The 230,686-nt window shown below is 36.8% G+C and carries 206 protein-coding genes, 29 pseudogenes, 4 riboswitches and 1 other annotated feature (1 of these 240 cut by a window edge); of the genes and pseudogenes, 120 read left to right on the top strand and 115 right to left on the bottom strand.

All coding sequences use genetic code 11. The annotated features are described in order from the left end of the window. The 5 genes and pseudogenes from NP781_RS10800 to panF form a co-directional block, all read left to right on the top strand. Positions 1-463: the 3' end of a class I adenylate-forming enzyme family protein gene (locus NP781_RS10800; RefSeq protein WP_257522243.1), read on the top strand. It extends 1,013 nt beyond the left edge of the window; 463 of the gene's 1,476 nt are visible here — the last part of the coding sequence; its start codon lies beyond the left edge, outside the window; its stop codon occupies positions 461-463. A 61-nt stretch (positions 464-524) separates the two neighbouring features. Continuing rightward, positions 525-758 carry a Rossmann-fold NAD(P)-binding domain-containing protein gene (locus NP781_RS10795; RefSeq protein WP_257522242.1) on the top strand — a complete coding sequence of 78 codons (234 nt, stop codon included), beginning with the start codon at positions 525-527 and terminating at the stop codon, positions 756-758. Then, complete coding sequence (locus NP781_RS10790) at positions 745-1,080, top strand: Rossmann-fold NAD(P)-binding domain-containing protein (protein WP_257522241.1); 336 nt, start codon at positions 745-747, stop codon at positions 1,078-1,080. Before NP781_RS10795 ends, NP781_RS10790 begins: the two co-directional genes overlap by 14 nt. 253 nt (positions 1,081-1,333) lie before the next feature. Continuing rightward, a complete protein-coding gene (locus tag NP781_RS10785) occupies positions 1,334-1,597 on the top strand; it encodes a YhdT family protein (protein WP_004227902.1) in 264 nt (87 codons plus the stop codon). Beyond that, a pseudogene (gene panF, locus NP781_RS10780) lies at positions 1,597-3,041 on the top strand (sodium/pantothenate symporter). Before NP781_RS10785 ends, panF begins: the two are co-directional and overlap by 1 nt. A 40-nt stretch (positions 3,042-3,081) precedes the next feature. On the opposite strand, the pseudogene NP781_RS10775 reads toward panF, so the two are convergent. Beyond that, positions 3,082-3,851, bottom strand: a pseudogene (locus tag NP781_RS10775) (TSUP family transporter). Between the two features lie 125 nt (positions 3,852-3,976). Between NP781_RS10775 and NP781_RS10770 the strand changes: the two are divergent. Then, entirely contained in the window at positions 3,977-4,759 is a 783-nt protein-coding gene (locus NP781_RS10770) for a TrmB family transcriptional regulator (protein ID WP_221682870.1), read from the top strand. Positions 4,760-4,782: 23 nt separating this feature from the next. After that, a complete protein-coding gene (locus NP781_RS10765) occupies positions 4,783-5,169 on the top strand; it encodes a hypothetical protein (RefSeq protein WP_257522240.1) in 387 nt (128 codons plus the stop codon). 50 nt (positions 5,170-5,219) lie between these two features. Here NP781_RS10765 and NP781_RS10760 read toward each other — a convergent pair whose 3' ends face one another. Then, the gene (locus tag NP781_RS10760) at positions 5,220-5,591 is read right to left on the bottom strand and encodes a nucleotide excision repair endonuclease (protein ID WP_004227912.1); all 372 of its coding nucleotides are present in this window, start codon (positions 5,589-5,591) and stop codon (positions 5,220-5,222) included. A gap of 203 nt (positions 5,592-5,794) precedes the next feature. After that, a riboswitch (SAM riboswitch) is annotated at positions 5,795-5,906 on the top strand. A 123-nt stretch (positions 5,907-6,029) separates the two neighbouring features. Here NP781_RS10760 and metA point away from each other — a divergent pair. Beyond that, positions 6,030-6,964 (top strand): annotated as a pseudogene (metA, locus tag NP781_RS10755) (homoserine O-succinyltransferase). Positions 6,965-7,004: 40 nt separating this feature from the next. Here the strand turns inward: metA and NP781_RS10750 are convergent. The 6 genes and pseudogenes from NP781_RS10750 to plsY form a co-directional block, all read right to left on the bottom strand. After that, on the bottom strand, positions 7,005-8,153 hold the full coding sequence (locus NP781_RS10750) for a GerAB/ArcD/ProY family transporter (RefSeq protein ID WP_221682868.1): 1,149 nt from the start codon (positions 8,151-8,153) through the stop codon (positions 7,005-7,007). Positions 8,154-8,184: 31 nt separating this feature from the next. Further along, complete coding sequence (locus NP781_RS10745) at positions 8,185-8,418, bottom strand: hypothetical protein (RefSeq protein ID WP_221682867.1); 234 nt, start codon at positions 8,416-8,418, stop codon at positions 8,185-8,187. Between the two features lie 5 nt (positions 8,419-8,423). Next, positions 8,424-9,623, bottom strand: coding sequence for a Ger(x)C family spore germination protein (locus NP781_RS10740; RefSeq protein WP_221682866.1), 1,200 nt, complete (start codon positions 9,621-9,623; stop codon positions 8,424-8,426). Positions 9,624-9,648: 25 nt separating this feature from the next. Beyond that, a pseudogene (locus tag NP781_RS10735) lies at positions 9,649-11,192 on the bottom strand (spore germination protein). A gap of 187 nt (positions 11,193-11,379) precedes the next feature. Continuing rightward, positions 11,380-11,670 (bottom strand): HesB/YadR/YfhF family protein, encoded by a 291-nt coding sequence (locus NP781_RS10730; RefSeq protein WP_004227919.1) that lies wholly within the window; start codon positions 11,668-11,670, stop codon positions 11,380-11,382. A gap of 19 nt (positions 11,671-11,689) precedes the next feature. Then, positions 11,690-12,292: a glycerol-3-phosphate 1-O-acyltransferase PlsY gene (gene plsY / locus NP781_RS10725; protein WP_221682864.1), complete on the bottom strand. Its 603-nt coding sequence runs from the start codon at positions 12,290-12,292 to the stop codon at positions 11,690-11,692. 560 nt (positions 12,293-12,852) lie between these two features. On the opposite strand from plsY, the gene parE reads away from it, so the two are divergent. The 7 genes and pseudogenes from parE (at position 12,853) to NP781_RS10690 (ending at position 21,160) form a co-directional block, all read left to right on the top strand. After that, positions 12,853-14,829, top strand: coding sequence for a DNA topoisomerase IV subunit B (gene parE, locus NP781_RS10720; RefSeq protein ID WP_004227922.1), 1,977 nt, complete (start codon positions 12,853-12,855; stop codon positions 14,827-14,829). After that, positions 14,826-17,263: pseudogene (gene parC / locus NP781_RS10715) on the top strand (DNA topoisomerase IV subunit A). Before parE ends, parC begins: the two are co-directional and overlap by 4 nt. A 108-nt stretch (positions 17,264-17,371) precedes the next feature. Next, positions 17,372-17,482, top strand: a riboswitch (TPP riboswitch). Positions 17,483-17,636: 154 nt separating this feature from the next. Further along, complete coding sequence (locus NP781_RS10710; protein ID WP_257522239.1) at positions 17,637-18,632, top strand: ABC transporter substrate-binding protein; 996 nt, start codon at positions 17,637-17,639, stop codon at positions 18,630-18,632. 1 nt (position 18,633) lies between these two features. Beyond that, entirely contained in the window at positions 18,634-18,924 is a 291-nt protein-coding gene (locus NP781_RS10705; RefSeq protein ID WP_004227928.1) for a thiamine-binding protein, read from the top strand. Next, positions 18,924-19,697 carry an ABC transporter permease gene (locus NP781_RS10700; RefSeq protein ID WP_257522238.1) on the top strand — a complete coding sequence of 258 codons (774 nt, stop codon included), beginning with the start codon at positions 18,924-18,926 and terminating at the stop codon, positions 19,695-19,697. The genes NP781_RS10705 and NP781_RS10700 overlap by 1 nt, the downstream gene beginning before the upstream one ends. After that, the gene (locus NP781_RS10695) at positions 19,672-20,421 is read left to right on the top strand and encodes an ABC transporter ATP-binding protein (protein ID WP_221682860.1); all 750 of its coding nucleotides are present in this window, start codon (positions 19,672-19,674) and stop codon (positions 20,419-20,421) included. The genes NP781_RS10700 and NP781_RS10695 overlap by 26 nt, the downstream gene beginning before the upstream one ends. Continuing rightward, positions 20,411-21,160 carry a TatD family hydrolase gene (locus NP781_RS10690; RefSeq protein WP_257522526.1) on the top strand — a complete coding sequence of 250 codons (750 nt, stop codon included), beginning with the start codon at positions 20,411-20,413 and terminating at the stop codon, positions 21,158-21,160. The genes NP781_RS10695 and NP781_RS10690 overlap by 11 nt, the downstream gene beginning before the upstream one ends. A 25-nt stretch (positions 21,161-21,185) precedes the next feature. Here NP781_RS10690 and NP781_RS10685 read toward each other — a convergent pair whose 3' ends face one another. The 5 genes from NP781_RS10685 to NP781_RS10665 all read right to left on the bottom strand — a co-directional run bounded on the left by NP781_RS10685 (position 21,186) and on the right by NP781_RS10665 (position 25,722). Continuing rightward, positions 21,186-21,362 carry a hypothetical protein gene (locus tag NP781_RS10685; RefSeq protein WP_221682859.1) on the bottom strand — a complete coding sequence of 59 codons (177 nt, stop codon included), beginning with the start codon at positions 21,360-21,362 and terminating at the stop codon, positions 21,186-21,188. 97 nt (positions 21,363-21,459) lie between these two features. After that, on the bottom strand, positions 21,460-23,004 hold the full coding sequence (locus NP781_RS10680) for a solute symporter family protein (protein WP_221682965.1): 1,545 nt from the start codon (positions 23,002-23,004) through the stop codon (positions 21,460-21,462). Between the two features lie 8 nt (positions 23,005-23,012). Beyond that, positions 23,013-23,351 carry a DUF485 domain-containing protein gene (locus tag NP781_RS10675; RefSeq protein ID WP_004227943.1) on the bottom strand — a complete coding sequence of 113 codons (339 nt, stop codon included), beginning with the start codon at positions 23,349-23,351 and terminating at the stop codon, positions 23,013-23,015. A 481-nt stretch (positions 23,352-23,832) separates the two neighbouring features. Further along, a complete protein-coding gene (locus NP781_RS10670; RefSeq protein WP_004227944.1) occupies positions 23,833-25,386 on the bottom strand; it encodes a solute symporter family protein in 1,554 nt (517 codons plus the stop codon). After that, a complete protein-coding gene (locus NP781_RS10665; protein ID WP_004227946.1) occupies positions 25,387-25,722 on the bottom strand; it encodes a DUF485 domain-containing protein in 336 nt (111 codons plus the stop codon). A gap of 585 nt (positions 25,723-26,307) precedes the next feature. On the opposite strand from NP781_RS10665, the gene NP781_RS10660 reads away from it, so the two are divergent. The 5 genes from NP781_RS10660 to catA all read left to right on the top strand — a co-directional run bounded on the left by NP781_RS10660 (position 26,308) and on the right by catA (position 30,465). Beyond that, positions 26,308-26,904: an SCO family protein gene (locus tag NP781_RS10660; RefSeq protein ID WP_221682858.1), complete on the top strand. Its 597-nt coding sequence runs from the start codon at positions 26,308-26,310 to the stop codon at positions 26,902-26,904. A 189-nt stretch (positions 26,905-27,093) separates the two neighbouring features. Next, complete coding sequence (locus NP781_RS10655; protein ID WP_221682857.1) at positions 27,094-27,429, top strand: ArsR/SmtB family transcription factor; 336 nt, start codon at positions 27,094-27,096, stop codon at positions 27,427-27,429. 31 nt (positions 27,430-27,460) lie between these two features. After that, positions 27,461-28,459, top strand: coding sequence for an NADP-dependent oxidoreductase (locus tag NP781_RS10650; RefSeq protein WP_257522237.1), 999 nt, complete (start codon positions 27,461-27,463; stop codon positions 28,457-28,459). Between the two features lie 354 nt (positions 28,460-28,813). After that, positions 28,814-29,356 carry a pyridoxamine 5'-phosphate oxidase family protein gene (locus NP781_RS10645; RefSeq protein WP_004227952.1) on the top strand — a complete coding sequence of 181 codons (543 nt, stop codon included), beginning with the start codon at positions 28,814-28,816 and terminating at the stop codon, positions 29,354-29,356. 458 nt (positions 29,357-29,814) lie between these two features. Continuing rightward, positions 29,815-30,465, top strand: a complete 651-nt coding sequence (gene catA, locus NP781_RS10640; RefSeq protein WP_221680405.1) for a type A chloramphenicol O-acetyltransferase — start codon at positions 29,815-29,817, stop codon at positions 30,463-30,465. A 292-nt stretch (positions 30,466-30,757) separates the two neighbouring features. Here the strand turns inward: catA and NP781_RS10635 are convergent, their stop codons facing one another. After that, the gene (locus NP781_RS10635) at positions 30,758-31,225 is read right to left on the bottom strand and encodes a GNAT family N-acetyltransferase (RefSeq protein WP_221683340.1); all 468 of its coding nucleotides are present in this window, start codon (positions 31,223-31,225) and stop codon (positions 30,758-30,760) included. A 396-nt stretch (positions 31,226-31,621) separates the two neighbouring features. Between NP781_RS10635 and NP781_RS10630 the strand changes: the two genes are divergently transcribed. Both NP781_RS10630 and NP781_RS10625 read left to right on the top strand, forming a co-directional pair. Continuing rightward, positions 31,622-32,158 carry an RNA polymerase sigma factor gene (locus NP781_RS10630; RefSeq protein WP_257522236.1) on the top strand — a complete coding sequence of 179 codons (537 nt, stop codon included), beginning with the start codon at positions 31,622-31,624 and terminating at the stop codon, positions 32,156-32,158. 1 nt (position 32,159) lies between these two features. Beyond that, positions 32,160-33,761: a DUF4179 domain-containing protein gene (locus NP781_RS10625; protein ID WP_257522525.1), complete on the top strand. Its 1,602-nt coding sequence runs from the start codon at positions 32,160-32,162 to the stop codon at positions 33,759-33,761. Positions 33,762-34,552: 791 nt separating this feature from the next. On the opposite strand, the gene NP781_RS10620 is transcribed toward NP781_RS10625, so the two are convergent. The 5 genes from NP781_RS10620 to NP781_RS10600 all read right to left on the bottom strand — a co-directional run bounded on the left by NP781_RS10620 (position 34,553) and on the right by NP781_RS10600 (position 38,132). Beyond that, the gene (locus NP781_RS10620) at positions 34,553-34,960 is read right to left on the bottom strand and encodes a hypothetical protein (protein WP_221683337.1); all 408 of its coding nucleotides are present in this window, start codon (positions 34,958-34,960) and stop codon (positions 34,553-34,555) included. 293 nt (positions 34,961-35,253) lie between these two features. Next, a complete protein-coding gene (locus tag NP781_RS10615) occupies positions 35,254-35,745 on the bottom strand; it encodes an HIT family protein (RefSeq protein WP_257522235.1) in 492 nt (163 codons plus the stop codon). Positions 35,746-36,003: 258 nt separating this feature from the next. Further along, on the bottom strand, positions 36,004-36,462 hold the full coding sequence (locus tag NP781_RS10610; RefSeq protein ID WP_257522234.1) for an NUDIX hydrolase: 459 nt from the start codon (positions 36,460-36,462) through the stop codon (positions 36,004-36,006). A 138-nt stretch (positions 36,463-36,600) separates the two neighbouring features. Beyond that, positions 36,601-36,882, bottom strand: coding sequence for a hypothetical protein (locus NP781_RS10605; RefSeq protein ID WP_221683334.1), 282 nt, complete (start codon positions 36,880-36,882; stop codon positions 36,601-36,603). A gap of 290 nt (positions 36,883-37,172) precedes the next feature. Beyond that, the gene (locus NP781_RS10600) at positions 37,173-38,132 is read right to left on the bottom strand and encodes a DUF2268 domain-containing protein (protein ID WP_257522233.1); all 960 of its coding nucleotides are present in this window, start codon (positions 38,130-38,132) and stop codon (positions 37,173-37,175) included. 1,193 nt (positions 38,133-39,325) lie between these two features. Between NP781_RS10600 and NP781_RS10595 the strand changes: the two genes are divergently transcribed. The 8 genes from NP781_RS10595 to NP781_RS10560 all read left to right on the top strand — a co-directional run bounded on the left by NP781_RS10595 (position 39,326) and on the right by NP781_RS10560 (position 47,631). After that, positions 39,326-40,552 (top strand): benzoate/H(+) symporter BenE family transporter, encoded by a 1,227-nt coding sequence (locus NP781_RS10595; RefSeq protein WP_257522232.1) that lies wholly within the window; start codon positions 39,326-39,328, stop codon positions 40,550-40,552. Positions 40,553-40,578: 26 nt separating this feature from the next. Then, positions 40,579-41,871 carry a glutamate-1-semialdehyde 2,1-aminomutase gene (gene hemL, locus NP781_RS10590; RefSeq protein WP_257522524.1) on the top strand — a complete coding sequence of 431 codons (1,293 nt, stop codon included), beginning with the start codon at positions 40,579-40,581 and terminating at the stop codon, positions 41,869-41,871. Positions 41,872-42,004: 133 nt separating this feature from the next. Next, the gene (locus NP781_RS10585; protein ID WP_257522231.1) at positions 42,005-43,444 is read left to right on the top strand and encodes a MocR-like pyridoxine biosynthesis transcription factor PdxR; all 1,440 of its coding nucleotides are present in this window, start codon (positions 42,005-42,007) and stop codon (positions 43,442-43,444) included. Positions 43,445-43,485: 41 nt separating this feature from the next. After that, a complete protein-coding gene (locus NP781_RS10580) occupies positions 43,486-43,848 on the top strand; it encodes a hypothetical protein (RefSeq protein WP_257522230.1) in 363 nt (120 codons plus the stop codon). A gap of 169 nt (positions 43,849-44,017) precedes the next feature. Further along, complete coding sequence (locus NP781_RS10575) at positions 44,018-44,518, top strand: sigma-70 family RNA polymerase sigma factor (RefSeq protein WP_257522229.1); 501 nt, start codon at positions 44,018-44,020, stop codon at positions 44,516-44,518. After that, positions 44,515-45,771 (top strand): DUF4179 domain-containing protein, encoded by a 1,257-nt coding sequence (locus NP781_RS10570; protein WP_257522228.1) that lies wholly within the window; start codon positions 44,515-44,517, stop codon positions 45,769-45,771. The genes NP781_RS10575 and NP781_RS10570 overlap by 4 nt, the downstream gene beginning before the upstream one ends. A 167-nt stretch (positions 45,772-45,938) precedes the next feature. After that, entirely contained in the window at positions 45,939-46,454 is a 516-nt protein-coding gene (locus tag NP781_RS10565; RefSeq protein WP_221683327.1) for a hypothetical protein, read from the top strand. A 424-nt stretch (positions 46,455-46,878) separates the two neighbouring features. After that, entirely contained in the window at positions 46,879-47,631 is a 753-nt protein-coding gene (locus NP781_RS10560; protein WP_257522227.1) for an SDR family NAD(P)-dependent oxidoreductase, read from the top strand. A gap of 126 nt (positions 47,632-47,757) precedes the next feature. Here the strand turns inward: NP781_RS10560 and NP781_RS10555 are convergent, their stop codons facing one another. Continuing rightward, positions 47,758-48,525, bottom strand: a complete 768-nt coding sequence (locus NP781_RS10555) for a sulfite exporter TauE/SafE family protein (protein WP_257522226.1) — start codon at positions 48,523-48,525, stop codon at positions 47,758-47,760. A gap of 104 nt (positions 48,526-48,629) precedes the next feature. On the opposite strand from NP781_RS10555, the gene NP781_RS10550 reads away from it, so the two are divergent. Beyond that, complete coding sequence (locus NP781_RS10550; RefSeq protein ID WP_257522225.1) at positions 48,630-49,514, top strand: LysR family transcriptional regulator; 885 nt, start codon at positions 48,630-48,632, stop codon at positions 49,512-49,514. Between the two features lie 110 nt (positions 49,515-49,624). On the opposite strand, the gene NP781_RS10545 is transcribed toward NP781_RS10550, so the two are convergent. Next, positions 49,625-50,524, bottom strand: coding sequence for a PhzF family phenazine biosynthesis protein (locus NP781_RS10545; protein WP_257522224.1), 900 nt, complete (start codon positions 50,522-50,524; stop codon positions 49,625-49,627). 126 nt (positions 50,525-50,650) lie between these two features. On the opposite strand from NP781_RS10545, the gene NP781_RS10540 reads away from it, so the two are divergent. Continuing rightward, positions 50,651-51,532: a LysR family transcriptional regulator gene (locus NP781_RS10540; protein WP_257522223.1), complete on the top strand. Its 882-nt coding sequence runs from the start codon at positions 50,651-50,653 to the stop codon at positions 51,530-51,532. Between the two features lie 125 nt (positions 51,533-51,657). Here NP781_RS10540 and NP781_RS10535 read toward each other — a convergent pair whose 3' ends face one another. Beyond that, positions 51,658-52,569 (bottom strand): DNA glycosylase, encoded by a 912-nt coding sequence (locus NP781_RS10535; protein ID WP_257522222.1) that lies wholly within the window; start codon positions 52,567-52,569, stop codon positions 51,658-51,660. Positions 52,570-52,731: 162 nt separating this feature from the next. Here NP781_RS10535 and NP781_RS10530 point away from each other — a divergent pair, with 162 nt between their 5' ends. The 4 genes from NP781_RS10530 (at position 52,732) to NP781_RS10515 (ending at position 55,517) form a co-directional block, all read left to right on the top strand. After that, entirely contained in the window at positions 52,732-53,445 is a 714-nt protein-coding gene (locus NP781_RS10530; protein WP_257522221.1) for a 2OG-Fe(II) oxygenase, read from the top strand. A gap of 85 nt (positions 53,446-53,530) precedes the next feature. Further along, entirely contained in the window at positions 53,531-54,151 is a 621-nt protein-coding gene (locus tag NP781_RS10525; RefSeq protein WP_221683318.1) for a bifunctional transcriptional activator/DNA repair enzyme AdaA, read from the top strand. Continuing rightward, positions 54,135-54,668: a methylated-DNA--[protein]-cysteine S-methyltransferase gene (gene adaB / locus NP781_RS10520; protein WP_221683343.1), complete on the top strand. Its 534-nt coding sequence runs from the start codon at positions 54,135-54,137 to the stop codon at positions 54,666-54,668. The genes NP781_RS10525 and adaB overlap by 17 nt, the downstream gene beginning before the upstream one ends. Before the next feature lie 30 nt (positions 54,669-54,698). Next, complete coding sequence (locus tag NP781_RS10515) at positions 54,699-55,517, top strand: SPL family radical SAM protein (protein WP_221683317.1); 819 nt, start codon at positions 54,699-54,701, stop codon at positions 55,515-55,517. 97 nt (positions 55,518-55,614) lie between these two features. Here NP781_RS10515 and NP781_RS10510 read toward each other — a convergent pair whose 3' ends face one another. Continuing rightward, on the bottom strand, positions 55,615-55,764 hold the full coding sequence (locus tag NP781_RS10510) for a hypothetical protein (protein ID WP_016992948.1): 150 nt from the start codon (positions 55,762-55,764) through the stop codon (positions 55,615-55,617). A gap of 488 nt (positions 55,765-56,252) precedes the next feature. Between NP781_RS10510 and NP781_RS10505 the strand changes: the two genes are divergently transcribed. Next, positions 56,253-56,702: a GNAT family N-acetyltransferase gene (locus NP781_RS10505; RefSeq protein WP_221683316.1), complete on the top strand. Its 450-nt coding sequence runs from the start codon at positions 56,253-56,255 to the stop codon at positions 56,700-56,702. 179 nt (positions 56,703-56,881) lie between these two features. Then, on the top strand, positions 56,882-59,038 hold the full coding sequence (locus NP781_RS10500; protein WP_257522220.1) for an ATP-dependent helicase: 2,157 nt from the start codon (positions 56,882-56,884) through the stop codon (positions 59,036-59,038). Between the two features lie 62 nt (positions 59,039-59,100). Here NP781_RS10500 and NP781_RS10495 read toward each other — a convergent pair whose 3' ends face one another. After that, positions 59,101-59,970: a LysR family transcriptional regulator gene (locus NP781_RS10495; protein WP_257522219.1), complete on the bottom strand. Its 870-nt coding sequence runs from the start codon at positions 59,968-59,970 to the stop codon at positions 59,101-59,103. Positions 59,971-60,151: 181 nt separating this feature from the next. Here NP781_RS10495 and NP781_RS10490 point away from each other — a divergent pair, with 181 nt between their 5' ends. After that, positions 60,152-61,045, top strand: coding sequence for a DMT family transporter (locus tag NP781_RS10490; protein ID WP_257522218.1), 894 nt, complete (start codon positions 60,152-60,154; stop codon positions 61,043-61,045). Between the two features lie 205 nt (positions 61,046-61,250). On the opposite strand, the pseudogene NP781_RS10485 reads toward NP781_RS10490, so the two are convergent. Next, positions 61,251-61,869 (bottom strand): annotated as a pseudogene (locus tag NP781_RS10485) (class I SAM-dependent methyltransferase). A 496-nt stretch (positions 61,870-62,365) separates the two neighbouring features. Between NP781_RS10485 and NP781_RS10480 the strand changes: the two are divergent. Further along, complete coding sequence (locus NP781_RS10480) at positions 62,366-62,686, top strand: ArsR/SmtB family transcription factor (protein WP_257522217.1); 321 nt, start codon at positions 62,366-62,368, stop codon at positions 62,684-62,686. 568 nt (positions 62,687-63,254) lie between these two features. Here NP781_RS10480 and NP781_RS10475 read toward each other — a convergent pair. Next, positions 63,255-63,530: a YqhV family protein gene (locus NP781_RS10475; RefSeq protein WP_009371666.1), complete on the bottom strand. Its 276-nt coding sequence runs from the start codon at positions 63,528-63,530 to the stop codon at positions 63,255-63,257. Between the two features lie 377 nt (positions 63,531-63,907). Here NP781_RS10475 and NP781_RS10470 point away from each other — a divergent pair, with 377 nt between their 5' ends. The 5 genes and pseudogenes from NP781_RS10470 to NP781_RS25620 all read left to right on the top strand — a co-directional run bounded on the left by NP781_RS10470 (position 63,908) and on the right by NP781_RS25620 (position 67,998). Then, positions 63,908-64,618 (top strand): cytochrome c biogenesis CcdA family protein, encoded by a 711-nt coding sequence (locus tag NP781_RS10470; RefSeq protein WP_257522216.1) that lies wholly within the window; start codon positions 63,908-63,910, stop codon positions 64,616-64,618. A gap of 64 nt (positions 64,619-64,682) precedes the next feature. Further along, a complete protein-coding gene (gene resA, locus NP781_RS10465) occupies positions 64,683-65,189 on the top strand; it encodes a thiol-disulfide oxidoreductase ResA (protein ID WP_257522215.1) in 507 nt (168 codons plus the stop codon). A gap of 139 nt (positions 65,190-65,328) precedes the next feature. Continuing rightward, positions 65,329-65,427 (top strand): annotated as a pseudogene (locus tag NP781_RS10460) (DUF1541 domain-containing protein); the annotation flags it as partial. 387 nt (positions 65,428-65,814) lie between these two features. Then, positions 65,815-66,354, top strand: a complete 540-nt coding sequence (locus tag NP781_RS10455; protein ID WP_257522214.1) for a TVP38/TMEM64 family protein — start codon at positions 65,815-65,817, stop codon at positions 66,352-66,354. A gap of 118 nt (positions 66,355-66,472) precedes the next feature. Continuing rightward, positions 66,473-67,998: pseudogene (locus tag NP781_RS25620) on the top strand (multicopper oxidase family protein). 492 nt (positions 67,999-68,490) lie between these two features. Here NP781_RS25620 and NP781_RS10440 read toward each other — a convergent pair. Beyond that, positions 68,491-68,649 (bottom strand): YrzI family small protein, encoded by a 159-nt coding sequence (locus NP781_RS10440; protein WP_257522211.1) that lies wholly within the window; start codon positions 68,647-68,649, stop codon positions 68,491-68,493. A 525-nt stretch (positions 68,650-69,174) separates the two neighbouring features. On the opposite strand from NP781_RS10440, the gene NP781_RS10435 reads away from it, so the two are divergent. The 4 genes and pseudogenes from NP781_RS10435 to NP781_RS10420 all read left to right on the top strand — a co-directional run bounded on the left by NP781_RS10435 (position 69,175) and on the right by NP781_RS10420 (position 72,038). Beyond that, a complete protein-coding gene (locus NP781_RS10435) occupies positions 69,175-69,393 on the top strand; it encodes a hypothetical protein (protein ID WP_257522210.1) in 219 nt (72 codons plus the stop codon). A gap of 354 nt (positions 69,394-69,747) precedes the next feature. Then, entirely contained in the window at positions 69,748-70,809 is a 1,062-nt protein-coding gene (locus tag NP781_RS10430; RefSeq protein WP_257522209.1) for a flavin-containing monooxygenase, read from the top strand. Positions 70,810-70,901: 92 nt separating this feature from the next. Beyond that, positions 70,902-71,347 (top strand): annotated as a pseudogene (locus NP781_RS10425) (MarR family winged helix-turn-helix transcriptional regulator). A gap of 234 nt (positions 71,348-71,581) precedes the next feature. Then, positions 71,582-72,038 (top strand): annotated as a pseudogene (locus tag NP781_RS10420) (NUDIX pyrophosphatase). Positions 72,039-72,256: 218 nt separating this feature from the next. On the opposite strand, the gene NP781_RS10415 reads toward NP781_RS10420, so the two are convergent. Further along, on the bottom strand, positions 72,257-72,796 hold the full coding sequence (locus NP781_RS10415; protein ID WP_257522208.1) for a recombinase family protein: 540 nt from the start codon (positions 72,794-72,796) through the stop codon (positions 72,257-72,259). A 93-nt stretch (positions 72,797-72,889) separates the two neighbouring features. Between NP781_RS10415 and NP781_RS10410 the strand changes: the two genes are divergently transcribed. The 5 genes from NP781_RS10410 to NP781_RS10390 all read left to right on the top strand — a co-directional run bounded on the left by NP781_RS10410 (position 72,890) and on the right by NP781_RS10390 (position 77,270). Next, entirely contained in the window at positions 72,890-74,320 is a 1,431-nt protein-coding gene (locus NP781_RS10410) for a SulP family inorganic anion transporter (protein ID WP_257522523.1), read from the top strand. A gap of 12 nt (positions 74,321-74,332) precedes the next feature. Then, complete coding sequence (locus NP781_RS10405) at positions 74,333-74,746, top strand: universal stress protein (protein WP_257522207.1); 414 nt, start codon at positions 74,333-74,335, stop codon at positions 74,744-74,746. 487 nt (positions 74,747-75,233) lie between these two features. Further along, the gene (locus NP781_RS10400; protein WP_257522206.1) at positions 75,234-76,181 is read left to right on the top strand and encodes a helix-turn-helix transcriptional regulator; all 948 of its coding nucleotides are present in this window, start codon (positions 75,234-75,236) and stop codon (positions 76,179-76,181) included. A gap of 67 nt (positions 76,182-76,248) precedes the next feature. Then, the gene (locus tag NP781_RS10395) at positions 76,249-76,785 is read left to right on the top strand and encodes a DinB family protein (RefSeq protein WP_257522205.1); all 537 of its coding nucleotides are present in this window, start codon (positions 76,249-76,251) and stop codon (positions 76,783-76,785) included. 11 nt (positions 76,786-76,796) lie between these two features. Then, complete coding sequence (locus NP781_RS10390) at positions 76,797-77,270, top strand: EVE domain-containing protein (RefSeq protein ID WP_257522204.1); 474 nt, start codon at positions 76,797-76,799, stop codon at positions 77,268-77,270. A gap of 401 nt (positions 77,271-77,671) precedes the next feature. On the opposite strand, the gene NP781_RS10385 is transcribed toward NP781_RS10390, so the two are convergent. Further along, positions 77,672-78,124 (bottom strand): hypothetical protein, encoded by a 453-nt coding sequence (locus tag NP781_RS10385; RefSeq protein WP_257522203.1) that lies wholly within the window; start codon positions 78,122-78,124, stop codon positions 77,672-77,674. Positions 78,125-78,575: 451 nt separating this feature from the next. Here NP781_RS10385 and NP781_RS10380 point away from each other — a divergent pair, with 451 nt between their 5' ends. The 10 genes and pseudogenes from NP781_RS10380 (at position 78,576) to NP781_RS10335 (ending at position 85,843) form a co-directional block, all read left to right on the top strand. Beyond that, positions 78,576-79,016, top strand: coding sequence for an NUDIX hydrolase (locus tag NP781_RS10380; RefSeq protein WP_257522202.1), 441 nt, complete (start codon positions 78,576-78,578; stop codon positions 79,014-79,016). A gap of 333 nt (positions 79,017-79,349) precedes the next feature. After that, positions 79,350-79,676 carry an ArsR/SmtB family transcription factor gene (locus NP781_RS10375; protein ID WP_257522201.1) on the top strand — a complete coding sequence of 109 codons (327 nt, stop codon included), beginning with the start codon at positions 79,350-79,352 and terminating at the stop codon, positions 79,674-79,676. Next, the gene (gene arsB, locus NP781_RS10370; protein ID WP_221683287.1) at positions 79,669-80,727 is read left to right on the top strand and encodes an ACR3 family arsenite efflux transporter; all 1,059 of its coding nucleotides are present in this window, start codon (positions 79,669-79,671) and stop codon (positions 80,725-80,727) included. Before NP781_RS10375 ends, arsB begins: the two co-directional genes overlap by 8 nt. 12 nt (positions 80,728-80,739) lie before the next feature. After that, entirely contained in the window at positions 80,740-81,159 is a 420-nt protein-coding gene (gene arsC / locus NP781_RS10365) for an arsenate reductase (thioredoxin) (RefSeq protein WP_257522200.1), read from the top strand. A 1-nt stretch (position 81,160) separates the two neighbouring features. Beyond that, a pseudogene (gene arsD / locus NP781_RS10360) lies at positions 81,161-81,521 on the top strand (arsenite efflux transporter metallochaperone ArsD). A 1-nt stretch (position 81,522) separates the two neighbouring features. Then, positions 81,523-83,292 carry an arsenical pump-driving ATPase gene (arsA, locus tag NP781_RS10355; protein ID WP_306831710.1) on the top strand — a complete coding sequence of 590 codons (1,770 nt, stop codon included), beginning with the start codon at positions 81,523-81,525 and terminating at the stop codon, positions 83,290-83,292. Further along, positions 83,289-83,570 carry a Fe-S cluster assembly protein HesB gene (locus NP781_RS10350; protein WP_036124835.1) on the top strand — a complete coding sequence of 94 codons (282 nt, stop codon included), beginning with the start codon at positions 83,289-83,291 and terminating at the stop codon, positions 83,568-83,570. Before arsA ends, NP781_RS10350 begins: the two co-directional genes overlap by 4 nt. Positions 83,571-83,629: 59 nt before the next feature. Further along, on the top strand, positions 83,630-83,851 hold the full coding sequence (locus NP781_RS10345) for a hypothetical protein (RefSeq protein WP_221681838.1): 222 nt from the start codon (positions 83,630-83,632) through the stop codon (positions 83,849-83,851). Positions 83,852-83,943: 92 nt separating this feature from the next. After that, the gene (locus NP781_RS10340; protein WP_221681840.1) at positions 83,944-85,296 is read left to right on the top strand and encodes an NAD(P)-binding domain-containing protein; all 1,353 of its coding nucleotides are present in this window, start codon (positions 83,944-83,946) and stop codon (positions 85,294-85,296) included. Positions 85,297-85,354: 58 nt separating this feature from the next. Continuing rightward, positions 85,355-85,843, top strand: coding sequence for a GNAT family N-acetyltransferase (locus NP781_RS10335; RefSeq protein ID WP_221681841.1), 489 nt, complete (start codon positions 85,355-85,357; stop codon positions 85,841-85,843). Here the strand turns inward: NP781_RS10335 and NP781_RS10330 are convergent. Next, positions 85,828-86,083, bottom strand: a pseudogene (locus NP781_RS10330) (AsnC family transcriptional regulator); the annotation flags it as partial. The gene NP781_RS10335 and the pseudogene NP781_RS10330 overlap by 16 nt on opposite strands. A 195-nt stretch (positions 86,084-86,278) precedes the next feature. On the opposite strand from NP781_RS10330, the gene NP781_RS10325 reads away from it, so the two are divergent. The 3 genes from NP781_RS10325 (at position 86,279) to NP781_RS10315 (ending at position 89,000) form a co-directional block, all read left to right on the top strand. Beyond that, positions 86,279-86,470, top strand: a complete 192-nt coding sequence (locus NP781_RS10325) for a hypothetical protein (protein ID WP_257522198.1) — start codon at positions 86,279-86,281, stop codon at positions 86,468-86,470. 98 nt (positions 86,471-86,568) lie between these two features. Beyond that, complete coding sequence (locus NP781_RS10320) at positions 86,569-87,057, top strand: hypothetical protein (protein ID WP_257522197.1); 489 nt, start codon at positions 86,569-86,571, stop codon at positions 87,055-87,057. A gap of 1,061 nt (positions 87,058-88,118) precedes the next feature. After that, positions 88,119-89,000: an alpha/beta fold hydrolase gene (locus NP781_RS10315; RefSeq protein ID WP_373880553.1), complete on the top strand. Its 882-nt coding sequence runs from the start codon at positions 88,119-88,121 to the stop codon at positions 88,998-89,000. Between the two features lie 756 nt (positions 89,001-89,756). On the opposite strand, the pseudogene NP781_RS10310 reads toward NP781_RS10315, so the two are convergent. Continuing rightward, positions 89,757-90,928, bottom strand: a pseudogene (locus NP781_RS10310) (IS256-like element IS256 family transposase). A 226-nt stretch (positions 90,929-91,154) separates the two neighbouring features. On the opposite strand from NP781_RS10310, the gene NP781_RS10305 reads away from it, so the two are divergent. After that, the gene (locus NP781_RS10305; RefSeq protein ID WP_257522196.1) at positions 91,155-92,477 is read left to right on the top strand and encodes a M1 family metallopeptidase; all 1,323 of its coding nucleotides are present in this window, start codon (positions 91,155-91,157) and stop codon (positions 92,475-92,477) included. Between the two features lie 406 nt (positions 92,478-92,883). Here the strand turns inward: NP781_RS10305 and NP781_RS10300 are convergent, their stop codons facing one another. Then, complete coding sequence (locus tag NP781_RS10300; RefSeq protein ID WP_257522195.1) at positions 92,884-93,546, bottom strand: Crp/Fnr family transcriptional regulator; 663 nt, start codon at positions 93,544-93,546, stop codon at positions 92,884-92,886. Positions 93,547-93,634: 88 nt separating this feature from the next. Here NP781_RS10300 and NP781_RS10295 point away from each other — a divergent pair, with 88 nt between their 5' ends. The 4 genes from NP781_RS10295 (at position 93,635) to NP781_RS10280 (ending at position 96,212) form a co-directional block, all read left to right on the top strand. After that, positions 93,635-94,402 (top strand): HAD family hydrolase, encoded by a 768-nt coding sequence (locus NP781_RS10295; RefSeq protein ID WP_257522194.1) that lies wholly within the window; start codon positions 93,635-93,637, stop codon positions 94,400-94,402. 263 nt (positions 94,403-94,665) lie between these two features. Then, positions 94,666-94,869, top strand: coding sequence for an NUDIX hydrolase (locus tag NP781_RS10290; protein ID WP_257522193.1), 204 nt, complete (start codon positions 94,666-94,668; stop codon positions 94,867-94,869). Positions 94,870-95,084: 215 nt separating this feature from the next. Then, the gene (locus NP781_RS10285; protein WP_257522192.1) at positions 95,085-95,369 is read left to right on the top strand and encodes a CD3324 family protein; all 285 of its coding nucleotides are present in this window, start codon (positions 95,085-95,087) and stop codon (positions 95,367-95,369) included. Positions 95,370-95,630: 261 nt separating this feature from the next. Further along, the gene (locus NP781_RS10280) at positions 95,631-96,212 is read left to right on the top strand and encodes a GNAT family N-acetyltransferase (RefSeq protein WP_257522191.1); all 582 of its coding nucleotides are present in this window, start codon (positions 95,631-95,633) and stop codon (positions 96,210-96,212) included. 479 nt (positions 96,213-96,691) lie between these two features. Here the strand turns inward: NP781_RS10280 and NP781_RS10275 are convergent, their stop codons facing one another. After that, a complete protein-coding gene (locus NP781_RS10275) occupies positions 96,692-97,588 on the bottom strand; it encodes a LysR family transcriptional regulator (RefSeq protein ID WP_257522190.1) in 897 nt (298 codons plus the stop codon). A gap of 308 nt (positions 97,589-97,896) precedes the next feature. Between NP781_RS10275 and NP781_RS10270 the strand changes: the two genes are divergently transcribed. From NP781_RS10270 to NP781_RS10235, 8 genes and pseudogenes are all read left to right on the top strand, one after another. Continuing rightward, positions 97,897-98,646, top strand: coding sequence for a cytochrome P460 family protein (locus NP781_RS10270; protein ID WP_257522189.1), 750 nt, complete (start codon positions 97,897-97,899; stop codon positions 98,644-98,646). Positions 98,647-98,717: 71 nt separating this feature from the next. Beyond that, positions 98,718-99,446: a DUF4405 domain-containing protein gene (locus NP781_RS10265; protein WP_257522188.1), complete on the top strand. Its 729-nt coding sequence runs from the start codon at positions 98,718-98,720 to the stop codon at positions 99,444-99,446. Between the two features lie 92 nt (positions 99,447-99,538). Beyond that, a pseudogene (locus tag NP781_RS10260) lies at positions 99,539-100,707 on the top strand (MFS transporter). Positions 100,708-101,038: 331 nt separating this feature from the next. Beyond that, positions 101,039-102,010, top strand: coding sequence for an alpha/beta hydrolase (locus NP781_RS10255; protein ID WP_257522187.1), 972 nt, complete (start codon positions 101,039-101,041; stop codon positions 102,008-102,010). A gap of 411 nt (positions 102,011-102,421) precedes the next feature. Next, positions 102,422-102,769, top strand: a pseudogene (locus NP781_RS10250) (tyrosine-type recombinase/integrase); the annotation flags it as partial. Positions 102,770-102,919: 150 nt separating this feature from the next. After that, complete coding sequence (locus tag NP781_RS10245; RefSeq protein WP_257522186.1) at positions 102,920-103,294, top strand: DUF1878 domain-containing protein; 375 nt, start codon at positions 102,920-102,922, stop codon at positions 103,292-103,294. 3 nt (positions 103,295-103,297) lie between these two features. After that, on the top strand, positions 103,298-103,765 hold the full coding sequence (locus NP781_RS10240) for a hypothetical protein (protein ID WP_257522185.1): 468 nt from the start codon (positions 103,298-103,300) through the stop codon (positions 103,763-103,765). Between the two features lie 72 nt (positions 103,766-103,837). Further along, positions 103,838-104,234 (top strand): annotated as a pseudogene (locus NP781_RS10235) (HAD-IC family P-type ATPase); the annotation flags it as partial. 786 nt (positions 104,235-105,020) lie between these two features. Here NP781_RS10235 and NP781_RS10230 read toward each other — a convergent pair. Together NP781_RS10230 and NP781_RS10225 are read right to left on the bottom strand one after the other, a co-directional pair. Next, positions 105,021-106,876 (bottom strand): annotated as a pseudogene (locus tag NP781_RS10230) (alpha/beta fold hydrolase). A 57-nt stretch (positions 106,877-106,933) separates the two neighbouring features. Continuing rightward, a complete protein-coding gene (locus tag NP781_RS10225) occupies positions 106,934-107,500 on the bottom strand; it encodes a TetR/AcrR family transcriptional regulator (RefSeq protein WP_048392738.1) in 567 nt (188 codons plus the stop codon). Positions 107,501-107,902: 402 nt separating this feature from the next. Here NP781_RS10225 and NP781_RS10220 point away from each other — a divergent pair. Then, a protein-coding gene (locus tag NP781_RS10220) for an IS3 family transposase (protein WP_257521392.1) occupies positions 107,903-109,044 on the top strand; the annotation gives its coding sequence in 2 pieces (ribosomal slippage) (positions 107,903-108,176 and positions 108,176-109,044; 1,143 coding nt in all). Positions 109,045-109,116: 72 nt separating this feature from the next. Here the strand turns inward: NP781_RS10220 and NP781_RS10215 are convergent. From NP781_RS10215 to NP781_RS10200, 4 genes are all read right to left on the bottom strand, one after another. Further along, positions 109,117-110,061 carry a serine hydrolase domain-containing protein gene (locus tag NP781_RS10215; RefSeq protein ID WP_225340227.1) on the bottom strand — a complete coding sequence of 315 codons (945 nt, stop codon included), beginning with the start codon at positions 110,059-110,061 and terminating at the stop codon, positions 109,117-109,119. Between the two features lie 193 nt (positions 110,062-110,254). Further along, a complete protein-coding gene (locus NP781_RS10210) occupies positions 110,255-111,016 on the bottom strand; it encodes a glycosyltransferase (RefSeq protein ID WP_257522184.1) in 762 nt (253 codons plus the stop codon). A gap of 13 nt (positions 111,017-111,029) precedes the next feature. Continuing rightward, the gene (locus NP781_RS10205; RefSeq protein WP_257522183.1) at positions 111,030-111,584 is read right to left on the bottom strand and encodes a GNAT family N-acetyltransferase; all 555 of its coding nucleotides are present in this window, start codon (positions 111,582-111,584) and stop codon (positions 111,030-111,032) included. A gap of 44 nt (positions 111,585-111,628) precedes the next feature. Continuing rightward, a complete protein-coding gene (locus NP781_RS10200) occupies positions 111,629-112,126 on the bottom strand; it encodes a DinB family protein (RefSeq protein WP_221681853.1) in 498 nt (165 codons plus the stop codon). 191 nt (positions 112,127-112,317) lie between these two features. Between NP781_RS10200 and NP781_RS10195 the strand changes: the two genes are divergently transcribed. Continuing rightward, complete coding sequence (locus NP781_RS10195; RefSeq protein WP_257522182.1) at positions 112,318-112,692, top strand: hypothetical protein; 375 nt, start codon at positions 112,318-112,320, stop codon at positions 112,690-112,692. 124 nt (positions 112,693-112,816) lie between these two features. Here NP781_RS10195 and NP781_RS10190 read toward each other — a convergent pair whose 3' ends face one another. After that, positions 112,817-113,413: a hypothetical protein gene (locus NP781_RS10190; protein WP_257522181.1), complete on the bottom strand. Its 597-nt coding sequence runs from the start codon at positions 113,411-113,413 to the stop codon at positions 112,817-112,819. A gap of 283 nt (positions 113,414-113,696) precedes the next feature. On the opposite strand from NP781_RS10190, the gene NP781_RS10185 reads away from it, so the two are divergent. After that, positions 113,697-114,188, top strand: coding sequence for a PaaI family thioesterase (locus NP781_RS10185; protein WP_257522180.1), 492 nt, complete (start codon positions 113,697-113,699; stop codon positions 114,186-114,188). An 87-nt stretch (positions 114,189-114,275) separates the two neighbouring features. Here NP781_RS10185 and NP781_RS10180 read toward each other — a convergent pair whose 3' ends face one another. The 9 genes from NP781_RS10180 to NP781_RS10140 form a co-directional block, all read right to left on the bottom strand. Beyond that, a complete protein-coding gene (locus NP781_RS10180; RefSeq protein ID WP_257522179.1) occupies positions 114,276-115,124 on the bottom strand; it encodes a copper amine oxidase N-terminal domain-containing protein in 849 nt (282 codons plus the stop codon). 141 nt (positions 115,125-115,265) lie between these two features. After that, positions 115,266-115,703 (bottom strand): dUTP diphosphatase, encoded by a 438-nt coding sequence (gene dut / locus NP781_RS10175; RefSeq protein WP_257522178.1) that lies wholly within the window; start codon positions 115,701-115,703, stop codon positions 115,266-115,268. A gap of 12 nt (positions 115,704-115,715) precedes the next feature. Beyond that, on the bottom strand, positions 115,716-116,684 hold the full coding sequence (nrdF, locus tag NP781_RS10170; RefSeq protein WP_004229921.1) for a class 1b ribonucleoside-diphosphate reductase subunit beta: 969 nt from the start codon (positions 116,682-116,684) through the stop codon (positions 115,716-115,718). Further along, on the bottom strand, positions 116,672-118,765 hold the full coding sequence (gene nrdE / locus NP781_RS10165) for a class 1b ribonucleoside-diphosphate reductase subunit alpha (protein ID WP_257522177.1): 2,094 nt from the start codon (positions 118,763-118,765) through the stop codon (positions 116,672-116,674). The genes nrdF and nrdE overlap by 13 nt, the downstream gene beginning before the upstream one ends. Continuing rightward, a complete protein-coding gene (gene nrdI / locus NP781_RS10160) occupies positions 118,762-119,121 on the bottom strand; it encodes a class Ib ribonucleoside-diphosphate reductase assembly flavoprotein NrdI (protein WP_048392755.1) in 360 nt (119 codons plus the stop codon). The genes nrdE and nrdI overlap by 4 nt, the downstream gene beginning before the upstream one ends. Further along, positions 119,118-119,342, bottom strand: coding sequence for a glutaredoxin family protein (locus tag NP781_RS10155; RefSeq protein ID WP_004229925.1), 225 nt, complete (start codon positions 119,340-119,342; stop codon positions 119,118-119,120). Before NP781_RS10155 ends, nrdI begins: the two co-directional genes overlap by 4 nt. 116 nt (positions 119,343-119,458) lie before the next feature. After that, positions 119,459-119,637: riboswitch (cobalamin riboswitch) on the bottom strand. Positions 119,638-119,993: 356 nt separating this feature from the next. Further along, positions 119,994-120,275 (bottom strand): hypothetical protein, encoded by a 282-nt coding sequence (locus tag NP781_RS10150; protein ID WP_257522176.1) that lies wholly within the window; start codon positions 120,273-120,275, stop codon positions 119,994-119,996. Positions 120,276-120,284: 9 nt separating this feature from the next. Further along, positions 120,285-120,671, bottom strand: a complete 387-nt coding sequence (locus NP781_RS10145; protein ID WP_257522175.1) for an SHOCT-like domain-containing protein — start codon at positions 120,669-120,671, stop codon at positions 120,285-120,287. Positions 120,672-120,684: 13 nt separating this feature from the next. After that, complete coding sequence (locus NP781_RS10140; protein WP_004229931.1) at positions 120,685-121,050, bottom strand: DUF2089 domain-containing protein; 366 nt, start codon at positions 121,048-121,050, stop codon at positions 120,685-120,687. A gap of 691 nt (positions 121,051-121,741) precedes the next feature. On the opposite strand from NP781_RS10140, the gene NP781_RS10135 reads away from it, so the two are divergent. After that, the gene (locus NP781_RS10135) at positions 121,742-123,223 is read left to right on the top strand and encodes an Lsa family ABC-F type ribosomal protection protein (protein ID WP_257522174.1); all 1,482 of its coding nucleotides are present in this window, start codon (positions 121,742-121,744) and stop codon (positions 123,221-123,223) included. 47 nt (positions 123,224-123,270) lie between these two features. On the opposite strand, the gene NP781_RS10130 is transcribed toward NP781_RS10135, so the two are convergent. Then, a complete protein-coding gene (locus NP781_RS10130; protein ID WP_221681899.1) occupies positions 123,271-123,675 on the bottom strand; it encodes a hypothetical protein in 405 nt (134 codons plus the stop codon). 174 nt (positions 123,676-123,849) lie between these two features. On the opposite strand from NP781_RS10130, the gene NP781_RS10125 reads away from it, so the two are divergent. After that, positions 123,850-124,497 carry a DUF3888 domain-containing protein gene (locus tag NP781_RS10125; RefSeq protein ID WP_257522173.1) on the top strand — a complete coding sequence of 216 codons (648 nt, stop codon included), beginning with the start codon at positions 123,850-123,852 and terminating at the stop codon, positions 124,495-124,497. 133 nt (positions 124,498-124,630) lie between these two features. Here NP781_RS10125 and NP781_RS10120 read toward each other — a convergent pair whose 3' ends face one another. The 5 genes and pseudogenes from NP781_RS10120 to NP781_RS10100 form a co-directional block, all read right to left on the bottom strand. After that, positions 124,631-124,990 carry a DinB family protein gene (locus NP781_RS10120; RefSeq protein WP_257522172.1) on the bottom strand — a complete coding sequence of 120 codons (360 nt, stop codon included), beginning with the start codon at positions 124,988-124,990 and terminating at the stop codon, positions 124,631-124,633. Positions 124,991-125,038: 48 nt separating this feature from the next. After that, positions 125,039-125,146: pseudogene (locus tag NP781_RS10115) on the bottom strand (GNAT family N-acetyltransferase); the annotation flags it as partial. Next, on the bottom strand, positions 125,128-126,231 hold the full coding sequence (locus NP781_RS10110) for a response regulator (protein WP_257522171.1): 1,104 nt from the start codon (positions 126,229-126,231) through the stop codon (positions 125,128-125,130). The gene NP781_RS10110 and the pseudogene NP781_RS10115, both read right to left, overlap by 19 nt. Beyond that, the gene (locus NP781_RS10105; RefSeq protein ID WP_257522170.1) at positions 126,228-127,796 is read right to left on the bottom strand and encodes an ATP-binding protein; all 1,569 of its coding nucleotides are present in this window, start codon (positions 127,794-127,796) and stop codon (positions 126,228-126,230) included. Before NP781_RS10105 ends, NP781_RS10110 begins: the two co-directional genes overlap by 4 nt. A gap of 128 nt (positions 127,797-127,924) precedes the next feature. Next, the gene (locus tag NP781_RS10100) at positions 127,925-129,274 is read right to left on the bottom strand and encodes a 7TM diverse intracellular signaling domain-containing protein (protein WP_257522169.1); all 1,350 of its coding nucleotides are present in this window, start codon (positions 129,272-129,274) and stop codon (positions 127,925-127,927) included. Positions 129,275-129,622: 348 nt separating this feature from the next. Here NP781_RS10100 and NP781_RS10095 point away from each other — a divergent pair, with 348 nt between their 5' ends. Continuing rightward, positions 129,623-129,988, top strand: a complete 366-nt coding sequence (locus NP781_RS10095) for a hypothetical protein (RefSeq protein WP_004229945.1) — start codon at positions 129,623-129,625, stop codon at positions 129,986-129,988. A 79-nt stretch (positions 129,989-130,067) separates the two neighbouring features. Here NP781_RS10095 and NP781_RS10090 read toward each other — a convergent pair whose 3' ends face one another. Next, positions 130,068-130,499 carry a DUF2935 domain-containing protein gene (locus tag NP781_RS10090; RefSeq protein WP_066036753.1) on the bottom strand — a complete coding sequence of 144 codons (432 nt, stop codon included), beginning with the start codon at positions 130,497-130,499 and terminating at the stop codon, positions 130,068-130,070. A gap of 70 nt (positions 130,500-130,569) precedes the next feature. Continuing rightward, complete coding sequence (locus tag NP781_RS10085; protein ID WP_257522168.1) at positions 130,570-131,985, bottom strand: MocR-like pyridoxine biosynthesis transcription factor PdxR; 1,416 nt, start codon at positions 131,983-131,985, stop codon at positions 130,570-130,572. Positions 131,986-132,151: 166 nt separating this feature from the next. Between NP781_RS10085 and NP781_RS10080 the strand changes: the two are divergent. Next, positions 132,152-132,758: pseudogene (locus NP781_RS10080) on the top strand (FMN-binding negative transcriptional regulator). 45 nt (positions 132,759-132,803) lie between these two features. On the opposite strand, the pseudogene NP781_RS10075 reads toward NP781_RS10080, so the two are convergent. Beyond that, positions 132,804-133,321 (bottom strand): annotated as a pseudogene (locus NP781_RS10075) (GNAT family N-acetyltransferase). Between the two features lie 126 nt (positions 133,322-133,447). On the opposite strand from NP781_RS10075, the gene NP781_RS10070 reads away from it, so the two are divergent. Next, positions 133,448-134,050, top strand: a complete 603-nt coding sequence (locus NP781_RS10070) for a YczE/YyaS/YitT family protein (RefSeq protein WP_221681936.1) — start codon at positions 133,448-133,450, stop codon at positions 134,048-134,050. Positions 134,051-134,097: 47 nt separating this feature from the next. On the opposite strand, the gene NP781_RS10065 is transcribed toward NP781_RS10070, so the two are convergent. Further along, positions 134,098-134,706, bottom strand: a complete 609-nt coding sequence (locus NP781_RS10065) for a DUF4304 domain-containing protein (RefSeq protein ID WP_257522167.1) — start codon at positions 134,704-134,706, stop codon at positions 134,098-134,100. A gap of 578 nt (positions 134,707-135,284) precedes the next feature. Between NP781_RS10065 and NP781_RS10060 the strand changes: the two genes are divergently transcribed. Then, positions 135,285-136,193, top strand: a complete 909-nt coding sequence (locus tag NP781_RS10060) for a C40 family peptidase (protein ID WP_257522166.1) — start codon at positions 135,285-135,287, stop codon at positions 136,191-136,193. Positions 136,194-136,381: 188 nt separating this feature from the next. On the opposite strand, the gene NP781_RS10055 is transcribed toward NP781_RS10060, so the two are convergent. The 4 genes from NP781_RS10055 to NP781_RS10040 all read right to left on the bottom strand — a co-directional run bounded on the left by NP781_RS10055 (position 136,382) and on the right by NP781_RS10040 (position 140,116). After that, positions 136,382-137,671: an MDR family MFS transporter gene (locus tag NP781_RS10055; RefSeq protein WP_257522165.1), complete on the bottom strand. Its 1,290-nt coding sequence runs from the start codon at positions 137,669-137,671 to the stop codon at positions 136,382-136,384. Between the two features lie 5 nt (positions 137,672-137,676). Continuing rightward, a complete protein-coding gene (locus NP781_RS10050; protein ID WP_257522164.1) occupies positions 137,677-138,288 on the bottom strand; it encodes a TetR/AcrR family transcriptional regulator in 612 nt (203 codons plus the stop codon). Between the two features lie 164 nt (positions 138,289-138,452). Beyond that, entirely contained in the window at positions 138,453-139,982 is a 1,530-nt protein-coding gene (locus NP781_RS10045; RefSeq protein ID WP_257522163.1) for a DHA2 family efflux MFS transporter permease subunit, read from the bottom strand. Continuing rightward, on the bottom strand, positions 139,934-140,116 hold the full coding sequence (locus NP781_RS10040; RefSeq protein ID WP_221681964.1) for a hypothetical protein: 183 nt from the start codon (positions 140,114-140,116) through the stop codon (positions 139,934-139,936). The genes NP781_RS10045 and NP781_RS10040 overlap by 49 nt, the downstream gene beginning before the upstream one ends. Positions 140,117-140,416: 300 nt before the next feature. On the opposite strand from NP781_RS10040, the gene NP781_RS10035 reads away from it, so the two are divergent. From NP781_RS10035 to NP781_RS10020, 4 genes are all read left to right on the top strand, one after another. After that, positions 140,417-140,662 (top strand): hypothetical protein, encoded by a 246-nt coding sequence (locus NP781_RS10035; protein ID WP_257522162.1) that lies wholly within the window; start codon positions 140,417-140,419, stop codon positions 140,660-140,662. Between the two features lie 249 nt (positions 140,663-140,911). After that, entirely contained in the window at positions 140,912-141,115 is a 204-nt protein-coding gene (locus NP781_RS10030) for a hypothetical protein (RefSeq protein WP_257522161.1), read from the top strand. Next, on the top strand, positions 141,100-141,543 hold the full coding sequence (locus NP781_RS10025; protein ID WP_257522160.1) for a hypothetical protein: 444 nt from the start codon (positions 141,100-141,102) through the stop codon (positions 141,541-141,543). Before NP781_RS10030 ends, NP781_RS10025 begins: the two co-directional genes overlap by 16 nt. 200 nt (positions 141,544-141,743) lie before the next feature. Further along, on the top strand, positions 141,744-142,175 hold the full coding sequence (locus NP781_RS10020; protein WP_257522159.1) for a hypothetical protein: 432 nt from the start codon (positions 141,744-141,746) through the stop codon (positions 142,173-142,175). An 822-nt stretch (positions 142,176-142,997) separates the two neighbouring features. Here the strand turns inward: NP781_RS10020 and NP781_RS10015 are convergent. Continuing rightward, positions 142,998-144,428: a MocR-like pyridoxine biosynthesis transcription factor PdxR gene (locus NP781_RS10015; RefSeq protein ID WP_257522158.1), complete on the bottom strand. Its 1,431-nt coding sequence runs from the start codon at positions 144,426-144,428 to the stop codon at positions 142,998-143,000. Positions 144,429-144,780: 352 nt separating this feature from the next. On the opposite strand from NP781_RS10015, the pseudogene qoxA reads away from it, so the two are divergent. The 4 genes and pseudogenes from qoxA to qoxD all read left to right on the top strand — a co-directional run bounded on the left by qoxA (position 144,781) and on the right by qoxD (position 148,519). Beyond that, a pseudogene (gene qoxA / locus NP781_RS10010) lies at positions 144,781-145,670 on the top strand (cytochrome aa3 quinol oxidase subunit II). Between the two features lie 20 nt (positions 145,671-145,690). Then, the gene (gene qoxB, locus NP781_RS10005; protein ID WP_257522157.1) at positions 145,691-147,640 is read left to right on the top strand and encodes a cytochrome aa3 quinol oxidase subunit I; all 1,950 of its coding nucleotides are present in this window, start codon (positions 145,691-145,693) and stop codon (positions 147,638-147,640) included. Then, entirely contained in the window at positions 147,637-148,233 is a 597-nt protein-coding gene (gene qoxC, locus NP781_RS10000; protein ID WP_221681998.1) for a cytochrome aa3 quinol oxidase subunit III, read from the top strand. Before qoxB ends, qoxC begins: the two co-directional genes overlap by 4 nt. 1 nt (position 148,234) lies before the next feature. Further along, complete coding sequence (gene qoxD, locus NP781_RS09995; protein ID WP_221682008.1) at positions 148,235-148,519, top strand: cytochrome aa3 quinol oxidase subunit IV; 285 nt, start codon at positions 148,235-148,237, stop codon at positions 148,517-148,519. 367 nt (positions 148,520-148,886) lie between these two features. Here qoxD and NP781_RS09990 read toward each other — a convergent pair whose 3' ends face one another. Next, positions 148,887-149,441, bottom strand: coding sequence for a helix-turn-helix domain-containing protein (locus NP781_RS09990; protein WP_221682010.1), 555 nt, complete (start codon positions 149,439-149,441; stop codon positions 148,887-148,889). Between the two features lie 133 nt (positions 149,442-149,574). Between NP781_RS09990 and NP781_RS09985 the strand changes: the two genes are divergently transcribed. Further along, positions 149,575-150,783 (top strand): MFS transporter, encoded by a 1,209-nt coding sequence (locus NP781_RS09985; RefSeq protein WP_221682012.1) that lies wholly within the window; start codon positions 149,575-149,577, stop codon positions 150,781-150,783. Positions 150,784-150,926: 143 nt separating this feature from the next. Beyond that, positions 150,927-151,784: a PhzF family phenazine biosynthesis protein gene (locus NP781_RS09980; protein WP_221682014.1), complete on the top strand. Its 858-nt coding sequence runs from the start codon at positions 150,927-150,929 to the stop codon at positions 151,782-151,784. Between the two features lie 181 nt (positions 151,785-151,965). Here the strand turns inward: NP781_RS09980 and NP781_RS09975 are convergent, their stop codons facing one another. Together NP781_RS09975 and NP781_RS09970 are read right to left on the bottom strand one after the other, a co-directional pair. Further along, entirely contained in the window at positions 151,966-152,493 is a 528-nt protein-coding gene (locus NP781_RS09975) for an argininosuccinate lyase (RefSeq protein ID WP_257522520.1), read from the bottom strand. Positions 152,494-152,814: 321 nt separating this feature from the next. Next, positions 152,815-153,696: a GNAT family N-acetyltransferase gene (locus tag NP781_RS09970; RefSeq protein ID WP_257522156.1), complete on the bottom strand. Its 882-nt coding sequence runs from the start codon at positions 153,694-153,696 to the stop codon at positions 152,815-152,817. A gap of 415 nt (positions 153,697-154,111) precedes the next feature. On the opposite strand from NP781_RS09970, the gene NP781_RS09965 reads away from it, so the two are divergent. From NP781_RS09965 to NP781_RS09955, 3 genes are read left to right on the top strand one after another with little or no spacing between them, the layout of a single operon-like run. Beyond that, positions 154,112-155,629, top strand: coding sequence for a spore germination protein (locus NP781_RS09965; protein ID WP_221682023.1), 1,518 nt, complete (start codon positions 154,112-154,114; stop codon positions 155,627-155,629). A gap of 16 nt (positions 155,630-155,645) precedes the next feature. Continuing rightward, a complete protein-coding gene (locus NP781_RS09960; protein ID WP_257522155.1) occupies positions 155,646-156,767 on the top strand; it encodes a GerAB/ArcD/ProY family transporter in 1,122 nt (373 codons plus the stop codon). After that, complete coding sequence (locus NP781_RS09955) at positions 156,754-157,878, top strand: Ger(x)C family spore germination protein (protein ID WP_257522154.1); 1,125 nt, start codon at positions 156,754-156,756, stop codon at positions 157,876-157,878. Before NP781_RS09960 ends, NP781_RS09955 begins: the two co-directional genes overlap by 14 nt. Here the strand turns inward: NP781_RS09955 and NP781_RS09950 are convergent. From NP781_RS09950 to NP781_RS09880, 15 genes and pseudogenes are all read right to left on the bottom strand, one after another. After that, positions 157,879-158,830 (bottom strand): annotated as a pseudogene (locus tag NP781_RS09950) (nucleoside hydrolase). It lies immediately after the preceding gene. 146 nt (positions 158,831-158,976) lie between these two features. Continuing rightward, positions 158,977-162,147, bottom strand: a complete 3,171-nt coding sequence (locus NP781_RS09945; protein ID WP_257522153.1) for an ATP-binding cassette domain-containing protein — start codon at positions 162,145-162,147, stop codon at positions 158,977-158,979. Positions 162,148-162,250: 103 nt separating this feature from the next. Then, the gene (locus tag NP781_RS09940) at positions 162,251-162,661 is read right to left on the bottom strand and encodes an SRPBCC family protein (protein ID WP_257522152.1); all 411 of its coding nucleotides are present in this window, start codon (positions 162,659-162,661) and stop codon (positions 162,251-162,253) included. Further along, positions 162,633-162,983, bottom strand: a complete 351-nt coding sequence (locus tag NP781_RS09935) for an ArsR/SmtB family transcription factor (protein WP_257522151.1) — start codon at positions 162,981-162,983, stop codon at positions 162,633-162,635. The genes NP781_RS09940 and NP781_RS09935 overlap by 29 nt, the downstream gene beginning before the upstream one ends. A 302-nt stretch (positions 162,984-163,285) precedes the next feature. Continuing rightward, a complete protein-coding gene (locus NP781_RS09930; protein WP_257522150.1) occupies positions 163,286-163,513 on the bottom strand; it encodes a hypothetical protein in 228 nt (75 codons plus the stop codon). Between the two features lie 246 nt (positions 163,514-163,759). Further along, positions 163,760-164,446: a Dph6-related ATP pyrophosphatase gene (locus NP781_RS09925; RefSeq protein ID WP_257522149.1), complete on the bottom strand. Its 687-nt coding sequence runs from the start codon at positions 164,444-164,446 to the stop codon at positions 163,760-163,762. A 14-nt stretch (positions 164,447-164,460) separates the two neighbouring features. Further along, on the bottom strand, positions 164,461-164,856 hold the full coding sequence (locus NP781_RS09920) for a hypothetical protein (RefSeq protein WP_257522148.1): 396 nt from the start codon (positions 164,854-164,856) through the stop codon (positions 164,461-164,463). Then, positions 164,835-165,533, bottom strand: coding sequence for a hypothetical protein (locus tag NP781_RS09915; protein WP_257522147.1), 699 nt, complete (start codon positions 165,531-165,533; stop codon positions 164,835-164,837). The genes NP781_RS09920 and NP781_RS09915 overlap by 22 nt, the downstream gene beginning before the upstream one ends. Before the next feature lie 314 nt (positions 165,534-165,847). After that, the gene (gene proS, locus NP781_RS09910) at positions 165,848-167,284 is read right to left on the bottom strand and encodes a proline--tRNA ligase (RefSeq protein ID WP_221682055.1); all 1,437 of its coding nucleotides are present in this window, start codon (positions 167,282-167,284) and stop codon (positions 165,848-165,850) included. Positions 167,285-167,652: 368 nt separating this feature from the next. Next, positions 167,653-169,371: a putative bifunctional diguanylate cyclase/phosphodiesterase gene (locus tag NP781_RS09905; RefSeq protein WP_255601566.1), complete on the bottom strand. Its 1,719-nt coding sequence runs from the start codon at positions 169,369-169,371 to the stop codon at positions 167,653-167,655. Positions 169,372-169,762: 391 nt separating this feature from the next. Continuing rightward, positions 169,763-169,933, bottom strand: coding sequence for a hypothetical protein (locus NP781_RS09900; protein ID WP_048392829.1), 171 nt, complete (start codon positions 169,931-169,933; stop codon positions 169,763-169,765). Positions 169,934-170,146: 213 nt separating this feature from the next. After that, positions 170,147-170,296 (bottom strand): hypothetical protein, encoded by a 150-nt coding sequence (locus NP781_RS09895; RefSeq protein ID WP_004230023.1) that lies wholly within the window; start codon positions 170,294-170,296, stop codon positions 170,147-170,149. A 162-nt stretch (positions 170,297-170,458) separates the two neighbouring features. Further along, positions 170,459-170,953: a DinB family protein gene (locus tag NP781_RS09890; RefSeq protein WP_257522146.1), complete on the bottom strand. Its 495-nt coding sequence runs from the start codon at positions 170,951-170,953 to the stop codon at positions 170,459-170,461. Positions 170,954-171,010: 57 nt separating this feature from the next. Continuing rightward, on the bottom strand, positions 171,011-171,973 hold the full coding sequence (locus NP781_RS09885) for a tyrosine recombinase XerC (protein WP_257522145.1): 963 nt from the start codon (positions 171,971-171,973) through the stop codon (positions 171,011-171,013). 309 nt (positions 171,974-172,282) lie between these two features. Then, positions 172,283-172,696, bottom strand: a complete 414-nt coding sequence (locus tag NP781_RS09880) for a hypothetical protein (protein WP_257522144.1) — start codon at positions 172,694-172,696, stop codon at positions 172,283-172,285. Between the two features lie 76 nt (positions 172,697-172,772). On the opposite strand from NP781_RS09880, the gene NP781_RS09875 reads away from it, so the two are divergent. The 3 genes from NP781_RS09875 (at position 172,773) to NP781_RS09865 (ending at position 176,098) form a co-directional block, all read left to right on the top strand. Next, positions 172,773-174,263, top strand: coding sequence for a circularly permuted type 2 ATP-grasp protein (locus tag NP781_RS09875; RefSeq protein WP_221682074.1), 1,491 nt, complete (start codon positions 172,773-172,775; stop codon positions 174,261-174,263). After that, complete coding sequence (locus tag NP781_RS09870) at positions 174,217-175,182, top strand: alpha-E domain-containing protein (RefSeq protein WP_221682076.1); 966 nt, start codon at positions 174,217-174,219, stop codon at positions 175,180-175,182. Before NP781_RS09875 ends, NP781_RS09870 begins: the two co-directional genes overlap by 47 nt. Before the next feature lie 61 nt (positions 175,183-175,243). Beyond that, entirely contained in the window at positions 175,244-176,098 is an 855-nt protein-coding gene (locus tag NP781_RS09865) for a transglutaminase family protein (RefSeq protein ID WP_221682078.1), read from the top strand. Between the two features lie 43 nt (positions 176,099-176,141). Here the strand turns inward: NP781_RS09865 and NP781_RS09860 are convergent, their stop codons facing one another. Next, positions 176,142-177,017 (bottom strand): tyrosine-type recombinase/integrase, encoded by an 876-nt coding sequence (locus tag NP781_RS09860; RefSeq protein ID WP_221682096.1) that lies wholly within the window; start codon positions 177,015-177,017, stop codon positions 176,142-176,144. 367 nt (positions 177,018-177,384) lie between these two features. Here NP781_RS09860 and NP781_RS09855 point away from each other — a divergent pair, with 367 nt between their 5' ends. After that, positions 177,385-178,179 carry an enoyl-CoA hydratase/isomerase family protein gene (locus tag NP781_RS09855; RefSeq protein WP_004230036.1) on the top strand — a complete coding sequence of 265 codons (795 nt, stop codon included), beginning with the start codon at positions 177,385-177,387 and terminating at the stop codon, positions 178,177-178,179. A gap of 46 nt (positions 178,180-178,225) precedes the next feature. On the opposite strand, the gene NP781_RS09850 is transcribed toward NP781_RS09855, so the two are convergent. After that, on the bottom strand, positions 178,226-179,041 hold the full coding sequence (locus tag NP781_RS09850) for an ATP-binding protein (RefSeq protein WP_257522143.1): 816 nt from the start codon (positions 179,039-179,041) through the stop codon (positions 178,226-178,228). Positions 179,042-179,055: 14 nt separating this feature from the next. Then, on the bottom strand, positions 179,056-179,937 hold the full coding sequence (locus NP781_RS09845; RefSeq protein WP_221682100.1) for an aminoglycoside 6-adenylyltransferase: 882 nt from the start codon (positions 179,935-179,937) through the stop codon (positions 179,056-179,058). 232 nt (positions 179,938-180,169) lie between these two features. On the opposite strand from NP781_RS09845, the gene NP781_RS09840 reads away from it, so the two are divergent. Then, complete coding sequence (locus NP781_RS09840; RefSeq protein WP_257522142.1) at positions 180,170-181,345, top strand: aminotransferase class I/II-fold pyridoxal phosphate-dependent enzyme; 1,176 nt, start codon at positions 180,170-180,172, stop codon at positions 181,343-181,345. Between the two features lie 47 nt (positions 181,346-181,392). Here NP781_RS09840 and NP781_RS09835 read toward each other — a convergent pair whose 3' ends face one another. The 3 genes from NP781_RS09835 to NP781_RS09825 all read right to left on the bottom strand — a co-directional run bounded on the left by NP781_RS09835 (position 181,393) and on the right by NP781_RS09825 (position 184,072). Continuing rightward, positions 181,393-181,758 (bottom strand): cupin domain-containing protein, encoded by a 366-nt coding sequence (locus NP781_RS09835; protein WP_257522141.1) that lies wholly within the window; start codon positions 181,756-181,758, stop codon positions 181,393-181,395. A 99-nt stretch (positions 181,759-181,857) separates the two neighbouring features. Beyond that, complete coding sequence (locus NP781_RS09830) at positions 181,858-183,057, bottom strand: AI-2E family transporter (protein ID WP_004230045.1); 1,200 nt, start codon at positions 183,055-183,057, stop codon at positions 181,858-181,860. Between the two features lie 64 nt (positions 183,058-183,121). Next, positions 183,122-184,072: an LCP family protein gene (locus tag NP781_RS09825; protein ID WP_257522140.1), complete on the bottom strand. Its 951-nt coding sequence runs from the start codon at positions 184,070-184,072 to the stop codon at positions 183,122-183,124. Positions 184,073-184,237: 165 nt separating this feature from the next. Between NP781_RS09825 and msrA the strand changes: the two genes are divergently transcribed. Continuing rightward, positions 184,238-184,768 (top strand): peptide-methionine (S)-S-oxide reductase MsrA, encoded by a 531-nt coding sequence (msrA, locus tag NP781_RS09820; RefSeq protein WP_257522519.1) that lies wholly within the window; start codon positions 184,238-184,240, stop codon positions 184,766-184,768. Positions 184,769-184,829: 61 nt separating this feature from the next. On the opposite strand, the gene recQ is transcribed toward msrA, so the two are convergent. From recQ to NP781_RS09795, 5 genes are all read right to left on the bottom strand, one after another. Next, a complete protein-coding gene (gene recQ, locus NP781_RS09815) occupies positions 184,830-186,602 on the bottom strand; it encodes a DNA helicase RecQ (protein WP_221682114.1) in 1,773 nt (590 codons plus the stop codon). 7 nt (positions 186,603-186,609) lie between these two features. Beyond that, on the bottom strand, positions 186,610-187,713 hold the full coding sequence (locus NP781_RS09810; RefSeq protein ID WP_257522139.1) for a TcaA NTF2-like domain-containing protein: 1,104 nt from the start codon (positions 187,711-187,713) through the stop codon (positions 186,610-186,612). Between the two features lie 254 nt (positions 187,714-187,967). Beyond that, complete coding sequence (locus tag NP781_RS09805) at positions 187,968-189,143, bottom strand: MFS transporter (RefSeq protein WP_257522138.1); 1,176 nt, start codon at positions 189,141-189,143, stop codon at positions 187,968-187,970. 130 nt (positions 189,144-189,273) lie between these two features. Beyond that, entirely contained in the window at positions 189,274-190,947 is a 1,674-nt protein-coding gene (gene argS, locus NP781_RS09800; protein ID WP_257522137.1) for an arginine--tRNA ligase, read from the bottom strand. A gap of 44 nt (positions 190,948-190,991) precedes the next feature. Further along, positions 190,992-191,211: a binding site (T-box leader), on the bottom strand. Continuing rightward, a complete protein-coding gene (locus tag NP781_RS09795; protein ID WP_306831598.1) occupies positions 191,199-193,178 on the bottom strand; it encodes an FAD-dependent oxidoreductase in 1,980 nt (659 codons plus the stop codon). Its footprint overlaps the feature before it by 13 nt. 595 nt (positions 193,179-193,773) lie before the next feature. Between NP781_RS09795 and NP781_RS09790 the strand changes: the two genes are divergently transcribed. Both NP781_RS09790 and NP781_RS09785 read left to right on the top strand, forming a co-directional pair. Next, on the top strand, positions 193,774-195,378 hold the full coding sequence (locus tag NP781_RS09790; protein WP_221682137.1) for an ABC-F family ATP-binding cassette domain-containing protein: 1,605 nt from the start codon (positions 193,774-193,776) through the stop codon (positions 195,376-195,378). Positions 195,379-195,494: 116 nt separating this feature from the next. Then, a complete protein-coding gene (locus NP781_RS09785) occupies positions 195,495-196,214 on the top strand; it encodes a metallophosphoesterase family protein (RefSeq protein ID WP_257522136.1) in 720 nt (239 codons plus the stop codon). A gap of 58 nt (positions 196,215-196,272) precedes the next feature. Here the strand turns inward: NP781_RS09785 and NP781_RS09780 are convergent, their stop codons facing one another. The 4 genes and pseudogenes from NP781_RS09780 to NP781_RS09765 all read right to left on the bottom strand — a co-directional run bounded on the left by NP781_RS09780 (position 196,273) and on the right by NP781_RS09765 (position 199,576). Beyond that, complete coding sequence (locus tag NP781_RS09780; protein ID WP_221682154.1) at positions 196,273-197,019, bottom strand: amidohydrolase family protein; 747 nt, start codon at positions 197,017-197,019, stop codon at positions 196,273-196,275. A gap of 186 nt (positions 197,020-197,205) precedes the next feature. Continuing rightward, positions 197,206-198,440 (bottom strand): annotated as a pseudogene (gene fabF, locus NP781_RS09775) (beta-ketoacyl-ACP synthase II). Between the two features lie 27 nt (positions 198,441-198,467). Beyond that, entirely contained in the window at positions 198,468-199,025 is a 558-nt protein-coding gene (locus NP781_RS09770; protein WP_257522135.1) for a TetR/AcrR family transcriptional regulator, read from the bottom strand. A gap of 80 nt (positions 199,026-199,105) precedes the next feature. After that, positions 199,106-199,576 carry a DinB family protein gene (locus tag NP781_RS09765; protein WP_257522134.1) on the bottom strand — a complete coding sequence of 157 codons (471 nt, stop codon included), beginning with the start codon at positions 199,574-199,576 and terminating at the stop codon, positions 199,106-199,108. A 167-nt stretch (positions 199,577-199,743) separates the two neighbouring features. Between NP781_RS09765 and NP781_RS09760 the strand changes: the two genes are divergently transcribed. From NP781_RS09760 to NP781_RS09750, 3 genes are all read left to right on the top strand, one after another. Beyond that, positions 199,744-199,956, top strand: a complete 213-nt coding sequence (locus NP781_RS09760) for a hypothetical protein (protein WP_257522133.1) — start codon at positions 199,744-199,746, stop codon at positions 199,954-199,956. Between the two features lie 134 nt (positions 199,957-200,090). Next, entirely contained in the window at positions 200,091-200,381 is a 291-nt protein-coding gene (locus tag NP781_RS09755; protein WP_257522132.1) for a hypothetical protein, read from the top strand. A 58-nt stretch (positions 200,382-200,439) separates the two neighbouring features. Beyond that, positions 200,440-201,255 carry a S1C family serine protease gene (locus tag NP781_RS09750; protein WP_257522131.1) on the top strand — a complete coding sequence of 272 codons (816 nt, stop codon included), beginning with the start codon at positions 200,440-200,442 and terminating at the stop codon, positions 201,253-201,255. Between the two features lie 60 nt (positions 201,256-201,315). Here NP781_RS09750 and NP781_RS09745 read toward each other — a convergent pair whose 3' ends face one another. The 3 genes from NP781_RS09745 to NP781_RS09735 all read right to left on the bottom strand — a co-directional run bounded on the left by NP781_RS09745 (position 201,316) and on the right by NP781_RS09735 (position 202,789). After that, positions 201,316-201,807 (bottom strand): YkvA family protein, encoded by a 492-nt coding sequence (locus NP781_RS09745; protein WP_221682174.1) that lies wholly within the window; start codon positions 201,805-201,807, stop codon positions 201,316-201,318. A 274-nt stretch (positions 201,808-202,081) separates the two neighbouring features. Then, entirely contained in the window at positions 202,082-202,282 is a 201-nt protein-coding gene (locus tag NP781_RS09740) for a cold-shock protein (RefSeq protein ID WP_004230088.1), read from the bottom strand. Positions 202,283-202,504: 222 nt separating this feature from the next. Continuing rightward, complete coding sequence (locus NP781_RS09735; RefSeq protein WP_257522130.1) at positions 202,505-202,789, bottom strand: DUF1033 family protein; 285 nt, start codon at positions 202,787-202,789, stop codon at positions 202,505-202,507. Positions 202,790-202,912: 123 nt separating this feature from the next. Here NP781_RS09735 and NP781_RS09730 point away from each other — a divergent pair, with 123 nt between their 5' ends. The 3 genes from NP781_RS09730 to NP781_RS09720 all read left to right on the top strand — a co-directional run bounded on the left by NP781_RS09730 (position 202,913) and on the right by NP781_RS09720 (position 205,354). Then, positions 202,913-204,640: a globin-coupled sensor protein gene (locus NP781_RS09730; RefSeq protein WP_257522129.1), complete on the top strand. Its 1,728-nt coding sequence runs from the start codon at positions 202,913-202,915 to the stop codon at positions 204,638-204,640. A 45-nt stretch (positions 204,641-204,685) separates the two neighbouring features. Then, positions 204,686-204,967, top strand: a complete 282-nt coding sequence (locus tag NP781_RS09725; RefSeq protein WP_016994023.1) for an acylphosphatase — start codon at positions 204,686-204,688, stop codon at positions 204,965-204,967. A gap of 120 nt (positions 204,968-205,087) precedes the next feature. Then, complete coding sequence (locus NP781_RS09720) at positions 205,088-205,354, top strand: CPCC family cysteine-rich protein (protein ID WP_221682177.1); 267 nt, start codon at positions 205,088-205,090, stop codon at positions 205,352-205,354. Positions 205,355-205,439: 85 nt separating this feature from the next. Here NP781_RS09720 and NP781_RS09715 read toward each other — a convergent pair whose 3' ends face one another. Next, the gene (locus NP781_RS09715) at positions 205,440-205,652 is read right to left on the bottom strand and encodes a hypothetical protein (protein WP_221682179.1); all 213 of its coding nucleotides are present in this window, start codon (positions 205,650-205,652) and stop codon (positions 205,440-205,442) included. Positions 205,653-206,111: 459 nt separating this feature from the next. Between NP781_RS09715 and NP781_RS09710 the strand changes: the two genes are divergently transcribed. Beyond that, a complete protein-coding gene (locus tag NP781_RS09710) occupies positions 206,112-206,762 on the top strand; it encodes a 5-bromo-4-chloroindolyl phosphate hydrolysis family protein (protein ID WP_221682181.1) in 651 nt (216 codons plus the stop codon). Continuing rightward, on the top strand, positions 206,759-207,826 hold the full coding sequence (locus NP781_RS09705) for a toxic anion resistance protein (protein ID WP_221682183.1): 1,068 nt from the start codon (positions 206,759-206,761) through the stop codon (positions 207,824-207,826). Before NP781_RS09710 ends, NP781_RS09705 begins: the two co-directional genes overlap by 4 nt. Before the next feature lie 48 nt (positions 207,827-207,874). On the opposite strand, the gene NP781_RS09700 is transcribed toward NP781_RS09705, so the two are convergent. The 9 genes and pseudogenes from NP781_RS09700 to NP781_RS09660 all read right to left on the bottom strand — a co-directional run bounded on the left by NP781_RS09700 (position 207,875) and on the right by NP781_RS09660 (position 220,080). Next, positions 207,875-208,072 (bottom strand): DUF6501 family protein, encoded by a 198-nt coding sequence (locus tag NP781_RS09700; RefSeq protein ID WP_221682185.1) that lies wholly within the window; start codon positions 208,070-208,072, stop codon positions 207,875-207,877. Positions 208,073-208,334: 262 nt separating this feature from the next. Then, a pseudogene (locus NP781_RS09695) lies at positions 208,335-209,065 on the bottom strand (amino acid ABC transporter ATP-binding protein). 12 nt (positions 209,066-209,077) lie between these two features. Then, the gene (locus tag NP781_RS09690; RefSeq protein ID WP_004230111.1) at positions 209,078-209,803 is read right to left on the bottom strand and encodes an amino acid ABC transporter permease; all 726 of its coding nucleotides are present in this window, start codon (positions 209,801-209,803) and stop codon (positions 209,078-209,080) included. A gap of 170 nt (positions 209,804-209,973) precedes the next feature. Then, complete coding sequence (locus NP781_RS09685) at positions 209,974-210,831, bottom strand: transporter substrate-binding domain-containing protein (protein ID WP_004230114.1); 858 nt, start codon at positions 210,829-210,831, stop codon at positions 209,974-209,976. 118 nt (positions 210,832-210,949) lie between these two features. Then, positions 210,950-211,136, bottom strand: a riboswitch (Lysine riboswitch). A gap of 338 nt (positions 211,137-211,474) precedes the next feature. Then, positions 211,475-212,733: pseudogene (gene odhB / locus NP781_RS09680) on the bottom strand (2-oxoglutarate dehydrogenase complex dihydrolipoyllysine-residue succinyltransferase). Positions 212,734-212,824: 91 nt separating this feature from the next. Then, positions 212,825-215,651, bottom strand: a pseudogene (locus NP781_RS09675) (2-oxoglutarate dehydrogenase E1 component). Positions 215,652-215,883: 232 nt separating this feature from the next. Beyond that, positions 215,884-217,269 carry a HAMP domain-containing sensor histidine kinase gene (locus NP781_RS09670; RefSeq protein WP_221682189.1) on the bottom strand — a complete coding sequence of 462 codons (1,386 nt, stop codon included), beginning with the start codon at positions 217,267-217,269 and terminating at the stop codon, positions 215,884-215,886. Then, positions 217,266-217,940, bottom strand: coding sequence for a response regulator transcription factor (locus NP781_RS09665; protein ID WP_004230122.1), 675 nt, complete (start codon positions 217,938-217,940; stop codon positions 217,266-217,268). Before NP781_RS09665 ends, NP781_RS09670 begins: the two co-directional genes overlap by 4 nt. Before the next feature lie 112 nt (positions 217,941-218,052). Next, the gene (locus tag NP781_RS09660) at positions 218,053-220,080 is read right to left on the bottom strand and encodes a diguanylate cyclase domain-containing protein (RefSeq protein WP_257522128.1); all 2,028 of its coding nucleotides are present in this window, start codon (positions 220,078-220,080) and stop codon (positions 218,053-218,055) included. 542 nt (positions 220,081-220,622) lie between these two features. Here NP781_RS09660 and NP781_RS09655 point away from each other — a divergent pair. Continuing rightward, complete coding sequence (locus tag NP781_RS09655) at positions 220,623-221,171, top strand: GNAT family N-acetyltransferase (RefSeq protein WP_004230128.1); 549 nt, start codon at positions 220,623-220,625, stop codon at positions 221,169-221,171. Between the two features lie 79 nt (positions 221,172-221,250). Here NP781_RS09655 and NP781_RS09650 read toward each other — a convergent pair. Further along, positions 221,251-222,326, bottom strand: a pseudogene (locus NP781_RS09650) (undecaprenyldiphospho-muramoylpentapeptide beta-N-acetylglucosaminyltransferase). Positions 222,327-222,425: 99 nt separating this feature from the next. On the opposite strand from NP781_RS09650, the pseudogene NP781_RS09645 reads away from it, so the two are divergent. Then, positions 222,426-223,843: pseudogene (locus tag NP781_RS09645) on the top strand (MATE family efflux transporter). Between the two features lie 43 nt (positions 223,844-223,886). Here NP781_RS09645 and NP781_RS09640 read toward each other — a convergent pair. From NP781_RS09640 to NP781_RS09625, 4 genes and pseudogenes are all read right to left on the bottom strand, one after another. Further along, positions 223,887-224,963 (bottom strand): Ger(x)C family spore germination protein, encoded by a 1,077-nt coding sequence (locus NP781_RS09640; RefSeq protein ID WP_221682203.1) that lies wholly within the window; start codon positions 224,961-224,963, stop codon positions 223,887-223,889. Beyond that, positions 224,953-225,981, bottom strand: coding sequence for a spore germination protein (locus NP781_RS09635; RefSeq protein WP_257522127.1), 1,029 nt, complete (start codon positions 225,979-225,981; stop codon positions 224,953-224,955). The genes NP781_RS09640 and NP781_RS09635 overlap by 11 nt, the downstream gene beginning before the upstream one ends. Next, positions 225,872-227,388 (bottom strand): annotated as a pseudogene (locus tag NP781_RS09630) (spore germination protein). The gene NP781_RS09635 and the pseudogene NP781_RS09630 overlap by 110 nt, the downstream one beginning before the upstream one ends. A 142-nt stretch (positions 227,389-227,530) precedes the next feature. After that, on the bottom strand, positions 227,531-230,485 hold the full coding sequence (locus NP781_RS09625) for an EAL domain-containing protein (RefSeq protein WP_257522126.1): 2,955 nt from the start codon (positions 230,483-230,485) through the stop codon (positions 227,531-227,533). Between the last annotated feature and the right edge of the window lie 201 nt (positions 230,486-230,686).

Here is a 230,686-nt window from a genome sequence, read left to right as displayed (position 1 = left end):
GCTATTGGTAAGAGGGAAGCATATGTTTCGCTTTTACTGGAATAACAAGCAAGAAACTGCCAATATCCTGCAAGATGGCTGGTTGAAAACAGGGGATTTAGCGATGATGGATGCGGATGGCGATTTTTATATTGTTGGGCGTAGAAAAGAAATGATTATTTCAGGTGGTGAAAATATCTATCCTCAGGAAGTAGAACAATGTCTACTACGGCATCCAGATGTGCGGGAGGTGGCCGTGATTGGTGTAGGTGATGACTATTGGGGTGAGATCGTGACAGCTTTTATTGTTTGTCCCCACCAGGTAGCCTCTCTATTAGATGATCTTAATGAGCTATGTCATCAACAATTAGGTCGTTATAAGATTCCAAAACAAATGATTTTCTTAGACGAACTACCGAAAACAAGCGTTGGTAAAATCGATAAAAAGGCATTGTATAGGCTTGTTGATTCATCTATCTGTTAAGTATGATGAGAAGGAAGAAACGCTCGTCTTTCTAATTCCGAAATAAGAGAGGGACACATAAATGGCCCACGCATTAGTTATTGGTGGAACAGGGATGTTGGCAGACACCTCCCTATGGTTAGTGAATAATGGCTACCATGTCTCAGTAATTGGACGTAGTGCCCATCGAATGGAAGATTTGCGAAATAGAACAACCAAACCCGCCCTTCTAACGCCGATTTTAGTTGATTATTGTGATATAGCCTTATTAAAAGAGGAGCTAGAAGAAACGCTCGCGCATAATGGGCCCATTTGAATTGGTCGTTGCTTGGATTCATTCCTATGCGGACACTACATTAGAGAACATCTCCAATGTAATTTCAATAGAGAATAACGGGGAATGGAAACTGTTTCATGTGTTGGGGAGTAAGGCGAATTTAAGTGAAGTCCAAGAGAAATTGAAGCTCCATGCTCGTTCGCAATACAGACAAATCCAGCTAGGTTTTATGATGGAAGAAGGTCATGCGAGATGGCTGACACATGAGGAAATATCGCAAGGTGTCGTTGCTGCTATTCAACAGGATCAACCTATTCATATCGTCGGGACGCTACAACCTTGGGCAAAGCGACCGTTATAAACTAACTAACCTTCGTCTAACTAGATGGACGAAGGTTTTTACATATTTCCATTAGCAGTTTGTTTTAGATGTCTACATAATTGTGAGGGAATGTTAGGTTTGTGTGAAAAACGTCAGAATCAGCCAACTTTTTTCTCCTTACATTTTACTTAGTATAACAAAATCATTTCTATATAACTTATCCTTATTTATTCACATCTCTTCCCATCAGACCGACATATCAGTAAAATAGAGTAGGTTAGGGGGATTACATGTGAAAGATCAACGCTTTAAAATAGCGCATCGAGAGGCGCTTATCGGAATTGGACTCGTCCTTGTCAACTTTGCAATTTGGTTTGGCTTTGCCTATGGATTAGGTTCAGGAGATCCAAGAAATTATACGTATGTATTTGGTTTTCCTGCCTGGTTTTTCTATAGCTGTATCGCTGGGACAGGCTTTATGATCCTTCTTATCTGGATTGTGATGAAACTCTTTTTCAAAGAGGTACCATTTGATGATGAGGAGGTGGATCGCTAATGCATTGGCAAGTTGTATTTCCATTGCTATTATTTTTAATTATTATATTTGGAATCGGTATTTGGGCCAATAAGCATGTACGCTCCTCTAATTCATTCCTACAGGAGTATTTCCTAGGTGGTCGTGAAATGGGTGGTTTTATCCTTGCGATGACGATGATTGCTACATATGGCAGTGCGAGTAGTTTTATCGGAGGACCGGGTGTAGCCTATACAAAAGGACTTGGGTGGGTATTACTGGCAATGGCTCAGCTACCAGCAGGTTATTTTGTGCTCATGATTTTAGGGAAAAAATTCGCCATTATTGCTCGTCGTTACCAGGCCATTACGTTAATCGACTTTTTACGCGAACGCTACAAAAGCCATGTCATTGTTATTTTATCAGCCATTAGCATCATTGTTTTCTTATTTTCGGCTATGATGGCTCAATGGGTTGGGGTGCACGCTTAATTGAGTCGTTAACTGGCTTAAGCTACACTGCAGCATTGTTTATTTTTGCGATTTCCGTGTTAGTATATGTGATTATTGGAGGTTTCCGTGCGGTTGCGCTAACAGATACGGTCCAAGGTTCCATTATGGTGATTGGTACAATTATTTTATTAATCGGCACGATTGTGGCAGGTGGAGGCATCGACAATATAATGGCCTCACTGGTTGCTGAAAATCCTGACTTAGTGTCACCATTTGGCGCACAAGGAGATTTAACACCTTTGTATGTCTCGACATTTTGGATTCTCATCGGTGTAGGGGTTGTAGGACTTCCGCAAATTGCGGTTCGTGCGATGAGCTATAAGGATTCCAAAAGTATGCATCAAGCGATTCTTATTGGCACGATTGCCATAGGGACAATCATGTTTGGCATGCATTTAATTGGTGTGTTAGCCCGACCTGTCATACCTGGCATTGAAATTGGTGATAAAGTCATGCCGCTCCTGACATTGAAGGTATTACCGCCATTTTTAGCAGGAATCGTTTTAGCTGCACCAATGGCTGCGACAATGTCTACGGTTAATGCTTTACTAATGCTTGTCAGCTCTACAGTTGTCAAAGACATCTATTTAAATTATATGAAGCCGAAAGCTAGTGATGCAGAGATTAAGCGTGCAAGCTTTATTGTAACAACAGTCATAGGCCTAGCGGTTGTCATCTTTGCACTCAATCCACCTGATTTATTAGTGTGGTTGAACTTATTTGCCTTTGGTGGACTAGAGGCTGTCTTTATTTGGACAGTCGTTTTAGGATTGTATTGGAAAAAAGCCAATAAATACGGAGCGATTGCGTCGATGATTACAGGCATGTTGTTGTACATTATGATTGATCGGTTTTATCCTTCTGTCTTTGGTATGCATACAGTCACGATACCAATTGTCGCATCCTTCTTTATTTTTGTGCTTGTCAGTTTGTCCACTAGTCATAAATTTAAAAACGAAAAGCTTATGATTTAACGCCAAAACGCCACAGATTTCAAATTCTGTGGCGTTTATTTTAATGCATCATAAAATCATAGGCATTTTTCGCAAGTAATGTCATTGTAACGACAATAAATAGTGTGCGGACAAAGCCACTTCCTTTCTTGATTGCCATGCGTGAGCCAAGCATAGCCCCACCAATTTGCGCAATGCCCATGACTAGACCATAAACATAATGAATTTGACCTAAGTAAGCAAACATACAAACACCAGCCACATTACTCGCCAAATTTAAAAACTTCGCATTACCAGCCGCCTTTAAAAAATCAAAGCCTACCAGTAAGAAGCTAAAGATTAAAAAGGACCCTGTCCCAGGACCAAGAAATCCATCATAAAAACCAATAGCAAATAATAGCAGCATAAATAAAAACAAATGTTTTTTAGATAGATTTTTTACGGTAGCGACGGCACCCCAATCCTTTTTAAAGATCGTATATACCCCAACAGCCGCCAGCATAACAAGCATTAATGGCTTTAGTAATGCTGGATTAATCAGATGCACAGTCCAAGCACCACATAATGATCCGATAAATGCTAGTGGAAAATATTTGAGGACAGAGCGAATGTCCAGCTGGCCAGAACGATAGAAAGAAATAGAGGAAGTGAGCGAGCCCATAGCTCCTGCTAGTTTGTTTGTGGCAACAGCAGCGGCTGGATTGAGCCCAACAAATAGTAGGGCTGGTAGTGAAATTAAACCTCCCCTCCCACTACTGAGTCAACAAAAGCCGCCAGAAATCCAAATGAAATTAATAGTATGAGAATATGTACATCGATTTCAAACAACATATGACACCTCTTTATAATTAGTTACTACTGAAATAGTAACTAATTTTATTTGCGCTGTAAACCCCATTTTTTCATTGGCAAATCTTCACATTGGTAGCCTATAATAAAGATAATGGAGGGATTACATGGAGGAATTAATCACCCAGCTGAAAGAAATGGGTTTTACAGAATATGAAGCGAAGGCCTATACGGCACTTGTTCAGCAAAGTCATGTCAGTGCCTATCAGGTTAGTAAAAATTCTGGCATACCACGTGCAAGAGTGTATGATATTTTAAATATCCTTGTAGAAAAGGGCATCGTGTTAAAAGAAGAGACCGCAGAACAAACGACCTATTCGGCAATGCCTGTGTCTGTGTTCTTACAGCAAATGCAACAGCGCTGGGAGTCGAATTTTACGTCTATAAGCGGGAAGCTAGAGAAATTAGAGGAAAAAGTGCAGGAAGCTGAGCCTAAAGTGGTCATGCTGAAGGGCAGGGAATCTATTATCAATTATTGTCAGTCACTTCTAAAGAAGGCGAAGAAAAAAGTGATGCTGTCGATGTGGGAAGATATGTATGAGGTCTTACGTGAAGATTTGCAAGAGGTGGCGCTGCATGTTCCTGTTCATGGCATTACGTTATATGTAGGAGAGCATCTAGCCTCAATTGACCAGCATAGAGCCACACATTATACAAAAAAAGCGTCGACACCGCATTGGTTTATCTTATCGGTAGATGGTCAGGAAATGATTTATGGTCATTCTCCATCTACCCAAGAGACGGCCTTTATCACCAATGATTCCGTTCACATTTATTTGTTAGAGGATTATATATGGCATGATGTACTCATTAATCGGTTAGTAAAACGGGATGATCAGGAGTTAGAAGACTGGATTGCTAAGGAGCGGAAAGCTTTTTTCTTAGAATAGTCTTATAAGGGAAGGGGAGTAACTTGAAAAAATTCGTGTTGCTAGGTTTAATGAGCTTACTCATGCTAGGAGCCTGTAATGCTACACCACCAACCAATCCACCAACGATTCATGAGCTAACGGTTGTCCCAGATAATGTCCAAAAAAATATTGTTTCTAATGACAGAATACAACTATTACATGAAAATGATGCTCCATATTATCTTGTTTATTATTCAAAAGGGAATGTATTGGCAAGTATTACAGCTGAGGGAAATAGGCTTATCATCCAGTTAGAAGAAGGCAGCGAGCAAAGGAAAGAGGCTCAGCCCTATGTTTTTCAAATCACCGTCAAGAATCCTGAGCTTGATACCATTGATTTGCGAATAAACGGTCAGAGTACGCCCATTGATCGTATGACCATTATGTGATAAAAGAAACCGAAATCTTTAGATGAGATTTCGGTTTCTTTATGAGATGTCTAATAAAAGACTTTGTCTACGTTATATTTAGAGCGGAAAGTATTAATCGCGTATGTTTCGTAAATTTCACGTTCCATTGGATCTTCTACTTCATAGACTTCAATTTTGAACACTTCATCACGATGGTTTTTCATCGGAGATACATTATCCTCGAAATGTTTTTTAATACGTTGACGAATTTTACGTGCTTTCCCAACAAATAATAGCTCATTCTTGTCATTATAGAATAAGAAAATGCCGCCTTTATCACGTGTGATTTTATGGAAGTCAATAAAACCGAAGTAAGGTGTGATTGGCACATCACCTGGTTTTAAATCTTGTTCACGTTGACGGATTACTAGATCTGGTTTTGGAAATTCAATTTTAATCAAACTATTCACGTTCCTCTCTCTTACTAAAAGTATATGGTAACATAATTACGGCATGTTTACCATAAATTTTAAATGCAGAAACACCACATATAGCAAGCTTAGTGTACATCAATTGAGCAAGGAACATGCACATGAATCACAAAATATTCTATGAATTATTGATATTCTAACTAGTTCGTGTTACAATTCAAGATAATTAAATAATCTTATCAAGAGAAGCTGAGGGATTTGGCCCGATGACGCTTCAGCAACCTCTAACAATTGTTAGAAAGGTGCTAATTCCAGCAAAGGATTTTTTCCTTTGAGAGATAAGAGTGGACGTGAAAAAAATCCTTCTCATTCTATCTCGTATGGAATGAGGAGGATTTTTTAATTTTGTTGCATCCTATGCAAGCAAGGTTTGCTAAAAGAGAGTGATTATAGAGAGGGGAAAGCAAGATGCCAATTAATATTCCGAAAAATTTACCAGCTGGAGAACATTTACGTGAGGAAAAATCTTCGTCATGGAAGAAGATCGTGCGAAAACACAGCAAATCCGTCCATTAAATATATTAATATTAAATTTAATGCCTGAAAAAGAAAAAACAGAGCTCCAATTATTACGTTTATTGGGGAATACACCATTACAGGTGAATATTACCTTTTTGAATACAGCCACACACGAGTCTAAAAATGTGAGTAAATCTCATTTGCAGCTTTTTTACACAACGTTCAATCAGATTCGACACCGCCGCTATGATGGTATGATTATAACTGGTGCGCCAGTAGAAAAAATGGCTTTTGAAGAGGTCAACTATTGGCAGGAAATTTCAGAAATTATGGATTGGTCAAAAAAGAATGTGACATCTGTGCTACATATATGTTGGGGGGCACAGGCTGCATTGTATCATCATTATGGCATTGGGAAGGTCGAGCTTTCTGCTAAATGCTCAGGTGTCTATTCCCATGTGATTACAGATTTAACTGTAGATTTGGTACGTGGCTTTAGTGATTTATTTACTGCGCCCCACTCACGCTATACATCTGTTTCGATTGACGAGGTTCGCAATCATCCAGATCTACGATTATTATCCTATTCAGAGGATGCAGGGGTATTTATTGTACAATCAAAAGATAATAAAAATATTATGATTACGGGGCATCTAGAGTATGATGCGACAACGCTAGCCGATGAATACAGTCGCGATGTGGCGAAGGGCATAGATATCGCTGTTCCTGTAAACTACTTCCCGAATGACGATCCGACACAAGTGCCGATGAATACATGGCGTGCCCATACGCATCTATTATTCTCTAACTGGTTGAACTACTATGTTTACCAAGAAACACCATATGAATGGGATTTTGTAGATGAAATCGAATATCATATTTAATTAATAAAAAGTCTAATTTCTTTTCTAGCTTTAAAAGAAATTAGACTTTTTGATTGTCATTTTCTGTTTCCTGCTGAGGTGTTTCGTTTTTTTGAGCTTTGGATTTACGATTTCGAATAACTACCACAATCAGCAATAGTATGGGTAATAAAATGGTGAAAATAAAGGAAAAGATTGGCCAAATTTCATTATTATAATTAGTAGAATGCACAATATCTGGATGAACAATTTGAGAAAGTCCAATAACAATTATCCCCATCGGTATAATGAGTGGGCGATGATCCTTGATCTTTAAAATTTGTGCGAGGCCAACAACGGTCGTATAGAAATACATAAATGTACGAATATAAATAGACGAAATCCACATAAATGCCATAATGATCTCTATACGCTGTAAAAAATTTCCTATAGATATTCTTTGTGCTAAGGCATAGCTAGGAAAAGTCCTTGATGCTGTGTTTTCAGGACCTAATACAAGAATCGATAGGACAATCAACGTAACTAAGACGATTCCACCAAAGATTGCCCCAATATATAGCCCTTTCTGTGCAGACGGCTGTACATTGACACCAGTAGGATAGAGCATCATTAATACAAGTAATGGAAAGGAAAAGATACTCATAAAGCGTGCAATACTATAAAACATAGATGTTTTGGTTGCTTCTAGTAGAGGCTGAATATTCTCAAATGTAATTTGAGGGGTAATACTAAGGACGAAAAAAATAAAAATAAAGATAAACAATGGGAAGAGGATTTCTGCCGAACGGGCAAAGGTCTCAATTCCTAAATAAGCGGCATACATAATAATGATACTGAACAGTAGGGCAAATGCTAATGTCGGTGTCTCTGGCATTACTTCCGTTTTCATGAAAATACCTATAAAATAGAGTAATTCTCCAGCCGAAAGAAAGGTCATAATCAGGAAACAAATTGCTGTGATTTTCCCAAAAAAACGCCCAAGAATTTTTTCATTAGCCTCGATAAAGTTTAGAGATGGTGTTTGATTGGCCAGTGTTAAAAATAATTTTAGTACCAGTAAACTAAGGAGAACACCAATGCTTGCTGCTATCCAAGCATCTTGCTTAGCGGCACCAGTAATACTCGAAGGGATAATTAAAATCGCTGTACCGATAGAATAGAGGAAGGTAACGATTGTAAACTGTCTTGAACTAATTATCTCTTTTTCCATCAAGCTACCCTCCGTTTCTCAGTCCATCTTTCTATTTTGTGAATGACACAATGTAATCCCTAATTGGTGTGAAGATAAAGGTAATCAAATCTAATGGGCTAGGAATATGGATTTTCAGGGCAATCCCCATATTTAAAGCCGTTCCAATAAGAAGCAAAAAGGAGAATACAATCATGGCTTTTCTATCCTGTTGCTTTTTTAGCTTTGGAATAAAAATAAGCGCAATGATTATCGCGATGATCAAGATAGCTACGGCTAGTACCATTGCATTTATTCCTCCTTTGGCTTGTTTAATAATGAATTTTGCATCGTACCTGAACCTTGGGTAGTTACCTTTACATGAACTACCACTGCTAAATCTGGAAAAATGGAAGTCCAATCATCCTTGATTTTTTTCCACTGCTTAGGATCTGCCCGATGTAGGGCATCCCCAAATCCAAAAACATCTACTTCATATTGCTGTTGAATTTTCTCTACTGTTTTTTCTATGCGTTCATCAATTCCCTGGGCTGTTTTTTTGTTAACGTAATCAATCGATTTATTTTTGGTAAGATCGATATCACATTCGACCTCTCCAACATTCTGCTCTACATTAATATGAACATCGATTTTCGGTTTCCCGTTTTTAAATGACCCTTTCACCTTTGTAGTGGATTGGGTAATTTCAGTAGACAAGGTCCCTTTATTAGGACAGGCAATGATTTCTATCGTACTTTGAATTTTGTCATTAAGAAAACTAACACTTTTGCTTTCACTTTCAGTCAGTAGCCCTATATATTTATCTCCTTTAAAGACTGCTAAACCTGTATAACCTAATAGCACAGGTGCTTTAACACGTTGCACATTTGTTTGATCTACCCCTAATTTCTTATCGCCATGAATTTCAATAGCAGAAATTAATGCCCCTTTCTGCTTATTGCTTAACGTATTGACTAATTCATCAATATTAACAGCTATTGTGGAGCCCCAAGCCTTTTCAGAGACATCCAGGGAATTTAACATTTTATTAGCAGGAACTTTTTCGATAGGTGTTAGTACATTTAATACTTCCTTCGCTGTTGCTTCGTGAGACATAATGACGTCGAAATCCTTACGAAATTCATGGTCCCTTACAATTAAATCAAGTGCATCACTCATGCCTTCTTTAGCAAGATCTTCCCCTAAAACAACCACTTGAAGGTGGGCAAAATAGGGCTTTCGAGCAGCGATGGTCGTCATTTTTCGAATCGCCTCAAAGATGGTTTCGCCTCTCGAATGATAGCTAACGACAGGTGAGCGTTGAGTGGAAGCTTGTCGCACTGAGACTTCACTAGGATCGACAATTTGAACTGTAATTTCATATTCCTCATCTATTTTGTCAATGCCTAGTGCTACGACAATGGCTAATTCATTTAATTCTCGCTTACTCCAGCAACCACTTAACAGTAAAGTGAGGATACATAGTAAGCAAATCCAGTTTAATTTTGCCATATTCTATTCCTCATTTATCCTGAAGTTATTTCCTGCCTTTTACATTGATATAGTTATGTCCTCTAACAATATTTTTTTGATTCACTAAACGAGGTCGTGTAAGTAATTTTCTACGCGGGAACAGCACAAATGCATCCTTCTGATCCTGTAGTACCAACGGTGCGAATGGACTTAAATAAGGTACACCAAATGAACGAATGCTACATAGATGAAGAATAATTAGCATAATGCCAAACATTACACCGAATAAACCAAACATAGCAGCTAAAATCATTAATGGGAAACGTAGTACCCGAATCGTATTCGATAAGCCATAGGCAGGGAATAGGAAGCTGCAAATCGCTGTTAGGGCTACGATGATTACCATTACAGCGGAAACGACCCCTGCATCAACTGCTGCCTGACCAATAACTAAAGTACCTACAATGGATACCGCAGGACCGATTGTTCGAGGCATACGAAGTCCAGCTTCCCTTAAGACCTCAAAGGCAACCTCCATAATAAGCGCTTCTACCACTGCAGGAAAGGGTACGCCCTCCCTTTGTGAAGCGATGCTAATTAACATGGGTGTTGGTAGCATTTCTTGGTGGAAGGTAGTAATCGCTACATACAAGGATGGTGCTACTAATGCTAGACTGATACCAAAGAAACGCAATATACGTACAAGTGAGCTAATCATCCAATGCTGATAATAATCTTCTGCTGATTGTAAAAAGGATGTAAATAGCGCTGGTACGACTAAGACAAAAGGTGTGCCATCAACTAGAATCGCCACTTTGCCATCTAATAATTCACCTGCGATGACATCAGGACGTTCGGAGTTATAGACGGTTGGAAACATAGAGTTTTTTGAGTCTTGAATAAAATCCTCAATATAGCCACTTTCCAAAATGCCATCAATATTGATACGATCTAATCGAGCCAATACCTCTGCGACGATTTTGTCACTGGCGATGCCATTTATATACATCACCGCTACATCTGTTTGTGTCACATCTCCAATTACACGGGACTTAATCCAGAGATTCGGACTTTTTATTTTGCGACGAATGAGCGCTGTATTCGTACGCAAGGTTTCCGTAAAGGATTCCCTCGGTCCGCGAATAACGGATTCCGTCGATGGCTCTGTGACAGCTCGATCCTTGGCACTTCTTGTACTTGTCACAATCCCCTCAGCAAAGCCATCTAATAAAATAACCGTTTCACCATTGAGAATAGCATTGTAGAGTGTTGTGAAATGCTCGATATTCGTGACATCGCCTACTGTTAAATAGGAATTCCGAACATATTGGTTAATTGTTGTTATTTCAATATCTTGTTCTTCTTCAATATTTGCCATCAGTTTATCGATAACAGAATCAGAAATAGCCGTTTTATCCGATAAGCCATCAATGGAAATTATGGCGAGGCTATGGGGGCAGTCTCTCCAATCGCAATTTCCCGTATGATAATATCATTACTATGCCCTAGTGACTGTTGAATGATTTTTATATTTTTAGATAGGGAAGTATACAATAAATCGTTCGTTGTATGGGATGGGGAGGTCTCGTTATGGTTAGACATGGACATGTGTTTTCCTCCTCAATTGGTCGTTCATTACCTTTAGAATGGACAATTTTTTTGAGAGATAAACGAAAGAGATATGAAAAATCTAGCTATTTGTGGCAATATCAAATCCCTTGCGACTTTTGTGTGTCTTGTTTTGGAATAAATAAAAAACAGTCTGTCCTTTCATCTATTGAAAGGACAGACTGCTTTATGTACGATAGTCGTATTGTAATTCATCTTTACTTGTATCAACATCAACATGTAAATTGTGATCGTTAAAGAACCAAAGATCTTTCTCATCAATATAATAGATAACACCATCAATTTCTGTCTGCACACCTATGGCAATAGGTTCCTCACGTGTCATGCCTAGTGAAAAGCCTTCATGAAACGGACTTGAGCCACCATAACGTGCATAAAAACGGATTGTATCACCAGGTTCAACTTCCATTTCATGTTTGAACCATTGTAGGGCTTCATCTGTCAATGCAATATTCATTTCAAATGCTCCTCTCTTCCTACAGCCATTTTACCTTTGGTTCTGTGCCGTTTTTAATACGAGCAATATTGGCACGGTGACGATAAATAATAAAGGTAAATAAAAAGGCTACCAAGATGCCTAATGCAAAGTCACCTGTTATAAAATAATAAACGATTGCATAGATAAGCGCTACTAAAGCGGCTATCATTGATGTTAAGCTGACGATTTTTGTGATTTTTAATGTCACAATAAAGGTAATAAATAGTAGGACAAAGAGTGGCCAAGAATAGCCTAATAATACACCCGCTGACGTTGCCACAGCTTTCCCACCACGGAAGTTGGCGAAGATTGGGAACATATGACCGATTACGGCGACAAGCCCCAGTAATAAAGGGTGGAGTGTAGTATCAGAGAAAACGGGAAGTGTCACGAGTAAGACAGCGGCAGTCCCTTTTAAGACATCCATTATCGTAACAATAATACCAGCCTTTTTCCCTAATGTTCTAAAAGTATTGGTTGCACCAAGATTACCGCTCCCGTGTTCACGAATATCGGTATTATAAAAAATTTTGCCTATCCATAATCCAGAAGGTATAGAGCCGATTAGATAAGCACATAAAATAATAAGTCCATTGATCATAGTTGGACTCCTTTCATTCATAGTCCATCACTTGGTACTAATAGTTTGTAACAAGTATTTTACACTTTTTCTTGCTAATCTACAATGTTAGAAGGAGATTTCATCCGAAGTCTTGAATCAATACAAAAGAGAATCTATTAGCGAGGACTTGGCTTTTAGACATAAATTTGTAGGAAGCGCTAAAACCTTTATAAAAATATAGGCAAAATGGCAATTTTGTCAATCGCTCATTCCTTTGGTAGAATAGAAGTCTAACTTTATCCTGTTTAATCGCAAGGCACGAGGTAGTGTGCTTCTATTTGCAAGCATCACAACTATATTTTGCAACTTAGTAGGCTTCAATGCGTCAAATGATGATGGAAGCTAGAAGCAGTCTGTCTTGCTCAAATACCAATTTTAAGCAACTGTTGAAGATGTTTACTATTGATAAAAATAATCAAAACTGTGAGCAAATTTTAAAATTTTATTGGACCTGTCGCTAGCTATTGACAGGAAATGCTATTATTATTAGGATGAGAACATAAATAGAACATGTGTTTGTTTTTTGGAGGGGAATTTTTTTGACGAATAAACAGTCACCTAGCGTCTATAATGATGACGCTATACAAGTATTAGAAGGATTAGAAGCGGTACGCAAACGACCTGGCATGTATATCGGTTCGACGGATGGCCGTGGACTTCATCACCTTGTGTATGAAATCGTAGATAATGCGGTAGATGAAGCACTGGCTGGCTTTGGATCTCATATTATTGTCACAATTCATAAAGATCAAAGTATGAGTGTGCGCGACTTTGGACGTGGGATGCCAACCGGTATGCATAAAATGGGCAAACCGACACCAGAAATTATTTTTACTGTGTTACACGCTGGTGGCAAATTTGGTCAAGGTGGCTATAAAACAAGTGGAGGTTTACATGGTGTTGGTTCTTCCGTTGTGAATGCGCTCTCAACATTTTTAGAGGTGACAATTCATCGCGATGGTAAAAAGTATCGTCAACGCTTTGAGCATGGAGGACAGCCTGTCACAACACTTGAAAATATTGGGCAGACCAAGCAGACAGGAACGCTTGTTCATTTCCTACCAGATGAAACAATTTTCTCTGTCACAAAATTCAATTATGATACGTTAGCAGAACGATTACGCGAATCAGCCTTTTTATTAAAGGGCTTAAAAATTGAATTAATTGATGAGCGCGAGGAGGGCAAGAGCGATGTGTTCTTTTATGAGAATGGCATCGAGGCTTTCGTTGCGTATTTGAATGAGGAAAAAGATGTCCTTCATCCAGTAAAATATGTAGAAGGCGTACAGGATGAAATCGAAGTAGAGTTCGCTTTCCAGTATAACGATGGTTATTCAGAAACGATTTTATCATTCGTTAATAATGTCCGTACACGTGATGGTGGTACACATGAAACGGGTGCAAAGGCAGCATTGACACGTGTCTTTAATGAATATGCAAGAAAAATTGGCTTGTTAAAGGACAAGGATAAAAACCTTGAGGGGACAGATATTCGTGAGGGCTTAGCAGCGATCGTGTCTGTTCGTATTCCAGAGCATTTACTGCAATTTGAAGGACAAACAAAGGGCAAGCTTGGGACAAGTGAGGCTCGTTCTGCTGTGGATAGCGTAGTGTCTGAGCAAATTTTGTATGTGCTAGAGGAAAATGCAGAGTTATCAGCTTCTCTTGTTCGTAAAGCGATTCGAGCGCAGCAAGTGCGTGAAGCAGCTCGTAAAGCGCGTGAGGATGCACGAAATGGCAAGAAAAACAAAAAGGGTAGTACGATTCTATCTGGAAAATTAACGCCAGCTCAGTCACGTAATGCGGCAAAAAATGAGCTGTATTTAGTCGAGGGTGATTCTGCGGGTGGCTCTGCTAAACAAGGTCGTGACCGTACATTCCAAGCGATCCTGCCATTGCGCGGGAAAGTAATCAACACAGAAAAAGCCAAACTACAAGATATTATGAAAAACGAAGAAATTTCAACGATTATCCATGCGATTGGAGCAGGTGTTGGTACGGATTTTGCGGTGGAGGATTCTGCCTACGATAAAGTAGTCATCATGACCGATGCGGATACGGACGGGGCACATATTCAAGTCTTGCTATTAACATTCTTCTATCGTTATATGCGTCCACTTATTGAGTCTGGGAAGGTCTATATCGCACTACCGCCGCTTTATAAAGTCTCAAAAGGTACTGGAAAAAAAGAAATCATTGAATATGCTTGGACAGAAAGCGATTTACAAAAGGCCATCAAAAAGGTTGGCAAGGGTTACATATTACAGCGCTATAAAGGTCTTGGCGAGATGAATGCAGACCAACTATGGGACACAACGATGAACCCTGAAACACGGACATTGATTCGTGTCACAATCGAGGATGGTGCACGTGCGGAGAGACGTGTCACGACGTTAATGGGCGATAAGGTAGAGCCACGTCGTAAATGGATCGAAGCCAATGTAGACTTCGGTATGGAGGATGATTCTAACATTCTAGAGAATGAATTCATCCAACAAGAGGAGGACCAAGCATGAGTAGTACAGAAAAGTTCCAAGATTTACCGTTAGAAGAAGTGATGGGTGACCGTTTTGGTCGCTATAGTAAATATATTATTCAAGACCGCGCGTTGCCTGATGCACGTGACGGTCTTAAACCAGTACAGCGCCGTATTCTATATGCGATGTTTACGGAGGGCAACACACATGATAAACCGTTCCGTAAATCCGCAAAAACAGTGGGTAACGTAATTGGTAACTATCATCCGCACGGCGATAGCTCTGTGTATGAAGCGATGGTACGGATGAGTCAGGACTGGAAGGCACGTCATATGCTCATTGAGATGCACGGGAACAATGGGTCAGTCGATGGCGATCCTCCAGCTGCGATGCGTTATACAGAGGCAAGACTATCTGCTATTGCTGCTGAAATGCTACGAGATATTGGCAAGAAAACGGTCGAGTTTGTACCAAACTTTGATGATCAGGATATGGAGCCAACTGTTTTACCAGCACGTTTTCCTAACCTTTTAGTCAACGGCTCTACAGGGATTTCCGCTGGCTATGCGACAGATATTCCGCCACATGCCTTAGATGAAGTACTGGATGCTGTGTTGATGCGCTTAGACAAGCCTAATGTTACTGTAGATGAATTGATGACAGTGATGAAAGGGCCTGATTTCCCAACGGGTGGCATCATTCAAGGTGTTGATGGCATTAAAAAGGCATACGAAACAGGTCGTGGTAAAATCATCGTCCGTGCACAAGCAGTTGTTGAACCAATCAAGGGTGGTAAAGAGCAAATTGTTATCACTGAGTTACCATATGATGTAAATAAAGCGAATCTTGTAAAAAAATTGATGAGCAACGTGTAGATAAACGACTAGAAGGCATTGCGGAAATTCGTGATGAATCAGACCGTACAGGCTTACGAGTGGTAATTGAGCTGAAAAAGGATGTACCAGGACAAGGAATTTTACAGTACTTGTTTAAAACAACGGATTTACAGGTAGCTTATAATTTTAATATGATTGCCATTCATAATCGTCGTCCAACGATGATGACATTGCCATTATTGCTAGATGCGTATATTGCCCATCAAAAAGAAGTGGTAACAAACCGCTCCATTTATGATTTGCAAAAGGCAAAGGACCGTTCTCATATTGTAGATGGATTAATTAAAGCTCTTTCGATTTTAGATGAAGTCATTGCGACGATTCGTTCTTCTAATGATAAGAAGGATGCAAAGCTTAATTTACAAGAGAAGTTTGATTTTACAGAAGTACAGGCAGAGGCCATTGTAAGCCTGCAATTATACCGTTTAACGAATACGGATATTACAGAGCTTCGTCAGGAACAGGACGAGTTAGATAAGTTAATTGCCAAGCTAGAGGGGATTCTACAAAGTGAGGCTAAGCTTGTGCGTGTTATTAAACAAGAGCTGCTTGATATTAAGAAACGCTTTACAGAGCCTCGCCGCTCGAAGATTGAGCAAGAAATTGAAGAAATTAAAATTACATTGGATGTCCTTGTGCCAAGTGAGGAGGTTGTCGTAACAGTAACGAAGGATGGTTATATTAAACGCACATCCACACGTTCTCATGCCGCTTCAAATGGGCAAGATTTTGCCATGAAGGATTCAGATTATTTATTGTATGAAGCAAACTTAAATACACAGCACCATCTATTGCTGTTCACAAATCGAGGCAATTATATTTATCAGCCTGTTCATGAGCTGCCTGATATACGTTGGAAGGATCTCGGCCAGCATATTTCAAGTATTGTCCCAACAGGGGAAGATGAATCGATTATTGCGGTTTATGGCTTCGAAACATTTGAACAGCCAAATACGTATGTCTTCACAGCCACAAAAGATGGTCAAATTAAGCGCTCACCACTCGTAGACTATGCAGTGACACGTTATTCAAAGCCTATTAAAACGATGAACGTCAAGGCTGGTGATGCGATGATCTATGCATCGTTTGTAACAGATGACGTGGAGCTGATGCTCACAACGGATACAGCCTATGCAATTCGTTTCCCAATGGAGGAACTACCTGTGACAGGTGTGAAAACAGGCGGTGTGAAAGGGATCACACTAAAAGATGGAGAAGCCTTAGTTGGCGTCAATGTATTACAGCCTGATGTTACCCAATATGTAGTGATTGTGACACAGCGTGGGGCCGTGAAGAAAATGAATGTCGCTGAAGTTGAAGTAGCAGGTCGTGCAAAACGTGGACTAAAAGTATTAACAGAGTTAAAAGCAAACCCTCACCGAATTGTGGCAGTTGTTCAAGCAACAGACGGGGAGCAGGTTGTGATTGAAACTGAAAAAGGTGTTCAAGAGGTGATTGACGTGCAAGCATTGTCTCGTGCGGATCGCCATTCCAACGGTTCATTTAAAGTGGATATTGCAACAGATGGGGCAATCTCTCATGTTGTCACAGCCAAAAAAGAACAGAAACCAAGCTAAAAGAATGCCCAGTCTCTTAGGAGTGCTGGGCTTTAAGCTCATTTCAAAAATAGCACCTTGTCATTTAAGTGAAACTATGGGTATAATAATCATCGAAAAGTTCATAGCGAAAGAATGTAGGGGGGCTAGTAATTGCTAGCTGAGATTGTGTCCGATAGACGCTGACCCTTTGAACCTGATTTGGCTCGTACCAGCGTAGGGAACATCTATTCAAAAAAGCAAAGTTTTGAAGATTGATTGCAATACGTCTGGGAGGAATCCTAGGCGTTTTTTTATGTTTTCAAGCAACAGCTTGCCAACATTGTATACGCTTTCTTCTGGTGACAACATTCATTCATGAACACTTTCATATTACAAACTGGGAGGCTTTCACATGAAGAAATGGTTATTTATTCTAATGGTAGCACTATTAACATTAGCAGGCTGTAGTGACAAGGAGGATAAGCAGGCTGCTGACAAGCTGAAAAAGGTGTCTGTGGTACTGGAATGGACGCCGAATACAAATCATACAGGACTATATGTTGCAAAAAAACTCGGTTATTTTGAGGAACAGGGCTTAGATGTTGATATTATTATGCCTGGTGAGGCGGGTGCAGATCAGCTTGTTGCTTCTGGAAAGGCGGATTTTGGCGTGAGCTATCAGGAAGGCATAACACAGGCACGAGTACAGGATGTGCCGCTGGTCTCAATCGCAGCAATTATACAGCATAATACATCTGGCTTTGCTTCTATTGCTTCAAAGGGCATTACATCGCCAAAGGATTTTGAAGGTAAAACCTATGGTGGTTGGGGTGCGCCATTAGAGCAAGCCGTCTTACAATCACTAATGCAAAAAGAAAAGGCAGATATTAATAAGCTAGATATTGTCAATGCAGGGGATTTAGATTTCTTCACAATGATGGAAAAAGACATTGATTTTGCTTGGATTTATTATGCATGGACTGGTATTGAGGCTGAGCTGCGTGGGGAAAAGATTAATATGCTATATCTTACAGATTATAGTGATCAATTAGATTATTATACGCCCGTTTTAGTTACAAATGAAAAAATGATACAGGACAACCCCGATGTAGTCAAAGCCTTTGTGGCAGCGGCAGCGAAGGGCTATGAATACGCAATTGAAAACCCAAGTGAAGCGGCGGATATTTTAATCGAAGCGGCCCCTGATTTAGATAAAGCGTTAGTGCATAAAAGTCAGGAATGGCTGGCTGATAAATACCAGGATGATGCCAAGCAATGGGGAGAGCAAAAGCTTTCTGTGTGGGAAAATTATGCGAAATGGATGTCTAGCAATCAAGTACTAGAGGGCGAATTTGATGCGAAAAAAGCCTTTACTAATGAGTTCTTACCTAAAAAGGAGGCCAAATAAGATGGCAAATTCATTAATCAGTGTACAAATCATTCCGAAGACAGAGAAATATGAAGATGTGATACCGTATGTAGATGCAGCAATTGCGGTGATCGATGCTTCTGGGGTGAAATATGAGGTTCATCCATTGGAAACAACGATGGAGGGTGAGCTTTCAACATTGCTCCAAATCATTGAAAAAATGAATGAGAAGATGATCGAGCTTGGTGCCATCAATGTCATTACACAAGTGAAAATTTTATATCAGCCAACGGGTATTACGATGGATACATTAACGGAGAAATATCAGTAATGAAACGTGCATTACACAAGGGAAGGACGATAATTTTTATCGCCTTCCTCTTATTCATATGGGAACTAATCGTGCGGTTCGCTGAAATTCCTCATTGGTTATTACCCGCACCCAGTAGTATTTTGTCGGAGTCCATCCGTTCGTATCAAACCTTTCTACCACATGCATTTGCTACGGTACAGCTAGCTCTACTAGGTTTGGCCATTGGCATCGCTTGTGGGCTAACGGTGGCAGTAGTGTTGCATCGATTTAATTTTATTCGAGAACTGTTTTATCCAATTCTTATTATGTCGCAGAATGTTCCTATTCTAGTCTTGGCACCGCTACTTATTATTTGGTTTGGCTTTGGCTTATTACCGAAGCTTATCATTATCTGTCTTGTGTGCTTTTTCCCGATTGTCATTGCAGCGATGGATGGATTTAGACAAACAGCTCTAGCATTAAAGCATTATTTTGCCATGGTTGGTGCTACAAAGGCACAAACCTTTTGGAAGCTGGAATGGCCTTATGCCTATCCTGCGATTTTTTCAGGCATTAAAATTGCGGCTACATATAGTGTGATGGGGGCTGTGATTGCGGAGTGGCTTGGAGCAAAAAAGGGTATTGGTGTTTACATGACCCTAGCCCAGTCCTCCTTCCGTACAGATCGCGTATTTGTAGCAATTTTTGCGATTGTTCTCTTGAGCTTACTATTGTTTAGCGGTATTCGTTTAATTGAAAAATTTATGGTGAAGGGAAGAGGCTATCATGCTCAGCATTCAAAACATCGCTAAATCCTTCGATGCACTAAAAGTACTTGATCAACTTTCTTTTGACGTAAAGGATGGCGAGTTTGTGGCCATTGTTGGTCCTTCAGGCAGTGGTAAGAGCACACTTTTTCAATTAATTGGTGGTGTTTCGCCAATTGATCAAGGAGCCATTTTACTAAATGGAGAGGATATCCAACGAAAAAAAGGAACGATTGGCTATATGCCACAGCAGCCATGTCTATTACCCTGGCGCACAATAGTAGAAAATGTCACGCTTGTAGAGGAATTACAGCATAAACCGAATGTTGAACGTGCCAAGGAATGGTTAGAAAAGGTTGGTCTTGCCTCCTTTATCCATGCCTACCCGAACGAACTGTCTGGAGGTATGCAGCAGCGTGTGTCCTTTATTCGAGCAATGGTCAGTGAAAAGCCGATTTTATGCTTAGACGAACCATTTTCTGCGTTGGATGAATTTACTCGACTGGAAATGCAAGCATGGCTTTTATCTATCTGGGAAGAGTATCGCAAATCCATTCTATTTGTTACACATAGTATTGAGGAAGCTCTCTTTTTAGCAGATCGCATACTTGTTTTAACCAAACGTCCAGCAACCGTTAAAAAGGAAATCATCGTGCCATTTGAGAGACCTCGGAAAGAGGAAATTCGACATTCTGCAGCATTCACAGCGTTAAAGCAACAATTATTTATGTATTTACAGGAGGAAAAGGGTGATATGTATGTTGATTGATGCGCATATTCATTTGGATCAGTACACCGATGAGGAAATTCCCTCCTTATTAGAAGAGGTGAAAGCTGTAATTGCGGTTAGTATGCAACTTTCCTCTTGTGAAAGAACGTTGCGTTTATCGAATAGCTATCAGCAAGTAAAGGCTGCTTTTGGCTTTCATCCTGAACAGCCTTTACTAAGTCCAAATGATGAGGCAGCATTATTCGATTGGATTCGTTCGCATCAGGATGACATGGTTGCTATTGGTGAGGTGGGTCTACCTTATTATTTAAGACAAGAGCAAGGGATTGATGAACGTCCCTATGTGGCGTTATTAGAGCGTTTTGTTGTATTGGCGAAGGAACTGAACATGCCAATTGTGTTACACGCAGTATATGAGGACGCCCATGTTGTGTGTGATTTGCTGGAAAAGCATCAGCTTCACGAAGCCCATTTTCATTGGTTTAAAGGGGATGAAGCTATTGTGAAGCGCATGATAGAGCGTGGTTATTTTATTTCCATAACCCCAGATTGCTTGTATGAAGAGGAAATTCAACAGCTAATTGATGCGTATCCGATTGATTTGATGATGGTAGAAACGGATGGTCCTTGGCCGTTTGAGGGACCGTTTACGAAGAAGCGTACATCTCCCTGGATGATGCACTCAACGATTGAGGTGATTGCCTCCATCAAAGGGCTATCAACACAGGAAGCGGCCAAAATTATTACGCAAAACACGAAAACATTTTATCGGCTTTAATAGGACAAAGCAGTATAGGTACGAGTTATTCGTCCTTATACTGCTTTTTATATTTCGTATAATCATGCGCTAATTTTTCGTTTTTTGTTTTCGTTAGACGTTCATGTGTACTAAAAGAGATAGATTGTCGATTTTTTTCAACATCTTTACCAACGGTGCGTTTAATGTGCATCCGCTTCTTTTTAGCTTTAGATTGTGACATGAGCATCGCCTCCAATTCATTTTTAATTCTATAGTAGCGAAAAGGGAAGAAAAAGTAAAACCTCGTAAGCAAAATACTTACGAGGCTGTCGAGTGTATTAGTGAGATACGTCCTGTACAGAAATACCTGTGTTTGCTTTAACGTCAACTTCACGATACTTCGCATCATCTGTTTCTTTAGAAATTAATGTGCCGATGAAACCACCAAGGAAACCAAGTGGTACAGAGATTATGGCTGGGTTCGTTAACATAATTAATGGATCACCAACGAAAATTGCCTTACCTTCAACTGGATTCCAAACGTTTGGAGACATAGCAACTAATACTAATGCAGAGATTAAACCTGTTAACATCGCAGTAACAGCACCTGTTGTATTGAAGCGTTTCCAATAAATTGTGTAAATAATAACTGGAAGGTTAGCAGAACCTGCAATACAGAATGCTAAAGATACTAAGAATGCCACGTTTAATGTTTGTGCACCAAGTGCTAATAGGATAGAAATAACAGCGATTGTAATCGAACCGATACGAGCTGCAAGAACTTGCTCTTTTTCTGTAATTTTACCCTTTTTGATAATTTGTCCATAAATATCATGAGATAGGGCAGATGCACCAGATAGTACAAGACCTGCTACTACCGCTAAAATTGTTGCGAATGCTACTGCACAAACGAATGAGAATAGAATGTCGCCACCAAGTGCTTCTGCAAGAAGTGGGGCAGCCATGTTACCAGCAGCGTTTGCTGCGATAATATCTTCTTTCCCAACGAATGCTGCTGCACCGAAGCCTAAGAAAATTGTTAGAACGTAGAAGATACCTACGATCCAAGTAGCCCAAATAACAGATGAACGAGCTGTTTTCGCGTCTTTTACTGTGAAGAAACGCATTAAGATATGTGGAAGACCCGCAGTACCTAATACTAACGCAATTAACATAGAGATTGTATCAAGTCCATTTGTATATTTAAGACCTGGGTTTAAATAAGCAGCGCCACTGTCAGTAACCGTTGTCATTTCTTTAAACATTGTAGAGATACTGAAGCCGAACTCTTTTAATACTAAGAACGAAATAATAACTGTACCCAACATTAAAAGACAAGCTTTAATAATTTGTACCCAAGATGTTGCAGTCATACCACCGAATAGTACGTAAGTTGTCATCATAAATCCTACGATTAATACGGCGATCCAATAGTCGATTCCTAAAAGTAATTGAATAAGTGCTCCTGCACCAACTAGTTGTGCAATCATGTAGAATAAAACAATTGTAATAGTGCTTAAAGCAGCTGTTCCACGAACTTTGGCGTTATCAAAACGCGCTGTAATCATGTCAGCTAATGTAAATTTCCCAAGGTTACGTAATGGCTCAGCAACGATATATAATACCACTAAGTAAGCTACTAAATAACCAATAGAGAAGAAGAATCCATCAAATCCAAATAATGCTACAGCACCAGCGATACCCAAGAAGGATGCTGCTGATAAATAGTCACCTGCGATAGCTAGTCCATTTTGCCAGCCTGTTAAGCCACCACCAGCAGTGTAGAAATCACTTGCTGAAGATGTACGTTTAGATGCCCACCATGTAATAACTAATGTTAAACCAACAATGCCTACGAAGAAGAATATGGCTGTAAAACTCATTCCGTTACTCATCGGCGGCCACCTCCGTTCTCGTATTCAGCGATAATCGCTTTTGCTTCTCTATCGAAGCTGTTTGCTTTTGCTACATATAAATGACATAACCCCCATGTCATGATGAAGAGACCTGCTGCATAGATCCACACCCAAGTAATTTCCCCAAATGCCTTTTGGTGTAGAATTGTCGTGTACGATGTCAGAATTGGTAACAACATGTATGCCGATAAAAATATGGCAGTTATAGACCAAAGAAAAGAGTTCTTTCTTCGTACAAGAGACTTAAATGATTCCTGATTTGCAATTGAATCATAGTCAATCACGATACCTTTTTTTGCTTGATTGTTCGCCATTAACATTCCCCATTTTGTGTATATTTTTTCTACCTCAAGACTTGATTTTGCTAGTTTAGTGAATTCACATTTTCATTTTATGAAACAGTTCACAAAATTGCAATACATTTCAGAAAAATTATGTAAAAAAAATTTTTCAGAAAATACTCCTAAGAGAGAAAAAATGGCGCAAAGCCAAGAATATAAAGGGTTTTAGAAAATTCAGATAAATAAATGAAGTGAAGAGAAATCTAGATTCTTGACAAAAAACCAAGGGTAAATTTACAAAAAAATCTTGTTTTTTCAATTAAAAATAAACACTATTTACCTAGTGAAAATTGGATTTTTTCTGTTTTTTGGAAGTAAAATAATATTGTTCGATAAATAAATTGGTAGATATTGAATAACAAAAAAGGCGAAAAACTCGACCAAAAATCGAATTTTTTGCCTATTTTTTTGCATTTTTTGAATTAGGATTCATTATGCAGAAGGTGTATAAATATTAATGTGAAATATCAGAGACAGACACACCTGTATTTGCTTTCACACGAATTTCTTTATAAATACGTTCTGCTTCTTCCTGTGGTACTTTGTTAGATGAAAGGACAGTACCTAGGTATCCAGCAATAAAGCCTAATGGAATTGTAATAATCGCTGGAACAGCAAGTGGCACAAGTGGTTGTCCAACAAAGATTGCTGCACCTTCAACAGGGCTCCACACATTTGGTCCCATTGCTCCTAAAATTAAACATGATACTAGCCCCGTTACCATCGCAGTTACAGCACCTGTAGAATTAAATTTCTTCCAATAGATTGTATAAAGGATCACAGGTAGGTTTGCTGATGCACCGATACAAAAGGCGAATGACACTAGGAATGAAACGTTTAAGTTTTGTGCAAACAGAGCAAGAATAATAGACACGATCGCAATGGAGATAGAGCCTGTACGAGCTGCTACTACCTGTTGCTTCTCTGTTAATTTACCACCCTTAATGATTTCTCCATAAATATCGTGAGAAATGGCAGAAGCTCCTGTTAGTACTAAACCAGAAACCACAGCTAAAATAGTCGCAAATGCCACTGCGCCGATAAACGCCATCAATACATCTCCACCTAAGTAATGCGCAAGAAGCGGAGCAGCTGTATTACCAGCCTTACTTTCAGCAAGAATTTGATCTAAACCTACAAAGTTTAATGCACCGAACCCTAAGAAAATTGTTAATGAGAAGAAAATGGCTGTAATCCAAGTTGTCCAAGAAATAGAGGCACGTGCTGTCTTTGCATCCTTTACTGTAAAGAAACGCATTAAAATATGTGGTAAACCAGATGTTCCTAAAACTAAAGCCATCATCATCGAAACCGAGTCGATTGTGCTTGTATACTTAATTCCAGGTACAAGGAACTTTTCGCCATGATCTACTGCAATTGTGTCGAACATCTTCATAAGAGAGAAGTCAAATTTCATTAGCACTAAAACCGCTAATAGACCTGTCCCGAATAATAATAGACTTGCTTTAATAATTTGCACCCAAGAAGTCGCTGTCATACCACCAAACAATACATAAGTTGTCATCATAACACCGACAATTAAAACGGCAATCCAATACTCAATACCGAATAATAGCTTAATCAATGCACCAGCACCAACTAGCTGTGCAATCATATAAAGAATTACGATAATAATGGTACCAGACGCTGCCACACCACGAATTCGTTTTTCATTGAAACGAGCCGTTAACATATCTGCTAACGTGTAGCGGCCTAAGTTTCGCATTGGCTCAGCAATGACATAAAGCAGTACTAAATTCGCTACTACATAGCCTACAGAGAAGAAGAAACCATCAAAGCCAGTTAAGGCAATTGCACCAGACACCCCAAGAAAGGCTGCTGCAGATAAATAGTCACCAGCAATCGCAAAGCCGTTTTGCCACCCCTTTAAACCACCGCCAGCAGTGTAAAAATCAGCTGCAGAAGATGTACGCTTTGCTGCAATATAGGTAACAACAAGTGTTAAGCCAACAATAGCTAAAAAGAAACCTATGGATACGATGTTCATTTATTTTCCACCTTTCGCCTGATACTCTGCAAGAACAGCAGCTGCAGCTTTATCGAATGAAGCAGCTTTTTTTACATATACTGTACAAAGCACAATGGTCATGATAAATAGTCCTGCAGAATAAACCCATACACCCGTTATATTTCCGAAGAATTTTTGTTGTAGTACAGGCTGGAAAGCAAGAATCGGAAGCAGGATATAAAGAATTAAAAACACTGCTGTAATCGAGAAAAGAAAGGTATTTTTCTTTTTTACAAAGCTATTAAACGATTCCATTGCTTCAATTGCATGATAATCAATTGATTGGGCCTGTTTTTTGCTTGAAACATTCGCCATTATTATTCCCCCTAAAGTTATATATTTCTGTTTTAAACGACATATTTCTTTTTCATTCGTCGTTATATTCACTTATTTTATGGGGGAGATTCCTATAATGCAATACTAAATTTTGAGTTTTTATAATTTTTAGTCACTTCTGTTTTGAGGAAATAACATAGAAATATTAAGGATTTATTAGAAAAATTCTGTTTAAAAGAGCGTGTGGTTTTCTGATGAAATAATATTGTTAAAATAGTTTGTTGTTGATAAAAATGAATGTAGGAGAAAATACAAACATAAAAGAGAATTTTCTGTATTTTATTATTCTGCTATTAAATTCCAGAGTAGCTAGTTAAGTAGAAATAATTTGTTATATAACAATAATCTGAGATTTTGGGAAATAACGAAAATGATAAAAAAAAGCTATGAAAAAATTTTTAAAAAGGATGTGTCATTTGGAAGAATTAGTGAGGCGGAATTCCAGAATCAGTTAATGTTCACATGTTATACAAATAGCCATCTGGGTGTAAGTCCATTATCTTGTGTTTAGCTTCTATAATGAATAAAATAAGGTGATGAAATGAAGGGAAGTGGGCACCACTAATGACAAAGAAAAGTATATTGCTAGTTTTAGTTCTAGCATTTAGTAGCATTCTAGCTGCTTGCGGTAGTTACAAGTTTGAACCAACATTAAATCTCGAGGTTCAAGATTTCACAGTAACGAATCAAAAAAATGAACAAGTGACCCTAGATGATCTTAAAGGTAAGCCTTGGTTAGCCATGTTTATTTTTACAAACTGTACGACAATCTGTCCACCCATGACATTTAATATGACAGAAGTTCAACAAGCACTACAGGATGAAGGCCTTGAAGATTATCAAATTGTGGCATTTAGCGTGGATCCAGAAGTGGATAAGCCTGATGTATTAACAAATTACTTAAATACGTATAATGTTGTAGATGAAAGCAAATGGCAGCTACTAACGGGCTATCAACAAAAATTTATTGAACAATTTGCACGTAAATCATTTAATTCCTTAGTTAAAAACGATCCTAACTCAGACCAAGTCATACATATGTCGAGCTATTATTTAGTAAACGCAGAAGGCACAGTTGTAAAAGACTATGATGGCGCGACAAACGTACCAGTTGAAACAATCGTTGGAGATATGAAGGCTCTTATTAAGGAGAGCAAATAACACAGAAGTCCATGTGACTTCTGTGTTTTTTTATTGAAAGAGGGGAAAGTAGGGTGTACGCCTTTAAAAATCATTCGTCTCGATTTACTTTCCCAATATTGCAGCAAATACAGCAATATTATATCGTTATATGCATCAATGGTTCATTAACTTAAACTATTCAACTGATTAGTAAGAGGAGGGATTTAAATGAATAAACAGGACCAGCTTAACTTGATTAAGGATGACTTTATAAATTCTCAAAAGGTACTATTAGCAATTGGTGATGAAACCAGACAAGCCATTTTAATGGTTTTAATGGGCACAGATTGTCAAACGGGATTGCGTGTAGGAGAAATCACGGAACAAACACATCTTTCTCGACCAGCTGTGTCACATCATCTTAAAATTTTGCGAGATGCTGGTGTTATTTTAATGCGCAAAGAAGGTACAAAAAACTTTTACTATATAGATATACGGACAAAACTAGGTTCGTTAAAAAATCTTGTTTTGGATATTGAGACGTTGTTAACGGAATTTTATTGACAATATAATAGATTATCTGGAGGAAAAAACAATGAGAGCAATGGTGATCGATCAATATGGCAAAGCCCCAATGCGCTTAGCAGAAGTGCCTACACCTGAAATAAATGAATATGAGGTGCTTGCTGAAATCCATGCAGCAAGTATTAATCCAATTGATTTTAAAATCCGTGATGGGAAAGTGAAGCTGTTAATCCAATATAAAATGCCACTGATCCTTGGAAATGATTTTTCAGGGGTCGTCGTAAAGGTTGGCGAAAAAGTGACGCGATTTAAAGTAGGAGATGAAATTTATGCACGTCCAAGGAAAAGTAAAATTGGTACTTTTGCGGAATATATCTCGATTCATGAAGATGACATAGCCCTAAAACCTAAAAAGTTGAGCTTTGAGGAAGCCGCATCAATCCCACTGGTTGGCTTAACGTCATACCAAGCTTTACATGACATCATGCAATTACAAAAAGGTCAAAAGATTTTAATTCATGCTGGTTCTGGTGGTGTAGGTACCTTTGCTATTCAACTAGCAAAGGTAATGGGCGCCACAGTGGCAACAACAGCTAGCGAAGCTGGTGCAAACTTAGTTACATCTTTGGGTGCAGATAAAGTGATTAATTATAAGAAAGAAAGCTTTGAAGCTATACTGAAAAATTATGATGCCGTCTTTGATACGCTCGGAGGAAAGACCTTAGAAAAATCTTTCGAGATTATCAAGAATGGTGGGAAAATTGTATCCGTATCAGGTTGGCCGAATGCTCGTTTCGCCAAAGAATATGGTTCAGGATTTTACAAAACATTGTTATTTTCAGTAGCCAGTCATAAATTGACCTCACTTGAAAAGAAATATCATGCTCAATATTCCTTCTTATTTATGAAACCTAGTGGCGAGCAATTACGCATAATCGCCGATTTAATTGAAGCTGGTAAAATCAAACCAGTCATTGATAGAACTTTTTCATTTGAAGATGCTCAAAAGGCGATGGAATATGCGGAGTCAGGTAGAGCAAAAGGGAAGATCATCGTAAAAATGAAATAGCCTTTATGTTGTATTTTAGCAAGGTTTAAGTGAAAAGTACGTAATAACCACAAACCTCCAATAAAATAAGAGGCTTCTGCTTTTGTAGGATAGATGTAGTCCAATAGTGAAATGAGCGAAGGTTCACCACTTGCGTTCTTTGAAGGCAAATATAGCAAAGTTAGTCAGCCAATAAGCTTATAATTACCTATCTCCTAAAAAATAGAACCATCGTTTGAGCATTATTTGTTCGAACGGTGGTTTTGTCTTTGTTTTAAGTGGAAAATGGATTGCTTAATTGCTGTAGTTATGGACGTTTTTATTCAATCCAAAGGTTGATAAAATCACATCATACTACAAGTAGGAGTGATAACAATGGATAAGGTACGTTATAAAGTAAGAGAAGTGTTGGACAAGAACAAAATTGATGCATTTTTGCAGCAAGCTCGCATTGGGCATTTGGGTATGGTTGATGGTCATCTGCCATATGTTGTCCCCCTTAATTTTGTGTGGACAAATGGAGTGCTTTATTTCCATGGAGCCACTGGCGGGAGACGAAATCAAGTGATGGAAGAGAATCCAGAGGTTTGCTTTACGGTTTGTGATGAATATGGAACCATTACAAATCCAGTACCTGCAAAGACGGACACCGCTTATATGAGTGTCATGGTTTTTGGCAAGGCTCAGCCTATTTTCGATTTGGATGAAGCGACACACATGTTGCAAGAAATGATAAATAAATATGTACCTGGTTACTATAATCGCCCATTATCCCAGCAACACGTGGACAAATATCGATCAGCCGTTTTCGGAGGGCCTGTTCAAGTTTACCGTATTGATCCTCAACATATTACCGCGAAAGAAAATCCAATTGCCTTAGGGGAGATGTTCAATATTGAGAAAATCCCACATACATAGTATTGGTTTTCAGAAATTAGTACATCAAATCCCTGCAAGCACCACTAACTCTAGTCAGATATGTAGCTTTGGAATAAAGATGGATTAACAAATAGCCCTTAATCCTTATCTAATAGCAAATAGCAACATCAAAACCTCCATTTTGAAAAATTGATCAAAATGGAGTTACTCTCTTTAAATAAGTATGAGATTTTTATAAAAAAGTTTGATCATTTTTCAGCTATGTTGTTCCACAGTTGCGCCCTATTATTGAATAAGCTATTGCATGATGTCCTCATATTGTTCTGTAGTTTTTGGATTAGCAGTAAACTCGCTATGCAAATCTAAATTAATAATCGAAACCGTAATTATATGTTAAGATTGACTTATATAAAATAAAAGGAATGATCTGATGAAAAAAGCAGTCAAATTAGCTTCCTAAAATTATCTAGATTTTAAATTTTAGGAGGCTTTATAAGATGAGATTCAATAAAATTGATATTAATAATTGGGAACGAAAAGAAATTTTCAATCATTTTTTAAATCAACAAACGAGCTTTAGCATCACCAGAACTATTGATATTACCAAACTTTATAAAATTACAAAAGATAAGGGATATAAATTCTATCCTGTATTCATCTTTTTAATTACTCATGTAGCAAATTCAAATAAACATTTTAGAATGAACTTTAATTCTGCTGGAGAGTTTGGATACTGGGATAAGGTAGTCCCAATGTATACTATCTTTGATAAGAAATCAGAGTTATTTTCAGCCATTTATACAAATACAGATGAAGGTTTTAAAAAGTTTTATGAGAACTATATTTCTGATACTGAGAAGTTCAATGGTATAGGAAAGCTTTTTCCTAAAACACCAATCCCTGAAAATGTCGTCAATATTTCTATGATTCCATGGACTTCTTTTACTGGTTTTAACTTAAACGTGAATAATAGCCCAAATTATTGTTTGCCGATAATCACTGCAGGTAGGTTTATCAATAAAACTAGTAATATTTATTTACCTTTATCCTTGCAGGTTCATCATTCTGTCTGCGATGGTTACCATGCAGCACTATTTATGGATAGATTTCAGACTCTTGTAGAAAATAAATTAGAGTTTCTTGTATAAATTAAACACGAAACACTGACTAATTTCTTTTAGTTGGTGTTTTTTACTAACCTGCTCCTAAAACAAGGTAGTATATGTGCATTATTTTGTATTCCTTGTATCAGATTATTGTCTATATGCTTTCCTCCTATGTCCACTCAAGTTACTGAACAATTTCTTTCAAGTATGCAAAACCGCTTTTAAAGATGTTAACTAAAAAGACACAAATCCTTTTATAAGAATTGCGCCCGATTGTAGAAGGTTGTGATTCAACTAAAGCCCTCGTTACTTCCATATAACAAATTACTAAATGTCAGTTGATAGTTTTGAGCATATTTATTCCCGCTATTTCAAATCCGAGTTCCTCATATAGTTTCCTAGCCCCTTCATTACTTCCAAAAACATGAAGTTTGAAGTAATAAATTCCTTCCTGTTCTAACCACTCCTCAATATTTTTCATCACTCTAGTCCCGAAACCTTTACCTCTGTATTCTTCAAAAATAAAAATCTCATAAAGAAATGCACTTTTCTTTTCCTTTTCAACCTTTATCCAAACAAATCCAATTAACGAATCATCTTCATATATATTATATAAATGATGATTAGAGGTTTCTATTCCTTGAGGAAGTAGATTATATAACTGTTTACGTGCTTTTGAAAGAGGATCTTCGCTACTTACCTCATGGACATATTCTGATTGAACTTTGCTATATCTCTCTACCTTATCTTCTAAATAAATTGTAAATTCTTTTTCTGACATTTTCTTTAAGACAATATCCATTTTAATCTCCTATTTTGAATGACTTGTAAAAAAATTGATACACTGAACTGTTCAGTAAATTTATGTGAACTTTCTACAAATATATCTATATTTTAACATTCATACTAATTTATTAGTGTAGTATTACTCCACAATCTGGCTCTTTACTGATAACGAGCACTGATTCTTATTACAGAATCGCGCCCGATTGCTGAATATCAAGTCGGTGATTTGTCTTTTGCTTGTTAAAGTAAGCACGCCGTTAGTTAAAGAAGATTTATAATTAAAATAAGTGTTTTTGAATAGATAAGGTGCTTTCTCCAATCAAATTCGAAGGCAGATGATCCATTTGAAAAAATGAACTATTTATAATGCTAAATTGTTACTTGTGTAGAAAACGGAAAAGGAGGTGGGAATATGGAACAAATTAGCGATGAAAGGGTCTTGTTTCAAACATATTATAAGGACGTCTTCAGAGCTTGCTATTACATGCTTCAAAATAAATACGATGCAGAGGACCTTTGTCAGGATGTATTTGCAAAAGCTTTGAGTGAAGATTTCCAATCTATACAAAATCAAAAATCTTGGTTACTTAGTATTTCTATGAATATGTCTCGAAATTATTTAAAAAAAATGAAAAGACTGCTATTAAAAGAAAATTTTGAATTCCTATCATTGAGACGAGTTGACAAATCCCAAAATATTGAGCGTACAATACAGCTCAATGAAAATAAAAGTGAGTTAGTCGACTTAATGAACAAATTGCCTGTTCGTATACGGAAGGTAATGATATTGAAATATGTGCATGACTGTAAAGATAGAGAAATCGCTGAAATTCTAAAAATCCCTGAGGGAACGGTTAAATCGAGGCTTTTTAAAGGTAAAAAATTAACGAAAGAGTTTATCCAAGTAGATGAAAATTTGTTATTTGAATGGAGGGATCATCGTGAATAATATGGACGATTTAATAAAAGAAAAAGTGAAGTACGATCAAGTAGATTATCCTAATGAGAATGAAATGTGGAGTAAAATCATCCGTAAACAACAAAATCAAAATTATAAAACTAAAAAACATAGCTATAAACCACAAGTTATATTAACCGCCATTATGTTCACAATTGTTTTATCAGCCACACCTGTATTTGCTAAATATACAACAGAAATCTTGGACTGGATGCGAAATATGAATAGAACAGGCGTTATTACTTCTTTAGAAAATGGCTTTGGACAGGAAGTCAATAAAACTGTAGAAAACGAAGCTGGCGTATTAAATATCCATAATGTAATTTCAGATCAAAATGGTACTACTATTAACTTTAGCTTAGATATTGATCATGATTATCCAATCGATGCAGCAGATTTCGAACAAGCATCACTCAAAATAAATGACGGAAAAGAAATAAAGTTGGAGGCTAACGCAGTATATAATCAGGAAACGGATCAATTAGTAGGGATTCTACATACAGATGAGGGAATCCCGCACAACAGCAATGTTACACTTCAACTTGGAGGTGTAAAGGAGACACAGTTGAAAAGTGTAGAGTTAAAAGATGTGGTTCAATCGAACGCATTCCCTGAAAAGATTACTATTAATCAAGATGGAATATCACATATAGAATTCACTTCAAATGGATATCAAAACGGGCAATATACATTGGATTATCTTATCGATCTGGAAGAGTCCAATAACATAGAAAACGCATATTTATCTTATAAAATTCAAGGTGAAAACATTGCGAGTTTTGGCGTTACTCATAAACGTCCAAAACCAAATGTCATTAAAAGTAGTGATTCACTAGAGATTCAAAAAGAAGTGGTAGAAAAATTAGGGGTATTTTTAAGTTATACTGATACAGTAAGTTATAAACCAGATACGTGGAGCCTGGATTTCCAATACAATCAGGATCTTGCTAAGAAATCTACATTTGTTATGGATATAGACGAAACAATTGAGATAGGCTCTCAGCAGCTTCGATTTAACGAGCTTGTTATTACACCGAGTGAGGTAAAGCTTTATTTTGAAGAAAAATATATAGATTCTAATTCTAATATAGCTCATTTCAACTATCGTCAGTTTAAATTACGAATTGGTGAACAGGAATTATCGGGAAATAATTTTAAAGATTATATTTCTTTTGAAACAATGGGGCTGATAAAGGATATTACGAATAAAGAAATTTCTCTTACTTTAAATGATGCGAAGATTTCTTATGAAGCTGGAAAGCAAGACAAAGTAGAGCTAAGAAATATTTCTGAAGTTCCAAAGACTATAAATGCAGAATTAAACGGGTATCCAATTGATATTACCTACTATACGAAAGGTAATGATTTAATTGTTGAATCAGAAAGTAAGAACGAGCAATTTGGAGGTATCACACAAAATGTTATTTATGAGAATGGCAAAAGAATCTTTGCTGAAACTCGTTCTAATGACGGAGTGTTAAGAACACACAAACAAGTAGAAACATTTAAAAATATAAAAGAAAAAGATATTACATTAAACTTCTTCCTTTATACTGTCAATGAGGATCGAGCTAAAACTATTGTTTTACAGTAAATCGTTTGCAGTATAACTTCTTTCAGCAAATGTTTTATGTAACGTAAGTGAAACGGCAGTGACAAATGTTTTATGTAACGTAAGTGAAACGGCAGTGACAAATGTTTTATGTAACGTAAGTGAAACGGCAGTGACAAATGTTTTATGTAACGTAAGTGAAACGGCAGTGACAAATGTTTTATATAAGTCTTTTCGTAGCGACAGTACACAACTGCTTGGTGTTTTATGGCAGATTAGGGAGATGCTCTAAGTCATCTAAAGGTAACGCTATTTTAAGGCACATGATAATAAAAGAATAATTCATTTGATTATAAAAAAAGCGTGTTTTGATTAATTCAAAATACGCTTTACTATTTCTTTGGTTGTTGTTTTCGAAAAGATTATTGCTTTTCAACGCTTAACGCATCTAAACGAACGATTTTTGTTTGCTCTGCTTGTGTTTATGTATCGTAAGCTTTGCCTCAAAAAGCTTTCCACGACCGCTAAATACAATACATCTGCATCTAATTGAGGAATTTTTCTCTTTAATTTGACTGTTCAACAAACCATCAGAATAGGTGCATTTGTTGTAATCAATATTCAGCTAGGATTAACTAAAAACGAGACAAATAAAAACACCTTTCGTTATAAAAAGGTATTGAATAATCAATGAGGATGTATCTATAGGGACAAAAGTATGTTACAAACTATATGGCCCTTTCATGGAAAAGACGCATTCTTAATTAAAGAATTGCGCCCGATTGTGGAAGAAAGAAATACTCTACAAATTAGGTTTTCTTATCTTCAGTGCCCTATTTTAAAATTGTCTCGGCTGGGGTAAATGCTTCCCATTGATTATATTTCGTTATTATTGATGAAATAAACCAATACTCTTTAAATGGTTCTAAATTCTTCTCCACGATTATAATCTTCTCTCCACCACCAAAGTCTCCATATGATGCCCATAAATCGTATTTAACGGTGTACTGCATTTTTGATTGGCTGAGCTTTTCTACTTTAGGAAAACGAAAGTTACTAACCGAAGGACTTGACTGACCTGTTATCCAGTGAGTTTGCTCGAATTTACTCCTTGACTGCTTTCGAAGCGCAGGGGACAACATCGCATATTGAACAGCACCACTTCGATTAATTACTCCTGATATCCACAATTCTACAGCTTGTTTTGGTTCGGTTACCATCAAACCAGTCATAAAAGACATTAACTAGCTTTCTAAAGGGGTGAGTGGTTTGCCTTCATTAATCTTTTCCTCAAAGGAAGGGGGAGTATCGTTCGATTTTGCATTTACTGTTCCATAATACAAACCACAAATTAGTATACTAAATAAAACCAAAAGAAAAGGTTTACTTTTATTCACTTCCGTCACCTTAAATTATATTTGGGTTTAGTATATCCAGTTCAATTACAACAATCCCCATTCAAGTAAACGGCCCTTTTCATGGTAAAGCACAATTCTTGCTTCAGAATTGCGCCCGATTTCGGTATAAAAAAATTTTATCTATTGTTGATATTACAATAGTTTTCACTTATCCATGAACGCAACTTATCTGCATAGAATGGGCGTTCATCTGGTTCAGTGTAATAACCTTTGGTTAGGTATAGGTTATCGTTTTCATATCTTGGATAGACGTGGAGATGATAATGCCACACATCTTGATTTCCAGCAGGTTCATTATGTTGTCGAGTAGAAACTCCATCACAACCATATGTATTTTTCATGGCAAACGCTGTCAATTGAGAAGCACGATGAATTTCAGCAGCTACTTCTGCTGGAAGCTCATATATATTCTCGAAGTGTTCGTTAGGAACAACGAGAACATGCCCCATGTTATTAGGCCACCACTTGCTTGCTATAAACGCTGTTACATATTTATTCTGATAAATAATGTCTCTTTGTTTAGTTCCCTTATTTGGTTTTTCTTTACCTGATACTACTCGACAAAATGGGCATTCGTACGCTTCTGGTTTATGTGAATATAATTCCATATCTCGTTATCACTCTCCTTAGTTTTGAAAACTCTGTTCCTTTTACTATCCTTTAAAACTTATAATAATCATCTCAAATATCCATTATTTCTACAATCAGTTATTCAGCAAAATAGCCCTTAAACTGAAAAAGACACATTTCTTTATTAAAGAAATGCGCCCTTTAATTGAATAACTAAACTTCATTTTGTAGCTTTTAAGTGTGTTTTTAAACTTTCATGTATGCGCGATTTATCCTCACCAACTGTATTAAGGCAGTTAAATTTTTAAATGACTCAAAGGTTTTTTCTTAACAAAATTATTTTCAATAGATTGAAGAACTTCTTCATTACCAGGTAAACTTACAATTTCTTTTGCTTTTTCAAAAGGAATCCATTGATATTCACTATGTTCGTCGTTTAAAAAGACAGATTGCTCTTCGTGAACAAAACCTACAAACACTGGTGCAATGTAAATGTAATTTTCTTGCGGAGAAAAAATTTGGTCAAATTGATTAGAAGAATACAATTCGAGTTCTGTGATACCTGTTTCTTCTGCAATTTCTCTATAAACAGCTTCTATTGCCGTTTCCCCATCTTCAATACCGCCTCCTATATCGCACCAAATATTATTTAAATTAAGAGATGTTCTTTTTAGTAGTAAAACATGATATGTGTTATTTATTTCTTTTAATAATACAGCAGCGATACCTGTGGACTTAATAGGAATAACATTCATCGTTTACACCTACTTTCATATTTTAGTTTCAAAAATTTTTATTAATTAGACATTATTAAATAAAAAAGTTCCAAAAGCGTTGTTGGGGACTTTATTTTGCTTACCGTTGTAAATCCAAATGAACAACAATCAGAGTAATTATTTTTTATTTTTTAGTTCTAAAAGTATAGGTGCTATATTTAGTAAGATAGAAACAATTGTCAGAAACCAAAACGCCTTATTCATATTAGGTATTTCCCTTAAAGCCGACCAATCTTCACCTTTTATCCAATTAGATACAAGGCTATGTTCTGCACAGAGTGTCAATGCTGTAAATGATAACCCCATTGCCATTGCCAATTTATAATCTTTACCTGTCCCATACATAAAAAGATTTATACAAGTAGCTACTATAGCAATAAGACCTAATATTAACCACATAATGACACCTCCCTTTTTCAATATAGACATAAATTGTAATTAAATTGTTCCCAAACCCTCGTTTGGTAATTTTTAATAAAAAGTTGTTATTCCACAATATGGCCCTTTTCATGAAGAAAGACGCTTTCCTAATTTCAGAAAAGTGCCCGATTGTTGAAGATCGTTTTTGAACTAAAGCACCTGGTTAGTTCAATAAGAAAAAAAGAGCTGCATACGCAACTCAATTATTTTTAACAAATTCTTAATATATATTTACCCCTAGAATATATGTCAATTCATTCATATATTTGTTATTTATAGTTTTCAAGATAGTTTCCTTTTTCAAAAATTTCTTTTGCACTTAAGGCAGTCCATTCCTCTGGAGTTTTATCAGGATTTAAGTCAAGATAGGATTTAACCATCTTGTAGCCTTCACTATAGCCGTAAGATATCGGCAACCCTTTTCCGCCATTTAAAATTTCTAAACTACGATTACTGTCATAATTTTTTAAATCAGGTTTAACTTTAGACCACAAAACCTTGTTGTAAGTCAAGTAAATCGGAGTATAGTCGTAGTCAGGATATACAGATTTTTCAAACATGACCGCTTTTCCTTCAAAAACCATATTATCCAAAACAGAAAACCTGTCCCCATTGGCATGCTTTTCCGCCCAAACACTGTGATGGTATTCGTGGGCAACGATTGACTTTAAAGCATCCCCCAAAACATTTAGATTAAGTGGGATAATAATTTTGCCCGCCCCTACTGCGAATGCCCTCCTATTATTGGTAGAGGAAGGGAATACACAAACTGCTACATCACTTTGAGAGGGTAGGAGGTCAGCTGATTTCAAAAGGGATTCTTGTATAAGTTGATTGATTTCTGCTTTACGAGTCTCCATTTTTTCACTTACCACTTCTATTTCTGTTAACCCATTAGGAATCGTATTAAGAAGGTTTTCTGCCATATGAAGGTATTCTCCATTTTCAAAACAATCTTGATATATGGGTTGAATAATCTCATTATTATACAGTTCTAAGGTTTCCGAGGTTGAAAGATTCGGATTATCTTTGACCTTTTCAATATACGGATAAAACAGTTGATTGGCATAAATGATTTTGTATTTTTGTTTGGTTTGAGGGTGCTCAAATGAGAACATCATTTCTTTGTCAAGTGTTTTTTGCTCTTTTTCTGTTTGTGTACAAGAAGCAAGGGTTAGACATGAAATTATTAGAATAAACACAACAACAATATTTAGATATTTTTTCAAAAAAACCTCCTTATGTAAAAAAGACTATTTGTAAATAATATTACCATATTTTAGTCTATTTTCGTCTATTAATTCTTGAACTAAACTGCCCCGTTAGTTTAAGTGAAAAGCTTCAAAATCTTTTACTCAATAATTCAACAATAATGTCCACTTTTATTGAAAACGTTTATCAATAATTTGGCCCTTTAATTAAAAAAAGCACTGATTCTTGTTACAGAATCGCGCCCGATTGTGGAAGATTATAAGCATAATTCTTGCTAAACTAAAGCATCCCGTTAGTTCAACAGCAAAAGTTTATTAATTCTTTATTTTCCTTTATGTAAAAACTTCAAATAAAGCAAGAAGGAAAATAACAATATTATTGCATAAAACCAAATTGAACGATACCAAGCATTCTTAAATTCCACCCAAAAACCCCTTCCACCTAGTTCTGGAGGCAAAGCTGAATAAATTGAAACTTCAATATATAGCATTAAACTGAAAAATAAGAATAAAGGAAGAAAAAATACCCACACCAAAAGATTGGATTTCATAAAAGTCCCCTTTCTATTTCACAAAACTATTAATAACAGTAGAGAATTTATAAGTTTAACGTTTGTATTTAGATGAAAGTTCCAATATAAAAAGGAGATGGTACTTCAACTAACCTGCACCATTAGTTTAAGTAATCTTCACAATCTTCGCGTCCAATAATTATTGTATTTTATTCTATTAAATGGCCCGTTTGTTGACAAAAAAATCCTGCATTTCAACACAGGATTTTTATCAAACTTAATATGAATGATCAATCTTTGTTTTTAACGATTAGTCATTTTTATAAAACTACAATATAGGGATAGTGGTTATTTTATTGTACCTAATTTTATGGACTGCTAAAATTCGCAGTTTTGGATGTTTTTTATCAATCCGTATTGCGTTATGCTAAGACCGTTCATTAATTAGCAAGGAGGGGGAGTGCTACTTCTGTTTAGTTCAGGTAGATTGACATTTTATTAGATAGCGGCAAGTAAAGCGTTACTTGGGATCAAGCAAATTGAAATTTATGGAATGACACATTACATAAAGAGGGCTAATGACAATAGGAAAACGACATTCCACAAAGGAAGGAAACAGTCCTTAAAGGACGAGAATACGTGATGAATTCCTAGTATGAAGAAGGGATTAAAATAATTTGTAGAAAGGTAGGAAAGTGTATGAACTCAACATCCGTTTCACTGAATGTGCGTGATTTCCTGTCGCCCACCATCGCTGCTTTTATATCTGTCTTAGTTAACTATGGGGGCACTTTTATCTTGGTGTTTCAGGCTGCCAAGGTTGCTGGTCTAAGTCCAGAAATGACTGCATCATGGATATGGTCGATTTCCATTGGTGTGGGGGTAACGGGTATCTGGCTAAGTTACCGATACCGTGAACCCATTATTACAGCTTGGTCAACACCAGGCGTAGCGTTTCTTGTTTCGGCTTTAGCGGTTACCCCGTATGCTGAAGCCATTGGTGCTTATATTATTTCTGCAATAGCAATTGTTTTGTTAGGTTTATCAGGCATGTTCGAACGTTTTGTCCAACTCATTCCGCCAGGCATTGCTTCAGGTTTATTGGCAGGTATTTTATTACAATTTGGTATTTCAGCCTTTGGTGGTGCGAAAGTGGAACCTTTACTTGTTATCGTCCTGTTTACTACGTATATCGTATTAAGAAGGTTTACATCTCGCTATGCGATTGTCGGTATTCTATTCATTGGCTTGATTTATTTAATAAGTATGGGGCAGGTAGATTTCAGCCATATCGAGTTGGCCTTCGCCTCTCCTGTATTTGTTGCGCCAACGTTTTCTCTACATGCATTATTGGGTGTCGCTTTGCCGCTTTTTATTATTACCTTAACAGGACAGTACATGCCAGGCATGCTAGTGTTGCGAAATGATGGATTTAAAACGAGTGCCAATCCGATTTTGATTGTAACAGGATTGGGATCACTCCTGACGGCACCCTTTGGATCACATGCTTTTAACATAGCAGCAATTACAGCAGCCATCTGTACGGGGAAGGACGCTCATGAGGATTCAAGAAAACGTTATATTGCAGGTATAGTCTGTGGCATTTTTTATATAATTGTCGGAATTTTTGGGGTAACATTGGCTGCATTGTTTTTAATTCTCCCAGCTACGTTCATTGCAACATTAGCGGGATTAGCTTTACTAGGCACAATTGGTAGTAGCCTTGCCAATGCTTTAACAAATCCTGTTGGACGCGAAACAGCACTCATTACTTTTTTGGCAACAGCCGCAAATGTTACTTTACTTGGAGTTGGCGGGGCATTTTGGGGACTTGTAGCTGGTTTGGGCGCACATTTATTAATGAATGTTCCATTGCTCAGAAAACAGCAAAGCTTAAATGAGGGACAACAAATTAGACAAAGATAATATCACTACGAAAGGTGGTTTTTAACATCGATACGACGAAATCAATAGAAGCCTTCGAAATAGCAAAAAAACTTATGCCTGGTGGGGTAAATAGCCCAGTGAGAGCATTTCAATCAGTTGGGATGGAGCCAATTTTTATGAGTCATGGGAAAGGCTCAAACATATATGATATTGATGGCAATAGCTATATAGATTATGTGCTATCTTGGGGCCCATTAATTCATGGACATGCAGATAAGGAGGTTTCAGATGCACTTCTTGAAGCCATCCAGAGGGGGACAAGTTTTGGCTTGCCAACTTTACAAGAAAATAAGCTAGCCACATTAATATCTACTCGCCTACCTTCCATAGAGAAGATTCGAATGGTTAATTCGGGTACAGAAGCAACAATGAGCGCCATTAGACTAGCTAGAGGCTTTACTGGCAAAGACATCATTGTGAAATTTGATGGAAACTATCATGGGCACAGTGATCATCTATTAGTAAAGGCAGGCTCAGGAATTGCTACATTCAGCCTTCCTGATAGTCTGGGTGTACCTTTAGAGATCACTAAGCATACAATCTCCATTCCTTATAATAATATCGAAGTCCTGAAAACGATATTTGATAAATATGGCTCACAAATTGCAGCAGTTATCGTAGAACCGTTTGCAGGCAATATGGCGGGAATACCAGCTAACCCTGAATTTCTTCAAGCAATACGTTCTTTCACTACAAAATATGGTGGCCTATTTATACTCGATGAGGTCATGACTGGTTTTCGTATAGATTACCACTCTGCTCAAGGGCTTTATAACATAAAACCAGACTTAACATGTTTAGGTAAGATCATTGGTGGTGGAATGCCTGTCGGGGCATATGGTGGAAGAAAAGAAATCATGAATCATATTGCACCTGAAGGTAGTATTTATCAGGCTGGAACCTTATCGGGTAATCCAATCGCTATGGTAGCGGGGTATACCACAATCAATAAATTAAATCATAACAGTTATTCGTATATCGAAGCGTTAGCAGATCGGCTTATACAAGGCTTATCAAAAGTAGCTCATAACTATCATATTCCACTTAAAACAACGAAAGCTGGAACAATGATTGGATACGCATTCATCGATCATCCCTTACAAAATTTTGATGATGCTCAAAAAATAGATTCTGAGATGTTTCGCCGTTTTTATAAAGAAATGCTTAAACAGGGTATACTTCTACCTCCTTCTCAATATGAAAGCATATTTATCTCGACGGCTCATTCCATACATGATATTGATAGAACGATTCATGCTGCAGATGTAGCCTTTAAAAGGATGCTATCATGTAATTAGATAATGCAAGGTATACTACAAACATCCTATATCTATAAAATGATCGATTTGATAGTATAATAATTATTGACTGTACAAAACTATTAATTTTCGCATATTTTAACAATCTCTATTCTAACTGGAGGTGAATTGAATGTTACAAGTTAACCGAGACGATAAAAATCCTATATGGCAACAGTTACTTGACCAAGCTATTCATCATATTACAACAGGCAAATGGCCACCAGGGGAGTTACTTCCTCCATCCCGAGAACTCGCCTTATTAGTAGGTGTTTCACGCTCAACCATACAAATTGTTTATGAGGAATTATTTAGTCGAGGGTATACCGTGACAAATTGGCGTGGAGGAACAAGAGTAAGTGAATGGGGATTTAAAACCAACTTGGCAGAAGAGGTGATTCCTCAAGGACCATCTACGCCAACATTACCTTTATTAAACGTGGCAGTTGATGAATTAAACAGTTGGTTTAGAGGCAAAGAAATTGGAAACGTCGCAATCGATTTTTGTCCCCATGAGCCGTATTTGGACGAGCATTTCCGAAAAACTTGGCGACAATCGTTTTTACAGGCTTCAGCAGAAACAGATCTGACCAATTGGGGCTATGGCGATGCCTACGGTTTCACACCGCTCCGTGAACAGATTCAACGTTACCTGACATTTGAAAGAGGGGTACATGTAGAGATTGACCAAATCATCTTAACCTCTGGCGCGCAGCATAGCATCGATCTGATTGCCCAAGCCCTTCTAAAGGAAGGAGAAACGGTTTCTGTTGAAGATCCTGGCTTTCCTGCAGCCTGGATTGCCATGAAATATAGGCGTATGAATGTCGTTGCTGTGCCCGTGGATGAGTATGGCGTACAAGTAGAGCAGATTGATCCACAAACCAAGCTTATTTTTGTTACACCTTCGCACCAATGTGCAGTGGGTGTCATAATGTCTGAGCCACGCAAACAACAATTGCTGCAAAAATCTGCGAAAAATCAATTTTGGATTGTAGAAGATGATTATGATGGTGAGTTTAGGTATCGAGGTGGCCCGCTTCCTACCTTGTTTAGCCAACAACCCCACAACACATTATATATGATGAGTTTTTCTAAAATGGTTGCTCCTGGCATACGAATATCGGCAGTTATCGGCCCAAAAGATGCCATTCGCCAGCTTGCACAAGTACAACAATTAACCTATCGGCATCTTCCCATTATGGAGCAATTAACGCTTGCTCATTTTATTGAGCACGGTCATTTTATGCGTCATATGAGGAGAGCCAGAAATGTCTATCGACGTAGACATGAAGCGATGACAAAGGCAATCATGGCAACAGGACTAGCCGAACGTTTCAAGCTAAGTGGCATTGAAACGGGTTTGCATATGCTTCTTGAAGCGGAAGAATCGTTTGATGAAGAAGCAATGACAAACCTCGCACTCGAAAATGGGATACGTGTTTATCCACTTAGTAAGTATTGCTTAGAAAATAATCGAAAAGGATGGGTTCTAGGCTTTGCTAAAATTGATGAGCAAGCCATTGAGGAAGGCATTTTTCGTCTTGCAAAGATCCTCTTGCAAGAAACGTAATCATTAGCCGGGCATAAAGGGAATTGGAGGTTGCGATACTATTGCCATACATTCATGAGTTTGGGATCATTGCTTGTATAGAAAAAGACAAGGAGTATGCTGCTTATGAACCTGAAAAATACAATTGCATCGGTGTAGATGGTGACCTCTTTGATGAACTGCTTTCAAAGAATTTTGGCAAAAAAATACATCAACTCGAAACTTTTGCACACAACACAAATAGGCCATTTAAAAGTCTCGCCTATTTTGGGATAACCTTGATACCACCGAGCTCTCATAAACAATTTTTAAATATGGTGAGAGAAGCCAATGTCGAATACCAATCTGCAGAACTTGAAGAACTAATCAAAAAAATAGCTGAAGCAATAAAACAAGATAAATGGATGATTCATTATGGTGTTTAATTTTGTCAATACATATGGGTAAGAGTAAGAGGCGATTGTTCAATTGGAGCAATCGCTTCTTACTATTAATGGGGAGATGTGTTGAAATGACAGTTTCCTAAAAACTTCTAAAACATTTTGAACGAAATGCAACAATGTTGAGTCTAATGAGAGAAGGAGGCGAAAAAGGATGAAATTTGAATTAGAGAAGCGTGCTATACGTGGAGATCAAGAAGCGATACTTTCACTGATTGAAATGGATGAGGATATTTTATATCGCATGGCCTTTACATATATGAAAAATGAGCAAGATGCTATGGACGTGATGCAGGAGCTTGTTTACAAGGCACTCAAAAAAATGCATACCGTTCAACAGCACGAATATGCCAGAACATGGCTTGTACGCGTCTTAATCAATTGTTGTAAAGACCATTTACGAAAACGTCCACCGACTGTTCAGATTGAGGAACACCACCTATCTGAATGGGTCATCTACTCAGATATGGAGAGATTATTGGAACATTTATCTTTATCGGAGCAGCAACTCGTCTATATGAAATATTTCCAGCAACTAAAAAACAAAGAAATTGCTGAGCTCAATCAAATTCCTGAGGGTACTGTAAAATCGAAGCTTCATCACATTTTAAAGAAGCTTAGAAGCTTTGCTAGAGAAAAGGAGGACTGGCTATGAGTAAATCATTAATTGACGTTCCAAAGGAGAAACTGCAACAAGTTCGCATGGACATGTTTCGGAAAGTTCAACGAGAAAAAAGAAGAAAGAAGCGCATTGTTTCGGTTGCATGCATCTCCATGCTTTGCCTAAGCCTTCTCTTTTCAATTCGCGTCTCGCCAACGATTGCTAGCCAAGTTGCCAAAATACCTGGCTTTCAAGCAATTGTATCAGCGATTGCAATAGATAAAGGAATAAAAGATATTGTAGATCATGAATACTATGAAGAAATCAATGTGACGCAATCTAGAAAAGGTCTAGCCCTTACATTGCAGGGCGTGATTGCCGATAATTCGGGATTTGTACTGTTCTATGACGCTGATGCCTCATTTGATATTTCAAAATTAAACTTAGAAGAAGTTCAATTGTTTCAAGGAGATGAGGAGATTGAATGCGGCTGTACGTTTACTAGAAATGCAAGCAATCAAACATACATCTCTTCCTCAGTGGAATATAATTTTTTAGAGCCTATCGCCTATATTTCAAAGGATTTTAAAGCAGTTTTTCACTTTCATGATGAAGAGAAGGGGAACATTGAAATTACTTTACCGTTTTCACTGAAAGATGAGGTCGCAAAGGAGAAAATTTTTACTGCGAATCGTACGATCGATGTCAATGGGCAGAGGTTTACGATTACACAAATTCGCCGTTCGCCATTAAAAGTGGCACTCGATATTGAGGTAGCCAAAGATAATACAATGCAACTATTAGCGCTGGATGATGTTGCCGTCATGACAGAAAGCGGTGAGCGCAGAGATAGTATTAGAAATGGCATTTCAACAGGTGGAGATATTCGCGATGGCAAATTTACACTCTATTTGCAAAGTAATTATTTCGATGATCCAGCGTCATTGACGGTTATGATTGGCGCAGTTCAAGCTGTGCCAAAGGGTGAGGATTTTATCGAAGTTGATTTTGGCACAAAAGAGATACTCACGAAGCCTACTTATTTTAAGGGGGACATTTCAATAGTGCAGCAAAGTGTAGCGGTTAAGATGAATAAAAATAATGAAGGCAAATTATTAATGCTCTCTGACGCCATAAAAGAAGATGGCACGCCATTAGAATTCAAAAGTTTGACTATTTCACGAGACGAGCAGTATGTAGTGGAGACATCACAATTTGAAGAATATAATGGAAAAGCTAAGCTATATTTAAACTATTACCCTCATCCGATTGGGGAAAATATTGAAGTAAATATTCCATTGCAATAAATGCAGCAGCTGTTCAAAAAGACGAACCTTTTTGAATAGCTGCTTTGCTATTTTCCGGAATTAGTTACATAGCTAGCTCTTTTTTCTTTTTGAACTTACAATGTAGGGTAGTTGTAGAGCGATGATGGTATAATTTAAGTTAAACTTACTTTAAACGGAGGTGTAAAATGGACTCTTTAGAATTAAACAAATCAAAATATATGGTCTCTAATATCAAAGACATTTTGCATAATAAGCTTATTCTTGCAAAACCGTTGACTAAAGATGATCTCAAAAAAATAAACATAGTTAATCCCCCTGTACACGATAAAGAGAAGTATCTTATTCAGGAACAGTGGTTATACAGGATGAATATTGGGGAATGGGAGGATGTGGAGATTATTGTCCAAGGAAATAATGAAAATCCTGAGGTAGGGATCATCGAATTAGCAGAAAGAATTTTCGATGAACTCCATTTACATATAAGCTGCGCATTGGAGTATTTACATAAGTTTTTTCCTAATCAAGAAATAAACAGCTATTATTTATCTACAATAAGCTTTGGAAATATGGCTAACTTTGATAGTTATATATTTTCAGGCTTTAGTTTAGCTTTTATTTATGAGGGTCACTTTGAATTTCAGTATAAAGTGAAATTTAAAGAAAATGGTTGGCCTATTGGTTTTGAGGGTGGGCCACTTTAATTTAATAGGAAGGAATGCTATCCCATGACAAAATCGTTTTGAAAAGAGGGCGTTGAATGGAAGGTTTTTTCTTTATACTGATAGGCTTTTTGATTGTTGTTGCAAATGTGATTGGGTTTGTATTCTACAAAAAAAGAAAAATCTATATAATGCGGCTTTCATCATTTTACTACTGGCAGGTGTATTTGGTGGGTTAGGAAGCGTATTGGCACTTTTAATTATACGTGACCCCTTTGCATTATTCTATGGATTAAACATTGCCTACTATCTACTCATTAATAGTTTGATTGTATTTATTCTGGCGATTTTAGTTACGATCATTCAAAAATTTACTAGAAGTAGAATCATGTGACTAACGATCGTGGTGCGTGAGCATTGAGTTGTTTATGAACGAACTACTATAAAAAACGTTAGGTGGGAAGCTATGCATAATTTGTCGGGAAAGGTTATTCTTATCACAGGTGCTAGCTCTGGGATTGGCTTTGCCACGGCTGAACTAGTGGCAAAATACGGGGCTAAAGTAATTATCAATTATCATACAAATGTGGAAGGTGCCAACGAAGCTGTCCAACGAATTCAAGAACAAGGTGGAGATGCCATTGCCATTCAAGCGAATATTGTGAATAAAGAAGACGTGAACGCAATGGTTGCGCAAGCTATTTCTTCATTCGGCACAATTGATGTTTTAGTGAATAACGCTGGAGGCGGCATCCGTCAAAGTACATTTATGGAGATGAGTGAAGAGCTCTGGGAAGAAACATTCAAGCTAAATGTCAATAGTGTGCTCTTATGCTCTCAAGCTGTATTAAGACATATGATTCCGAAGAAATGTGGAAAAATTATTAATGTCTCTTCTGCAGCTGCACGTATTGGTGGAGCAGGGGAAAGTATTCATTATGCATCTGCTAAGGGAGCTGTCAATACAATGACGATTGGTATGTCCAGAGAATTAATTGACTATGGAATTATCGTGAACGGGGTAGCGCCTGGAATGGTAGAGACACCCTTTCACGATAAATTTGCTCCTGGCGACAATCGGCTTGAACGGATGGCTTCCGCTGTACCAATTAAAAGAGCTGCAGCGCCTATAGAGATAGCAGAAGTAATTGCCTTCCTTTCTGCCGATGCCACAAATTACATCCTTGGAGAAATTATACATGTGAGTGGCGGTAGATAAATAAAAAAATAGGCAAATTATTATTGTTCTCGTCTATTATACTAACAGTCGTAAATTTCGGATTCTAAACAAGCTCCACATTAGATGTCCTTAAATTTTGGGGCAAAAAAGGTAGGATTTGTTTGGTTATTTTATTAAATCCGACACTACTTGAACAATTAAGAACAAAAAAACGATTGGTAAAATAATTTGAATCCATTTTGTTTGGATATACGGAATGATCTTTAAACCTAAGAAAGAGCCAGCAATAGAGCCAAGTGACACAGGGATAGCAATTTCCCAATTAACAATGCCAGTAAAGTAATAAAAGAGAAAAGCACCTGTACAGCTTGATAACGAGAGCATTCTTGTTAACTCGACTGCTTTTAAATAATGGTATTGTTTTTTCAAGAAATAGGTTATATTCATTAGTGCTGAACCTGGTCCAAAACCTCCGTCATATATGGAAATTGCAAATGGAATGAGCTTGTTCAAAGGTTGTTCCTCTGTTTCTTTTACATCTTTGACAATCCATTTACTACTGCAAAGGACAAATAGAAATGCGAAAATTAAGCTTATACAAGCGACGACATTCATGATTTGTTCCGATAAGAGGATTGCTAATAATGCACCAAATACTCCTCCTATACTAGAAACAATCATGAAAGAAAAATATTTTTTTACAGATAGACGCCCTTTTATGACAAACGAAACAACATTTGATAGGGCTGATAAACCTGTAGCAAATTTATTAACAGCAACCGTTGTATGAATCGGAATGCCGATGAGTAATAATGCAGGCATCAAAATAAAGCCTGCTGCACCAAATAAAACGCCTATTATGGCTGCGAGTAAACCAATTGTAAATAAAATAACTCCTTTTACTGTTAACCATTCCTGTAGTAAAATTTCCATTCAATCACCTCAATACTTAAATTACTGGTAAACTATACATAAAACAAATATATAATTATTGCTTATTCATAAATATTATTTATGGATAGAAAGGTTGGAATGGAATGAATTTACATGCATTGAGGATCTTTACGAATGTAGCCAAGCTTGGGGGAATTACTGCAGCAGCGAATAGTATGCTACTAAGTCAACCTGCTGTTACCATACAAATTCGAAAATTAGAGAATGAAATAGGGGCAAAATTGATTGAAGGTAAAGGGCGTGGAATTCAATTAACGCCAGAGGGGAAGTTTTTATACGAGCAAGGCATGCGTTTATTTTACTTAGAAGCACAAATCGATGAGAAGCTTGGTAAGTTTTTAGCAAAGGAAGACAAAATACATATTGCGTCCTCTTACATCCCCATTAATTATATACTTCCGCCTATCATAGCTAAATACAAGCTAGCGCATCCTCAAATTGAATTTTTTGTATCGTTAGGCAATGTTCAATCTGTGGAGGAGCAAGTTCTGAATTATGAAGTAGATTTTGGTTTTGTCGTTCAAAGTAAAATTGGTCATGAAGATTTACAATTTGAAAAGGTATTGGATATCCCTTTTTGGTTTATAGTCCATCCGTCACATCCTCTCGCAAATCAAACGGTCACCATCTTTGAATTATCGAACGAGGACTTTATTTATCGGGAACGTGGTAGCTCGACACTCGATTTATTGGAGTCCATATTTTACACGTTTAATGCACCATTACCTAAATTAGGACTTCAAATGCAGGGCCTACATGAATCCATCAAAGTAGTGGAAGCAGGGTACGGCATGACTTTAGCTCCGTCCTATAGTGTGGCTGAAAGTATAGCAAACGGGAAACTTGCTCAAGTGTATGTTGAGCAGGCAACTATTCAGCAAAGTTTATTTATTTGCTCTCGAAAAACCGATCTATTGGAGCAACCATTTTTGCAATACTTAAAAACGCATTTAAATGCATTAAACTAACCACTATAATCTTCTTTTGGCATAAATAAGACTTCTCTAAATTTAAGTAAAGAATTTAGAGAAGTTTATTTTAATATGATAATAAACACAGAAAATTCAGAAAAATATTGTTATAAAAGTATTTTTCCCTCTATTGAAACAACTGCTGCTCCTGCTACTTCAATAACAGCGTTCTCCCCATCAGGTGTAATCGTGACATAAAGAGTCCCAGGTCTATTAATCGTATGTCCTTGCCCAATCACTAATTGATGTTTTTCTTGTGGAGCTAGTATATTTTCTAGATATAAATAACCGCCTAATGCACCGTTTGCTGCCCCCGTAACTGGATCTTCATCAATCCCTATATTTGGGCAAAAATCTCTTGTATAAATATCAAATTCCCCATTTGTGTCAAAGGTAAAGAGGTGAGTGGTTGATATGTTAAAATGATTGTTCATCTTTTTAAGCTCATTTAATTTAGGTTCTGCTTGATCAATTGCTTGACGTGTTTTAACGGGAACCATAAGATGTGGCACCCCTGTGTTCGCTACTTTTATCGGATATCGATCATCAATGTCCGTTTCCTCTATACCCACAAGGTCAGCAACGACTTCAGGGCGAATGTCTATACTTTTTACATGGGGACGTACTTGAGTCATGGACACGCTCGTTAAGTGATTGTTTTCCGTAATCCATTTTACAGGAATGAGTCCAATGTTTGATTCAAAGATCATTTTCTCGTCCTTATCAATCCAATTGTACTTACTAGCCATTAACCATGCTGTACCTAACGTAGCGTGACCGCAAAAGTCAACTTCTTTTGTAGGAGTAAAATATTTTATTTGATAATCTGCATTGTCATTTGTTGATGGTAAAAGAAAGGCCGTTTCCGAAAGGTTTAATTCATTGGCTATGTTTAGCATTTCCTCATCTGTTAAATTTTCTGCATGAGGTATAATGCCAGCTGGATTTCCTCCAAACGTTTCTGTGGTGAATGCATCAACATAAAAAAACTCTACCACTTTTTTCATTGTTATATCTCCTCCTTCATTCTAAGATTATTGTATTATGATAGAATTGATAAGTAAAATTCATGTTTTTGATCATCAACATGAGGAAGTTGAATGGAAAGTTAAATCTTATACGGAGGTTAGCTTGTGAACCTTTTGCAAATAGAAATATTCGTCAAAGTAGTCGATATTGGGAATTTCACAAAAGCAGGAGAAATATTGGCGATGACACAATCGGGCATAAGCCATAATATCGCTTGTTTAGAGTCAGAACTCGGCATTAAACTTTTGAATAGAGGAAGAAATGGCATCTCATTAACAGATAGTGGAGAACGCATCATCAACAATATGAGAAACATCTTATCCGAAGCAGAAAGCATTAAACAAGAAGCCGCTTCTATTTTAGGTATACAAAACGGAAAAATAAATATTGGTAGCTTTTCAAGTTTCGCCTCAAAAGTGTTGCCAACGATCATATCAAGGTTTAAAGGAGAGTTTAAGGGAATTGAAATCAATTTTTATGAGGGGAGCTATGACCAAATTACACGTTGGGTAGAAGAGGGGAAAGTGGATATAGGTTTTACATCTTTAAGTAACCCTATGGATCATTTGGAGGCTATTACCATAGTAAGAGATCGATTAGTAGCAATCGTACCGATTCATCATCAACTTGCCATAAATGAACAAATAAAAGCGGAAGATCTTCAAGGGGAGGCTTTTATTATGCCCCAGCTAGGATGTGAAGTAAGTGTTAAGAAGTTTTTACAGAAACATGAGGTATCCCCAAACATACAGTTTAATGTGGAAGAAAATCAAACAATCATTGCAATGGTATGTGAGGGATTAGGCATTACAATCATACCAGAACTAGCTTTACCCTTTAATTTAGAAGGTACCATTGTAAAACCTCTCTTACCCGAACCTTTCCGAGAAATAAGCATTATTACTCGCTCAAAGAAGCAATCCCTTCCCGCTGTCAAAGAGTTTATAAAAACAACCATGGATTGTATTAAAGAATTACAGCTATAATAAGAGTTCTATGTCCATTATGATTGTTCAGCATTATTGTCCTTTTGTAGAAGAATAATATGTACCTACATAAGAGCATGTTTTGATTCATTTTTCAAGACATGCTCACATCAAGGCGATGATATTTAGTAAAGAACACGCCATAAATAGAAGGTAGCGTAGGATTCCCAGTTTTTCCATGGTTCTGATAGCTCTAAGATTTCCTCTTTCGTAGGCTTTCGGTTCATATTACGTAATGATTTTATTGAATTAATCAGACCCACATCATCGATTGGAAAAGCTGTCTGAAACCTTAGGCAACGCATTAGCACGTAGTTGGCTGTCCAAGGTCCGATTCCTCGTATTTTGATTAAGCTTTTTTCTGCCTCTTTAAAATCCATTTTCTTTAATTGTTCCTTCGATAAATCTCCGTTTGCCATTAGTCTTGCAATGCCAATAATATATTCACTTTTTTTAACTGTCATTTTAATAGCTGCTAGGTCAGTAGGTGTTAACTGTGCAATTCGTTCGTACGGAGGGAATATCCAATACTTTTTACCATTCCATTCGATAGAATCGCCAAAGCTTTCTACAAATTGTCTCTTTAAAGTGTAGGCAAAGGCTAGGTTAATTTGTTGCCCTAAAACGCCCCAGCATAATGCTTCAAATAAATCGGGAATGCCGATAACTCGTAATCCAGAGTATTTTTGCGCAGGTATTTTAAGTAATGGATCTGTATTTGCCATTTCATAAAATGGCGTTAAATCGTTATCAAGATCAAACCATTCTTGAATATATGTTACAATTTCTTGCCGCTCCCACTTCTCAATAGGTCTAGAATCATTTAGGAATTGAACAACCATTTGTTGATTATCAATTACGCTTATCTGTACTAAAGACTGCATTTCTCCAATGGCTATCACTTTTATGATGATATCGTTCTCTATTTCATACATGCATTCATTTTTTTCTCTTGTTAAATAGCCTAGATTCGCATTCATATCAAAATTTTCTGGTAAGGTAATGATCATCACATCATCAACGTCATGCCATATCACTTTTTTATTCTCCTTTTCAACATACACAGTTTGTTAGTTTACTTTAGCATAAAAGTAGCTTTACTCATTTTGTTATCTTGCTATTACATTCTAAACTCCTTATTTTTTTCTATTGATGAGGTTATAGTGTTAGTTATTAAGAAGGCTAAGGAGGGAATAAAGATGGTCCAAGATATTCAAACACGTGTCGAAAGCCTAGCTTGGGATTCCATTCAACAGGAACTAGATAAGCAAGGATTTGCAAAGCTTCCAGCGATCTTAACAAAAGAGGAATGTGAATTCTTAATAGGGTTGTATGGTACGGAAGAGCCATATAGAACGACCATTAATATGACGAGGTATCGCTTTGGGGAGGGGGAATACAAATATTTTTCCTATCCATTGCCTGAAATTATCCAAAGTTTAAGAGAATCCTTTTATCAAGAATTGGCCAAAACAGCCAATCGATGGTTAGGTTATTTAAAGAAAACAGCACAGTTTCCAGCTCAGCTTCAAGATTTTTTGAACACCTGTGAAGAAAATGAACAAACTAGACCGACACCTTTACTCTTAAAGTATGAAACAGGTGGCTTTAATTGTTTGCATCAAGATTTATATGGCGATATCTTCTTCCCGTTTCAAGTAGTATTTGTATTAAATCAACGCGAACAAGACTTTTTTGGTGGAGAATCACTCCTAGTGGAACAAATTCCACGTGCTCAGAGTAGGGGACATGTCATTACGTTAGATCGTGGCAGTGCGCTGATCTTTCCTACGAACCATAGACCTGCTCAAGGTAAAAGGGGATATTATAAACATACAGTTCGTCATGGAGTAAGTACGATTACTGCTGGAGAACGATACGGTCTTGGCATCATTTTTCACGATTCTAAATAAAAAAACTTCAATATCTTGCTATTCCATATCCAGAATTGTACATGGTGAATTTTTAGGGAGTATATTGTAAGGAGAGGTGAGATAAATGCATGAGCCTATGAATGATGAAAATAAAATTTTAAATAATGTAGAAATGATGACAGATGAAAAGTGGCAAGCTATTATCACGAATGATACAGCGTACAACAATCAATTTTTTTATGCTGTCAAGTCAACAGGGATATTCTGTAAACCATCCTGTAAGTCTCGCGTTCCGAAAAAAGAGAATGTATGTATTTTTGCAACCGCAGAACAAGCACTCCGCGCAAATTTTCGCCCTTGTAAACGTTGCAAGCCTACTAATGAAAATTTGCCTGATAGCGAGTGGGTTGATGTTATCACAGCATACATTGATCAAAACTTCACTGAAAAATTAACACTAGAATCACTAGCAATGATTTGTCATGGGAGTCCCTATCATATGCATCGAACATTTAAAAAGATTAAAGGCATGACGCCCGTTGAGTATATACAACAAGTTCGCGTACACGCGGCTAAAAAGTATTTGATGCAGACGAATAAAGCAATAGGCGATATTGCCATATGTGTGGGTATGGCGAATGCGCCCTATTTTATTACTTTATTTAAAAAGAAAACAGGTCAGACCCCAGCGCAATTTCGTCAAATGAGAAAAATGGAGGAAATAAATGATGGAAACAAACAATAAACCAACCCTTTATTGGTCTTTACTCAAGTTTGAGGATTGGCATTTTTATATTGCTGCTACCTCCAAGGGCCTTGTGTTTGTAGGTTCACAGAACAAACCATTCGAGGAAATGGTTGAATGGGCGAAGAAACGCTTTCCAGAAAGTCCTCTTGTTGAAGATGAGGAAAAGCTTGAACCCTATGTCAATGAAATCATTCAATATCTAGCAGGAAAGAGGAAAACCTTTACTGTCCCATTGGAGTACAAAGGTACGCCATTTCAACTAGCAGTCTGGCAAGCACTTTGTGAAATTCCTTATGGGCAGACGAAATCCTATTCAGACATTGCCCATGCTATAAATAAACCAGCAGCTGTTCGTGCTGTGGGAGCGGCTATTGGGGCTAATCCAGTGTTACTTACTGTACCGTGCCATCGTGTAACAGGAAAGAATGGCTCTTTAACAGGCTATCGGGGCGGATTAGCAATGAAAAAATTGCTTTTGGACCTTGAAAAGCGAGGTTCGTCTAGCAATGCGTAATACTTACCGTACATGGAATGGGGGTTCCGTATGAAATGTGAAATCCTTTATAAAAATCCAAAAACCATTCTGAATAAAGGGACTGGCTTTCTTTCTGGCTATACGCATTCACTCAATCCTTATACAGGCTGTTCATTTGGATGTTCCTATTGCTATGTACGTCAAATGCCTGTATCTCTTTTTCGAGAAGGGGAATGGGGAAGTTGGGTAGATGTTAAAAACGGTGCAGCGAATGTATTAAAAAAGGAGCTTCATCGTGCCAAAGCCAAAGGGCCAGTAACCATTTTTATGTCTTCAAGTACAGACCCGTATCAGCCAATAGAGCATAAGGAAAAAGTGACGCGATCTTTACTAGAAATTATGCTAGAGGATCTCCCTGACTTTTTATTTGTACAGACGAGAAGTCCACTTGTCAGTCGAGATATTGATTTACTGCGACAATTTAAAGATAAAGTGCGGGTAAGTATGACAATTGAGACAGATTCGGAAACGATACGTAAACATTTTACGCCAATGGCACCTCCAATCCAGGCGCGTTTTAAGACATTGGAAAAATTAGCAGCTGCGGACATACCGACCCAAGTTGCTATCGCTCCCATTTTACCAAGTGGAGAATATTTTCCTTTGAAATTGAAGCAACTCGTCGATCGAATATGTATAGATGACTACTTCATGGGAGATGGCAGTGGTGGAAAACGCACAAGAAAACTGGAGATTGGGAAAAAATATGACCAACTTGGTTTAGAAGAATGGTATGGACCAGATGTAATAAAAAAAGTATATAACCGATTTATTGAAATCTTTCCAGAAGATCATGTTTATATAAGCCAGACTGGGTTTGAGCCGTAAAAATAGTGAGTAAAGTGCAAAAGATGTATTATAAAAATAGCCCCAATACCCTTCTTTACTGAAGTGAGTATTAGGGTTTTTTCACATGATAATATTATTAACGTTTGTTTTCATTTTGAATTTGACTGAAATCTACTTCTTCAGCAAACTCTTCTCTGTTTTTACGTTCATTGTTAGCATTTTGATTTTGATTCTGCTGTTTTTTGTTGTCTTGCGTTTTATTATTTTTATGTTTATTATTTCCCATTTTCATCTCACCTCCACCATTAGTGTGAGTGGAAGATGTTTTTTTATCCGTAGAACTTACAATTAATTCTTCAAGTAATGTGCTTTACTTTATGAAGAAGTACCTATAACTGGAAAAGTGGTATACGGTTCAAACTAGGGGTAGATTTGAATTACGACATTGACAAGTCGAGAAAATAATTATTGTAGTCGATGTGAATGACTTTGGGGATAGTAAAACCTATATGCACAAAAGGATTTTCTACATATATCCAAGATTAATCCGTCCTATATAAATTGATGCATACAGGAATGTCCTATATCTGTAAAGGATTTAAAAGCGAGTCATCCTGTTTAGATAGGCTTTATCTCAAGTGGTTTCCTGTATTAAAATAATATAAGATGATAGTAAACAGGCGATATTTTTCATTAACCAATGAAACGGTATCCGAAGTTGTGTAGAATGGTAATTCGCCAACAACAACGAATAGCACTTAAGGAGGCATCGTAGTGGACCAACACAAAATAATTATTACGCAATATAACCCCCAATACGCTGAACAAACAGTTGCTATGTGGCGAGATAGTAAGGAAAAGGCGATTGGTCAGAAAGAAATTCACACCTTTGAAAGTCATGTATATTTCTTAAATCATCTATTAGCTGAACAGTTTCACATCGATTTAGCGTTAATGGATGAAAACGTAGTTGGAATGATTGCCTATAACGAAGAGGAAATAAGCCAACTATATATTCATGTTGACTATCAAGGGATGGGCATAGGGCATACATTACTAGATAAAGTAAAAGCTCAAGCAAATGGGCGATTAACTTTATACACATTTGAGGTCAATGAAAATGCTCAACGATTTTATGAAAAACAAGGATTTAAAATTATAGGTAGAGGTCATGAAAATGAAGAAAATTTAGCTGATATTCAATATGAATGGATAGCCAAATAAAAGATATAACTAACGAGTTACTAAAAAGCGTTGTACAGATTTTGTATATACGCTTTTTTGTTTTTGAAAAGATTTAAAAATGATGAAGAGGCAAACAATCTCTTTTAATGATCTTAGGAGGTTAATCAGTATCATCTGGTATAATAGAAAATAGATTTTTTTAGAACGGAGTAATTGATATGAATGGAGCGCAAAAAGCATTTTTTGAAGAAAAGGAGCGTTCACTTGGCGTTTATCTAAATGATGTGCAGAAGCAGGCCGTATTGCAAACGAATGGACCGTTGCTACTATTGGCATCTCCTGGTTCAGGAAAAACGACGACGATTATTATGCGTATTGGCTATATGATCGAGATGCTTGGTGTCAAGCCTGCTCGCATTAAGGCTGTTACGTTTAGTAAGGCATCAGCAAATGATATGAGGGCACGTTTTGCAAAGTTTTTTCCGCATTTGCCACCAGTTGATTTCTCGACGATTCATAGTTTAGCATTTCAAGTGGTGCGGGAGACACTTGAACGCCAGGGCATTTCGTATGGGATTATGGAAGAAGCGGACAAGCCTGGTGTTATGTCAAAAAAACGAGTGCTTCGTGAGATTTTTGAACAATTAAATGGCTTGAAAATTACTGAAGATCAGTTAGAAGAGCTACTGACGTACATAACGTTCATCAAAAATAAAATGTTGCCAGAACAGGAATGGGCAATGGCAGAAGTAAAGGTGCCAAAAAAAGTCGAGATTTTGCAGCGATATGAGGAATATAAACGCACAGGTTGCGATCGTTTGCTTATTGATTTTGACGATATGCTGTTAATGGCGAATGATATTTTTACGAAAAATCGAGAGGTGTTGGCGCAATATCAGCGTCGATACGATTTTTATTTAACGGATGAAAGTCAGGATACATCGCCAGTTCAACACGCGATCATCGAGAAGCTCGTCTCAGTCCATCAAAATTTATGCGTTGTTGCTGATGAGGATCAGGCTATTTATAGCTGGCGTGGTGCAGAGCCAGATTATTTATTGACTTTCCAAAAGATTTATCCAGACGCACAAGTTTTACTAATGACACAAAACTATCGTTCATCTGCCTCGATTGTAGCGCCAGCCAATCTGTTCATTCAGCGCAATAAAAAGCGATATAACAAACAAATGTTTACGCAAAATCCTGCAGCAGAGCCAATCTCGTTTAAAATCCTAGAGAATTACAGCTTACAGGCCAAATATGTAGTGAATCAGTTAAAAAGCTTGTCTAAGCTTGGCTCAACGGCTGTTTTATATCGAAATAATACGTCAGCCATTCCACTTATGGACGCGTTAGATAGAGCGGGCCTGCCTTTCTATATGAAGGATTCCACCATACGCTTTTTTACGCATTGGGTCGTGGAGGATATTATGAACTTCATGCGTCTAGCGTACAATACAAAAAATATCTCGATATTTGAAAAAGTTTACAGAAAAATGAATGCTTATATTACACCAACGCAATTAAAGGCACTACAGAAAGTGCCAGAGGATGGCTGTGTATTCACACTTTTATTAGAGCATGTGGAGCTAAAGGATTATCAGCCTGAATATATTAAGCGAATTCGCCAAACGTATGATAGCCTTCAATTTGATCAAACAACACCAACAGCCATGCTAGAGCATATCCGTTATGATTTTGGTTATGAGCGTGCCTTAAAGAAAATGAGCGAGGATCTCGGTTTTAATTATGAAAATTTACTAGATATTGTGGATGTACTTGGACTAATTGCTCGCCATACGTCGACGATGACTGAATTTGCGGGTCGTTTGAAGTACCTTGAAAATTTAGCACGTACATCTCATCTGAAAAATGAAATGAATGCCATTACATTAACAACCTTACACAGTTCAAAAGGCTTGGAATTTGATCGTGTGTATTTGATTGACTTAATTGATGGGATTTTACCTAGTGAGACGGAAGAAGCAATAGAGGAAGAAACAAGGCTCTTTTATGTCGGTATCACACGTGCGATTCGCCATTTGGAATTAATTTCGTACAGCAAGCGTTTTAAAGCAAGTGTGGTGCCATCAATATTCATGAAAGCGTTAAAGCAAATCGTTTCACCTCAGGAATTACCAAAGAAAGCGTCGAAAAGTCCGAGGAAAGCATTGAAGCAATACCGTAATGATCGGACAATTACAACGGAGTCAGCGTTAATCGTTGGCTCAAAGGTGAAGCACGTGATGTTTGGAGAAGGCAAAATTTTGGACGTTACAAGTAACACAATCAAATTGTCATTTGATGCAGGGATAAAGCAGTTTATGATGGATACATGTTTACAGCAAGGCTATTTAGAAGTGGTGGAAGATTAATGCAGCGTATTCGAGATTTTTTCGAATACGCTTTTTATAGTAGTGCAAATAATATCTAATTCTTATTTTTTCTTTCTATAAGATAAATATTCTATAAATCTCTTTGCTGCAAGTGAAAGCGATTTTTGCTCTCTCATCGCAATCCCAATAGTTCGAAATGCAGGTACTTCAAGCTCTTTCGCGATAATTTGGTAAGGAATGCGTTCTAAAATCAGTTCAGGTAATATACTGATTCCTAACCCGTTTTCCACCATTGACATAATGGCATAGTCGTCCCATGTTGTAAAAGAAATGTGCGGCGAGATATTGTGCTTGTCAAAAATTTCGGAGATTTCAGCTTTTGCGCCTTTTTCTAAAAGCATGAATGGACTGGTCAATAGTTCACTTAAAGGAAATTTATCGCAATCAGCAAGAGGATGATCCTGATGAATGACGACCAACAAACGGTCTTGCTCTACAAAGATTGTTTCCATTTCAGCTTTTGTTGGCAGTCGTAAAAATCCAAAGTCGACCCTACCTTCGATAATCCAGCTTTCGATTTCGGTGTAATCTCCTAATAGTAACTCGAAATCAATCCCTGGATAATCCTGCTTAAAGAATTTGATCATATAAGGTAGCCAATGGGTTGCTACACTAGAAAATGTACCAATTCGAATGATTCCAGATTGGATATCATGTAAGTCATCGATCTGCATCATTAACATTTCATGCTCATTGCATATACGCTGTAATTGGGGCAGTAACTTTAAGCCATCAGATGTTAAGCTGATTCCGGTACGACCTCTTTCAAAAAGGGATATTCCCCATTCTGATTCTAAATCGTTGATCATACGGCTGATGCCAGACTGTGTATAGTTTAATGCATCAGCAGCTCTTGTAAAGCTCCCATACTCTACTGCTTTGACAAAAGCCATATATTTTTGGATATTCATAACGCTATCCTCCCTTGCATGCTATTTTGTTATAGATAACATGACAAACATTCAATTTTGTAATACTTAGGTGTATGCTATGCTATTCCCATTACAAAAGCAAGTGGAAAGGAGTGGGACAAAAGGAAGGAAAAAGCATCTAATCGTATCTATTAAAATGCGGTAGGTTAGGGAGTAAACCATGAAATCTAAATTTCAATTTATCGTATCGATGATTATTTTTGGCACCATCGGTTTAGTTGTGCGTTACATTGATTTAGCGGCGAGTGAAAGAGCTCTACTAAGTAGTTTCCTAGGATGCTTATTTTTACTACTCATATTCTCCATTATGAAGAAAAAAATATCCTGGAATTTAGTAAAAACGAATGCTTTATTTTTGATTTTCTCAGGCGTTGCATTGGGAGGAAACTGGATTTTTCTCTATCAATCCTACGACCACACATCACTTGCCAATGCCACGCTAGGGTATTACTTTGCACCAGTATTTGTAATGATACTTTCACCTGTTGTACTTAGGGAACAATTATCCACTAAAAAAATAATCTGCATTGTCATTGCAATGATCGGTATGATAATGATTGTAGGAGAAGGGGTGAGTGCATCGGAATCAGATGATTTCCTTGGACTTATCTTTGGATTGATTGCAGCAGCTTTTTATGCTGCATTGTTACTTTTAAACAAATTTATTAAAGAGATGGACAAGCTAGAGCTGACCATTATTCAACTTGGAACGACTGCATTATTACTGCTGCCGTATGTTTTTTTGACAGAGGGCTTTGGGATTTTTGGATTATCAAGCGCATCTATTCCTTTTATTTTAATTTTAGGTATCGTTAATACAGGGATTGGATTTTGGTTGTTTTTCTCGGGAATGGAGAAATTGAAAGGGCAGAGTATTGCGATGCTCAGTTATGTCGATCCTTTTGTAGCTATTTTGATTTCTGCAATGATATTGCAAGAGCAAATGACCCTAGTTCAAATTATGGGCGGGGTATTCTTATTAGGTTCTACCTTTGTTAGCGAAATTCGATCCTTTAACTTTTCAAAACAACTCATGAAAAAACAAATAGAGTAACAATTTATCACGGGAGACTTAAATCGATATGACATGGTATTTAACATTTATAAAAGTTATTCAATTACTAAGACAACAATCAGCCAATTTTATTTGGACTGATTGTTGTTTTTTTAAACTCTCCATTATTCTTTCTAGTTTGATAAGATGCTTGTGCTCCTTGATGAGTTTTCTCCGAAACATTGATTGCGATTATACGATTTAGCTAAGAGAGTTTAATAACTTCAATATATCGATACATACCCTTTAACATAACAGATTCATCTCTTATAATTTTGAGCCTATGATCATTTTGGTTAAACAACTCCTCAAAACTTCGACCAATATCTGTTCCTAACATACTTATAAATGGCCTTACCAATTTTTTTGATAGCGTTAGTTTTTGATTTTTAGGAGCAAATTTATCAAAGATAAGAATTCTACCATCCTTCTTTAAAACTCGTATCATCTCTTCAAAGCATTTATTTTCATTAGGAACCACAGAAAGAATTAAACTAGCTACAATATAGTCAAATGATTCATCTGCAAAAGACATTTTTTGAGCATCCATTTCTAAAAAATTGATAGAAGAGTGCTCGAATTTATGTTTAGCTTTCGCTAGCATATCAGGAGAATAATCAATAGCTGTTATATCATAATCAACATAGTTGATTAATTCTAAATCAGCACCAGTACCAATACCTACATAGAGGATTTTGCTTACGCTGAAAAGGTACTTCTTGAAAAATCCTCTTTCTAGTCTTTAAAAAAGCACCTGTGTTAAAAAGTTTATCGTAAAAGGAAGAGCCAATTTTATAGATAATTTTGTTCCACGTATTATTCAATGCTACATCCAACCTTTCTACAGAGCGTATGAGCTTCTAAAATCCTGTGTCCTCTTCAAAAATAGGAGTGACCCACGCAATATCTTTGTCATCATGTCAAAATATAATAAAATCCCCATTAAAATCATAATTCATCTGCAGAAACGTAATTTGCCAATAAATAGTGACAGCTTAAGAAAGGGAAGTGAAAAGCCAAGTACATAAATAAGTATGTATAATAAGCCTTTAACAGGGTTTGTTAGCCCTAAAGCCATTACTACAAGTGTCCAGCCAGTTGCGAAACCTGTCCCAAATTTAAACTGATATTCCTTTTCAGAAAGTAAAAAATCTAACTTGAGGATGCCTACGTTTATTAGCTGAAGAGAGACCCATATTTTTAAAAATTTTTGACAGACATATTAGGTAGTGCTAGTATGTTTGACACACATATTAGTGATATCGAATATGATAATATCAGAACATATTAGCTAAGTTAATATGAATTGGAGGAGATTTTGTGACAGAAAAAAATATTGATTTAAAAATCAAACTAATTCATGGATTTTCAAATAAGGTAAGACTACAAATTTTAGGGTGTATCAAAGAGAAAGAGAAGACAGTATCTCAAATCGTCGAGGAATTAAAAGGTAATCAGTCTAATATCTCTCAACACTTAGCCTGTTTAAAAGGTTGTGGCATTATTGTTGGTCGTAATGAAGGAAAATATTGCTACTATAGTTTGAGAAATGAGCGTATTCGCGAACTTCTTGAAATGTTTGATACTGTTTTAGAAGATGTTTATGCTGATGTCGCGTGCTGTGTAAGCCATGTAGATTAAAGAGAAGTTAAAAAAATTAGAAACACATTCCAAAATATATAGGCAAGGTTTGTAGTACTGAGTAAGATGGGAAGTACACTCACTAATCGGGTTAGTGGTCGTAAAGGTTTGATCAAGGTTAATCCAAAGTAAAAAACTACCTGATGTAGTGTAATGTTAATTTGAATAGAAATTAAAAAAGGGTTACTGAGGTAATGTAACCCTTAATGAGGGAGGTTGTGACGGTCAACCAACGCCACAACCGTATAAGTGCGTGCGATACACTCAATATTAATTTGTGCAAGCAAAGCCTAATTATACATAAAAAAAGCAGCGTCGTCACACGCTACAGTAATTTAATGAACATTTTTAGGAAGAATAATCAAAAAAATTTTTTCAAATGGACTTGATAAACATATTATGTGATTCATAAAGAGTTTAACAAATATTATGAATGGAACCAGGCTATTAAATAAATGTTCGATACAGAAGAAAACTTGGGTCCAAAAGGTTGTAAAGATCAATTTACTTACTAATTTTTTGGTCAAACTCATATTCTGACAGTATGTTTTTGGTGAATTTTAGTAATTTACTTAATATGTGAGCTAATAATAATAAGTGTTATACCCGTAAATAAGCAAATGATTCTTGTCACAGGTATTTTATCTGCTAGTCCAAATAATGCAATTGCTGTCGTTACGATTAAAACGGTTGGCCCAACCAAAGCAAGCATTGTGTTAATATAAAATGCTTTTTCTAGATTATTTAACTTTAGCATCAACAATCCAGCACTTACTTCAATACTCCCAGACAATACACGTAAAATAACCATAGCAAGAACCGACTTTTCAATAATTGTCATCATCCTATCTTTATAGAAAATTTAATATAATTCCATCATGAATGGAATAATAGATGTTTGTTTTAATGAAATATTAACATCAATATATGTATGATTCGTATCTAATATTCTTGTTAGATTATGCTTTAATCCTTAGACTAGGAGTATAATTAAAGATTGTTTCAATGTTTAGATTTAGCATAATAAATGAGCTGTGTTTCTATAGTTGAAACATGGCTCATTTTTTATGTTTAATCCCTATTTATATTAATGATCAATTAGAAAGCTATCAAAAAAAATTCTAATTCTTATATCACTCCCTCTGCATATGCATATATTCTCCATATTTATAGTCTATACTTTATTTTCAAATGGGCTATAGAAAGGTTGAGTGAGCGTATTTGTTAGAACAATTAAATTTAATTCTTGCATTTGGTGCTGGATTATTATCATTTGTATCACCTTGTTCATTACCTTTGTATCCTGCTTTTCTATCTTATGTAACAGGAATATCTTTTAATGAACTCAAAGAAGAAAAGGGGATTTTAAAGCGGAAATCTTTGATACATACCCTGCTTTTTTTACTTGGTTTTTCTATTATTTTTATGGCATTAGGTTTTTCAACTTCTTTTATCGGACAGATTTTTATTCAGTATAAAGAGTTACTAAGACAAATTGGAGCAATTATCATGGTCTTTTTTGGATTAGTTATTCTAGGCTTTTTTAAAATTGACATTTTACAATCTGAAAAAAAGATAAATTTTAAAAAAAGGCCCAAAGGATATTTTGGTTCGGTACTTATTGGTATGGGTTTTGCAGCTGGATGGACACCTTGTACTGGACCAATTCTTGCAGGAGTAATAGCTTTAGGAGTGTCTGATCCTGGGAAGGGGATGTTGTACATGCTATTTTATGTGCTAGGTTTCTCTATACCTTTCCTAATAATGTCTTTATTTATCGGAAAAATGAAGTTTCTTCAAAGAAAAAATGGACTGTTTATGAAAATAGGTGGTGCAATAATGATTGTGATGGGGGTTTTATTGTACTTTGATATGATGACTAAGATTATTGCGTTTTTAACACCGATTTTTGGAGGATTTACTGGTTTCTAGTTTTACATATATATGAGAGGAAAGAACCTAACTTAATATGGATAAAAAAAAGAGAAGATTTCTTATGCGTTCAATTATATTAATTGTATTATTTGGGGCAATATTCTTCACAGTTTATACAACTTTATCTCAAGATAAAAATGAAGTATTAAAAATAGGGGATGAAGCTCCAAATTTTACTCTAGTTGATATGCAGGGTGATAAACATAGTTTGGAGGAATACAAAGGACAAGGCGTCTTTTTAAACTTTTGGGGGACTTGGTGCAAACCTTGCGAAAGGGAATTTCCAATTATAGATAGATATTATAATGAATATAAAGAAAAAGATATACAGGTATTAGCTATAAATATAGCAGAATCCGACTTCGTGGTTCAAAATTATATCGACCGAAAAGGTCTAACTTTTCCAGTTTTAATTGATAAAAATAAAAGTGTAATGGAAGCATATAATATCAATCCATTACCAACGACTATTCTTATTAATTCTGAGGGGAAAATAGAAAAAATAATCACTGGAGAAATGAAAGAACAAGATATAAAGAGTTATATGGAACTAATTCTACCAGACTAAATAAAGATTCTTACTATTACTAAAGTCAATTTTGAGTAATTCAAAAATTTAAAACTGCTGCGAGTTGGAGGACAATGGTGGAGAAATAATAATGAGTCTTGTTACATCAATTTCTTTCTGCAGGTGCAGCGAAGACAAAATGAAGGGGATGAAAGGGGTAACTGCGAGAATTGATTTCGCAGAAGATATGGTTGACTACACTTCAACTACTGGTGAAAAAGTAACAAATCATAAATGACTAACGGAAAGTGAATTATCTTCTCCGTATTAAATACTCAGAGGTGTTCGACGAGTCAATTTTGACAAATTGAACATCTTTTTTATGTAGAAATTCTAAAAATCCAGTTTAATTTTATCCATAATTATTCGCTTATATTCATTTTGAATCATGTAATAATAACGGAGGAGGTATGTGGAATTAGAAGGATTATTAGCAGTTATTAATGGTACTATTATCTATGGGAAATACTACTATGGAAGTAATGGATCCACGTAAGGGAATGATAACATTGGATAAGGGAGCATTTTTTAATAGTTATGAAGCATTAGGCGAACAGTCAGTTGTTGTTTATTAACAATAGTTCATTATATGCAAGTAATAGGTTAAAAAAGATAGCGTTTAATCATGGAAGAAAAATTACTTCAATTACTAGAACAAGCTGGTTTATTTGCAATTTTGGTTAGTTTCATGATAAATACTTTGGTTAGTATTATAGGTGTACTACCAAGTGTTTTTGTTACAGCCACTAACCTTGTGTTTTTTGGCATATTCAACGGTTTGCTGATTTCTATTATCGGTGAATCGCTTGGTGCAGTTATTAGCTTTATTTTATACAGAAAAGGAATCAATAAATGGAAAAGACCGTTCGTATTGCACCCTAAACTTTTAAAATTAAAGGAGTTGGAAGGATCTGATGCATTTTGGATAATTGTCAGTTTAAGGATTTTACCTTTTATGTCTTCAGGTCTTGTGACTTTTACTAGTGCATTTTCTAAGGTGTCTTTAGGCACATTTGCGCTTGCAAGTACTATTGGGAAAATACCAGCTTTAATCTTTGAAGCAGGAGCCATATATGGTTTTATGCAAGTAAATTTAATATGGAAAATTGTAATAAGTATCTTATTAATGTCAATTATCATTTTGATTTGGAAAGTTAAGAAATAAAAAAAATCATATCAAAGTTTTCTTTGATAGAGTGGTTAATATTCGTCTCATCAAATCCATAAATTCTCCATATTTCTTTGTTATAGTGCCTATGTAAAGAATAAAAGGAGGAGACATAATGAAATCTAAACTTTTGATTACTTCATTATTAGTAGGCGCTATTATAATTGGAGGATGTAATTCGGAATCTAATAATAATTCAAATATGGACCATTCTTCTATGTCTGGTATGGACCATTCCAATATGAGTGATGAAGAAATGAAAAACATGGAGGGTATGGATAATAAAGATAGTAGCATGGAAAATGGTCATGCGAGTCATAACAATCCATTAGCATTAAATAATTCAACTGGGGAAAACGAGCTTGCGGTCCCACCTATTATTGAACCTAAAAATGGAATTGTTGATATTACTGCTCAACAAGGAACGACAGAAATCTTTAAGGGAACTAAAACAGAGACATATGGATATAATGGTTCCTTTTTAGGGCCAGTGATTCGTATTCATAAAGATCAAACGGTAACGTTTAGAACAAAAAATGATTTATCTGAACCAACAACATTTCATTGGCATGGATTAGAAATCCCCGGTAATGGTGATGGCGGTCCACATCAAGTCTTAGGGGCAGGTGTAACAGAAGATGTGAATTTTACAGTTAATCAAGGAGCATCTACACTGTGGTTCCATCCACATCCAGAAGGTGCTACAGCAGAGCAAGTATATAAAGGTTTAGCTGGTTTAATTTATATTGATGATAAAAATTCGCAAAAAATCAATTTACCAAACGAGTATGGTGTGAATGATTTTCCCTTAGTATTCCAAGATAGACAATTTACTGAAGAAAAGCAATTAAATTATCAAGCAGTCCTTAATGAAGATGGTACAATAGGAGATACTCTGTTAATTAATGGTACTTTGAATCCTAAACTTACAGTCGGTAAAGAAAAAGTAAGACTTCGATTATTAAACGGTTCTAATGCTCGTAATTATACGTTTAAATTGAATAATGGTGCTACATTCCAACAAATTGCTACTGATGGAGGTTTTTAAATCAACCTACTGAAATGAAAGAAATTACCTTAACACCAGGTGAGCGAGCAGAGGTAATAGTAGACTTTTCAAAAATGGATGACAAAACTGATATAGCATTAATAAATGAAGAAGGGATTACCCTTTTACCATTTAAAATTGAACAAAAAGCTGCAAGTACAAGTAACATTGCAAAAAAATTAAATGATTTTGGTGTTACGGAAGAGGAAAAAACCTTACCAGTTACAAAGAAACTTGAACTTTTTGGTATGGGCACAATGGTTTCAATCAATGGTTCACAGTTTGATATGAATCGCATTGATTTCACTCAAAAACAGGGAGAGACTGAAATTTGGGAAATTTATAATAAACCTGATATGATGGGGGGCATGACACATCCTTTCCACATACATGGCACTCAATTTAAAATCGTGTCGATTGATGGGAAAGAACCTCCTTTAAATTTAAAAGGGTGGAAGGATACGGTTTCAGTTGAAGCTGGTCAAACTGTTAAATTAGCAGTGAAGTTCAATAATAAGGGCATTTACATGTTCCATTGCCATGTCCTTGAACATGAAGAAAATGGGATGATGGGTCAAGTTGAAGTAAAATAAAAATAGATACAATTTTAAAAACCTCCAACTATTTTGGAGGTTTTTAGATGTCATTCAAGAGCAGATGTTAAACTACTTAAAACACCAGACAAGATTATTTCGTGCCATTTAAATGTTTCTAAATCATAGTATACGACTGTGCTGTTTTTGCGGTACAAGGATAGCTAACTGGGCGGAACAATGGGATTAAAATAAAAATTGCCAAATTCAATTTTAGTATCAAGGAATTACGGTTTTTTTCTTAACCTTGTAATTCTGCATTTTCTTAAACTACATCAAATTGTATGTGTAACATATTGCTTAATCGAAGTGCAAAATACTCCTGAAGCAACCCGTCCTAGATTAGAACGGGTTAGCTCAACTGAGATTATAACATTAGCTATATTATCACTTTATATTACTTCATCTGGTGGTTGTGTCTTTCTCCAGCCATAAAACTGCATAACGTCTTTTGATCATATAAAACATTTCAATTTCCACCTTTCATGTTTTTTAATTAACAAGATTAATATTGACGAATACGAAGATAATCGTCAATTTTTTTCGGTTCTCTTCAAAGATTTTTTTCACATATTCATCATGAAGAGCTTTCTCAAGAGAAATCTCACGTTTTGTAATAGTTATCGTGAGCGCAAAAAAGTTTAATATCATTTAATATCACCTCCTTAAATTGCCAAGAAAAATGTAAAAAACCGTAGAGAGACTCCTCTACGGTGAAAAAAGGCACAAAAATACCGCAGGGGCACACTTCTCCCTGCGGTATGGGTATGCTTATTTACAAAAAAACCTTAAGCGATCCATTCCGATGCGGTCGAATGTGTGATTTTCATTTTTAATGAAGTTGTAGCTACCAATGACATCAATTTAACGATAACGATCATTTTATTCGACCTCCTTAAGAATTTTTTGTTTACTTTGTAAGTATATCTAAATTTAAGTTGTTTGTAAACATCTTTTACAAAGCTTTCCTAATTATTGAAGTGTGAAGCGTTATGAATGCTACGGTACATGGGGAAATCCAAACCCGATGTATGACTACAAAATGAAAAAGCATTAGCAGATCACATTGAGTATGGGATCCCAGACATTAATAATTAGCTTTGGCTGAATTACAGAGAGAAAACCCTTCAACAAAGCTAGTGTGGATTATGCATAAAAAGTCTGTAGAAGAAGCCTATGGCGGCGAAGAAAAAGATGCTTTGGCAGCACATGGCACACTCGGTGTTTCACGGATTAATATATTCAGGTAAAGTTGAAGTAATAACACCTTTCTATATCTCACAGGTGAAGAAAGATGAGAACATCCATATTGTTGGTACTATAAACGGAGAACAAAAAGTATTAACAAGATTTGAAGAGCTTATTGTCAATGTATTGTTAATTTTGATACACTGAATTTTAATAAAAAGTATTTTGAAAAAAGATTTGATTATGATATTACAAAATCTAGTAGAGGATAGAAATGAAGCTGAAGTTCGGTTAATAATAGATATTGCGAATGAAGTATTTAATACGTATGAAAAAAAGAGAAATACTCAGGAAATTAATTATATTTGAGACTTCCATAATCCACTCAGGTAGAGAGGTATTTTTTTTTATTATTTTATTTGCATTTTGCAAGTAATTACGTTATAAATATTTTACATAGCGTTTTAATTGAAGGGAAATGTTAAGACAAAATGAGTATCTTGAACATATTTATTTTACATTAATACTTGCATAATACAAATAAAAAAGGGAGGAATAAAAATGAAAGATATACTAGAAACTATCGTAATAGGGGGAGGGCAGGCAGGGCTAGCATCAGGTTTTCATTTACAGAAAAAAGGTCTACGTTTTTTAATATTGGAGGCAAGTAATCAGATTGGGGGATCTTGGCCAAGATATTATGACAGTCTTAAATTGTTTTCTCCAGCAAGTGTTTCCTCTTTGCCTGGTATGAAGTTTCCTGGAACTCAGAATCGCTATCCGAAAAGAGGTGAAGTTATTCAATATTTGCAGGAGTATAAAAATAAGTTTCAATTACCTGTTTTAATTAATCAGAGAGTAGATTTGATAGAGAAAAACAAACTAGGTTTTATTATTCGAACAGTCACAGGGGATATATTTCAAGCTAGAACAATCATAAACGCTACAGGCTCATTTAATAACCCTTTTATTCCTAAAATTAAAGGAAGAGAAGTTTTTCAGGGGAAAACTCTTCACTCTTCAGAGTATCAAAATACACTGCCATTTCATAACACAAGGGTAATTGTAATTGGCGGAGGAAATTCGGCTGTGCAGATTGCTGTTGAATTGTCTGAGGTGAGCAAAACTACTCTTTCAGTACGACAACCAATAAAATTTGTAAAACAACGTTTACTTGGACTGGATATACATTATTGGTTGAAAATAATTGGTTTTGATACCTTTCCTTTCTGGCGCTTTGGAAAAACGGCACCCAGATCAAATGCTGTGAATGATACAGGTGGATATAAAGATAGAATTAGTAAGGGGAATCCAGAACAACGTTTAATGTTTACTTCTTTCTATGAAGATGGAGTTATTTGGCCGGATGGAGAAAGGGAAACTGTAGATACTATTATCTATGCCACAGGATTCAGACCATATTTACCCTATATGAAATTACTCGGTGCATTGGATGGGGAAGGAATGCCTTTACAAAAGGCAGGTATTAGCAGTATCCCTGGATTGTATTTTGTGGGACTAGAAGGACAACGATCATTTGCATCTGCAACTTTAAGAGGAGTGGGAGAAGATGCCGAGTATGTGGTGAAAAAGTTACTTCATCACTTGAAAAGTAACTTTTGAAGTAAGGAAAACATCTTCAAAAAAAGTTAAATATATTTTAGTTGCATTTTGCAAGTAAATAATATATATATGTCTTTATAGGAGATGATTAAATGGAAAATAAACGTGAACTTTTTCAAGTATTAACTCAAAAGTTTGCTTTACTAAATAAAACATGTTGTTCTGTAGGATCAATTGACATCACACCAATACAGAGCCATATTCTATATGAGATAGACAAACAAAATAACCCATCTATGCAACAAATAGCAGAGGCAATAGGGATGGATATTACTACATTTAGTAGACAGATTCAATCTCTTATTAAGATGAATCTTGTCAAAAAAATCCTCTACCATCAGATAAAAGAGTGTATATTTTGTCATTAACGGTGGAAGGGACATTTCTCGCTACTACAATTGATGAAATGATAAACAATTATTTAAATGAAGTTTTTTCGCATTTGAATGAGTTCGAAAAAGAAACTGTTTTACGTTCAATTGAACTTTTAAACAAAGCTATGGCTAAATCAAGCTTTTGTTGTATGCCTTCTTCATAATGCGTTAAAGATTATAAGCAATTATTAATTTCAACTAACTGTAAAAAATAGTCCAATAAAAGATGTAATTGTAGTTTTATAATATTGATAATCAAGTTTGATTAAAAATCCTGTGTTGATATGCAGGTTTTTTTTGTTCAATAAACAGGCCAGAATGTGGAATAACATATATAAATAAGTTGGTTAAAGAAAGGTCAAATTTATTTTAAGGTTATTTTTGGGAGGAGATAAGCAATCAGCGCACCTTATCAAGTTTTGGTATTTCCTTATACAATCACTAAATTCCATTGAATATGCAATTTTTAAGAGAAGTGATTATGGGTATTGGCAGGGGTTAGCTAGTGTAGAAGAGGGTGAGACTCCTATTGAATCAGCAAAAAGAGAAGCATTTGAAGAGGCTGGCATTACAAGAGATTATCCATATATTGAATTAGATTCTATTTCTTCACTACCAGTAGAAGATGTAGTGGGGAATTTCCTTTGGGGAGAAAACGTTTATGTATTAAAAGAATTTTCTTTTGGTGTTAAAGTTCCTACAAAAGATATATCTTTATCCAAAGAGCACCTTAACTATAAATGGTTATGTTTTGAAGAGGCAGTAATACTTTTGAAATGGGGTAGCAATAAAACGGCGTTATGGGAATTGAACAAAAGGTTATTAAATCAGATTAACACTGAACAAAGTTTATGAAAGAAATTATTTAAGCTAAGGTGCTAAGAACAAGGAGTTGCAAAGGCAGCTCATTTTATTGAATTAACGAAGCATAGTATTGAATACCATCTTTTTATGACTTTTTGGGAAGTAAAAACGAATTCACTCAGAAAACAAGCCTGCTCAAACTAACGCATAAGCAGGCTTGTTTTTAATTTAATTGATAGTGGTTATAAAGATTTTAATTTAAAGTTGTTTTATTCTATTGACTCTAGATAACGATAAAGCGTTGATTTACTAATACCTGTTTCATTCTTAATATCCAATAATGTGTTTCCAGACTGATACATCTCAATTGCCTTTTTTATATTTTCATCTGATTTCTTAGGTCGCCCAATTGATTTTCCTTTTGCTTTTGCTTCAGCCATTCCTAAAGTAGTTGATTGCTTTACGATATCACTTTGAAATGTTAAAAAGAATTGTAAAACTTGCTCTAGTGGCATTTCAAGAATTTGTGTGGACGTAATATTTTCCTCCATAAAATGAATTGTTACTTGATCTCTTTTACAAATTTTTAGTAGGTCTTCTAAATGCCTAGTTGTATCCGCAATGCTAAAGAAACGAAGTACCTGAATGGTATCGTCTTTTTCTATAGTCATGAGTAATTCTTCAAGAACTAATCGCTTTTTCGCACGACCATGATTTTCAGTAAATAGATGGTCACAATTCTTTAAAGCAACAGTTTGAATTTGCATATCCTCATCATTATATAAGGGTCGTTGATAACCGTAAATCATATAATTTCACTCCATTTCAGTTCCGTAAAGGTTCCTTTTTGGGAAAAGTATGCTATGATATTCAAAGATTATATTTTAGTAAAGAAGGAGAATATCATGCAAAGTTTAAAGCAACAATGGTTTGGTAATGTGCGTGGTGACATCTTATCAGGGATGGTCGTCGCCTTAGCGCTTATACCTGAAGCAATTGCCTTTTCTATCATTGCTGGTGTCGATCCAATGGTCGGACTTTATGCGTCCTTTTCTATTGCTGTTATTATAGCATTTGTTGGGGGAAGACCGGGAATGATTTCTGCCGCAACAGGAGCAATGGCACTCGTGATTGCAGATTTGGTGGCAGACCATGGGTTACAATATTTATTAGCAGCAACAATTTTAACAGGAATTATTCAAGTTTTATTTGGTGTATTTGGAATTGCTAAGCTCATGCGTTTTATACCAAATTCGGTCATGATTGGCTTTGTTAATGCACTAGCAATCTTAATTTTCATGGCACAAGTACCACACTTTTTACGTGAAGGGTATATAACGTATATATTTATCGTGGTCACATTATGTATCGTTTACATTTTACCTCGATTCCTTAAAGTAATACCTGCACCTTTAATTGCGATTATCATGTTAACGGCTGTAACATTCATTTTTAATTTTGAACTAAAAACGATAGGAGATTTAGGTGCGATATCACAGAGCTTACCGCATTTTTTCATTCCAGACGTACCATTCAATATTGAAACGTTAGTGATTATTTTCCCTTACGCACTAGCATTATCGCTTGTTGGGTTAATGGAATCACTAATGACCGCCCAAATTGTTGATGATATGACGGATACAAAATCCAATAAAAATATCGAGGCACGTGGACAAGGAATTGCAAACATCGTTAATGGTTTCTTTGGAGGTATGGCGGGATGTGCAATGATTGGACAGTCGATGATTAACGTAAAATCAGGTGGTCGAGGACGTCTATCAACACTTGTGGCTGGAATGTTCCTAATGTTCTTAATCCTAGTACTTGGCAACATCGTGGTCGATATTCCAATGCCAGTACTTGTTGGGATTATGATCATGGTAAGTATCGGTACATTTGAATGGGGATCGTTTAAATATATTGTCAAAGCACCTAAAAGTGAAGCATTCGTTATGCTTGCAACGGTTGCTGTAGTTGTCTATACAGATAACTTGGCGATTGGAGTTGTATTAGGAGTAATTTTAAGTTCTTTATTCTTTGTTGCAACGATTTCAAAGGTACGAATACATCAAGATAACGATCAATTTATTGTAGAAGGTCCTTTATTTTTTGCGTCTACTCAAAAATTTGTCCAAACACTGGAAGCAGTTAAGGATGATATCGTTACAATCGACTTAACAAGTAGCCATTTATGGGATGAATCAGCAGTTGGTGCAGTCGTAAAAGTCGTTACGAAATTAGAAGAGCAGGGGAAAACAGTGAAAGTCATTGGCATGAATCCAGCGAGTGAAAAATTATATAACCAATTATTAAATGTAGGTGTATCACATTAAGGGGGATACTTTATGTATAAACATATTTTATTGGCTGTTGATGGTTCTGAGCATTCAGTGCGTGCCGCAAAAGAGGCAGTCAAAATTGCTTCTGAGAATTCACTGATTGAAATGGTGTATGTGGCAGATTTTGAAAAGGCGAAAACAGAAGTGTTACATGCTGTATCTAGTGAAAGTTTATTATTAGAACGTAAACGAAAGGTAGTACCAGTAGAAGAAGTTTTAAGAGTTGCTGGTAGTAACTTCAAATTAACGATTTTACATGGTACACCTGGTCCTATAATTGTGAAGTACGCAAATGAAAAGCAAGTTGATCTTGTTATCATTGGTAGCAGAGGCTTAAATACTTTACAAGAGATGGTGTTAGGAAGTGTCAGCCACAAAGTGATGAAACATGTTCATTGCCCAGCGTTAATAGTGAAATAGCAAGGTTTAATGAAGCATGTAAAATGGAAATACTTTGGAAAGGTTTAACTTGAGTATGAAAAATTCACAGGTAGCCTTTGTAGTTTTATAAAAAAATTAATCATTTATAATCAAGTTTGTTTAAACATCCTGTGTCGATATGCAGGATTTTTTTGTTCAACAAATGGGGCAGTCTAGTACAAAAATTTTTATGATATTATAAGAAATATGTGCAATTTGAGACTAAGGATGATTAAATTTGCTGAAGAATTATTAGATTAAGACTTCGTGAAAACATGGGTGAATACCTGTTTTAACAGGAAAATCTAGTTGAATGGTGTTTAAAAATTCTTAATTGAAGCAACTATTATCAATTGTTGTACCATGACTCTAAGCAAACTTGATATCATACAAACGAATCCAGGGATATAGCCCAGTTACATTGCTTGCTGTTATTCAACTATTGGGCAAGTACCGTAATAGAATGTAGAAATGGTGGAGGAAAAAAATGAACAAAACGGAGAGGCAGCTTGCAATCACGCTTGAATTACAGCGAAGTAAAACACTGAGAGCAGAAGATTTAGCTTCTCAATTTGAGACAAGTATACGTACGATATATAGGGATATTCAAGCACTAAGTGAGGCTGGGGTTCCCATTTTAGGCGCCCCTGGTCAGGGTTATTCCTTAATGGAAGGATATTTTCTACCTCCGGTTAGGTTCACAGCAGAAGAGGCCGTCTCCCTGCTCATGGGAGCTGATTTTATCGAGCAAAGGTTGGATACAGATTATGGTATAAATGCAAAGTCCGCTAAACGCAAAATCGAGGCTACTTTGGCGGAGTCAGTTCGTAACGAGTCAAGGCTTGTTCGGGAAACAATGCGACTGCTTCATATAGGTGAGCAGTCAACTGAAGAGCGGGTAAAAACGTATCTTAATCAAGTTCGCGATGCAATTTTGAAACAGTGCAAAATCAGTTTTATGTATATTAAAAAAATGCCAGGAACAGATGGGAATCGGAAAAATAAACGTGTGGTCTCTCCATATGGATTAACACTTGTCCATGAAAATTGGGTTTTACTAGCATACTGTGATATGAGGCAAGAAATGCGACATTTCCGCTTGTCCCGGATGTCCGACCTTTCTGTGTTGGAAGATCAATTTCTTCTACCAAATGATTTTGACCTAAGTAGCTATCGGCCACCTGACAATCGAGATGAAAGAATAATAATGAGGGCAAACCCCGAAATTGCCGACAAAATCATTGAGGCAGTTAATTTTTATATTGAATCCATTGAGGAGCGGAATGAGGAGATAATCTTTCAATTTCGTGTTCGGTATCCAGAGGAACTATTACATCATTTACTTGGCTGGGGCGGAGATATCGAGGTGATTGAGCCGAAGTCTTTACGCTTCAAGATTCGGGAAGTAGCGGAAAAAATTTTAGAACACTACTGACATACACCTGTCAGTAGTGTTTTTTTATACTGTGACTATACCAAGATGAAGAGGAGCTGCTTAAAGGATGAAAACTACAAAGGAAGTATTGATGTCATTTGAACTTACAGTAGAAAGATATTTGGAAGAACTGACAAAACTCAATATGGATAAATTACATAGAAAGCTGAACGAAGAAGATTGGTCCATTGGACAGATGTATGTACATTTAATTCAATCAGCTTTCATGCATCTACATAATGTCGAGCAATGTTTAGCTGGTAGCGAATCGACATTGAACCCAACGAAGGAAAAAACTGAGCAGGGTAAGATTGTTTTTAATCTAGAACAATTTCCTGCTGTTCGTATTAAAGTCCCTGCTTCGCCAAATTATACTCCGCAACCACCAGAGAGCATGGAGCAATTGGTAGAAGGACTTCACAGTGTAGTGGAACGGATGAGGAATACGGAATCAGTTCTACTTCAAGTGCCTGTAAGTAACAAGATACTTCATCCGGCGTTCGGTGCTTTAAACGCGCAGGAATGGTTTATGTTGATTGAAATGCATTACAGACATCATTTTTTACAACTGGATCGGTTGAAAAGTTTAGCCTTTGAAGAGTAGGGGGATGCATCATGTCGAATATAACAAGTCAGAAAAGCAGATATTGGATTGGCGTTGTATCCGCTTCTCATGTGAATTTAGCCATAGAAGGTGGTTTTGCACAGTTGTGTCACGGTAAGGCAGCACCTTTGCGTAAAATGTCTCCAGGTGATTGGTTGATATACTATTCCCCTCGCATAGACATGTTAAAAGGGAAGCCAGTTCAAGCATTTACTGCTATTGGTCAGGTTACGGACAACGGTGCTTACAAACATCAAGTGTCGGAGTCGTTTGTGCCATTTCGCAGAGATATGCGTTATATTCCTTGTCGAGAAGTTAAGATTGCAGTGTTGTTAAACCAGCTCACTTTTACGCGTGGAAATCGCAATTGGGGATATCCATTTCGTCGAGGTCATTTTGAAATTGGAGCTGAAGATTTTATGACAATCGTTACTTCGATGTTAGATGGTGAGGAACAGGCGTTATCCGAGATCCTAAAACACTGATTATAAGTTGTGAACAGTTTCACTTAAACTTTCGAGTGCTTTAGTTAGATAACACTATTCAACAATTGGGCGCTATTGTTGAATAGTGTTCTGTCCTTCTGAATTCACGAGACGAGGATTGTTAAGTAAATAAGAACAAATTAAAAGCGGTCCTCCACAGATTAGTTTGTGGAAGGCCGCCTTTATTATAAAAACAGTCACCATTTATAATTGTTTACATCTGGTTCACTTAACCATATAGATGTAAAAAAAAGATCTATTTAGCTTACGGAGCTTTCCGCAATGATTGCACGAATCAGAAATCAGAAAATTTAGGACTTCACCATACAACAAGCATTCCACCAATCCATGCGAACTTGCAGCGGAATACAAGGTACTTGAGATTCATCATTCTCGATTGATTATTCATAGTTAGCGATATTAAGTAATTCAACTAAATCGCCTTTGACAAGTTCGTATTCTCTTGAGTTAATGTTAACCATACCATCTTTTGAAATTAATATATTAATTGGATTAGTAGTATCGTCGTTATTAGTGAAAACTATTTTGTAATAAGAGTTAGAGACATCCATACTTTTGAATAAAGTTCGTTTTGCTTCCCAATTATTCAAAATGCTGCGTACTTCGTTATATAATTCATCGTCTTTGTTTACGATAAATATATTTTTGTTATCTACACCACCGTTCATTTCCCAAACGGAAATGCTATCAACAACTTCTTCAAATTTATCAGTGTTTGTAATGAGTTCATCTCCAAAATCCTTTGTTCCATATTCTGAATAAAATAGAATACCAGTTATACAAAGGACAAGAATAATTGCGACAATTGCTAATTTAATTCGTTTACTTCGCATAATATAGCCCCTCCCAAGTTGTAAAAATATGTGTCTTCCGTTTTATTTTACAAAAATTTTAACATAAAAGCAAAAAACCTTTATTTACATTTTAACAAAAATCAAGGGATTAGTTTTTAAAGTTGTCGCGTTTTTTATCGAACTTTAAGCTCAATGTTTTTACGAAATATAAAAGCAAGATTTTTTCTTGTTCCACAATCAGGCCATATTGTTGAATAAGGGTTTTGGAGAAATTAGGAGGATTAATATTTATAATAATCTAAAAAATTAGTTTATTATTAGTTCAAATTAAAGTGCTTGAGTCGTGGTGGTAATAATTGGTGTGTGATATGATTAACAGAATATTGTTTGAAAGTTCTATAACTGGGCGCATTTCTGCAGAAAAAAATGCGTCTACGAAATAAAATGGGCCATGTGTTTATGGATAAAGTATAAATTTAGGGGGTATTTTATGTTTGTAGTAAATGTAGAAGGGGCTATTCGTCGCAATGAGAAATGGCTTTTAATCCGTAGAAGTGAAAAGGAGGCGCATGCTGGTGGAGGTCTCTCATTAGTAGGAGGAAAGTGTGAAATTGAAGGCGATTCGTCTGATATTCTGGAAAGAACATTAAAACGAGAAGTTTTTGAAGAAGTAGGTAGCGAAATTACAGGCATTAAATATGTAAATAGCTCCTCCTTCGTGACAGAATCAGGGATAAATGTAATCGATATAGTTTTCCTATGTCATCATAAATCTGGAGAACCTTACGCTAAAAGTACTGAAGAAGTGGATGATGTTATTTGGATGACTACATCTGAGGTTCTTGCACATACAGAACTACCTTTATTTCTAAAAGAAAACATTAAACTTGCAGAGAAAATACTACAAGATAATATGCAGGTGAAATATTAGTTATACATTTTCCATTATAGGGCGCCATTGTGGAGCAACAAAGTTGGAAAATGATCAAACTTTTTATAAAAACCTAACTTAAAACTGCTAAAGAAGAATTCCTTTTGCTCAATCTTTTTCAAAAAGGGATTCTTCTTATTTAACGTAAAATAAAGGTTTGTGAGGTATTTTTGCTCAATCTTTATTCTAAATCTACAAAAATCTGTTGCAATTCAAAACATTAAATCATAATATAAGAATATAGTTATATACGGATTAATTCACCTTTCTTTAACGAGGTGATTTTATTTAAAATAATATATAAGCAAATAATTATATAAGGAGTGCAGATAAATGGAAAATACACTAATTGAAAAACAACTAAAAGCAGCTGCAGATTTAAATCGCATTAAATTACTTGCATGCATGAAGAATGGGGAGGTATGTGTATGTGATTTTGTAGATGTACTAGGCATATCACAACCAGCCGTTAGTCAACATCTGCGAAAATTAAAGGAGGCAGGCATTATTACGGAACGAAAAGTAGGGACTTGGAAACATTACCGTTTAGTAGAGGATCAAACGCCATTGATGAAGGGCATCTTAGAACAAATTCAGCCTTTAAAGGGTTGCAACTGTGGCACAGATTGTTGCCATGTAGGGGGAACTGATAATGAATAATAATTCTTTAACCAAGCAGCTTTCTTTTCTAGATCGTTACCTTACCCTATGGATATTTGTTGCTATGGGAATAGGTGTTTTATTAAGTTTGACAATGCCTAATATTGGAGAAGCATTAGAGGCCATGTCTATTGGCACAACATCCATACCGATTGCTATCGGGTTAATTGTCATGATGTACCCACCATTAGCGAAAGTAAAGTATGAAGAAATGTGGCGTGTGTTTAAGGATTGGAAAGTGCTTTTACTTTCTCTTTTTCAAAACTGGTTACTCGGACCGTTCTTAATGTTCTTTTTAGCCATCATCTTCCTGCACGATTATCCAGAGTATATGGCTGGACTGATTATGATTGGTTTAGCTCGTTGTATTGCAATGGTGATTGTATGGAACGATTTAGCACGTGGAGACCGTGAATATGTAGCTGGTTTAGTTGCGTTTAACTCCATCTTTCAAATCGTGACTTATTCAATTTTTGCTTACTTTTTCTTAAATGTATTACCTGGTTGGTTTGGCTTAGAGAATTTTAGTGTTTCTATTTCCATGTGGGAAATTACTAAGAGCGTACTGATTTACTTAGGGATACCATTTGCTGCAGGGTTCCTCACACGATGGATAGGCATTAAAACAAAAGGGAAACAGTGGTATGAGGAAAAATTCTTGCCAAAGATTTCACCACTTACTTTAATTGCCCTGTTATTTACGATAGTGATGATGTTTGCCTTAAAGGGTGAGCAATTAGTGGAACTGCCACTTGATGTGGTACGAATTGCAATCCCATTATTTATTTACTTTGTAATTATGTTTGCTGTGTCATTCTTCTCTTCCCGTAAAGTAGGGGCATCTTATCCTGTCACAGCAGCTCTTTCTTTTACAGCTGCAAGTAACAATTTTGAGCTGGCGATTGCGGTTGCAGTGGGTGTGTTTGGCCTGCATAGTGGCGTGGCATTTGCTGCTGTTATTGGTCCACTTGTAGAAGTACCTGTTCTCATCGGACTTGTATGGGTTGCCCTACGTTGGCAGAAAAAATACTTTAAAACCATTAAATTATAAGGAGCAATTACTATGACAAATACACTTTATTTCTTATGTACAGGAAACTCATGTCGAAGTCAGATGGCTGAAGGATGGGCAAAAAAGCTACTACCAACCAATTGGACAGTTAAAAGTGCTGGGATTGAAGCACATGGTGTAAACCCGAATGCTATAAAAGCGATGGCCGAGGTGGGGGTTGATATTTCAAATCATACATCCGATTTAATTGATATGGAGACATTAAACAACGCCAGGTTAGTTGTCACGTTATGTGGGGATGCCGCTGATAAATGCCCAATGACACCTCCTCACGTTCGTCGTGAGCATTGGGGATTTGAAGATCCTGCGAAAGCGACAGGTACGGATGAAGAGAAATGGGCTGTATTTCAAAATGTTCGTGATGCAATTGGTAAACGCATTGAACAATTTGTAATTGAGGAGCTGAAATAAATTGAAAAAAATTCATATCTATGAACCAGCAATGTGCTGTTCTACAGGCTTATGTGGACCCTCTATAGACCCAGAATTATTGCGTATGTCATTTATTATGAATAATTTAAAGAAAACAAACATAGAAGCTGAAAGATTTAATCTTACAAACGAGCCCAATGCTTTTGTAGAAAACGAAGCAATCAATCAACTATTAATGTCGGAAGGAATTGATGCCTTGCCTGCAACGTTTGTGGATGGAGAATTACTTTGTAAAGGGATATATCCAACAAATGAACAATTTTCACAGTGGTCAGGACTTTTCAGAAGACGAATTACTACAAAAGCCAAAAGTACGCTTGTCACTAAAAGGAGATGCGTAATATGGAACGCTTTACAAGAAGTTATTTCCCAGACACCCCATTCCTGTTTTTTACGGGGAAAGGGGGCGTTGGGAAAACATCGGTTGCGTGTAGCCTATCAATTACCATTGCAAAGGAAGGGAAAAAGGTACTTTTAATTAGTACAGACCCCGCATCCAACTTACAAGATATTTTTGGCCAAACGCTTTCTAATAGTCCAACTAAAATTGAAGGCATAAACAATTTATTTGCGATAAATTTGGACCCTGAACAGGCGGCACAACATTATAAAGAGCAAATGGTTGGTCCGTACCGTGGAAAACTACCTGAAGTGGTATTACAAAATATGGAGGAACAACTTTCTGGTGCTTGCACAGTAGAAATTGCCGCCTTTAATGAATTTGCATCACTATTGACTGATACTTCAGTGATGGGGAATTTTGACACTGTGGTGTTTGATACAGCACCTACAGGGCATACGTTACGATTATTACAATTGCCTTCTGCATGGTCTACGTTTCTAGATGATAACACGACTGGCACTTCATGTTTAGGTCCTTTAAAAGGGCTGGAGCCACAACGTGAAATCTATAAAGAAGCTGTTGAACGTTTAAAGAATGGCAATCAAACAACGTTAATGCTAGTGACACGCCCTGAAGAAAATCCTTTAAAAGAAGCAGCACGTGCTTCTCAGGAGTTGTTTGAAATAGGTATTCAAAATCAAACATTACTTATTAATGGATATTTGAGTAATGTCAATTCTACTGATGAAATCGAAGAGGCTTTCATTGCGCGTCAAGTTGATGCACTAGCAAGAATTCCTGAAGAACTAAATCAATTTGAGCATTTCTACTTACCTTTTGTACCGTACTCATTATCAAGTATTGAGCGTATGCAAGCATGGATGACTGACCAAGAAGTTATACATGCAGATGAATCAAATGAAGAAACTAAGATTCCTGAGATAGAAGAAATGATTGCAGATTATTTAGAACGTAAGCCGAAACTCATTTTTACGATGGGGAAAGGTGGGGTTGGAAAAACAACTGTGGCTTCTTATATTGCATTACGATTAGCAGAAGAGGGTACTCATGTACATTTAACTACAACAGATCCTGCCGCACACCTCAATTGGACATTCGGTGATGATAACGTTAAAAATTTAACGATCAGTCGTATCGATCCAAAAGCAGAAGTGGCAAACTATGAAGCAGAAGTGCTTGCTAAGGCAAGTGAAACGATGAATGAGGAAGGTTTAGCATTTGTGAAAGAGGATTTAGCTTCTCCTTGTACAGAGGAAATAGCTGTATTCAGAGCATTTGCTAACGTTGTAGAAAATCATCAAGATGAAGTCATTATTATTGATACTGCACCAACAGGGCATACGTTGCTTTTACTGGACGCAACAGAAGCTTATCATCTCGAAATAAGCCGTTCACAAGGGGATATTCCTCCAGCTGTTTCTAACCTGTTACCAAGGTTGCGTGATGCGTCTTATACGAGTGTTGCCATTGTAACTCTTCCTGAAGCAACACCTGTTTATGAAGCTTCGCGCTTACAAGAAGATTTACACCGTGCTGGATTATCTGTTGATTGGTGGGTTGTTAATCAAACATTTTCATCTATCTATACAACAAGTCCAACATTAATTCAAAAACAACAAGCTGAAACGAAATGGCTAAAAGAAGTTAGATCCATCAGCAATAATCAATTCGTGGCCATTCCATGGGTAATAACGCCACCAGTCGGAACACAAGGTTTACATGAATTAAAAGGAGAGAAAATCAAATGAAAATGAGTCCAGAAGGTAAAAATTATTTAGAACAGGTATTAGCTGATTCAGAGGTTAAAACGCTTCGTTTCTTTGGTATTGCAGGCTGCTGTGGTGTTAATTTAGGTGTAGGCTTAGAAGCACCAGCAGAAGAAGATGCAATTCAAACAATTGAAGGTATCGAGGTCGCAATTCATCCTGATATTGCACCGCAATTAACAGATGTTACGATCCATGCAGAAGAAGAGAATGGTGAACTAGGTTTAGTATTAGTTGGATACTCACCGACATCTTGCTAAACAGATACCTTAAATACTGTCTTAGCAATTATTCAATCCATTGAATGGAGGATACAATAATGACAGTTAACCATGCTAGTGTATTAACTAAAGATTATTTTATCGCTTATTTGAAGTTAATTATGATTAGTAGAGAATACACTTTGATACAGGCTAAAGAGTTTGCTTTTAACTTCTTCTTTAAAGGAGATATAGATCGTTACGGCACTTCGACATGGTTGCAATTTGAAAAAGCTATAAAAGAAATTGATAAAACAATGTGTGAAATTGAAATGTGTTAATTACTAAATTTACAACGTCTAGCTAACTGCTAGGCGTAAAAAATACATTTTATATAAGTGAATGCTTATATAAAAAAGAGGAGAATTTAATGATGAAAACACTAAAAGTAATCAACCAAAATGGATCTTGTTGTACTACTAAGGATATTGAAGTACAGGAGAGTGTTAATAACCCCAATAAGAATTTACCGATTGTCATAATTGGTGCAGGTCCCATTGGATTAGCTACAGCTGCTCATTTAGTGGAACAAAAGCAAGCATTTATTTTACTTGAGGCTGGGCATGAAATAGCACACAATATTCGTACCTGGGGGCATGTTACATTATTTTCACCATGGCGATATAACATCAATAAAGCTGCTAAATCATTATTAGAGGGGTCTGATTGGGTAGAACCTAACTTAGAAACAATACCTACGGGGCATGAGTTAATTGATCTTTATTTAAAACCTTTGGCAGAGTTAAGACAAATAAAACCAAGTATCCGATTGAACTCCAAAGTAGTAGCTATTTCAAGACAAAAAAATGATAAAATGAAATCAAAAAATCGATTCAATCAGTCCTTTAATATATATGTTGAAAAAGAGGATGACATCGATATTATTGAGGCAAAAGCTGTTATTGATGCAACAGGAACATGGGGGAATCCCAACCCAGCAAATTCTACAGGTGTATGGCTGCAAAATGAAAAAGCATTAGCAGATCACATTGAGTATGGGATCCCAGACATAAATACCAATGCAAAGCGATATGCCAATAAGAAGATTGCAGTTATTGGTGGTGGCCATTCAGCTATCAATACTTTATTGGCACTTACGGAATTACAAGAAAAGAATCCTGCAACAAAGCTAGTGTGGATTATGCGTAAAAAGTCTGTAGAAGAAGCCTATGGTGGAGAAGAAAAAGATGCATTAGCAGCACGTGGCGCACTCGGTGTTCGCATTCACGAATTAGTAGATACAGGTAAGGTTGAAGTAATAACTCCTTTCTATATCTCACAGGTGAAGAAAGAAGAGAACATCCATATTGTTGGTACTATAAACGGAGAACAAAAAGTATTAACAGGATTTGAAGAGCTTATTGTCAATGCGGGAAATAGACCAGACCTATCAATTAACAGCGAATTACGCCTTTCGATTGACTCAGCAACAGAAAGTGTGCAAGCATTAGCGCCACTAATTGATCCAAATGTTCATAGTTGTGGCACAGTAAGGGCGCATGGTGAAGAAATACTACGTCAACCTGAAAAGGACTTCTATATTGTCGGAGCTAAAAGTTATGGACGTGCACCCACATTTTTAATGGCAACAGGCTATGAACAGGTTCGTTCCATAACAGCTTATTTATCAGGAGATGAAGAAGCGTCGAAACGTGTGGAATTAGAATTACCAGAAACAGGCGTATGTAGTATTAATCTTGTCAATCAATCAAATACATGTTGTTAAAAATTTGACTGTTAGCGCAAGCTAGCAGTCCTTTTTAAAATACTAAGGGGGAAATGGGATGGACACACTAATTATTCGTAAAATGGTAAAGAAAGATTTACAAGAGGTATTAAATATTTATAAAGAGGGAATCGAAACAGGGATAGCAACCTTTGAAACAATTGTGCCAAGTGAACAGGTATGGGAGGAAAGACATCATGCGGCCCTGCGCTTTGTTGCAGAGGAACACAATAGAGTAGTTGGTTGGATTGGCATTTCCCCAGTCTCTACACGTGCCGTTTATTCTGGAGTGGGAGAAGTTAGTGTTTATATATCGAGTGATAGTAGAGGGAAAGGTATTGCTTCAAGGCTTTTTAAATTACTAATAGAAGAGAGTGAAAAGAAGGGATTTTGGACACTCCAATCATCCATCTTTGCGATCAATACATCAAGTATCCAATTACATAAAAAGATGGGCTTTCGAATTGTTGGTACAAGAGAAAAAATTGCTCAGTTAGATGGGATATGGCATGATACAGTTTTAATGGAAAGAAGATTAAACATATAGTACGCGCTCCCTGCTATGCTAACGAAATTCTATACTAGGAAGTTTCTCGATATAATTTTAAAAAGATTTATAGTCACCATTTTTTACAGAGGCTTCAATTATGCATTGGATTGGTAAACCTAATTTCTCATAATCAACTTCTAAAGTTTATTTTTTTATATTTCCCAATGATTCCATTTGTCTTACACGTTCCGTTACTGATGGGTAGGACAGATGTACCCTTCTTCCAAGCTCGCTCATTTATAAACGGCTGTTATTATGGAAAACTCAAAAAGCTAAGGATTTCGAGGGTGCTAGAGAACTTCAAAGATATAAATTTGGACTTCAATACAAGCAAAGCAAGGTCAAATTCAAACGAATGAGGTTTCCACATTTTCAGAAAATACTTTAGATATTTCTTTTGCAAATGGTCTAAAACTTTACTTAAATCATGACATGGCAGGATGGAACTTTAATTCTAGTGGTGCACCAACATTTGGAGGTATCCAAACAGCGAAAAACGGTAATAATCCTGTTGGAGCAGTGTGGTTATTACTTAGTGGAGAAAACTACCATTGGAGACTAATACATGGTTATGACACTGAAGGTGGAAATTATGTAGGCTATAAAGATCCAGACGGTGGATAATATAATACATCTACTAATTATGTAAGTTGGACAAAAATATCTGATAAAATCAATACAGTTTACATGAGTAGATAATTTAAAGATTGTGAGGGGGAAAAGTGAATAAATTATCATTGTTTTTTTATTCTTTAAACGTTATTGTTACTTCTATCGCCTTTTACGTGATTAATTTTTTAACTGAACCTGTTTTGATAGGTAGTTCAGAGAATAATATTAGTAATGGTAATCCAGGACTCTTTCCTTTAGTATTTTTAATGCCGTTCTTGATAGTTTCGATTATTGGTACATTTAAAATTGCATATTCTTTTGCTAAAAGAACTTACAAGACAATGCAATATAAAATAATAATTATATTTTCATTCCTTCTTTCGAGTATTATATATTTCTTTACTTTTAAAGAAGCAAGAGAATTTAGATTATTAGTCTTTGAAAATAATGATTCAGTTACTAAAATAACTCAAATTCCATTACTTAACACATATTCAAATAATATCTTCTTTAATGGATGGACATTACTTGCGTTACTATTTACCACTGTTTTTATAGCTTATTGTTTCGCATTAGTTAAGCAAAGAGATACAAGATGAATAAATGAAGCGTTGATCCAAATGGATTAACGCTTTTTATGTGTGCCCGGCATGTACAACAACTCAATGGTAAAAGTCCATACAGGCTTGGCAGTAGGAACTGTTAGCAAAAGACAGGGGTGTCCATGGCGACGTGGAATCTGGAGGTAATAGGACGCAAACTCTCAAACTGTTGAACAGAAATCAGATAGAAGGCTGGCTTGGGATGGATAAACTTGCATAACAAAACGAAGTCTAATACTGTTCGAATCCTATACAGTAAATCTGGCGGTTATATGAGAGGAAAGTGGTTGTGCTTACCCAGGGAGGTCTCTTGAGGGTTATTTTAATTAACAATTTGTCTAGTGATAGTCAGATGAATCAAGAGAAATCATAGTAGCCAAGTCAACTATGGTGAAGGACAGAACAAACTCCAATCTTGAAAGAAACAAGGAGGTGGAGACATCCGCCGAAGCACAGAAAACATCGGGATATAGACCGAATAGATGACTACTTATAGAGGGATAAGCTGGAAGCAAAAGAGCATATAAGAATTTGTCGGGATGTAAACATGGAAATAAAGAAACAAGATGCTATCGAACTAATTGACAAAATCATAGCTGATAAAAATCTATGGGGAGCCCAACAACTGTTGTAGAGTGTGAACCAATATCATGAACGAAATGAACGAAGGGTCTGTAGATTCTTGTCCATATACAAGTCTGGACATTTCTTATTCGTATATTTAAGAATCATTTCAAATGCAAAAGAAGTCCGTATAATTGTCTCAGGGGATGAAAAAGAAGTTTTAAGGACTGAACCGTTTATAATGTTGAAAAAACTCCCATGTGATATTCAACAATTGAGTGTGATACTGTAATAAGAAACAGCGCTCGTTTTAATTAAAGATCCAATATAATGATCGTGCAATTCTTTTCTCATCTAAAAAGGCAGGGTTACGCATTTTTTTGTAGAACTAAATGTACAAGAAGTTAATAAAAGAATAAAACGATATTAGATCCTATATATGTATCAATATTCTAAGTTTTTTTAAAAAAGGGGTGTAAGTTGTGCAAACTTCAATGGGGGAAACGGAGCTTTATCAGGAAAGAGTTATCGATAATTTTATTGACGATATTGGAAGAAAAATGGAATATTCAATTATAGGAAAAGGTACACCAATACTTGTGTTTCATGGTGGACATTCTAATTGTAAAGAAGAGTTTGGCTACGCTGAATTATTGGAACAAGGTTATTCAATAATAACTCCTTCTAGAGCTGGATATGGTAATACAGATCCACTTCTCGGGAAAGATCTTCAAACAGCCTGCCATGCTTATTTAACTATACTCAATCATTTGAATATCGAAAAGGTACATGTAATTGCCATTTCTGCTGGAGGACCAAGTGGAATCTTTTTTGCTTCTAATTATCCAGAACGTGTAAGAAGTCTTACTTTACAATCGGCCGTAACGAAACAATGGCTTACATCTAAAGATATGGAATATAAAGCAGCCAAAATTTTATTTCGTCCTACTATAGAAAAATATACTTGGAGAATTATTAGTCACTTAAGTAACCGATTTTCCGAATTTATGTTTAAACAAATGGCCCCTTCTTTTAGTAAACTTCCTTATATTGAAGTAGCCACTCAAATTACTGATGTTGATATTGAGATGTTTTGTAAAATGAACAATAGACAACGCTCTGGATATGGTTTTATGATTGACTTATCACAAACTGGAACAATTTCTGCAGCTGATTTACGCTCAATTAAGTGTCCTACATTAATTTTACATAGTATAAATGATAGTGCTGCACCTGTTGAACATGCTTATCATGCACAACATAACATCACAAATTCGAAACTTTGTATTCTTCAAAATTGGGGTCATTTAATTTGGCTCGGGCATGATTCCGAAAGAATGTATGATGAATTAATAAAATTTTTGATTACCTATTAACAACTTCATATGTATTTAAATTAGTATACGAATCACCTTCTTGTATTTTGTAATAGATATTTCTACTTTAGGAGGTGCCTGAGTTCAAGTCCACATCTACAATAGTCCATCACACTTCTGTATTATTTTTGTTAAGCTAAAACCGAGCTACCACTGCAATTGAAATGAGAGCCACTTTATATCAAAATAGTCCTTACTTTAAATATTTAGTTACATTGCATTTGATAAAAAAGGAGCCAAAATACTCTTTACTCACCTATAATTACGTGCAGGAAGAACTGCTACTATTATTATGAATATTCTATCGTTTGAGCGTTTTTCATTTTTTAAAGTCAGCATTAACAGATTGACTCACACACCGTACATACATTATCTACATAATAAGTGGCTCGTAACTCATTTACAAACGAAGGAATGGATAGAAAAGAATAATTTTTAGTGGCTCACATTTAATTTGCAAAAACACACCTCCAAAATATTATAAAGTTTTTCATCAATCAATTGTCTTTCTATATAAGAATGGCAGATTAGGAACGTCGCTATGCTTGGAACTCATTTTGCCATATTCACTCACTTTTAAAACACTTTATTCCTATTGTTAGATTAAAAATAATGTATAAATAAGTTATAAATTGAAATTTTTATTAATATATAATATAAAAATACAATATTTATATTATATATTAATAAAAATTAAAGATTTGAGAGTCAAGTCCAGACTCCTGTGTAAAATGCTATACAATGTTTTTACCATTTCTACTTATCAAAATTGATGTATTTTCTTGAAGAATAAATCCATTCATCATGTAGGTCCATAAGAACGGCTCCAATTAAGCGATTGGCTGATGTTTGATTGGGGAAGATGCGAATAATCTTTTCTCTTCTGCGTACTTCTTGATTCAGTCGTTCAATTAGATTGGTACTCTTTAGTCGATTGTGGGAATTTCCTTGTACGGTATATTGAAAGGCGTCTTCGAATCCATCATCCAATGATGCGCAAGCTTTTGAATATTTTGGTTGATCGATATAATCATGAATCAATCGATTTTTAGCCTCACGCGCTAAGTTAATATCTGTGAACTTAAAAATTCCTTTAACAGCTTCTCTGAAAGATTTTGAATTTTTTTAGGAATGGTGGTAAAGATATTTCTTAGGAAGTGAACTTGGCATCTTTGCCAACTTACGTTGGTGAAGGATTTTCTAATGGCAGAGACTAATCCTTTGTGCGCATCAGAAATAACGAGTTCCGTACCTTGTAAACCGCGTTCTTTTAGGTATTCAAAAAATGTTGTCCAGGTCTCTTCGCTTTCGCCACTTTGAATCATGAAGCCGATAATTTCACGGTCGCCATCTTTGGTTATTCCAATCGCTATATGACAGCTTTTTGAGAGTACTCGATTTTCTTCTCGTACTTTTATATAGAGTACATCGGTCATTAAGTAAGGATAATTTTTTTCTGATAATAAACGATTCTGCCACTCGTTAACCATAGGTTCTAGCTGTTCTGTTAAGCTAGAAACGAAGGACTTAGAGACGGATTTACCACAAAGTTCTTCCACAATTTTTGATACTTTACGAGTTGAAACGCCTGATACATACATTTCCAACATTGAAGCCATGAGGGCTTTTTCGTTTCGTTGATAACGTTCAAACACTGTGGGTGAAAAATGGCCATCACGTGTTCTGGGTACTTTTAATTCTAGCGTGCCTACACGTGTCGTAAAGCTGCGCTCATAATAGCCATTTCGTTGACTTTGTCGGTTTTCTGTTCGTTCATATTCTTTTGCTTGAATATATTCTGTTCGTTGATTTTCCATTAGTTGATTAAATACCGTTGTTAAAATATTTTTAGAAACGTCATCCTTTACAGAATATTCAATAATGCTTTGAATCTCTTCGCTTTTCAGTGTAAAATGTACTTGGGTCATGTAAAAGTCCTCCTGGGTATGTTTTTGTCGTTAAAAACATTGTACCGTAAAAGGACTGTTATATGGCCTTTTTACTTTTACACAATTATACGGACTTTATCGATTTGAGGTGAAAATTATAAAAAAGAAATTATTTTTTATATGTTTACTTATATTATGTGTAATGTTCGTTACTTGGAAGTTAAATAAACCAGTTAGTAATAGCGAATCAACGATTTCTAACAAAATGAATAGAAAAGCGTTCGTACCAGAAGGGATCACTCCTGGAAATTTTAGCGAGTACGATATATCACTGAGGATGGAAAATGACGGTAAGTTCCAATTAGAAACAACTGTATTGATCAAAAATCTATCTACGGATGATTGGGAACAATTAATTTTCTACTTTATACCTAATATGTTTACAAAAAGTGTGTCATCTGAGCTGGAACATCCCTCGAAAGTTGATTTTCATAACATTTCGATTGAAGGAAAAAAGGTGAATTACACACTAGAAAAAGATACATTAAGCATAATGCTTCTGGAAAAGTTGAAACCTAATCAAGAAATTAAAGTTAATTTTTCATATGAACTAACCATTCCTGAAAAAGGATTAAGATTCACGAAAAGTAATAGTAATTATCATTTAGCTCAGTTTTATCCAATGCTTGCCACATATAGAAATCATAAATGGAACAAGGAAGCGTACCGCGATAGAGGAGAGACATATCATACTGCATTTAGCAATTTCAAATTAACGTATGACATTCCTAAAGAGTACACCTTGGTTTCTTCATTTGATCAAGAAGTATTTCCAAGTCCAAACAAAGGTTTACTTGAAGTTCAGAATGTGAAGGAGATATTTCTTGCTATATTAAAAGATCCATTACTAGTAGAAAAAGATGAGGGCATTTCCATTAGATTATTTGGATTTGAGGCGAAAAAAGAAGAACTATATCAAGAAATAGTAGACGAGGCTACCATTGCATTAAAGTATTTCGAAGAAATTATGGGGCCTTATCCTTTTAAACAATTAGATATTGTAATAGATGGAATGGGTATGGAGTATCCAGGAATTGTAACAGCTCATTCGATTTATAATAGTGGTCCAAGCAATTCTCAGCAACTTAAAAGTATGGTAGTTCATGAGATTGCTCATCAGTGGTTTTATGGGATAATTAGTAATGATCCATATAATAATGCTTGGTTAGATGAAGGTTTCGCAGAATTTGCTACTAGTCTATTCAAGTATGCGAAATTGAAACAAAGTGAAACTTATAATTCGATGTTCAGAATTGACCCAGAACGCGAACTTCCAGTAAATCTACCTCTTGATCAATACGATGAATCTAATATGAGTTCATATGTTTACGGAAAATCCGCCATAATGTTATGGGCATTATTTAAAGAAAATGGAGAGTTAAAAGAAGCTGAAGAATTTTTAAAAACTTATTATCAATTTTATAAAAATAAAGAGATAGATTCTAATGAGTTTATGAGATTTACAAGATACTATTTTGATTTAAAAGATGATTCATTATTTGAGGGTTGGTTACAGCTAGAAAATTAAAAATGAATAATTGATTTTTTAATCAATAGGAGCATTAGAAGTAATGTAGGAAGTAGGAAGTAGGAAGTAAGAGTAAGCAAAGACGAATTAAAAAGGCGACTGTAGTTTTATAAAAAAGATTGATCATTTATAACAAAGTTCGATTATTTAAAATAAATATTGATTAAAGATCCTGTGTTGATATGCGGGATCTTTTCTTATTCCACAATCGGGCCAGATTGTTGAGGAACATTTTTAATAAAGTTGGATATTATTGTTGAATTATAGAGTAATAGATTGTGAAGTTTCTCACTTTAACTAACGGTGCAGTTTAGTTGAACAAACTAATTAGAGAAATGCAATTAACCTCGGTTAAAAATATTTTGTTAAAATTAGGATGTTTTATGAAATTTTTGGATATTTAAAACTATTCAAATCGTACATTTTCTGAGATTTCTTTAATCTTGTCCCAATCTAAAATTTGAATTTCATTCTCTTCTCGTTTGATAATCCCTTTCTCTCTCCATTCCTTTAGTATTCTATTTAGATGTCTTTTTGTAGTACCAATTAATGAGGCAACATCATCTAAAGAATTTGTTTTTATATATTGATTTACATGTGAAGGGGATTCAACCGAGCATAAATAAGCAGCTAGACGTATGCTTACTGATGAGAGTGCATTTACTTTTGATGAAATGGTGCAAGTTAAAAGCTTATAGGCTAGCTCTTTCAACAATAGTTGATTAAATTTACTATCAAATTTTAAATTTGTTTCATACACTTCTATAGGAATAAATAATACTTCACATGGTTCTGTAGCAATACAATTTGATGCAACTAAGCAATCTGCAAAGATTTCGATATCGCCCATAATCGCTGGTTGTTGACAGTAGCGTAGTAGTAATTCTTTTCCAGTCACTTCTAAGCTAGATACCATATATCTACCAGAAAGTAAAAAATATAATCCATCTATCTTGTCCCCTGCTTTTAAAATATTTTCATTAGGTTGAAAAGTACGTACAAATATGGACGATATTAGTTCTTTTGATAAAGTGTAATCATATATAGATTGAAATAGATTTTGACTCATTTTTCCCTCCGGGACATCTGTCCTTTATTCTTTGTTTTTGTTTATTTTAATATAGTTATAGTCAATTAATAAAGAGGTAGGGATTCAAATGAACTTTGTATTCGATTTAGATGGAACACTTTGTTTTAATGGCAAGAGTATTGATAAAGAAATAATTGATGCACTTCAAGAATTAAAGTCTGCAGGACATCAAGTGATTTTTGCCTCAGCTAGGCCGATACGTGATTTATTACCTGTTATACCTAAAAGCTTTCATAAAGGTCTATTAGTTGGAGGAAATGGTACATTTACTTACGATCATGGGCATATTCAAGTGATACATTTCGAACAACAAATATTAGACAAACTCATTGAACTCATTCATCTACATCAATTAGAATTTTTAGCAGATGGTCAGTGGAATTACGCCTTTTCAGGTAATGTTGCACATCCTATTTATCAAAATATCGATAAAACTAATTCAACGAACATTCCATTGGAACAATTACTGCCAGTTTGCAAATTAGTTTTATTCCAACCGAATGAGGAAGTATTAAAAGCCCTTCATGTAATTCCTGTAACAGTGACACACTATAAAAACGAGCATGCCATCGATATTAGTCCTCTAGGTATTAATAAAGTTAGAGGACTTCATATGTTGGATATTCAACAGTTTATTGCTTTTGGAAACGATAGTAACGATCAATGCTTGTTTGAGCATGCAATACATAGTGTATGCGTAGGCAATAATGACGTGAAACATTATGCTAAAGAAAACATTGAACGAGCAGATGTAGCAGGGAAAATTCGAGCATTAATTGGAAATTATTATTTAGATGAAAGAGATACAGATACATCTATACTTATTAGAAATTAATAATGCTTTAAATAAGGTTTAAACTTAGTAAATACAGTTAGCCAAAAACTTCGAGGTAACTAGGATATATTTTATTGGAAAGGGATAATTGCCTTTAATAGCTTAAAAAAAAGATTAATCACTGACTTGATATTCAGCAAACGGACGCTTTTCTTGAAGATTATTGAGTTGAGTAGGCAGCTCTTTTTTTCTTATTCAACTAACGGTGCAGTTTAGTTGAATAAGTAATGTTTCAATAACTAGGAGGAGATTAATGGAAAATCATGAAGAACAATGGTTTTGATTTTCTTATTGTAAGAGAAGATAAAATACATGATTATCTACGATTAGCTGGCTCATATGCAGTAATCAAGTGCGAAGACAAATATCTTTTAGGTTATAACACTTGGAGAAAGCAATGGGAATTGCCAGCAGGACAAAGAGAAAAGAATGAAACGGGAAAGGATTGTGCAATCAGAGAACTTTGAAGCAGATTAAGGTATTGGATTCTTATAATCAAAAATAGATATGGTATAATATGTATTAGATGTAAAGCGGAATTGTATTAAATCTAAAATTGCAAGGAGGAATGAGTGTATGAGAAGGAGTACTATTTTTGCATAGCAAAGGCTCTTGCATAATAAAATAATTAAAAGTAGCCTTTGCTCTTCCTAAAAGAAATACTAAAATTAGGAGTGCAAAAATGAGCTATAAAAAAGCAAAGCATATACTTCCAACTGAGTTGGTGGAGTTAATACAGAAATATGTTGATGGTGAATATATTTATATCCCACGAAGAAAAGATAGTAAAAAAAGTTGGGGGTCCAGTACTGCAACCAGAGGAGAATTGGATCTAAGAAATTCTAATATATATAATGATTATCTATCGGGGTTGAATATAGCTTCTTTGTGTGAAAAATATTATTTGTCATCAAAAAGTATTCAAAGAATTGTATTAAAAGAAAAAAGAAAAAGAATAAATTTTTAAAATAAGCCAATGCAGTTTTATCCTGCATTGGCTTATTTTCTTTTATGAAATAAGTTTGAGGTTTTTTTAAGTAATGTAAGTCAGATATAATCTAAACAACCTTATAAAAGGTAAGAGAAACCAGCTAATTGATTTTTGAGACCCAGACGTAGTTTATCTAGATTAATGAACTGAAGTGGAAGTATGTATTGGACAGACATTGTTACTTAAGGAATGTTTTTTTTGCAAAATGTATATTAGCAAAGGAATAGGAGGATAGATATGAACAATTTATTTACAATAGATTGTGGTGACATATTACTGAGAGAATTTAGAATTGAAGATGCTGATGCTATTTATGAGCTTACTTCACAACCTGAAGTTTATAATTTTCTGCCAGATTGGCGTTCAACAAAAGAACAACGATTAAACTGGGTCACGAATTATGAAATACCAGACAATAAAAAGTTTTTGTTAGCTGTACCTAATATTAGTGGTGCTAATTATTTGAAGTTGGGAATAATATTGAAGGAAACTGGAGAATTTATTGGTTTCTGCAATACAGGTATTAAAGAAGAGCTAAGTGAACCAAACCGAGAAGTCGTTTATGCAATTTCAAAGCAATACAGTTGTCGTGGTTACACAACAACAGCAGTAAAAGGATTGATAAAATATTTGTTTGAGAATACAGATGTAGAGCTACTTAATACAGTTGTTCTACCTCACAATTTAAGCTCAAATAAAGTTATTCAAAAATGTGGATTTCGTTTTAATGGAGAAATTGAAATTGAAGACCAAATTCATTATCATTACACTCTTAACAAAGAGGATTGGAAAGGGAAAAAAATCACTAAGGCTATTTGAAAGATTCAACTAGTGAAAGTGTTTCAACAATAATGTAGACGTTTACTTACTAACCAAGCAACATTCCAGTAATAAGTGGACGAAATGTTCTTAGTAAATCATTTAAATGTGAATAAATGTACTTAAACTAACGGGTGCTTTAGTTCAATAACGATCTTCAACAATCGGGCGCAATTCTGCAGCAAGAATTGTGCTTTTCTTCATGAAAAGGGCCAGATTGTTGAGTAAATTAAACACATATTAATTTTAAACTTATTTCTATAGTGCTTAGGTTATTTTGTTTCTACTGTTCAGCAGCATATCATTATCTTCTTTAATCGAGCACTTTCCTTGTATATAATATACTCCCCGAAAGTTTTAGTAAAAGTTACTAATGGGTTGGTAGAATTCATAAAACTTTATAAGCACTTATCAATTTTTCCTATAATCTTATTAGATAGAGCATCGCGACACTCAGAAATGCAAATTAACCATTAAATTTATTCGGTTCGGTTGTATATTTCAATGTTATCCCGAATTTGCTCTATAAATTTACTCGCTGCAAGGGAGAACACTTGGTGCTTTTTCCAAATGATGTTTAAATTTGCTTGTAATTTAGGATTTAAGGGCTTAAAACAGAGGTTACTGTTTCCAGATGTATTTATCAGCTTATCCAAGCATAAGGCATATCCAAGATTTTCTTCGACCATAAGTGTAGCATTATAAAGTAAGTTGTAAGTTCCAACAATATTTAAACTATTAACATCTTGCCCAAACCAACCTGTCATTTCGTTATCCACCGTTGTTTGACGTGAAATTATTAAAGGTTTCTCGATTAAATCCCCTGGTTGAATAAATTCTTTTTTAGCTAAGTTGCTATCCTTTCGCATTAGGACACCCCAAGTATCTGTGGCAGGTAACTGCAAGAAATCATATTTTTGCTTATCAGTTGGTTCAATTACAATTCCAAAGTCTAATAAACCACTGTCTAATTTCTCAGCAATATCATCTGCATTACCGCTGTATAAGTGGAATTGAACGTCTGGATGTTTTTGTATTAAGTCTTTTAGTGCTTCAGCAATTAAGCGTATTGCCTCCGTTTCTCCACTACCAATGTATATTTCTCCACTGATCATTTCTGTTGGTTGATTAAAATTTGCTTCTGTCTTATCAACTAATTTCACGATTTCCTTCGCTTTTGTTAATAGAAACATACCTTCTGTGGTTAAGGAAATCCTTCGGTTTCCTCTGATAAATAAGGGTGTCCCTAATTCAGCCTCTAAGTCACTTAACTGCCTTGATAATGTGGGTTGTGATATATGTAAATATTTTGCTGCTGCTGAGATACTTTGATGATTCGCAACAGCTATAAAGTAACGTAATAATCGTATTTCCACAATGAAACCTCCTATGCCTATTATGTATACTTGGATATTTAATATAGGTATTTGATATTAGAATATTATCATTTTATGATGTTCTTGAGAAGAAAAGATAAATAAAGGAAGGTGGTATATAAAATTTTAAGGATGAAGTAATTAATATTGCAGGAGCGTCTAGTGATTTAGGGGAAGCAACCACAAAAATGCTCATTTATATGCAAGTAAAGAGATATAACTACAAAACAGGATAAGAAATAATTATTAGAAGCTCAAATATAGATGAAAAATAAAACGATAAATGAAACTTAGAGGGGGAGTAGGGTTTGAAAATACGATTATATCAATTAATGATTTTATTGCTAATGTTTATCCTTTCAGCTTGCAATAACAATAATACCAGTACAAATGTTAATTCCAACCAGCAAGAAAATTCCTCTGTAGCTGAGTCAGGGGAATACGCTGAGATTGGATCAGGGGCTAACCTTGTTAAATTCCCCGAAAATCTTGAAGAGGGAATTATATTTGCCACTTACGATCGAGGAGATATTCATGAAGACATCTATGTAAATAGTAAGGAAGCGATTGAAGCAGCACAGAACGGAGAAGAGCTTCCGAGCGGCACCGTTATTACTCTTGTAGGTTATAAGGATGGAGAGATTGATCAATATTTAGTAATGGAAAAGCGTAAAGGATGGGGTTCACATTACTCACCGGAGGAACGCAACGGAGAATGGGAATATCAACATTTTACACCTGACAGAGAAGTGGCTAAAGATAATATTGGTCGTTGCATGTCCTGTCATGCAAATCAGGAAAGGGATCAATATATAAATTCGATGGATCAAATGAAAGAGTTTGATTTAGAAGAACTTGCACAATCAAAAAGCAGCAGTACAGAAAGCCAAATTGCGAATAACCTTACAAAAGACTGGAATGTTAGTGAGTTATCTGCCCATATAATTGATTCCAACCAAGTAAATAAAGAAGAAATTAATTTAATAAAAGATACAAAGAAAGCTAAAAAAATTCAGGAAGTTCTTTTGAGAATGTATTTACAGCAATTTAATAGCTAATTCTAGTAGCTATTAAACTATTTGCATTCTCAAATAGAAAGTCTCTTCTACAATGGAAAGAGGTGCATTTATTGAATAGTAAGATGTTAATTAGGTTAGTAAATGACCTTGTTATGACAGCGCTCATACTGATAGGAATGGGTTATTATATAACCGGAAATATGATTCATGAAGTAATTGGAGTGGTGGTATTTGTATTATTTATTGTGCATAACTTGCTAAACCGACGTTGGTATAAAACGATTTTAAAGGGAAAATATAATATACGGCGTGTTCTACAAATCGGAATCAACCTACTATTTCTTGTAACTATGATTATGATGATAATGAGTGCTGTATTGATTTCAAGTGAATTATTTCCCTTTATTCCTATTAATAACGACATGGTGCTAAGGCAAATACATGTTCAGACTGCTTATTGGGGATTCATCATCATGGCAGTTCACATAGGATTTTCATGGGGAATGATTATTAATTCAGTACGGAGGATGACAGGGTTTACTAGTACAAGCCTTATTCGTACCACTGTATTACGATTTATAGCCGTATTCGTTGTAGCCTACGGGGTGCATTCCTCCTTCGAGGAAGATATGGGGTATAAGCTATTCATATATAGTCCATTTGGTTGGTTCAATGATGATTCTACTGGAAAGTTTATCATTAATCACTTATCAATCATGGGAATCTATATCGCTGGAACACATTATTCGTTGAAATTTATTCAGAGACAGGGAACACGAGCTGTTCAAAAAACTAATAAAGGTTTAAAAGCGATAGATAATAAACGAGTTCTGGAGTAGGGAAGTGTTAAGTTTTGAAATCTTAACACTTCCCTAATTAAATCATCTTAAAGCAACTAGAAAATGACACTTTTCTGAAAGAAGGATATTTTATGTCAACACAAAACAAGTTACTTATATTTATATTAACCGTAGGGGCTTTCGGCATCATAAATACTGAAATGGGAGTTATAGGAATATTACCCTACATTGCTGATCACTTTCATGTCAGTGTATCAAAAGCAGGATTGTTAGTAAGCCTTTTTGCCCTTGCTGTTGCGATATCTGGTCCAACTATGCCGTTAATATTTTCAGGGATAAACCGTAAGAAGGCAATGTTACTTGTACTTGGTATTTTCGTTCTAGGTAACATTGTTTCTATATTTACATCTAACTTTACCATCGCCATAATTGCCCGTGTGGTTCCAGCGATATTTCAGCCAATCTATTTTACAGCAGCTTTGACAATGGCTGCAAACTCGGTTAGTGAAGAGGAAGCTCCAAAAGCTGTTTCAAAAGTTTTTATCGGGGTTTCTGCAGGGATGGTACTTGGTGTACCGATCGCAAGTTTCCTTGCTAGTACAGTTTCGTTTCAAATATCAATGGCATTTTTTGCTATAGTAAATGCTATTGTATTTATCGCTACATTAGTATATTTCCCTTCTATGCCTGTTAAAGAAAGACTTTCTTACGGTGCTCAATTATCGGTATTAAAAAAACAAGTTACATGGCTTGCAATTGTTGCTGTAATTTTACTAAATTCAGCGATTTTCGGGGTGTATAGTTATCTAGCTGAGTACCTCAAAACCGTTACGAATATTTCTGGGAAATCAATTAGTTTGATGTTAGTCCTTTTTGGGGGGCAAATATTATTGGAAACATTTTAGCTGGTAAGTTACTTACAAAAGATGCTATCAAAACTGTAGTTTCTTTTCCATTTGCATTGGGAGTCGTTTACATCATTTTATTCTTCACCGGACAGTTTACTGTGCCTATGGCCATCATAACTTTAGTTTGGGGAATTTTAGCTGGTGTAGGAGCAAATATTAATCAATATTGGATTACCTCTGCAGCTCCAGAAGCTCCAGATTTTGCAAACGGATTATTTTTATCATCCGTTAATTTAGGAACTACCATTGGTACAGCTGTAGGTGGAATATTTATTTCACAAATAGGTACACGATACGTAGTATTAGTGGGATTATTATCGTTGGTATTAAGTTTGGTATTTATTTTATTAAGAAACAACAAATATACACCTACAAAACAACTCACTAGATAAGATTTTCACATTCAACAATCTTTAACATTTCATAAATTACTGAATTCGTTCCAATTTCTTATACAGAACTCCCTGTAATCTAAAGTAATTTTTCTAAAGTAGCAAAATGGGGGCCCGAAGGGAGGACAAGTTAAAAGAACTCACTCAAGCAATCTACAAGGTAATAGATGTTGTGAATCCGAAAGACAATGAGGAACTTGTTAGTGCAGCAAAAGAAACGTATGGAAAATTATTTTCTTAAATGCCAGGCTTATGCCAAATTCACCTTTATCTGCACTGAAAGGGTTATGTACTCAAAAATAAATGTCAAATAGACCAAAGGAGATAAACTATGGAAAAAGATTTAAATGTTACACAGGAGTGGGATAAAGTTTTCCAAAAAAGTGAGGAAGTAAATCATCGTAAGGTAACTTTTCATAACCGTTATGGAATAACATTGGTTGCTGATTTATATGAGCCAAAAAACAATGAAGGGTATCTTCCAGCAATTGCTGTATGCGGACCATTTGGGGCAGTAAAAGAGCAATCATCTGGACTATATGCTCAAACAATGGCAGAAAGAGGATTTTTAACAATTGCCTTTGATCCGTCATTTACTGGTGAGAGTGGAGGGAAACCTCGTTATGTCGCATCACCCGATATCAATACAGAAGATTTCCAAGCCGCGGTAGACTTTTTATCTACTCAGGATATTGTTGATTCTGAAAAAATTGGGATTATTGGAATCTGTGGCTGGGGTGGAATGGCTTTAAATGCTGCAGCTATTGATACAAGAATCAAAGCTACAGTCACTTCTACAATGTATGATATGTCTCGTGTGAATGCAGAAGGATATTTTAACGCAATGGACGAGGACGCGCGGTTTGAAGCACGAAAAAGCTTAAATGCACAAAGAATTGTCGATTATAAAAATGGAGATTACGCAAGAGCCGGGGGAGTCATTGATCCACTTCCAGAAGATGCACCATATTTCGTAAAAGATTATTATGATTACTATAAAACAGATCGCGGGTATCACAAAAGATCATTAAATTCAAATGATGGATGGAATATTACCTCATCATTATCATTTATGAATATGCCAATTTTACAATACAGTAACGAAATTCGTAATGCCGTTTTAATGGTCCATGGTGAAAAAGCACATTCTTGTTATTTTAGTCAAGATGCATTTAAAGAATTGAAGGGTGATAATAAAGAGCTCATGATTATTCCTGATGCATCTCATACTGACTTGTATGACAAGACTGAAATTATACCGTTTGTTGAAATTACAGAGTTTTTTTCGAAAAATCTTAAATAATTGTTTAAAAGACTGTCCCATAAGACAGAAAATTAAATACAATAACAATAACTCTCAATAAAGACAAGCTCTGTTTAAATTTCATTGTTTAATTTAATTGCCAAAGAAGCCCATAATCTCGATGATTATGGGCTTTAGTAATCGCAAGGATTAATCATTCCAAATAAACAATTCTTGTTTTAGGCTTAGATTGCATCACTTTTGAAATCAGTTCATAAATTTCAAGCTGGGATAACGTTGTTCAACAATCGGGCGCTTTCCTGGAAACATGGAAAGTGCCTTTTAGATTAATTAGAGTTCAAAACTATCACTATTTTGTAGGTTGTTGAATATCCTTGTATGAAAAAATCTTTCATTGAACATAATAGAATTTAGAATTAATAGATTTATAGGTGGGAGAGTGAAAGACACATGTTATTATCGGAAGCATGGAAAAGGTATCAACAGGATAAAAAAATCGAGGGATATTCATCGCTTACATTAAAAACATATTGTTTTCAATACAATCTATTATTACGATTTTTTGGTGATATTGATATGAACGAATTTAATACAGATAGATTAAAAGAATATTTAATACGATCAGGAGACCACTTAAAGCCTTCTAGTTTAGGACATAGGATTCGTTGTGTTAAATCATTATTTAGATGGTCACATGAAGAAGGTTATACTCTAAAAAATCCTGCAGCTAAATTAAAAGAGCCTAAATTAGGTAAAAGGATTCCTAAATTTCTCTCAGAATTAGAAATAGAACATCTAATATTATCTAGTACTTTGCACTTTTCCCCGTCTAACACCATCATTTAAAGGCGAATTAGTTTGTTAGAAATATATAATATTTTTATAAAATGTTTCCTTTATAGGTAATTTGATGTATTGTTAATGGTATATAAAAAAGGAGGATTTACATTGGATATTGAAATGATGATTCAAAAAATTGAAGAGCTAGAACAATCAATAGAATTCCTTAATTTTCGACAAGAATTACTTTTTTCAAATACTTCTGTAGACAGAATTTTGTACGAATACAACATAACTAAACAACAGTATACTTACATCATGGATTTAATGGATAAGTATAGAGAGAAGATTGGGAACGGAGAAAAAGTTAGTCATAGTGTATTTGAGGATGAGATGTATGACATAGTTTTTCAACATAAAGGAAATTATCATTTTGTTGAATCATTAACAAGAGCTTTCTGGGAAAATGACCGATGGGAAGAAGTATTTGATGAGCTATATAGAGTGTTACCAAAATATCAACATATTAAAAAGGGATATTAATTCATGGGGAACTTTTTTTCTGGGTTAGGAAATGTAGCAGATATCATTGGTGTCATATCAGGAATAGTTGCAGTAATTGCATGGTTAAAAGCAAGAAAACATGCAAACGAAGCGAATAAAACTCTTGAGGTAATACAAAACTACAAAAAAGTTGAGATATTTACTGAGGTTAATAAGAAATTAGAGCAAATTAAAAGGTCAATTAGAGACGTAGCAACCGACAATAGGACAACTAGTGTTAAAAAAAGATACAAAGAATTGGAAACAACTATAGGGGAAGTTATTCATTCATTACCCTTAAAAAATAATGAGTTAATTGAGAAGATGAGAGAAGTTGAAAAAGAAATTAGAGTATATGGAGATAACAATCAAAAACTAGAGGGAGAACCTCAATATGCTGTTCTGGACTCAATTGACACGGTATCAACAGGTCTAAAATCGCTAATGGAAAAGTTGCGACAAGAAACTTAAAAACCATAAATTCCCTTAATAAAATTGGAGGATAAAATGAGGAAAGAATTAATACGACTTAGGGAACAGCATAGTTTTTCTACCTTAAATTTACTGAAGCAACAAGGTGTTAATCAAACCGTAATATTAACTGGTGATAATGATGGTGCTGATAAAATGATTGCCGCTGAAGCAAATGTTGGCCGTTACATTGCCAATTTATTACCGTAAGATAAAGTTGATGCCATTCAAAAGCTCCAAAATGAAGGCTACACAGTTGCTATGGTGGGAGTGATGCCCCAGCTCTTGCAACTTCAAATTTGGGCATTGCAATGGGTGGTGCAGGTACTGATACAGCCATGGAAACTACAGATATAGTATTAATGGCCGATAAACTTGATAAATTACCACATACGATAAAATTAAGTAAAAAAGCATTTTAATGATTATTAAACAAAACATTATCTTTTCAATTATCATTAAAGTTGTTTAAAATCTAATAACCAACAAAGATTAAAAAGAGGCTGGGACAAAAGAAAAAATGTTAGACCATTTACAAGTTTGGTCTAACATTTTTTTGCGTTATTAGAACACATATACTTTAATAAATCACAAAAATAACATTCATTTTTTGCTTTTTCTCAATAAAATGAGTTATGTCCCAGCCTCTTTTTAATATGATATTGAATATCAAATTGAGAAATCACATAAGACACCAAAGTTTAAACAATTTTGACATCGAAGTAAAGTATAAACTTTGGTGTCTTTAAAGTATAAACTTGGATGTCCATGTACAGGTGTTGGCGGATTCAAGCCCTCCCTCAAGCCAAATAATTTTAGTTTACATAATATAAATTATAGGAAGTTGTGTTTCATTGAAAAGTATACTAATAATAGTGAGACAAAATGAATGTAAAAGGTCACATAGGTTTTGGACACCAAAAATTTACCTTTCTAGCTTCAAAATTCTTTCTGCTTTCCTTAAAAATAAAATAATTTTCCTTCATTTTTAAACCTTTAGTTTTGGACTTTTTAGTTTTTAAAATAACCAGTCGTCAAATAAATTTCGACAACTGGCTAGGTGTATACTTTTTCGACTGTAATATCAAAGGATACTAAATATTAGTTTTTACCGAAGAAAGATCTCATCTTCATTTGCAAGTTCATTTTCTAAAAAAACGTTCTTTCATGGGAGTTTAAGAATATTTCTTCACAAGGCAACTTTATTTCAAAGACACAACGATCTTACTACATGCTTTTTATTAATCCCACACGCTCATCTGCTAGTATTACTATTTTTTATGACCAAATTAGCCGTTTCACTCGGATGGTTAAGAGGAAAATGATGACCATATGGAACAAAATCAACCTTACCCAGATGCTTAGGAGCAGAGTAGCCTCTATCAGAATCCCCCAAATAATGTGAAGATTATACTTTGTTACTTCATTGAAATCACCTTGAATGTTTTTCGATAGTAAACTGTTAAGCTGAACAGTAGTGTTTAAAATTCTAGGAGAAGTAAAACTTTTACCTATTTTTTGAATATAGTGTTCAGGGATGCTCTCCGTATTTTCAAATAAACCATTATTTAATAAATAACGCTCTATTAAATTAGTAGTTGCCAATTTCAATGTCCATTTGTTTATAAATTGAGGAACATTTATTGATTGAGCATTTTTTTTGGCAACAGGTGGCTGAAGTAAAGTAATTGTATACTTCTTATCTATGTACTTTTGTACTAATGCTTCCAAAAGAATATACGCACCAAATGAATGGCCAATTAGATGGGCACCGTTAGTAGCTTTCTCCAATAACTTTTTTACTACATTCAAATAGATATTTAAAAGATTTTTCTCTCGTTTAAAAGGAGAACGTCCCAAACCAGGAAGGTCTATGATCCATACAGGACGACCTGTTTTTTCATGAAGCTCTTTTCCTAAAGGAAATAAATCCTCTCCATCACTCAATAAACCATGTAATAAAATAAACGGTTTCCCCTCTCCTTGTAATTGGTAAAGGGTATTGTTATCGCATAATGTTCGCTCAAATAAATGATGAAGCTCACCATTTTGATACATCAATCGATAATCCAGATCAGCTACTACGGCAGGGAAAAAGTTCATGACACTCGTCTTCTTAAACCAATCTCCCCCCATCATGTTTTTCACCGAACCATTTGAAAATGTTCGTTTTGTCATAAAATTCAGTCCATCAGAAGGAATGTTTGTTATTTTACTTACTCCACTTTTCATTATTGTTTTCATAAGCGGCATTGGAACAGAGATTTTTGGTGCCCGCATATTCATACTTTCCGACATGACACTTAATAATTCAGCAATGTTCGGATCGTTCTCTTTGTCTTCAACAAGTGTATATGTTTGAATAGCTGGCTGCTCCAATTTGAAAACCTGCACAATAAACTTCGCAATCTCATCGTTTGAAATCAGTGGCAACCTATATCCCTTACCTCCAGGAATCACTGGCATGAGCCCTCTTCGCATACTTGTCACAAGCAAACCTAATCCTGCTATCTGCTCTGTACTCCCTGTTTTACTACTACCGACCACAGTTGGCGGATTAATGACAGACAGCGGATAACCTACTGCTGATGCCTGCTGACGGATATATAGATCTGCTAAAAACTTTGTTCTCTCATATGGATTTTTTATTTTTAAAAATTTGTTTCCTTCTTTAAATACATCTATCGCAACCTTGCTATTTTTATCATCAAATGGACTCATATAGCCTACAACATGAATAAATTGCTGCAAGCCCTTTAATTGGTGAATACTTTTAGCTAATTCACTAATATGTTTGGCGCCATTTAAAAAGACGGAAGCGGCCTCTTTACTTGTCGCTTGAATATCCATAGGGCCTCCTGCGTGAATCATCACATCCGTTTTCAATACCCTCTCCTTATCTTCAACACTCAGACCTAAGTCTATTTTCGTTAAATCACCTTCAATAAAGTGCATATTTGCCTCTTTTAAGATGCCTCTTTCCTGAAAAATGCGTGTTGCTTTACTTTTCGATCTCACTAATAGAAGAATTGTAACGTGCTCTTTGGCTAATTCCTCGACTAATTGCTTTCCAATAAAACCTGTTCCACCAGTTAAAAATACGGTTCTCATAAAAAATCCTCCTTGTAGTACTACTTAGTACTAATTTGATGTAAAAAAATGCTTCTTTTATCGAAGCAAGTTAAACAAATGATCTGCTGTTTTCATGATTACAGTTGCATCCTCCAGTGTTTCTGAAATAAATAGCGCTCCTTCAAGATTTGTAATAAAAAGAGATGCAACCTCGTCAATATTTATTGTCTTTCTAAATTCACCATTCTCTACCCCTTGTTTAAGGAATAGAGAAACTTTCGTTTGTAAGCCTTTAAAAAAAAGACCTATTTTTTCTTTTACTTTTGTGGCATTTGTAGGACTTTGAATATAAAGCGTAATAAATGGACAGCTCCCCTTATATTCTCTCGTCTGAACTCCTTGTGATATTTGCTTTAAAAACAATTTGATACGATCTTCAACTAATAATTGGTTTTGAGATAGTAAGTCATCTATTGCAGATTGATACATTTCAATCCAATAATCAACGACCCCTTCCAACAATTCTTCCTTATTAGAGAAGTGATAATACACATTAGACTTTGAAACTTTACTTACACGAACTAATTCATCCATGCTTGTATAAGCAAATCCTTTTTCTAAAAATAATGTTGCAGCTACTTCAATCACACGTTTTTGATTCATTAATTTTACTTTTGTCATAATTAGAACTATACAGTACTAAAATGGGTGTTGCAAGTATTATTGTTAGTTTAATAAAAAAATTGATCAAAAAAGCTATACCTTAATTGGTTATACTGCTAAAAATTAATCTCATTTTGAACAAAGTTGAACAGAACCCCAAAACTGTTTTGGATGGCTTGCAATTTTTCACTTGTATTATTTTTGTAGTCAATAAAGGAGATGCTTTTATGCCCTTTAAAGATGATTTGTAAAATTGATTCATTCATACCCTTCATTCAATATAAAAACTCCATTTTGATTGATGCTGATCCGAACTGACCTAGAAAAGTGAGACAAATAAAAACACCTTTCGTTGAAAAACGGGTATAAGCATACCAAACAATCAACGGAGGTGTTTTTTCTATGGGAACAAGAGTAAGCTATCCAATAGAAATAAAAATGAAAGCAATTGAAATGAGATTAGCAGGAATCCCGGTCAAACAGGTATTAGAAGAATTAAAGATTAAAAATAAAACACAATTGAAAACATGGATGTGGTGGTATCGCAAGGGAGAAATACATCGATTACACCAACCTGTGGGGAAACAGTACGCTTATGGAAAAGGGCCTGAACATGCATCAGAAGAAGCTCGTTTACAAGCTGAAAATCGTTATTTAAAACAACAAATTGAAGTGCTAAAAAAGTACGAAGAATTGGAAAGGAAGTGGTTGGACAAGTACTTGTAGAGGCTGTTGAAGAATTGAAGGGACAGATGCCTATTCAGACAATTTGTGAATTCCTAGGGGTTTCACGCGCTACCTATTATCGTTGGAAAAAAGAACTGGGGAAAATCTCTAAAAAAGAGTTGCGTGATCAAGCAATCGGAAAAGTTTGTGCAGCCCATCAATTTCGTTATGGTTATCGCAAAATCGCTACGTTTTTCTCAGGTATTAGCGAAAAGACAATCCAACGTGTGATGCAAAAATATAATTGGTCATGTCGTGTAAAAGTGAAGAAACGAAAACGTACAGGGCAGCCCGCACAAATAGCTGATAATAAATTGGCTCGAGATTTTCACGCAGACCAGCCCTTACAGAAGCTCGTAACAGATATTACTTACTTGCCTTTTGGACAATCTGTGTTGTATCTTTCAAGCATTATGGATTTGTTTAACGGTGAAATTATTGCGTATACAATTGGTCCTGTTCAAGATACGAACTTTGTCTTAGATACGCTTCATCAACTCCACCATCTTCCAGAAAGGGTTACCTTGCATAGTGATCAAGGCTCTGTATATACATCGTATGACTATCAAAAAGCAGTAAAAGAAAAAGGAATTACCATGAGCATGTCTCGTAAAGGCACGCCCGCAGATAATTCCCCAATCGAAACGTTTCACTCCTCGCTAAAGTCAGAAACGTTCTACCTTGACGGCATACACAGCACAACGAATGCATGTGTAAAACAAATCGTCGAAGATTATATTACTTATTATAACAATATCCGTATTCAAACGAAACTAAACAACCAGTCGCCCGTTAAATACCGGCAACTGGCTGTTTAAAAGGTGTTTTCTTACTGTCTCAAAAACGACAGTCAGTGCCGATCAAAATGGAGTTTTTATTATCCTTAGCTGTTATTCAAACAATGGCATCATATGTTTTCTAATCAATTCAACACGGTCCTTGGCACGTGGCATAAAGCGCGAAGCAATCGAAATGACCATCTTCTTTTGAGGATTTATGAATATTACATTTCCACCATCCCCCAAAGCTGCATAGCAATCATCAAGTATCCACCACAAATAACCATAGGTCAGCTTTCCTGATCGACTTTGTACTTTAGTGCTGTCCTCTATCCATTGAGAAGAAAGTATTTGGCGACCGTTCCATACACCCCCATTTAAATAGAGCTGACCTATTTTGGCCATATCCCGGGTTGTTAACGTAAGTCCCCAACCAGCGGTATTTACTTCCTTAGGATCTACTATCCAGCCAGTGACATATTTATCCTTCAGAAAAGCGAAATAGTCTTCTTTATTTTGTATAGTTGTATTTGTGGGAGCTTTGATTGCAAGAGGTTTAAACAAGTTTTCTGTAGCGAAATCAAGAACAGATTGACCAGTGGCAGTTGTAAGAACACCTGATAAAATATGTGTGCCAACGGTAGAATAGTTAAACACCCCAATACTACCTTTGCCCCCTAGCAAATCCAATGCAGCTTTTACCCAGTCATCACTTGAATATACTTTCGTATAAGGCTCTGACTTGTATTTATAGGGTGCAGTCATTGACAACAAATTTGCTATGGTGATGTTTTGAATGGTTTTTTCGCCACGTTTCACTGTATAATTTGGAAAAAAATCTAACACATGCTGTTCTATATTTTTCATATATCCTTTATCAATTGCCATTCCAATAAGAATGGAGATGATACTTTTAGTGACAGATGCTATATGCAAAGCATCATCTGGGGTGTACCCATCAAAATATTTTTCGTAAATTAAATGATTATCTTTTCTAATAGCGATGCCTGCTATATTGGAATACTCTTTTTCTATTAAATCTTCAAAGTTATTCATCATTCTGATTGTTAGGGTTTGACACATTGACGTCAGCTATATCAATCCCTATCCTTTCGCTAAAATGAATCATCAATATTGATGTAATAAAGAATAATTTATTATAAAAAATTATTCAATTCTTTTCTTTTTTCCAGCTAGTGTGATAACAAAAAAACGTTAATCCTTGTTCGATTAACGTTACGGTTTCTTTTTATCTATCTTCATTTTCATAATATGCTTCATTCGCATGTTTCTGATCTGTACCTTTAAGGTATGCTAGGATCATTTTAGGACGTTTAAGTAAAACCCAGTCTCCATGCTTATCAAATTTTCTGCTTGAAGTGATCATTCCATTTTGAATTGTTCCGTATTTTTTTCCGTTCTTTTTTCCCCAATCTTTTAATCGTTTAGCAAAATCGGCATCTTCTGCCATGAGCATATTTTCATTAAATCCATTAATTACTTGAAAATCTTTTTTGTAGCACCAAAAGATGCCTACAGAAATTGCACCATATTTTAAAAATAGTGGTCCGATTAATAACAAAGCTGAAACAAAAATTCCTAAGGACATTCTTTCAAACTTTCCTGTAACGCCCCCGCCAATGTACTTACCCGTGATTAAGTTCTCCACTGCCTTCGATAACACATGTTCGTTCATCTGTGTATCGGCATCAATTGTGACGATGATTTCCCCTCTTGCTATATCAACGCCAGCGTTCCTAATCTTCGAAAGGTTCTTATCGCTATTTTTTAGTAGGATACAATTATACAATTTTGCAATTTCCTCTGTTCTATCTGTACAGCGATTTAAAACAACAATAATCTCTACTTGATTTTCAAAGGATTTGGAAGCCTTTAAAATAGATTCTAAGCATTTTCCAATGTATTTTTCTTCATTATGGGCTGGTATGACAATTGAAATTTTTATATCCTCTTTCTTTTGCACTTCTAAAGAGTTCTCCATGTCGTACATACAGCTCCCCCTTTTAAATGTCTTCTGCATTTATAAAATAAACCAGCTGATCAGTCCACTTGTTGTCCTCGTATATGAATCCTTTCCTCGTGCATTCATAAAGCATTCCAACATTTTCTGCTAATTTAATAGATGCCGTATTGTCGAGGTTTATATGAGCTTCTATTCGATGATAATTTAATTTTTCAAAAGCTAGATCAATCGCTGCTTTTACAGCCTCTTTACCATAACCTTTTCTCCAAAAATGGTTATGAATGGTATACCCGAACCTAGCCCATTGAAATTCTTCCCTCATAATGGTTGAGAAGTCTACAAAACCAATATGCGTATTATCTGTTTTTCTAAATACGCCAAATACATACACCTTATCATCCTCAGCCATCTGATGATGCTTAGTAACTAAATCACGAAACCATTCTTTCGTACAGATACTCATATCTAATTTACCTTCATCGTATTTATGCTGGGAAGGTAAACGATTTTCATATTGCGTAAGCCAAGAAGAGTAATCTTCCTCTTCCATTAATCGAATAATTAATCGTTCTGTTTTCGTCATTATCTTATTCAATCGAACACCTCATACCTTTCTAAATAGCGATTCATGGAAGTAGTTTACTCGCCTTCTTCGTCTGCAGAGGGGCCGTAGATGCCTGGTACTGGAATATCGAGAAGTCGCAAGTATACCCCAAGCTGCGCTCGATGATGGACCATGTGGCTTAATCCGAAGGTGCGGAACGCAATAGCTCGAGGCTCCTGGCGAATAATATGGTCACCGTGACGTAGCGTCCATTCCTCTCCGAGCTTCTTCTCATCACATTCAGTAAGCAACATTTCCACTTTTCTTACGTTTGCATCGAACTCATCGAGAATGTCATCTCGCTTTTCTATTGCCTCTCGTCGCAACGGAACGGTCGAAAGATCAAAGTCTGAGTACTGTAAAATAGCCATTTGCCAGTTTAGCAGATTGATTAGGTGAGTGGCCAGACCTCCTAGTGTCATGGATTTCTCATGTGGCCTCCATGTCAAATGCTCGTCGGGCAAGCGTTCCAGTATGCGACGAGTAGAAGCCAATTCTTGTGTTGTATCTCCAACAATCAATTGTTTAAGCATAAAATCCCTCTCCTCCCTTTTAATCAGCATACTATAAATTCCATTCAAGGGGAAAGCTCTCAGATAAGTTTTTATGCTATGGTTAAACCTTTTTAGACTGTTAGAATATGTAAATACTTTGAGGGTTTTACAGTTTGAAGAAATGTTCATGAGGGAATATACTAGATTGAACAAAAAGGGGTGAAGATAAGGTGAAAATAAAAACAATTTTGTTGTTAATGATTTGTTCTTTAACGTTAGTTGCTTGTAACAATCAGAAAGAAGCAGCAAAGGTGATAGAAATTCAAGAATTAATTAATTTTGATGAAGTGCAACCCGATACTTTACAACAAATCTCCGATGCGAAAGATATTCAAATTATAGAAAAAACATTTAAAAAAGCTAGAGAATTCGGTGAGGTCGATAACGAAATTGCTCCGCAGTATAAGATCAAACTAAACGATGATGAATACTACCTATGGATAGACAATACAGTCACAGGGACAATAGCAAACGTAAACAGTAGAAATATGTTTTACAATATCCTAGCTACCGATGAATTTAAAGAGGCCATAAATTATCGATAGCAAAATAAATGATTTTTAAATAATAGTAGCAACGATCTGTACGGAAACATAGATTGTTGCTATTTTTTTAGGGCATGTTTCATATTATCTAGCTTCATGTTGCTGGGAATGTTCTCTCACTTTTTCAACGGATATAGAGCCCCTCCGTATTAGCAACCTTTTCTAATAACTCAAGATTATGTTGGCTGTAAATTAAAAAGGCTAAGCCATTCCCACTAAATACAATATTCTCCTCAGGTAAAATAAAATGTAAATGGAGATGGTCCGAAACAGCTAATTTTATTAGTGAAATTAACATTGTGTATTCATCAATGTTTAATAAAATTCCTTCTGTACGATCTTTAAGTATAATTTTATTCCATTCATTCTTGTAGACATTATAATACAATTGATCTTTATATAAAGGATCCGGTAAATAATAAAATGCATAAAACTCAGATGATTTTAACCACATCAATTCAAAAAATCTCTCAAATTTTTCCAGACTTTTTTGATACGTATGATAATCCTCAGTTTTTTGTTGGAAATCGACCATCTCCAATTTATCGAAAAATACTTCTATTTGACTATATTTTTCATTACTTTGTATCTGATAAGGGTAAATATCAAGTATTTTAGTACTTTCATAATCATACAATTGCTCTAGTAATTCTTCTAATTTTTTTCTGTCTTTATTGGTTGCTTCCTTGCAAATACAATCGATTATCTTTTCTAATGACATCCCTTTGACTCCTTTAATTCCTACTTCAGCACGGTAAAAGAACGTAGTAATCCGTTACATTTTTCTATTTATAGTTTAGTATACCATCTTTCATTTATTGCACCATGCCAGCGTTTTACATAGGGTGGAAATTTTAAAAAGCTGTGTATGGTAGTGCTTTCTTGCATAGTTTAAATAGATGGAATATTTAGATTTTTATTGATGGAATGGCAATGATTAATTATACTTAAATGATTAACGTTCGATTAGAAACATATAATACTAGAGTATTGGGGAGAGAAAAATGGAAGAATTAAAAGTAGAAAAAGCAATTCAAGATATTTATCCAGATGATATCGCTTGGTGTTATGGGTGTGGCCGTTTGAATGATGATGGTCATCATCTTCGCACAGGGTGGCATGGTGAAAAGACGATTACAATCTATACACCTGAATCAAAATATATGGGTATTCCAGGATTTATCTATGGTGGTTTAATTGCTTCATTAATTGATTGCCATGGAACAGGGTCGGCAGCGCTTGCCTTGCATCGTAAAAATGGACATGAAATTGGTGATGGAGCGGAGCCACCTCGATTTGTAACGGCTAATCTTCATGTAGATTTCCTAAAGCCAACACCCCAACATGTTCCATTAAAGGCAATTGGCACTGTTGAAGAAATTCACCCGAAAAAATGGAAAGTAGAAACTGAGGTTTATGCGCAGGATACGCTTTGTGCTCGTGGAACAGTAGTTCTTGTAGTCATGCCTAGTACTTTTCTAAATAAAAATGAATAGCACTTTTTATCCTCACTATATAAAATAAAGAAGAGCACATCTTATTCATAGATGTGCTCTTCTACTGCGTTTTTAATGGATTCATCATCATGGAACTGTATTACTAATAACTGTCACAAAGCCATTTCTCGTCGCAGTTTCCATTAACGAATAAATAGAGTCACTTGCTGTTTTGTTAAACTCATACCATTGGTCAACAGTTGCATCATAAATCAACACGTCTGGCTGTCCAGTCAAAGGTTTATCTGAAGATTGCACCAACGAATAGAGATCATAACGTGCTATGCTACTACCTTTCATGTTCAGGAAATCATATTGGCCCATTTTATAATAGCCCCCAATTACGGTGCTATGGACAGACCATGTATAGTCGTCAGGCTGTTTTATCTTCGTGCCCATATTTTTAGTAAATATACGGTGCATTTCTTCCATATAGGCATTGCCATTGATTTGCTCGACTACTCCGCCCATTGTCATGTGGTATTCATGAAGGAATGCTTTCACTTTCACCCCCTTAATCATCAATGGCTCTGTATCGATTGAGATCGTTAAATGATCGTAATGAACTTTACAGCCAAGAGTTTCTGCTAGAAAACGTAATGGTACAATGGTGCGTCCATTCTTTAGGTATAGCTTCGCATCCAATATTACCGTTTTTCCATTTATTTCGGCTTTATTACTGTTCAACTTTAAACTGACTCTCATCTCACTTTTGGTCAGTGTCACTTTGCCATCCGACCAATGCACCTTAGCCCCTAAATTTTCACTAATCACGCGTAAAGGTACCATTGTTCGATTGTTTTTTATTTCGGGTTTCACATCCGTTTGTACTATCATACCGTCCACTTTTAGTTGACTGCTAGCTGCTGCAGCAGTTGTGATAGAAGTAAGAAGGACAATCAACATAAGGAAAATACCTGAACATGTTTTTCTCATTTTATTAGCTCCTTTAATTCGCTATCAATACTTCATTCCATATGAACCCTATTATTTCCTTCTGCTATTATGAAGGAGAAAAAAATCCTGCATTTTCGCAGGATTTTTAAGTAAACTTTATGAGGTTTATATATAGGTACGCTATTTCGTACCACTTGCACCAAATCCAGATGCGCCTCGGACCGTTTGAGATAATTCATCTACTTCCACTAATTGAATAGAAGGAACAAGCTGAATAACCATTTGAGCAATGCGCATTGATTTTTCTACGATAAATGGTTCTTGACCATGGTTGATTAAAATAACACCGATTTCGCCTCTATAGCCTTCATCTATAGTGCCTGGGCTATTCAGTACGGTTACACTATGCTTTAATGCTAGTCCACTTCTTGGTCGAATTTGGGCTTCCGTTCCCTTAGGTAATTCAATCTGTATACCTGTCTTAATGAGTTTGGCTACGCCTGCTGGGATTTCTACTGCTTCTATGGAATAGAGATCCATGCCTGCATCCCCAGGGTTGGCTTGTATCGGTAGCATGGCATCAGCGTGAACTTTTTTAATTTTTACTTCTAGATTCATTGTTCTTCATCCTTAACGATTAAAATTGAATGTGTCATCTGTGATTGGCGCAACTTTTGCCTTCGCATACGTAGCGCCCTTTTGTGAAAAGAAATCATATGTGGAGCCTTCATTACGAATACCATTCATCACAATTGGATTGACTTCCTCTTCTGGGAACATGGCTTCAAAGCCGACATTCATTAAAGCTTTATTAGCATTATAACGTACATATGCTCGCACTTCAGGTGATAATCCTGTTTCCGCATAAATATCATCTGTATACTTCATTTCATTTTGATATAAATCTAATAATAGCTCATAGCCCCATAAATGTAGCTCTTCTTGCTTTTCCTTTGAAAATTGCTTGAATAGATTTTGAGCAAAAAATCCAACTGCTACCCCATGGATAGATTCATCCCGCAAGATGAGTGAAATAATCTCGGCACTGTTTCGTAGGAAGCCTTGTCCTCCTAAGTAGAGTGGATAGAAAAAGCCAGAATAGAACAAGAAAGATTCAAGCATAACGGAGGAGAACATCGCTTTCCATAAGCTCTCTGGGTTGCCTTCTTCAATACTATTATAAATGTCTGCGATTTTATTGGCCTTATACTGTAGAAATTCATTTTTCTTGACCCATTCAAATAGCTCGTCGATTTCTTCGTTTGTACAAAGCGTTGTGAAAATATAAGAATAGGACTTGGCATGTATCGCCTCGAATGCATCAAAAACAGTTAGGACAGCCTTTTCCTGTAAATCGTCTGTATAAGCAGCAACACGATTCATCCCGATATTTGTTTGTACAGTATCCAGTAAGGTTAATCCTGCAAATACTTTTTTATATGTGTCCTGATGCTCAAAGCTTTTCCATTGTTTAATATCTTTACTGACCGCAATTTCTTCTGGAAACCAAATTTGCTTCCATTGCTGGTCCCAAAATATTTGGGCAAGCTCACTTGTTGCCTTATTCCAATTGACTGCCTCATAAATTATATTTGACATGCTACACACTCCTCTAAGCTTTGTAATCGTTGACGAACATAGTAAACAGACTTAATGCCCTTTACCCACGCATAAATGTATACTTTAGCCAATTGTTCGGTTGTCCAATTGTCCGTTACATAAAGCGTCATGGAAATACCTTGGTCAACGTGCTTTTGAGAAGCTGCATATAAATCAATTAAATCATAAGGATTCACATCATACGCCTCCACATATAAATGACTATTGTCATTTGTTAAATGAGGCATTGGATAAATGGTTCTACTATCGGCATAATCACGAACCTCTACGCGCTCTGTACATGGAGCGATTGAAGCCGTACAGCTACGAATATATGAAATACTACCAGTTGGTGCAATAGCCAAACGATAGGAATGGAATAGCCCATATTGCATCACATCTTGCTTTAACGTTTCCCACATCTTGTTCGTAATGATTGGAATATTGCCAAGTGCCTTCAATACAACAGGTGACAATTCTTCCTCAGCTTTATTGATATATTGGTCAAAATAGCTACCAGATGCATAATCACTGTCCTCGAATCGATAGAAGGTTGCAGCTTTTTCTTTTGCCATTTCCATCGAAGATTTCAGTGAATAATAGTTCATCGCTTCCATAAAGTGATCCATGAAATCAATAGACTCTTTAGAGCCGTACAGGATGCCCTCCGTCACCAGATGCCCATGGAGGTTCATACAGCCAAGCCCTACAGAATGCATTAATTGATTGGCTTTTGCAACAGACGGTACATTTTTAATATGCGTCATTTGCGATACATTTGTTAATAGGTGCATCGCTGTATCGACTAATGCGCCGAAATCATTCACTTTACTTGCTGCATGGATATCGATGGAACCTAAGTTACACGATACATCTAATCCATAGTCATTTGGTTGATCCTGATCCGTAATGATACTTGTCTCTTGCACTTGCAGAATTTCTGTACATAGATTGGACATTTTGACACGTCCAATATTTTTTAAAGGATGTACCTTATTGACATTATCATCAAAGATTTCAAACGGGTAGCCTGATTCAAATTGTGCTTTTTTCACCTCTGTATAAAGCTTCCGTGCATTTAAACGTTTAATTTTACGAATTTTTGGGTTATCAAGTAGCTCGTAGTACATGTCTGAAATGGAAAGCTCAGACATACGTTTACCGTATTCTTTAAAAATATCGTATGGGCTAAACAAGACGATATCCTTATCACGTTTCATCAGTTCGAAGAAAATACTAGGTATAATAATCCCTGTTGAAAGGGTTGCGAGGCGAATTTTATCATCAGCATTTGGTTTTTTTGATGATATGAAATTTTCTATGTCTGCATGGAAAATATTTAGATAGACAACACCTGAGCCATTTCGTTGCCCTAACTGATTCGAATAACTGAAAGAATTTTCTAACAGTTTCGCTACTGGGATGACACCACTTGCACGATTTAATATTTCTTTAATTGGATCACCTAAAGGACGTAAATCTGTTAAATTGACCCCAACTCCACCACCAAGGCGTGATAGCTCTAAACAATAGCCAATATTTTCGGCAATACTATTCATGGAGTCATCCATTGATAATTTAAAGCAGCTGACTAATTCACCACGTGCTTTCTTACCACTATTTAAAGCAGTTGGTGTCGCTGGCTGGTAGGCTTCCATCATTGCTTCGACAGAGCGTTCTGCTAGAGTTGTGTTTCCTTGCGCCAAATACAAAGCAATAATGACAATACGATCCTCATACTTTTCTAAGATCTCTTCCCCGTCACGACTTTTCATAGCATAGCTATCATAAAATTTGCTTGCGCTCATAAAGGATGGGAAGCGGAAATTATAATCATAGGCTTTCTTGTACAGCTTCTTAATAAATTCCATCTCGTACATATCGATAAATGCTTTCTCATAGTAGCCCTCATCAACTAAATAGCGGATTTTTTCCTCAATATCTATAAAATAACGCAAACGTACGTTAACATACTCTAAAAAGTAGCGGCGCGTAGCTTCGCGGTCCTTTTCTAACTCAAGTAATCCAGTTGTACTATAACGATTCAGTACGTCATTATTAAGCTTTAAATAGGTTTTCATCTCATTACCCTCGTTTCATAAAACGTTTGTATTGCTTCGTAATCCGTTTGATTACCTCGTAAATCTAATTTCCTTACTAAGGGTACATGATAGGTAGCGGCGATTTTCTCACCAGCAGCGCCAAATACATGATGGCCGAAATTACTATTGCCACTGGCAACTACTCCTTTACAAAAATCCCTGTTTTTTTCTAAGAAACGTTGTACCTTTGCTGGAATGTCACCTAAACCATCTGTGTAGGTAATTAAAAGATAGGGCTTGTTCAATCGCAATTCCTCCGAGAGCTCGATACATTCTGCCTTTAATTTGGATACAACATTTCGGACATTACCTGTACGACTCGCGTAAACGATCATAGAGCAATCAACTCAATTTGAGAAACAATTTCCTGAACATCTCCTATAAAAGTTTCATTCATCTCTAAAACAGGCACACTTAAAAAACCTGCGTCAATAATCGTTTGCTTTGCCTGTTCATCATGATCGATGTTAACAATTTCAGCTTCAAGTCCTGCACGTTGTAGTTCAGATTTTACCCATAGGCATTTTGGACAAATTGTTTTCGTATAAAGTTTCATAGAAATCCCTCTTTTCATAAAATAAAAAGCCTATCTCCTCTAGAGAGATAGGCTAAATGGAAACGTTAACATACCAAAAATACTGACGTTCCCATCTCTTAATCCCCGAAGAAATGATAAATTTGTTTTATAAAGGCAGGTCTCCTGGCTTTGCTTCATTCTCTGATTCCCTTCCCATGCAAATGCACAGTGGTTGCAATCATCGTCAGCTTCACAGTTGCGGGGACAGCGTCGGAATTGTACCGAACTTCCCTTTTAAACTACATATAGTAGCACCTTTGTAAAACGAACACAATATATAGTTGTTGTTCAATAGTTTTAAGTGTACCATCCTTCAAATGAAAAGTAAATCAAGATTCTAAACTTCTTTATTTTTGGATTATTCAGTATTTTTAATTATGTAGTTCGAAATAGATTACCACTAATCATTTATACCCAAATCAAAAATCTATTTTAAACGATGAACATCTTTATCTATCAAAATGTATCTAGAATTCTGAAAGAAATGTTCTATTTTAAGTACCATTGAAAAATAGTAGCTTCTATATGTAAATCCTGAAATAATTATCATCTCTTACACGTTTCAAATGACACTCATTAAAAAAGAGCATGCTTTTATCATAACATGCTCTAACCATTCTATCTTTGGGATTATAGTCTAATCTTAACCTCAGTCCCATCCTGAGCTTTGACATCGACTAGCACGAGTCCCTTATAATTTTGTAGTTCCTTGATAATCGGCTTTAGCATTTCTTTGTCGATGAGCGGAAAGGTAAAGTCTATGTTCTTTCGATCGAAGTATGCCTTTGTCCACTTATTGGCTTGTTGCTGAATCCATTTAGAAGTTAAAATGGAGAGGACAATGGTTAGCACGGTATAGGGAACTGGGACTGTAAAGCGAACATCTTTTGCTTTCACTTTTACATGCAACATTCGTCGCCTCTACTCAATGAAGACTGCAACGGAATCCCCGTTTGCTGATTTTATATCTACAATTTGTCCGTCTAATTCATTTTCGATTGCTTCAAGAAGAAGATTGATGTCGATATCTTTTACGTATTTTTCTGATTGTGGAATACTCGCAGCGATGCTGTGTCCTGCCATAAGTACGGCTTTGACAAGTTTAATCGGCAAGTTTACCGTAACATTATCATTTTCGGTGGATACAACACGAACCTTTAATGTTTTTTCTAAATACTTTGTTTTTTCCACAAATTTGTTCTCTGATTCTTCTTTCTGTTGTAGCACTTGAATCAGCTCTGATCCTTTATCCGCATCAATTTTTCCCTCTTGAATCATGGTTAACACTTTTGTGATTTCCTCTTTCATGGTCCGTTCCTCCCTATTCGTCTTTTAAGAGCTTTATCGCTTCATCTGTTGTGATTTCGCCATTTTCCAGCATGCTTACAATTTTTTTCTCGTCTACTTCATTTTTCTTTTTTTGAGCATAGCCAAGGGATGAAATAATGTCGTTTAGCTTGCCTCGAACTGTTGGATAAGAAACCCCCAGTTCCTTTTCAACCTCTTTAATGTTTCCTCGGCAGGTTAAAAATACTTCCACAAAATGAAGCTGATCCTGTGATAAGGATGCTAGCTTCGACAATTCAAATTCATTTTCAATGGTCGTGTGACAATGAGAACACTGTAACTTCGTAATTTTTAATGTTTTACTACAGACAGGGCAATTTGTGATTACTTGATAAGCCATAGTGAACTCCTTCCTTTAAGTTAAGTTGATTATATAACAAAGAAATTAAATATGTAAATAATAAAAATTGATTTTTTTAATTATAAAATAAATAAAATTAATTATTAAATTAAAAATATTAATTAATCATTGCTGTATTGCTTGTCCTAAGCAATTTCAACTTTACTCTATGTATGTGTTTTCTATTTCTACTTGTAGCTAGCGGCATCAGTTAGATAATGACAGTTTAGAATTGAAAATAAGGTTACATTGTATTCTGTAAAAAAATTTGTTACTATAAAAAGACAATTATGAGAGGACTGATGAATGGACAATGAAGAACTAAACTATATTTTCATTTGAATTGAATGATTTCAAACACAAAATATAGGGTTAGTCTATCCATTTTTAACAATCAGTTTGCATTGTATTTGTCATGACACAAATGGCAAATCGTATTTATTCAGTGAAAGACTAATCCTTCCAATGCACAAGTGGAGGGATTTTTTTCTTGCTTTCATAGTTGATTTTGCACCTTTCATTTACCCATAAAGGAGAGGAAAAATATGAGCGATTCAGAAACTATTGTGACGCATGTAACACTCCGTATAAGTCGTTAATATCCATCTGCTTATACGGAGAAATAAAACATAGATGGATAGACCGACTTTGTATGAAAAGTAAACTGTTGTAATACAAAGGAGGAATTATCATGTCCATGATACAAGTACAAAACTTAACTTTTTCTTATCCAAGCAGCTTTGACAATATTTTTGAGAATGTCAACTTTCAAATCGATACGGATTGGAAACTTGGATTTATCGGTAGAAACGGACGAGGTAAAACAACATTTTTTCAGTTGTTATTAGGAAAATATGAGTATAGCGGAAAAATCATCTCTTCTGTAGACTTTACTTATTTCCCCTACCCTGTTTCAAATCCAAATAAATATACCCACGAAATATTTGAGGAAATTTGTCCTCAGGCAGAGGATTGGGAATGTCTACGTGAAATAGCTTACCTACATGTAGATGCAGAGGTCATGTATCGTCCTTTTAAAACATTATCCAATGGCGAGCAAACAAAGGTGCTGATTGCTGCGTTGTTTTTGACAGAGGGTCAATTTTTATTAATTGATGAGCCAACCAATCATCTAGACACGGATGCACGAAAGACGGTTTCAGATTATCTTCGCAGGAAAAAAGGATTTATTTTAATTTCACATGACAGAAGCTTTTTAGATGGCTGCGTTGACCATATTCTATCGATCAATAGAGCCAATATTGACGTTCAAAGTGGAAACTATTCTTCTTGGAAGTTAAATTTTGATCGACAGCAGGAGCACGAAGAAGTAACCAATCAACGACTGCAAAAAGATATCGACAGATTAAAACAATCCTCAAAGCGTTCGGTAGGATGGTCTAATCAAGTGGAAGCCTCCAAAAATGGCACAACCAATTCAGGTTCAAAGCTGGACAAAGGCTTTGTCGGGCATAAAGCAGCTAAGATGATGAAACGAGCAAAGAATCTGGAATCCAGACAACAAAGAGCTATTGAGGAAAAATCAAAGCTGCTAAAAAATGTGGAAAAAACTGAGTCATTGAAAGTAGAGCCATTATCATGTTCATCTAAAGAAATGGTTGCTGTAACAGATGTATCCATTCAATACGATAACCATATCGTGAATAAGCCTATTAGCTTCAAAGTGGCACAAGGGGATCGAGTTGTTTTAGATGGCAAAAATGGAAGCGGAAAAAGTAGTATGTTAAAACTTATTCTAGGTAAGCCCATCCAACATACAGGCTCCATAAAGTTAGCTTCAGGTCTAGTCATTTCCTATGTTCAACAGGATACATCCCATTTAAAGGGATTGTTATCGGAATTTATTGAAGAGTATGGTATTGATGAGACGTTATTTAAATCAATCCTGCGCAAGATGGATTTTGAGCGTATTCAATTTGAGAAGGATATCTCTCATTATTCTGGTGGGCAAAAGAAAAAGCTCCTGATTGCTAAAAGCTTGTGTGAGAAGGCTCATTTATATATTTGGGATGAACCACTCAATTTTATTGATATCTATTCACGCATGCAGATTGAAGAGCTTATAAAAAGCTCCCATCTCACAATGGTGATTGTTGAGCATGATCAGGCATTTCAACAAACTGTAGCAACGAAAACGGTAGCGATGTCGTAAAGAGAAGAATCCATTTTATGGATTCTTCCTTTTTAATGATATTGAAATCAATGGACCCATCTAGTATTTGTCTCTTTCACGATATATAGCTCACCTAGTGATGCACTTTGCGCTGGCAGTAATCTTGGAAACCTTAATCGAACAAACCAGGAGTGATTAGTCACATTTTCTCCACAGAAGTTCACCACCATTTTATAGTAATTCTCCTCCATGCCAGTTAATATGGGCATGGGCTTTATCACCTCAATTTGCCACTCCTGATAATCAGGGCTTGAGCCATATACTTTTGGAATGATGTCAGCTAATGCTTGCCTAAGCTCATCTTTGTCTTTCTCCGTTGTTTTCATCAATACATCTGGATTTGGACATTTTAAGCCTTCAGGTTCTGACCCCCAAGTAGCTGTTGGAAATAACAAAAGCATACATAAAAAGGGCAGTATTATTTTTCCCATTGTTCAACTCCTTTCTTTAAAAATGCTCGATAATTTGCTGTGATTGGTGCACTCTATAAAGTATCATCCTGCAGAAAGGTCACTATTCCATGAAAAAATTTGCTTATGTTTTAATGGCTATCTTCACTATGTTCATTGTGCCATGTAAGATTTATGCGCAAGGTGAACAAGCTGATGATCAGGGACACATTCATTACAATCCTTAATCCATTTATCGAAAAGGAAATTGATCATTACTACGGCTATCCTAAGCAGTACGGCTTATATGATGTGAAAATTTTAAAGATTGTCAGAGAAAGTCAGTTTAGCTTTAGGGTTGACGTGGAAGCTACTACCTTTGAGCATGCACATTCCCCACCCTACAGTAAGGAAATCATTACATTTGAAGTCAGTCCAACTGGTGTCAGCACACTTCGCTATATACATGAGGCAGATGATGTAGAAAAAGCAATAAACGCATTCTATAGGGCAACACTGTTAGATATACAGCAGAGTTTTAAGCTGGACTTAGCATCGTATACTTCCTATCATTACGAACAATTGCAATATCAAGCTGAAATAAATAGTGATATGAAACCCCTTGCTACGATTGCAGAGGAAATAGTGACCCATATTTTATTTCCTGAGCGAAAGATTCCCTACAAAAATGTCATAGACCCTGTTACCTTTATCAAGGGTAATATAGGCTATATGCTCTTTAAAAGGGCGGATGGTACAAATGTAAGCTATCAACTGCAAAAGAAAGACGGCACATGGATCGTAACAGATAAAACAAGTAAGCCAGGTAAGAAAATGGAGGATTTGTTGCCGTGGTATATATAGAAAATGAAGCCAACTGATTCCATCAGTTAGGCTTCATTCTTTAAGAGCGTTTGCATCATACTTTTTATAATCCCCATATGCAAATTTTCATGGTTCATGTGAAAGACAACCATGTCGCCTAATGTTTTCATACCTAAAAAGGTTCTTTAAGCGGTTCATGTAAATGTCCTTCACACGCTTGTTCAATAAGAATAGGTTGTTCCTCTAGGAGCATAATGATTTGATCCATTGTTGGCGGTTGCTCAGTCCAGTTATCTGGTTTACTGCCACTTGGAAACATTACATGATAGGATAGGGGCAAACGCCTTTCTTGTGTAACAGCTGGAAAAACGGTATGATCCCAACCAACTAATAGATGACCAGCATTCCAACGAATATTGTTATGATGTCCAGCGGGTATCTGATCAGCAATATTTTCAGGGATTGTACGTAGAAATTCAACAGTCCAATTACGCCACATTTTCATTTGCTTAAATAATTGCTCTTCGTTCATATACTAGCTCCCTTTCTATACGTTTTCAGTTATATTGAATACCATGGATTAAATTAATTTATAGTAAATTACGGTAGCTTCTAATTCTCCATCTGATGAAATAGTATATTGAGGAATTTTCCCCACTTCTTGATAATCTAATGATTTATATACTCGTGGTATTTTCTATAAATTTTTTCTGGCACAGGGAGATCAATTTCAGCTAATTTTGCCTCTATAGATTCAAAGAATTTTATACATTCTTGTTTCCTATTTTGTTGAATTAAGAATTCTAACAATTGAAACATATAGTGTTCATTATATTCGTCTAGCTCTAATAGCTTTTGTAGGCAATTATACTTTAATAAAGTATGGGCAGCGTTTGGACGTGCAATATACTGTTCAAGCACATGTAATACAGCTTGCTTTAAGCGGAGCCTGATTTGATTAACCCATAAATACTCCTCATCTATTAAAAAATCACCCTCATAGCAATTCAATAACTGCTGAATGGATTTCTCATCATGTTGATCCTGCTTCAATAGTTGATTCAGCTCATCATAATCAGTTTGAATTTCAGCATTTAATTTATAGTGATTATTGACCAAGAGTATTGGATCTTGAATGCCATTGTCCTTTAATATCTTTCTTAAATGATAAATAGTTGTATGTAAATTACTAGCTGCCTTTTCAAAGTCCAAATCTGGCCACAATTCCTCTAAAAGAACTGCATTTAACATAGGTCTTTTTTGGTGAAATAGTAAATATAAAAATAGTTCACGTACTTTTCTTGTACGCCACTTAATCACATTATGTTGAACATCCAGTAGATAAAAGCTGCCTAATGTATGCGCATATAATGAGTTTTTCTTCTCATCCCTCGGCGCCACCGTAACGACCATTTTTTTCTGTGCTTTTGTTAACGCAATAATCAGTCGTTTTTCATGCACAGGCTTTAATAAATAATCCGTTGCCTCTACTTCAAAAGCCTCCACTGCAAATTGTGTATGAGCTGTAACAAAAATAATTTGTAAGGATGGTTGCTTGTGTAGTAACTGCTTTGCAAGTTGCATACCGTGTGTGTCAATCATTTCAATATCTAAAAACACTACATCTATTATTTCTTTTTCAAGAAAATGGAGGGCTTCAGTTGAATTTGTAAATGTCCCCTTAATGTTAATCTGAAATTGGGCAAGCTGTTTAACCATAATAGTTAAAACATCAATAGCCAATTTTTCATCATCAACGATCATTATATTCATGTGCCACCACCCTCTGGTAATAAAATGACAATTGTTGTTCCCTTTCCTTCTTCGCTGTAAATTCGTAAACTAGCATTTTTTATTAATTTAAATTTCTTTAATGGATTCATAAAGCCAATTCTTGTACTTTCTTCATTAAGCAATTGGTGCACTTTTTCTTCTGAAATTCCTACACCATTATCATAGATTTTTATTCTTACAAATTGTCCCTCTCTCTGTAGGCTTAATTCAATGGTCCCTCCCTCTACTTTCTTAGAGATTCCATGGAATACTGCGTTTTCAACTAATGGTTGAATGGACAAAGCAGGGATTCCTAATTGAATAGATTCGTCAATATCATATTTAATACGTAAACGATCTCCAAAGCGCATTTTTTCAATCGATAAATAGGCTTTTACAAGTTCCATCTCCTCATCAATGGGGACAATGCTATTTCGGTAATGAACATTCAATTTTGCACGGAAATAAGTGGCTAAACAATAAAGAGCTTCACGTGTGTTTTCCATATCTGTATAACTTAAACCAATAATCGTATTAAGGGTGTTATATACAAAATGTGGTGTGACCTGTGAATATAAATAGTTCATTTCTACTTCGATCGCATCGATTGAAGATTGTCGAACAGCCAATAAAGATTCAATACGAATAAAAAGTTCATCGGTAGAAATCGGCTTTTGTAGATAGTCATTCGCCCCAACTTTTAACGTTTGCAGTAAGTCAGATTGCTTCATAACTGTAGTTAAGATAATTATGGGTAGTTCCAGCATATCATATTGTTTACGTACACGTTTACATAACTCATAACCTGACATCCCATTCATCATTAGGTCGATTAACATACAATCTACATGATTGGTTTTAATATAATCGATCGCATCAAAGCCATTATCTACGGCGATCACTGTATATCCCTTTAAACTTAATGCTTCCGTTAAAGCTTTTATATTAACATGGTTGTCATCTACCACCAGTATTTTTTTATCACTTCCTTTATAAATAAGAGGTAATCGAAGCTGTATTTCTGTATCGGTATGCGATGTAATGGTAGCTTGTTCATTACTTACGTTTTCTGGTGTTGAGAGAGGCATTGTAAATGTAAATGTTGTACCTTCCTCTACAGTGCTTGTCACATGAATGTTACCATTTAATTTTTCAACAATATTTTTAGTAATACTTAGTCCCAAACCTAACCCTTCTTTATTATGATGATTGTTTCCTTGATAAAAGGCGTTAAAAATACGATCTAACTCTTGTGTCGCAATTCCACAGCCTGTATCACTTACTTGGATGACCATCTGCTGCTGTTCAACATGCGCAGTGACTGTGATTGTTCCGTTTTGTGTAAATTTAATAGCATTATGTAGCAAGTTATATAAAATTTGTTTAAAGCGTAATTCATCCGTGAAGATCTTTGGCAAATCCCAGTTTATCTCTGCTGCTACCCTTACTTGACTATTTTTGGGCATTACACTACGAATTTCGGCCACTACTTCATGTATAACAGACAGAGATACACTACGTAGACTAATCCTTAATTCTCCTGTCATTTGATTAGAAGAAAACAATAAATCTTCTACTAAATGACCTATGCGCTGTGTAACGCTGTGAATTAGAATAACTTGCTCCTGTTGAGATCGTTTTAATGGTCCTTGAGCACCTTCCATTAAGGATTTGGATAAATTTAATATTCCGTTTAGGGGGCACGGAGTTCATGCGATGTTTTCAGAAGAAATTCATTCTTCATTTGGTTATGTTCAAGCAATTCTTCTGACAATGCTGCTATTTTTAAAAATGCTTGATTGGCACGATAATTTAATAATGAGGCAAAGCCAAATAATATTAGTAAAAATAACAAAAATTCTGTATAGTCAAAAGGCGTCCCAAATAAAAAGTTACAAATGAGTAAGATGGAATAACAACTAATCGCTGTAATAACTATTAGCACATAACGCACAGCCTCTAGACGTTTTAGCATGACCTTTATAAGAATCCATATATTATAGAAAATAACCGGAGCGGTGACACTAATATAGATTATTTTTCTCATAATCATTTCAAATTCTGAGGAGGCCCTTTCATTTTTAGTAAAGGGATTATAGATACCGTACATAACAAACACGATACCAAGCAATATGGCAAGCGTGTATAAAATTTTTCTTTCTAGTAATTGTGGATACATCGCATTTATAAAAAATGTTAAAGCAAGCAATGCAAGTGGAATGATTCCTAATTGCAGACGTAATTGATTGACCGTTGATAGATCAGTAAATAACAGGAAAAACACTTTTTGATTGATAAACGACATATAAAACCCTAATGAAATAGTAAAAAGACCAAAAAATAACTCTTCTTTACGCTTGCGATTCTGTAAAAATGTAAAGACATAGATCGCACCAACTATCATATGACCTATACTCACTACTATATCTAAAACCAATTTCCAGTGATAATGCTTTTGAATAGCCTTCATCGTACCAAATTCAATAGGATAAACAATTCCAGCCTGAGGATAATTGTAGTTTGCAACATGGATGACAATGTCTAGTTTTTTATTGACACTAGGAGAAAACACGGTATATTTATCATCATTTTCAGATGCATACGCGCTTAAAACGGTACTTGGATTTCCTTTAGCCCCTACCTCAACGCCATTAATGAATACACGACTAGCTTGACGAATCGTTCGAATATATAGGCCGTAAAATCCATCTGATGGTACCTCTATGCTGACGTGATAGGTTCCCACCGAAAGCCCCTCTTCATTTGGCTCTACATATGCTTGCCAATTGAAGGGTACATTTAAATTCAGTCTTTTATGTTGATAGCTATCAAAATTTTCCCCCAAAGAAATTAATACATTTGGATAAAATGCCCATTCGCCTTCTAGCTTTACAGGCTTTAATAATTGCTCTTCCTCTAACTTTCCTACACCTTTATGTATAATTTTTGGCTGATTATTGGAGAAATATTGCCAATTACCAATCAAAAAAACAATCACAAAAAGCATGATTATACTGACAATAATTAAGATATTTTTTTTCATTTCCGTGCCCCCAAAGATCGATCATTTATGATGTATCTTTACATCATATTGCTCACTGTTTTTACAATCAACCCCTTTGGAGATAGTAGCATACTGTGTTTGAACAAAATCTAAACAAACAATAATAATACCTTTCTTGATGTTTTATTTGTTGTTATTTTTAAAAAATGATTGTGAGCAGATTATGGATTTTTATTAGCCTCTGCAAGTATGTGAAGGGATTTGTTTTTCAACAACTTACTATTGTCTAAATAGTCTTTCCACATTATTGAAGGAAAATATTAATCATTAAAATTTTTCTGAAAAAATGTTATGATCAAAAAGGATTTTGATTGATGGAGGATTTTGATGAAGGTTGATTTTGAAGAGTTATTAAATGGTGTTTTTTCAGCTTTACAAGCTATTGAAGGAGTAAAATCCGTGGATTCCATTCTTGAAGTACTAAAGGATCGAATTATTTTTCCTGAGATTACCACTCTAATAGTGAACGCTAGGTTTGAACTGGTTTATTTATTTAACGAGCAGAAAGTAGTGTTTAAAACATTAAAAGAAGTATTGATTGATTCAAATTATATAGAAGAAATTAATTTAATCAATCAACATTGTCATTCAATTGAAAGTATTTTAAATGACTTTGTTCACACAGATACACTTAAAAACTATTCTTTAAGCCTCCTCTCCTTTAAATATAAAGAGAAAATTCCGAATAGTTAATGTTTTTAGGGTGTAGCGACCTGAAAATGGAGTATGGCAAGTGTCCCTTCTCCAAACTCCATTTTCCAGACGTTAAGACCTAGTATTTCTGTTGATATAAAATGGTTTGAGCAATCCCGATAAAATATTCGGATTCTACAATGATATGATTTAATACAACTTTAGCTGTCGGATTGGCGCTTATCGGTTGACTTTCTTGCATAAGCGTTCGGCAAAATTGAATAAATTGATCACTCTGTTGCAGACAGAAGGAAGTAAGCTGTAAAATATCCTGAAACAAAGCTGGAGAAACTTGTCCCTGTGAACGATTGACGGTTTCTATATATCTCACAACTTGCTGATGTGTTTGAGCGAAAGCTTTTTCCCATTCCTTTAACGCATCGACATATTGCTGCTCCAAATCTTTCACAAGCTCTCTGATTACTACTGTATGCTCCTCTTCTTGATGTTTCCAAAATTCAGCTTCATCTAATACACGTAATGGCATTTGATGGCCATAATAAAATTGCATAAAAATCCCCCTCCCACTTTTCTCTACTATGTATATACAAGAAATGTAGAAATAGAACTTTGAAAGAGATTCACGTCATTGTAGTACTGTTAAACCAAGCATTGTTTAATAGCTTAATGCCTGTGTCAATCTCATCTTCCGCTAGATTAGCAAATCCAAGTAATACCTTTGCAGGCTGAACACCCAAGGGATTTGCATAAAAAACAGAAGTAGGGTAGACCTTAACACCCACCATTTTTGCTGTATCAATCAATTCCTCTTCAGTCATCTTATTATTTGGTTCAAGTAAAATATGTAAGCCACTGCTCGCTCCATAAATTTTCCCATTTTCCCCGAAAGTTTGATGAATGGACTTTAGTAAGGCCTCATATCTTCGCTTATAACTATTTCGTGTTTTATTCAAGTGTCTCTCCCAATGCCCACTCTCTATAAATAGCTGTAACGTATGCTGATGGAGTCTAGACACAGTTTGAACATAGTAATTGTTTTGATGAAATAAATCTATTAATTTTCTAGGTAATATCATATAGCTTAGCTTAATGGCTGGAATCAAAGATTTTGAAAAGGTGCCCATATAGATGACGCGATCACTCGAATCTAATCCCTGTAGTGCAGGAATCGGTTTCCCAGCATATCGAAATTCTCCATCATAATCATCCTCGATGATATAAGCATCTTCTTCCTTTGCCCACTCTAGTAATGCTAATCTTCTTGAGATAGGCATAACCGTTCCTAGAGGAAATTGATGGGAGGGGGTGACATAAACAGCTTTGATATTATTTTTCCTTAACGGATTGATATGAATACCATGCTCGTCAAGTGGGATTGGTTTCACCTTTATCCCAGTATCTTTAAACAGGTAACGAACGCGATAATAACCTGGATCTTCCATAGCAAAAAGCTCATTTCGTCCAATTAGGTTACATACGATACCCAGAAGAAACTGCAAGCCTGCTCCTATAACGATTTGCTCTGCACTACATTGCACCCCTCTTGATTCATAAAGATAGCTTGCCATATAATTTCTTAATTCCAGCTCTCCCTGTGGATCTCCATATAAAAGGAGTTGAGCCTGTTCTTCATCAAGGCTCTGCATCGATAATTTACGCCATATTTTAAAGGGAAAATCTTTTAGATTAATATCCCCATAATTAAAATCGTACTTAATCGCTGGTCTGTCTTGTTTCTGCTGAGTCGCTAGTTGTGGTTCAAAATGGTGAGGGCCTCCTTGAAAATAACCTTTTTCAAGGTCAACCACATATAGTCCATCTCGCTCTCTACTTATCACATAGCCCTCTGCAAGAAGCTGCTGATATGCTGCATCTACTGTGTTGCGACTAATCTGTAAATGTTTAGCTAAACTACGCTGAGACGGCAATTTGCTTTGAGCCCTTATCTTCCCATTTTGGATTTCTGCTTTTATATAGTTATATAATTGAAGGTAAAGTGGTTCCTGATTATTCAAGTTTGGGGTCATTTCGAGCATGCTTCTTGGCTCCTTTAGAAATAGCGTTATTGGCACTTTTAAGAGGTGCCAGTGATTGATTATAATAAAATCTACATTGTTGAGTAGAAAATGTAAAGACATCCCTGCATAATTATTTTTTTATTCAAAAAACTCGCGATGATTTTATGTATAAGGAGAGATTTCCATGTATGTTCCTAAGTATTACAAAGTATCGGATTTAGAAGAAATCAAAGAATTTATTCAACATAATTCCTTCGCAACAATCGTTTCAATAAGAAAAGGTAAGCCAATTGCAGCTCATATACCCGTGTTGCTGAAAAAAATCGAGAATGACTATTATTTGACTGGTCACTTAGCCTATGGTAACCCTTTATGGAAGACCTTTGAGGATTCTCGTGATATTTAATGGTCCACATGCCTATATCTCTTGCTCTTGGTATGAGCATGAAAATGTGCCAACCTGGAATTATCAAGCTGTCCATGTATATGGAAAGGCAAGTCTGATTGAAGGAATAGCTTTAGAACAAGATTTGACTAGCTTACTTGAAAAATATGAGTCATTCCGTGAAAATCCTGTGTTGTGGGATAAACTATCTCCTGAGCTTTTGCAGCAAGAAATGAAAGGAATAAAGGGGTTTAAAATAAAGGTGGAAGAAGTGCAGGCAGCCTATAAATTAAGTCAAAATCGAAATGCTAGTGATTACGCCAATATAATAAAGGAACTTTATAAAGAGGAAAATCCACATGCTGATGCGGTGGCTGAGGCGATGAAGAAAAATAGAAGCCATTAAAATAGCAGGCAGAAATGTTGTGAATCAACGTTTCTGCCATAACATTTAGGCAAGTGTTTTCGTCATGATAAGATCAATTTGTTCTTCGTCACCCATATAAAAAGAATGGGCGCCTGTTTGGACAAAGCCTATTTTCTGATAAAAACCGATGGCACTGTCATTTTTCTCCCAAACCCCTAGCCAAATGCTTTTTTTATTTTGAGCTACAGCCTCCTCTATTGCTTTATTCATAAGGTATTTGCCAAGCCCTTTTCCTTGATATTGATGTCGAACATAAATTCTCTCCACCTCTAATGACTCATCCCCCATTAGTTCCGATTGTGCTTCATTGACATTTACTTTTAAATAACCAGCTATTTCTTCCTCATAATAGATAAAATAGAACGCTGAATCCAAATTGGCCAATTCCTTCTCTAGCTGTTGCTCATGAAAGGCACGCTCTAAATAAGCCTTCATATTTTCGGGGAGTTCTGATCTTTAAATGTATCATTAAATGTTTCAATACTTATTGCTTGAAGCTGTTTTAAATCTGCGTGCTCACACTTCTCTAATTTAACAGACATTGATTCCACTCCTTTGTCGTAACTCTTCCTAGAATTTATATTGCAAATGCAATAAAAAGAGTATATAGTCAATTTAACGCAATTTTGTTGTATTTGCAATAAAAATAGTAGAAGGGGGTCTTTTAGTTGAAATATGTCTTTTATGTAGTGGGCATTTTAATTTTAACGCTAGGTATTTCGCTCACGATTCAATCTAAACTCGGTACATCACCTTTCGATGCGCTTCTAGTAGGATTATCTAAAAATGTGGGGCTAACTGTAGGTAGTTGGGAAATCCTCTTAGCTCTCCTATTAATAGGTAGTAATTCCCTATTAGCTAGAAAAAGGCCTGAAATTTTAGGGTTGATCACCGCATTGATCACTGGCATAGGGATTGATATATGGTTATTTTTATTACACGATGTAGTATCACCAGATATTTTGTTTAGCCAAGCTGTCTGTTTTACTACTGGATTAGTTATAGTTGGGTTAGGAACGGCAACTTATTTACATACAAATTTTGCACCAATTCCTGTAGATCGACTTACTTTGATCATCAAAGAATTAACAAGAAAAACGGTTTTCTTCTCAAGAACCCTTATTTATATTTTATTTTTAATGTTAGCTATCATTTTTAATGGCCCCATCGGTGTCGGTACATTATTAACAGTTTGCTTAGGTGGTTATATCCTCCATTTTTTTATGCCGATAACTGGAAGAATACTAGATAATATACTGAACAACTCCTAAAATATAAAACCAGATACTCGTTCAAGAATGAGTTCTGGTTTTGATGCCTAATTTTCCCCAAGTTCCACACCGTATTGATTGAAAATGGCTTGGTATTTATTTTTGAAAATGGACCACCTCTGTTCGGTTCCATGCTTTTTCTGCAATGCATTGTAGTAGAGCTTTGCTGTTGTTACATCATTGGCTTGTAATAACAAATGAAAACTTTCTTCGCCCAAGTGCAAAAATGGCCCTGCTATATAATAATCAACAAGGGATCTTGCGGAAGTCATCGTTTCATAGAAATTATGAACCTCCTCTAACCCCAGCAGCAATATGTTGGTTAATTCGTCCAAATTTGTAGTGGCTGTGATGGAAAATCGATCAGGTGCATCTTCGACAATGGAGCTAATCCTTGCTCGAAAGTGGCATTCTGCTTCTTTGGGTGCTGTCACACACTCTCTTGATTGTAGCTGTGCCAGCTCAGCTGCATATATCCCACAATTCACATAAAACATCAGAGTGTCGGCTGTATTACCAGAGGATTTTTGAAAATTGATGAGATAGATAAGATTTTCAGTTGTTTGATAGAAGTTCAATCCTTTCTTTTTGTAGCCTAGCTTGATTAGAAATGGCTTGATGTCCTGTTTTATTAATTCATTAAAAATTTGCTGCAATGGAGTGCCTCCTTCTCGTTTAGTATTCATTCGATTTTAATATCTCTATCACTCTCGTATGTTTCTTTATTATTTTTATTATAGTTTAACGTATCCATTGATCAAAAAGACATACATTAAGGCTAACCATTCCTATTTAGCAATAAATGACTTTGAAGATACTGGAGCTACATAAAAAGCAGCGCATGTCCACATGTCTAAGGCTGTATAAATTCCTTAAAGAGATAAAATGGAAGATACGTTGATAAATAGAATTTTCTACCACCATCCTTAGTGCCATAACGTGAGAAACACTTAATAATGATTTAAATAGCTGGAAAGTTACTATTAAAATATCGGTTTTTCAATTGGATAAAACATTTAAATTAACACTTATGTCCCTATAAAACCATTAATTTCATATATTTTTAGTAAAATTGCCCATTATTATTGCAAAAGTTTTACACAATTAAAATTAAGGTTTCAATTTTGGTGTTTAGGGGTAATCGGTAATATTATTGAAAAATAACTCTACCCTATTTCATGCTATTCTTACTTTAGTTCAAAGGCGAAAGCTTTTTGAAAGGAGTAAGATTGATTTGAAGAAAAAATGGTTACTACCCATTTTCGCATCGTTTATGTTCTTTACAGGTATGGGTATTCATGATGCGAAAGCGGCAACAATAGCAGATATAACAAATACAGCCAAAGCATATATTGGAGCTCCTTATAAATATGGAGGAACGGATATTAAGACAGGTGTGGATTGCTCAGCATATACACAATTAGTTTTTTCTAAGCTAGGCATTTCATTAGAACGTACATCTAAAGCTCAATACCAGCAAGGTACTTCAATTTCAAAAGACAATTTAAAAACGGGTGATCTCGTATTTTTTAATACTTCTGGAAGCGGTGTTTCACACGTTGGTATATACATAGGTGACAATAATTTTATCTCAGCTACTACAAGTTCTGGGGTTAAGGTAGATACAGTGAATGACCCATACTATTGGGGTTCACGTTATGTAGGGGCAAAACGTATTGCCAACTTCTCTGATTATGGAGAAGTAAAAGATGCGGAAATTGACTTTAGCATTTATGCATCGCGTGGAGAGGTAGCTCTTCGATTAGCCAATAAATTACATTTAGATACGAGTAATACGAATTCAAGTTTCCCAGATATTAAGCCATCATCGAAATATGCAGGTGCTGCAGAGGCACTTAAAAAAATTGGCGTTTTTACGGGTGATGATAATGGAAAATTCAATCCTGGTTCTCCAATGACACGTGGGCAACTATCTAAAGTCTTAGTGGAAGCATTTCATTTAACACAGCAAGGAACAGCTGAACAATTTATTGATGTTCCAGGCTCACATTGGGCAAATAATTATGTAGCGATCCTTGCTTCGAATAAAGTAACCGTAGGTAAAGGTGACGGCACATTCGGAGTGAACGACAATGTCACATTGATCCAATTAGAAGCCTTTATCCAACGATTAGCTCAATAACTACTAGAATAGGTATTTCATCTATGGATGAAATGCCTTTTTTATTCTTACTAGGAAATGGCATTTTATACTCCCCCACTACCATATAGAAAAGCCAGTACGAATTGTACTGACTAATCAACTAGGATTTTCATGTAAATTATTTTGGACTCTGTTAGTAAGTTTTTTTCAAATTTATTCAAACGAAATTAAAGTTGAGAAACAGGTACTTGACTTTCATTTTTCTCACTGACTCTCAAATCTAGTGTTTTTGTAACTATATAGTACAAAAATGTACCAGTTAATCCTAGTAGAAGAAGTAAGCCTCCCATATAAATAGGTGGAATCCACTCCCCTATGATGATTAGCAGTGAAGAAACTACCATTGCTCCATAGAGGGTCATGCTATTAAAAGCCATATAGGTACTCCGAGCGTTGGGTGGTGCAATTTCGCCTAGCATTGCCTGCTTTATCGGAACATACATCAGTTCACCGATTGTTCCAATAAACATAGCGATGAAAAGAATTAACATATTATTTGTAAAAGCAAAAATACTAAAGCATATCGAAAAGATCAGCATGCCTGTAACTAGCGTCCAGCGATCACGCCATTTTTTAAAGGCGAATAATATAACACTGGATAAGAGAACCACAAGAATGGTGTTCTCTGTGCGTAGAAAGCCTAACATCTTTGTGCCATCAAGCATGAAATCTATATTGAAGAATGTAGATAGTTGATGAGGTATTTCTTTTTCGAGACGAATGCCAATATAGTTTGTTAAAGACTGTTCCAATGAAAGGATTAAGACCCCTCCTATAATGTAAAACATAAACAATTTATCTTTTAAAACGGTAGAAAAACTATAGAACATTTCTTTTAATGCCCAATTTTGTTTTTGATTTGATGGTTTAGCAGGTTCTTCGGGTATGTAGGTTTCCGTAATTAAAAAAATGGTCATTAATACAGATAGCAAAGAGATAAATGATATTCCGATAAATAATTCAAATAAGTAATTTTTGAAGAGAAATGCGCCAATGATTCCGCCAATAGCAGTTGCTAAATTCCCTAACCAATAGCTAATTGTAAAAACAAGCTTTCTGGATTCAGAATTAGTTACATCAATAATCATAGCTTGTGCTGCGGGCTGAAACATGCCTCCCCAAAACATATTAATAATAAAGAAGCCAGCAGAAAGATATGGTGAATCGAACCAAGGTGAATTACAAAGAGTGATAAACAGATACGAAAGTAATAAACCTATTTCAGCATAAATCATTATTTTTTTTCGACCTATTCTGTCTGAAATGTGACCGCCGATTAAACCACCAATGACACCACTTATCACAATGGTGATAAGTATAATTCCTGTTTGAGTAGCTCCTATTTTTTGAGAAAAATAGATTGCTAAAAAGGGTATAACAGCCATGGACATAAGGCTGCCTATAAATTGCATTGCTAAACGAAGTTTGACATTAGGATGGATATCCTTTAGTTTCATACTACTCACCCCTTTTTAGTGATAGGACCGAATAACCTCAAAGCCTGTCTCGTTATATCTTTCCACATCAAATTTGTATACTCATCGATAAACGTTAAACGCATTCCATTTAAGATGGATAGGTATGACTCGGCAATTAAGGATGTATTTTCTTCATAAAAATAACCTTGCTTTTGTCCTGCTTCTATAACAGGATGAATACTAACAATAAAACCGTTGACGAAATCGTTTAATTCATTAAAGAGTTTTGGATATCGATCAGGTCTTGCTAGAACCTGCTGAATTAATCGTAGAAATTCACTTTTCATTGAAAAAAGTTGTACATGGCAATCTATCATTTTTCTCACAATATCAAGAGGCTCGCCTTTAAAGTGTTTTTCTATCTCGATAAAATATGTTTTAATTTCCTCCAATGGTTCTAAAATCGCTGCTTCATAAAGTGCTTCTTTCGATTCAAAATATGTAAATACTGTTCCAAAACTAACACCTGCTTCTTTTGCTATTTCTGCCACCTTTGTCTCTGCAAAACCATTTTCGCTGTATAATTTGATTGCAGCGTTTAGAATAGTGGATCGTTTTATTTTCTTTTTTTCATTAATAGTAAGTTTAGATTCCATTTCAAAACTCCTTCAAAAAAATGATTGATGAATCAATCAAATTGTATTGTAAGTTGTTTCCTATGTCAATTTAATTTTTGGATTTATTTTCATATTCTTAAAGTTCTTTGTATTAAAAACAGACGTTGCTCAGCATAAGCAACGCCTGTTTTTTCATCTTTTCATTATTCCTCTACCTGTTTTCCAGCAACTTCCCCACCTGTGAGATTATCATCGTTAGGCTTAACTCGCTTTATAAAGAAGGCAAGTATGAGTGCGATGGCCGCAATCAATGTGGAAAGGAAGAACGTATAATTGATGCCATGCAGCATGGCTTCGTTTAAGATTTGCTGTTTTACTTCGCTGGCAGATTGTGTCGTAGCCTGTGCTGCATTGGCACTCATATTGTTCATCGCACCTGCAGTCAATTCCTCTGCCTTGGCAGTTGTTTTATTGTTCATAATCGTAATCAGCACCGCAGAACCAATCGCACCAGAAACCTGCTGTAATGTGTTGTTCATAGCTGTACCGTGTGGATTATTGTGTGCTGGTAGCTGATTTAAACCGTTTGTCATCACAGGCATCATTACCATAGACATCCCAAACATACGTAATGTATACAGCAGCACCAATGTAGAATAAGCTGTATCCATGCTAATTTTACTGAAGTAATACGTCGTTACAATGGTAATGATTAAGCCAAATACAGCCAAGCTTCTTGCCCCGTATTTATCAAAGAGCTTCCCTGTAATCGGCGACATAATTCCCATCACAATGGCACCAGGTAGCATTAGCAGACCTGAATCCATTGGTGAAATACCACGAATGGTTTGTACGTAAATAGGCATTAAAATCATCGCCGAGAACATCGCTACCGAAATAACGATGGAGATGGCTGAGGATAAGGCAAACATTGGATATTTGAAAATACGAAACTCAAGCATGGGCTCATCCATTCGTAGCTGACGAAGGGTAAAGGTAATTAATGCAATCGTCCCAATAATAATAGTTCCATATACAAGGATATGATCCCATCCTTTTTCACCTGCGGAACTAAAGCCATAAAGCAAGCCGCCAAAACCAATGCTTGATAGAATAAGAGAAATCACATCGAGCTTAATCGCACGTTGTGGTGTTACATCCTTTAATTTAAAGGCTGCAAAAATTAAAGTTAAAATGGCAATTGGTAGCACAAGGTCAAATAACATTCTCCAGCTATAATGCTCGATTATCCAACCAGAAAGCGTCGGGCCGATCGCTGGAGCTGTAATCATCACAAGACCGAACATCCCCATTGCAGCTCCTCGTTTTTCTACAGGGAATGCTGTCAGCATAACATTCATTAATAAAGGCATCATGATCGCTGAGCCTGCAGCTTGTATCATACGTGCTGCTAATAACACACCAAATGCAGGTGCAATACTAGCTAGAAATGTACCTAATGTAAACAGAGCCATCGCTGTAATAAATAATTTTTTATCCGTAAATCGTTGAATGAAGAACGCGCTGGCAGGAATTAAAATACCGTTAATTAGCATATAGCCTGTTGAAAGCCATTGTACTGCAGTGGCTTTCACATCGAATTCGTCCATAATGGCTGGTAGTGCAATGTTGAGTAAGGTCTCATTTAAAATAGCAACAAAGGCCCCGATAAATAAAATGGCAATCATGCCATATGGCGCTTTTGTCTCAACTGAAATGGTTTTCTCTGACATATAGTATCAGTCCTACTTTCTTTATCTTTTTCAATTTCATTCACATGTTTAGGAAGCCATTTGATTGTCTCAAAGAATGGAGCTTCTTCGTTGTTTGTTCCCCCAATCTGCTGTTTTGCCCCTGTTAATTTCATCGCACCCACCCCTCAAAAAATTAAAATTAAAATTGTTGACGACACTATAGATTGTATTGTATAATTAAAATAGGGATAATGCGCGGTGTAATAATTATACAGTGTCTATCTCTATAAATTTATCACAAGACTATTCACATTTCAATGTATTTTACATAATTTTTTCACAAAAAGTCGATTCCTGAACTCTTGGAATGCGACTTTTTTGTTGTCGTTATTTTTATAAATAATCCTTCCCTTGTTAATTCGTAAATAGTAGGGGTGACTTTTTGTAAGTAGCAGTGACTACGCGAAACACTATTGTTTCCACCGCAATATCTAGGACCAATTATACAAGCTAACCAGGCGCTCAAATATTTACAGGCCAATGTCTCAAATCAATTATTTATTGACGGTGATTCAGCAGGGACTCAAATTGCCAGTCGAATAAAGGCGATAATAACTAATGAAGCACTAGCAAAATCAATGGATATTCAAACTTTTGTTGATAAGAAACAGTTAAAAAGTGCACTTTTATTCTGTGGTGTTTACAACATGGAAAAATAGGTGCTCAGTCATCTTTCATTATTATTCATAAGAACCATAAATGTGCAGGTAAAGATTTTTCTGAAATAAAAATGTTGAACAGACGAATAATTAGTTTCATTTTATTTTTTCATAAAAAATATATAATCCTAGAAATAAATATCTATTTAAAATGATTCATGAATACAAAAATGAATAGTGAACTTTGTATGTAAACACAAACCTCCCTTCCAACTTATGAATAAGTTATCGTGAGGAGGTGATAAAAAATTGAGTGAGAATAAAACTAGAAAAAATGCTACTAATAATGAAATAGATCAGTTTTATAAAGCTGTTGATGATTTCAATGAAGCAGCGAGTGCTTTTTTCCGTATACCTATTTTTTTAGCCATCAGAACCTATTTACTCTGGGGCCATCGCAACCACCATTATCACAAGAGCAGCGATTCATTATTCGTATGTTTAATGAAATAAAAGAGGTTCTTCTTTTCCCTAGAACACTACCCAATACAGACCAGTATCCTAACACCACTTTAGAAAATGTACGTAGAATTGTAAACTCTAGTTACGGAACTATAGCTGCCCTTTTAAAGCCAACACGTCGTACGGATCAATTAGAACCCTATTCACCTTTCATGCAAATAGAACCTTCCATGTCTTTTCAACACGGGCTCCCCTTGCTTCTTGTGAAACAAAGTACGATTAAAGCTGGGGGGATTTGGGGTGATGCGGGACCACTTGCACCCTTCACACCATTAATTTGGTTTTCTGAAACAACAACAGTAGATGAGTTTTTTGAAAGTGTAGCGTGGAAAGAAGCACTACAGAATTGGGCAGGGCAAGTTAGAAGTGGATATTTTATTCAGACTAATCCGGAATTTAAATATACATGCGATGACTAAAACCTGTATTCCTTATGGACGTATAAAAAAGAAGGATCACTTGTCGCTCAAAGTGATCTTCCTTATCTATATTATATGTAGTTCATTTGTGAACCATTTGAAAGTGTTTTTACTCACATTAAATACCCATACATAAGGTTATTGTTCATGCCTAATACTCTTTACTACATATTATAAATAGAAAGGGGATAAGTTCTTGTATGGATAATTGTCGATATAATAGTAGTTTGTCAACATTTAGAGCATGCGATCAATCAGGACCATTTGTGGCTACAGAAACCAGCTGTTTAAACCCTTCTTCTACCACTGACAGCACTATAATTGCATTCTCAAGCGGAAATTCAACATCACATATTCAAGCTCTAGTTGGACTCGCAAGTAGCATAGGGTTCGGTACTGCAAATACCGTTTCTATTATAAATAATGTCATTAACATAGATGGAAACACAAGTGAAGCCTTCGCAGTTCCTTGTAATGGTAACATTACAGCTATCTCAGCGTCATTTTCTCCATTAGGATCATTACCTTTAGTAGAAGGAACTGTTACAATCCGTGCTCAAATTTTTCATGCACCCGTTGGAAGTAATATTTTCACTGGTACAAGTGCCTTTATTGATTTGACTCCCCCATAACATTACCGATTGTAACCTTAGGAAAAATAGCTTTCGCATCAGGTAATATTTCACCCTTACCTATATCGATAGGTGATTGTTTATTAATAGTTTTTTATATTCCTTCAATAACAGTGAATCTACCAGTTAATGTAATAGGTACTGCAAGTGCAGGCATTAATATAGTAACTAAAAAATAATATTGTATATCATCACCACTAACTGAGTGATCACGAAACTTTTATAATCAGATATTATTACTTAACTATTTTCTCAATCTTTCTATAAAAGCAGCCAGCCACCTAGCGAGCTGACGGTATTGCAGAGCTAGGTGGCTAAGTGATGCTTTTAACTAGTTTTAATTGAATATATAAGGAGTACCTATATCCTTTCTATATTCTCGTTGGCCTTAAAATATAATAAGTAGTGACTGCCTTGGTTTTTTTCATCAGCAGCTAAAGCTAAAAATGAAATTGGTCGAACAGGTAAAGCTTTCAGACAACTTTAACAATCGGTGTTGTGAATGTTATAACCTCTTTATTAAAAGTGGGCTCTAGCGATTTTTTCCAATAACCTCTGTGAAGCATTCACCTACTAGCATTAGCGATCTACCTCTTCCCTAACGTCCTCGGCATAGCAGTCAAGGTTTCTCTATCACCTTCCCAATTTACAGATTTCATTACTTGTGTGAATAATTGTGAATCCATCCACACTGCCATGATAGTAGTTAGCCTTGATGGATAGTTGTTATCCATGACTCTATCTTAAATACTTTCTAACGAATTTAAACCATCCACTTAAGCACTTTCTCAGCCATCCACTTGGCTATAATTTACAAAATTACTAGAAGCTATTTAGAGCTTGTGCAAACCTTTTAATCCCCTCATTGATTGAATGAACATCCTCTCTGGCGTAAGTGAAGCGTACAAAACCCTTTTTGGAGCCCATCGTAGATCCAGGAACATAAATGACGCCTCGCTTAATGGATTCCTCAAGTAATTGCGTTTCGTTATATCCCTTGAGAACATGACACCATAAATGAATCCCACCTTGTGGAATGGAAAACGTCACTATGTCCTTTAAATACATATCGAGGCTCTGTACAATGCTATCTCGTCGTGTTTCTAATTCCTTCACTAAATGCTTAATATGCAAATTAAAATTAGGGGACTCTAAAAAATCATTGGCGATCCATTGTGTGAAACTAGAATGCCCAAAGTCAATTTGTTGCTTGGCATCGGATAGTCGTTCAATTACAGATGTAGGACCAACAATCCATCCGATTCGTAAGCCTGAGGCAACAATTTTGGACAAAGAGCTAATATATAAAACATTCCCGTTCTTATCGAGCGATTTAAGCGTAGGCATTTTATCCCCCGAAAAAGCTGTTAGGCTATAGGGGTCATCTTCTACTACTGGTATACCTAGTTTAGAGGATATGTCTAGAATAGCTTCTCTTTTCTTCAAATCTAAGGAAGACCCTGTTGGATTATGAAAATCAGGATTTAGAAAAATCATTTTAATTCGATGTTTTTTATATAATACTTGCAAATCATCCGGTTTAATGCCATCCTTGTTGACAGGAAGATAATGGATTTGTAAGCCTGCTGTTTTAAAGATAGGCAGATTAAAGTTGTAAGAAGGATCTTCTATGGCGACTGCATCTCCAGGCTTTAACAGGCATTGGACAATCAAATGTAGGGCTTGCTGTGCTCCTGATGTAATCAGTATGGAGGACGGCTTTGTCTCAATTCCCCTGCTGTTTTTAATATGCCGTGTAAGGGTTGTCCGTAATATGTCACTCCCTAAAGGATGATCATACCCAAGACTACCGATAAATGAACGCGTTGCGGTAATCTCTCTCAAGGCGCTTTTTGGAAAAAGATCCTCTGATAATTCGCCAGTAGCTAGATTAATTAATTTATGCTCAATAGCCTCTTTTCTAATTTTTTGGGTAACAGGAAGGTTCGGTAAAAAGGAACCTGCCTCAATATAGCGATTCCAGCTAGGAATCCGTTTCCTCGTGATGCCCCAGATGTCTTTACTAATGGTTGTGCCACTTCCACGATTCCGTTCAATCAGCCCCATTGCTTCCAATTCATCGTATGCACTCACTACCGTACTTCTGTTTACACTCAAAGCGTTTGCTAAATAGCGCTCAGATGGTAAGGGTTTATCGGGCGGGAATGTTCCATCTGCAATACCCTTCTCAATGTATTCTGCGAGCTGCTTATAAATCGCTTTTTTTACTGTTCGATCAGGTTTCCAATCCATGTTTATTCACCTCGGTTATGCCTTATCCTTTCTTAGCTCTAGTAAATAAGCTAAAAAGACAATCATACTATAACAATATTTGAAGCTAACCATCCATTTCCTTATTACTTTCACCATCCACTTTCAATTTCAATCCATTCTAATTGATGAAAGCCCTTACTTGATGCGCATTTCCCTCTATAAAATTATACTGAAATTATTTTTCTCGTTTGAGAACATTCTGTGTTATCTTGGAAAACGCCTTGTCTTTCAAAAGAAGTGCCCCTATTATAAAAATCAATTGTGAATCGAATTCCATACAAACCCGTAGTAGCCTATAGCACTTCAATGAAATAGTTAAAGGGGTTTGTTTATGAAAAAAAGTTGGCTCAGATTAATTGGTCTTTCCACTATTGTCACAATGCTAACAGGCTGTGACCCATTGTTAGTATTAGATCCAAAAGGACCTCAAGCTCAAGTGCAAGCCAAAGATATTATGCTCTCGATAGGGATTATGTCCTTTATCATACTCATTGTTTTTGTGTTGTTAGCTTATATGTTAGTGAAATTTCGTGCATCTAAGCAAAGCCCTGACTATAAGCCTCCCCACATTAAGGGGAGTACAAAGGTGGAAATCATTTGTGTAGGTATACCCGTTCTAATTGTAGTGTACCTATCCTTTATTTCTGTTGAAAGTAACTATAAGGTGGAATCTACACCAGAGAAATACAAACAGGAAGAGCCGTTAATTATTTATGCTTCAACATCGAACTGGAAATGGCATTTTAGCTATCCAGAAGAAGATATTGAAACGGTAAATTATTTGTATATTCCTGCAGAGCGTCCTATCGAATTTAAACTTTATTCTTACGGACCGATTACAAGTTTCTGGATTCCTCAACTGGGTGGTCAAAAATATGCAATGGCCGATATGGTGAATACATTGCATCTGGCTGCGGATCTACCTGGGAGTATATGGGGAGAAATGCAAACTTTAATGGTAAAGGGTTCGCTGAAAATACGTTTAACGTAACAGCAGTGACTCAGGATGAGTTTGATGATTGGGTGAAGGAAGTAAAAGCAACAGCTGAACCATTAACAGAAGAAAAATTTAATACGTTGCTAGAACCAGGACACGTTGGCCAATCAACCTACACGGGTACACATTTAACATTCCTGCCAGCCCCTGAGGGTGAAAATGGTGGACATCAGCATGGCACATCACACATTAAAGATCATGCTTCTCAACAAAACGATCATTAATTAAAAGGAGACATAGTCATATGGAGTACTTCGAACGATTTGCTATACCCCATCCAAGCCCAGCTATCTATGCATCGATGGTTGCGATTGGACTGACGGTGATAGCAGTTATAGTTGGCTTAACCTACTTTAAAAAATGGGGCTACCTTTGGCGTGAATGGTTAACAACCGTTGATCATAAACGTATTGGTATTATGTATCTAATTTCTGCCCTTCTGATGCTTTTCCGTGGTGGAGCAGATGCGATTATGATGCGCGCCCAAATGGCTGTACCTGACAATACATTACTTGATGCGCAGCATTATAATGAAATCTTCACAACACATGGAACAGTCATGATTATTTTTATGGCCATGCCTTTTATTATGGCCTTTATGAATTATATTGTGCCCTTACAAATCGGTGCAAGAGACGTTGCTTTCCCACGTTTGAATGCTTTAAGCTTTTGGCTATTTTTCATGGGGGCTATGCTACTAAATATATCCTTTGTTATAGGTGGCTCCCCTGATGCTGGCTGGACGAATTATTTCCCTCTAGCAAATAATGAATTTAGTCAATCTGTAGGAACAAACTATTATTTATTTGCCTTACAGATTTCAGGTCTTGGCACATTAATTACTGGTATTAATATGATTGTGACGATACTTAAAATGAGAGCACCAGGCATGACGCTTATGAAAATGCCGATGTTTACGTGGTCTTCATTAGTAGCAAACGTGATTATCGTTTTTGCTTTTCCAGTTTTAACGGTTGCCTTAACGATGGGAACTTTTGACCGACTATTTGCTACTAATTTTTTCACAACTTCCGATGGTGGTATGGATATGCTGTGGGCAAACTTTTTCTGGGTCTGGGGGCATCCTGAGGTTTATATTCTGATTTTACCTGCCTTTGGGATCTACAGTGAGATTATTTCTACTTTTTCAGGTCGAAATCTCTATGGTTATAAATCAATGGTCGGCTCCATGGTGATCATTTCCTTCCTTTCGTTTTTAGTATGGACACATCATTTCTTTACGATGGGACAAGGTGCTTTAACAAATAGTATTTTCTCGATTACAACGATGGCCATTGCCGTTCCAACTGGTGTTAAAATTTTTAACTGGTTATTCACCCTGTGGAAAGGAAAAATTGTTTTTACAACGCCAATGCTTTACTCCATGTTATTTATTCCTACTTTTACAATAGGTGGCGTAACGGGTGTAATGCTTGGCATGTCAGCAGCTGACTATCAATACCATAACACAATGTTCTTGGTTGCCCACTTCCATATGGTAATTATTCCTGGTGTTGTCTTTGCTATGCTAGCTGGTTTACATTACTATTGGCCAAAAATGTTTGGCTTTATGTTGAATGAAAAAATCGGCAAGTGGACGGCTTGGATTATTGCTATCAGTACGTTACTAGCCTTTATGCCAATGTTTGTCTCTGGCTTAGATGGACAAGCACGACGTATGTACACTTATTCTGCCTCCACTGGCTTTGGATTATGGAATATGATTTCGTTTATCGGTGCAATTGGCTTAACAATTGGTTTTATCTTAATTGTTTACAATGTTATCTACAGTATTCGTTATTCACCAAGGAATGTTGGGTCGGATCCATGGGACGCTCGCACGTTAGAGTGGGCTACACCAAGCCCTGTGCCTTACTATAATTTTGCCAAGGTGCCACATGTGATTTCAACGGAAGCGTTATGGGATGCAAAATATCATCAGCATGAACTGTTCCCAGAGCCATATGAAAAGATTCATATGCCGAATAATAGCGGTGTGCCTTTTATATTAGGATGTATTTTCTTTGCATGGGGCTTCTCCTTTGTTTTCGGAATGTGGATACCGACAATTCTCACAACCATTGGTATTTTTATTTGCATGGCTCATCGTTCATTGGAAAAAGATCCAGGACACTATGTACCTGTCGAAAAAGTGAAAGCAACGGAATCGAAATTGCGAGGTAGTCAATTATGAAAATCGATCAATCACTCCCTTTAGAATATAGTACTCAGCAAAATCAATTGAATATATTAGGCTTCTGGGTGTTTATTGGTGCTGAAATTATGCTCTTCGGCACATTATTCGCAGGTTATTTTGTTTTAGTAGACCGTACTGGGAATGGTCCAACAGGAGCGGAGATTTTTGAAATTACACCTGTTTTATTTGAAACGTTTATTCTTTTAACAAGTAGCTTTACCATTGGCTTAGGTATACATGCTATGCGTAAGGGCTACACGAAAGCAATGATAGGTTTCTATGTTTTGACAATAGTACTCGGTGTCGTTTTTATTGGTTTTGAAGTTTACGAGTTTATGCACTATATTCATGTTGGTGCGAGCTTACAGACGAGTGCCTTTACGGCTGCCCTTTTAACAACATTAGGAACACATGGTGCACACGTTACCTTTGGGGTATTCTGGGGAATGTTCATCGTCTATCAGCTCATCCAACGTGGCTTAACACCAGAAACAGCCAATAAATCGTTTATCTTCTCTTTATACTGGCACTTTTTAGATGTGGTCTGGATTTTTATTTTCAGCTTCATTTACTTGAAAGGAATGGTGTAACATGAATGATTTATTCCCGATGAAACAAGTCATGGGGTTTGGTGTGTCCATAATCCTTACGATCCTTGCGGCATGTGTATATTTTTTCAATCTATCTTTTCCGATTACCATGACTATTTTATTAGTCACAGCATTTATTCAGGCAGGCTTGCAGTTAGTTGTCTTTATGCATGCTGGTGAAACAAATGATAAACCAGCTATCTATACCAATATTTATTATGGTTTAATCATTGCGCTCGTTACCATTTTCGGAACATTATTATGTATGATTTGGGGTTATATCTGAATAGAAAAAAATCGTCCTTACTTTAACTTAGTAAGGATGATTTTTGTATGGAAACGCATGATATTCAAAAGACAATGAGGGTAAACAATTCTTTGAAATTTTCACAATCAAAGTAAGAGTCCACTTTCATTAATTGTGATATGAAGTGATTCGTGGTTGAGCTTGGTTGAATGGTATTAATATAGAATTGCCTTTATCAATAATTATAGAGGATGTTGTTTCATTTATGACGCCAATTTTATCGATTTCCTCGTTTCTTACAAGATTTTTTTGATATTCATGAAAATAATAAATGATGAAATCGATAATCAGAATTATTTTTTCCTCCCAAAATAGTATCATCTTCTGCTGGATTTTTGTTGAACAATCATGGGGTTGTATACGTTAATGACAGCATTAAATGTACTTTTTCATCCGAGTGATTGATATACGTGTGAAGTTCTTCACCCTTGAATTTAATGACATCCCATTGGTTTAGCTGATGGGTTTTCTCTCCGACCTTTAGCTCCAATTGCCCATTTAATACAAGCACAATTTCCTCGGAGCCTGCTAGGTGACACTCGCTGTATTCACTATTCGGTTCCAGACGACCTCTAAACCACTCAGTCCCATTTGTTTTGAATAATGGATCAACAAACCAGTCGTTATTATGACCTACGAATTGATAGTCTGAGCCAAAACGATGAACCTCTATATTTTCCTCAAAAGATAGTAAAGCGACAAGCGGAATATTAAGTCCTCTACAAATTTTCCAAAGAATATTTACAGTCGGATTCGTTTCCCCTCGTTCGATTTTCCCTAACGTCAATTTACTAACATTGCTGACTTTCGCCAGTTCCTCTAAACTCATCCTTTTGCTTTTTCGAATTTCTCGCAAATTTCCTCCAACTTGTCCAGATAAGTCGATATGTTCCTCCTGCATTCTGCACACCCCTCCCATTGACTTTGCATAAATAGTATATTATAGTATACAAATCGATTAATTATAGTTTATTTTTAAATTTAAAAGTTAACTATAGTATATCAAATAATAACTAAAAGAGGTGTTTTCAGTGATGGCGAAATCAAAAAACTTTCCGATTATTTGGAGCGTTTTTTCTTTGTTTATACTATCTATGAATTTACGAGCTTCGATCACATCTATCTCGCCAGTATTGAAAAATATTCAAATGGATTTGCAGATGACAAGTGTTGTTGTAAGTTTATTAACAGCACTTCCCGTATTTTGTATGGGGATTTTTGCACCATTGGCTGGTAAGCTAAGTGAACGATGGGGTATCGAATGGACGATTGGGCTATCCGTTTTATTAATTGGTGTATCAACAGCTTTACGGTTAGTGGCGACTTTTCCTTTATTTTTATTAGTAACAGCTATTCTTAGTGGGATAGGTATTGCTATTACAGGACCACTGATTTCAGGCTATATCAAAAAGGAATTTCCTAAATATTCTTCTACGATGATTGGTGTATATTCTGCGGGTATGGGAATTGGAGCGTCTTTGAGTGCTGGTTTAGTTGTGCCTGCTATGCATGCTTTTCATCAATCCTGGAACGCAGCTTTAGCAATATGGTCGGTATTCGCTCTTATGGGTATTATTGTTTGGATTCCAATTATCAAAAAATCCAAACAATCTCAAGAGCCATTAGAGAAATCTGCAAGCCAAAAAAGTCGACTACCTTGGGGAAACCGATATGTTTGGCTCCTTATGGTCATGTTCGGTTTACAATCTGGCGTTTATTATTCCCTAGCGACATGGCTCGCTCCAAAAGTACAGGATATGGGATATAATGATGCCTACGCCGCAACAACGGTAACTATTTTTTCTGTCATGCAAATGATTTGTAGCTTTATTATTCCCATTATCATTAATAACAGCGTGAAGAGAAAGCCTTGGATGCTACTGTGTGCTTCAAGCTCCTTTATTGGCATTTTGATGTTAATTCTGGGCGGCATCTCGCCTATTTTCTGTGCGACGTTAACAGGGATCGGTGCTGGTGGTTTATTCCCGTTAGCAATGATTTTACCTTTAGATGCTACAACTACACCAAAAGAGGCAAGTGAATGGACAGCGATGATTCAATTCGGTGGCTATATCATTAGTGGTATCATTCCAATGCTTGTTGGTGTCATCAAAGATATGACGAATACATTTGACGTTGCCCTTATCACCTTATTATTGATCATCATCATTATCATGGTGCTGACGTTAAAGGTTAAAACAAAGATGGAATCAGCTACTATTCGCGTACTTCCTAATAGATGAGGTAAGGAATATTAAAACCGTGTTTAAAGAAAGTAGACAATCTATTTTTTGAGATTTTAGTTGCTAAAAAATTTATCCAACAACATTTTTACGTAGTTCTTTATATGCTACAATTCACTATAAATGAGGAAGGAAGATGTTTTATGAAAATATCCGTTTATGTTGCAAGTGCTTTTAGCAAGGATCATCAAGGCGGGAATAAAGCAGGAGTGGTATTGAATGAACATACATTGACCACTACTCAAAAAATGGCGATAGCCAAAGAATTGGGCTATGCGGAAACCGCATTTATATCAGCATCTGAAATGGCTGATTATAAATTTGAGTATTTTACACCAAAAGAAGAGGTTGATTTATGTGGTCATGCCACAATTGGCTCTTTTACGATACTGATGCATTTAAATAAACTTTTCAAGGATCGCTATACAATTGAAACAAACAGCGGTGTTCTTACTATTACGATAAAAGATGACATCATATTCATGGAACAAAATAAACCGAAATTTTATGATGTTATATCTCCAAACGAGTTTATCGACTGTATTGATAGTAAAGCTATAGACAATAAATACCCGATTCAAATTGTCTCCACGGGCTTAAAAGATATTTTAATTCCTATAATAAGTGAAACACAATTACATGCACTGCAACCTAATTTCGAAAAGATTAAAGAAATCAGCAAGTACTATCATGTTGTCGGGACCCATCTGTATACTTTTAATGACGATCGAATTATATGCAGAAATTTTGCTCCACTATATGACATCAATGAAGAAGCAGCGACTGGCACTTCTAACGGTGCATTAGCTTGCTATCTTTATGAACAGCACCACTTGCAAAAAGAAGTCTATGTATTTGAACAAGGTTATTCTTTACACTCTCCTTCCGAAATATTAGTTAAACTAGCAACCAATAGCAAGAATGAAATAGAGAAAGTTTATGTTGGCGGCAAAGGCTATTACTGTGAAACTAAATATTTAAAAGTAGAAAATATGGAGTGAAAATAATTTCTCAACCTCAGACTGTAGATTTTCTGAATTTTAATTTAAAAATAGAACAATAGATAAAAAGACAAACACATTATTTAATTGAACAATGTGTTTGTCTACAATGAATGCCTTTTTTCCACCCTTATAAGGAACCGTATGTTGACCATTTATAGTCAAGATAACGGTTTATTTTTTATAATAATAAACCTACTTTAATCCCTTTACTTAAAATATTTTGATACTCAATATAGTCATAGATATCGTCATCGATGAACGAACTTAATTCTTTCAATTCATCCATTGTTAAATCTTCAATGGCTTTTTTATGATCTTCACAATAAATAACAATGGAACCCACGATGCTGTGTGCATCTCTGAATGCAACGCCTTTACTCACTAAATAATCAGCGACCTCTGTTGCATTCAGAAACCCTCCTTTGACTGCTTTTTTCATGTTTTCACTGTTTACCTTCATCGTAGCAATCATTTTTGACATGATTTGTAGACAAGCTAATACGGTATCCAATGCATCGAAAAATGGCTCCTTATCTTCCTGCATATCTTTATTATAGGCTAATGGTAAGCCCTTCATAGTTGTTAAGAGTGAAGTCAGTGAACCATATACACGTCCTGTTTTGCCTCGTATCAGTTCAGCGGCATCAGGGTTTTTCTTCTGTGGCATAATACTGCTGCCAGTAGAATAGGCATCATCAATCGTTATAAATCTAAACTCTTGGCTACTCCATAAAATTAACTCTTCACTTAATCTAATAATAATCGAAAAATCGGAATTGAATGATGCGTTCTACAGATGAATGAGGATCGCTCACACCAACTGTATACATTGCTTCCTCCTAATGAAATAACTTTATCTATACCATCCTATAGAGAAATGCCCAATATTTATAATGTCAATTAAAAAAGGCTGTTATGGTATGTGAAAATGTGATCCAATTTCATGTTAAAGCGCTCTTGTTCTTGTTCGAAGCGCTCACTTTTTATCCAATGTCGCTCATATTTCAGCTAGAAGTGATCATCCAACCTAGCAATGGGATGTTAAAGGAAACATAAAGTGCCCTTGTAAGAAGGGCTTTTTCGAGAGAATGAATAAGGCATCGTCATCATTTGTGGTGATAGTGGCTGTCATGCCTTCGATTGTAAAGTCAGGTGTAAAATAGAATACTACTTTTTTTGTTGTATCCTTAATAATGCTTGTTAATACAGTCTCTACATTGGTTGCCTGTAAAGAGATGATATCATAAATATTTAATACCCCTTCTTCTTCCTCCATTACTACTATTGTTTCAAATTCTTCTAAATAGTAAATAGCATGAGGGAAAACTAACGTAAAATAAAACATTAATAAACTTTCATTTTCCTCAACAGCAATCATACTTAAATGGATATAACGATTTTTTGCATACTCTTCAAGGAGTGCTAGATCCTGCTCAATTGTCAGCTGTTGAACGCTGGTCTGCTTTGGTTGAATAGTTCTTGTGGTAAGATCTAAGCTGTATTCACTTTCATGGATTCTTCTAAAACCAAACTTTGGATAAAAATCTAGTACTGTTTTATTGGCAAAGAGATACATGAAATCACAGGCACCTTCGTACTCTTTCATGATATGCAACATCAACTGCTTTGCCAAACCTTGATGACGATAGTGTTCATCCGTCATCACTGTACCGATCTGAATTCCCTTTAATCGCTTGCCATTTATGCGAATCGACATCTTATAAACAGAAGCATTCGCAATCACTTTTCCTTCTCGTACAAATGAGTAAGGAATATATTGGTCACTCCAATATCCTTTGTTATACCACCCTCGAAAATCCAAACCAAATGTTTTCATTGCTAAATCATTAAAACTTGCCTTTAATTTTTCATTGTGACGATAATCACTAACTAAATCATATTTTTCCACGTCTATTCCCTCCAATTTTATGTTTCAATCGCTAATTTTTGTGGGAATCATCACCTCCTAAAAACAGAAAAAGACCCTATGAGAACAAGCTCATAAAGTCCGTTGTATACAAAATATAACTGTGGATTAGACATCATTATGCTTCTCTTTTATCGCAAAAGGGCATCACTAAATGAACCCTATAATTAAAAAAATTATAGGATGGCCCCTTTATTAAATTCATTGGAATTTAATTAGCGATAATTAGTTTTAGCATAAAAAAGCTAATCTCCCTTCTGTTTTTAAGAATACTATTATATTACCGTTATTTGTTAGATATGTCTACATGATGAAAATAAATGAAATAAGTATAGAATACCCCTTTAAAGCCTATTCTATAAACGAAGTTAGCAATGAAGGGAGCCTACCATTTACTATGAAATTTAAACTACCTTTCAACAAACAACAACAACCAGTTCAAGAGGCGCCTAAAGAAAATCTTGTGAGAGTTGCACATGCCACAGATCATTTTATTCAATCGATTAAAAATGCAACGAATCATCCAGCCGATTTAATCATTAAATCTCTTCCACCAAACGTCACCCTTATTTACATCGATAATCTGATTGATGATCAGACTTTAAATAATGATATTATTGCTAATTTACAGAGCAAGCCTCATGATACCCCCGAGGCAATTGAGGTGGCCCTTTCTATTGCAGAAGTTAGTCAAACCGGTCTACTAAGGGAAACCGTAGAATTGATGGTCAATGGTCATGTTGTGATACACATAGATGGTTTTCCACAGACTATTTTAGCCAATATCGCTAGCAGAGAGTCTAGAGCATTGTCAGCGCCTGAAAATGAATCGCAGGTAATAGGTACACAGGTTGGATTTAATGAGAGTCTATCTACCAATGTTTCCTTGATTCGTCGCTACATAGTGAGTCCTAATCTTTGTAATGAAAAAGTAAAAATTGGTGCAAGGACAAGTACCTCTGTCTCTCTTTTATATATGCGTGGCATTGCCAATGATCAAATGGTTCAAACAATGCGTCAACGAATCACAGATCTTTATATCGATGAGCTTATCGATAGTGCCGTATTAGCTGAAATGATTGATGATAATTCACTATCTGTCTTTCCACAAATGCTTTTGACGGAAAGACCTGACAGATTTTGTGATGGCATTTTAGACGGGAAAATTGGGGTTCTCGTAGATGGTAGTTCAATGGCTATCGTTTGCCCCCAAGGATTTACTGAGTTTTTTCAAAGTCAAGAAGATCAAAATTTAAGGTGGCAAATTGCTACTTTTCTTCGTTTATTACGACTGGCTGCCTTCTTTTTATCTGTTTATTTAACACCGTTTTATGTGGCAGCTCTGACATTTCACTATGAAGTGATTCCACAAGCCTTTCTCGTACCATTAAGTGAATCAAGGGCTTTGGTTCCTTTCCCACCCATATTTGAGGCTTTGCTGCTGGAATTTATTATTGAACTACTGAGAGAAGCAGGAGCCAGATTACCAACAAAAATCGGACAAACAATTGGTATCGTTGGTGGTATCGTTATTGGAACAGCTGCTGTACAGGCGGGGATTACCAGTAATATATTGCTGATTATCATTGCGTTAAGTGCCCTAGCCTCTTTTACATCGCCAAGTTATATGATGGGCAATGTGATTCGTCTTATTCGCTTCCCTATTATTATACTTGCAGGATTTTGGGGTTTTTATGGTATCATGCTGGCTTTTTGTTTTATTCTTATTCATTTGTTACGTCAGTCAAGCTTGGGTGCTCCTTACATGTCGCCCTTCTATCCACCGAGGTTGAAGGAAATGCGGGATAGTATTATTAGAATGCCTGTCCCATTAACAGCGAAAAGACCTGCTTTGACAAGACCAAAGGATGAGCATAAATTTGTCCCAGAGCCAGTGAAACCTGATAAAAGTTGAACTGAAGGTGAAATAAATGGGAAAACCTATACAACTTAGCCCTAAAGATATGATCAATGCTTATTTGCTTTTTTTTGTGGTACATGGTGCTCAAATTGGGGTTGGTATACAGGGATTTCAACGCATTATCTATCAGGATGCAAGACAGGATGCATGGATTTCTGTTTTACTGGCTGGGATTGCCACACATGTTGTTACCATTTGTATGATTAAAACATTAGAAATTTACGGCTCTAATGACCTTTACGGAATTCAAATTGATATTTTTGGCAAATGGATTGGCAATTTTTTAAATGCAATGTATGTCATCTATTGCTCCGTGGCGTTCTTTTCAGTTTTACGAAATTATATTGAAGTTATACAAGCATGGATTTTTCCTAGCATCGAGACCTGGTTCCTGTCAGCAACTTTATTAATTATTATTATCTATGCCTTTACAGGAGGGCTTCGTGTCATTGTAGGCGTGTCTTTTTTTAGTATCATTCTCTCCCTATGGATTTTCCCAATGTTAGCCTTTCCCATGAAATATGCTACAGTAGAAAGCCTTTTCCCTATTTTAGAAAATGATATTCGCTCTATTTTAAAAGGGGCACAATCAATGACCTTTACCATTATCGGCTTTGAAATACTAAACGTAATTTACCCCTTTGTAAAAGACAAGAAAAAAATTAGAAAACCTGTTCATTTAGGACTATTAGCTACAACCATCATCTATTTAGCCGTGATGATGGTGTCCATTGCATATTACAGTGAAGGCAAGCTATTGAAAACGATATGGGCAACCTTGACATTATTTAGTTTTATCAGCTTCCCCTTTATGGAACGCTTTGAATTTGTAGCTGTTTGTTTTTGGATGCTAATCATTTTACCGAATCTATGTCTATACTTATGGGCTGCATACCGCGGAGCAATTCGTTTATTCCCGATAAGTGAAAAGTCGTTTGTTTGGCTATTTTCATTCATCGTTCTAATTGGAACATTATTGGTTCAAACACGGACACAGATTAATACAATTAACACGGTGTTTGGACAAATTGCATTTTACGTAATTTTTGTCTACCCTATTTTACTTTGGCCAATAGCACGACTAAAGAAGAACTTCACATCAAAGAAGGTGAAAAAGAATGAACAAACTTAGAGGAAGATGGATGATTCTTCTCTCCTTTGTTTTTTTATATGGATGTGCACAAATCAATATTTTGGATAAAGTTGGATTAACTACTTTAGTCGGCTATGATGTAGGAACAGAGGATAAAATAAAGACAACAGCTGTTATTCGTGAAGTAAATCCAGAATTTCAGAGCAATGTGGAAATTCTGTCTACAGAAAACGATACGAGTAAAGGAAATCGGATGGAAGCCAATCGTAAGCTTTCGAAAAAAATCATGGTTGGTCAAATGAGAGTCATCCTATTTGGAGAGGAATTGGCAAAAAAAGACCTTCGCTACTATATTGATACAAACCTAGAAAACGCAAGTGTCAGCAATGGGATCTTTATGGCTATTGTAGAAGGTGAAACAGAAACATTACTGAAATACGAATATCAAAATATTGAGGATATTGGGCAGCATATTTTTAGGTTAATTGAACAAAATGTCGAGCAGGAATATATGATTTCCTCTACACTTCATCAAATTGCCCATGATTATTATTCATCTGGAAAAGATTTTGCCATGCCTATTATTAAAAGAGATGACGAGCTGGTGGAATTAAGTGGGATAGCTCTTTTTAAAGGCAGCAAAATGGTCAGTACCCTTCCAGCAAAAGATAGCTTTTACGTAAAAATTGTCAGAGATACCTTTAAAGTAGGCTTATATGAAACCATTCTGGAAAAAGAAGATATCCCTTCCAAGATTCTTCAAAAGCCTGCAAATAAAATAACGGTAGCCTTTGATGCAATTCATTCGAAACGAGAAATGAAGTTAGTTGATGCGGAAACGCCAACATTTGACCTGAACATCAAAATCAAATCAAGAGTATTAGAGGTGTACCCTGATATCAATCAAGGGGACCCAAAAAGTGTGGCGGCACTGGAAAAAGCAATCGAGAAAAAATTGTCAAAGGAAATACGTAGAGTGATTGCTCATAGTCAGGAAGTTGAGTCTGATATTTTTGGCTTTGGTGAGAAATATCGAAGCGAAGTAAGACATTCTAAGCTAACAAAGGATAAATGGCAAAAAATATATAAAGACATGAAGGTAAATGTCCATGTTGATTTTACAATTTTAAGAGATGGTGTTTTTGAATAACTAGTGAAATGGTTGCCCTGTCATAACCGATAAAAAGTTTTGGAAAAAATGTTCATAATGAATATCAAAAGCAATACGATGCTTTTTTTCGCCATTATTATTTTCATAAGGTCTTGTCTCGGCAATACTTTGCCCTCTTGCAGGTCCTTCTAACTTATCGACAACGGTTACAGGATAGGACTCATAAATAAACATGTCAGGATAAATGACTGCCATTAGTGTTAACGCATCATGCACGGGACTTCCTAGAAGTGAGGGGTCCCGTTCTTTATAAAAACGTGTATAGTATTCCATTAAGGGCTTTAGAATTTTTGTTTTGCCAAAGGAGTCAATATAGTCCACCATCCCAGGTGTGACAATGGCCTTTTGTGTCGCATTTAAAGGGATGATTGTCACATTCGTTGCATAGGTAAGCACAATATTAACGGCAAAGGGATCACCATGGAAATTCGCTTCAAGCCACTGTCGTTACATTACCTGGCACCCAAAATGCTCCACCCATAATATAAAATTCCTTGATATTTTTCATAAGCTCTTTATAAAGGATAAACATCGTGGCTAGTGAGGTTAATCGCCCAATATTGACAATAATTAGCTCATCATGCTTATACCTTTCAATAATGTTGACGATTTCAAAAAAGTTCTCAATTTTTAATTCGTGATCATCATTTGGGATGATGGGTCCAAGTCCTCGTTCACCATGAATTTCTGGGTAATAGGTCGGCTGCTCTCCTGTTAAGGGTAGTTCTGCTCCTAAGATCACAGGAATTCCTTGAGGGAAGTCGAACAATTTCATGACATAATAAATATTGGACACCGCATCCTCTCGCGATACATTGCCGTAATCTGCAACGAGTCCCACAATTTCTATTTCTAGATTAAGCCGTGCATAGATCAATGCCACCGTATCATCAATGCCAATATCCCCAAATAACAGCACTTTTTTTACCAAACCATATCCTCCCTTTTACTACCATTACTGTTATCTTTATAGTAATCAAAGATGACACGAATTATGAATTTTTGTGGAAAATTAGTGAGTAATTCTAGTCCAACGAAAGAAGAAACCCATATGCCGAAGCACAAGGGTTTGATGAATTAGTTATTTGATTGTAGGAACTGGTAGACTGCCATCATTTCTTGTTTGTTCAATTCACGAATACGATTAAAAATAGGAATATTGGCAACGGCCTCAAGATGGGAGCCCTCTGTCACAACATCGCTTACAGTACCAGTTAGCCATGTTTCCACATCAATGCCATCAACGATTTGCTTGCGTCCTTCCTCATTAATGCCACTTGCGCCACAGCTTACACAGGGCACGGTTAATTTATGGACTCCATCATGCAGTCCATCTTCTGAGAGCACCTTTTTCCCTTTACAGAATGGACAGGAATGATTGGCTTTGACTTTATTGATTTGGGTTACGATTTTCTTGTAGCCAAATGCTTCATATACATATGTTAGTTTTTTATATTTACCATTCGTAAAATATTGATCGATGATGAATTCTCTTGTCTCCTGTATATTGGCAAAATCACAGATGGTCACTTGATTTTTATGGCTGATGCGCTCTAGATTATCTTTGATTTTGTTCCAAAAAGGAAAAGCGTTTTGTAGTACGATTTCATAGCCGACAAAGCTTGCCAGCTCTAATTCCAGCATTTTTAGGGATACCTGTGTTTCCCTTGGCAATAAGGAAACATCTTGTAGCAGTGACATGTCTCCGCCAACGATGGCTTTGATTTTTTCTAGTTGTGGTAAGTTGCCTACAATGTTGATGACTTCATCAAGCGGTTGACGAATTAAGTTACGAATATCTGTGTTCCCAAATCGTAATTTCTTTTGGTGGTTGAGCACAGAACCATGACAAATTGGGCATGGCACCATTTCTCTTGTTTCCTTCATTTGCTCTTTAATAATGGATTTTGAAATCACGATATAACGACCAATGATAAAATTAAAGCCCTCCCACTTTTTCGAGGATTTTGTTGCCTTATCATAAAAGGACTTGTCCCAATAACCATATAAAAATGTATGCTTTTCCTCCTCAGTCATATCATGATAGCTTTTACTAATGTCCTGACCAAGCTCGATTTTAATCTGCTCAAAGAGAAATTCTAATTTAGAATGTTGATAGTATTTTAAAACCTCCATTATATCGGGATGTAGTAGGCCGTCCCAAAATGGCACGTTTTTGTCTTGCACCACAAGATCAAAATCGAATTTTTCAATTTCTAATCGACCAGAGCAGCTAGGACAATGATTTTCTTGGCTATAAAAATCGAAGCTTCTCGTATCCTTATTTGTTGGATGAGCAGCCACAATATGATTGATAAGACCAGCTATTTCATACAGGAAACTATATTGGCTATATAAATGTCTTTCCAAATCAATGGCAACAACAGGGGCAATTTTGTTAGATTCATATTCACCGTAAATCAGACGAGCCATGGAAGATAAGCTTTTTAAGATGCCACCTTTATATATATTTTCCGCATTTTTGAAATAGCTAATATGGTTGTTTTCTAAGTATTGAATGCCATTCCTTAATGCGAGCGTAGATGTGATTTGTAATGGAGCTGAAACCCTTGAATGATTATCCTGATTAAAATAATCTTCATGGCTAACTACATTTAGATGTGTTACAGGCTCCTGCTGTCTTTTACCGAAGTCAACAACAAAATCAGAGCTTTCCAGCATATAGGCATTATGCTCAATCATGATGATGGAGATAGATTCATCCTCTAGGATATCCCTTACACTATCGATAAATTGGTTTAGAATGTTCTGAGATAGCCCTTTAGATGGCTCATCAAAAATAAATAATGTATGGGGATTACGAGAGTTGGCAAATAACTCTGAGACTAGATGCACACATTGGAATTCACCAGTCGATAGAGATTGCGTTTTTCTCTCAAGTGTTAAGTAGCCTAGTCCAAGCTTAATCAATAAGCTTAAGCGTTTATGTGCGATATCTTCATTAGGTAGTTCATCGATAATATCTTCAATCGAGCGCTGGAAAATATCATCAATGTCCTCACTATATTTTGTTAGTTTCTTTTTAATATCGAGGAATGTTGCGACAGTGGAACGACTCGTAATGGATTGGTTACGATCTTGCCCAACCATCACGAGTTTGTCCTTTGGATAGCGTTTGATAAAATCTTTAGCAATACACTCATTAACAAGCGTTGATTTCCCACAACCAGACTCTCCTGTAAAGGTAACAAGTCGATTTTGTGGAATGTCTATTGCATCTATTTGGATATTACGGCAATACAAATCTCGGAATTGATAATAGGATATGGGTGCTGCTGGATTTCGTCCCCAATAGATAGGCTTTGGTCGTGGAGATTCTTCAACGATTTTTCCTCCGTATTTTCCACTACCTGGTCCGAAGAATAGATGCTCGTCTGCCGTGTCTAACACGGTATCAGAATGATCAATCAACCAAATTTGGTTTTTTGCGCCTAGTTGTTGAATTTGCTCTAAAATTTTTAGTAAGGTGTTATGGTCAAGACCCACAGAAATTTCATCAACAATAATCACGGTGTTTTCGCTTGTTGCCATGAATTCTGCTAAGTACAGCCTTGTTAATTCTCCACCTGATAAAGTCCCCATAATACGATTTAAGGTTAAGTAGCCAATATTCATTTGCATAATATTATGCAGAATATGCTGTTTTTCTTCACTGATATTTAATTCTTTTGATAAGGAATAGATGGCCTCTATACTTAAATGATGAATATCAGAAATACTATAGGGCTCATTCCATAAAGTGATTTTATACTGCTCTACTTCTGGACTATAGCGCTTACCCAAACATTTTTTACATTCTACATTTTTTGTCGTGCCTCGCCCCTTACATGCAGGACACCAGCCTAATGCATTGTTAAAGGAAAACATCTCTGGCGATAGCTGAAACTCATCTGCCAGTCGATTACGAATTTCTTTAAAAACACCTGTATGAGTACCAATTGTGGAACGTGGATTGCTAGAGATCGAGGATTTTCCTAGAAAAAGTACAAGGGGCATGTCCTCCATTTTGATGGCACTGAAGTTCGTTTCCATAATGTTTGGAAATAAATATTGATATTCAGCCTTTGGCAATAAAGAAACAAGACGTTTTTTGGATTCTTCTCCAATCGTTTGACAAAATGTCGTCTTCCCTGAACCAGACAAACCTGCTATGGCTAAAGATTGATCGTCGGATAAAACGACATCTAGACGGTTAATATTATTGGCAATTAGTTCATTAATTTTCATTTAGTTATCCTTCCATTTAAGAAAATTAAAAGATGGGACTGAACATGAAAGAACACAATTCTTGCTACTGAATTGCGCTCTTCTTGCTGTTATTTAATTTATACTACGCTAATACTTTTTCAAGCTGTGCACTCATATTTGTCCAAGCATATTTTGCTCCCTCGATTGCACCTTGACGCGCTTTCGTTTCTTCGCTGAAGCCACCTTGATCAAGATGAAGCTGAGTCGAGCCATCTGCTTCCTGTGTTAATGTCCATATAACTGTTGTTGTTTCGCCAGCACTTGTCCAAGTATAAGATAATTTGTGAGGCTCTTCCACTTCCAGTACCTCACAGTCTACAATACCGTCCCACCATTCATTTGGTTCAGCACGGAATTGGAATTTATGTCCTACAACTGGTTGGAAGTCATTGCTCCAGATCCATTTTGCTAGTGTATCTGAGTCTGTTAAAGCATGCCATACTTGTTCGATGGAACTTGTAAATTTAAAATCTAATGATACATCTGGTTTCATTTTTTTCCTCCAATAATAGCTGTAATTTCGCGATTCTTTCTTTCCAAAAACCTTCATAAAACGATACCCAATCTTGTATTTCTTTCAATGGAGCTGCATTCAATCGATATCTCGTCTCTCTACCTTCCTTGCGTGCAATGACGAGGCCTGCATCTTTCAGGATGGCTAAATGTTTCGAAACAGCCGTACGCCCCATATCAAATTGAGCGGTTAATTCGTGAAGCGGTAACTCATCTACCTCTGCCAATAAACGGATCAACTTTCGTCTTGTAGGGTCAGCAATGGCTACATAAACGTCACGCTCTTGATGATTGTTATTCAAAACCACCACCCTTTCTAATAGGACACTGATTGGTGTCTTAATTATATGACACCAATCAGTGTCCAGTCAAATATTATTTTGGTCAAAGTGATAGGAGTTCTATACCTACAAGGAAAAACTAGCTGAAATACAAAAAAGTACAGAGGAGAGCCTGTGTACTTTCGGGTAATTATTCATTTGTTATGGATATCCCACGTTCGTAGCAAGAGACAAATGTTATAATGATGTCGATGTTCATATGAGCCAATGTTGAATTCAACCTATTATTCCTTTTACCTAGAAATAGTTAAAATATCTTACTCCTAATCAACTTGTTTCAATATAGTTTCAATCGTTGTTAAACGTTTATTTATTTCTTGAATCTGTTGCTGTTGCAATTGAGCTGATTCTTTCTCTATTTTTAGGCGTTCCTCTGCACGGCGTTCCACTCGTCGAAAGATACTAATAACAAATACAAAAATAAAAACAAGTACTAGAAGTGGAAGTAAACCAAAGAACGCTGAAAATATGGTAAGTGTTGTTGATGACATATAATAAAACTCCTTTCATAAAATCTGCACTCTCTCGCAAGTTGGCTAACATATTGTTTTTCTTGATGAAGAATTGCAATAATATTTAATCGATAAGGATTGGACAAGCACCCAAAACTGTTAATAATTCATCATCTTTTCATATGTAATAATTTTATTATATATAAAAAAATAACAATACACCTCAAAATAAAAACCCTTATTGTTATGAATTGCGCATGGCAATAAGGGTTTTCTGATGTAAATTTATGCTAGCTCTAAAGGTAAAAAGGCGTAGTCTCCATCTTTTATAACGGAACCTTTACGCACCGCAATTGGCTGCTGGAAAAGAGGTCCATCAATGACGGTCGTATGGAATTCACCACCTTCTCCGCATGGGTCAATGCTCCGGGCTTCAAGCTCCTTTACATAATCAGGGGTAAGCACACGCCCTAAATCGTCCTCCGTCATGCCCAAGGATAGGTTGACCGTGACAATCATTGTAATAAATCCTAAGTGAATAAATTCATCGACAGCCTCACGATGGTTCATCTCCCACAATGGCATGCCTAGCTTTAAACCTACCTTTTTAGTGACTTTGTCGTGCCAGCAGCCATGTTCAGGCATATCTAAGTCTCCTGTTACTAATACTTCAGCTCCCTGCTGCTTTGCATTTACTAATAAACCTACAAATACTTCTTCATAATCAGCCCAGCTTGCTGCAGCAGTATAGACTGGCAGCCCAATAGAGTCAGCTTGCGCCTGGATTAGCGCAGGTGGCATCCCGTGGGATCTTGAACGTTTTCCTTCTTCCTCCAGCATCACGATAAGCCCCATTGCTTGGCCCACCTGTGATGCTTTATACAAAGCTAAAACACTATCCTTGCCACCACTAAATGAAGCTATAAATGTGCGATTTTGTGCATTCTGTTTCCAGCCTGTTGTGTTGGTCATTTCCTTGTCTCCTTTTACTGTTCATCAAGATATATGCTTCTAGCATCCTCGTCAAAAAACTCTATGATCGATGGATAATTGTTAATGTTAATATTTCCCTCTTTCAAAATCTTTTGCATAAAGATGGTATCGACAAAAATTTTATTGATAATCATCCTACAAATTGATGGTGAATCATGGAAATACGCTATTAACTGAATAAGGTCATCAAAGTGAAAAGTCAAAATATAAGTGACATAATTCTGTAATAGCATACTAAAGCAATGCTCACGATAAGGATTCGATTGATGATCGAATAGAAAGCTATGAAGCAATTGATAGAATGCCTTATTATTTTGATTAAACATATGTAAAAAATCATCTATATTGTTAATTAGATGTAGGTACTCTATGCCATCTTCAAATGGCATAACGAGTCTTTTGATTTTCCTTCGATGCTTCTCAATAGTTCGATTGTCAGCTTCTTGCAAGCATTTATCTCATGTGGTGTTAATAATGTTCGGTCATGCTTATGCTTACAAATATAATCATGATAATGAGAAAAATATTGCTCCATATTGATATTCGTTTTAGCATGAATTAAAGTTCCTTCTTTGAACGAAAAAGCGTAAAGCGTTTCCTCATTCACTGGATGGGTATACAGATAGAAAAAGAATAAAAAGTCCTTTAACTGTTGTTTCTGCTCTTTGTTGAGTATCGTAATATGCTCTAATTGAGCAAGTTGAAAGAAGCAATAGTTTTTCATAAAATCATTCATCTTGTTATACGGGTTCCGTGGAATTATTCTAGTTGTTGCATTTATCGTGTAGAGCAAATAATAGCACACTTGCTCATCATAAACATCTAGCTGCTTGAAAAAAGATGTAAGCATAGGCTGCCAGTCTGGCTTTTGAACATAATGCGGATTTTGTGGTTGAAATGCCTCTGCCCATTCCAAAAATGTCCCCTGTTCGTGATCAATAAAAAAGAGCTCTGCGCTAGTATCTTCTAATAAAACATATTCGAAATCATTCATTTGAACAGCTGGTAATCCCCGGTTAAATTTGATATTAAGGTAGTTATCAAATACTTCTTGTAATACTGTCATTCATATCCTCATTTCTTTAGGATTTTTCAGAAGCAAACGTCCCTTTATTTTATCACAATCATGATGAGAACTTGGCGATATACGCTAAGGTTTAGACAGAGTGAAAGAAACACCATTATGAGTGATGAAGGCTGTTCGTTGGATCAATGCCTGGAGAAACAGGAGTGAGAATTTTAAAATTTGGTATAAGAGTTTCCGGTAAGAAAGCATAGCGTGTTATTGTTCACCATCTTAACATGAAAAACCCGAACTAATTATAAAACAACCAAGTGTGCTTCATAATTGTTCGGGCTTGCTTCATATGGCTTTATTAATTAATAAGCTTGCGCAAACCAAACTGTATGTTTTGCTTCGTTTCCACAGCCAATACATGTGGTTTTCGTTGTTGGTGGATTGAATGGAATATTGCGAGATGTGTATTTCGTCTCTTCCTTCACTTTTTCTTCACATGCATCCTCGCCACACCATCCAGCAAGCACCCAGCCTGGGATTGTGCCATTGTCTTTTGCTGTGTCAATGTGCTGTTGCAATTGTGAAAGTGTGTCAATTGTTGTGTGAGCATTTGCTTCACGGAATTGACGAGCTTTTTCTAATAAGCGCGTTTGCATGGTTGTTAATTCTTCTTCAATAGCTGTGATGATAGTAGCTAATTCGACAGTTCGTTTTTCTTCTTCATCACGCGCTTTCAGTAAAGCTTGCTTGTTTTCTAGGTCACGTGGCCCTAATTCAACACGCACAGGCACGCCTTTTAGCTCCCATTCATTGAACTTATAGCCTGGCGATTGGTCTGAATCATCCAGCCGTACACGAATACCCTTCGCTTTTAAGGCTGCAAAAATCTCATCTAAATGCTCCATGATTTGAGGGTTCTTTTTCCATGGCCCTACTGGAATTAAAACGACTTGTGTTGGTGCGATACGTGGAGGTAAAACAAGTCCCTGCTCATCACCATGCACCATAATAACCGAACCAATTAAACGTGTGGAAGTACCCCAAGATGTTGTGTGTACGTATTCGTGCTGGTTCGCTTTATTTAAATACTTGATATTAAAGGCTTCAGCAAATTTTGTTCCTAAATAATGGGATGTTCCTGCTTGCACAGCCTTGCCATTTTTCATCATTGCCTCAATAGAGTACGTATCGACAGCCCCTGCGAAACGCTCAGAAGGGGTTTTTTGTCCGTCATAGACAGGAATTGCTAGTACCTGTTCTACGACTTCTTTATAAATGTCTAGCATTTGCATTGTTTCCTGACGAGCATCGGTTTCATCTACATGCGCTGTATGCCCTTCTTGCCATAAAAATTCAGAGGTACGAATAAAAGGCAGTGTTTTCTTTTCCCAACGGAAGACATTTGCCCATTGATTGATCAGCACTGGTAGGTCACGGTAGCTTTTAATCCAATTAGAGTAAAGATGACCAATCATCGTCTCAGATGTTGGACGAAGGGCTAGCCGTTCTTCTAATTGTTCCCCTGCTGCCTCGGTTACCCAAGGAAGCTCAGGTGAGAACCCTTCGATATGATCCTTTTCCTTTTGGAAGAAGGATTCAGGAATAAGCATTGGGAAATAGGCATTACGATGTCCTGTCTCTTTAAAGCGACGATCCATCTCCTCCTGAATATGCTCCCAAATTTCATAGCCGTCTGGCTTAAAGGCGATACAGCCTCGAACAGGTGTATAATCCATTAAATCGGCTTTTTGGATGGTCTCGATATACCATTTCGAAAAATCTTCTAGTTGTTTTGACATGTGTTCTCCTCCAATTGTGTTAAATGAATACTTGTTCAACCCGTATGAAGATTTAGCTGAAGCAAGAAAAAAAGCACAAAGCTGTCCTCAGAATAAGGACGTCTTTGTGCTGGAACGACGTGGTACCACCTTGATTTAGCTTTAAGTAGAATATAAAGCCCTCTCACGTTTGGTAACGAAAACGACTCGGTTATGTTTACATAACATCTCCGTGGTAGGTGTTCAGTCAAGAAGCGGTGATATAGCTCTCAGCAGGTGCTATATTTTCTGTTTCACAATTCTTACTTACTTGGCCACATCATCAAAGGGTTTATCATGTTAACAGTTTTACTTTATCCCACTTTAGCAAAATCATTCAGGAATAGCAATTAATAACTGGATTTATTTGTGACAGTATTAACAATGAGATTCGTAAAATCTCCTACAGATAAAGGCTTACTGAAATAATAGCCCTGCACATACTCACATCCATGCTCACGCAGAACATTTAATTCAGCTTCCTCCTCTACACCTTCAGCTACTACTTGTAGGTTTAAGGCATGTGCTAATGAAATCATGGCTGAAATCATAGCGATTCCAGACTTCTCAGGTACGATATCACGGACAAAGGCACGATCAATTTTAAGCACATCCACCGGGAATTTTTTTAAGTAATTTAACGATGAATAGCCTGTCCCGAAATCATCTAATGAAATAGTTATACCTAGTTCTCGTAATTGCTTGATGGTATCAATTAAATCTTCCGTATAATCAAGCATACTCATCTCGGTAATTTCAATTTCTAATAAATTAGGGTCAATGCCTGTTTCTGCAATGACACTACGCACCATATCCACAAAGCCACCTGTACTAATATGAATTGGTGAAATATTCACAGCTACCCGCAATGATAGTTCATGTGCTTCATTCCACTGACGAGCTTGAGCACAGGCTTTACGTAAAACCCATACACCGATATCATTAATCAGGCCACAATCCTCTGCAAATGGAATAAAACGATCTGGCGGAATATGACCTAATACAGGGTCATACCAGCGTAGCAATGCCTCCATCCCAATAACAGAATCCGTTTTTAAGTCGATCTTAGGCTGATAATGTAATTCTAGACGATCTTGCTTTAATGCTTGATGTAATTTCGTTTCTAGTAAAAGCCATTTATCATTGGCCTCGTCCATATTATCGCGATAGAGGCGATATTGGTTACCACGTGTAGATTTTGCCGCATACATAGCAATATCTGCATTTTTCAATAATTCTTCCACAGAGTTTGCATGATCTGGGAATATACTGATGCCGATGCTGATACTTGCATAAAACTCATAGGTGTCGACAATAAAGCTTTCATTGAAGACGCTAATAATTTCCTTAGCCATTTCCTCAATGCGACTGACATCATTTAAAATCATGACAAATTCATCACTATTGTGGCGATAGAAAGAATTTGATGTATGATCAATATTGCGCAGACGATTCGACATTTCCACTAAAAACATATCGCCGATAATATGACCAAGTCCGTCGTTAATATGTTTGAAACGATTCACATCAATGAAAAATAACGCAAACTTCTCTCCTGTACGTCGAGATTGATGAAATTCATTTTCTAAACGCTGTTCTAATTTGCGACGATTTGGTAGCCCTGTTAGTTCATCATGATAGGCAATGTGAGTAATTTTTTTAATGTCCTTTTGCGCTGTAATATCTACGCGAATGGCAATATATTGATACGGCTTTCCTCGTTCATCTAGGAACGGGATAATCGTTGTTTTCACCCAATATAAACTGCCATCTTTCGCACGATTGCACACCTCGCCATTCCACATATCGCCATTACCGATTGTTTTCCACATCTCTCTAAAGAAAGATTTGGGATGAAAGCCTGAATTTAGTAAACGGTGATCTTGACCAACTAATTCTTCACGCGTATACTTCGAAATTTTACAAAAATGATCATTAACAAATGTAATTTTTCCGGTACGATCTGTAATCGCTACAATGATGGAACTATTCATGGCGGAAAAGATATCTTGTAATTCTTTTAGACTGTAGTTCATTTGATTAACACTACTAGGCGTGATATTCATCATTTTCATTCTCCATTCATTAAAATATGAAGGGTTTGGTACTTTTGCTTTATCTTACAGCGAGGTATAAAGTTGTGGTATATCGCCCTTTTTTATGTAATTATATTATAGTCTTAGAAAAGCAGTTAATTCAACCCAAATCTCAAAAACATTCAAAGCTGTATTTGATAGTTTTTAATAAAATAGACAAAAATTAGTGGATATAACCTCCTTGTAAATGTCTAAATATATAGTTATTTAATACTTTTGGACTACGTTAAATAGTTTATTTAGGCTATTTATCTTTTTAATACAAAATTTAAAAGTTTCATATAATAAGTTTTAATGTCTTGTAAAATTTTTGTTAAAGTAAAATACCTTACTGTCCCACATAGGAAGTAAGGCATTTTATATGTTAAGAGACCTCATATTCTATTGAACCCCCTATTGATTTCGCCTGCATGTTGTAGGCATCTAATTGCTCTTGGGATAAACTTGAAATGTAATAGTGAAAATTAATAGGCTCTAGCCCATGCTCCTCACATACTTGACGATAAAATTCATAACCTTCTCGATAATCTGTCATCCTCATAACTTCCTTTCACATTTGCTACTATATGTCTATTTTTTGTTATATAACAGAAATATTATTTGTTTAAAAATATATAACAGGCTACTGTACTTGTCAATGAATTATCTGAAATTTCTTGCTGAAATTACGAAAGCCCAGACCATTTTATTTAGTATGGCTGGGCTTTTCATAAAATATTCACGGCGGCTTCCGTCATAATCACTCCTTTTAAATTCCTAATTGTTTTGCTTGCATATTGTAAGCTGAAAGTTGTTGCTGTGATAATTGTAATACATAGTAACGGAAAGAAATTGGCTCCAATCCATAGCGCTCACACATTTCACAATAAAATTCATAACCATCACGATACTTTGACATTTATATTTCCTCCTCTAACGAAAACTGTTTTATAACAGTTGTTATTATTTTTATTTAATATATAACAGATTATGTAGCACGTCAAGAGATTATAACAGAAAAATTGAATAACAATAAAAGGAATTTAGCTCATCTCCTGTGGCCAAATTCCTTTCATACAAGTTATTCTTTAACGATTTCTTGTAATTGCTTGATATGACGTTGCTCGTGCAAATAGACCATTTCAATCCATTGATCGAGTGGTAATTCGCCTAAAGCTGGGTGCTGCACAGCGCGCTTAGCTAATGCTTCAGGTTCCTCGATTGTTTGTAAAAAGGCAAGGAGGTTCTTTCTTGTTGTAGCTAGTAAATCCAGCATCGCTTGAACAGTGAAAGGTTCTTCTGCTGGCTCTACAATAGGCGGTGCTTGGAACTTTCTTGTTCGATCTAAGATGAGCTGAACATTTTTTCGAGCGGGTGTTGACTGTTCCTCTGCCTTTAATCCCCATGTAATGGCTTTCTTTGTTGCTTCCTCTACTAATACGAGATGATGACAGATTTGTGCCACACTCCAGCTTTGAGCATCTGGTTTCTTATTAAAGGCTGTATCATCCAATAAGTGAATTTCCTGAAGTAATTGTGTTCTTGTGGTATCGAGATGTTCTTTGACGTTTGACATCCTTGGCTCCCCTTTCATTAGGTCTTCTTCTATATATTCGATATGGAGGGGAGAAAATCATCTTTCACGAACAATATTAAATGGATTATTCTCTAAAACATGCTTTAGCTGCTCATCTTCAATATGGGTATAAATTTGCGTGGTTGCGACGCTAGAATGCCCCAAAATGTGCTGCAAACTACGGATATCTGCCCCTGCTTTATACATCATCGTTGCGGATGTATGGCGTAGCTTGTGTGGTGTAAGCCGTTCTTTTTGAAGACCTGATTGCTTATTAATACGTTTAACAATTTTGGCAACGGTTTGTCTTGTAAAGCGTGTTCCCTTTTGTGACACAAAAAGTGGCTCCTCGCCTTCTCCCTTATAGGGTGTCTTCCCACTGTTTTCATAGTCAGCAAGTGCCTGCATACAGCTATCATTTAAATAGACGGTGCGCTCTTTATTGCCCTTTCCCATTACGGTTAAATAACGTCCTTGAATGGATGTTTTATTAAGCTGACATAGCTCAGTGACACGTATTCCTAAATTTAAGAAAAACATCATCATGCAATAATTTCTCGGGGATGCCTGATTGCTTTTAATCCCATCTATAAATTGTGTAGCTTCTTGTAGGTTCATATAAATAGGTCGTTTTCTGCCTATCTTTGGTGTCTCTAATTCATCTGCTGGATTTTCCTCGATAAGTCGACGTTTGCCTTTTAAATATTTAAAAAAGGATTTTAATGTGGCCACTTTTCGTGCTCGTGCAGCAGCAGAATTACCTCGCTGTACTTCACAATATTCCATGAATAAATAAAGATCCTCTAATGTCATTTCACGAATTTCTTCTATTGTAATAGTACCAATATCAATGGTAGCTAAATTCTCTATATCCAAGTCCTCCTGGACAGCTTTGTGGAAGCGGAAAAATAAGCTCAGGTCATATTCATATTCTTTTCTTGTGCGCTGAGACTTTCCTTTTATGGTTGTTAAATAGACCAGAAAATCCTTCATGAATTTTGGTTGCTTCATTTTTTGCATGCTCATCACCTCTATTTGCTCTATTTTACCATAAAAAACGTTCCCAAATATAAATTTGGGAACTTTATTGAAAAAAATGCCCTTTTTCGTACGTTAGAACAAATGTTCTGTTCGAAGGTAATAAAAAACCCCTTTTAAAAAAGAGGATTTTTGTTACAACTATTTTGTGACAGTTATAGGATTTTAGGCATAAAGTTCACGGTAAATGAATATTAAAATCTAGTAGACTTTATTTGCTTTGTGAGACGCTTCGAAAAAACAATAGATGGGTAACTGTTCATGTCAATTCGTCTCACAACACACATGGCATTATTTTACAAAAATTGAATAATTGCCATCCTCTTGTTTTGTTAGTGACCAGTTTGTCGATAACATTTGCTGAAGTCTTGTGACTGTTTCCTCATCACACGTTAAATGCTGGATACCTGTTTCTACTAGTTGGTAATCCTTCCCTTCTTCTAATTGAAAGCGTAGCTGCAATAAACGTTGGATGCCTGGTAATGTTACATACTTGATTCGATAATGGCCATGGTATGCATCTAAGAACTGTTGTTCCCCTTCCTGATATAGAGCCATTGTCTCGCTAAATTCATAGTTTGGCACTTGTTCTTGCCAAGCTGATACATCCCCCGAACGCAAAGCTCGTAAAATTTCCTCGTCTGATAAATGTAATTTGGATAGTTTATCTAATTCATACGCTTGCATTAAATTAATGATGGTCATGGTTGTTAGCTCCTTTTATGTATTTATTCACAGTGTAACATGTTTTCTCTACTACTTGAATTCGGAGGCGATCCATATGATGAATTTATATGATTCTAGTCTGTTTTTCGATGAAATGTTTGATGGCAATAAGCCAAAGCCTCATTATCGATCTTTTCATCATAAGCTAACCTTTTTTTCGCGGGAGCAACTTGAAGAAAAATACCGTCAAGCGCAAGCAAGCTTTCTCAGACAAGGGATTACATTTACGGTATATGGTGCACAAGATGGAACAGAACGTACCATGCCTTTTGATTGTGTCCCAATTATTATTCCTCAAACCAAATGGGCCATGATTGAAGCAGGTGTCAAACAGCGCGTGGAGGCACTCAACAAATTTTTACAGGATGTTTATGGACAACAAAAGATCATTCAGGATGGTCTTATTCCGAGACAGCTTGTTGAAAATAATCCCTATTTCAAACCAACCATGAGAGGACTTCAAGTACCAATTGCGAATCATATATTTTTAGCAGGGATTGATTTAATTCGGGATGAAAAAGGCGATTATCATGTACTCGAAGATAATTTACGCAATCCTTCTGGCATTTCCTATGTCTTTGAAAATCGGGATGTGATGAAGGAAGTATACCCAGAATTTTTCTCCAAGCATACGATTCGACCTCTTGATAAACAAATGGCTTATATGAAAAAAGCACTTCTTGCCCATCGCCCACCTTCCATGCAAGCAGAAAGAGAGCCTAAAGCTGTACTCCTGACAGCAGGCATGTACAATTCTGCGTATTACGATCATGTTTTTTTAGCCCAGCATTTAAACATCCAGCTCGTGGAGGGCCGCGATTTAGTTGTACAGGATTTAAAGGTCTATATGAAAACCATTTATGGCCTACAGCAAATCGATATTATTTATCGTCGGATTGATGATGACTTTTTAGATCCTACTGTCTTTCGTGAGGATTCTTTATTAGGTGTTCCACATTTAATGGCTGCTTATCAAGCTGGTCATGTATCCATCTTGAATGCCGTTGGGAATGGAGTGGCAGATGATAAAGCAATGTATGCCTATGTGCCTGAGATGATTCGCTATTATTTACAGGAAGAACCTATTCTACCAAATGTGAAAACCTATCATCTAGAAGATGACAGTCAGCGTGAATGGGTGCTAGAGCATATTCACGAGCTCGTTATTAAAAACGTAGGAGCCTCTGGTGGCTATGACATGTTAATTGGTCCACATGCGAGTAAGGAAGAGATTGCTTTATTTAAGCAAAAAATTGTTGAGCAGCCCTATCAATACATTGCCCAACCAACGATTAAATTGTCCAGAGCACCTGCCTTCCAGAATGGGCGATTTTACCCTTGCCATGTTGATTTACGTGTCTATGTTATGAAGGGTGAGGATTGCTATGTGTTGCCTGGCGGTTTATCCAGAGTGGCACTACAAGAAGGGTCTCTTGTTGTGAATTCATCTCAAGGGGGCGGTGCAAAGGATACGTGGATTTTAAAGGAGGAATTGCAGCATGCTAAGTCGAGTAGCCGACGCATTGTACTGGATGGCACGTTATAGTGAACGTACACAAACAAATGCACATATATTACAGGTACAGCTGTTGAATATGTTGGAGCAATCTGGACAAGAACATGATTATATTGATCATTGGGAGGCTGTCTTAAATATTTGTGCCTCTAAGGAGGAGTATTTAGCAAATTACACAACGATTCGTGTTAACCCATTGATTGATTATCTTCTGTTTTCTGAGAAAAACGGTAATGCCCTTCATGCCACATTACGTGCTATTCGGGAAAATGCACGAGTTACACGTGATAGTATGCCAACGGAACTTTGGGAAATTCAAAATTCCTTTTATTTAACAAAGCAACAGTCCATACTAAAAAGAGAACGACCTATTCCACTCATTGCCCTTCAAGATTTTTTACAGGATGTGCGAAAGACTTTATGGATGGAGACAGGGTTAATTGAGGGTTCGATGGATCGCGATCTTCCCTTCTATTTTATGCAGGTCGGCAAATGGCTTGAACGAGCAGAAAAAACCATTCGGATGATCGTTATAATCGTAGAACAACAGAAGCTAACAGGTACGTCACTGTTAGAGGATGATGGTACCTTTTTATTGGATCTTTCTGCAGCAAGAGAATCTTTCATGCGAAAGCATCGCCAGACCAATTTACTAACGGTCATTCGCTATTTAGTTCAAGATGAGCATTTCCCATGTTCTGTGATGTTCTGTGTAAAGAAAATAGAAGAAGCCATAATGGCTATTGAACACGATTCTTTATCCTCACGATTTTTAACGCTTCAGTCGGATATTAGTAGCCTTGTTCTTGCAATCGATCATATTGATTTTTGGCAAATGACTATTGAGGAAACCCTAAAAATGATGGAGGAAAGATTGTCTCAATGTATGGCTTTTAGTGATGCCTTTTCGACAATCTATCATTTATATGAACCCAGCGTACAACCTTGAAAGGAATTCACCACAGCTCCCTTTCAACAGGCAAGTCAGTAAGCAGAAGGAAGCGGACACGATGAAATTTGAAATTCAGCATACAAATATTTTTCAATATGAGTCTGAAGTCGATCAAAGCTTGAATACTATTCGTTTAAAGCCGCGTAGTGATGAGCGTCAGCGATTGTTATCTTATCGAATTGCCATTACGCCATCCTCCCTAACCCGTGAGCATACGGATATTTGGGGCAATACAGTTGGTTCTTTTTATATACCAGAACAACATCAAATCCTAGAAATTCATACATCTTCAATTGTTAGTATTCAGCGTGCACCATTTATTCATCGTATTCAATATTCGCCCGAAATGCAGACCATCTTTCACTCACAGCTATTCTATGAACATTATTTACCGTATTTAAAAGCAACACATTTTACATTTATGACAGAGCAACAATTAGAGGAAGTTTATCATGCGATCGGTCATGCTGAAAATCCTGTGCTCTTTTCGCTTAATTTAATGCAGTATTTATATTCTAGCTTTGAGTATGACCCGACAGCGACCGATGTAACCACAACAGCAAGTGAGGCATTTGCTTTAAAACGTGGTGTTTGTCAGGATTTCACCCATGTCATGCTTGCTGTTTTACGGGCGAAAGGAATACCAGCTCGCTATGTCAGTGGCTATCTATATGTCGATGAAAACTCAGCCCTTATCGGAGATATCGCTACACATGCCTGGGTAGAAGTCATGATTCCAGGTATCGGCTGGATCGGTCTTGATCCCACAAATAATGTGGAAGTATTAGAAAACCATATTATTTTATGTATTGGTCGCGATTATAGTGACATTAGCCCTGTGGAAGGGGTATATACAGGAGGCAAGCATGATTTAACAGTCAAAGTAAATGTCAAAGCATTGAATCATTTATAAAAGGCGTGCAGTAATGGTGATAAATCGCGATTACTGCACGCTTTTATTCTAGACGCTGCTGTCTTTCTGTTAGCACCCATTTCCGTACATAGCCCATTTCTAGTTGAATGTGCTCCAATGTTTTTTCCTGTTGAAACGCCCGTTGCATCACAGTATAACGCAAGTCAGTGGCTCTTACATTCTTCCCTATATCTTGTGACATCGTTTGAAAAATGCGTTCAACTGTTTTCGTAGTAATCGGCTTCGTTAAACTTGCCTCGCTTACCCAAACCCATTCCCCTACCTCTTGCTCATGTAAATTGGCTGTCTCTTTTTTATACTGTGCCAGCATGTCCATAAGGATCGGTGAACACTTTATTTCTCGACGTCCATTTCGATTGGCAATAAAAAGAGTCGCTTTTTCTTCATTAAAGTGAGTCCATTTCATTCGAACGAGCTCGGCAGGCTTACAACCCGTTTCCATCAACACTTGAACGATACAGCCATTACGTCTTGCCAGCCATGCATGCTCCTTTGTTTTAGCATATTGGAAATAGGTCGGCCATACGTTAGCAATTTGCATGATCTGCTTGTTTGTCAGTGCTTGCAGTGCCTCTTTTTGTCTTTTTTTCGGCTGTAAAATAGGCTGATAATCAAAAGGCTCCACCCATTCTCGTAAAAAAAGAAAGTCTACAAAGCCTCGTAATGTCGCTATTTTATGGTTAAAAGTATTGCTATTACTGTAGGTTTCCTTTAAATAGTCGCAGTAGAGCTGTAATAAATTTTTCAATTGATGATCTACATACAAGTAGTTTTGCTTATGGGCGAAATTTAAAAATTGCTGTCCATCCATATTGTATTGTTTTTTTGTAGCAGCACTTTTTTTCAAAGATTGTAGCAATAAATAGTAGCTATTCCATGCGTCCCTAAGTGCAACCATATGGCACCTCCTTGTTTGCTATGCGTGTGTTATTTATATTTTACTATATTTTGGGTGCGTAGGTTCAATTTCATTTTATCATATTGTAATGTCGGATAATCTGTATTTCTATAACATGAACCCGCTTCTACCATTCAAATGCCCCTTACGTATTGAAGAAACATATGTTCCTAAAGTAGTTTCTCATAATTTTTACTTTCTTACAATAGTAAATTCCGCTCCCCTGTTGTAGTACAATAAATGCTTACTATTCCCTACATTCTTGTATAACAACGCAATTTTATGTGAAAATTCGTATCATTTCGTGTTTAAGGTTAATTGTGTTATATAATAAAGATAGACACTAACATGTAGGAGGCTTTCCGATATGCAAGTAAAAACGACTCGACTGGAAGCAGAAGATGCGAAAATTATTTATCAAGAAACAGCTGGACTAGCGATTATTACGATTCATCGACCACAAGCAAAAAATGCTTTAACCGCAAACATGTGGGATCAATTAGCCAAGATTGCCCTACAAGTATTAGATAACCCGAAAAATAAAGTACTAATTTTACGAGGTTCTGGCCAAAACTTTACAGCGGGCTCTGATATTAAAGAGTTCAATGCCATTTCTCTTGAACAAGCTGAAGAAGCCTTCGTACATATGGAAAAAACCATTTCTACCATTGAGCGCCTCCCAATTCCAACGATTGGCGTTATCAATGGGCCTGCGATGGGCGCTGGCTTGGAATTAGCCTTAGCCTGCGATATCCGCATTGGCTCTGAAAAGGCCAAGCTCGGCATTCCTGTCGGTAAATTAGGAATTACCTTAAATAACAAATTTGCACAGCGTTTAGTCCAGCTTGTCGGTCCTGCCACAACCAAGGATTTAGTCTTTACAGGACGAATGTTTAAAGCAGAGGAAGCCTTCAAGCTTGGAATGCTTAACTACCTAGTAGCTGAAAAAGATTTAAATAAATACATGATTCGAATGGGTAAGCTAGTTGCAGGAATGTCGCCTGAATCCTTACTTGCCGTGAAGCAATCTGTTCAAGAATGTCTCGATAGTGTGCCGACCTTATGGCAAGGCTCTTCGCCATTTGTAGGCAGTGATTTCGCAGAGGGTTGTCGTGCTTTTGTGGAAAAACGCCAGCCACAGTTCACGCGCCAGCCTAAATGAAAAACAGGTACTCTTAACGCCAACGTGCGAGCGGAGTACCTGTTTTTTATGCTTTTTTCTTTTGCAAAGCCGTTTTTACATGTACATGAATAGCATCTAATTCATAGCCAAAATGTAGATAAAAATCTTGCTGCACAGCTTGTTGTAATTCTACTAAACGCGCTGCTAATGGATAATCAATCGGCAACTTCACCTGTATAGTGAGGATAGCTTGAACCTGATCCCCTAGTATAAATTGTGCTTGCTCGACCTTTTGTACAATCGTCTGTTGGCTACAGCAGTATGTCAGTAGCTGTACATAAACAGGCTTGCTGATTTCTATATATTCCCGCTGAAAATCAGGACGTACAATCGTCGTTTCCCCGATTTTTTCTCGTTTCGAAGAAAAAATCTCCATACCCTTTTGCACCAATCGTTTAAAGAAATTTTGCTCCACTTGTCTATATGGGATCGGCATAACATGCTTGCCCTGTGTTTGACGGATAAAGCGTGCTTTTTGAATTTCTTTTAATGAACGGACATCTTCTACATTATAATAGTGTTCAATCGGACCTAGCTCTAGCTGCTTGGCAATACTATTCGTCATTTTAGTCGATGTGCCTATCAGTAAAATAGATTGTACCTGATGATGAGCTAGCGCCTTTTGGACAGCCTCACGATGGACTGGATCTGTAAAAATGGCACGTCGTACAGCAGTAATTGTATTCTTTTCGAATTTAGCAGAAAGGCCTGCCACTCTGACGCCATTCACAATGAGTAATCCATCATCAACAATGGCCTCTACGCCTAATTTATGGGCAAAGGCAAGCGCACTTGTACTTTTACCTGTGCCGCTTGGTCCACTTAATGAATAAACCTTCACTGCCCTCTTCCCCCTTACAATATCGTTTTAGCATCTGCTGGTAATGAACGTACATGCTTCAAATAGGCTGACATATGAGCATCATCCTCATGAGGGTACGCGAACTGAAAGTGATGGGCTACCTCCTTTGCGATACTTCGAAAGAGTGTGCATGCCGCAAACAGGGCATTCCACATGTTAGCATAGTCTGCGTCCGCATAGGTTTTTACATACAATGTCCAATAGTTATCTGGTACATAGTTTTTTAAATACTTTCCCATTTTGCCCGTAGATAATTGAAAATGATGATGCTGACCAATCCACCAATTGAGCATTTGATGTAAGCACTGCCTTGTCGTTTCCTCAAACATTTGCTTGGCATATGGGAGTTCATCCCGCCAAATACCCTTGGCTACATTTTGTAAGCACCACCAAAAATCATTCGTACAGCTGGCAAATTGCCCCACAGTCGGCGGGCTAATATGATAGTCACAATCTGAAGATGGAGAGATAGGTGGCAAAAGCTGATCCTTATCGAGTAAAGAGACTGTCAGCTTGTCTTGACCATACTCATTCAGCATAGCTTGTGTCGATAATAAGCGAAGGTCAATGCGATGCCCATCCTTTAATAACATTAAATATGTATAGCTATAAGAAAAGTCTTTGTCCAAGCCAAGCCCCTTATCCAGTCGATCAGGCTCCTGCACCATCAGCCGCTCACCAAATACGTGAATCCATTTGTCATCTTGTAAAAAAGAGGCTGTGTCTGTTACGACATACACAACATCAAAATCTTGAAACATATCCCTTGGACCATTCGGATTTGCTCTTGAGCCATTTAGGTAAACAGCTCGAATTCTAGTGTCCTGCTGTGCGATAGCCAGGATTAAATCATACATTTCTTGTTCTGTTCTCATAGGATTCACCCCACCTGAAAAGCTTTATACTCAGTATAATACACTTTCCTCTTTGAAGGAATTTATAGTAGCTTCTCCAAATGGTAGAAAATCTTTTTTCGCTAGTCTATGCACACATCCTCTTCATTATATAAATATTTTCTTTTTTCAGAATTTCTGTCCCTTTCTGCGCTTCAGTATGATAAAATGTGAACTACTATTCTGTTATACAACTACAAGGAGTGTACTAGTTTTGAAAATCGTACCATCTAAAAAAATGTCATTATTTAAACCAGCAATTTTCGGAGATTTGAAAAATTTTGCTCGAGAGCAGCAAGCAAAGGGTATGACCTTAATTGACTTAAGCTTAGGAAGCCCTGATCTTCCTCCACATGCAAAAATACGTGAGCATCTTTCCTATCGCGCAGGTTTAGCTGAATCTTACGGCTATACACTGACTGGCACACAGCGTTTTTATGACGCGGTGAGTCGCTACTATAAACGTCGTAGTAATGTTGATTTAGATCCCGCAACAGAAATTATTCAAACAATTGGGTCGCAAGAAGGCTTAGTGCATTTACCAATCGCCTTTTGTGATCCAGGAGACATCGTCTTATCCACAAACCCAGCTTATGTAGCGTATGACGCAGGGATTCACTTAGCTGGCGCAACACCTTATTACATGCCTCAAACAGCCGACAACGATTATTTACCTGATTTAGACGCTGTACCAGAAGAAATTGCACTGAAAGCAAAGCTATTGATTTTAAACTTACCTGGCAATCCTGTACCAGCAATGCCGTCATTAGCGTACTTTGAAAAAGTCATTGCCTTTGCTAAAAAGTATAATATCATCGTCCTCCATGATGCGGCCTATTCAGAGTTCTATTTTACGGGAGATGGTCCTATTAGCTTCCTAGCCGCTCCTGGAGCAAAAGAAGTCGGTATGGAAATTAACTCCCTCTCTAAAAGCTTTAGCCTTGCTGGAACACGTATTGCCTATATCGCAGGAAATGCAGAAATGATCGCTATTATTAAGCAATTAAAATCAAACTTAGATTTCGGGATTTTCGAGCCTATCCAGGATGCGGCTGTCGTAGCATTAGATAACGCAGAAGAAATTACGGAAAGCTTACGTGCCACTTTCTCAGAGCGTCATAAAACGCTGATGAATGGCTTACAAGCTTTAGGCTGGGAAGCAGCACCCTCTGATGGTGGGATGTTCGTATGGGCTAAATATCCCTATGCTATCGATTGCACAGAATTAGCCTTTCAATTGATTGAACAAGTAGGCGTTGTCACAGTTCCAGGAACCGTATTTGGTACAGCTGGACAAGGCTATTTACGTTTAGCATTAGTCCAACCAAAGGAACTTCTGCAAGAAGCAGTGGATCGCTTAGCACAAGTCCAATTATTAGCAAAGCAATAATTAAAAAACCCTTCTAACGTTTTGTTGGAAGGGTTTTTCTATGAAGGTTAAATCCACACATCGTTTTCAGCGGTAAGCTCTGATTGCTCCTCACCTGTATTCACGACACCCATTGGCTCTACAAGCAGAATTTTACACTCCGAAGCTGCAAAGGGTTTATGTTCCACATTGCGAGGAACAACAAACATCTCTCCTGCATGCAAGCTTACCTGGCCATCTCGGAATTCGATGATTAATTGCCCCTCAAGGACGATAAACACCTCATCCGTATCCTCATGCTTATGCCAAACAAAATCCCTCTGAACTTTGACGAGTTTGAATTGATAATTATTCATTTCAGCAATGACCTTTGGAGACCAATGCTCTTGAAATTTAGCCAGTTTCTCTTGAAAATTAATCGGTATGTATGCCATTTCCTTTTCCCCCTTGTTTTGACTCTACTATTAGAATAGCATAATGCGATTTTCCACAGCAAAAAAACAGCTACTGCGTTGCTAGCAGTAGCTGTTTTGTTAGATATCATATTTTTGATGAACGTCATCTTCGTAGCGATTATAGCGCTGCTTAAAGAGCTTGAATAAATGCGTGACAAGTACCTTAAAGATCGCATAGCCTGGTATCCCTAAAATAACGCCTGGGACTCCAAATAACGAGCCTGCCGTTAATAGTACAAAGATAATCGTAATCGGGTGAATACTGAGTGATTTCCCCATAATTTGCGGGGAAATGAACTTTCCTTCGATTAACTGAACGATTGTCCATACAATCGCTAGCTTAATCAGCATCAATGGGGATGTAACAAGAGCGATAATGACTGCTGGTGTGATCGCAATAACGGGTCCTAAATAGGGCACCACACTTGTAATCATCGCAAGGAAGCCGAGCAATAAAGCATACTTCATGCCAATAATTAAGAAGCCTATCGTCACCATTGCTCCAATACACATGGATACTAAAATTTGTCCCTGTATGTACGAACTAATTTGCTTGTCCATGTCATGGAAAATGTCAGTTACCTCTTTACGCATACGTGGTGGGCACACTTTCAGCATAAATTTCGGTAATTTTTCGCCCTCTTTTAGTAAATAAAACAGAATGAATGGCACCGTTACAAGTGAAAGCAAAATACCTGTTAACGTTGATAGGAAGCCAGTAATACCAGATGCCACACCCTGTGCTACATTGGTCGCCATATCCTTCACTGTTTTTACCATATCCGTTGTGAAGTTATTCAAAACTTCATCAAAATTAAAACTAATTTTATCTAAGTACTCATTAAAACGTGAATGATTTAGGAATTCTACAATGTTTTGCGTAAATGCCATGAAGTACTCTGGGAATTCCTGTGCTAAATTAGTAAACTGATCGCGTAAAAACGGATAGACTAGCACCACAAGTAACGTAATGACACCAATGACCGCAATATAGAGGATTAAAATACCCCATATTCTTGGAATGCGCCATCGTACTAGAATCGCCAGCAATGGGCGTAATAAATAGTAACCAATGACGGCTAGTACCCCTGGTAAAATGACTACTTCAAATAAAACTTGTAGCGGGGTAAAGATAAAGGAAACTTGATTAAACATAAAAATAACACATGCCACCAGTAATAAAATTACCAGTGTAAATAATAGGTTTCTACCACCTAAAAAACGAATAAACTTGGTTGCTAACAGGCTTGAACGCTCTTTTGGTCTCTCTTTTTCCATATATCCACCCCAATCCAAATGCTCTACCTTTATATTACAGGATAATGCTGGTTTTTGCGAAACATCACTCTAGTGAAATACCTAAAAAATCACTTAAAAAGGCTTTGTTTTGCTCCACATCGATGACAATGGAATCGCCCGCATGGCTAAAGTTTTGGAATTGATAGCTCCCCTCGATAGGGATGGTTGCTTTCTCAATGTTTACCTTGCCCTTTGATAGCAATTTAAGCACTTGCTGCATTTCCTCAGTAGATGAATAATCTGTTGTGATATAGCCCTGTGCCGCCCCAACAAATTTTGGTAAATGCAACATATTCGTAGGTGTTAATAACTCTGTTTTTAATGCTTCAATCACTTTTTGCTGACGTGTAACACGCCCAAAATCTCCTTCTGCATCATGACGGAAACGCGCATAACCTAGTAGCTCCTGTCCATTTAAACGGTGAACACCTTGCTTTAATTCTACCCCAATATTTTCAGACATGTCCTTTTCAACATCCATTTCCACACCATTTGGGGCTAAAATATCCACTAAGGATTCAAAGTTTTTAAAATCAATTAGTGCATAGTGATGAATCGGTAGGCCAAACATATTTGTCAATGTATCCTTTAATAGCTGAACACCGTCTAGGTAGTAAGCTGTATTAAGTTTATAGGATTGATAGCCTGGAATATCCGCGTAAATATCGCGCATAAAGGATACGAGTTTAATGTCGTTGTTTGCTTTATTCCAGGATAATACCATCATTGTATCGGTCCGTGATTTTTCCTCTCCACGTGTATCGACCCCTAAAATCAAATAGTTTTCGATATCCCCTTTGATGCTATCACCCGTAAATTCTTCCTGTGCAACTTTAGTATCGTTGGCTAACTCAAGTCCGCTGCGATATTGCATGACCGAATAGCCGACAATCACAATGATACACAATAGTAATAGTGTAAAAAATGCTCTCCCTTTACGTAATCGACGCTTTTTAGGACGTTGGGAGCGTCTTGTATAATCTTGCTCTTCCATAACAACTAACTCCTCTATTTTGATATAGTTAATGTAACGATTGATTAGCTAGAAAGTTTCATTATAAAAAGGAACTATTCCATGTTTTTCTATCTAAACGTTATTTTACACCCATTTGCACAGTTTGGCGTCAAACAATGCTATAATATTTTCACAAAAGAAAGGATGATTCAATTGATAGAAAAAGCGACATTTGCTGGCGGCTGTTTTTGGTGTATGGTCAAGCCATTCGTCGAGTGGGACGGTATACATAAAGTCACTTCAGGCTATATGGGTGGCCACTTAGAAAACCCAACCTATGAAGATGTCAAAAAAGGAACGTCAGGTCATTTAGAAGTAGTCGAAATTGAATTCGACCCTGCTATTTTTAGTTATGAGCAGCTCCTTGATATTTATTGGATGCAAATTGATCCGACAGATGCGTATGGACAGTTCCATGACCGTGGTGAATCCTATACTACCGCAATCTTTACCTATACAGATGAGCAAAAGCAAATCGCAGCGGCCTCGAAAGAAAAACTTGCCAATAGTGGACGCTTTGATAAACCTATTGTAACCAAAATTCGCGATGCTGAACGCTTTTACCCAGCAGAGGATTATCACCAGGATTATTATAAAAAAGAGACAGAACACTATCAGCAAGACCGGGCTGTTTCTGGGCGTGATACGTTCATTGCAAAGCATTGGGAAAAATAATAAAAAAGAGGTGTCCCACAAGCTGGAGACATCTCTCTTTTATACAATCGCAACAAATTTATTAAATAGAGGCTTCTAAAAACGATTGTAGTGCGTCAAAAAAGCGTTGACCATACTTCTCAAATTTTACTTCCCCTATACCACTCACCTGTCGTAAATCCTCCAATACAGTTGGTCTCTTATCACATAAATCACGTAACGTTTTATCGGAAAATACAACAAATGGTGGTACCTTTTCCTCATCGGCAATCTCTTTGCGTAATACCCGTAAGTGTTCAAATAATGGATCATTATCCACTAGCTTCTTCACTGTGACAGCTTCCTTGCGCATGACCTGTCGATTACCAAGTAGCACTTCCTTGCCTTCAGCTGATACATAAATTGTAGGGAATGTACCATGCTTCACGGCCAGCAAGCCCTCTGCAATTAAAAATTCGATAAAGTTAGAGACATCCTTTGAGGCATATTGTCCTTTTAAAATGCCATAGGTCGATAAACGGGCAAAGCCAAATTCAGCTATCTTTTGATTTTTAGAGCCAATTAACACCTGCGCCACCATGGTCTTACCGAATTTTTGTCCCATACGCACAACACAGGCCAGCACCTTTTGCGCATCCTCTGTCACATCCGTCACTGCTCGCCCGTCAATACAGTTACTACACCGCCCACACGGCTCCTCCTCTACTTCTCCAAAATACGCTAAAATCGCATTCTGTAAGCAGCCCTCAGTATGGCAATAATCGACCATTGTTTGGAGTTTAGCTAGCTCCTGTGTAATACGAGCCTCATCCTGTGACTGTTCGATAAGAAAACGCTGTGTTTGAACATCCCCTGAAGCATACAATAAAATACAAGCACTTGGCAGACCATCTCGGCCAGCACGACCCGCTTCCTGGTAATAGCTCTCCATATTACGAGGCATTTGATAATGCAACACAAAGCGCACATTACTTTTATCAATACCCATACCAAAAGCATTCGTTGCCACCATGATACGTGCCTCATCTTTTAAAAACCGCTCCTGCTCAGCCATTCGCAAGTTTTCTGAAAGACCTGCATGATATTTTGCTACATCTTCACCAGAGCGACTCAGCACATCATAAATGGCATCCACAGCTTTTCGAGTAGCTGCATAAATGATGCCCACTTCCTGTTTATTTTGTTGTACATAATTTTTTACATAACGTTCTTTATTTTCACCAATTAACACCGAAAGTGCCAAATTCTCACGTGAAAAGCCTGTCATGACCGTTGCCTGCTCATCAATCGCTAACAATTGACGAATATCATCACAAACTGTTGGAGTAGCAGTGGCTGTCAGCGCTAAAACAGTGGGTTTTTGTGGCCATAGTGTAAAAAGCTTGTGGATCGAACGATAGCTTGGTCTAAAATCATGCCCCCATTGCGATATACAATGAGCTTCGTCAATCGCAAGTAAAGGGACAGATAAATTCGACAATGCTTGAAGAAAGGTAGTACTTTCCAGACGCTCAGGTGCAATATAGAGGAGCTTTAAATAACCCGCACTGGCAAGCTGCATGGTTTCATCCACTTCCTGTGCTGTCAGCGTACTATTGATATAGGCTGCTGGAATATTTGCTGTACGTAAAGCCTCCACCTGATCTTGCATCAGTGAAATCAGTGGCGAAATCACGATGGTTAACCCCTCAAGCATTAACGCTGGAATTTGATAGCAAATGGATTTCCCTCCACCTGTTGGCATGACACAAAGACTTGACTGCCCTCGTAATGTTTGTTCAATAATTTGGGCTTGACCTTGGCGAAAGGTATCATAGCCAAAATGATGCTGTAGCATTTGTCTAGCTTGCTCCATGCAAAATTCACTCCTTGTTTGTGAGACCAAGTAGCTTGTACTCGCCCTGTTCATTTTTTTCTAACTCATACAACATGTTGGAGTAGGCAAGTGCCTCCTGTCCAGCAGCATTCGTCAGGATATATTCCGTTTTAGCCTGGACGATAAGACGCTGTCCTTCTACGCGAATTGCCTGAATATCCGTGTCTGAGAAATGAATTTTGGCTTGCTTGGAAGCATAATAGGCAACCATACTAGCCAAGGTTTCTTGTATAGCCTCAGTTCCGACAATCGGTTTCATAACACTTGCATCCTGGGTTGTCACCGCCCCCTTTAAATGCTTGTGAAACGTATCTAAAAATAGCTTAATTTCATCGGTATTATACGCAAATATATTTTCTCCATATTGTTCGATGGCTTGCTGTACAGCTTCCTTATCCCCTTGTTCAATATAGGGGTATAAGTTTTTCGATTGGGAAAGTCGTACACTGGCTGTCATGCCCTCCTCAATCCATTCATCGATGGATGCTTGGAATTCCTTTATAGGCAATATGTATGGCTGTGACTGTCCTTGCTGTTGTCGATTAAAATATAATCCGACAATGGCTCCGTTTTCAGCCTCCATGACAGGGCTTCCTAGAGGGATCGATTGTTCCGCTTTTATATAATAGGCCGCTACTCTATCTTGGTATTTTTGAATCGTATAGGGTAAGCCATTCACATAAACAGCCAGCTGATTTAGCTCTCCTTCATATAAATTAGGCACTTGCACTTCCGCTTGATAGGTTACTCGTAACAGGGCCAAATTATAGGCTGTTGACATGACATGAATAGTTGCTGCTACCAGCTTGTCATGATCAAATTGAACAAGGGCAGTTGGTTTGGATGCCACTAGTGCACCATTCGTTAAAATATACAGTTGATCATCCTGTTGTCTGATAATAATGCCTGCTCCAACACCATGCTCTCCAATCACTTTGACCTCTGGGACAATTTTTTCCTGTTGCTTCGTCACAGCTCCCTCTGTTTCCACCTCTGCCTTTTTATTTTGAAACCATCCTGTCCCTATTTGACTGTCGCAGCCTGCGACAAGAAAAGCTGTCGCTCCTAAAATGAGCACTTTTTTATACATACCTTCACCAAAACTTTCTATTCTACATTCTCTCTTCTCTATCATAATCAAGGACTAGTAATGTTTCAAGTTTACATAATATTATTATAAATTGAATAATATTAGAAAAATGCAGCAACTACCTTAAAGTCATTTCTTTCTACCCATTAATATTGATGGAAGCCAAAATTTGCTGTGAGGATGGAAGGATATCATACCCTCAAAATAATTTTCACATAAAAAGACATGTGCAACCTGACACATGTCTCTGACAATCATTTTTTCCTTAATAGTCCTGTCGTTACTAGAATGCCGAGCATTAATAATACAAAGATCAGATACGTCCATGTATGGTTGCCTGTTAGGTCATAGCAAACGCCTATTAGAATGGGGATAATGGCACTTACCATAAAGCCACCTGCCAGCACCATAGATGACCAACTAGTGGCCTCCTGATCATTTTTGGCTTCATCAAGAGGCAACAATAGTCCGATTGGAAATAGCCCACTTAGCACAATACCAATTAATAAAACAGCCAGCCATAGGTAAAAACCCGCTGTCAGCCAGAGTAGCATAAAACCAATCACGCCAACAAAGCTAAACACTAGTAGCCAGGCCATTCGACTTGGCCATTTTTCCATGAGAATTGGGACCGCCATATTACCTATCATTTGTACAATAGACATAATTGTTAGCATGGCACTGGATGCCTCTAATGACAGGCCTTTATCCTGCAATAGCGGCGTAAGCCATGACATAATTGAGAAAAAGAGTGATGTTTGTAAACCAAAGTACAGTAAAATTACCCAGGCACGTCTAGATGTCCACGGATTACGGACTTCTTCTGACGTAGTTACTTGTTGGAGTTGCTCGTTGTGTTCGGATGGAATTGCCGCTAGCCAGATAACGAGAGCAACTATAGCAAGGATTGACCACATGCCAAGGGCGATTGTCCAACTATTACTGAAACCCTGATAAAAAGTCACGGTTAAGGCTGCACTTAAGGTAGCCCCTACGCCAATACCGAATGAATAGATACCGACTACTGTCGTAAAGCGTTCTGGAAACTTTTTCTTAATATAAGCATTTAGAATAGGACCAATCATTGCAATCGCTAAGCCTGCCGCAAAGCTTGTCACGATGAGCAAGAGATAACTTGCTTGGAAAAAGCGTAGCCCATTCGCGACGACAAGGATCGCCATTAAAAGGATGATAGCTGATTTCGTGCCCATTTTTCGCTGAAGCGGGACAGCCAAAGGTGCAAATAATCCCATACAAAAAACGGGGATAGCAGTGAGAAAGCTCATGCTTGTATTCGAGACTTGTAAGGATGTCATGAGGATATTAAAAAGCGGTCCTATTCCCGTGACAGCTGGTCTCATATTAAGAGCTACAAAAAATATACTAATGACCACGAAGGTGAGTGATACGGTCCAATGTTTTTTAGCCATTTGTTTGATCCTCTCTATTAATACGCTGCCTTTATTTATGAAAAGCTTGCATGGATTCCTCTATCCTTTTATCATGTTTTCGATGGATGGTCAATGATTGGACAGTTTATCTTTAAATGGCTAATGCTTCTTACATATTTTCAGGTGATTCAATACCTAATAAGGCTAATGACTCTTTTAAAACAATCGCAACACTCTGACATAGAGCAAGACGGGATGCTTGCTGTTCGTCCTCTGCTAATATTTTGTACTGTGCATAATATTTATTAAATAAACGTGCCAGTTGTAAGGCATACTTCGCTATTTGGGACGGATCAGCCTGCTCAAAAGCCATAGCTACCGTTTTAGGAAACTGTTCTAATAATAGGATCATCGGCCAAGCTTGCTCTCCTAAAGATTTGAATAATATATCTTGAGTCGGAGCTTTCGCTTTATCTAAAATAGAGCAAATACGTGCATATGTATATTGTACGTATGGCCCTGTTTCGCCTTCAAAATTCATCATTTGCTCGATTGAAAATTCAATATCGTTTAGACGATGGGCTTTTAAATCATTAAAAATTACCGCTCCAACCCCCACTTGCTTTGCGACTTGCTCTTTATTAGGCAGAGAAGGATTTTTCTGCTCCATATTACGCTGTGCTGTCGTTATAGCTTCTGCTAGTACATCAGCTAATAGCACCACTTTGCCTTTACGCGTCGACATTTTTTTACCATCCTTCAGCATCATGCCAAATGACACATGTTGCAAATTCTTTGCCCAAGGATAGCCCATTTTTTCGATGACCTGAAAAAGTTGTTTAAAGTGGAGGGACTGCTCATTGCCAACAACGTAGAACATCTTTTGGGGCTGGTAGTGCTGTTTGCGATACAGGGCAGCTGCTAAATCACGCGTCGCATAAAGCGTGGCCCCATCCGTTTTCTTTATTAAACATGGAGGCATCTCCTCCATCTCCACCACATACGCACCTTCTGATTCCACGAGGAGCCCTTTTTCTTTTAATTCTGTAACAACGGATGGCATTTTGTCATTGTAAAAGGCTTCACCTGTAAAGGCATCAAAATGAATTCCTAATAGCTCATATATTGTTTGAAATTCTACGAATGACACATCTCGGAACCATTGCCATAATGCCTGTGCCTCTTCATTACCGTCCTCCAATGCTTTAAAGGCGGCACGAGCCTGTTCATTGAGCGTTGGGTCTTGCTCTGCCTCTTCATGAAACTTCACATAAATCTTTAATAACTCCTCTATCGGTGACGCTGAAATGGCCTGTTTATCACCCCAAAGCTGATAAGCAACAATAAGCTTGCCAAACTGTGTACCCCAGTCCCCTAAATGATTAATACGAATGGCTTGATAGCCATTTTTTTCTGCAATATTTGCTAAGGCATTGCCAATGACCGTTGAACGTAAATGTCCCATTGAGAAAGGCTTGGCGATATTAGGAGAGGAAAAATCCAAGACGACCGCTCCCATCTTTGTTGGAGTAGTACCATATTGTTGCTTGTCGCGCAGAATCTTGCTTAACACCTGTTGGGTCACCTTTTGTTGATCGAGAAAAATATTGACATAGCCACCAACAGCTTGCACACGCTCAATGCTGTCATGATTTATTTGACTTGCAATATGTGCTGCAATACTTTGCGGTGATTTTTTCCACACTTTTGCTAGAGTAAAGCATGGAAAGGCTACGTCCCCAAGCTCCAAACTTTTGGGTTTTTCTAATAATAACACTATTTCCTCTCCTATTATTTGTTGCTTTAATGCGACTGCTATACTGTTGGCGATTAGTTGATTCATTTTACTCCTCCTCCTGTTCAAATAAAAAAGCCCTCGCCTCTATAATTAGAGACGAGAGCATGATAATCCCGTGGTACCACTCTAGTTGTCATGTAACATGACCACTTTCCGTTGTTAACGAGGTGACGCCCCGCTATTCTCTACTACTTGTTCGAGAACCTTCTCCAAAGTGCGCTTCATTCATGGTTCCTGCATTAGGCTCCCACCATCCCTAACTCGCTTGCCAGTCATTCCATCAATTACTCTCTTTTTCATCGAATTTTTCTATGATTTTGACATATATTACAGGATTTCCTTATTGGCGTCAACCATTTTTTACGTTGCCGTTTCAGCAAAAAACGCTCCTCACGAGGAGGAACGCTTTTTTCTACATACTGAATCACATCAGCCATAATGGCATACATCTCTTTTAATTTTAATTCCTTATTGTCAGAGACTTTCTTCGCTACTTTCTCCGTGATAATTCCTTTTTCTACTAATCTATCCCAGCTGGTCGCATTGGATTCACCGATAAGGACGTCGGCCAAATATTGAGCCAGCTCATCTCGCTCAATAGCTTCATCACCTTGATTATAAACCTTATTGATGACAATTTCGAGTTGGTCCTTCATTCCTGATCCACTTTCTCCACCAGCACGTAACATACTCTCTTTTAACATTTTAGCAAACTTTATTTTCGTCGCCTTACTGTTTACTTTTAAGTCATTATCATAGCCGCCCACTACAAGGCCGTAATTAATGAGCGTTTGAATGGCTTCATCATACCATTCTCCTTGATATGGATACTCAATTGAAAATGAATCAACATAGGCACCTTGTTTAGCCAATTGCTTTCGTAATGTAGCGATTAATGGTTTATCCTTACTCATGTCTCTAAAGGTTACATCGTGCTTCTGTGCAAGAGCAGCCGCAGTCCCAGCCGCTTCACCTGTTACCATCCCTGTTGGAACAATACGTGCACTACCAGCTGCAAGTGATGAATAACCAGCAGAGCGTCCGACAACCAGTAAGCCATCAATATCCTTCGGTACTAACGAACGGAAAGGAATAGCATATTGCTTTGGTGCAGCGATCACATAGCCGTAATCATGAGGCGTTTGCGCTTGCACATCGACTGGATAAGAGGCAATGCCAATGCTATCCCACTGATCACTATTTTTCCACAGGTCTGCCATTGGTAATTGATACTCTGCCCAAATGTGTCTCGTTTCTCGGACGTAGAGTTCTTCTGGATAGCTGACAATTTCAGCCTTTTCAAACCCTGGGAAGTTTGTTTGTAAATATTTTAGAATGTGTAACGTTTCTTTCTTCCCAGCGACAATCGCCGCTTGTTTTGAGGATTCATTCAAGCCATCAATACCAAAAATCTGTAAGGCATTGATGAAATATTCATCATCTACACGAGCTAAGTTTAAGCCTCGTAATCTTGTGCCCTCTTGTAATGGCTTGTATTCATCATGCAGCTTTGTAAAGCCCCACATCACCGTATGATTTAAATTAGCACCGCCAAATACACCAGAATTAGCCGCTTTTTTGACTTCATCCCAATGGACATTTTTTAAATGTAGCATTAATGTCACGGCCATACGCTTATCCTTTATGCCAATATCTTCTCCACCCACAAAGAAAGGAACGCCCGACAAGGCAGCAAAATCAGCATCCTGTGTAGCATCTATAAATGATTTCCCCGTCACAACATATGTACCGTACTCATTTTTTAATTCCACAGACGTTAATTGTTGTTGTTTGACATTCGCTTTCACAACCTCGGTTTGCACGGATAAAGTTAAGTTGGGCTCTTCATCGATCAGCTTTTTAAAGGCTGCCTTAGCACCTACAATGCCAAAAGCGTCATTCCCTCTAACAAGCTCATGCCATTCCTTAAATATTCCCTCACTAATCGATTTGTTATGGCCATTACGAGGAATGTCGAGGAAATTCAGCATACCATATGTAAATAATCCACCTAACTCTTGTCGTTTTTCGACCAGCAATGTTTTCGCACCATTTCGAGCAGCAGCCACAGCCGCAGCCACACCCTCTGGTTCACCACCGATGACAATAACATCATATTCTTCCTCTATATGTTCAATTGGTTCTGGCTTTTTATACTCATCTACTAATTTATTGTATGCCATAGAGTTTGTTATTTCTTTAATAAAATAGTAGCTACCAAACCCAAGTAAAACTACTATTACACAAGTGGCTGTCCATAATAAGCCCTTACCCATAATATACCTCCAATTGTTAAAATTTCCATTGATGTGTTTATTTAATCATCATTCCCGCCACAAGGGCTGAATGTCCTAGTTGAACGCAGGCATATCATTACCAACAACGAATAATTCATTGGCTTACAGCATTTTTTATGAAATTATCATCAAGATAAATGAATGAAATCATTTATGAGGATTGTGATGTTTTTAGTCTAACTTTAGCAACATCTATCTAGTATAAATGAAAGAGCCACAAATAGCTGGCATTCAAAACGGGGATGGGCTTGTGGGCACCAGTGATGATTTACTTGATATATAAACAGTCAGAATCATTTTAGACGAAACCTTTGTGAATAAGCAACTAAAATCCCCGTGGTAAATGATGTCATTTTTCTATTCTTTTTCAAAAATAGTTAATCACACTACAATATAGACGTCTCATTCTCAAAGAAAGTTACACCAAATTTAACTTTTTTATTGTATCTTTATTCAGTTTATGTTTAACAAAAAATGTGAAAAGAACGCCAAACCTTGATTTAATAATGTTTATAGACTATGGAACATATTTCATGCTATACTAGAGCCATTGTGAAAAAAAGGAGGAACTTGCATGATTCAAGTTAGTAATGTAGGTCTTCGCTATGGCGATCGTAAACTATTTGAAGACGTAAATATAAAATTCACACCAGGCAATTGCTACGGTTTAATTGGTGCAAATGGTGCTGGTAAATCAACATTTTTAAAAATTCTTTCTGGTGAAATTGAAGCGCAGGAAGGAAATGTATCGATGGGTAAGGACGAACGTTTATCTGTCCTGAAACAGAACCACTTCGAATACGATGAGCATACAGTGCTCGACACAGTTATTATGGGGAATAAACGCCTATATGACGTGAAAACAGAAAAAGACGCTATCTATGCAAAGGAAGATTTCTCCGATGAGGATGGCATGCGTGCTGCAGAGTTAGAGGGTGAATTTGCAGAGCTAAACGGTTGGGAAGCTGATTCAGAAGCGGCTACACTACTAAACGGTTTAGGTATCTCCGATGATCTTCATTACATGCTAATGGGCGATCTTGAAGGTTCTGACAAAGTGAAAGTATTACTGGCACAGGCACTGTTTGGTCAGCCTGATGTACTATTACTCGATGAGCCTACCAACCACCTTGACTTAAAGGCAATTCAGTGGCTGGAAGAGTTCCTGATTAACTTTGAAAATACAGTTATTGTTGTATCCCATGACCGTCACTTCTTAAATAAAGTATGTACACATATTGCGGATTTGGACTTCTCTAAGATCCAATTATATGTAGGGAACTATGATTTCTGGTATGAATCTTCTCAATTGGCGCAAAAAATGGCACAAGACCAAAATTCGAAAAAAGAAGAGAAAATTAAAGAATTACAAGCGTTTATCGCACGTTTCTCTGCCAATGCTTCTAAATCGAAGCAAGCAACATCTCGAAAAAAAATGCTGGATAAAATTGAGCTGGATGATATTAAGCCATCAAGCCGTAAATATCCATTCATCAACTTCCAAATCGGCCGTGAAATTGGTAACGATGTCCTAACAGTAGACGGTCTAACGGCAAGTCATGAAGGCGAAACACTATTCAAGGACATGCGCTTCTCGATGAACAAAGAAGATAAAATTGTTTTACTTGGTAGCCCAATGGCGAAAACAGCACTTCTTGATATTTTAATGGAAGAAAAAGAAGCGGATGCTGGCACATTCAAATGGGGTGTAACGACATCTCAAAGCTACTTCGAAAACGATCATGACAAGTACTTCGAAGGTTCTGAAAAAACATTAGTAGAATGGTTACGTCAATATTCGCCAGACGATGAAACAGAAAGCTTCCTACGTGGTTTCCTAGGACGTATGCTATTCTCTGGTGAAGAAGTGAAGAAATCTCCTGCTGTTCTTTCTGGAGGCGAAAAAGTACGTTGTATGCTATCGAAAATGATGCTTGCGACAGCAAATGTTATTTTATTAGATGAACCAACGAACCACCTTGACCTTGAATCTATTCAAGCATTGAACGAAGGCTTAATTCGTTTTAAAGGCGCAATGATTTTCACATCCCATGACCATCAGTTCATCCAAACAATTGCTAACCGTGTCATCGAAATCCGTGAAGACGGCTCTATTTTAGATAAGCAGTTAACATATGATGAATTCCTAGAGTGGAAAGATAGCCAAGGCTTAAGCTAGGCTTTACAAAAAACCTCTACCCAAAGTAGGTAGAGGTTTTTTTGTCTTTGTTTTTAAAGGATTAAAAGGATTTTTATTGAATTATTTAGTATAGCATTAATGAGGGGGTAAGCTTCGTGAAGAAAATTGCAATTATATCAGATATTCATGGGAATAAAACGGCATTAGAGGCCGTATTAAAAGACATTCGCTTAAGAAAGATTGACAGAATTTTTTGTTTAGGTGATTTAATCGGCAAGGGCCCTCAAGGATCTGCCTGTATTGAACTTATCCAACAAAATTGTGAACAAGTCGTACGAGGCAATTGGGACGTATTTATTCAATCCCCTACTGACAATGATTTTCTCCAATGGTTTAAAGATCGATTAACAGCAAAAGACTATCAATATCTCGGGTCATTACCCTTCCATATTGATCTTGAATTAAATGAACAGCTCATTAGATTTTTCCATGCGTCTCCAAGGAGCGAGTTTGAACGTATCTTACCGAGTCATCCGCTTGAAAAGCGTTTATCTATGTTTGAGAATAATGCAGTAACCAACTCAATCCATTACAAGAAACAACCTGATATTGTGTTCTATGGCGATATCCATACAACTTTTTTACATACATATAAACAAGGAATTCTTTGTAATGTAGGAAGTGTTGGTAATTCACTTGACCTAACTTCTGCTTCCTATGCCATTCTAGATGGAACACAGTCAAACAATGCCATCCAATTTATTAGAGTAGCATATGACCGAGAGGCTGAGCTAATGATCGCAAAAGAGCTGGGTATGCCTCAATTAGATCAGTATTATAATGAAATTATGTTTGCCAACTATCGAAATGCTTAGTACCGTCACAATCAAAAAAGGAATCCATTTTAATGCCAGCATGGATTCTTTTTTATATTTAACGCTGGAAATACCATTGCCACGCATTCTCGTAGAGGATTTTATCAGCCGCCTGTTGATCAAATAGCTGTTGAATCAATTCGACATCCCCATAATTAAAAGGTCGTCTGGCTCTTGTAGATGGCAAATCTGTTCCGAACATCAGCGCAGCTGGATTCACATTATAAATCGCTTGTAAAGCATGCTTCACATCCAGCTCCACACGACCAAAGCCGGTCGCCTTGACACGTACTCCCTTATCAACAAGCTTTAATAAATGTGGCAGCCCCTCTTCCGTCAACCCTAAATGATCGATGGAGATGGCTGGTAATGCTTCAATTGTCGAGGCTATCTCTGGTAATTCCTTCGCATCGATATATAATTCACTATGCCAGCCGACCAATTCATAAACCCGTCGCGCAAAGGTATCTAGCTGCGATAAATCCTCTGAGCCACCTCGTTTTACATTAAAGCGTAATGCCCGTACCCCATTGTTATGTAAATGTACAATTTCATCATCCGTCACCGTATTAGGTAATTGTGTTACCCCACAAAATGTGGGACCCAGTTGTTTTAATGCTTTTAAAAGATAGGCTTGGTCAAATCCTTGAAAAGATCCTGATACAATGGCTCCTCCCGCTATCTGGACACTCACTGTATCCTTTTGATAATCCTCTACTACATAGCTTGGTGGTGTATAACCTTGGTTTTCGATAATCGGAAAATTAAAGTCAATGATATGTAAGTGTGCATCAAAGATTCGCATCATTTATCCCCCTTTTCCTTTGAATTTACCATACTCTAACTATAAGTTATAATACGAATTTCTAGCCATTTATCATAAGGAAAACTTATTGACTTGTCTCTTCTCTTTCCAAGTGAATAAAACAAACGTAAAAAATGGTATGAACAATCAAATTCATACCATTCTTTTTAGCAAATAGCTAATGCCTTAATCCTCAAATTTTTTAAATGCTAGCACAGCATTATGGCCGCCAAAGCCAAACCCATTGGAAAGCGCAAAGTTAACGTCTTGATGAAGCGCCTCATTAGGAACATAGTTTAAATCACATTCGGGATCTGGTGTATCATAATTGATGGTTGGTGGAATAATGCCATCCATTATACTTTTCAATGTAATAATGGCTTCTATTCCACCGGCCGCGCCAAAGAGATGTCCTGTCATCGATTTTGTGGAGCTAACCTTTAGTTGATAGGCATGGTCACCAAAAACGTGTTTAATAGCTTTTGTTTCAGATTTATCCCCCTCTGGAGTACTTGTGCCATGTGCGTTGATATAATCGATGGCTGACCCATCGATATCACCCATTTTTAATGCTAGCTTCATGGCATTGGCAGCACCCGTAAAATCAGGAGCTGTAATATGATAAGCATCAGTTGTCACACCGTAACCAACAATCTCACCGAGAATCGTAGCACCCCTTTGTTTCGCGTGTTCATACTCCTCTAGGAATACGATGCCAGCTCCTTCAGACATGACAAAGCCATCTCGCTCGCTATCGAATGGTCGACTGGCCTTTGTTGGTTCTTCATTCCTCGTGGACATGGCTTTCATGCGGGAGAATCCTGCAAAGCTAAGTGGATTGATCGGTGCCTCCGCTCCACCTGCTAAAATGCCATCCGCATAGCCATGTCGAATCGCTAAGAAAGCTTCTCCAATCGCCTGGTTTCCTGTCGCACAGGCCGAAACAGGGGAAAAGCTTGGCCCTTTAAAGCCCGTTTTAATGGCTAGTATTCCTGCAGCCATATTGCTTATCATCATCGGCACCATAAATGGTGACACCTTTCTAGGCCCTTGATTGAGCATCGCTTGATGATTTTCTAAAATCGTTTCAATGCCCCCAATGCCAGAGCCAATGTAAACGCCTAAACGCTCCTTATCTACCTGGCCCATACTTAAATTAGCTTGCGTCAGAGCTTGTTGGGCAGCGGCAACAGCATATTGAACAAATAAATCATATTTACTGATTTCTTTTTTATCCATATACAGCGTTGCATCGAAATCCGTACTCGTCCCAGCAATTTGCGTATTAATGCCGCTGAATGCCTCCCCTTGAATTTTTGAATCCCTGATTTTCCTGCTTTAATATTCTCCCATAAGGCTGATACCGAATTACCTAAAGGGGAAACAACACCATATCCAGTCACAACGACTCTTCGTACCATGCACATCGCTCCTTCTTGTTTCATGTCTTACTTTAACAGTTCCTTTAATTGCTCAAGCATCTTTAGAAAGAACGCTTCTCCTAAAACACGTTTATATTGTAAGGCCCCTTTCGTACTTGAAATAAGTAATACAGCTAGAGCCTCCAAATCATGAGTAGCTTGGAGTGCGCCCTGTTGTTTAGCTTCTTTCAATAGCTCAACAAAGACATCGATTTCCATTTGACTAAGCTGCTGAAGCTTTTCTTGCATTGGTTGCGGTAATTCTTGATAATCTGCCTGTAAAGCTGAGATAGGGCAAATGCCGTCTTGCTCTAGAAATTCTATTCGCTGCATAATAAAGGCAAATGGCTTTTCCTCAGCTGGCAAAGTGGACTCCTTCATCAATGTAAAAGTTCTCTCTAACCCTTGTTGAATCCTTTCACATACAGCAATTCCTAAGTCTCCCTTCTTCTCGAAATGATAGTGAATACTGGCCTTCGTGACGCCAAGCTCCTTTGCTAAATGCTCATAACTAAATGATGTGAATCCTTTTTCCTGAATATTCTTCAATGTTAATTCTATAATTTGCATTTTTCTATTTGTCATGGCTTTATACTAACTTACTAGTAGGTAAGTGTCAATCTAAAAAATGCAGCAGATAAACGATTTATCTGCTGCTCGCGTGATTATTGCATTTCCTTTGTTGGTCCCATCACGCCAGGTACTGGTAAACCTGCTTGACGGAGCAGGACCGTCATTTGTCCACGATGATGTGTTTGATGATCGATTAATACACGTAATAGAGCGCCTTTTGGCATTGGAGCTTTAAAACCAGTGACAACTTCTAATAAGTCCTCATTTGAAAGCTTTGCGACTGCCTCACTTACACCGTTTGCAACCTTTTCATAAGCAGCTACGATTTCAGCCGCAGTCGTTGGCACAGGATCTTCTTGACGAATCATGGGTACTTTTAACCCTGCTAGATAGCTAAAATAACCTGCTGCTCCAACTAAATGCCAGCCTAACCACCCAAGTGTACTGTGGCCCTCTACAATACTTTGCTGAAGCTTGTCATCTGTTAAAGCCTGTAATACCTGTAGTGTCCCGTTTGATGCATTTGACCATTCTTGTAAGAAATCATCTACATGTCTATACATGTCTTTGCCCCCATTTTTGAATTTCATTTCTATCATAGATAATTTTTCATGCTGTTACAAGTTTTCGCTAAATAGTTTACATAATAATATTATGTATATATATCATATTATTCGTATAACACTCCTCGTTCACGTATAATGAAAGAAAATAGCGAAGGAGTGTGCCCATGAGATACCCTGTTCTAGTACTTTCTGTAGTATTTTTACTAGCTGGCTGTCGTGAAGAAGTTCAGAAAGAGCCTGTGCCAGCTCCAACACCATCTGTGGAAGACAAGCAACCAGTGGAACAAGATCAAACGTCACTTCTCTCCTATTTTCCACCTGATGGATCTGTTGCTTCTTTTCAAGGGAAGGAAATGAATTTGCTAGCTTCACACTAAAAACCACCTACCTCGATACACAGCATATCGTACAAATAGAGGATAATGGTGGTGTAACACTATTAAAAATCTTCCGCATAACGGATACAAGTATTGATCTTGTCTATCGAGAACCTGTTGACAGTAATCCAAGCATGCCAAGTGCAGCTGAGGCAGCTTCTTATCCTGTACTGGAAACCGTACTTCAAAAACCATTACAAGTCGGGACAAGCTTTCAAGGTTGGACCATTGAATCAACGACAGCTACTGTTGATACTGGTACAACGGTCTATCAAGATGTCATCCAGCTAAGTCGCTCTGAAGATCAAATGACCACAACCAAATATTTTGCAAAGGACATTGGTCTAATTCGCAAAGAGGACACGATGGAAACAGAGCAAGATGAGCCATTTGTTGTGACATCAACCTTGCAAAAAATAGAATAATTGAAAGAAAACAGGCGTCCTGCTTGGGCGTCTGTTTTTTAGCAAAGGAGGCCAAACAATGAGTGATATACATAATACAACACCCAAGCAAGATGAATTAACGGAAGAAGAATTTATTGAACTTGTACTAGAGGAACAGCAAAAAGCATTAGCACAGGCGCAAGAAGAACGCATTTATGGAAAAAAGCCCAAAAAACAAAAGCCTCTTGTACGCTGGATCGTGTGGGGTATGGCACTGGTGCTGTTTTTCAATACATTTGCCCTCATTTTTCAAATCTACTCCATACCTGCACTTGAATTTATCAAGGTTTCTACGCGGCTCTCTGCACAAGAAGATATACAAACCTATAAAAAGGCAGTCGTTGAAATTTCAACAGGCTCCAGTAAAGGCACTGGTTTTGCCATCTCACCAGATGGTCTGATTGTCACTAACGCCCATGTTGTCGAACATGCCACAACATTATCAGTCGTCTTTCCTGATGAGGGATTGATGGAGGCAACACTAATCGAGAGCTATCCAGCCGTAGATTTAGCCTTTGTACAGGTGCAAGCTGAGCAACTTCCCTATCTACCTCTTGCAGAAGATCCACCTTACACTGTTAATGAACATGTCTATTTTATTGGAAATCCACTTGCTTTCACCGGCATCGCTAATGAAGGAAGATTGCTAGAAGCCATTCAATTAGAAGATTGGCAGGAACCAGTTAGGATGCTAAAAGCTCCTGTTTATCGTGGCAATAGTGGTAGCCCTGTAATCGATCAACATGGGGAGGTCATTGGGGTTATCTTTGCCACGATGAAATATGAGCCCATTGGACGTGTTGGCCTGTTTGTACCTGTACAACAACTCCGAAATTTATTAGAAGAGCAATAAAAAATGAACCTGCTTATGACAGGTTCATTTTTTTAGATGCTTTAGGTTTACATAATATTATTATTTATCTTTACTTTCTTGCTTGACGAACTGAGCAATTGGCGATTTTACAGGAATTTTACTGACAACCTCATCACTCACTTCTGCAACCTTTTGTAGCACATGTAAAAGCTTGTCATCCCCTGTCCAATGCTTTTCCACTACATCTGGACCCAACTTATTAATAATGGTATTTACCACAAAAGTTGCTAGTACAACATCATCTAAATAGCCACCAAAGCCTAGCAGTCCTTCTGGCATTAAATCCATCGGTAATACAAAATACGCAATGGATGCCCCAATTAATGCACGACTCTTTTTATCTACACCTGCATCGGTTACAGTTTTAATTAATAAATGAAATAAATCAGGCACAAACATTAAATACGGAGTAAACTTGTTACTTTTTCCTTTTTTCGACCCAAGAAAAGCTACTAATTTTGTACGTAGTTTCTGATAAAAATCTTGTTGCTCCTGTTCATCAGGCAATTTTTCTTCATTATTCACATTCATCTGCCTCCTTCTTTACAAGCATGCGCTATTTTGGCGGGGCTACCCTCCATTTTATGGGGTTATCCGCTACTTTTGTGCAGCTATCCATCAGTTTCACATGGCTATCCGCTACTTTTATAGTGCTATCCTTTACTTTTGCATGGTTATCCACCACTACTATATATTTAACCTAAAATAGAATTTGTAATCCTTAAACTTGCAAATGATACAAAAAAGACATCCTATTTGCATAGGATGTCTTGGGTTTAACGAAAGTGATTTTAATTACTGAGAATTAAAGTTTAGTTACGTTAGCAGCTTGTGGTCCGCGGTTGCCATCTACAACTTCGAATTCCACTTTTTGACCTTCGTCAAGAGTTTTGAAACCTTCGCCTTGGATAGCTGAGAAGTGTACGAATACGTCGTTTTCACCTTCAACTTCGATGAATCCAAAACCTTTTTCTGAGTTAAACCATTTTACTGTACCTTGTTTCATTTAAGAAAACCTCCAAAAAATAAAAGTGAACAATATGTAATTTCTTCAGCGATTGAAAAAAATTCACATATTACAAAGAGTACCGAACTAACGCGATCACTTTTTGTAATATGTGAATTCATGTTTCCGGTGAAGCAATTAAATTGTTAAGTTAAGTATAACTGCCATCCATAATTTTGTCAAATAAAGAAAAAATCTTTTTTACTTTTTTTCAAAATTTTTTTATTTCTCTTCTATTTTACAAGCAATTATTCCATGATATACTTGTGCATCATCATCGCAAGCCTCACAATAAAAGCTTTCATCCTCAGACCAAAAAGCCCAATACTGCTCCTCTTTCGTTGCCTCATTATCATAAGAGGAACGAAAATGCGCTAATCTTTGCTGTAATGCACGTTCAAAGAGCTCCTCCGTGTCAAATGTATCTTCGGTTTGAATATAAGCTTCCCAGCCTTCAAATTTCCACCAAGGCTCATAGTCCGCTTTCATGTAAATAATTGTATACATATTTGCCCATTCCTTGCTGTCATAAGATAGTTTCATTTTAGCAAACACAACTGAAATGTCTATTAAAACCACCTGAATTATGCTATTATTACCTTATTATACATACTTTTTGGAGGTATTTTTATGTTTTCAAGTATTCGACCTAAAGCAGAGCTAGAAGAACTACTAAAACGTGGTACAGATTTACATGCAACAGGCCGATTTTATCAAACACTGGCATTCAATCATTTCAATTCACAAGATGTGGAGCACTTAAAGGCACTTTATCAAAAGCTCAAAGATATTACCCCTTCCATTAATGCCATTTTTCACCATTATTTAAGCGAGATATCCCCTACCTCTCAATTAATCATTAGTGAAGAAAATATTAATCAATACTTAACACAGTTTTTCTTAGCAACTCGTGATGATCATTATGTAGATGAAACTGTCAAATTTTTCAATCTATTCCGTAAGCATCAATATGAGCCTGGTAAATTAATTGTTGTCTTCAACCAATTTGCCTTCTATATTACTACATATATTTTACACAATTTTGGTATCAAGCCAAATAAAGCATTTCAATATATGAAATCATTCCAATCCGCTGTCAATGTCGATCAAGAATTATTAGTGGAAGTGTTAACAGAACGCATTATTGAAAATGTGGTAGGAGAAGTATCCTCTTTAATGGATGTCAATGCCAAAATTATGTACATGAAGGATTTAGTTTTTAGCCTAGATAAGCAAAATGAAGAAATTCAATCCTCTACTGCTGCAACAGAACAGATTGCTGCTTCTATCAATGAGGTTGCACGCATGTCTTCTCATATATCAGAGAAAACAACTGAATCTGTTGACCATGCTACAAAAGGTAAAAACGCTATTGAGCATGCTCTATCGGAGATTTTTAAAACAGAAGAGACATTTACATCCATTGTTGACTCATTTTCAGAATTACAAAAACGGGTAAATGATATTGAGCAGGTTGTCACATTAATCAATCAAATCGCCGATCAAACGAATCTACTCGCACTTAATGCCTCCATTGAAGCAGCGCGTGCAGGTGAACATGGGAAGGGCTTTGCGGTCGTTGCACAGGAAGTACGAAAGCTTGCTGAAAACACGGTAGCTGCGCTAAGTGAAGTATCTGCAAATGTTCATCATTTAAAGAGTTATTCTAATGATGTTTCTAACTCGATTACAGATACGACAGCTATTATTAAAGAAGCAACCGTTGAAGCAAAGGATTCGTTACCATTATTAAACGCCATTGTTCAAGCGATTGAGGGTATTAATTTAGATGTGACAAATACGGCTGCCATTTCCCAAGAACAAGCAGCTGCGATTGATGAAGTTTCAGCAAGAATGATCGAAATTTCAAGCTTGCAGGAAGATATTCGTGATTATAGTCATAATACATCCAGCGATATTCATTTATTAGGAAAAGAAATTAACCGTTTCCGTAATGATCTTATTGCTAACAATAATGTACAGCTTTCATCTATTGCCCTACTACAATTATCGAAAGCGGATCATATTTTATGGAAATGGCGCATTTATAACATGTTCCTTGGCCTAGAAAACGTTGATCCAAGCGATGTTTCTTCTCACAGAGACTGTCGACTTGGCAAATGGTACACTGCGCCTCGTACAGTCGAACGTTTCGGTCATTTACAGGACTATCATGAATTAGATGGCTATCATTTACGCGTCCATGAATCAGCGAAGCTTGCGGCTGAAGCCCATAAAGCGGGTCATATCGAGCAAGCTGATGTTCATCTAAAAGAGGTCGATGAGGCATCAAAGCATGTACTTTATCACATTAATAACTTAATTGCCTATTTAGAAAAAGAACGTGTCATGCAATAAAAGGAGAGGTTCGCCCCTCTCCTCTATTAAGTAGGAGGTATTCCCTTGAACAAACGAGCAAGTATAAAATTTTTTGGTGATGTCTACGGCACAGGCTACCGATTCTTCATCAAGCAAAAAGCTATTGAATTAGGGTTAAAAGGATACTGTCGATTGAATGACGCAGAGCAAATTGAAGTGGAAGTGGAGGGCTCAGAAAAGGCACTCAATGAATTTCTCCTTTTTGTCCAAAAAGGTGTGAGTCCCCAAGCCGATTCCAATTCATTTTCTTTAGAATTATACGATGATTTAAAAGGCTATATACGTATGGAGTCAGACATTGTTTAATGTCTGACTTTTTTGTAGTGTTGTTTTAGAGAGGGGTTCAACAATTTTTAATCTTAACACGGCGTTTTGTTACATAGGAAGTATGATAAAATTATCAAAAAATATATCGGAGTGATAATAATGAAATTTACTTGTCCTTGTTGCGGATATAAGACATTGAGCGGAAAACCACCAGGTACATATGAGATATGTGAAATTTGTTTTTGGGAAGATGACAGCGTTCAATTTTATGATAATGACTTTGTAGGTGGTGCTAATACACCATCCTTAAGGCAAGCACAGAAAAATTTCATTATATTTGGTGCGTGCGAAGAAAGATGTATTGCGTTTGTAAGAAAACCAAACGAAAAAGACGAAAAAAATTCAAATTGGAAGCCGTTTGTCTAGAGATTAGTCAACACTGGGAAATGATTACTTCTCTCCTTTTTATTGAAATCAAAAAAAGTCATGCTCTTAAGAACATGACTTATCATCATTTTTTGATTTTTATCTTTTGAATGGCAGCCACTAATATTGATTCATCAGTGATTTTCACATATTGATTTTTAGATTCCTTCATATACCCTTCTTTGTTTAAATAGGCTTTTAATTTTGATTTTTTCTCAAAGACTTTTTCTTTCACTTTCTGTTCACTTACTGGTTCATCGATATTTTTTGTAATAGACACCAGAAAAATTTTTGTCATCATATATCCCCCTTTGTTTCAGTTACGAATTCACTTGGAAAAAGTTTTATACAAGACTCATTCATTTTGGATGAAGATGCTCTTCTTAGAGAATAAACGGCTCCTTTTCGAGTTAGAGCCGCTCATGGAACTCACTTATCCGCTCTCTCAAGGACCAAAACCGCTCGCAATTTGAGTAATACCGCTCGCTCTGAGGCAGAAGCCGCTCTTGAAATCAAATTACGCTCCTCTATTCAGAGACCGAATTGCAAAAAATCGCTCATTCCGATGTCAAAATGGCTCCTTAGGAGAACTAAACCGACTTATTCATGGAAACAACTCACTTATTCTATGTATTATCATTGAGAAAGTTCACAAATAGCAGTAAAATTTATGTAGGGGATTAATTTTCAATGAAACTTTATGTCGATTATTTCGTATAAGAAGATAGACATATTGAAAAGCAAGGAGGATGAAACAATGCTTAGTGTCGGACAGTTTTTCTCTAGACATAGTGCCAGCTTTCTTATTTCGCTCACAACTGTTTCTATCGCAGCCATTGCGGCAAATCCTGGATTCTTCCTTGGTGGTTTACTGTTTGCGGGTTCCTATGCGACGAGTACAGCGTTGCTGAAACATAGACAAAAAAAGAAAGTCATGCAAATAGCAGGCATCACAAAAGAAGAGTTCAAACACATTGAATCACAAGTATTAACAGCCAATAAGCATATTCAAACATTGAGTCAAAACTATTTACGTGTACGTTCTGTTTCTGCTTTTAAACAACTACTTGAAATGACGCGTATCTCCAAAAATATCGTCAAAATCGTCAAGACAGACCCACGTAAATTTTATAATGTGGAACCATTTTTCTATGCACACTTACCTTCTGCTGTGGAATTAACAGATAAATATACGATGCTTTCCAAGCAGCCTGTGAAGGATAAGGAAATTCAATTAACTTTATCCAAAACACGCGAAACCTTAACTGATTTGAATGACACAATTCAAATTGATTTAAAGGATGCGCTTGCAAATGATATTGATCATCTGCAAATGGAGATTGAATTCGCAAATCGTTCCAATCTTAGACGTAGAGAACAATTGGACTGGCGAGGCGATGATAAATGACAGCAAACGAACACGCTTTTCAACTAAATACCATACCAGGGCTTTCTCCACTAGTCCAATCCTATTTAGAAACAACTCCACAAAACGAGGCGATAGCGACTTATGAAACGCTATCGCCTCTTGCACAAAGTCGTGCATTATTGTATGCCAGTCAAATCGATTTGGCTGATTTTGAATCATTGCTGTCCCTTGGGCAAGATTCACAGCGAGCTCTGTCTCAATTTGCCGACCGTATGCTTGCTCAAGTAAAGCAAAAAGATGTCACTAAAATTGGTCAAATGCTGGATTCTTTAATGCAGACGTTAGATCGAGTAGATCCGACTGCTTTGGAACCTAAGAAGCAAACCTTTTTCAAAAAAATCTTTGGCAAAACCGAGCCTAATGTGAAGCAAACACTCACAGAATTTGAGCGTATTAGTATACAGGTGGAACGTATTGGTGTACAGCTGGAGCGTGCACAGCTCCAGCTGATCAAAGATGTCGAAAACTTAGAGGCGCTTTATGCCCATAATCGAGGATTTTTTGAGGAATTGGCAACAGCCATTGCCGCAGGACAAATGAAAAAGCAGCAAGCCATTGAGGTAGAACTACCTGCACAAATAACGAGTGTCCAAGCAACCAAACAGCCACTTGCAATTCAGCAATTAAATGACTTTGCTGCTCAAATCGAAAGACTGGATCAACGTATTTATGATTTACAAGTATCACAGCAAGTCGCCCTGCAAACAGCTCCTCAAATCCGTATGATTCAACAGGCCAATCAAACCTTAGCTGAAAAAATTGAGTTTTCTATCGTTACCTTGATTCCGCTCTGGAAAAACCAACTGGCGATGATGTTGTCGATGCATATGGATCATCATTATGCACGTTTAGAGGAGCGATTATCAAGGGCTCATGATCGCTTCTCAAGTCCCACGTTTGAACAGCAAGTTTCGAAGTTTAAAGAAACACAGCAAGAACTGCAAACAGCAATTAAAGATGTTTTTGCCCTGCATACCGCAACTGAACAAGAGAAACAGCAGCTACAGGATGTGGCGGGTGCTAGCAGCTATCAGCGAGATTAACAAAAAAATGGGTGGCTCAGCAAATGTTCTGAACCACCCTGTTTGTTTTTATTCAAAATATTCTTTATAGTAGCCACCGACATTACCTGTGTTGTCGATGATAAAAATGAACTCTTCTGTTTCATTTTTCACTTCATACTCTTTCCCTACAGTTAATACGTTTGATACTAAGTATTTCGATGCATTTGTATGTTTGCAAGTAACCGTTCGTAATGTTGGCGCATCTTTCCATTTTAAATGTAACATATTCTCTCTACCTCTCTTTACTAGCAAAAGCTAATGTCTATTGTTTATTTTATAATATTTTTGGTCTTTTGTGGAGAAAAAAGAAATACTATACCTATTCTATCCAAAAAAATGAATATTTGAGGTGTTATGATGAGTTTTGGTGGAGTACCGCAATGGTTTTTTATCATTGCTGTAGCATTCGCAATCTGCTTTGTACTTTATGCAGAATGGAATTCTAGAAAATAAGTGAGTCCAACAGGTTGGACTCACTTTTTTGTGCTTATTTTAATGTACGCTTTAAAAATTCCTTCGTACGTTCATGTTGTGGATTGACTAATACTTGTGCTGGAGGGCCTTCCTCCACAATTACACCCTTATCCATAAAGACAACACGATCTGCTACTTCTTTGGCAAATTCCATCTCATGTGTCACAATGAGCATCGTATTGCCCTCGTTTGCTAGCTGACGCATTACCTTTAACACCTCACCCACCATTTCTGGGTCTAATGCGGATGTTGGCTCATCGAATAGCATAACATCAGGATTCATTGATAAGGCACGAGCGATGGCCACGCGCTGCTTTTGTCCGCCTGAGAGTTGACGAGGCTTGGCATTCACATATTGATCCATGCCAACGATTTTCAAGTATTTAAGCGCCGTTTCTTCTGCTACTTTTTTCGAACGTTTTAACACTTTGATTTGGCCCACTGTGCAATTACTTATGACATTGTGGTTGTTAAATAAATTGAACTGCTGGAACACCATGCCTAAATGTGTACGATATTCTTGAATATTGTGCTTTTCATCTAGGATGTCTTCCCTTTATAAATAATTTGACCGCCACTTGGCGTTTCTAATAAATTTATGCAACGAAGCAATGTGGATTTACCAGAGCCAGAGGAGCCAATTAAACAAACTACCTCTCCTTTTTCCACTTGGAAATTCACATCTTTTAACACTTGGTTACGTCCAAATGATTTACTTAAATGTTCGATTTTAATGACTGCCATTTGTGCGTCCCCCTATACAGCTTCTTTTTGTTCTTTTTGATAGGCATCAGGACCATCTAGACGTTTTTCAACATAAAGAAGGATGCGAGATGCGGTAAATGTCATGATGAAATAAAGAACACATGCAACGAAGAATGATTCGAAATAACGGAAGTTGTTACCCGAAATTGATTTTGTTTGGAAGAATAATTCCGTTACTCCAATGACATTTAATACGGCTGTATCTTTAATATTCATGATTAATTGGTTACCTGTTGCTGGTAAAACATTACGCGCTACTTGTGGTAAAACTACATGAAGCATAATTTGGAAGTGATTCATGCCAATTGCTGATGCTGCCTCGTATTGACCATTATCAATAGATACAATACCGCCACGAACAATTTCTGCCATATAGGCCCCTGTATTGAGGGAAACGACTAAAATACCTGCTGTAATAAAGTGCATATCGATACCGAATGCGATATCTAATCCGTAGTAGACAACCATAGCTTGTACAATCATTGGTGTACCACGGAAAAATTCAACATAGCATGTTAGTATAAAATTAATGAGCTTTAAGCTATAAAATTTCACACCTTTTTTACGAACTGGAATCGTATGCATAATTCCGATGAAAAATCCGATAAATGCACCAATAATTGTACTAATACTCGAAATCAGTAACGTATAATACGCACCTCGTAAAAACATTTGCCAGTTGTTTTCAATAATTGAAAGTATCCATTCAAGACTCATGATGTTCCTCCTAACAATGTCATCTTGCTCGTTTATTTCTTTTGTGTCCTAGCTCTTTCTACTATTCTATGATTTGTCACGCTAGGACATTATCATTATGTAGAGAGGTTCTCATTTTGATAATGATGAAATGATCATGCACGGACTAATTGCTAGTCCGTGCCATATCATTATTGTGCTGCGGGCTGTTGAGAAATAGCTTCTTCCATAATCGCTTGACGATCATCTTCTGAAATGCCTTTTAGGATTTCATTGATTTTTTCACGATTTGCGTCATCTTTACGTAAGCCTACAGCAATTGAAGTATTTGATAGGTCTGTATCAAAGCCTTCTTCAAATGCTACATATGTGAATTTATCGTTGGCTGCAGAAGCGGAAATGCCCTCTGGACGTTCAGCTACATAGCCATCAATTTTACCTGCTTCTAGTGCCACACGCATTGCTGGGAAGCTCTCCATTGCCGTTTGCTTTTCTACGCCTTTAATTTGATCGATAACTGTGTAGTTTGATGTATTTAATTGTGATGTAATTTTAGCACCTGAGAAGTCTTGAATCGATTTTGCGCCTTCATATTTGCTACCTTTTTTAATAACCATAACAAAATCAGAAGTATAATAGTTTTCTGTAAAATCAATTGTTTTCTTACGTTCTTCTGTTGGTGACATACCTGCAATAATTGCATCAATTTTGTTCGATTGTAGCGCTGGAACTAATCCGTCCCACTCCATTTTAACAATGACTAACTCTTTGCCTAAACCTTCAGCGATTTTCTTTGCCATTTGTACATCATAGCCACCTGCATATTCTGCATTATCCGCAATTTTCACTGCGCCATTCGCATCGTCTTGCTGTGTCCAGTTGAACGGTGGGTAGCCAGCCTCCATGCCAATTCGGAATTCACCGCCGCCTTCTTCTTTGTCAGTTCCAGCATCACTTGAACCGCCCTCTTTTTTGTCGCTTGTGCCACATGCAGCTAGCACAATTGCCGTCATGATAGAGATCATTACTAACAACCATTTTCTTTTCATGAAAAACTCCCCTTTTCTGTAAAAAAATAAGACAACTGTACTAAAAAAGACCTAAGTTTATTGAACTTAGGTCTTACCTTTATGACAGTTGCCCAAATCCTCACTATAATTTCCATGTTTCCGAGATAGCACAACCTAGTAAATCTGGAAATCCATTTACTAGGACAGTCCTGCACTTATTCACTGCAGACCCAGTATAAAAGTACGAGCTCCTTTTATACTTCGGCGATATTTCCTTCTTCATTGCGTCTTCGCTTGCTTTTACTCAACAATGAACTAATAAATACCGCGCCTCTACCTCACTGGTAACAATTCGTGAGGTTTGTTTATTTAATTGATATTTAGATACTACTATAAAACTAATATGTTCGTCAAGACGATTTTAACATTTTTCTGACTAATGACAATATTAGGATATTGTGCGTTCTGCTTCCACTTTAAATCGTTGAACTTTTGTTGATATTTCTGAAAATTACAACAAATATTTATTATAGAGTATGTTCTCTATGTGAGAAAAGTCGCTTTTTTTCTTTCTTTGCTCCTCTAAACGATATAACATTCGTACTCATTCAAGCATAGAATCGGTCAATACCTTTTATCATACAAAAACCCTGCTGAACATTGTTCGCAGGGTTTAATGGCATTATGAATTTAATAATAAATCTTCAGGATTTTCGATTAATTCTTTAACTGTTTTTAAGAATCCTACAGAATCTTTACCATCGATGATACGGTGGTCGTATGAAAGTGCTACATACATCATTGGACGGATTTGAACTTCACCATTTACTGCAACTGGACGGTTTACAATTGAGTGCATACCTAAAATACCAGCTTGCGTACCGTTCATAATTGGTGTTGACATTAATGAACCGAATACACCACCATTTGTGATTGTGAATGATCCACCAGCCATGTCATTTAAGCCTAATTTTTTATCACGAGCTTTTGTCGCTAAGTTAGCGATATCTTTTTCGATTTCTGCAAAGTTTTTACTATTTGCATCGCGTACAACTGGTACGACTAAACCTTCTTCAGTTGATACAGCAATACCGATATCAAAGAAGTTATTTAAATGAATTTCATCGCCAGAGATTTGAGCGTTTACGTATGGGTATTTTTTCAGTGCTGCAACAACAGCTTTAGTGAAGAATGACATGAAACCAAGTTTGATGTCGTTTGCTTTTACAAACTCTTCTTGTTTACGTTTACGAAGTGCCATGATGTTTGTCATGTCAATTTCGTTGAATGTTGTTAACATTGCTGTTGATTGTTTAACTTCTAATAAACGTTTTGCAATTGTTTGGCGACGACGGCTCATTTTTTCAATTGTTACACGGTCAGAATTAGCTGCTGGTGTGAATACTACTGGGCCACCTGAAGTTGCTACGGATGTAGGTGCTGCTGCTGGCGTTACAGCTGGTGCTGTACCGTGAGCTGCTACATCTTGTACACGTACACGTCCTTGTGGATCTACTGGAGATACCGCTGCAAGGTCAATACCTTTTTCACGTGCAAGACGACGTGCTGCTGGAGATGCAACTACACGCTCACCAGAAGTTTCTTCTACTACTGGAGCTGCTGCAACTGGTGCAGGTGCTGCTTGTGGCGCTGCTGGTGCAGGTGCTGCCTCAGTTGGTGCTGCCGCTGGAGCTGCTGCTGCGCCTTCGCCTGCTTCTACTACTGCGATAACTTGACCAACTAGTACAGTATCGCCTTCTTCAGCTAAAATTTGTGTTAATACACCTGCTTCTTCAGAAATGATCTCAGCGTTTACTTTATCTGTTTCAAGTTCAACGATGAATTCACCTTTTTCAACGCGATCGCCCACTTTTTTACCCACTGTGCGATACTACCTTCTGTAATCGATTCTGCTAATTCAGGGACTTTAATTTCAGCCACTTTCATTTCCTCCTTTGATTAACGTGCATGACGCACATAGAAGGGCTACTGCTTAAGGGCAAGTAGCCCGGTTTCAAAAATTGATATATGATTATTTAACCTTTACTGGCTCAGCAACCGCTTCTTCAATAAGAGCTGCTTGTGCTGCTTTATGAGAATCTGCATCCCCTTCAGAAGTTGAGCTCATTGCAGGACGGCCTACATAGCGAAGTTTTTTACCTTCTGAAAGTTCGTATAATGTTTCTAATGCATAATTCCATGAGCCTTGGTTTTTAGGTTCTTCCTGTACCCAAACAATCTCTTTTGCATTAGGATACTTAGCAATGATACCAGCAACTTGCTCTTTTGGGAATGGGTAAAGTTGTTCTACACGAATAATGTGTAGGTGATCGAAGCCTTCGCCGTCTTTCACGCGCTCTGCTAAGTCGATCATCACTTTACCTGTACCTAAAACGATACGCTCTACAGCTTCTGGTTTAGCCCCTAAGCCTGGTTGTTCGATCACTTCTTGGAATGAACCATTTGCTAATTGCTCAGCATTCGCCGCAGCTAGTGGGTGACGTAATAATGATTTTGGTGATACGACTACAAGTGGACGTACCCCTTCTGTACCTAATAATGCTGCTTGACGGCGTAATAAGTGGTAGTAATTTCCTGCATTTGAACAGTTCGCTACAAACCAGTTATTTTCAGCTGACATTTGTAAATAGCGTTCCATACGGCTTGAAGAGTGCTCTGGACCTTGACCTTCATAACCATGAGGTAAAAGGATAACTAGGCCAGATTTTTGACCCCATTTTGAGCGTGCCCCTGAAATAAAGTTATCAAACATCACTTGTGCCATATTCGCAAAGTCACCGAATTGTGCTTCCCATACTGTTAGTACATGGCTATTTTCTAGGTTGTAACCATACTCAAAGCCTACCACCCCAGCTTCCAGTCAGCGGAGAGTTGTGTACTGTAAAGGATGCGTTCGCACCAGAAATATGGTGTAGTGGCGTGAAGACATTGCCATTGTTTTTATCATGCAGTACTAAGTGACGTTGAGAGAATGTACCACGTTGTGCATCTTGACCTGTAAAGCGTACTGGTGTGCCATCTTGAATAATCGTTGCATACGCTAAAGTTTCAGCATGACCCCAGTCAACTTTTGCAGACGCATAAGCATCACGGCGTTTTTCTAAGATTTTACCAAGCTTTTTCTGTGGTTCGAAGTTTTCTTCAAACACTAAAAGCTCTTCATTGATTTTTTCTAAACGTTCCGCACCTACTGCTGTATCAATTTGTGGGAACTCTACTTTTAATTCTTCTGGCATTTCTAAATGATGATGATCATCTTTTTCTGCCATTTCTTTGACATGGTCATAGGCTGCTTGCATTTCGGCATAGATAGCTGTATCTAGTGCCGCTACATCATCAGCAGTTACAAGACCTTCTGCCACTAATTGTGCACCATATAATGCACGCACTGTTTCATGTTTAGACACTAATTTGTATGTTTCTGGGTTTGTCACTGTTGGGTCATCTGTTTCATTATGACCATGGCGACGGTAACCTACTAAGTCCACAATAATGTCTTTGCCAAATGTTTGACGGTAGTTTGCCGCAAAACGTCCGACTTGCACTACTGCCTCTGGGCTATCTGCATTGACATGGATTACTGGTACTTCATAGCCTTTTGCAGGGTCAGAAGAATACACAGAAGAACGAGAATCATAATGTTCTGTTGTGAATCCGATCATATTGTTTGCGATAATATGGATTGTTCCACCTGTTGTAAAGCCTTCTGTTTTAGCGAAGTTTAACACTTCTGTTACAATCCCTTGACCTGGGAATGCAGCGTCACCGTGTACAAGAATGCCTAAGCCCTTTGTACGGTCAAAAATAGGTTGCCCTGGTTTAGATGTATCATCTTGTGTTGCACGAGTAGCACCAAGTACTACTGGATTGCCCACTTCTAAGTGAGATGGGTTGTAAGCCAATTTCACATTCATACCAGATTCACGGTTGTAAGAAGCACCCATGTGGTATTTCACATCACCTGTCCAGCCTTTTGTAATTTCAAGTCGGCCATGCTCTGGCATAAATAAATCATTGGAAACATGTGCAAAATCAGAGAACATCATGTCATAAGGTTTATTTAAAATATGTGTTAAAACGTTTAAGCGACCACGGTGTGCCATACCAATACGTACGTTTTCCACATTTTTTGCTTCTGCCGTTTTAATAATTTCATCAAATAGTACGATTTGCGTATCTAAGCCCTCACCAGAGAAACGCTTTTGTCCTACAAATGTTTTATGAATAAATTTCTCGAAATTTTCAACGCGAGTTAAACGATCTAATAAGGCTTTCTTCTCATCCGCAGATAATGCTTGTTTGAATGAGCCTGATTCGATTTGCGCTTGAATCCAATCACGTTCTTCAGTAGCTACTACGTGACCATATTCAAATGCTACTTTATCTGTATAAATAGCTTTTAAATAGTCGATTGCATCCTTACCATTTTTCACGTTTGCTGGCACATCTTTGAAGAAGATTGCTGCAGGAATTTCAGCTAAATCTGCAGCGCTTAAGTTGAACGCGCTTTCTTCAATTTGAGCTGTTTGTAGTTCACGGTTTTTCAGAGGATAGATATCTGCTGCTAAATGACCGCGTGAACGAATTGCATCTGCTAGTTTTACAGCGGCTAACACTTTTTTGTAATCGCCAGCAGGAGCCGCTGCTGTATGACTAGCTACAGCTACTTCACCTTCTACTACTACTGGTGCACCAAATTGTTGGAATAAAGAAACTAACTCCGGTTCTACTTCTTCAGGAGACTGTAAGAATAAGTCGTATTGCTCCATCACATATCCTAGGTTAGGACCAGAGAAAGCTGACCATGGAGAACTTACAGTTGTAACGTTGTTCGACATGAAAAATGACCTCCAAATTTTGCCTTTCGGCAGTTCCATTAATTAAATTGCAATTAATTATATAATATTTAGCCGTTCTTTAAAAGAATGTTTCACACTACTTTTCCATATTTTAAAGAACGTTTTTTCCATCTCAATCTTACTACTCTTCACAAAAAATACAACTCTTTTTAGCAAATTAAGCAATTTTTTTCGCAAAGGATAGAATAATGAAATAAAGCATGTATTTTTCTTAATATTTTAGCGGGATTTTCAGCAAGAAAACGGTTCCAATATTAACCTCACTCTTGACTTCTACTGTGGCATTATATTTTTCAAGTAACATCTTCGAAATACTAAGCCCTAAGCCTGTTCCACCAATTTGGCGATTTCTTGCTTCATCCACTCGATAAAAACGATCAAAGATAAACGGAATATTGTCTTGTGCTATTCCTATACCATTATCAGTAATTTCTAAACATGCATAATTTCCAGCAACAGAAATAGAAATTTGTATCTCAGGAATTTTTTCACAATAACGAATAGCATTCTCTATTATATTACGAACGATTTGACTTAGTGCATTTTCGGTAATAAATAACGGACCTATTTCACCATGTTTCGACAGCGACATTCGCGCTTGAGGATGAACAAGCTTTACCTCATCCATCACTGCTTCGATGACCACTAGTGCATCGGCCTCACTTGTTTCATCTTTTTCCTCACGCCGTGCAAGTTCTAATAATTCTTCAATCATTTTGCGCATACGAGCAATTTCTGTTAAGGAGGTATCAATGGATTCCTCTAATATAGCAGGATCATGTTTGCCCCATCTTTTTAAAAGAGAAAGATGCCCTTCAATTGCTTGAATGGGCGTACGCAGCTCATGAGAAGCATCGGCGACAAATTGTTGCTGCTGGGTAAATGAGATTTGCAGCTCATTCATCATGGCATTGTACATCTTCAGTAAATCACCAATTTCGTCATGTGATGTATAGGATAGCTGTATAGGCTCGTTAAATCCTTGATCCATCACAGTTTTCATGGATGCTCGCAATTCGTGCAGTGGCTTCATTAAATAGTTCGCGAGATAATAGCCAATAGAGCCAGATAACACTAAGGCTCCTAACCCTGCAATCAGCATGGCTGTCAAGAGATAACGCATGAGAGATTGAAAACTAGTTAACGGGTGAATCACTTGAATATAGCCTTGGAAAAAACCCATCCGAATCGGTTCATTAATGACCAACACATCTTGCTTATCAATGGTCATCTCAAAAATTTCTTGCAATGAATTAAGTGGTGCAGCAGCAGAGGTATCATTGATTCGTAAAATATCCACCCCATCAGCATTAAATATTCGGACCGTCTCATCACGATCCGCAATCGATTTGAGCAAGCCCGTATTGTGCTGAATTTGCTGAATGGTAATTGTAGGACCTTGGGACTCTAAAAAAGAAATGATATCCTTACTTGTCCGATTGACCTTACTCTCCTCATCGTTTAATAACCATGTATGCAGAGAAAGATAGACGACTACACAAATAATCGTAAAGCTAATAAAGATGACACTGCTTGAGGTCAGCATCCATTTTTTTTGCAGGGACTGATGACGTAAATAATTTCTTAACTTATTCATTCTCGCATCACATACCCAACACCGCGAACGGTTTCAATATAATCATTCATCGCCCCAGGGAGCTTTGTACGTAAATGTCTGATATAAACATCTACCACGTTGGTCTCGATATCCGTATCATAGCCCCAAACGGATGTTAAAATATGCTCTCGTGTGCATACTCTATTTTTGTGCTCGATTAATAGTTTCAATAAGTCATATTCTGTCTTTGTTAGATCAAGTTTATTCCCCTGAACGAAAACTTCATAGGCAGCTACATCTATTTCAATATCCCGTAGGCATAAAGATTCACTGTTTGTCTGCTCTGGCGTGACACGACGTAAAATCGTCCGTATTCTAGCCAGCAGCTCTTCAATCGCAAATGGCTTGACGATATAGTCATCAGCCCCAGCATCGAGTCCTGCTACACGATCCATCACAGCATCTCGTGCCGTTAATAAAATGATCGGCACTTGTGATTGTGTTCGGATACGGCGGCAAATCTCTATCCCATTAATACTTGGTAACATCACATCCAGTAAAAGTACATCAAAATTTTCCGACGTTGCCAAAGACAATCCTTCTCGACCATCAAAGGCAGTTTTCACTTCATAGCCTTCGTGTTGTAATTCAAGTTCCACAAAACGAGCGATATGCTTTTCATCTTCTACCAACAATATCTTCTTAGGCATCGTATCACCTTCTATTCCAAAATAACGATGTAGGATTTTTATCCCTATACTGTTATAGCATAACATCAAATAAAAAGTCTGTCTCACAAGGAAAACCTTGTGGACAGACTTTTTAGTGTATGTCGGAAATAGAGAGGTTGTTTTTCCCCGACTCTTTTGATTTATATAATGCTTGGTCAGCTAAATCCATTAGCTGATCCAATGTTTGAGCATGGTCTGGGTAATAGGCAATGCCAATTGAAGCAGTTGGTGTAAAAAGATGGTCCTCTATCATCCAGCCTTCTGCTAATTCATCGCGTATGCGTCGAATTATATGCATAATTTGATGATGTCTTTTTTCTTGATCTCTTGTTAAGCCCGTTAAGATGACAATAAATTCATCGCCACCTATTCGAATAACCATATCATGGCTACGAACAGTTTTGTTCAAGGAACTGCCGAATCGCTGAATAAACGCATCGCCAGTCTCATGGCCAAAGTGATCATTTACTTCTTTAAAATCATCACCGTCTATATAGAGCATCGCCACACAGGTTTGATTTTCATTTGCTTCTGCTAGGATTTTAGGAAACTCCTTTTCTAAAAAACGCCGATTAGGTAGCTGAGTTAAAGCATCATGATACGCTAGATATAGCAAATCATTTTCCCTTTCTTTGCGATGCGTAATTTCACGAGACACCATCATAATTTGGGAAACTTTTTCACGTTCAGGATCATGCACAACCGTGACATTTCCTTCTGTCCATATCGGGGTTCCATCTTTCGCCTTCAGTAAAAGTTCAAACTGTGAATCTGTTTGCCCTGTATAATTATTTAAGAATGTTTGCCATTCGTCTTTACTTTCTCGATCAATAATGTCACTGTAAAACTGTCCTTGTAGCTCTACATTTTCATAACCTAAATAAATACCATAGGACGGGGAAGCATAAATAATGATGCCATCTTCATTAGTAATCACAATTAAATCATTTGTATTTTCTGTGATAAGTCGGAAAGTACGTTCAATATTTTTTAATTCTGTGAACATTCTTTTCTTATCCGTAATATCATAGTTAATGGTTAAAATTTGTTCAATTTGACCAAACTCATCTTTTAATGGAACAATGGTAGCTTCTACCCAGTAATCGGCATGATATTTCGTTCGATAGCAAAGTTCTCCACGCCACATTCCCATCGTATCCAGCTTATCTTCAATTATTTGAAAAAGGTTTTGCCCACGGAATCGAGGTTCGATCAATGCGTAGGGCTGACCGATTAACTCCTCCGCCGTGTAGCCAGAAGCCTGTAAAAACATCTCACTCACTTCGGTAATGTTACCCTTACGATCTAATACAGCAATGGCCGTAGCTGAATTTAATGCAGATTTAAAGACCTCTAGTCCATGAGACTTCGAACGTAATTCTGCTTTTTGTAAAGTAAATTGTGTAAAATCTTGCATGATAAGAAAAATGGCAAATGAATTATCATCCTGCATCACTGGTGATAGTGACAGTAAATACATACGTTCCTGCTGGTCCAATGTATGCAATTTAATAAACTTCTCACCAACGTTTTCCCCTCTTGCAGCTTTTTGCAAACAAATTTTAATTTGTTCAACTTCTTCCTTTGGAATAATCGGTAAATCCACAAACATTTTCTGTTTGACGGCTTCATTATCTAATTGAAAATCTTCCATAAAGCTTGAATTCACTTCGTATATCATTCCTTCAGCCGATAAAATGACTGTTGAGAAAAAGGCATGGTCAAACATGGACCGCATAAATAAAAATTTATCTTCAATACTGCGGTCATAGAGTATTTCCTTCGTGATGGCTAATATATAGTCTTCATTCTTATATTTCAACGGTCTGACGGATGTTTCATATTTACGAACCTCCGATTGAACATATGCATAATCTACATAGTCAACCTGTTTATGTTCTCTAATGGCCTCATGGTAATTTTTCTGAATGATCAAAAAATTACGCTTTGAGGTAACGGTCGAAATCATTTTGCCAATCGCCTCATTCGATAACAGATCTTGAGCTGCTTGATTTAAGCGAATATATTGATAATCGTCCCCTACTTTTTTCACGAGAAAAACAAAATCCTTGCCAATAAATAATGAGTTAAAGAAATCTTCGCTTAAAATATACTCCATGCTGTCACCTCCAGAAAAGCCATTGCCATCATGATAGAAATGTTCGTATGTATGTGTTGTTAGAATAAAAATAATACTACTATTATAACATAAAAATAAAAAATTACCTTTCTAGAATCATAAAAATTATATCCTTTTAAGGATAATATTTGATATATTACCTATTCTAACAAGCAACCAATCCTACTAAAGATGTAGATAAATGATTAATATTAGATAAAATTGATAGGTTAGACTTAAGGCTATAAAACAACAATTTTATGGATAATCTCGCTTCACTTGTCAGAATATACTGACAATTAACCTCAAATTTTGTTTTTTTACGAGCAAAATGATTGCATCGAACAGATAATATGTTATATTATATTTAAAAAACTAGCCTTTTTTCGGTATGGTCGAAATCAGTAAGACAGCGGGAGATTATGGAATATCATAGTTATAACGTCTAGTTCTTTGGGTTTTAATTCCAGTACGAATTTTAGTTTTCTTCTTTATGCTTCAACGGAATTGTTTTAACTACCCTAGTAAAGGAGGCGTTTCGTATGCTTAAACATCGAGACCTGCATGAATGTACAGAGCTTTATGAGCTATTATCACACCCTTCTGTATTCCCTTTTGTCCGTCAAAAAGCCACATCCGCTGATGAATATTGGTTTATGACAAAACAACTGATTGAAGAGGAAGCGAGAGGACTCGCTATCTCGAGGACCATAACTGATGATTGGGGTCAACCAATCGGCACCATTAGTATTCACGATGTGGAGGACGGTGCAGGCTTTCTAGGAACGTGGATTGGACTCCCTTACCAAGGTAAAGGTTATAATCAAAAAGCAAAAATGTTATTTTTGAACGAGTTATTTTTTGACTATAATTTTCATACGGTCTTTCTCCGTATACGTGTTGAAAATTTAAAATCACAGCGTGCTGCTTTAAAGCTTCCTTATGTGGTGAGTGCCAATGAAAGTCATCCAACATTATTAGCGCAGGTTAATAGCGGTGAGGCACAATTTAATTTATTTAAAATACCAAAAGATTTATTCTACCTAACAACAGCACATCAAATGCAAGAAGGCGAAGAGCAAGCAATGTAGTGTGTATATATAAAAGAGAAGCTATAAGGTTTTGTCATTTCGACCTACCTCATAGCTTCTTTTCTTTTTCAAATAGCACTTATTTCTTATACCGTAAAATTAATGACGCCATTTCATCTGGTGTTTTTGGTTTTTGCGTTTTTGCCATTGTCTCCACCATTTCCACTTTACGCTCTGTTAGTGTATGAACAGACTTCATAAAAGATTCCTTTGTCAACTCGTCTTCCTGTAGCACTTCTGCGTAACCTTGTTTTTAAACAAGTTGGCATTTAAAATTTGATCCCCACGGCTTTTTTGCGCTGAGAGAGGTACTAATAGCATCGGCTTGTGAAGCGCTAAAAATTCAAAAATGGAGTTAGAGCCTGCTCGTGACACAATAAAGTCTGCAGCATGCAGTAAATCAGGTAACTCTGTTGTCACATACTCAAATTGCTTGTAGCCTGGCATTGCCTCCAGTGCTTGATCATAATTCCCCTTCCCACATAAATGAATGATGTGAAATTGCTTGAGGAGCTCTGGTAAGTTTTTACGTAGTGCCTCATTTAAGACAACAGAGCCTAAACTCCCTCCCATAACAAGTAAAACAGGCTTTAAAGTAGAAAAGCCGCAGAAAGATAGCCCCCTTGCTCTTTCTCCCTCAAATAACTCAGGACGAATAATGGAGCCTGTGCAAGTAGCCTTCTCTTGAGGTAAATGCTTCAGTGTTTCTTCAAAAATCGTGAATACATGTGAAGCAAAAGGTAAGGCTATTTTATTGGCAAGACCAGGTGTGACATCAGATTCATGGATGACGACTGGCACACCTGCTAATTTCGCTGCCATCACAACGGGTACAGAGACAAACCCTCCCTTTGAAAAGACAACCTGTGGCTTTACTTTTTTTATAATACGAAAAGCCTGCATCATTCCAGCAAGCACTTTAAATGGATCTGTAAAATTTTTCATGGAAAAATAACGACGCAATTTACCACTCGCAATGCCATAAAACGGAACATCGGGGAACGCCTCGCCAATTAATTCTTTTTCAATACCTTGCTCTGAGCCAATATAGTGGACATCATAACCAAGTTCTAGTAAAGACGGGAGTATCGCCTGATTTAACGATACATGGCCAGCTGTCCCACCACCGGTTAAAATGATTGTTTGTTGTTTCACACAAATTCTCCTATTCCTTAAAAACCATTGTAGTTAGCACTACTTTTTGTTTACAGTGTTCTATTTTACTATATGCTGACGAAAAGATATAGATGAAGCATGAAAATTTCAGCTTTTCTCTCTTTACATATGCTATACTTGTTCATTATGTTCATGAAGGAAGTAGAAAATATGTATCAAACATCCACAATTAAGGAAAAATACGTGCTGCTTTTAAAAATGATTGTCCCTATTTTAGTGACACAGGTAGCTATTTATCTTATTTCATTTTTTGATATTTTAATGTCTAGTCGTTACGGGACGGTTGATTTAGCAGGTGTTTCGATTGGTTCCTCCATATGGATGCCGATTTATACTGGACTTTCAGGTATACTCCTAGCTATTACCCCAATTGTCTCCCAGCTTGTGGGAGCGAAAAAGAGATGGATGCAAAAAAGGCAGTCCAGCAAGGCATTTATGTCGCCATATTGCTAGCGATCCTTATTTTTACAGGACTCTTCTTTGGCATTGATTGGATACTTAGTAAGATGAACTTAGAATCTGCTGTACATAACATTGCAAAAGGCTACATCTATGCGATGTGTGCTGGTCTTTTGCCACTTTTCTTATTTTTTGTGATGCGTTGCTTTATTGACGCTCTTGGTCAGACACGGGTCACGATGATCATTACCTTAATGACAACGCCAATTAATATCATGCTGAACTATATCTTTATTTTCGGCAAATTCGGTGCACCTAAGCTTGGCGGCATCGGGGCAGGTGTAGCGACAGCAATAACGTACTGGCTAATATTCATGATTACTGTATGGATCATCGCTAAACGAGTACCGTTCGAACGATTCCGCCTGTTTCATGATTGGCCTAAGCTTGAATGGTTTCGATGGAAGGAAATTTTATTAATTGGGGTACCGATCGGTATATCCCTATTTGCAGAAACGAGTATATTTTCTGCTGTGACCATGATGATGAGTAATTTTAGCACAGAAATCATCGCAGCCCATCAGATTGCTATCAATTTCACTTCTCTGTTATACATGGTTCCGCTCAGTATTTCTATGGGTGTCACAATATTAGTAGGTTTTGAGATCGGCGCTGGTCGCATGCGAGATGCTCGTATGTATAGCTATCTATGTGTCGGCACAGCCATTTTATTTAGCTTTATATCAGCTTGTATTTTGTTTATTTTACGTGAACCTGTAGCACATATGTATACGACAGATAAGATGGTACTTGAATATGCCGTACAATTTTTAGTCTACGCAGCCATTTTCCAGCTATCTGATGCGATACAAGCACCAGTACAAGGCGCATTGAGGGGCTATAAAGATGTCATGATCACGTTTATCATGGCCATTATATCTTATTGGGTGATTGGCTTGCCAGTTGGGTATACCCTTGCCACACACACGGATTTCGGGCCATTTGGCTATTGGATTGGCCTTGTGGCAGGTTTAACAATGGGTGCGGTTACTCTTTTAATCCGTCTGTTGATTGTTCAAAAAAGAGTCACTGTTTAACGACAAAAAAATCGCTTTTCTCTAACTTGAGAAAGGCGATTTTTTAGCGTAAAACACCTGTACGAATGATTTTCACTTGAACAGACGGCACTAGCTGTAAGGATGCATAGATAGTATGCCAATCCTTCTGAAACATCTTGGGGTGATAAGCACGAATATATCGACCAATCCCCAACATATCCGATTGCTGAACTTGAAGAATTCGCAAAACCTCCTCAAACTCTGCCTGCACATGGTCTTGAATCAACTGCTGAACCTCCTTGAAAATGGGGTCTTTATATAAATGGTCATGTGCAAATTCCTCAATTTCTACCTCGATGAGATAATCCATGTCTATTCTTTTTAATTCCTCATTCACCCTCCATTGACGCTTGATATGAATGACATCAGCCGTTATTGGCATCGCTTTTCCATCATGTTTCCACATATAGCTCATCCGTGCTTGTTTGCTAGGTTGATTCATTAAGAGAAGCATCGTGAGCGATTGTTTTGGTGTTAATACTGTACCCGTAAACGTTTGACCTGAGAACAAAGCAACGCCTGCCGCAACAGCATGCTTTTTATCCTCACTTAACTGAATATAAGGTAGTGCAATATCAATTGTCTGTTCAAATAGCATGGAGCCAACCGTCTGTAAATCTAATTTCGGAAAAATTGTATTTTCCTCTGTGCTTTCCATAAAACGTTCATAATAGCCTCCTGCACCCCCTGCTAAATCCTTTGTTAGCTCAATAAACGGCTTGACATCCCCTTCAGTTACAGCTATTTTTATCGAAATCGGGTTTTGGGGATCACGAAAATAAATATCTAAAATATCATAAAGAGGCTCTCTTACCGTTTGATCCGATACAAGGATGGTCGATAGCTCAGATAAATCAAGTGTTTGTTCTACTTTTAAATTGGCTTGATTCCGTACATCTCTTGGTGAAATACCGTCCGCTTCAATCACTTCATTTTGCTGAGCTGCTGTATTCGGATAGGCATAATATCCCTTGTATGCCCCTATATATCCGTCCACCCCAACGAGCGTCACAACGGAAGCGTTTTTATAAAGTCGTTCATCCCAACAGCCAGTTAAAAGTAACATAGACAAGAGGAGCATAATCCCTTTACGATACACGTTTTCCCCTCCATTTATTCCAACAAATTATCATCATTGGTAGTAGAATCGTAAACACTATGAGTACGTAGTGTATAGAATTTTTGATAAACTCAATGCGCTGAAATTGCATGACAAGTAGCGGTAGGATGGCTAAGAGAAGATGATAAATAACAATAAATCTTTTCGGATGCTTTCGCTTTTTTGACAAATAAAGCACACGAAAGGACAAACCAAAGATCATAACCGTAACAATGGACCACGAAAGCCAAATATAGATGAAAAAAATATCCAGCCGTTTTACAAAAGTCACTTCCTGTGATTTTAATATATACATAATAGGCTCTGGTATCAGTTGAACCTCCTCCAAAGCAAAGAACATTTGTGTAAAGACAACCGAAATAAAATAAAAGATAAAAATGACAAGTTGGTAAATCAATAAGGGCTTTCCCTTCACTTGTAAATCCTGTTTGAGAAATGGACGATAAAGGAGGTACATTTCAATCCCAAAATAAGCATACATGCTATGAATCATGCCCGCCATGATTTGCCTAGTATTGTTCCACTCAACGGGAAAAAGATTACTCCACGTTAAATCTGGAATAGCCAGCATTAAAAAAATGACAAAGAGGAAAATGATAGGAATTAGCATGACACCAATATTGATGATGGTTTCTGGTCTAACTAAATTGGCATACAAAGAGAGCCCTACAATCATCATGACAACAATCCATTCAGGTGTTTGGGGCAAGACCCATGAGGCCAGAACATACCCCATATAGGCAATTAATACAGCTGTTATTAATAACCAATAGATAAGATAGACCCAGCGAAAGAACCCATTTAAAAAGAAAAATTGATAATAGCGTTCAAAAAATAACAGCAAGCCGTAATGGAAGATGCTAGCAAGGAAGAAGACATACCATGCACTATGTTGGCTGTATATGATTAACGGTGTTTGAAAGGCAATGTAGACAACACCTGTCTGAATGATAAAGAGTAGTAAAAAAAATTGTGCCTTTGATAGAGAAAAATTCATGGTGTATCCTCATTTTTTCCCTTTTCATCTTTCGGTGGTTGAAAGGAAGTGACTTGGACTGTCGGTTTAATGAATGGCCAGCGTAAAAAATTTTATAAACAGCTTTCGGTTGAAAAGGTACGATAGGTGAAAAATACGGCTGTTTCAATGACGTTAAACTAATTAAATGAATTAATAGGATGACAACCCCTACCACAATGCCTAAAAACCCAAATAATGAGGCAAGTAGCATAAACGGAAAACGGAGCATGCGAATCGTGCTATTCAATTCAACAGACGGGACAACATAGCTTGAAATGGCCGTTAAGGCGACAACAATGACCATTAAGTTCGACACGAGTCCCGCACTTACAATGGCATCTCCTATCACTAATCCCCCTACGATCCCAATCGTTTGCCCTACTGATTGTGGTAAACGAATACTTGATTCTCGAATGAGCTCCATAATAATCTCAAGTATCAGTGCTTCAATTAACGGTCGATAAGGTATATCATTAACATCATTTTTTACTTGATTACTTAATTCTAAGGGTAATACCTCAAAGTGAAAGCTAATCACAGCAATATAAAATGCTGGTAAAAAAACCGCCGTTACAAATGACAGTAAACGCACTATTTTATAAAAAGAGCCAACCACTACCCGACTATTATAGTCATCAGGTGTTTGATAGAAAGAGAAAATGTCACAGGGCCAATCAAGGCAGACGGCGAAATATTGGTCATGACCACAACCTTACCCTCCACTAAATGGGCTACCACACGATCTGGATGCTCCGTATTTAACAATTGCGGAAACGGCGATAACACGGAATCCTCTAGTGCATCACTTAACTGACCAATACTATAAAAATAGTCGATTTTAATGTCCGCAATCCGCTTTTCCATCTCTTGTAAGGTCTCAGGCTGTATGACTCCATCCATATAGAGATAATAAGCTTTTGTGTTAGTTTGTTGTCCAATTGTAAAAGATTTGACCACAAGAGCGGGATTATTCACTCGCTTTCGTATCAACGTTAAATTGGTATCCGCCCGCTCCACAAGACCCTCATGGGAGCCTCGCAGAATATGTTCATTGTTTGGCTCCTCAAGGTTACGACGAACTTCATTGGTAATCGCTAACGTCAGCATTTTTCCCGTATCAGGCAAAATCACGAGCGTTTCACCTTGGCAAACCCGTTCAATCGCTTGCGGTAGCGCAAAATTATCGAGTGTTGTAAGTAGGGTTTCACTCCAAAAAGGTTTTTCTGTATCTAAACGTGCATAAATCGTATCCAGTATTTTTTGTACTTCCTTCGCATCAACAAGAGAAGCGTAAAAGCATAAAATAGCCGTGTCCCCTTCATGCCAATCTATTTGTCTGACGGTCAAATCCGAGGAATGGTAGAATGCTTTTTGTAGGCTTTTCATCATATACTCCACTTTATCCATAAAACGCCTCCTCTACTGGAGAGTATAAGCATTTTTCGTGTATTTCAAACGCTTAGTTCGTGTGATTCCACGCCATGAAAAAAAGATGCCCTCTAGAACATTTGGGCATCTTCATGATCAGCTATTTTTTAAAATAAGCTTCAATATCCTCATACATAAAGGGCGTTCCCTCTATTTTTTCATGGTGATTATGCAATGCTGTCATTCGATTGATAATTGGGGCTAATTTTCCTTCATCCTCCTGCGTCAAATTGAAGGCGACGCCATAAGAATAGATTTGGTATTTTTCTTCTAAGGTCCATCTAAAAGTACCCTCTAGGTTAAATGATTGATTCATTAAAATAAAGCTAAATTTAAATTTCATCGTTTGATTAACGGGTAGCTTCAAAGAAGAGCGAATCTTCATCCCGCCTAAGCTAATATTTTCAATGATGATCGGCGTATGACCGATATTAATTTTTTGCTCATTCATTTCGATAATCGTCATGAAGCCCTTCACATAGGCCGGGAATTGAAAACGATAATATTTGCGCCGTTCCACCACAGGTTTTTTATGAACAATGGCTTTTTGTGGTGTTAAAATGCCTTGTACCAGCATTTTTTCAAAGGCTTTCGCGGGAACAGCCTTCGTATAAATACTACCTTGCAAATAATCACATTCTTGCTGCTTTAAAAAGATAAATTGCTCGTAACTTTCAACTCCTTTTGCCACAACCTGAATACCAAGCATTTTGGCTAAATAAATCGTTGTTGAAATGAGTCCATTTTCAATCGGACGATCATAACGAATTTCACGGATAAACGCTTCATAGATATGGAGTGTCGTTGGTTGGAATGTTCGCAATGATTCTAAGGAAGAGTAGCCTGTTCCAAAATCACCAATAGCAATTTTAACACCGATGTCTTGTAATTCTTTGAGAACGGCCATCACACTTGTACTATTTTTTAAGATGGTACTTTCGCTAATCTCGAACTGTATATAATGAGCGTCAATCGAATTTACCTGTAATTGCTCTTGGACAAACTGAATAAAGCCCTTTTTCATCAGACGGATTGGCGATATCTTAATACTAATTGTTCGCAGCACATGCCCTTGCTGCTTCCAGTGCTGTAACAACACACATGCTTTTTTAATCACCCAATCTGTAATGATGTGAATCATATGGTTTTCTTCCGCTAATGGAATAAATTCACCAGGTGACACAAGGCCCCATTCTTTATGATGCCAACGAATTAACGCTTCTGCACCGTTGATAACCCCCTTTTGCGGCTCCACCAATGGTTGGAAATATAATTCGAATTCCTCATTTAACATGGCTTGTCGCATATCTCGGTCTAACACGTACTGTTTATAGGAAGTAATATCCTCTGTAAAGGCATAAATATGAAAACGATTCCTTCCCTGCTGTTGCGCATAGCATAAAGCTGAATATGCATTTTCTAATAAAATATTTCTCGTTAAGCCCTCCTCTGGGTAAAAAGCAATACCTATGCTAGCAGATAGGTGCAAGCGATAGTCTTTTATCGAAAAAGGTGTATCAAAGGTTTTCAGTATACGGCTAGCCAGCGCGTAAATATGTTGCTTGCTCACATATTTTTTAATGACAATGATAAAATGCTGATTGTCTAAACGTGCCATGTAACTGTGATCATCTGTTAGTGTTGAAAAGTAGTTGGTCACCGTGCGCAGAAGCTCATCACCAATTTTTGTACCTAGCGCATTATTTAAGATATGAAAGCGGTTAATCGAAATATATAATAGTGCGAAGGGTTCGCCAGCTAAGCATAAGGTATCAACTTTATCATGTAAGCTCAAGCGATTTGGTAAACCTGTCAATTCATCATAATACACTAAATAATTAAGCTTCTTTTCCCGTTCAATCTCCTTTGTAATATCCGTTACTAAGCCGAAAATATGGTTGACCTCCCCTTGCTGATCTAGTCTCGGCACAATCTGTTCCAGTAACCACTTTGTCGGATTCTCCCCCGTTAGGATACGATAAATCACTTGATAGCTTTTGCCTGAAGCGAGATGATCTGTATACGCTAATACTTCCTCACGATGCGCAGGATGAATCATATTAATCCATACTTCTGAGTCTTCGTAAAGCCTGGCTAATGGAATACCTAGAATTCCTTCCAGTCCTTTAGAGGCGAACAGCATATTGCCACGAATGGAATCTCGCATCCAAATCCCTGCATCTAAATTGTCAAAGATAGAATGATAGTTGGCTAATGTATCATTTAGCGTTTTCTCAAGTAATTTGAAAGCCGTTTCGTCTTTGACAACCCCAATCATCTTAAAGGGCTTGTCATCCTTCCAAATGACTTCAGCGGCCGCCTGTAGAAAACGCAGTTCATTGGTTTTACCGTGATAAATTCGGAAGTCACTGTCAAAATTAGTCCCTTTTCGAGCATGATTAAATGCATCATATGTCCTTTCATAATCATCTGGATGAATGAACTGGAAAACGTGATCAATACCATCGTTATCTGAACGTGCAAAGCCAAAAATATGATAAAAATTATCCGAGCAAAACAGTTTGTCATGCTGAATAAAGTACTCCCAGCTCCCAACTGCCGCAATATGCTGGGCGTAATTTAAATGCTTCTCATGGAGCATTAACTGATGCTTCATGGCTGAATACGTGGACATATCTTCAATGATTAAATAGAGCCCCTCCGCCTGATTGTCGTCATTTTTGATTGGTATAAATGTCAGTACTAGGCTTAGATTTTGTCCTTGATGCTGTAGTCTTTCAATATCAATTTTGACCGACTTTCCTCGTAATGTTCGATTGAACGCTCTTTTTAATCGTTTATAATCTACATCAGTCAGAATTTTCTTGAAATCTTCAGCATGACTAGGTCGATCTTGTAATAGTTCATAGAGTGCTTCTTGATTGACGTAAATAATTTCGCCATCTGCCGAAAACACAATCATCATATCGGGGTGATACTTGGCAAAGGACATGGCATATGAAAATAAACCATGGTCTTGAGCTGTTGCCAGCGCAATCGTATGTGGTCTTTCTTCCTTTGTAAAAAATTGCTTTAATAGATTCGGCTTTTTCATCCATCTCACCTCTCCCTACTTTTTACCCACTACTTATTTATCAATTCCCCCAAAATACAGTTTAAAAACTACTATTTAGAAAAGAGAAAGAAAAGTTTCATCGACCTTTTTTCGCTGGAGAACCGCTCTTTTTTAGGGGGACTGCTCTTTTTATTTGGATATCCGCTCCTTTTCGAGGGTGAAGCGCTCTTCTTATCAGGA

This window comes from Lysinibacillus sp. FN11, from assembly GCF_024628845.1.
Taxonomy (GTDB): Bacteria; Bacillota; Bacilli; order Bacillales_A; family Planococcaceae; genus Lysinibacillus; species Lysinibacillus capsici.
The sequence above is the reverse complement of the archived record's forward strand: the minus strand, read 5'-3'. Positions and strand labels throughout refer to the sequence as shown.

Bases quoted from the DNA above. Each gene is read 5' to 3' on its own strand.
- NP781_RS09865 (WP_221682078.1), top strand. From the start codon at position 175,244: ATGAAATTTGAAATTCAGCATACAAATATTTTTCAATATGAGTCTGAA.
- NP781_RS09715 (WP_221682179.1), bottom strand. From the start codon at position 205,652: ATGACAAAAATTTTTCTGGTGTCTATTACAAAAAATATCGATGAACCA.
- NP781_RS10710 (WP_257522239.1), top strand. From the start codon at position 17,637: ATGAAGAAATGGTTATTTATTCTAATGGTAGCACTATTAACATTAGCA.
- plsY (WP_221682864.1), bottom strand. From the start codon at position 12,292: ATGATCAATGGACTTATTATTTTATGTGCTTATCTAATCGGCTCTATA.
- NP781_RS10405 (WP_257522207.1), top strand. From the start codon at position 74,333: ATGTATAAACATATTTTATTGGCTGTTGATGGTTCTGAGCATTCAGTG.
- NP781_RS10650 (WP_257522237.1), top strand. From the start codon at position 27,461: ATGAGAGCAATGGTGATCGATCAATATGGCAAAGCCCCAATGCGCTTA.
- NP781_RS10695 (WP_221682860.1), top strand. From the start codon at position 19,672: ATGCTCAGCATTCAAAACATCGCTAAATCCTTCGATGCACTAAAAGTA.
- NP781_RS09780 (WP_221682154.1), bottom strand. From the start codon at position 197,019: ATGCGAATCTTTGATGCACACTTACATATCATTGACTTTAATTTTCCG.
- NP781_RS09895 (WP_004230023.1), bottom strand. From the start codon at position 170,296: ATGTCAAAGTATCGTGATGGTTATGAATTTTATTGTGAAATGTGTGAG.
- NP781_RS09905 (WP_255601566.1), bottom strand. From the start codon at position 169,371: ATGATGAATATCACGCCTAGTAGTGTTAATCAAATGAACTACAGTCTA.
- NP781_RS10740 (WP_221682866.1), bottom strand. From the start codon at position 9,623: ATGGCAAAATTAAACTGGATTTGCTTACTATGTATCCTCACTTTACTG.
- NP781_RS09915 (WP_257522147.1), bottom strand. From the start codon at position 165,533: ATGACAGTATTACAAGAAGTATTTGATAACTACCTTAATATCAAATTT.
- NP781_RS10200 (WP_221681853.1), bottom strand. From the start codon at position 112,126: ATGCTTAAACAATTGATTGTTGGAGATACAACACAAGAATTGGCTTCT.
- NP781_RS10085 (WP_257522168.1), bottom strand. From the start codon at position 131,985: ATGCTCGAAATGACCCCAAACTTGAATAATCAGGAACCACTTTACCTT.
- NP781_RS09825 (WP_257522140.1), bottom strand. From the start codon at position 184,072: ATGGAAGAGCAAGATTATACAAGACGCTCCCAACGTCCTAAAAAGCGT.
- NP781_RS10790 (WP_257522241.1), top strand. From the start codon at position 745: ATGGGCCCATTTGAATTGGTCGTTGCTTGGATTCATTCCTATGCGGAC.
- NP781_RS10140 (WP_004229931.1), bottom strand. From the start codon at position 121,050: ATGGCTTATCAAGTAATCACAAATTGCCCTGTCTGTAGTAAAACATTA.
- NP781_RS09750 (WP_257522131.1), top strand. From the start codon at position 200,440: ATGAGTGATATACATAATACAACACCCAAGCAAGATGAATTAACGGAA.
- NP781_RS10340 (WP_221681840.1), top strand. From the start codon at position 83,944: ATGAAAACACTAAAAGTAATCAACCAAAATGGATCTTGTTGTACTACT.
- adaB (WP_221683343.1), top strand. From the start codon at position 54,135: ATGGAAACAAACAATAAACCAACCCTTTATTGGTCTTTACTCAAGTTT.
- NP781_RS10690 (WP_257522526.1), top strand. From the start codon at position 20,411: ATGTTGATTGATGCGCATATTCATTTGGATCAGTACACCGATGAGGAA.
- NP781_RS10120 (WP_257522172.1), bottom strand. From the start codon at position 124,990: ATGAACGAAGAGCAATTATTTAAGCAAATGAAAATGTGGCGTAATTGG.
- NP781_RS10315 (WP_373880553.1), top strand. From the start codon at position 88,119: ATGGGGGAAACGGAGCTTTATCAGGAAAGAGTTATCGATAATTTTATT.
- NP781_RS10545 (WP_257522224.1), bottom strand. From the start codon at position 50,524: ATGAAAAAAGTGGTAGAGTTTTTTTATGTTGATGCATTCACCACAGAA.
- NP781_RS09925 (WP_257522149.1), bottom strand. From the start codon at position 164,446: ATGACCAACACAACAGGCTGGAAACAGAATGCACAAAATCGCACATTT.
- NP781_RS10285 (WP_257522192.1), top strand. From the start codon at position 95,085: ATGAGCTATAAAAAAGCAAAGCATATACTTCCAACTGAGTTGGTGGAG.
- NP781_RS10700 (WP_257522238.1), top strand. From the start codon at position 18,924: ATGAAACGTGCATTACACAAGGGAAGGACGATAATTTTTATCGCCTTC.
- NP781_RS10180 (WP_257522179.1), bottom strand. From the start codon at position 115,124: ATGAGAAAAACATGTTCAGGTATTTTCCTTATGTTGATTGTCCTTCTT.
- NP781_RS10185 (WP_257522180.1), top strand. From the start codon at position 113,697: ATGGAAGAATTAAAAGTAGAAAAAGCAATTCAAGATATTTATCCAGAT.
- NP781_RS10415 (WP_257522208.1), bottom strand. From the start codon at position 72,796: ATGATTTACGGTTATCAACGACCCTTATATAATGATGAGGATATGCAA.
- NP781_RS10455 (WP_257522214.1), top strand. From the start codon at position 65,815: ATGGAAGAAAAATTACTTCAATTACTAGAACAAGCTGGTTTATTTGCA.
- NP781_RS10305 (WP_257522196.1), top strand. From the start codon at position 91,155: ATGAATAGAAAAGCGTTCGTACCAGAAGGGATCACTCCTGGAAATTTT.
- NP781_RS09960 (WP_257522155.1), top strand. From the start codon at position 155,646: ATGGGAAAACCTATACAACTTAGCCCTAAAGATATGATCAATGCTTAT.
- NP781_RS10015 (WP_257522158.1), bottom strand. From the start codon at position 144,428: ATGGATTGGAAACCTGATCGAACAGTAAAAAAAGCGATTTATAAGCAG.
- NP781_RS10660 (WP_221682858.1), top strand. From the start codon at position 26,308: ATGACAAAGAAAAGTATATTGCTAGTTTTAGTTCTAGCATTTAGTAGC.
- NP781_RS09810 (WP_257522139.1), bottom strand. From the start codon at position 187,713: ATGTATAAAAAAGTGCTCATTTTAGGAGCGACAGCTTTTCTTGTCGCA.
- NP781_RS09760 (WP_257522133.1), top strand. From the start codon at position 199,744: ATGAGATACCCTGTTCTAGTACTTTCTGTAGTATTTTTACTAGCTGGC.
- NP781_RS10605 (WP_221683334.1), bottom strand. From the start codon at position 36,882: ATGTGGTTAATATTAGGTCTTATTGCTATAGTAGCTACTTGTATAAAT.
- NP781_RS10150 (WP_257522176.1), bottom strand. From the start codon at position 120,275: ATGTTGCATGTAAAAGTGAAAGCAAAAGATGTTCGCTTTACAGTCCCA.
- NP781_RS09955 (WP_257522154.1), top strand. From the start codon at position 156,754: ATGAACAAACTTAGAGGAAGATGGATGATTCTTCTCTCCTTTGTTTTT.
- NP781_RS10530 (WP_257522221.1), top strand. From the start codon at position 52,732: ATGGTCCAAGATATTCAAACACGTGTCGAAAGCCTAGCTTGGGATTCC.
- NP781_RS10095 (WP_004229945.1), top strand. From the start codon at position 129,623: ATGAAGGTTGATTTTGAAGAGTTATTAAATGGTGTTTTTTCAGCTTTA.
- arsA (WP_306831710.1), top strand. From the start codon at position 81,523: ATGGAACGCTTTACAAGAAGTTATTTCCCAGACACCCCATTCCTGTTT.
- NP781_RS10345 (WP_221681838.1), top strand. From the start codon at position 83,630: ATGACAGTTAACCATGCTAGTGTATTAACTAAAGATTATTTTATCGCT.
- NP781_RS10620 (WP_221683337.1), bottom strand. From the start codon at position 34,960: ATGTCTTTTATGACTGGTTTGATGGTAACCGAACCAAAACAAGCTGTA.
- NP781_RS10110 (WP_257522171.1), bottom strand. From the start codon at position 126,231: ATGAATATAATGATCGTTGATGATGAAAAATTGGCTATTGATGTTTTA.
- NP781_RS10440 (WP_257522211.1), bottom strand. From the start codon at position 68,649: ATGATATTAAACTTTTTTGCGCTCACGATAACTATTACAAAACGTGAG.
- NP781_RS10395 (WP_257522205.1), top strand. From the start codon at position 76,249: ATGAAAACTACAAAGGAAGTATTGATGTCATTTGAACTTACAGTAGAA.
- NP781_RS09870 (WP_221682076.1), top strand. From the start codon at position 174,217: ATGCTAAGTCGAGTAGCCGACGCATTGTACTGGATGGCACGTTATAGT.
- NP781_RS10665 (WP_004227946.1), bottom strand. From the start codon at position 25,722: ATGGCGAATGTTTCAAGCAAAAAACAGGCCCAATCAATTGATTATCAT.
- NP781_RS10570 (WP_257522228.1), top strand. From the start codon at position 44,515: ATGAGTAAATCATTAATTGACGTTCCAAAGGAGAAACTGCAACAAGTT.
- NP781_RS10745 (WP_221682867.1), bottom strand. From the start codon at position 8,418: ATGGTACTAGCCGTAGCTATCTTGATCATCGCGATAATCATTGCGCTT.
- NP781_RS10255 (WP_257522187.1), top strand. From the start codon at position 101,039: ATGGAAAAAGATTTAAATGTTACACAGGAGTGGGATAAAGTTTTCCAA.
- NP781_RS10515 (WP_221683317.1), top strand. From the start codon at position 54,699: ATGAAATGTGAAATCCTTTATAAAAATCCAAAAACCATTCTGAATAAA.
- NP781_RS09940 (WP_257522152.1), bottom strand. From the start codon at position 162,661: ATGAAACCAGATGTATCATTAGATTTTAAATTTACAAGTTCCATCGAA.
- NP781_RS09705 (WP_221682183.1), top strand. From the start codon at position 206,759: ATGACAGCAAACGAACACGCTTTTCAACTAAATACCATACCAGGGCTT.
- NP781_RS10595 (WP_257522232.1), top strand. From the start codon at position 39,326: ATGAACTCAACATCCGTTTCACTGAATGTGCGTGATTTCCTGTCGCCC.
- NP781_RS10555 (WP_257522226.1), bottom strand. From the start codon at position 48,525: ATGGAAATTTTACTACAGGAATGGTTAACAGTAAAAGGAGTTATTTTA.
- NP781_RS10560 (WP_257522227.1), top strand. From the start codon at position 46,879: ATGCATAATTTGTCGGGAAAGGTTATTCTTATCACAGGTGCTAGCTCT.
- NP781_RS09930 (WP_257522150.1), bottom strand. From the start codon at position 163,513: ATGTCATCAACAACACTTACCATATTTTCAGCGTTCTTTGGTTTACTT.
- NP781_RS09720 (WP_221682177.1), top strand. From the start codon at position 205,088: ATGAAATTTACTTGTCCTTGTTGCGGATATAAGACATTGAGCGGAAAA.
- NP781_RS09665 (WP_004230122.1), bottom strand. From the start codon at position 217,940: ATGCCTAAGAAGATATTGTTGGTAGAAGATGAAAAGCATATCGCTCGT.
- NP781_RS10240 (WP_257522185.1), top strand. From the start codon at position 103,298: ATGGGGAACTTTTTTTCTGGGTTAGGAAATGTAGCAGATATCATTGGT.
- NP781_RS10630 (WP_257522236.1), top strand. From the start codon at position 31,622: ATGGAACAAATTAGCGATGAAAGGGTCTTGTTTCAAACATATTATAAG.
- NP781_RS10215 (WP_225340227.1), bottom strand. From the start codon at position 110,061: ATGAATAACTTTGAAGATTTAATAGAAAAAGAGTATTCCAATATAGCA.
- NP781_RS10685 (WP_221682859.1), bottom strand. From the start codon at position 21,362: ATGTCACAATCTAAAGCTAAAAAGAAGCGGATGCACATTAAACGCACC.
- NP781_RS10020 (WP_257522159.1), top strand. From the start codon at position 141,744: ATGGATAATTGTCGATATAATAGTAGTTTGTCAACATTTAGAGCATGC.
- NP781_RS10635 (WP_221683340.1), bottom strand. From the start codon at position 31,225: ATGGATATTGTCTTAAAGAAAATGTCAGAAAAAGAATTTACAATTTAT.
- NP781_RS09890 (WP_257522146.1), bottom strand. From the start codon at position 170,953: ATGTCAAACGTCAAAGAACATCTCGATACCACAAGAACACAATTACTT.
- NP781_RS10380 (WP_257522202.1), top strand. From the start codon at position 78,576: ATGTTTGTAGTAAATGTAGAAGGGGCTATTCGTCGCAATGAGAAATGG.
- NP781_RS10680 (WP_221682965.1), bottom strand. From the start codon at position 23,004: ATGAGTTTTACAGCCATATTCTTCTTCGTAGGCATTGTTGGTTTAACA.
- NP781_RS10625 (WP_257522525.1), top strand. From the start codon at position 32,160: ATGGACGATTTAATAAAAGAAAAAGTGAAGTACGATCAAGTAGATTAT.
- NP781_RS10490 (WP_257522218.1), top strand. From the start codon at position 60,152: ATGAAATCTAAATTTCAATTTATCGTATCGATGATTATTTTTGGCACC.
- NP781_RS10730 (WP_004227919.1), bottom strand. From the start codon at position 11,670: ATGAATATTGCATTGACAGATGAAGCCCTACAATGGTTCAAACATGAA.
- NP781_RS10350 (WP_036124835.1), top strand. From the start codon at position 83,289: ATGAAAATGAGTCCAGAAGGTAAAAATTATTTAGAACAGGTATTAGCT.
- NP781_RS10615 (WP_257522235.1), bottom strand. From the start codon at position 35,745: ATGGAATTATATTCACATAAACCAGAAGCGTACGAATGCCCATTTTGT.
- NP781_RS10430 (WP_257522209.1), top strand. From the start codon at position 69,748: ATGAAAGATATACTAGAAACTATCGTAATAGGGGGAGGGCAGGCAGGG.
- NP781_RS10385 (WP_257522203.1), bottom strand. From the start codon at position 78,124: ATGCGAAGTAAACGAATTAAATTAGCAATTGTCGCAATTATTCTTGTC.
- NP781_RS09880 (WP_257522144.1), bottom strand. From the start codon at position 172,696: ATGACCATCATTAATTTAATGCAAGCGTATGAATTAGATAAACTATCC.
- proS (WP_221682055.1), bottom strand. From the start codon at position 167,284: ATGTCAAAACAACTAGAAGATTTTTCGAAATGGTATATCGAGACCATC.
- NP781_RS10025 (WP_257522160.1), top strand. From the start codon at position 141,100: ATGTTTAATGAAATAAAAGAGGTTCTTCTTTTCCCTAGAACACTACCC.
- NP781_RS09920 (WP_257522148.1), bottom strand. From the start codon at position 164,856: ATGCCATTTGAAGATGGCATAGAGTACCTACATCTAATTAACAATATA.
- NP781_RS10145 (WP_257522175.1), bottom strand. From the start codon at position 120,671: ATGAAAGAGGAAATCACAAAAGTGTTAACCATGATTCAAGAGGGAAAA.
- NP781_RS09660 (WP_257522128.1), bottom strand. From the start codon at position 220,080: ATGGAGTATATTTTAAGCGAAGATTTCTTTAACTCATTATTTATTGGC.
- NP781_RS10125 (WP_257522173.1), top strand. From the start codon at position 123,850: ATGATCAGGGACACATTCATTACAATCCTTAATCCATTTATCGAAAAG.
- nrdF (WP_004229921.1), bottom strand. From the start codon at position 116,684: ATGTCAAATATAATTTATGAGGCAGTCAATTGGAATAAGGCAACAAGT.
- NP781_RS09625 (WP_257522126.1), bottom strand. From the start codon at position 230,485: ATGAAAAAGCCGAATCTATTAAAGCAATTTTTTACAAAGGAAGAAAGA.
- NP781_RS10670 (WP_004227944.1), bottom strand. From the start codon at position 25,386: ATGAACATCGTATCCATAGGTTTCTTTTTAGCTATTGTTGGCTTAACA.
- NP781_RS10290 (WP_257522193.1), top strand. From the start codon at position 94,666: ATGAAGAACAATGGTTTTGATTTTCTTATTGTAAGAGAAGATAAAATA.
- NP781_RS09755 (WP_257522132.1), top strand. From the start codon at position 200,091: ATGCCAAGTGCAGCTGAGGCAGCTTCTTATCCTGTACTGGAAACCGTA.
- NP781_RS09735 (WP_257522130.1), bottom strand. From the start codon at position 202,789: ATGTATACAATTATTTACATGAAAGCGGACTATGAGCCTTGGTGGAAA.
- NP781_RS10295 (WP_257522194.1), top strand. From the start codon at position 93,635: ATGAACTTTGTATTCGATTTAGATGGAACACTTTGTTTTAATGGCAAG.
- NP781_RS10335 (WP_221681841.1), top strand. From the start codon at position 85,355: ATGGACACACTAATTATTCGTAAAATGGTAAAGAAAGATTTACAAGAG.
- NP781_RS10280 (WP_257522191.1), top strand. From the start codon at position 95,631: ATGAACAATTTATTTACAATAGATTGTGGTGACATATTACTGAGAGAA.
- NP781_RS09845 (WP_221682100.1), bottom strand. From the start codon at position 179,937: ATGAGAACAGAACAAGAAATGTATGATTTAATCCTGGCTATCGCACAG.
- NP781_RS10645 (WP_004227952.1), top strand. From the start codon at position 28,814: ATGGATAAGGTACGTTATAAAGTAAGAGAAGTGTTGGACAAGAACAAA.
- arsB (WP_221683287.1), top strand. From the start codon at position 79,669: ATGAATAATAATTCTTTAACCAAGCAGCTTTCTTTTCTAGATCGTTAC.
- NP781_RS10050 (WP_257522164.1), bottom strand. From the start codon at position 138,288: ATGGAATCTAAACTTACTATTAATGAAAAAAAGAAAATAAAACGATCC.
- NP781_RS10155 (WP_004229925.1), bottom strand. From the start codon at position 119,342: ATGAAACTTTATACGAAAACAATTTGTCCAAAATGCCTATGGGTAAAA.
- qoxC (WP_221681998.1), top strand. From the start codon at position 147,637: ATGAAAATCGATCAATCACTCCCTTTAGAATATAGTACTCAGCAAAAT.
- NP781_RS10510 (WP_016992948.1), bottom strand. From the start codon at position 55,764: ATGGGAAATAATAAACATAAAAATAATAAAACGCAAGACAACAAAAAA.
- NP781_RS09740 (WP_004230088.1), bottom strand. From the start codon at position 202,282: ATGAAACAAGGTACAGTAAAATGGTTTAACTCAGAAAAAGGTTTTGGA.
- arsC (WP_257522200.1), top strand. From the start codon at position 80,740: ATGACAAATACACTTTATTTCTTATGTACAGGAAACTCATGTCGAAGT.
- NP781_RS09875 (WP_221682074.1), top strand. From the start codon at position 172,773: ATGATGAATTTATATGATTCTAGTCTGTTTTTCGATGAAATGTTTGAT.
- NP781_RS09685 (WP_004230114.1), bottom strand. From the start codon at position 210,831: ATGAAAAGAAAATGGTTGTTAGTAATGATCTCTATCATGACGGCAATT.
- NP781_RS10525 (WP_221683318.1), top strand. From the start codon at position 53,531: ATGCATGAGCCTATGAATGATGAAAATAAAATTTTAAATAATGTAGAA.
- resA (WP_257522215.1), top strand. From the start codon at position 64,683: ATGCGTTCAATTATATTAATTGTATTATTTGGGGCAATATTCTTCACA.
- NP781_RS10435 (WP_257522210.1), top strand. From the start codon at position 69,175: ATGGCGGCGAAGAAAAAGATGCTTTGGCAGCACATGGCACACTCGGTG.
- NP781_RS10130 (WP_221681899.1), bottom strand. From the start codon at position 123,675: ATGGGAAAAATAATACTGCCCTTTTTATGTATGCTTTTGTTATTTCCA.
- NP781_RS10550 (WP_257522225.1), top strand. From the start codon at position 48,630: ATGAATTTACATGCATTGAGGATCTTTACGAATGTAGCCAAGCTTGGG.
- NP781_RS09945 (WP_257522153.1), bottom strand. From the start codon at position 162,147: ATGAAAATTAATGAACTAATTGCCAATAATATTAACCGTCTAGATGTC.
- NP781_RS09770 (WP_257522135.1), bottom strand. From the start codon at position 199,025: ATGACAAATAGAAAAATGCAAATTATAGAATTAACATTGAAGAATATT.
- NP781_RS10055 (WP_257522165.1), bottom strand. From the start codon at position 137,671: ATGAAACTAAAGGATATCCATCCTAATGTCAAACTTCGTTTAGCAATG.
- nrdI (WP_048392755.1), bottom strand. From the start codon at position 119,121: ATGATCGTTTACGCGAGTCGTACAGGTAATGTCCGAAATGTTGTATCC.
- NP781_RS09765 (WP_257522134.1), bottom strand. From the start codon at position 199,576: ATGTATAGACATGTAGATGATTTCTTACAAGAATGGTCAAATGCATCA.
- NP781_RS10585 (WP_257522231.1), top strand. From the start codon at position 42,005: ATGTTACAAGTTAACCGAGACGATAAAAATCCTATATGGCAACAGTTA.
- NP781_RS09690 (WP_004230111.1), bottom strand. From the start codon at position 209,803: ATGAGTCTTGAATGGATACTTTCAATTATTGAAAACAACTGGCAAATG.
- NP781_RS10040 (WP_221681964.1), bottom strand. From the start codon at position 140,116: ATGAAATTAACAGGGGCAAAACAGCAGATTGGGGGAACAAACAACGAA.
- NP781_RS10190 (WP_257522181.1), bottom strand. From the start codon at position 113,413: ATGTCATTAGAAAAGATAATCGATTGTATTTGCAAGGAAGCAACCAAT.
- NP781_RS09985 (WP_221682012.1), top strand. From the start codon at position 149,575: ATGGCGAAATCAAAAAACTTTCCGATTATTTGGAGCGTTTTTTCTTTG.
- NP781_RS09860 (WP_221682096.1), bottom strand. From the start codon at position 177,017: ATGGTTGCACTTAGGGACGCATGGAATAGCTACTATTTATTGCTACAA.
- catA (WP_221680405.1), top strand. From the start codon at position 29,815: ATGAGATTCAATAAAATTGATATTAATAATTGGGAACGAAAAGAAATT.
- msrA (WP_257522519.1), top strand. From the start codon at position 184,238: ATGATTCAATTGATAGAAAAAGCGACATTTGCTGGCGGCTGTTTTTGG.
- NP781_RS09795 (WP_306831598.1), bottom strand. From the start codon at position 193,178: ATGGGTAAGGGCTTATTATGGACAGCCACTTGTGTAATAGTAGTTTTA.
- NP781_RS09635 (WP_257522127.1), bottom strand. From the start codon at position 225,981: ATGAATTTTTCTCTATCAAAGGCACAATTTTTTTTACTACTCTTTATC.
- NP781_RS09830 (WP_004230045.1), bottom strand. From the start codon at position 183,057: ATGGAAAAAGAGAGACCAAAAGAGCGTTCAAGCCTGTTAGCAACCAAG.
- NP781_RS09745 (WP_221682174.1), bottom strand. From the start codon at position 201,807: ATGAATGTGAATAATGAAGAAAAATTGCCTGATGAACAGGAGCAACAA.
- NP781_RS09885 (WP_257522145.1), bottom strand. From the start codon at position 171,973: ATGCAAAAAATGAAGCAACCAAAATTCATGAAGGATTTTCTGGTCTAT.
- NP781_RS09980 (WP_221682014.1), top strand. From the start codon at position 150,927: ATGAAAATATCCGTTTATGTTGCAAGTGCTTTTAGCAAGGATCATCAA.
- NP781_RS09655 (WP_004230128.1), top strand. From the start codon at position 220,623: ATGCTTAAACATCGAGACCTGCATGAATGTACAGAGCTTTATGAGCTA.
- dut (WP_257522178.1), bottom strand. From the start codon at position 115,703: ATGAATCTAGAAGTAAAAATTAAAAAAGTTCACGCTGATGCCATGCTA.
- NP781_RS09805 (WP_257522138.1), bottom strand. From the start codon at position 189,143: ATGGCTAAAAAACATTGGACCGTATCACTCACCTTCGTGGTCATTAGT.
- NP781_RS10045 (WP_257522163.1), bottom strand. From the start codon at position 139,982: ATGTCAGAGAAAACCATTTCAGTTGAGACAAAAGCGCCATATGGCATG.
- NP781_RS10655 (WP_221682857.1), top strand. From the start codon at position 27,094: ATGAATAAACAGGACCAGCTTAACTTGATTAAGGATGACTTTATAAAT.
- NP781_RS10135 (WP_257522174.1), top strand. From the start codon at position 121,742: ATGTCCATGATACAAGTACAAAACTTAACTTTTTCTTATCCAAGCAGC.
- qoxB (WP_257522157.1), top strand. From the start codon at position 145,691: ATGGAGTACTTCGAACGATTTGCTATACCCCATCCAAGCCCAGCTATC.
- NP781_RS09710 (WP_221682181.1), top strand. From the start codon at position 206,112: ATGCTTAGTGTCGGACAGTTTTTCTCTAGACATAGTGCCAGCTTTCTT.
- qoxD (WP_221682008.1), top strand. From the start codon at position 148,235: ATGAATGATTTATTCCCGATGAAACAAGTCATGGGGTTTGGTGTGTCC.
- NP781_RS10210 (WP_257522184.1), bottom strand. From the start codon at position 111,016: ATGTACGACATGGAGAACTCTTTAGAAGTGCAAAAGAAAGAGGATATA.
- NP781_RS10400 (WP_257522206.1), top strand. From the start codon at position 75,234: ATGAACAAAACGGAGAGGCAGCTTGCAATCACGCTTGAATTACAGCGA.
- NP781_RS10610 (WP_257522234.1), bottom strand. From the start codon at position 36,462: ATGAATGTTATTCCTATTAAGTCCACAGGTATCGCTGCTGTATTATTA.
- NP781_RS10795 (WP_257522242.1), top strand. From the start codon at position 525: ATGGCCCACGCATTAGTTATTGGTGGAACAGGGATGTTGGCAGACACC.
- NP781_RS09730 (WP_257522129.1), top strand. From the start codon at position 202,913: ATGTTTTCAAGTATTCGACCTAAAGCAGAGCTAGAAGAACTACTAAAA.
- argS (WP_257522137.1), bottom strand. From the start codon at position 190,947: ATGAATCAACTAATCGCCAACAGTATAGCAGTCGCATTAAAGCAACAA.
- NP781_RS09835 (WP_257522141.1), bottom strand. From the start codon at position 181,758: ATGGCATACATACCGATTAATTTTCAAGAGAAACTGGCTAAATTTCAA.
- NP781_RS09990 (WP_221682010.1), bottom strand. From the start codon at position 149,441: ATGCAGGAGGAACATATCGACTTATCTGGACAAGTTGGAGGAAATTTG.
- NP781_RS09790 (WP_221682137.1), top strand. From the start codon at position 193,774: ATGATTCAAGTTAGTAATGTAGGTCTTCGCTATGGCGATCGTAAACTA.
- NP781_RS10495 (WP_257522219.1), bottom strand. From the start codon at position 59,970: ATGAATATCCAAAAATATATGGCTTTTGTCAAAGCAGTAGAGTATGGG.
- NP781_RS10675 (WP_004227943.1), bottom strand. From the start codon at position 23,351: ATGGCGAACAATCAAGCAAAAAAAGGTATCGTGATTGACTATGATTCA.
- NP781_RS10375 (WP_257522201.1), top strand. From the start codon at position 79,350: ATGGAAAATACACTAATTGAAAAACAACTAAAAGCAGCTGCAGATTTA.
- NP781_RS10565 (WP_221683327.1), top strand. From the start codon at position 45,939: ATGGACTCTTTAGAATTAAACAAATCAAAATATATGGTCTCTAATATC.
- NP781_RS10500 (WP_257522220.1), top strand. From the start codon at position 56,882: ATGAATGGAGCGCAAAAAGCATTTTTTGAAGAAAAGGAGCGTTCACTT.
- NP781_RS10225 (WP_048392738.1), bottom strand. From the start codon at position 107,500: ATGAATCAAAAACGTGTGATTGAAGTAGCTGCAACATTATTTTTAGAA.
- NP781_RS09965 (WP_221682023.1), top strand. From the start codon at position 154,112: ATGAAATTTAAACTACCTTTCAACAAACAACAACAACCAGTTCAAGAG.
- NP781_RS10705 (WP_004227928.1), top strand. From the start codon at position 18,634: ATGGCAAATTCATTAATCAGTGTACAAATCATTCCGAAGACAGAGAAA.
- NP781_RS09670 (WP_221682189.1), bottom strand. From the start codon at position 217,269: ATGAATAAGTTAAGAAATTATTTACGTCATCAGTCCCTGCAAAAAAAA.
- NP781_RS10770 (WP_221682870.1), top strand. From the start codon at position 3,977: ATGGAGGAATTAATCACCCAGCTGAAAGAAATGGGTTTTACAGAATAT.
- NP781_RS09900 (WP_048392829.1), bottom strand. From the start codon at position 169,933: ATGACAGATTATCGAGAAGGTTATGAATTTTATCGTCAAGTATGTGAG.
- recQ (WP_221682114.1), bottom strand. From the start codon at position 186,602: ATGGAGCAAGCTAGACAAATGCTACAGCATCATTTTGGCTATGATACC.
- NP781_RS10325 (WP_257522198.1), top strand. From the start codon at position 86,279: ATGGCAGGATGGAACTTTAATTCTAGTGGTGCACCAACATTTGGAGGT.
- NP781_RS10300 (WP_257522195.1), bottom strand. From the start codon at position 93,546: ATGAGTCAAAATCTATTTCAATCTATATATGATTACACTTTATCAAAA.
- NP781_RS09855 (WP_004230036.1), top strand. From the start codon at position 177,385: ATGCAAGTAAAAACGACTCGACTGGAAGCAGAAGATGCGAAAATTATT.
- NP781_RS10390 (WP_257522204.1), top strand. From the start codon at position 76,797: ATGTCGAATATAACAAGTCAGAAAAGCAGATATTGGATTGGCGTTGTA.
- NP781_RS10100 (WP_257522169.1), bottom strand. From the start codon at position 129,274: ATGAAAAAAAATATCTTAATTATTGTCAGTATAATCATGCTTTTTGTG.
- nrdE (WP_257522177.1), bottom strand. From the start codon at position 118,765: ATGAAAACCTATTTAAAGCTTAATAATGACGTACTGAATCGTTATAGT.
- NP781_RS09700 (WP_221682185.1), bottom strand. From the start codon at position 208,072: ATGTTACATTTAAAATGGAAAGATGCGCCAACATTACGAACGGTTACT.
- NP781_RS10575 (WP_257522229.1), top strand. From the start codon at position 44,018: ATGAAATTTGAATTAGAGAAGCGTGCTATACGTGGAGATCAAGAAGCG.
- NP781_RS10475 (WP_009371666.1), bottom strand. From the start codon at position 63,530: ATGATGACAATTATTGAAAAGTCGGTTCTTGCTATGGTTATTTTACGT.
- NP781_RS10090 (WP_066036753.1), bottom strand. From the start codon at position 130,499: ATGCAATTTTATTATGGCCATCAAATGCCATTACGTGTATTAGATGAA.
- NP781_RS10750 (WP_221682868.1), bottom strand. From the start codon at position 8,153: ATGGAAAAAGAGATAATTAGTTCAAGACAGTTTACAATCGTTACCTTC.